The sequence below is a fragment of the Kosakonia sp. genome (genome assembly GCF_032104925.1).
GTDB lineage: Bacteria > Pseudomonadota > Gammaproteobacteria > Enterobacterales > Enterobacteriaceae > Kosakonia.
This window is the reverse complement of record NZ_DAMCGF010000001.1, coordinates 186,358-417,043: the sequence shown is the minus strand read 5'-3', so window position 1 is coordinate 417,043 and position 230,686 is coordinate 186,358. Positions and strand designations below refer to the sequence as shown.

The 230,686-nt window shown below is 55.1% G+C and carries 203 protein-coding genes and 3 pseudogenes; 112 read left to right on the top strand and 94 right to left on the bottom strand.

The features are described 5' to 3' along the window. The first annotated feature begins 50 nt into the window (after nucleotides 1-50). The 6 genes from RT644_RS01980 to RT644_RS01955 are packed head-to-tail and all read left to right on the top strand — an operon-like array spanning nucleotide 51 to nucleotide 6,965. The gene (locus RT644_RS01980) at nucleotides 51-1,409 is read left to right on the top strand and encodes a glycosyl transferase family 2 (RefSeq protein WP_313625326.1); all 1,359 of its coding nucleotides are present in this window, start codon (nucleotides 51-53) and stop codon (nucleotides 1,407-1,409) included. Nucleotides 1,410-1,431: 22 nt separating this feature from the next. Beyond that, nucleotides 1,432-2,706, top strand: coding sequence for a glycosyltransferase family 2 protein (locus RT644_RS01975; protein ID WP_045508385.1), 1,275 nt, complete (start codon nucleotides 1,432-1,434; stop codon nucleotides 2,704-2,706). Next, nucleotides 2,706-4,157: a radical SAM protein gene (locus tag RT644_RS01970; RefSeq protein WP_313625325.1), complete on the top strand. Its 1,452-nt coding sequence runs from the start codon at nucleotides 2,706-2,708 to the stop codon at nucleotides 4,155-4,157. Before RT644_RS01975 ends, RT644_RS01970 begins: the two co-directional genes overlap by 1 nt. After that, entirely contained in the window at nucleotides 4,144-4,956 is an 813-nt protein-coding gene (locus RT644_RS01965) for a hypothetical protein (protein WP_313625324.1), read from the top strand. The genes RT644_RS01970 and RT644_RS01965 overlap by 14 nt, the downstream gene beginning before the upstream one ends. A 3-nt stretch (nucleotides 4,957-4,959) precedes the next feature. After that, nucleotides 4,960-6,111 (top strand): MFS transporter, encoded by a 1,152-nt coding sequence (locus RT644_RS01960; protein ID WP_313625323.1) that lies wholly within the window; start codon nucleotides 4,960-4,962, stop codon nucleotides 6,109-6,111. Nucleotides 6,112-6,167: 56 nt separating this feature from the next. Next, nucleotides 6,168-6,965, top strand: coding sequence for a hypothetical protein (locus tag RT644_RS01955; protein ID WP_016496062.1), 798 nt, complete (start codon nucleotides 6,168-6,170; stop codon nucleotides 6,963-6,965). Between the two features lie 6 nt (nucleotides 6,966-6,971). Here the strand turns inward: RT644_RS01955 and RT644_RS01950 are convergent, their stop codons facing one another. From RT644_RS01950 to RT644_RS01910, 9 genes are all read right to left on the bottom strand, one after another. Then, on the bottom strand, nucleotides 6,972-8,054 hold the full coding sequence (locus tag RT644_RS01950) for a mannuronate-specific alginate lyase (RefSeq protein ID WP_313625321.1): 1,083 nt from the start codon (nucleotides 8,052-8,054) through the stop codon (nucleotides 6,972-6,974). Between the two features lie 56 nt (nucleotides 8,055-8,110). Then, nucleotides 8,111-9,649 (bottom strand): methyl-accepting chemotaxis protein, encoded by a 1,539-nt coding sequence (locus tag RT644_RS01945; RefSeq protein WP_016496064.1) that lies wholly within the window; start codon nucleotides 9,647-9,649, stop codon nucleotides 8,111-8,113. A gap of 452 nt (nucleotides 9,650-10,101) precedes the next feature. Next, nucleotides 10,102-10,860 carry an amino acid ABC transporter ATP-binding protein gene (locus RT644_RS01940; RefSeq protein ID WP_016496065.1) on the bottom strand — a complete coding sequence of 253 codons (759 nt, stop codon included), beginning with the start codon at nucleotides 10,858-10,860 and terminating at the stop codon, nucleotides 10,102-10,104. Further along, nucleotides 10,860-11,927, bottom strand: coding sequence for an amino acid ABC transporter permease (locus RT644_RS01935; protein WP_016496066.1), 1,068 nt, complete (start codon nucleotides 11,925-11,927; stop codon nucleotides 10,860-10,862). The genes RT644_RS01940 and RT644_RS01935 overlap by 1 nt, the downstream gene beginning before the upstream one ends. 9 nt (nucleotides 11,928-11,936) lie before the next feature. Beyond that, on the bottom strand, nucleotides 11,937-13,151 hold the full coding sequence (locus tag RT644_RS01930; RefSeq protein WP_313625318.1) for an ABC transporter permease subunit: 1,215 nt from the start codon (nucleotides 13,149-13,151) through the stop codon (nucleotides 11,937-11,939). A 63-nt stretch (nucleotides 13,152-13,214) separates the two neighbouring features. Next, the gene (locus tag RT644_RS01925; protein WP_045508405.1) at nucleotides 13,215-14,261 is read right to left on the bottom strand and encodes an amino acid ABC transporter substrate-binding protein; all 1,047 of its coding nucleotides are present in this window, start codon (nucleotides 14,259-14,261) and stop codon (nucleotides 13,215-13,217) included. 153 nt (nucleotides 14,262-14,414) lie between these two features. Further along, on the bottom strand, nucleotides 14,415-15,176 hold the full coding sequence (locus RT644_RS01920) for a sulfite exporter TauE/SafE family protein (protein WP_017456805.1): 762 nt from the start codon (nucleotides 15,174-15,176) through the stop codon (nucleotides 14,415-14,417). A 12-nt stretch (nucleotides 15,177-15,188) separates the two neighbouring features. Beyond that, a complete protein-coding gene (locus tag RT644_RS01915; protein WP_045508408.1) occupies nucleotides 15,189-16,511 on the bottom strand; it encodes an MmgE/PrpD family protein in 1,323 nt (440 codons plus the stop codon). A gap of 27 nt (nucleotides 16,512-16,538) precedes the next feature. Beyond that, entirely contained in the window at nucleotides 16,539-17,903 is a 1,365-nt protein-coding gene (locus RT644_RS01910) for an MmgE/PrpD family protein (RefSeq protein ID WP_313625314.1), read from the bottom strand. A gap of 271 nt (nucleotides 17,904-18,174) precedes the next feature. On the opposite strand from RT644_RS01910, the gene RT644_RS01905 reads away from it, so the two are divergent. The 3 genes from RT644_RS01905 (at nucleotide 18,175) to RT644_RS01895 (ending at nucleotide 21,895) form a co-directional block, all read left to right on the top strand. Next, entirely contained in the window at nucleotides 18,175-18,822 is a 648-nt protein-coding gene (locus RT644_RS01905; RefSeq protein WP_016496072.1) for a GntR family transcriptional regulator, read from the top strand. Between the two features lie 105 nt (nucleotides 18,823-18,927). Continuing rightward, nucleotides 18,928-20,148, top strand: coding sequence for a diguanylate phosphodiesterase (locus tag RT644_RS01900; protein WP_044489356.1), 1,221 nt, complete (start codon nucleotides 18,928-18,930; stop codon nucleotides 20,146-20,148). A 172-nt stretch (nucleotides 20,149-20,320) separates the two neighbouring features. Beyond that, the gene (locus RT644_RS01895) at nucleotides 20,321-21,895 is read left to right on the top strand and encodes a sensor domain-containing diguanylate cyclase (protein WP_016496074.1); all 1,575 of its coding nucleotides are present in this window, start codon (nucleotides 20,321-20,323) and stop codon (nucleotides 21,893-21,895) included. 3 nt (nucleotides 21,896-21,898) lie between these two features. On the opposite strand, the gene RT644_RS01890 is transcribed toward RT644_RS01895, so the two are convergent. Beyond that, a complete protein-coding gene (locus RT644_RS01890; RefSeq protein ID WP_313625311.1) occupies nucleotides 21,899-22,318 on the bottom strand; it encodes a GNAT family N-acetyltransferase in 420 nt (139 codons plus the stop codon). A gap of 104 nt (nucleotides 22,319-22,422) precedes the next feature. On the opposite strand from RT644_RS01890, the gene RT644_RS01885 reads away from it, so the two are divergent. After that, nucleotides 22,423-24,201 (top strand): thiamine pyrophosphate-requiring protein, encoded by a 1,779-nt coding sequence (locus RT644_RS01885; RefSeq protein ID WP_174240578.1) that lies wholly within the window; start codon nucleotides 22,423-22,425, stop codon nucleotides 24,199-24,201. A 52-nt stretch (nucleotides 24,202-24,253) separates the two neighbouring features. Here RT644_RS01885 and RT644_RS01880 read toward each other — a convergent pair whose 3' ends face one another. From RT644_RS01880 to RT644_RS01865, 4 genes are read right to left on the bottom strand one after another with little or no spacing between them, the layout of a single operon-like run. Beyond that, nucleotides 24,254-25,075, bottom strand: coding sequence for an alpha/beta fold hydrolase (locus RT644_RS01880; RefSeq protein WP_016496077.1), 822 nt, complete (start codon nucleotides 25,073-25,075; stop codon nucleotides 24,254-24,256). A gap of 43 nt (nucleotides 25,076-25,118) precedes the next feature. Continuing rightward, a complete protein-coding gene (locus RT644_RS01875) occupies nucleotides 25,119-26,753 on the bottom strand; it encodes an MFS transporter (RefSeq protein WP_097406740.1) in 1,635 nt (544 codons plus the stop codon). Beyond that, nucleotides 26,750-27,166, bottom strand: coding sequence for a DoxX family protein (locus tag RT644_RS01870; protein WP_016496079.1), 417 nt, complete (start codon nucleotides 27,164-27,166; stop codon nucleotides 26,750-26,752). Before RT644_RS01870 ends, RT644_RS01875 begins: the two co-directional genes overlap by 4 nt. A gap of 4 nt (nucleotides 27,167-27,170) precedes the next feature. Next, a complete protein-coding gene (locus tag RT644_RS01865) occupies nucleotides 27,171-29,045 on the bottom strand; it encodes an amidohydrolase (protein ID WP_016496080.1) in 1,875 nt (624 codons plus the stop codon). 233 nt (nucleotides 29,046-29,278) lie between these two features. On the opposite strand from RT644_RS01865, the gene RT644_RS01860 reads away from it, so the two are divergent. Genes RT644_RS01860 through RT644_RS01840 form a run of 5 tightly spaced genes read left to right on the top strand, consistent with a single transcriptional unit; the run spans nucleotide 29,279 to nucleotide 36,401 of the window. Next, on the top strand, nucleotides 29,279-29,965 hold the full coding sequence (locus tag RT644_RS01860) for a hydrolase (RefSeq protein ID WP_313625305.1): 687 nt from the start codon (nucleotides 29,279-29,281) through the stop codon (nucleotides 29,963-29,965). Nucleotides 29,966-30,018: 53 nt separating this feature from the next. Next, nucleotides 30,019-30,189 (top strand): DUF1427 family protein, encoded by a 171-nt coding sequence (locus tag RT644_RS01855; RefSeq protein ID WP_072051623.1) that lies wholly within the window; start codon nucleotides 30,019-30,021, stop codon nucleotides 30,187-30,189. Nucleotides 30,190-30,193: 4 nt separating this feature from the next. Continuing rightward, complete coding sequence (locus RT644_RS01850; RefSeq protein WP_045508421.1) at nucleotides 30,194-30,457, top strand: XapX domain-containing protein; 264 nt, start codon at nucleotides 30,194-30,196, stop codon at nucleotides 30,455-30,457. Nucleotides 30,458-30,474: 17 nt separating this feature from the next. Next, entirely contained in the window at nucleotides 30,475-30,861 is a 387-nt protein-coding gene (locus tag RT644_RS01845) for a response regulator transcription factor (RefSeq protein ID WP_045508422.1), read from the top strand. Continuing rightward, entirely contained in the window at nucleotides 30,858-36,401 is a 5,544-nt protein-coding gene (locus RT644_RS01840) for an AAA family ATPase (RefSeq protein ID WP_313625301.1), read from the top strand. The genes RT644_RS01845 and RT644_RS01840 overlap by 4 nt, the downstream gene beginning before the upstream one ends. On the opposite strand, the gene RT644_RS01835 is transcribed toward RT644_RS01840, so the two are convergent. Beyond that, the gene (locus RT644_RS01835; protein ID WP_016496086.1) at nucleotides 36,398-37,018 is read right to left on the bottom strand and encodes a response regulator transcription factor; all 621 of its coding nucleotides are present in this window, start codon (nucleotides 37,016-37,018) and stop codon (nucleotides 36,398-36,400) included. The two genes, RT644_RS01840 and RT644_RS01835, sit on opposite strands and share 4 nt — an antisense overlap. Before the next feature lie 348 nt (nucleotides 37,019-37,366). On the opposite strand from RT644_RS01835, the gene RT644_RS01830 reads away from it, so the two are divergent. The 4 genes from RT644_RS01830 to RT644_RS01815 all read left to right on the top strand — a co-directional run bounded on the left by RT644_RS01830 (nucleotide 37,367) and on the right by RT644_RS01815 (nucleotide 39,541). After that, nucleotides 37,367-37,849, top strand: a complete 483-nt coding sequence (locus RT644_RS01830) for a GNAT family N-acetyltransferase (protein ID WP_313625298.1) — start codon at nucleotides 37,367-37,369, stop codon at nucleotides 37,847-37,849. A gap of 153 nt (nucleotides 37,850-38,002) precedes the next feature. Then, entirely contained in the window at nucleotides 38,003-38,176 is a 174-nt protein-coding gene (locus RT644_RS01825) for a hypothetical protein (RefSeq protein WP_016496088.1), read from the top strand. A 152-nt stretch (nucleotides 38,177-38,328) separates the two neighbouring features. After that, nucleotides 38,329-38,871, top strand: a complete 543-nt coding sequence (locus tag RT644_RS01820) for an NUDIX hydrolase (protein ID WP_313625295.1) — start codon at nucleotides 38,329-38,331, stop codon at nucleotides 38,869-38,871. A 64-nt stretch (nucleotides 38,872-38,935) separates the two neighbouring features. Further along, on the top strand, nucleotides 38,936-39,541 hold the full coding sequence (locus RT644_RS01815; protein ID WP_045508429.1) for a class I SAM-dependent DNA methyltransferase: 606 nt from the start codon (nucleotides 38,936-38,938) through the stop codon (nucleotides 39,539-39,541). Here the strand turns inward: RT644_RS01815 and RT644_RS01810 are convergent. After that, the gene (locus RT644_RS01810; protein ID WP_313625291.1) at nucleotides 39,538-40,947 is read right to left on the bottom strand and encodes an MFS transporter; all 1,410 of its coding nucleotides are present in this window, start codon (nucleotides 40,945-40,947) and stop codon (nucleotides 39,538-39,540) included. The two genes, RT644_RS01815 and RT644_RS01810, sit on opposite strands and share 4 nt — an antisense overlap. A gap of 129 nt (nucleotides 40,948-41,076) precedes the next feature. Here RT644_RS01810 and RT644_RS01805 point away from each other — a divergent pair, with 129 nt between their 5' ends. After that, nucleotides 41,077-42,000 carry a LysR family transcriptional regulator gene (locus tag RT644_RS01805; protein ID WP_313625289.1) on the top strand — a complete coding sequence of 308 codons (924 nt, stop codon included), beginning with the start codon at nucleotides 41,077-41,079 and terminating at the stop codon, nucleotides 41,998-42,000. Nucleotides 42,001-42,024: 24 nt separating this feature from the next. Here the strand turns inward: RT644_RS01805 and RT644_RS01800 are convergent, their stop codons facing one another. Next, entirely contained in the window at nucleotides 42,025-42,630 is a 606-nt protein-coding gene (locus tag RT644_RS01800) for a hypothetical protein (protein WP_313625287.1), read from the bottom strand. A gap of 7 nt (nucleotides 42,631-42,637) precedes the next feature. Then, nucleotides 42,638-42,836, bottom strand: a pseudogene (locus RT644_RS23600) (hypothetical protein); the annotation flags it as partial. A gap of 133 nt (nucleotides 42,837-42,969) precedes the next feature. On the opposite strand from RT644_RS23600, the gene RT644_RS01795 reads away from it, so the two are divergent. Further along, nucleotides 42,970-43,353 (top strand): DUF4440 domain-containing protein, encoded by a 384-nt coding sequence (locus tag RT644_RS01795; RefSeq protein ID WP_313625285.1) that lies wholly within the window; start codon nucleotides 42,970-42,972, stop codon nucleotides 43,351-43,353. A 264-nt stretch (nucleotides 43,354-43,617) separates the two neighbouring features. Then, nucleotides 43,618-43,941, top strand: a complete 324-nt coding sequence (locus RT644_RS01790; protein WP_313625283.1) for a hypothetical protein — start codon at nucleotides 43,618-43,620, stop codon at nucleotides 43,939-43,941. Here the strand turns inward: RT644_RS01790 and RT644_RS01785 are convergent. Together RT644_RS01785 and RT644_RS01780 are read right to left on the bottom strand one after the other, a co-directional pair. After that, the gene (locus tag RT644_RS01785) at nucleotides 43,927-45,390 is read right to left on the bottom strand and encodes an aspartate aminotransferase family protein (RefSeq protein ID WP_313625281.1); all 1,464 of its coding nucleotides are present in this window, start codon (nucleotides 45,388-45,390) and stop codon (nucleotides 43,927-43,929) included. The genes RT644_RS01790 and RT644_RS01785 overlap by 15 nt on opposite strands. A gap of 17 nt (nucleotides 45,391-45,407) precedes the next feature. Beyond that, nucleotides 45,408-46,793 (bottom strand): diaminobutyrate--2-oxoglutarate transaminase, encoded by a 1,386-nt coding sequence (locus tag RT644_RS01780; protein ID WP_016496095.1) that lies wholly within the window; start codon nucleotides 46,791-46,793, stop codon nucleotides 45,408-45,410. Between the two features lie 639 nt (nucleotides 46,794-47,432). On the opposite strand from RT644_RS01780, the gene lysC reads away from it, so the two are divergent. From lysC to RT644_RS01760, 4 genes are all read left to right on the top strand, one after another. After that, nucleotides 47,433-48,794: a lysine-sensitive aspartokinase 3 gene (lysC, locus tag RT644_RS01775; RefSeq protein WP_045508435.1), complete on the top strand. Its 1,362-nt coding sequence runs from the start codon at nucleotides 47,433-47,435 to the stop codon at nucleotides 48,792-48,794. A 265-nt stretch (nucleotides 48,795-49,059) separates the two neighbouring features. Beyond that, nucleotides 49,060-49,347 (top strand): VF530 family protein, encoded by a 288-nt coding sequence (locus RT644_RS01770; RefSeq protein ID WP_313625278.1) that lies wholly within the window; start codon nucleotides 49,060-49,062, stop codon nucleotides 49,345-49,347. A gap of 7 nt (nucleotides 49,348-49,354) precedes the next feature. Then, nucleotides 49,355-50,653 carry a glycoside hydrolase family 10 protein gene (locus RT644_RS01765; RefSeq protein WP_313625276.1) on the top strand — a complete coding sequence of 433 codons (1,299 nt, stop codon included), beginning with the start codon at nucleotides 49,355-49,357 and terminating at the stop codon, nucleotides 50,651-50,653. Nucleotides 50,654-50,733: 80 nt separating this feature from the next. Continuing rightward, complete coding sequence (locus RT644_RS01760; RefSeq protein ID WP_097406755.1) at nucleotides 50,734-52,080, top strand: hypothetical protein; 1,347 nt, start codon at nucleotides 50,734-50,736, stop codon at nucleotides 52,078-52,080. Nucleotides 52,081-52,200: 120 nt separating this feature from the next. Here RT644_RS01760 and RT644_RS01755 read toward each other — a convergent pair whose 3' ends face one another. From RT644_RS01755 to yahO, 4 genes are all read right to left on the bottom strand, one after another. Beyond that, nucleotides 52,201-52,752, bottom strand: a complete 552-nt coding sequence (locus tag RT644_RS01755; RefSeq protein ID WP_097406825.1) for an RNA polymerase sigma factor — start codon at nucleotides 52,750-52,752, stop codon at nucleotides 52,201-52,203. 14 nt (nucleotides 52,753-52,766) lie between these two features. Next, complete coding sequence (locus tag RT644_RS01750; RefSeq protein ID WP_249881915.1) at nucleotides 52,767-53,207, bottom strand: hypothetical protein; 441 nt, start codon at nucleotides 53,205-53,207, stop codon at nucleotides 52,767-52,769. 240 nt (nucleotides 53,208-53,447) lie between these two features. After that, complete coding sequence (locus RT644_RS01745; protein WP_313625272.1) at nucleotides 53,448-53,834, bottom strand: hypothetical protein; 387 nt, start codon at nucleotides 53,832-53,834, stop codon at nucleotides 53,448-53,450. A 182-nt stretch (nucleotides 53,835-54,016) separates the two neighbouring features. Next, nucleotides 54,017-54,292: a DUF1471 family periplasmic protein YahO gene (gene yahO, locus RT644_RS01740; RefSeq protein ID WP_017456766.1), complete on the bottom strand. Its 276-nt coding sequence runs from the start codon at nucleotides 54,290-54,292 to the stop codon at nucleotides 54,017-54,019. A gap of 224 nt (nucleotides 54,293-54,516) precedes the next feature. Between yahO and tehA the strand changes: the two genes are divergently transcribed. Then, a complete protein-coding gene (gene tehA / locus RT644_RS01735) occupies nucleotides 54,517-55,479 on the top strand; it encodes a dicarboxylate transporter/tellurite-resistance protein TehA (protein WP_313625270.1) in 963 nt (320 codons plus the stop codon). A 4-nt stretch (nucleotides 55,480-55,483) separates the two neighbouring features. Here the strand turns inward: tehA and RT644_RS01730 are convergent, their stop codons facing one another. The 5 genes from RT644_RS01730 to opgC are packed head-to-tail and all read right to left on the bottom strand — an operon-like array spanning nucleotide 55,484 to nucleotide 59,588. Next, nucleotides 55,484-55,900, bottom strand: coding sequence for an ATP-binding protein (locus tag RT644_RS01730; protein ID WP_313625268.1), 417 nt, complete (start codon nucleotides 55,898-55,900; stop codon nucleotides 55,484-55,486). Nucleotides 55,901-55,902: 2 nt separating this feature from the next. After that, a complete protein-coding gene (locus RT644_RS01725; protein WP_016496105.1) occupies nucleotides 55,903-56,241 on the bottom strand; it encodes an STAS domain-containing protein in 339 nt (112 codons plus the stop codon). After that, nucleotides 56,231-57,445 carry a PP2C family protein-serine/threonine phosphatase gene (locus RT644_RS01720; protein ID WP_097406761.1) on the bottom strand — a complete coding sequence of 405 codons (1,215 nt, stop codon included), beginning with the start codon at nucleotides 57,443-57,445 and terminating at the stop codon, nucleotides 56,231-56,233. Before RT644_RS01720 ends, RT644_RS01725 begins: the two co-directional genes overlap by 11 nt. An 11-nt stretch (nucleotides 57,446-57,456) precedes the next feature. Continuing rightward, nucleotides 57,457-58,356, bottom strand: coding sequence for a hypothetical protein (locus tag RT644_RS01715; RefSeq protein WP_097406762.1), 900 nt, complete (start codon nucleotides 58,354-58,356; stop codon nucleotides 57,457-57,459). An 11-nt stretch (nucleotides 58,357-58,367) separates the two neighbouring features. Next, nucleotides 58,368-59,588, bottom strand: a complete 1,221-nt coding sequence (gene opgC, locus RT644_RS01710) for an OpgC domain-containing protein (RefSeq protein WP_016496108.1) — start codon at nucleotides 59,586-59,588, stop codon at nucleotides 58,368-58,370. A 293-nt stretch (nucleotides 59,589-59,881) separates the two neighbouring features. Here opgC and RT644_RS01705 point away from each other — a divergent pair, with 293 nt between their 5' ends. From RT644_RS01705 to RT644_RS01675, 7 genes are read left to right on the top strand one after another with little or no spacing between them, the layout of a single operon-like run. Further along, nucleotides 59,882-61,696, top strand: coding sequence for a glycosyltransferase (locus RT644_RS01705; RefSeq protein WP_313625262.1), 1,815 nt, complete (start codon nucleotides 59,882-59,884; stop codon nucleotides 61,694-61,696). After that, nucleotides 61,693-63,024, top strand: a complete 1,332-nt coding sequence (locus tag RT644_RS01700; protein ID WP_313625260.1) for a DUF3131 domain-containing protein — start codon at nucleotides 61,693-61,695, stop codon at nucleotides 63,022-63,024. Before RT644_RS01705 ends, RT644_RS01700 begins: the two co-directional genes overlap by 4 nt. Continuing rightward, on the top strand, nucleotides 63,021-64,568 hold the full coding sequence (locus RT644_RS01695; RefSeq protein WP_313625258.1) for a DUF3131 domain-containing protein: 1,548 nt from the start codon (nucleotides 63,021-63,023) through the stop codon (nucleotides 64,566-64,568). The genes RT644_RS01700 and RT644_RS01695 overlap by 4 nt, the downstream gene beginning before the upstream one ends. After that, nucleotides 64,553-65,959, top strand: a complete 1,407-nt coding sequence (locus RT644_RS01690) for a DUF3131 domain-containing protein (RefSeq protein ID WP_313625256.1) — start codon at nucleotides 64,553-64,555, stop codon at nucleotides 65,957-65,959. Before RT644_RS01695 ends, RT644_RS01690 begins: the two co-directional genes overlap by 16 nt. Next, nucleotides 65,956-66,393: a globin gene (locus RT644_RS01685; protein WP_016496113.1), complete on the top strand. Its 438-nt coding sequence runs from the start codon at nucleotides 65,956-65,958 to the stop codon at nucleotides 66,391-66,393. Before RT644_RS01690 ends, RT644_RS01685 begins: the two co-directional genes overlap by 4 nt. Further along, nucleotides 66,390-69,095 carry a response regulator gene (locus RT644_RS01680; RefSeq protein ID WP_313625254.1) on the top strand — a complete coding sequence of 902 codons (2,706 nt, stop codon included), beginning with the start codon at nucleotides 66,390-66,392 and terminating at the stop codon, nucleotides 69,093-69,095. Before RT644_RS01685 ends, RT644_RS01680 begins: the two co-directional genes overlap by 4 nt. Beyond that, nucleotides 69,092-71,293: a glycosyl hydrolase 2 galactose-binding domain-containing protein gene (locus RT644_RS01675; RefSeq protein WP_313625252.1), complete on the top strand. Its 2,202-nt coding sequence runs from the start codon at nucleotides 69,092-69,094 to the stop codon at nucleotides 71,291-71,293. Before RT644_RS01680 ends, RT644_RS01675 begins: the two co-directional genes overlap by 4 nt. A gap of 45 nt (nucleotides 71,294-71,338) precedes the next feature. On the opposite strand, the gene glgX is transcribed toward RT644_RS01675, so the two are convergent. From glgX to bla, 7 genes are all read right to left on the bottom strand, one after another. After that, nucleotides 71,339-73,417 (bottom strand): glycogen debranching protein GlgX, encoded by a 2,079-nt coding sequence (gene glgX, locus RT644_RS01670; RefSeq protein ID WP_016496116.1) that lies wholly within the window; start codon nucleotides 73,415-73,417, stop codon nucleotides 71,339-71,341. 71 nt (nucleotides 73,418-73,488) lie between these two features. Beyond that, nucleotides 73,489-75,999, bottom strand: a complete 2,511-nt coding sequence (gene treY, locus RT644_RS01665; protein WP_313625250.1) for a malto-oligosyltrehalose synthase — start codon at nucleotides 75,997-75,999, stop codon at nucleotides 73,489-73,491. Beyond that, nucleotides 75,996-77,783 carry a malto-oligosyltrehalose trehalohydrolase gene (gene treZ / locus RT644_RS01660; protein ID WP_313625248.1) on the bottom strand — a complete coding sequence of 596 codons (1,788 nt, stop codon included), beginning with the start codon at nucleotides 77,781-77,783 and terminating at the stop codon, nucleotides 75,996-75,998. Before treZ ends, treY begins: the two co-directional genes overlap by 4 nt. Nucleotides 77,784-77,889: 106 nt before the next feature. Then, nucleotides 77,890-78,531: a formate dehydrogenase-N subunit gamma gene (gene fdnI / locus RT644_RS01655; RefSeq protein WP_016496119.1), complete on the bottom strand. Its 642-nt coding sequence runs from the start codon at nucleotides 78,529-78,531 to the stop codon at nucleotides 77,890-77,892. Beyond that, nucleotides 78,524-79,411 carry a formate dehydrogenase subunit beta gene (fdxH, locus tag RT644_RS01650; RefSeq protein WP_313625246.1) on the bottom strand — a complete coding sequence of 296 codons (888 nt, stop codon included), beginning with the start codon at nucleotides 79,409-79,411 and terminating at the stop codon, nucleotides 78,524-78,526. Before fdxH ends, fdnI begins: the two co-directional genes overlap by 8 nt. 12 nt (nucleotides 79,412-79,423) lie before the next feature. Next, nucleotides 79,424-82,474 carry a formate dehydrogenase-N subunit alpha gene (fdnG, locus tag RT644_RS01645; RefSeq protein ID WP_313625244.1) on the bottom strand — a complete coding sequence of 1,017 codons (3,051 nt, stop codon included), beginning with the start codon at nucleotides 82,472-82,474 and terminating at the stop codon, nucleotides 79,424-79,426. 162 nt (nucleotides 82,475-82,636) lie between these two features. Beyond that, nucleotides 82,637-83,506 carry a class A beta-lactamase gene (bla, locus tag RT644_RS01640; protein WP_313625242.1) on the bottom strand — a complete coding sequence of 290 codons (870 nt, stop codon included), beginning with the start codon at nucleotides 83,504-83,506 and terminating at the stop codon, nucleotides 82,637-82,639. 45 nt (nucleotides 83,507-83,551) lie between these two features. Between bla and RT644_RS01635 the strand changes: the two genes are divergently transcribed. Next, nucleotides 83,552-84,493 carry a zinc-dependent alcohol dehydrogenase family protein gene (locus RT644_RS01635; RefSeq protein WP_097406774.1) on the top strand — a complete coding sequence of 314 codons (942 nt, stop codon included), beginning with the start codon at nucleotides 83,552-83,554 and terminating at the stop codon, nucleotides 84,491-84,493. On the opposite strand, the gene RT644_RS01630 is transcribed toward RT644_RS01635, so the two are convergent. After that, complete coding sequence (locus RT644_RS01630) at nucleotides 84,490-85,314, bottom strand: SDR family oxidoreductase (RefSeq protein ID WP_313625239.1); 825 nt, start codon at nucleotides 85,312-85,314, stop codon at nucleotides 84,490-84,492. The two genes, RT644_RS01635 and RT644_RS01630, sit on opposite strands and share 4 nt — an antisense overlap. 100 nt (nucleotides 85,315-85,414) lie before the next feature. On the opposite strand from RT644_RS01630, the gene RT644_RS01625 reads away from it, so the two are divergent. Continuing rightward, nucleotides 85,415-86,317, top strand: coding sequence for a LysR family transcriptional regulator (locus tag RT644_RS01625; RefSeq protein ID WP_097406775.1), 903 nt, complete (start codon nucleotides 85,415-85,417; stop codon nucleotides 86,315-86,317). A gap of 180 nt (nucleotides 86,318-86,497) precedes the next feature. After that, the gene (locus tag RT644_RS01620) at nucleotides 86,498-87,226 is read left to right on the top strand and encodes a metallophosphoesterase (protein WP_313625237.1); all 729 of its coding nucleotides are present in this window, start codon (nucleotides 86,498-86,500) and stop codon (nucleotides 87,224-87,226) included. A 49-nt stretch (nucleotides 87,227-87,275) separates the two neighbouring features. On the opposite strand, the gene RT644_RS01615 is transcribed toward RT644_RS01620, so the two are convergent. Further along, entirely contained in the window at nucleotides 87,276-87,773 is a 498-nt protein-coding gene (locus RT644_RS01615; protein ID WP_016496127.1) for a cupin domain-containing protein, read from the bottom strand. Nucleotides 87,774-88,082: 309 nt separating this feature from the next. Then, nucleotides 88,083-91,595 (bottom strand): pyruvate:ferredoxin (flavodoxin) oxidoreductase, encoded by a 3,513-nt coding sequence (gene nifJ / locus RT644_RS01610; protein ID WP_313625234.1) that lies wholly within the window; start codon nucleotides 91,593-91,595, stop codon nucleotides 88,083-88,085. 368 nt (nucleotides 91,596-91,963) lie between these two features. Here nifJ and nifH point away from each other — a divergent pair, with 368 nt between their 5' ends. The 14 genes from nifH to nifM all read left to right on the top strand — a co-directional run bounded on the left by nifH (nucleotide 91,964) and on the right by nifM (nucleotide 105,126). Beyond that, complete coding sequence (gene nifH / locus RT644_RS01605) at nucleotides 91,964-92,845, top strand: nitrogenase iron protein (protein WP_016496129.1); 882 nt, start codon at nucleotides 91,964-91,966, stop codon at nucleotides 92,843-92,845. Nucleotides 92,846-92,861: 16 nt separating this feature from the next. After that, nucleotides 92,862-94,310 (top strand): nitrogenase molybdenum-iron protein alpha chain, encoded by a 1,449-nt coding sequence (gene nifD / locus RT644_RS01600; protein ID WP_016496130.1) that lies wholly within the window; start codon nucleotides 92,862-92,864, stop codon nucleotides 94,308-94,310. 55 nt (nucleotides 94,311-94,365) lie between these two features. Further along, entirely contained in the window at nucleotides 94,366-95,928 is a 1,563-nt protein-coding gene (gene nifK / locus RT644_RS01595) for a nitrogenase molybdenum-iron protein subunit beta (protein ID WP_045508505.1), read from the top strand. Between the two features lie 40 nt (nucleotides 95,929-95,968). Next, on the top strand, nucleotides 95,969-96,187 hold the full coding sequence (nifT, locus tag RT644_RS01590; RefSeq protein ID WP_016496132.1) for a putative nitrogen fixation protein NifT: 219 nt from the start codon (nucleotides 95,969-95,971) through the stop codon (nucleotides 96,185-96,187). Nucleotides 96,188-96,198: 11 nt separating this feature from the next. Beyond that, the gene (locus RT644_RS01585) at nucleotides 96,199-96,861 is read left to right on the top strand and encodes a NifB/NifX family molybdenum-iron cluster-binding protein (protein ID WP_313625230.1); all 663 of its coding nucleotides are present in this window, start codon (nucleotides 96,199-96,201) and stop codon (nucleotides 96,859-96,861) included. A gap of 156 nt (nucleotides 96,862-97,017) precedes the next feature. After that, nucleotides 97,018-98,391 carry a nitrogenase iron-molybdenum cofactor biosynthesis protein NifE gene (gene nifE, locus RT644_RS01580; RefSeq protein WP_016496134.1) on the top strand — a complete coding sequence of 458 codons (1,374 nt, stop codon included), beginning with the start codon at nucleotides 97,018-97,020 and terminating at the stop codon, nucleotides 98,389-98,391. A 10-nt stretch (nucleotides 98,392-98,401) separates the two neighbouring features. Next, entirely contained in the window at nucleotides 98,402-99,787 is a 1,386-nt protein-coding gene (gene nifN, locus RT644_RS01575) for a nitrogenase iron-molybdenum cofactor biosynthesis protein NifN (RefSeq protein ID WP_313625228.1), read from the top strand. Further along, nucleotides 99,774-100,232: a NifB/NifX family molybdenum-iron cluster-binding protein gene (locus RT644_RS01570; RefSeq protein WP_016496136.1), complete on the top strand. Its 459-nt coding sequence runs from the start codon at nucleotides 99,774-99,776 to the stop codon at nucleotides 100,230-100,232. Before nifN ends, RT644_RS01570 begins: the two co-directional genes overlap by 14 nt. A 206-nt stretch (nucleotides 100,233-100,438) precedes the next feature. Beyond that, nucleotides 100,439-101,263: a Fe-S cluster assembly protein NifU gene (nifU, locus tag RT644_RS01565; protein WP_313625225.1), complete on the top strand. Its 825-nt coding sequence runs from the start codon at nucleotides 100,439-100,441 to the stop codon at nucleotides 101,261-101,263. A 32-nt stretch (nucleotides 101,264-101,295) separates the two neighbouring features. After that, nucleotides 101,296-102,489, top strand: coding sequence for a cysteine desulfurase NifS (nifS, locus tag RT644_RS01560; RefSeq protein WP_313625223.1), 1,194 nt, complete (start codon nucleotides 101,296-101,298; stop codon nucleotides 102,487-102,489). A 9-nt stretch (nucleotides 102,490-102,498) separates the two neighbouring features. Further along, nucleotides 102,499-103,644 (top strand): homocitrate synthase, encoded by a 1,146-nt coding sequence (gene nifV, locus RT644_RS01555; protein WP_313625221.1) that lies wholly within the window; start codon nucleotides 102,499-102,501, stop codon nucleotides 103,642-103,644. A 2-nt stretch (nucleotides 103,645-103,646) separates the two neighbouring features. After that, a complete protein-coding gene (locus RT644_RS01550) occupies nucleotides 103,647-103,904 on the top strand; it encodes a nitrogenase-stabilizing/protective protein NifW (RefSeq protein ID WP_269230939.1) in 258 nt (85 codons plus the stop codon). Further along, on the top strand, nucleotides 103,901-104,344 hold the full coding sequence (locus RT644_RS01545; protein ID WP_313625218.1) for a nitrogen fixation protein NifZ: 444 nt from the start codon (nucleotides 103,901-103,903) through the stop codon (nucleotides 104,342-104,344). The genes RT644_RS01550 and RT644_RS01545 overlap by 4 nt, the downstream gene beginning before the upstream one ends. After that, nucleotides 104,341-105,126: a nitrogen fixation protein NifM gene (nifM, locus tag RT644_RS01540; protein ID WP_313625216.1), complete on the top strand. Its 786-nt coding sequence runs from the start codon at nucleotides 104,341-104,343 to the stop codon at nucleotides 105,124-105,126. Before RT644_RS01545 ends, nifM begins: the two co-directional genes overlap by 4 nt. 37 nt (nucleotides 105,127-105,163) lie before the next feature. Here the strand turns inward: nifM and RT644_RS01535 are convergent, their stop codons facing one another. Further along, entirely contained in the window at nucleotides 105,164-105,694 is a 531-nt protein-coding gene (locus RT644_RS01535) for a flavodoxin (RefSeq protein ID WP_045508517.1), read from the bottom strand. Nucleotides 105,695-106,047: 353 nt separating this feature from the next. Here RT644_RS01535 and nifL point away from each other — a divergent pair, with 353 nt between their 5' ends. From nifL to RT644_RS01505, 6 genes are all read left to right on the top strand, one after another. Next, nucleotides 106,048-107,535, top strand: coding sequence for a nitrogen fixation negative regulator NifL (nifL, locus tag RT644_RS01530; protein WP_313625213.1), 1,488 nt, complete (start codon nucleotides 106,048-106,050; stop codon nucleotides 107,533-107,535). Beyond that, nucleotides 107,532-109,106: a nif-specific transcriptional activator NifA gene (nifA, locus tag RT644_RS01525; protein ID WP_313625211.1), complete on the top strand. Its 1,575-nt coding sequence runs from the start codon at nucleotides 107,532-107,534 to the stop codon at nucleotides 109,104-109,106. The genes nifL and nifA overlap by 4 nt, the downstream gene beginning before the upstream one ends. A 146-nt stretch (nucleotides 109,107-109,252) precedes the next feature. After that, complete coding sequence (nifB, locus tag RT644_RS01520; RefSeq protein ID WP_313625209.1) at nucleotides 109,253-110,647, top strand: nitrogenase cofactor biosynthesis protein NifB; 1,395 nt, start codon at nucleotides 109,253-109,255, stop codon at nucleotides 110,645-110,647. Next, entirely contained in the window at nucleotides 110,644-111,156 is a 513-nt protein-coding gene (locus RT644_RS01515) for a nitrogen fixation protein NifQ (RefSeq protein WP_016496147.1), read from the top strand. Before nifB ends, RT644_RS01515 begins: the two co-directional genes overlap by 4 nt. Nucleotides 111,157-111,363: 207 nt before the next feature. Then, nucleotides 111,364-112,602, top strand: coding sequence for an EAL and HDOD domain-containing protein (locus tag RT644_RS01510; RefSeq protein WP_016496148.1), 1,239 nt, complete (start codon nucleotides 111,364-111,366; stop codon nucleotides 112,600-112,602). Between the two features lie 257 nt (nucleotides 112,603-112,859). Further along, nucleotides 112,860-114,425: a methyl-accepting chemotaxis protein gene (locus RT644_RS01505; RefSeq protein ID WP_016496149.1), complete on the top strand. Its 1,566-nt coding sequence runs from the start codon at nucleotides 112,860-112,862 to the stop codon at nucleotides 114,423-114,425. A gap of 44 nt (nucleotides 114,426-114,469) precedes the next feature. Here the strand turns inward: RT644_RS01505 and RT644_RS01500 are convergent, their stop codons facing one another. Continuing rightward, a complete protein-coding gene (locus tag RT644_RS01500) occupies nucleotides 114,470-115,885 on the bottom strand; it encodes an aldehyde dehydrogenase family protein (protein ID WP_313625205.1) in 1,416 nt (471 codons plus the stop codon). Nucleotides 115,886-115,984: 99 nt separating this feature from the next. On the opposite strand from RT644_RS01500, the gene RT644_RS01495 reads away from it, so the two are divergent. Next, the gene (locus tag RT644_RS01495) at nucleotides 115,985-116,875 is read left to right on the top strand and encodes a LysR family transcriptional regulator (protein WP_097406793.1); all 891 of its coding nucleotides are present in this window, start codon (nucleotides 115,985-115,987) and stop codon (nucleotides 116,873-116,875) included. On the opposite strand, the gene RT644_RS01490 is transcribed toward RT644_RS01495, so the two are convergent. Continuing rightward, complete coding sequence (locus RT644_RS01490; protein ID WP_313625201.1) at nucleotides 116,876-117,355, bottom strand: carboxymuconolactone decarboxylase family protein; 480 nt, start codon at nucleotides 117,353-117,355, stop codon at nucleotides 116,876-116,878. Nucleotides 117,356-117,447: 92 nt separating this feature from the next. Here RT644_RS01490 and RT644_RS01485 point away from each other — a divergent pair, with 92 nt between their 5' ends. Next, nucleotides 117,448-118,866, top strand: a complete 1,419-nt coding sequence (locus tag RT644_RS01485; RefSeq protein WP_313625199.1) for a PLP-dependent aminotransferase family protein — start codon at nucleotides 117,448-117,450, stop codon at nucleotides 118,864-118,866. 165 nt (nucleotides 118,867-119,031) lie between these two features. Here RT644_RS01485 and RT644_RS01480 read toward each other — a convergent pair whose 3' ends face one another. From RT644_RS01480 to sad, 10 genes are all read right to left on the bottom strand, one after another. Next, nucleotides 119,032-119,946: a bestrophin family protein gene (locus RT644_RS01480; RefSeq protein ID WP_160270407.1), complete on the bottom strand. Its 915-nt coding sequence runs from the start codon at nucleotides 119,944-119,946 to the stop codon at nucleotides 119,032-119,034. Between the two features lie 290 nt (nucleotides 119,947-120,236). Next, a complete protein-coding gene (locus RT644_RS01475) occupies nucleotides 120,237-121,688 on the bottom strand; it encodes a tagaturonate reductase (protein WP_313625196.1) in 1,452 nt (483 codons plus the stop codon). 116 nt (nucleotides 121,689-121,804) lie between these two features. After that, nucleotides 121,805-122,329, bottom strand: coding sequence for a GNAT family N-acetyltransferase (locus RT644_RS01470; protein WP_313625194.1), 525 nt, complete (start codon nucleotides 122,327-122,329; stop codon nucleotides 121,805-121,807). 79 nt (nucleotides 122,330-122,408) lie between these two features. Beyond that, entirely contained in the window at nucleotides 122,409-123,377 is a 969-nt protein-coding gene (locus tag RT644_RS01465; RefSeq protein ID WP_016496157.1) for a sensor domain-containing diguanylate cyclase, read from the bottom strand. A gap of 102 nt (nucleotides 123,378-123,479) precedes the next feature. Next, nucleotides 123,480-124,472: a sensor domain-containing diguanylate cyclase gene (locus RT644_RS01460; RefSeq protein WP_016496158.1), complete on the bottom strand. Its 993-nt coding sequence runs from the start codon at nucleotides 124,470-124,472 to the stop codon at nucleotides 123,480-123,482. Nucleotides 124,473-124,662: 190 nt separating this feature from the next. Then, nucleotides 124,663-126,105: a diguanylate cyclase domain-containing protein gene (locus RT644_RS01455; RefSeq protein ID WP_313625191.1), complete on the bottom strand. Its 1,443-nt coding sequence runs from the start codon at nucleotides 126,103-126,105 to the stop codon at nucleotides 124,663-124,665. 71 nt (nucleotides 126,106-126,176) lie between these two features. Beyond that, complete coding sequence (locus RT644_RS01450) at nucleotides 126,177-126,539, bottom strand: DUF4186 domain-containing protein (protein ID WP_016496160.1); 363 nt, start codon at nucleotides 126,537-126,539, stop codon at nucleotides 126,177-126,179. Beyond that, on the bottom strand, nucleotides 126,539-127,465 hold the full coding sequence (gene glsB, locus RT644_RS01445; protein WP_313625189.1) for a glutaminase B: 927 nt from the start codon (nucleotides 127,463-127,465) through the stop codon (nucleotides 126,539-126,541). Before glsB ends, RT644_RS01450 begins: the two co-directional genes overlap by 1 nt. Before the next feature lie 65 nt (nucleotides 127,466-127,530). Continuing rightward, nucleotides 127,531-129,120: a methyl-accepting chemotaxis protein gene (locus RT644_RS01440; protein WP_313625187.1), complete on the bottom strand. Its 1,590-nt coding sequence runs from the start codon at nucleotides 129,118-129,120 to the stop codon at nucleotides 127,531-127,533. 100 nt (nucleotides 129,121-129,220) lie between these two features. Continuing rightward, the gene (sad, locus tag RT644_RS01435; protein WP_313625185.1) at nucleotides 129,221-130,609 is read right to left on the bottom strand and encodes a succinate-semialdehyde dehydrogenase; all 1,389 of its coding nucleotides are present in this window, start codon (nucleotides 130,607-130,609) and stop codon (nucleotides 129,221-129,223) included. A 104-nt stretch (nucleotides 130,610-130,713) separates the two neighbouring features. Here sad and ptrR point away from each other — a divergent pair, with 104 nt between their 5' ends. Continuing rightward, nucleotides 130,714-131,592: a putrescine utilization regulator PtrR gene (ptrR, locus tag RT644_RS01430; protein ID WP_016496164.1), complete on the top strand. Its 879-nt coding sequence runs from the start codon at nucleotides 130,714-130,716 to the stop codon at nucleotides 131,590-131,592. Here the strand turns inward: ptrR and RT644_RS01425 are convergent. Next, nucleotides 131,546-132,025 carry a GNAT family N-acetyltransferase gene (locus tag RT644_RS01425; protein ID WP_313625182.1) on the bottom strand — a complete coding sequence of 160 codons (480 nt, stop codon included), beginning with the start codon at nucleotides 132,023-132,025 and terminating at the stop codon, nucleotides 131,546-131,548. The genes ptrR and RT644_RS01425 overlap by 47 nt on opposite strands. 150 nt (nucleotides 132,026-132,175) lie before the next feature. On the opposite strand from RT644_RS01425, the gene RT644_RS01420 reads away from it, so the two are divergent. Then, on the top strand, nucleotides 132,176-133,120 hold the full coding sequence (locus tag RT644_RS01420) for an L-lactate dehydrogenase (RefSeq protein ID WP_016496166.1): 945 nt from the start codon (nucleotides 132,176-132,178) through the stop codon (nucleotides 133,118-133,120). On the opposite strand, the pseudogene RT644_RS01415 reads toward RT644_RS01420, so the two are convergent. Both RT644_RS01415 and RT644_RS01410 read right to left on the bottom strand, forming a co-directional pair. Beyond that, nucleotides 133,092-133,493: pseudogene (locus tag RT644_RS01415) on the bottom strand (DeoR/GlpR transcriptional regulator); the annotation flags it as partial. The gene RT644_RS01420 and the pseudogene RT644_RS01415 overlap by 29 nt on opposite strands. Nucleotides 133,494-133,534: 41 nt before the next feature. Then, nucleotides 133,535-134,326 carry a PhzF family phenazine biosynthesis protein gene (locus RT644_RS01410; RefSeq protein WP_313625180.1) on the bottom strand — a complete coding sequence of 264 codons (792 nt, stop codon included), beginning with the start codon at nucleotides 134,324-134,326 and terminating at the stop codon, nucleotides 133,535-133,537. Between the two features lie 173 nt (nucleotides 134,327-134,499). Here RT644_RS01410 and RT644_RS01405 point away from each other — a divergent pair, with 173 nt between their 5' ends. Beyond that, on the top strand, nucleotides 134,500-135,702 hold the full coding sequence (locus RT644_RS01405) for a sugar transporter (protein WP_313625178.1): 1,203 nt from the start codon (nucleotides 134,500-134,502) through the stop codon (nucleotides 135,700-135,702). 10 nt (nucleotides 135,703-135,712) lie between these two features. Here the strand turns inward: RT644_RS01405 and RT644_RS01400 are convergent, their stop codons facing one another. Both RT644_RS01400 and RT644_RS01395 read right to left on the bottom strand, forming a co-directional pair. Further along, complete coding sequence (locus RT644_RS01400; RefSeq protein WP_016496170.1) at nucleotides 135,713-136,867, bottom strand: alpha/beta hydrolase; 1,155 nt, start codon at nucleotides 136,865-136,867, stop codon at nucleotides 135,713-135,715. Then, on the bottom strand, nucleotides 136,867-137,541 hold the full coding sequence (locus tag RT644_RS01395; RefSeq protein WP_045508578.1) for a MarC family NAAT transporter: 675 nt from the start codon (nucleotides 137,539-137,541) through the stop codon (nucleotides 136,867-136,869). The genes RT644_RS01400 and RT644_RS01395 overlap by 1 nt, the downstream gene beginning before the upstream one ends. Nucleotides 137,542-137,782: 241 nt before the next feature. Here RT644_RS01395 and marR point away from each other — a divergent pair, with 241 nt between their 5' ends. The 3 genes from marR to marB are packed head-to-tail and all read left to right on the top strand — an operon-like array spanning nucleotide 137,783 to nucleotide 138,871. Next, a complete protein-coding gene (marR, locus tag RT644_RS01390) occupies nucleotides 137,783-138,217 on the top strand; it encodes a multiple antibiotic resistance transcriptional regulator MarR (protein WP_016496172.1) in 435 nt (144 codons plus the stop codon). A gap of 19 nt (nucleotides 138,218-138,236) precedes the next feature. Then, nucleotides 138,237-138,617 (top strand): MDR efflux pump AcrAB transcriptional activator MarA, encoded by a 381-nt coding sequence (gene marA, locus RT644_RS01385; protein ID WP_016496173.1) that lies wholly within the window; start codon nucleotides 138,237-138,239, stop codon nucleotides 138,615-138,617. A 38-nt stretch (nucleotides 138,618-138,655) separates the two neighbouring features. Then, on the top strand, nucleotides 138,656-138,871 hold the full coding sequence (gene marB / locus RT644_RS01380) for a multiple antibiotic resistance protein MarB (protein ID WP_016496174.1): 216 nt from the start codon (nucleotides 138,656-138,658) through the stop codon (nucleotides 138,869-138,871). 37 nt (nucleotides 138,872-138,908) lie between these two features. Here the strand turns inward: marB and eamA are convergent, their stop codons facing one another. Next, nucleotides 138,909-139,802: an O-acetylserine/cysteine exporter gene (gene eamA, locus RT644_RS01375; protein WP_016496175.1), complete on the bottom strand. Its 894-nt coding sequence runs from the start codon at nucleotides 139,800-139,802 to the stop codon at nucleotides 138,909-138,911. Nucleotides 139,803-139,996: 194 nt separating this feature from the next. Here eamA and ydeE point away from each other — a divergent pair, with 194 nt between their 5' ends. Beyond that, the gene (ydeE, locus tag RT644_RS01370; RefSeq protein WP_160270434.1) at nucleotides 139,997-141,184 is read left to right on the top strand and encodes an efflux MFS transporter YdeE; all 1,188 of its coding nucleotides are present in this window, start codon (nucleotides 139,997-139,999) and stop codon (nucleotides 141,182-141,184) included. Between the two features lie 31 nt (nucleotides 141,185-141,215). Here the strand turns inward: ydeE and RT644_RS01365 are convergent, their stop codons facing one another. Both RT644_RS01365 and RT644_RS01360 read right to left on the bottom strand, forming a co-directional pair. Continuing rightward, on the bottom strand, nucleotides 141,216-142,319 hold the full coding sequence (locus tag RT644_RS01365) for a cobalamin-independent methionine synthase II family protein (RefSeq protein ID WP_045508586.1): 1,104 nt from the start codon (nucleotides 142,317-142,319) through the stop codon (nucleotides 141,216-141,218). A 180-nt stretch (nucleotides 142,320-142,499) separates the two neighbouring features. Continuing rightward, a complete protein-coding gene (locus RT644_RS01360) occupies nucleotides 142,500-142,907 on the bottom strand; it encodes a rhodanese-like domain-containing protein (RefSeq protein WP_016496178.1) in 408 nt (135 codons plus the stop codon). A 67-nt stretch (nucleotides 142,908-142,974) separates the two neighbouring features. Here RT644_RS01360 and ftrA point away from each other — a divergent pair, with 67 nt between their 5' ends. Further along, entirely contained in the window at nucleotides 142,975-143,979 is a 1,005-nt protein-coding gene (gene ftrA / locus RT644_RS01355; protein ID WP_097406810.1) for a transcriptional regulator FtrA, read from the top strand. A gap of 109 nt (nucleotides 143,980-144,088) precedes the next feature. Further along, on the top strand, nucleotides 144,089-144,181 hold the full coding sequence (gene mgtS, locus RT644_RS01350) for a protein MgtS (RefSeq protein ID WP_016496180.1): 93 nt from the start codon (nucleotides 144,089-144,091) through the stop codon (nucleotides 144,179-144,181). 597 nt (nucleotides 144,182-144,778) lie between these two features. On the opposite strand, the gene RT644_RS01345 is transcribed toward mgtS, so the two are convergent. From RT644_RS01345 to dcp, 3 genes are all read right to left on the bottom strand, one after another. After that, nucleotides 144,779-145,207, bottom strand: coding sequence for a hypothetical protein (locus tag RT644_RS01345; RefSeq protein ID WP_016496182.1), 429 nt, complete (start codon nucleotides 145,205-145,207; stop codon nucleotides 144,779-144,781). A 49-nt stretch (nucleotides 145,208-145,256) separates the two neighbouring features. Continuing rightward, complete coding sequence (locus tag RT644_RS01340; protein ID WP_007374905.1) at nucleotides 145,257-145,475, bottom strand: hypothetical protein; 219 nt, start codon at nucleotides 145,473-145,475, stop codon at nucleotides 145,257-145,259. A gap of 443 nt (nucleotides 145,476-145,918) precedes the next feature. Continuing rightward, complete coding sequence (gene dcp, locus RT644_RS01335) at nucleotides 145,919-147,964, bottom strand: peptidyl-dipeptidase Dcp (RefSeq protein WP_313625169.1); 2,046 nt, start codon at nucleotides 147,962-147,964, stop codon at nucleotides 145,919-145,921. Nucleotides 147,965-148,150: 186 nt separating this feature from the next. Here dcp and ydfG point away from each other — a divergent pair, with 186 nt between their 5' ends. The 3 genes from ydfG (at nucleotide 148,151) to ydfZ (ending at nucleotide 150,047) form a co-directional block, all read left to right on the top strand. Next, nucleotides 148,151-148,900 (top strand): bifunctional NADP-dependent 3-hydroxy acid dehydrogenase/3-hydroxypropionate dehydrogenase YdfG, encoded by a 750-nt coding sequence (gene ydfG / locus RT644_RS01330; protein ID WP_016496184.1) that lies wholly within the window; start codon nucleotides 148,151-148,153, stop codon nucleotides 148,898-148,900. Nucleotides 148,901-148,989: 89 nt separating this feature from the next. After that, a complete protein-coding gene (locus RT644_RS01325) occupies nucleotides 148,990-149,676 on the top strand; it encodes a GntR family transcriptional regulator (protein WP_016496185.1) in 687 nt (228 codons plus the stop codon). 167 nt (nucleotides 149,677-149,843) lie between these two features. Next, nucleotides 149,844-150,047: a putative selenium delivery protein YdfZ gene (gene ydfZ, locus RT644_RS01320; RefSeq protein WP_016496186.1), complete on the top strand. Its 204-nt coding sequence runs from the start codon at nucleotides 149,844-149,846 to the stop codon at nucleotides 150,045-150,047. 79 nt (nucleotides 150,048-150,126) lie between these two features. Here the strand turns inward: ydfZ and RT644_RS01315 are convergent, their stop codons facing one another. After that, entirely contained in the window at nucleotides 150,127-151,590 is a 1,464-nt protein-coding gene (locus RT644_RS01315) for a fructuronate reductase (protein ID WP_313625166.1), read from the bottom strand. A gap of 544 nt (nucleotides 151,591-152,134) precedes the next feature. Continuing rightward, on the bottom strand, nucleotides 152,135-152,461 hold the full coding sequence (locus RT644_RS01310; protein ID WP_016496190.1) for a YnfA family protein: 327 nt from the start codon (nucleotides 152,459-152,461) through the stop codon (nucleotides 152,135-152,137). Between the two features lie 148 nt (nucleotides 152,462-152,609). On the opposite strand from RT644_RS01310, the gene RT644_RS01305 reads away from it, so the two are divergent. Continuing rightward, nucleotides 152,610-152,948, top strand: a complete 339-nt coding sequence (locus RT644_RS01305; protein ID WP_016496191.1) for a DUF1283 family protein — start codon at nucleotides 152,610-152,612, stop codon at nucleotides 152,946-152,948. Between the two features lie 51 nt (nucleotides 152,949-152,999). Continuing rightward, nucleotides 153,000-153,560, top strand: coding sequence for a spermidine N1-acetyltransferase (speG, locus tag RT644_RS01300; protein WP_016496192.1), 561 nt, complete (start codon nucleotides 153,000-153,002; stop codon nucleotides 153,558-153,560). A gap of 19 nt (nucleotides 153,561-153,579) precedes the next feature. Here speG and RT644_RS01295 read toward each other — a convergent pair whose 3' ends face one another. Both RT644_RS01295 and RT644_RS01290 read right to left on the bottom strand, forming a co-directional pair. Further along, the gene (locus RT644_RS01295) at nucleotides 153,580-154,290 is read right to left on the bottom strand and encodes a YnfC family lipoprotein (RefSeq protein WP_170956352.1); all 711 of its coding nucleotides are present in this window, start codon (nucleotides 154,288-154,290) and stop codon (nucleotides 153,580-153,582) included. 79 nt (nucleotides 154,291-154,369) lie between these two features. After that, nucleotides 154,370-155,005 carry a LysE family translocator gene (locus RT644_RS01290; protein ID WP_313625163.1) on the bottom strand — a complete coding sequence of 212 codons (636 nt, stop codon included), beginning with the start codon at nucleotides 155,003-155,005 and terminating at the stop codon, nucleotides 154,370-154,372. 109 nt (nucleotides 155,006-155,114) lie between these two features. Here RT644_RS01290 and RT644_RS01285 point away from each other — a divergent pair, with 109 nt between their 5' ends. The 6 genes from RT644_RS01285 to dmsD all read left to right on the top strand — a co-directional run bounded on the left by RT644_RS01285 (nucleotide 155,115) and on the right by dmsD (nucleotide 161,129). After that, entirely contained in the window at nucleotides 155,115-156,032 is a 918-nt protein-coding gene (locus RT644_RS01285) for a LysR substrate-binding domain-containing protein (protein ID WP_313625161.1), read from the top strand. A gap of 86 nt (nucleotides 156,033-156,118) precedes the next feature. Beyond that, on the top strand, nucleotides 156,119-156,400 hold the full coding sequence (locus RT644_RS01280; protein ID WP_249881997.1) for a DUF1161 domain-containing protein: 282 nt from the start codon (nucleotides 156,119-156,121) through the stop codon (nucleotides 156,398-156,400). Between the two features lie 151 nt (nucleotides 156,401-156,551). Next, entirely contained in the window at nucleotides 156,552-158,990 is a 2,439-nt protein-coding gene (gene ynfE / locus RT644_RS01275) for a selenate/tellurate reductase subunit YnfE (protein ID WP_313625159.1), read from the top strand. 10 nt (nucleotides 158,991-159,000) lie between these two features. Beyond that, nucleotides 159,001-159,618: a DMSO/selenate family reductase complex B subunit gene (locus tag RT644_RS01270; RefSeq protein WP_045508601.1), complete on the top strand. Its 618-nt coding sequence runs from the start codon at nucleotides 159,001-159,003 to the stop codon at nucleotides 159,616-159,618. A 1-nt stretch (nucleotide 159,619) separates the two neighbouring features. After that, the gene (locus RT644_RS01265) at nucleotides 159,620-160,477 is read left to right on the top strand and encodes a DmsC/YnfH family molybdoenzyme membrane anchor subunit (protein ID WP_313625156.1); all 858 of its coding nucleotides are present in this window, start codon (nucleotides 159,620-159,622) and stop codon (nucleotides 160,475-160,477) included. Between the two features lie 40 nt (nucleotides 160,478-160,517). Next, complete coding sequence (gene dmsD / locus RT644_RS01260) at nucleotides 160,518-161,129, top strand: Tat proofreading chaperone DmsD (protein WP_313625154.1); 612 nt, start codon at nucleotides 160,518-160,520, stop codon at nucleotides 161,127-161,129. A gap of 403 nt (nucleotides 161,130-161,532) precedes the next feature. Here the strand turns inward: dmsD and RT644_RS01255 are convergent, their stop codons facing one another. Continuing rightward, the gene (locus RT644_RS01255; protein WP_313625153.1) at nucleotides 161,533-164,352 is read right to left on the bottom strand and encodes an RHS repeat domain-containing protein; all 2,820 of its coding nucleotides are present in this window, start codon (nucleotides 164,350-164,352) and stop codon (nucleotides 161,533-161,535) included. 536 nt (nucleotides 164,353-164,888) lie between these two features. On the opposite strand from RT644_RS01255, the gene RT644_RS01250 reads away from it, so the two are divergent. Beyond that, nucleotides 164,889-165,845, top strand: coding sequence for a sensor domain-containing diguanylate cyclase (locus RT644_RS01250; RefSeq protein WP_313625151.1), 957 nt, complete (start codon nucleotides 164,889-164,891; stop codon nucleotides 165,843-165,845). 231 nt (nucleotides 165,846-166,076) lie between these two features. Here RT644_RS01250 and RT644_RS01245 read toward each other — a convergent pair. From RT644_RS01245 to RT644_RS01230, 4 genes and pseudogenes are all read right to left on the bottom strand, one after another. After that, a pseudogene (locus tag RT644_RS01245) lies at nucleotides 166,077-166,925 on the bottom strand (hypothetical protein); the annotation flags it as partial. A 96-nt stretch (nucleotides 166,926-167,021) separates the two neighbouring features. Beyond that, nucleotides 167,022-167,717, bottom strand: a complete 696-nt coding sequence (bioD, locus tag RT644_RS01240; protein WP_044489367.1) for a dethiobiotin synthase — start codon at nucleotides 167,715-167,717, stop codon at nucleotides 167,022-167,024. Between the two features lie 125 nt (nucleotides 167,718-167,842). After that, nucleotides 167,843-169,063 carry a sugar metabolism global transcriptional regulator Mlc gene (mlc, locus tag RT644_RS01235; RefSeq protein WP_016496211.1) on the bottom strand — a complete coding sequence of 407 codons (1,221 nt, stop codon included), beginning with the start codon at nucleotides 169,061-169,063 and terminating at the stop codon, nucleotides 167,843-167,845. 129 nt (nucleotides 169,064-169,192) lie between these two features. Beyond that, nucleotides 169,193-170,089 carry a LysR family transcriptional regulator gene (locus RT644_RS01230; RefSeq protein WP_313625149.1) on the bottom strand — a complete coding sequence of 299 codons (897 nt, stop codon included), beginning with the start codon at nucleotides 170,087-170,089 and terminating at the stop codon, nucleotides 169,193-169,195. A gap of 120 nt (nucleotides 170,090-170,209) precedes the next feature. Here RT644_RS01230 and RT644_RS01225 point away from each other — a divergent pair, with 120 nt between their 5' ends. After that, nucleotides 170,210-171,460: an MFS transporter gene (locus RT644_RS01225; protein ID WP_016496213.1), complete on the top strand. Its 1,251-nt coding sequence runs from the start codon at nucleotides 170,210-170,212 to the stop codon at nucleotides 171,458-171,460. Between the two features lie 61 nt (nucleotides 171,461-171,521). On the opposite strand, the gene RT644_RS01220 is transcribed toward RT644_RS01225, so the two are convergent. Beyond that, nucleotides 171,522-171,614 (bottom strand): KPN_01571 family protein, encoded by a 93-nt coding sequence (locus tag RT644_RS01220; protein ID WP_016496214.1) that lies wholly within the window; start codon nucleotides 171,612-171,614, stop codon nucleotides 171,522-171,524. 133 nt (nucleotides 171,615-171,747) lie between these two features. On the opposite strand from RT644_RS01220, the gene RT644_RS01215 reads away from it, so the two are divergent. The 3 genes from RT644_RS01215 (at nucleotide 171,748) to RT644_RS01205 (ending at nucleotide 174,842) form a co-directional block, all read left to right on the top strand. Continuing rightward, nucleotides 171,748-173,232, top strand: a complete 1,485-nt coding sequence (locus RT644_RS01215) for a carboxypeptidase M32 (protein WP_016496215.1) — start codon at nucleotides 171,748-171,750, stop codon at nucleotides 173,230-173,232. Between the two features lie 163 nt (nucleotides 173,233-173,395). Further along, entirely contained in the window at nucleotides 173,396-173,731 is a 336-nt protein-coding gene (asr, locus tag RT644_RS01210) for an acid resistance repetitive basic protein Asr (protein WP_016496216.1), read from the top strand. Between the two features lie 280 nt (nucleotides 173,732-174,011). Then, complete coding sequence (locus RT644_RS01205; protein WP_097407791.1) at nucleotides 174,012-174,842, top strand: trypsin-like serine peptidase; 831 nt, start codon at nucleotides 174,012-174,014, stop codon at nucleotides 174,840-174,842. 1 nt (nucleotide 174,843) lies between these two features. On the opposite strand, the gene RT644_RS01200 is transcribed toward RT644_RS01205, so the two are convergent. The 9 genes from RT644_RS01200 to RT644_RS01160 form a co-directional block, all read right to left on the bottom strand. After that, nucleotides 174,844-177,006, bottom strand: coding sequence for a bifunctional diguanylate cyclase/phosphodiesterase (locus RT644_RS01200; RefSeq protein ID WP_313625145.1), 2,163 nt, complete (start codon nucleotides 177,004-177,006; stop codon nucleotides 174,844-174,846). 107 nt (nucleotides 177,007-177,113) lie between these two features. Next, nucleotides 177,114-177,443 (bottom strand): multidrug/spermidine efflux SMR transporter subunit MdtI, encoded by a 330-nt coding sequence (gene mdtI, locus RT644_RS01195; protein WP_016496219.1) that lies wholly within the window; start codon nucleotides 177,441-177,443, stop codon nucleotides 177,114-177,116. Then, on the bottom strand, nucleotides 177,430-177,786 hold the full coding sequence (gene mdtJ / locus RT644_RS01190; protein WP_016496220.1) for a multidrug/spermidine efflux SMR transporter subunit MdtJ: 357 nt from the start codon (nucleotides 177,784-177,786) through the stop codon (nucleotides 177,430-177,432). The genes mdtI and mdtJ overlap by 14 nt, the downstream gene beginning before the upstream one ends. Before the next feature lie 381 nt (nucleotides 177,787-178,167). Next, nucleotides 178,168-179,232 carry an AI-2E family transporter gene (locus RT644_RS01185; protein WP_313625142.1) on the bottom strand — a complete coding sequence of 355 codons (1,065 nt, stop codon included), beginning with the start codon at nucleotides 179,230-179,232 and terminating at the stop codon, nucleotides 178,168-178,170. A gap of 95 nt (nucleotides 179,233-179,327) precedes the next feature. Then, nucleotides 179,328-180,935 carry an EAL domain-containing protein gene (locus RT644_RS01180; RefSeq protein ID WP_016496223.1) on the bottom strand — a complete coding sequence of 536 codons (1,608 nt, stop codon included), beginning with the start codon at nucleotides 180,933-180,935 and terminating at the stop codon, nucleotides 179,328-179,330. Nucleotides 180,936-181,143: 208 nt separating this feature from the next. Further along, a complete protein-coding gene (locus RT644_RS01175) occupies nucleotides 181,144-184,200 on the bottom strand; it encodes an efflux RND transporter permease subunit (protein WP_313625139.1) in 3,057 nt (1,018 codons plus the stop codon). Continuing rightward, the gene (locus RT644_RS01170) at nucleotides 184,197-185,351 is read right to left on the bottom strand and encodes an efflux RND transporter periplasmic adaptor subunit (RefSeq protein WP_313625137.1); all 1,155 of its coding nucleotides are present in this window, start codon (nucleotides 185,349-185,351) and stop codon (nucleotides 184,197-184,199) included. The genes RT644_RS01175 and RT644_RS01170 overlap by 4 nt, the downstream gene beginning before the upstream one ends. Before the next feature lie 78 nt (nucleotides 185,352-185,429). Further along, a complete protein-coding gene (locus RT644_RS01165) occupies nucleotides 185,430-186,626 on the bottom strand; it encodes a sensor histidine kinase (protein ID WP_016496226.1) in 1,197 nt (398 codons plus the stop codon). Continuing rightward, a complete protein-coding gene (locus RT644_RS01160; protein ID WP_045513407.1) occupies nucleotides 186,623-187,318 on the bottom strand; it encodes a response regulator in 696 nt (231 codons plus the stop codon). The genes RT644_RS01165 and RT644_RS01160 overlap by 4 nt, the downstream gene beginning before the upstream one ends. Before the next feature lie 124 nt (nucleotides 187,319-187,442). Here RT644_RS01160 and RT644_RS01155 point away from each other — a divergent pair, with 124 nt between their 5' ends. Further along, nucleotides 187,443-188,231 carry a MipA/OmpV family protein gene (locus tag RT644_RS01155; protein ID WP_044489661.1) on the top strand — a complete coding sequence of 263 codons (789 nt, stop codon included), beginning with the start codon at nucleotides 187,443-187,445 and terminating at the stop codon, nucleotides 188,229-188,231. A gap of 577 nt (nucleotides 188,232-188,808) precedes the next feature. Then, nucleotides 188,809-190,380 (top strand): methyl-accepting chemotaxis protein, encoded by a 1,572-nt coding sequence (locus tag RT644_RS01150; RefSeq protein WP_313625133.1) that lies wholly within the window; start codon nucleotides 188,809-188,811, stop codon nucleotides 190,378-190,380. A gap of 239 nt (nucleotides 190,381-190,619) precedes the next feature. On the opposite strand, the gene RT644_RS01145 is transcribed toward RT644_RS01150, so the two are convergent. Both RT644_RS01145 and RT644_RS01140 read right to left on the bottom strand, forming a co-directional pair. Further along, the gene (locus tag RT644_RS01145; protein ID WP_016496231.1) at nucleotides 190,620-190,889 is read right to left on the bottom strand and encodes a hypothetical protein; all 270 of its coding nucleotides are present in this window, start codon (nucleotides 190,887-190,889) and stop codon (nucleotides 190,620-190,622) included. A gap of 63 nt (nucleotides 190,890-190,952) precedes the next feature. Continuing rightward, a complete protein-coding gene (locus RT644_RS01140; RefSeq protein ID WP_313625131.1) occupies nucleotides 190,953-191,855 on the bottom strand; it encodes a hypothetical protein in 903 nt (300 codons plus the stop codon). Between the two features lie 369 nt (nucleotides 191,856-192,224). Between RT644_RS01140 and umuD the strand changes: the two genes are divergently transcribed. Both umuD and umuC read left to right on the top strand, forming a co-directional pair. After that, a complete protein-coding gene (gene umuD, locus RT644_RS01135; protein ID WP_016496232.1) occupies nucleotides 192,225-192,659 on the top strand; it encodes a translesion error-prone DNA polymerase V autoproteolytic subunit in 435 nt (144 codons plus the stop codon). Beyond that, nucleotides 192,643-193,905 carry a translesion error-prone DNA polymerase V subunit UmuC gene (gene umuC, locus RT644_RS01130; RefSeq protein ID WP_160270456.1) on the top strand — a complete coding sequence of 421 codons (1,263 nt, stop codon included), beginning with the start codon at nucleotides 192,643-192,645 and terminating at the stop codon, nucleotides 193,903-193,905. The genes umuD and umuC overlap by 17 nt, the downstream gene beginning before the upstream one ends. A gap of 83 nt (nucleotides 193,906-193,988) precedes the next feature. On the opposite strand, the gene fabV is transcribed toward umuC, so the two are convergent. Continuing rightward, nucleotides 193,989-195,182 (bottom strand): enoyl-ACP reductase FabV, encoded by a 1,194-nt coding sequence (fabV, locus tag RT644_RS01125; protein WP_313625128.1) that lies wholly within the window; start codon nucleotides 195,180-195,182, stop codon nucleotides 193,989-193,991. Continuing rightward, nucleotides 195,182-195,622, bottom strand: coding sequence for a MaoC family dehydratase (locus RT644_RS01120; protein WP_016496235.1), 441 nt, complete (start codon nucleotides 195,620-195,622; stop codon nucleotides 195,182-195,184). The genes fabV and RT644_RS01120 overlap by 1 nt, the downstream gene beginning before the upstream one ends. A 526-nt stretch (nucleotides 195,623-196,148) precedes the next feature. Between RT644_RS01120 and RT644_RS01115 the strand changes: the two genes are divergently transcribed. The 5 genes from RT644_RS01115 to RT644_RS01095 all read left to right on the top strand — a co-directional run bounded on the left by RT644_RS01115 (nucleotide 196,149) and on the right by RT644_RS01095 (nucleotide 200,364). Beyond that, complete coding sequence (locus RT644_RS01115) at nucleotides 196,149-197,336, top strand: acetyl-CoA C-acetyltransferase (protein WP_097407774.1); 1,188 nt, start codon at nucleotides 196,149-196,151, stop codon at nucleotides 197,334-197,336. A 40-nt stretch (nucleotides 197,337-197,376) separates the two neighbouring features. Next, nucleotides 197,377-198,114 (top strand): acetoacetyl-CoA reductase, encoded by a 738-nt coding sequence (phbB, locus tag RT644_RS01110; RefSeq protein ID WP_313625580.1) that lies wholly within the window; start codon nucleotides 197,377-197,379, stop codon nucleotides 198,112-198,114. Nucleotides 198,115-198,186: 72 nt separating this feature from the next. Further along, the gene (locus RT644_RS01105; RefSeq protein ID WP_313625125.1) at nucleotides 198,187-199,077 is read left to right on the top strand and encodes a phosphate acyltransferase; all 891 of its coding nucleotides are present in this window, start codon (nucleotides 198,187-198,189) and stop codon (nucleotides 199,075-199,077) included. 2 nt (nucleotides 199,078-199,079) lie between these two features. Then, nucleotides 199,080-200,150 (top strand): butyrate kinase, encoded by a 1,071-nt coding sequence (buk, locus tag RT644_RS01100; RefSeq protein ID WP_313625123.1) that lies wholly within the window; start codon nucleotides 199,080-199,082, stop codon nucleotides 200,148-200,150. A gap of 10 nt (nucleotides 200,151-200,160) precedes the next feature. Further along, nucleotides 200,161-200,364 (top strand): hypothetical protein, encoded by a 204-nt coding sequence (locus RT644_RS01095; protein WP_269230890.1) that lies wholly within the window; start codon nucleotides 200,161-200,163, stop codon nucleotides 200,362-200,364. Nucleotides 200,365-200,441: 77 nt separating this feature from the next. Here RT644_RS01095 and smrA read toward each other — a convergent pair whose 3' ends face one another. Beyond that, nucleotides 200,442-201,005, bottom strand: coding sequence for a DNA endonuclease SmrA (gene smrA / locus RT644_RS01090; protein ID WP_269230889.1), 564 nt, complete (start codon nucleotides 201,003-201,005; stop codon nucleotides 200,442-200,444). A gap of 522 nt (nucleotides 201,006-201,527) precedes the next feature. On the opposite strand from smrA, the gene ogt reads away from it, so the two are divergent. The 3 genes from ogt (at nucleotide 201,528) to uspE (ending at nucleotide 204,100) form a co-directional block, all read left to right on the top strand. After that, a complete protein-coding gene (ogt, locus tag RT644_RS01085) occupies nucleotides 201,528-202,043 on the top strand; it encodes a methylated-DNA--[protein]-cysteine S-methyltransferase (protein WP_016496243.1) in 516 nt (171 codons plus the stop codon). 209 nt (nucleotides 202,044-202,252) lie between these two features. Beyond that, the gene (gene fnr / locus RT644_RS01080; protein ID WP_016496244.1) at nucleotides 202,253-203,005 is read left to right on the top strand and encodes a fumarate/nitrate reduction transcriptional regulator Fnr; all 753 of its coding nucleotides are present in this window, start codon (nucleotides 202,253-202,255) and stop codon (nucleotides 203,003-203,005) included. A 144-nt stretch (nucleotides 203,006-203,149) separates the two neighbouring features. After that, nucleotides 203,150-204,100, top strand: a complete 951-nt coding sequence (gene uspE, locus RT644_RS01075; RefSeq protein ID WP_016496245.1) for a universal stress protein UspE — start codon at nucleotides 203,150-203,152, stop codon at nucleotides 204,098-204,100. 29 nt (nucleotides 204,101-204,129) lie between these two features. Here uspE and RT644_RS01070 read toward each other — a convergent pair whose 3' ends face one another. From RT644_RS01070 to pntA, 3 genes are all read right to left on the bottom strand, one after another. Continuing rightward, entirely contained in the window at nucleotides 204,130-205,242 is a 1,113-nt protein-coding gene (locus RT644_RS01070; RefSeq protein WP_313625121.1) for a mechanosensitive ion channel family protein, read from the bottom strand. 106 nt (nucleotides 205,243-205,348) lie between these two features. Beyond that, a complete protein-coding gene (gene pntB, locus RT644_RS01065) occupies nucleotides 205,349-206,737 on the bottom strand; it encodes a Re/Si-specific NAD(P)(+) transhydrogenase subunit beta (protein ID WP_016496247.1) in 1,389 nt (462 codons plus the stop codon). Nucleotides 206,738-206,747: 10 nt separating this feature from the next. After that, entirely contained in the window at nucleotides 206,748-208,277 is a 1,530-nt protein-coding gene (gene pntA, locus RT644_RS01060) for a Re/Si-specific NAD(P)(+) transhydrogenase subunit alpha (protein WP_313625118.1), read from the bottom strand. Nucleotides 208,278-208,779: 502 nt separating this feature from the next. Here pntA and ydgH point away from each other — a divergent pair. Continuing rightward, nucleotides 208,780-209,724, top strand: coding sequence for a DUF1471 family protein YdgH (gene ydgH / locus RT644_RS01055; RefSeq protein ID WP_313625116.1), 945 nt, complete (start codon nucleotides 208,780-208,782; stop codon nucleotides 209,722-209,724). A 192-nt stretch (nucleotides 209,725-209,916) separates the two neighbouring features. Beyond that, complete coding sequence (locus RT644_RS01050; RefSeq protein WP_313625114.1) at nucleotides 209,917-211,299, top strand: amino acid permease; 1,383 nt, start codon at nucleotides 209,917-209,919, stop codon at nucleotides 211,297-211,299. Here RT644_RS01050 and RT644_RS01045 read toward each other — a convergent pair. Next, nucleotides 211,296-211,631 (bottom strand): GlpM family protein, encoded by a 336-nt coding sequence (locus RT644_RS01045; protein ID WP_016496251.1) that lies wholly within the window; start codon nucleotides 211,629-211,631, stop codon nucleotides 211,296-211,298. The genes RT644_RS01050 and RT644_RS01045 overlap by 4 nt on opposite strands. Nucleotides 211,632-211,759: 128 nt before the next feature. On the opposite strand from RT644_RS01045, the gene rstA reads away from it, so the two are divergent. From rstA to tus, 3 genes are all read left to right on the top strand, one after another. Then, on the top strand, nucleotides 211,760-212,482 hold the full coding sequence (gene rstA / locus RT644_RS01040; RefSeq protein WP_045513465.1) for a two-component system response regulator RstA: 723 nt from the start codon (nucleotides 211,760-211,762) through the stop codon (nucleotides 212,480-212,482). Nucleotides 212,483-212,503: 21 nt separating this feature from the next. Continuing rightward, on the top strand, nucleotides 212,504-213,799 hold the full coding sequence (gene rstB, locus RT644_RS01035) for a two-component system sensor histidine kinase RstB (protein WP_313625111.1): 1,296 nt from the start codon (nucleotides 212,504-212,506) through the stop codon (nucleotides 213,797-213,799). Nucleotides 213,800-213,874: 75 nt separating this feature from the next. Further along, nucleotides 213,875-214,804: a DNA replication terminus site-binding protein gene (gene tus, locus RT644_RS01030; protein ID WP_313625109.1), complete on the top strand. Its 930-nt coding sequence runs from the start codon at nucleotides 213,875-213,877 to the stop codon at nucleotides 214,802-214,804. Here tus and fumC read toward each other — a convergent pair. Beyond that, nucleotides 214,801-216,201: a class II fumarate hydratase gene (fumC, locus tag RT644_RS01025; RefSeq protein ID WP_016496255.1), complete on the bottom strand. Its 1,401-nt coding sequence runs from the start codon at nucleotides 216,199-216,201 to the stop codon at nucleotides 214,801-214,803. The genes tus and fumC overlap by 4 nt on opposite strands. Before the next feature lie 134 nt (nucleotides 216,202-216,335). Then, a complete protein-coding gene (gene fumA, locus RT644_RS01020; protein ID WP_017456630.1) occupies nucleotides 216,336-217,982 on the bottom strand; it encodes a class I fumarate hydratase FumA in 1,647 nt (548 codons plus the stop codon). Nucleotides 217,983-218,179: 197 nt separating this feature from the next. Between fumA and manA the strand changes: the two genes are divergently transcribed. The 5 genes from manA to add all read left to right on the top strand — a co-directional run bounded on the left by manA (nucleotide 218,180) and on the right by add (nucleotide 225,059). Further along, nucleotides 218,180-219,352: a mannose-6-phosphate isomerase gene (gene manA, locus RT644_RS01015; protein WP_269230882.1), complete on the top strand. Its 1,173-nt coding sequence runs from the start codon at nucleotides 218,180-218,182 to the stop codon at nucleotides 219,350-219,352. Nucleotides 219,353-219,457: 105 nt separating this feature from the next. Further along, complete coding sequence (locus tag RT644_RS01010) at nucleotides 219,458-220,987, top strand: YdgA family protein (RefSeq protein WP_045513447.1); 1,530 nt, start codon at nucleotides 219,458-219,460, stop codon at nucleotides 220,985-220,987. Nucleotides 220,988-221,154: 167 nt separating this feature from the next. Then, entirely contained in the window at nucleotides 221,155-222,768 is a 1,614-nt protein-coding gene (gene malX, locus RT644_RS01005; RefSeq protein WP_313625105.1) for a maltose/glucose-specific PTS transporter subunit IIBC, read from the top strand. 4 nt (nucleotides 222,769-222,772) lie between these two features. Further along, a complete protein-coding gene (locus RT644_RS01000) occupies nucleotides 222,773-223,957 on the top strand; it encodes a MalY/PatB family protein (protein ID WP_313625104.1) in 1,185 nt (394 codons plus the stop codon). Between the two features lie 100 nt (nucleotides 223,958-224,057). Next, nucleotides 224,058-225,059, top strand: a complete 1,002-nt coding sequence (gene add, locus RT644_RS00995) for an adenosine deaminase (protein WP_045513449.1) — start codon at nucleotides 224,058-224,060, stop codon at nucleotides 225,057-225,059. Between the two features lie 52 nt (nucleotides 225,060-225,111). Here the strand turns inward: add and RT644_RS00990 are convergent, their stop codons facing one another. Next, the gene (locus RT644_RS00990) at nucleotides 225,112-226,152 is read right to left on the bottom strand and encodes an oxidoreductase (RefSeq protein ID WP_016496262.1); all 1,041 of its coding nucleotides are present in this window, start codon (nucleotides 226,150-226,152) and stop codon (nucleotides 225,112-225,114) included. Nucleotides 226,153-226,355: 203 nt separating this feature from the next. On the opposite strand from RT644_RS00990, the gene blr reads away from it, so the two are divergent. The 6 genes from blr to rsxC all read left to right on the top strand — a co-directional run. Further along, a complete protein-coding gene (gene blr / locus RT644_RS00985) occupies nucleotides 226,356-226,493 on the top strand; it encodes a division septum protein Blr (protein ID WP_016496263.1) in 138 nt (45 codons plus the stop codon). Nucleotides 226,494-226,738: 245 nt separating this feature from the next. Continuing rightward, complete coding sequence (ydgT, locus tag RT644_RS00980) at nucleotides 226,739-226,954, top strand: transcription modulator YdgT (RefSeq protein ID WP_016496264.1); 216 nt, start codon at nucleotides 226,739-226,741, stop codon at nucleotides 226,952-226,954. An 86-nt stretch (nucleotides 226,955-227,040) separates the two neighbouring features. Continuing rightward, nucleotides 227,041-227,481, top strand: coding sequence for a DUF2569 domain-containing protein (locus RT644_RS00975; RefSeq protein ID WP_016496265.1), 441 nt, complete (start codon nucleotides 227,041-227,043; stop codon nucleotides 227,479-227,481). A 77-nt stretch (nucleotides 227,482-227,558) separates the two neighbouring features. Then, nucleotides 227,559-228,140 carry an electron transport complex subunit RsxA gene (gene rsxA / locus RT644_RS00970; protein WP_016496266.1) on the top strand — a complete coding sequence of 194 codons (582 nt, stop codon included), beginning with the start codon at nucleotides 227,559-227,561 and terminating at the stop codon, nucleotides 228,138-228,140. 1 nt (nucleotide 228,141) lies between these two features. After that, on the top strand, nucleotides 228,142-228,720 hold the full coding sequence (gene rsxB, locus RT644_RS00965) for an electron transport complex subunit RsxB (protein ID WP_016496267.1): 579 nt from the start codon (nucleotides 228,142-228,144) through the stop codon (nucleotides 228,718-228,720). Then, nucleotides 228,713-230,686: electron transport complex subunit RsxC (gene rsxC / locus RT644_RS00960; protein WP_313625100.1), on the top strand; the 1,974-nt coding region annotated here is incomplete at its 3' end. The genes rsxB and rsxC, both read left to right, overlap by 8 nt.

Below are 230,686 nucleotides of genomic sequence, written 5' to 3'. Positions count from 1 at the left end.
TCAATGGAATAATTAAAAAAATATCTTCGCAATGAGAAAGAGGTAATTCCATGGACGTTAGAAATGGAGTGATTTTTATTTCTTTTGATGCTGTTGCTTTTTCGGGAATTACTGTTGAAGCATTCAAAACAGCACAAGAGTTAGTGCACAAGGGAATTAAGCCTTATCTTGATCTTGGTTACGACATCAAGATTGATAAAGGCAAATTCAATAAACCATATGAATGGGAGAATGCTATATATAAAGGTGGATTTACGCTTGTACGAATAAATGACATTACCAGCCTACCTGACTACAACCCCGGTTTTATCGAGTACTCGCATAATGTATTGATTAGCCAGAAAATAACCGCTTCATCAGCGGAACGTGAAAGAATTCTTTCTGTGATTGATAAAACAGCATGCCAACTGGCAAAAAAAATCGTGCTGCAATGGGAGCAACTCAATATCGGTACGGTTTATGTTGAAAACGGCACGCTTCCGGAAAATATTATTTATACAAAGGCTCTATATATTGCAATAGATGTATATGGGAAGCGATATGATTTAGAGAAATTCGTCACCTGGCGCGACCATGATTTAATGTGGAACAGCGAAAAAACGGTGATGAAATATGGTGCTTATCCATACCCATATGCCATCAAACCCATAAAATCCCCTTATATCACCTACGTTACGCTTAATGAGGATTTGAAAGCAAAACTTGAAGAATGGTGTAACTATGCTGTTGAAGTTAAAGTTAAAAAGAACGCTTACAACTTTAGCGAGGCGCGAAGTCATAGTGATATGCGGCGCAGCCTTGGTATAGGTTGTAATGATATATTGATTGCCCGAACCACGCGCCTCATCCCACAAAAACGGCTTGACCGGGATATTTACCTGGTATCAAAACTCAACCAGCTATTTCAACAACACGGTCGCGAGGGGCACGTATTTCTTGTTATCGCAGGCGATCCCCATGAGGCGCCAGAGTGTTATCAATCGCTGGTTGATTTAGCAAGGACATTACAGGTTGAACCGTTTATACACTTTATTGGTTGGCTGCAGCACGGTTACATGCCTCCGGGCATGAACACCTACACCATTGAAGATTTATATTACTCGTGTGATGTCGTCTCTTTTCTGACGTCATGGGATTACGACAGTTATGGAAATCCAATTGGTGAAGCGATTAGTCACCGGCGCTGTTACATTTCGACACGTTACGAATATTATGACGAAGTCTATGGGCAATATGGTTTCTTTGCGCCAGTCATGGATATTTCTGCCGAGAAAGATGATTTACCTGACGATGAGTTTATTCTCAATGTTTATAAACTCATCACTAACAAACCGTTAATGTCAGAAATGGCTTATCAAAATTTTCTTATTGGTAAGAAAATACTTAACAGTAAGAGCATTGAGTCTTAATTAATACTCAGGGAGAGTATATATGCGTAACAATGTTTATGTTTCGATTGTCTTACCCGTTTATAACGAGAGTGACAGAATTAATTCTGTGCTTGTCTCGTTACTTCATCAAAGAACGCGTAATAACATGCTGACACATGATAACTGGGAGCTGATCGTGGTGGATAATAATTCCACCGACGATTCAGTAGCGCAAATAGAGGATTTTCATCGGCTCAATCCGGCAATGGATATTCATATCATCAAGGAAACCACGCAGGGTGTCTCCTCCGCGCGAAAATGCGGAATGGACTACGCCTCGCTGCGTTCAAAAGCGCGTGATAAACGCCTTGGCATAAACCGTAAGCACTATATCGTTTCGGCCGATGCGGACTGTACCGTGGACAGCTGGTGGCTGCACACGCTAATTGAAAAAATGGTCGAGGAAGCAGGGGATTTAGGCACCTGTAATTACTACTACAACGAAAACGACTTCCGGCTGCGCCCGAACCTGTTTGCGGAGATCCAGAAAACGCTGCGCTGCCGCGATGTCTCCTTCTCGCTGTTTGGCGGCTTCCCGGATGGCAAAGGTTTTGCCGTTGAACGTACGATGTACGACAAAGTCGGCGGCATTGAGATTTTTTACCAGCTCAATAACGGCCGGTTTGTCGAGCACCTTTCCGATGACTGGGATTTCGGTATTCGCGTGATCGCCGCGGGCGGAAAACCTGTCTACGCACGCGATTCCCATGTTGAAATCAACAGCCGCCGCGTGGACACCATTCTGCAGGAAGTGATAACCGGTGTCGCTTATGGACAGGATGGCATCATCATCATGAAAGATGTCCGTCCGGAAGGGGGACAGCAAACCTCGCTGAGCGACACGACACCAGAACAGTCATTACAGGCCTGGCACTACTCCATAAAAGATTACGTGCCGAAAAACATTGTGCTGCCGGTGCTTCTCAACCCGCACCTGCTGTTAGACAGCGACGCCGTGCGTGACTTCTTCGGTCCGGTGGTAGCCGATCGCCTGTTCCGGCGCATCGAGGCCATCAAACACGAAACACGCATTATCGATTTCACGCCCATCCACGCCTATAAAACGCCCGCTTACCGGCTCTATTTCGAATTTCGCGACGAGATTTTCAGCGCCATGCGCCGTGCGATGGGCGAAGACATTGGTTTCCCACCGCCGCTGCCAGCCTGTTTTGACGAGGTTGAGGAGCGCGATTTCCAGCGTTTCGTCTGGTATTTCTGTGAGGATCGCGAGTCCGGCATGGCGCATAACTACTTTGCCAACGGGGGAGTCTTCTGATGAACAGCGCACTTCTGGATTCATTGAACGATCTCGACCCGCACTACCCGGTGCCGCGCGTGTACGACTTTCTGGCGGCGCCGGAAAATCACACCTTGCTGGAGTACGTCTACCGGGATCCTTTTGGTTGCCACGTGTTTCCGGGCGACATCAAAGACTACCCGCAGGACGCCTTTTTCCGCGAGATGGAACACGAAATTAAACAGGCAGCGCAGATCCATCTCTGGGCGTCGATTCCCACCTGCCGCTACCGCTGCCATTTCTGCCAGTTCCCGACCATTATCATTAATCCGCAGAGCGCCCCCTCACGGGCCGTTTTTCACCGGGTGGTGGATCAGAATATTCAGGAAGCAACGTTGTGGCTGCAAAACGTGCCCGCGCTTGCCCATGCGGAAGTGGGCGAATTTAACGTTTTCGGCGGCACGCCGTCGTTGCTGCCGGAAGCGGAACTTCGGCGTCTGATTGAGTTTTACCGCAACAATTTTAACTTTTCTGCCGCCACGCTGCGCTTTGAAGGGGAACCGGCAACGCTGACAAAAGCTTATCTGCAGCTGCTCAAAACGCTGGGTTTCAGCAAAATCAGTTTTGGCGTCCAGTCATTCAATAACCAGCTTATCGAAGCCTGTGGACGCAAACATAGCGCGGAAACCTGCGAACAGACGATTGCGAACGCGCGCGAAGTCGGTTTCGACTGGATAAGTGTGGATCTGATCTACGGCCTGCCAGGGCAAAGCGTCGATGACGTGAAATATGATATGGAGAAGTGCCGCGAACTGGCGCTTTCCCATGTCGTCTGCACAAAGCTGCATATGGCGGAATTGATGAAGCAGCGCACCGGGGTATCGGGGCAGCGCCAGAGTTTATGGCAGAAAAAAGGGACGACCAGCCGCTTTCCGGGGCTGGGTAAGCAGTACCAGATGCGTGAGCTGATCGAGCGCTACTTCGCCGATGAGTACACTGAGCATCCCACCATGTATTTCCATCAGCGCACCCAGCCTGCGGAGAAGTGGAAAGGGCTGATTACTGATCTTGATAAACAGTATCCGGAAGTGGCGATTGGTCTTGGCGGCAGTTCGAAATGCACGCAGTCGGAGGCGATCAACATTACGGATTACAAACACTACTCCCAGGCGCTGGAAGAAGGGCGCTTACCCATTGAATCGCAACAAGGTTTTTCACCGCTTCAGCGCGAAGTTAATGCCTTCAAAATGGCGCTCTCCACTCTGCGTCCGGTCAACGATAGCGAATTCCGCCAGCGCTTCGACGGTCGCAGTTTTTTCCACAACCCGGTGATTCATCGCGCGTTAGAAACGTTAACGCAAAAAGCGCTCATCACCGTGACTGGCGATAACGTCACGCTTACGCCAAATGGCGTCACGCTGGTGGAAGCGATCATTAATACCCAATTCACATTCGCCGACAGCCAGGAGGTCGCGCATGAAACACACTGACGCATCAACACCGGTTTTTAGCCTTTATTACATCGCCATTGACACCGAAGCCGGGGTCACCAATGAACAGTTTGAGCAGTTTGTTCGTGAGAAAGGGTGCCAGATCCCCTGTTATCCCGGCTGGCGCTGGACGTTGCTGCGCGGCCTGCGGGGAGAGCGCGCCGGGCAATTTCTGATGCTGTATGAAATCGAAAACGCCGACCTGCGCGATCGTTACCAGCGCGCAGACGGCAATCTCACCGAACTGGCGCGTCAGTTCTGGCGCGATCGCCCGCACGCTCAGCAATTGCTGAGGGAGTGGCAACGACTGGGGACATTCAGCGCGCTACCGACGATCTACACCGATTATCGGCTGCTGGCAGAAAACAAAAAAAGCACCGTGATGGATGGCCCCCGCTATCGCGAGCGGCCGGGAGAGGAACCGGAAGCCAGGGTGATTGGCATCCATAACCTGGCGCTGCGCCCGGATGTCGAAGCCGCGACCTTCGAGACCTTTATCGCCGAAAATTACCAGCGTATTGAAGATTACCCGGACTGGAAATTCCGCTTGCTGAAAGGCGAGCGCGGCAACCGGCTGGATCAATATGTGGTGATGATGGAGATCGCAAGTCTTGCGGCGCTGGATGTTTTCTATCCTGAACCGGATATCGCCACCGATCAGGCAGCCATTTTCGCCAGCGCGCACCGGGACACCAAACAGATGTACGAGGAGTGGAAACAGCTCGCGTCCTTCTCGGGATCGCCGCAAATCTACACCGATTATCTGGCCGTGGCCGAAAGCCAGGGACAAGGAGTGTAGCCAATGACAACGCCTCACCCGGCCACAAATACCGGCGCACAGCATGCGACGCGGGGGATATTTTTTATCGCTGGTCTGGCGGTCTCCGCGTGGGCACCGCTGATCCCGCTGGTGAAAGCCACGCTGCACGTTGATGACGGCGCGCTGGGTTTGCTGCTGTTTTGCATTGCCGCAGGGTCGATGCTGGCAATGCCGTTCAGCGGTAGCTTAATCAGCCGGTTTGGCTGTCGGGCCGTGATCCTCTGCTGCGCCCTGGTGTTGTGTCTCGATCTGCCCGTAATGTTGTTTATCGATTCCCCCGTCGTGATGGGCGGGGTTCTGCTCTTTTTCGGCGCGGCAAATGGCCTGCTCGATGTGTCGATGAACAGCCAGGCGGTGGTGGTTGAGCGTGAATCCGGACAGGCAAGAATGGCTGGTTTCCATAGCTTTTATAGCCTGGGTTGCATCGCGGGTGCCGGAAGCGTCAGCCTGTTGTTGTGGGCAGGTGTGGCGCCGCGACACGCCATTTTACTGATTGCGCTGCTGATTCTGGCGATCGCGCTGGCTTCATCCGGCCATTTATTAGCCAGACGCCCGCAACAAACCGACGCGAAAGGAAGCCTGCTGCGAACGCTGGCGCATCCGCATGTGCTTTTCATCGCCATCGTCTGTTTTTTTATCTTTCTGATCGAAGGCGCGATGCTGGACTGGTCCGCCGTTTTCCTGCACAGCGAACGGCAGATGCCCGCGCAGCAGGCGGGCCTGGGCTTTACGCTCTACTCCATTGCCGTAGCGCTGGGGCGGGTATATGGCGATCGCTTAATCAACACGTATGGCAACGTGCGCGTGCTGCTCTTCGGCGGAGTGTGTGCCGCGGCAGGGTTGCTGGTGATGGTTTCACTGCATAGCGCCATGCTCTCTCTTGCCGGGTTCGTGCTGGTTGGCGCGGGGCTGGCGAACATTGTGCCGGTGCTTTTCTCCGGCGCGGGGAATCAGCCCGGTGTGCCGTCGCACTTCGCGCTGCCCGCCGTCACGTTATTCGGCTATGCGGGATTGCTGAGCGGCCCGGCGCTGATTGGCGCCATGGCTCAACACTTCAGCCTGAGCGCGGTGTTCAGTGCCGGCATTGTGCTTCTGCTGCTGGTTAGCCTGCTGGCGCGCAACATTATCCATTAACCACGGGCACGCCCGTGTTGTGAAAATTGAAAAATTGAAAAAAGAAAGGAGTCTTTATGAATTACCCATCTCATGCAGTTTTTAGCGTGCATTACATTGGCCTCAACCTGAAAAAAGGGGTAACGGCGGGCGATTTTGAGCAATTCGCCCGCGAGCGCGGTGTGCAGATCCCGGCGTATCCGGGCTGGCGCTGGACGTTGCTTAAAGGTTTGCGCGGTGAGCGAGAAAACGAGTATCTGATGCTGTACGAAGCGCCGGATGCGCAGCAGTACGCCCGCTATGTGACAGCCAGTGGCGAGCAGACCGCCGAAGCGCAGCAATTCTGGCAGCAACACCCGCAGGCGCTGGCGCTGATTGCTGAGTGGAAAACCTTCGCGACGTTTGCCGAGCTGCCGACCATTTTCACCACTTATTCCCTGGTGGCGGAAAATACGCATAGCTCGTTGCCGGATGGGCCGAATTACCAGGCCAAAGCCGGGCAAGAAACGGTGGCGCGCGTCGTCGGTTTCCACAACCTCGCCCTGCGCGCGGGCGTGCTGCCGCAGACGTTCGAAAAATTCATTACTGACAATATCCACCGCGTCGAAGATTACCCCGGCTGGAAATTCCACATGCTGAAAGGTCAGGGCGGTAATCGTCTCGATCAGTACGCGGTGATGCTGGAAATCGAGAGTCTGGCGTCGCTGAACGCCTTTCATCCGGGGCTGGATGTCTCCACGGAAAAATCACTGGCCTTTGTCGCCGCACATCAGGATACGGAACGGATGTATGACGAGTGGCGCACGCTCGCATCATTTTCCGGTGCGCCACAGCTCTATACGGACTATCTGGCGATAGCCGGAAACGCCGGTTAACCTCACTTACTCCTGTCGGGCGGTGGCGGCTATCAGATGGCTGAGATCACCGCCCAGACGGGTGTTTTGCAGCGGGCGCAGGGGCGCTATACGCTGGCGCAGCGGATCATCACACCTATAAAGCTGGCACCAGCCTTCAAGCCAGGCCAGATTGGTCGGGTGCTGTAAAAACGACACATCCTGCGCCGCGCCTGTCTTTTGCGCAAACGGCTGCGCATCGGTTATCCCGCCAATCACCACTTCCCCCAGACGCCGCAGCGCGTCGTGATTTTCCGCTTCTGGATCGACACCGTTTGCACGGGCAAACAGCGCAATCATCACCAGCGGCTGGATAGCGTAATTGTGGTAAGAGAACGCCCGCTGACGACGGCGCAGTTCGTTGGGTAAAAAACCTTGCGGATCAATTTGCTGCATCGCCGTACGGTAAATATCCAGCGCGTCGGTAAAGAGATCGCGCCGCTGCGTGACGACCGCGGTTGCCATAATGGCCCAGGCCGCCCAGTAGCTGTGGTTATTGACTTTATTCAGCGGTAAATCATGCCATTCGTTAACGGTTAAATCACCAAGTGTGCTGAGCCAGCGCTCAATATTTGCCTGCTGAGCCGGATAAGCGCGCAGCGGATGCTGAGGCGAATATTGCAACTGCAGCCAGGCAGAAGAGAAGGTGGCCAGCGCCCATTTACGCATTGATCTGCCGGTATGGTTCTTCGCATCGCCAGTTAACGCCCCCGCGCTGGCCCAGTCTGCCAGGGCGTTGACCACACAGGCGACATTCGACGGGTTCCCGTTTTGCGCCCAGGCGGTTACCTGGCGGCTGACAAAGCGCTCCATATCGGTAATCGGTCTGGTTTGCTGGCGGAAAGCGGCGTCGGCTTCAGGGTTGAGCGTGGCACGCGCGCTGTCGGAGCCTGCATATTTACTTTGAAAATCCAGCACGCCAGTGAAAGGCGCGGGGGCTGTGGGGCAGTTAACCGCTTTTGCTGGGTGGTGTTCCGGCGGTTGCATAAACCCGGCGGGAGGAGAAAGACGATCGGCGCCATGGGCGGCTGCCGAAAAGATGAAGATCAGCACTGCTCTTAGAAACACCATGCTATGTCCTGTTTTCCGCGACCGGGAGCAGCACTATAGCATGGTGTCCTGGACTATCAGCTACCGCCGAAAACATGCACCGCGCGATGCAGGCGGGCGGCGCGTTCAGAGAGATCTTCCGCCGCGCTGGTGACATGCTCCACCATGCCGGTGTTGTTATGCGTCATGGCGCCAATACGTGAAACGGACTGGTTAATCAGCTCCAGCGCCTGTGTCTGTTCGTGGGTGGCGATGCCGATCTCTTTAATCATCGCCGACATATTGATCACGCTTTCGATCATCGCTGTCAGGTGGGTTTCGGTGTTTTCGACCATCTCAACACCGCTTTTCACGTTAGCCACGTTGTGTTCGATAAGCGTCTGAATTTCACGCGCGGCAGAGGCGGAGTGTTGCGCCAGATTACGCACTTCCGCTGCAACCACGGCAAAACCGCGGCCGGATTCACCGGCACGCGCCGCTTCCACCGCCGCATTCAGCGCCAGAATATTGGTCTGGAAAGCGATACTGTCGATGACGCCAATGATGTCGACGATTTTATTATTGTCCGCGGAAACCGACTGCATCATGGCAATGGTCTTTTTCATCACATCGCCGCTTTCCATCGCGCTGGCGCTGGTCTCATCCGCGCGCGCCATCGCTTCTGTTGCGGTTTCCGCCGTTTGCCTTACCGCGCTGGCGATCTCTTCAACTGCCGCCGCAGTCTGGTGCAGATCGCCGGAGGTCTCTTCCGTACGTTGCCGCAGAGAATCGCCTTCGCTGGAGATGCGCCCGCTGATCACGCGAATGCCTTTTATTTGCGCGGAAACATCGCCCACCAGCGAATTAAGGTTCAACCCGGACTGGTTTACCAGGCGCATCAGCAAACCGATTTCATCCACGCGGTTAAAATGGCGGTAGTCGGCTTTTCGCCCGGAGACCACTTTTTGCATTTGTGACAAAACTATTTTGAGCGGGCGTGATATTTGGCTCTGCAAAAAAGCGGAAAGTAATCCCAATGCAATAACCGTTACACCGGCTTTTTCAGCCGCATTAAATGGCAGGAATTGCAATACCACTAACAGGGCAGCGGTAATAATGGCGCCCAGGTTAATCCGTTTTGAAACACTAATCCGCTGGAAAATTGAAAGGAAAGAAAATAACCCACGGCGAACCACTAAACCTTTATAAAAACGGAAACCGCGAAGTTTGTTTTCATTCACTTGATCATAAAGCGCGGCGCTGGCGTCAATTTCATCGCGTTGTGGAATATTCCGCACCGAGATATAACCGGTCAACTCACCTTGCTGATAAACCGGCGTCACGTTAGCGCGCACCCAGTAATGATCGCCGTTCTGGCGGCGGTTTTTCACCATCCCGGTCCAGCTATCACCTTGCTGGATGGTAAACCACATATCACCAAAAGCGGCGGCGGGCATATCCGGGTGGCGAATAATATTGTGCGCTTCGCCCATCAACTGGTCTTCGGTAAATCCGCTGGCGTCAATAAATGCCGTATTGGCATAAGTAATATGGCTGTGCGTATTTGTGGTCGACAACAGCGTCGCCCCATCGTTAAGCAAATACTCTTTCTGTGTAACAGGAGTGTTACGCTTCATGAAAAACCCCGTAATGTACCGCGATCAATAAATTGCTGACGCGGTAATAGGCTTTTTTATAATTTACCGGCCAGTGAGTTTTTGTTATTACCAGTGCATTCTCCACAAAGTTATCGGCAACGGAAAGTAGCTGCGTTAAATATTTTTTTAGTCATACTTACGACTCAATTTATAAATATTGTTATGATTTTGCGAAAGAAAAATGACGACAAAAAAACAAACCAGCCATAAGTACATTCTTAAGTCAAATTAATAGCCAGTGATGCAGCAAAGGCGAATAAATAGACGATCAAAAATAGAAACATTAACATCGCAGGCTAACATTTTTACTTTTAGATAAAGTCCCAGGTATAAGAAAACCACAATACCCGTAATTTATTTATGGTTATTAACGATGCAGCAGCAGAATATTGATTGCGACGGCAGTGCGGCGGAAAACCGCCGCATTGCAATTAATGGCTGAGGATCTGATCGAGGAACTGACGGGTACGCGGATGCGCAGGCTGCGTGAAAAACGTTTCCGGCGGCGCGGATTCAACAATGCGACCGTCGGCCATCAAAATCACGTTATCCGCCACGGTACGGGCAAAGCCCATTTCATGCGTGACCACAATCATCGTCATGCCGCTGTCCGCCAGATCCAGCATCACATCCAGCACTTCTTTGATCATTTCCGGGTCCAGCGCCGAGGTTGGCTCGTCAAACAGCATAATCTCCGGTTGCATACAGAGCGCGCGGGCAATCGCCACGCGCTGTTGCTGGCCGCCGGAGAGCTGCAACGGGAACTTATGCGCCTGGTTGGCGATCTGCACTTTTTCCAGATAGTGCATCGCCAGCTCCGTTGCCTGCGGGCGGCTCATCTTGCGCACCAGCGTGGGGCCGATAATCAGGTTATCCAGCACGCTTAAATGCGGAAACAGATTAAACTGCTGAAACAGCATGCCGATGCTCAAACGAATGCGGCTGATGTTGCGCACGTTGTCATTCATTTCGATACCGTTCACCAGAATCTGGCCTTTCTGGTGCTCTTCCAGCCGGTTAATACAGCGGATAAGCGTCGATTTACCGGAACCGGATGGCCCGCAAATCACCACGCGCTCGCCTTTTTTTACGCTGAGCGAAACATCATCCAGCACCTGAAATTTCCCGTACCATTTGCTGACGGAGGTCATTTGAATGATCGCATCGTGCGGGGGTGTTGTGGTTTGCATCAGGAAACTCCTTCAGGGTTGCGGCGTTCATCGATGCGTCCTTCGATCCACACCGCGTAACGGGAAAGCGAAAAGCCAAACAGTAAATACAGGCCGGCGATAAACACATAGGTTTCAATGTAATAACGACGCCATACCGGGTCCTGCATCACTGCGGTGGTGGCGGTCAGAACATCGAACAGGCCGATAATGATCACGAATGACGAGTTCTTCATCGCCGCAATAATATGGTTGGTCACCGCCGGCAGGCAGATGCGCAGCGCCTGCGGTAGCACAATTTTGGTGGTGGTGTGCCAGTAACCCAGATTCAGCACCGCGGCCGCTTCATACTGACCGCGCGGTACCGCCTGCAAACCACCACGGATCACTTCAGCCTGATAGCAGGCAAAGAACAGGGCAATACCAATAATCACCCGCAGCAGCTTGTTCACTTCCATCCCGGCCGGTAAAAACAGCGGAAAAACGTTCACGGCGACAAATAAGATCGTGATCAACGGTACGCCGCGTAACCCTTCAATAAACACCACCGACAAACCGCGCAAAAACGGCAGCGGGGAGCGGCGGCCCAGCGCCAGCGCCACCGACACCGGCATGCCAATAATCACCGTCCCGGAAAAAAGCAGCAGCGTCAGCGGCAGGCCGCCCCAGTCCGCAGAAGAGACCGGCGGTAGCCCGAACAGACCGCCACTCATCAGTACCGACATCACAACCAGCGAGACTATCCACAGCGGCCACAACAGGCGCGAGTGCCAGCACATCGGCGACAGCGAAAGCCCGACGGTGACAAACCACACCAGCACCGCCAGGGCGGCACGCCACTGCTCATCATACGGATAGAGCCCGAAGAGGATCGGGCGATACTTCTCGCCGATCACCGCCCAACAGGCACCAGCCGCCGCCCGGCACTGCTCGGCCGTCCCGTTAAAACCGACCGCGTCTATCACGCCCCAGCGCAGGATCGTTGCCCCCACCAGCGCCAGCACGGTTAATAACAGCAGCGTCAATACGCTTTGTGCAACGCTGCTAAATAAATGCTGTCGTAGCCAGAAAACCACAGGATTTTGCATAACGGTTCCTTAGCGCTCTTTAATGGCGACGTAGCGGTTAAACAGGTTCATCAACAGCGACGTGGTGCCGCTAATGACCAGATACACCACCATCATAATGGCTATAGCCTCCAGCGCCTGGCCGGTCTGACTCATCATGGTGTTGCTGATATTCGCCAGTTCCGGGTAGCCAATCACCACGGCTATCGAACTGTTTTTCGCCAGGCTCACATATTTGCTCGCCAGCGGCGGCACCATCACCCGCATCGCCTGCGGAATGACGACGTGACGCATGACATGCCACGATGAAAACGACAGCGCGCGCGCCGCTTCCAGTTGCCCCTTGGGCACGGACTGAATCCCCGCGCGAACAATTTCGGCGATATAGGCAGATGAGTAGAGCGAGATGCCCAGCAGCAACGCGGTAAATTCCGGGCTGATGGTAAACCCACCGCGAAAGTTAAACCCGCGCAGCTCCGGCGTATTCAGCGCATGGGGCGCGCCGGACAACCACCACACCAGCAGCGGCAGGCCGATAATCAGCGCGAGGCGAATACGTCCAGTTGGCAGCACTTTGCTGCGCCGCTCGCGCCAGTAACGCGCAAGCAGTGAAACCAGCAGGCTTAACACACAGCCAGCCAGCAGCGCCAGCAATGTCCACTGCCAGCCGCTGTGCGACGCCGGAACGCTGAACGTTAAGCCCCGGTTGGTAAGAAAACCGCCCGGCAGTTCTATCGCCTGGCGCGGCGCGGGCAGGTTGCGGATCACCATCGACCAGAAGATCACATGCAGGATCACCGGGACATTACGCAGCAGCTCCACGTAAGTGACGCACACTTTCATCAATAACCAGTTTCTGGAAACCCGGCCAATACCAACCAAAAATCCGAGCAGTGTCGCCAGCACAATGCCGCACAGCGTCACATAGAGGGTATTAAGAAACCCCACCACCAGCGCGCGGGTATAGGTGTCATTCGCGGAGTAGGGAATTAACGTTTCCCCGATGGCGAAGTGCGCAGGCTGGTGCAGAAAACCGAAACCGGTCGAAATGCGTTGTGCATGCAGGTTTTCCACCACGTTGCTGTAGAGCCAGTAGCTAAATCCTGCAAGCAGCGCCGCCAGCAGCAACTGGTAGCAGGCGCTGCGCACGGACTGACTGCCAAAAAAGGTGAAAAGGCGAAACGCGGTGGCCTCGCGCGTCGCATCCGACGCCAGAACACCGGAGTTGTCAGACTGTTTCATCATTAAAATTACGACTGTGGCAGGAGTGGAGAAGGGCCGCCCCGCAAGACGGAGGCGGCCCGGCGATTAACGGATCGGCAGGCCGTAAAGCAGGCCACCTTTGTTCCACTGATTATTCAAATCGCGATCCAGCGGTTCAGCGCTTTTCGGGCCAAAGTGGCGGTTGTAAATATCGCCATAGTTGCCCACCTGTTTAACGATGTTGTACACCCATTTGTCATCCAGCCCCAGTTTCTGACCGAAGCCGCCGGTGACACCAAGCAGGCCCTGAACATCCGGATCGCTGGATTTCAGTTTTTCATCGACATTGCTCTGGTTAACATCCATCTCTTCGGCATCGAAAGTGGCGTAAACCACCCATTTCACAATGTCATACCACTGGTTATCGCCTTTGCGCACCGCCATCGCCAGCGGCTCTTTGGAGTACATCCCCGGCAGGATCACATGATCCTGCGGTTTGTCGGTATCAAACGCCAGGATACCGGGCAGCGCCACTTTATCGCGGGCGATCACATCACAGCGACCCGCGAGGTAGGCGGCGACATACTCTTTGTTGTTTTCAATAACCACTGGCGTGTAGTGAATGTTGCGCGAGCCGAAAATCTGCGCGACGTTACGTTCGGTACTGCTTGGCGTGACACAAACGGTTGCGCCGTCGAGATCTTCCAGTTTTTTCACGCCGCTGTTGGCGCGCACCATAAAACCGGTGCCGGTGTAGAAGTTAGGCGGTGCAAAACTGATGCCGAGCGACACATCGTTAGTGAGCGTCGCGGTGGTATTACGTGACAGCACGTCCACTTCGCCAGACTGCAGCGCCATAAAGCGTTGTGCGGTTGAGAGCGGGGTAAAACGCACTTTCGACGCGTCGCCCAGCACCGCCGTTGCCAGCGCACGGCAGAAATCAACATCAAGACCTTCCCACTGGCCTTTGCTGTTAATCGCGGCAAAACCGTGACGGGCAGGGTGAACGCCGCACACCAGTTCACCGCGCGCTTTGATTTTTTTCACGGTATCGCCATTAACAGCAGGCGCGTTTTCCGCCTGGGCAGGCGCCAGGAAACTGCCGAGCGCCAGCAGCAAGGCTGAGGCGGCAAGGTGAGATTTTTTGAGCATGACCGATCCTTTTTAAAGTTGCTATCCGATTAATTAACTGTATTTATTACTGATTTCACTAACATTTCCGTTTGTATACGTATGTTCCTCATCCATGACCTCCTTAGCAAAGAACGAATTCAGTAAAGCATATCCAGAAAACCGACGATGGAATTATTGCAGCCATCCCCGCACACCTTGCCACAGCAACTGCGCGCTGAGCAGGATCATGGTAATGCGAAACAGTATGCGGAACAGCCGCTCCGGTACGTTATCCAGTACGCGCGTTCCGAGCCACGTACCCAGCGCACCGCTGATAATCATTGCCGCCAGCACCGGTAACCAGCTGGCCCAGGCAAAGCCCATCAGCCCGAATGCAAGGATCTTTAACCCATGTTGCAACACCATGCAGGTCGCATGTGTGGCAATCAGCGGCTGGCGTTTTAGCCCTTGTGAACTGATAAGCCCGGCGACCATCGGCCCGGTTGCGCCAACAATCATCGTCCCAAGACTACTCACTGCGCCGCCAATAATAAACAACGGCCGACTCAGCGGTTTCTGTTCTCCGCGTTTACGCAGCACCGACCAGAGAATAAACAACCCCAGTGCGATACGGGCGATGCTGTCCGGGATCACCGCCGCAACCGGTGCGCCAACGGCAATGCCCACCGCGCTACCCAGTAAAAACCACAGCACCAGCGGCCACACCACATGGACTCGCTGAATCAGCGTCCGGCTAAAGTTGGAGCCAAGCTGCACCATGCCGTGTACCGGCATCAGGCTGCTCACCGGCATCCCCAGCCCCATGATCGCCAGCAACGCCGTGCCGCCGCCGAGCCCCATGGCGGCCGTCAGCGCCGAGGTCAGGAAACTGCAAAACACCATCACCCCGGCAAATAGCGGGGAAATCTCCGGCGGAATCAACGTCAGTGTCATACTCACATCCGTTTAACGAAAATCATCCTGCAGCAGGCGATGATACAGCGCCTGAGCCTCTGCCGCTGGCAGAATTCGGCTGGCGCAATCAAGAAATTTCTGTTCGATCAAGTTATCCGGCAGCGGAATTGCCGGGCTGGACCCCCGCGCCCCGGCGACCCGCAAGGCAAACTGCCGTCCGTCGACGGTGGTCAGCGTGACGAAGGCGCTGTGTGTAATCTCTTCGTCATGGCGCTCCAGCGTCACTTTCTGCATTAACGTCTGTGTCGCCGGATCCTGAAAACGCGCGTCGTCGATAAAATCATCCAGCGTCAGGGTGCCGGTGACAAACGCACGCGCCACGCAATAATGCAGGCTGAATTTACCCGCCAGCGGGTTTTCCGGCTGCGGAATATTGATATGCGGGAAGCGGATCGGGTGAACTTTCACCTCAATATGCTCAATCTCATGCGGCTGCAACCCGGTTTCCTCACGCAGCGCCAGCACGCCATCCAGCGGCGATAAAATAGCGTAACAGCATGGGAAGTATTTGTAATTGTTACTCTTCACGGTATCGAGAATAAACGGCGTTGCATCCCAGTTTTCCGTTAACGGGAGTGGGTCGACATTCGCCTGGCCGTTATAGACGTGGAAATACCCCTGATGATGCTCGAAGGCATTCGCGCCTGCGCTGAAATCCTCTTTTGCCAGTTTGCAGGCCATTACCGCGCTCCGCGCCGCCTGGCCGACCGCCAGGGCTTTGGTTTCCGTGCCGAAGTTCGATTTAATGCCGCTGGCGAGTGAAGCGGTCATCGCCAGCGCCGTGGCGGTTTGCTCTTCATTAAGATCGAGTGCTACCGCGCAGGCCGCCACACCGGCGAAAACGCCGACCGTGGTTGTCGGATGCCAGCCATGGCGGTACTGAAACGGGCTCACGGCTTTACCCATGCGCACCGCGGTTTCATAGCCGGTAATATACGCGCGCAGCACCGCTTCGCCATTGATATCCAGCTCATCCGCCAGTGCCAGCAGCGCAGGCAAAACGGCGACAGAAATATGGCCGTGCAGCCAGGAGTTGGAATCATCAAAATCAAGAAGATGCGAAGAGACGCCATTTAACAGGGCGGCATCGAGCGCGTTCAGCTTCAGGTCGGTGCCAAATACGCGGCTGTTGCCGGTCGCGGCAGAAGGGACAATCACTGCACGCAATTTGCGCGAGCCATCCTGCACACCGCCGGCAAGCGTCACGCCTAATGTATCAATTATCGCGGTACGCGCCTGGGCGTACGCGGCCTGCGGGAAAGCCTGCCGGGAGAACGCCAGTAAATTACCGGCAAGTTGTCGGGCAATAGTCATGAACAGATTTCCTGTACAAAAAAAGAATTAGTGGTCGCCGGCAAGTAATCCGGTGATGCGCGCCAGCGATCCGGGGCGCTCAAAGTGCAGGGCGGCGTCATATAATTGTGCGCTTCGCGCCGCGCCGAGGACAGGAACGGTGAGGGCGTCAAATTTGGCGCGCAACTCATCGTCGCTCAGTGGATTTTGCGCGTGACCGCGATAGACATCCGTATGCGCATGCAACACGCTGCCATCATCCAGCCAGACATCAATAAAGGCGGAACTGGCGGACTGTCCATCAACCGCTTCCACTTCCAGCAGCGGCAACAGCGCACGCGGGCGCGGATCGTCAACCGTCGTCTGGGTGAAATCGGTATCTGTCAGAGCGTAGCCGCTTAATGCAAGAGTGATACAGTGAGGAATGCTGAATTTACTCTCCAGCGGCGTACGCGGATCCATAATTCCGGCGTTAACCATGCCCATCGGGTGCACTTTTGCCGAAATTCGGGTGATAGCACGCCCCTGCAATTGTGGATAAAGTTTACGTGCGGTCTCAATGGAAGCATGCGTACCACGGCAGCTGGCATACAGCTTGTAGCCGTTGGTGAGCAGTTCCCAGCTCTCGCCGAAATCAAGCGGGGGAATTTCCGCGCTGCCGTCCTGGATAAAGATTTTTACCCAGCCGTCAGCTTCATAAAAATGGTGGGCACCGACAAAATTTTCCGCTGCCAGTTCAGCCGCCAGAATACCGTCCATTGCCGCTTTCCCGGCGTGGAACGGTTTTCCGTGGGTGCCGGAAGATTTCTGCAAACCGCCCATCATGGTTGCCGCCGCGCCTAACGCGTTGCGCACCTGTTCTTCGGAAAGCTGCAAAATCGCTGCGGCAACGGCTGCCGCGCCGGCGCGACCGACAACAGAAGTAGGGTGAAAACCACGGCGTTGCAGGTTGCGGCCAACGCCCGGAACCCAGCCGCCGCCCAGTTTCGCCATCACTTCAAAACCGGTGATGAAGGCCAGCAGGATCTGCTCCTCGTCAACCGGATGCGCCTGCGCCATCGCCAGCGCCGTTGACCAGCACGGGCCGCCGGGGTGGCCTGCGCCCGCTGGGTGGGTGTCGTCGTAATCGGCGGCGTGCGCCATGGTGGCGTTAACTAATGCGGCAAGTGCCGGAGTGGTGGTAGTAGAAAGGAAAATTCGCGCATCACCGGCGGCATTCCATTTTTTCGCCACCTGGCGAACAGCATTAACGGCATCGTCATTAACGGCGCCGATCGCCACGCCAAGAAAATCAATTAATGCGCGTTTTGCTTCGTGCCGAACGGCAGCTGGCACAACGAGTTGATTAGCATGGCTGATAAAATGGCTTAGCTGTTCTCCACGGGTTAATGCAGTTTCTGCTTTCGTTGTCATGGTAAAACACAGTTTCCCTGGTGTTGACTTGCAAATACGGTGTTGGCTTACAAAATAAAAAGCAAATATTCGTTTTGTGTATATTTGAATTCATTTGTATACAATGAATTTAAAATAAACATAGCAGCGATTTCGTAAACGTCAAAAGATGTTTTTTAAATAAGCAAAGAATAAAAAATGCAAAAGCCTCCCCGTTCCTGTGGCAAGATGAACGACGGCAGGGTGCAGACTTTGCAAAGCCATCATCAGTACATACGAAAGGAGCTAAAACGTGAAATCGACGGGTCGCGACGCGGGCTTAACGCCGTTTGAAATTCTTATTTCCGCTATCGAAGCGGGAGAGTTGCTGCCGGGAGAGCGTCTACAGGAGACGCGGCTGGCAGAGCAGTTTGGCCTGAGCCGAACGCCGATACGTGAAGCGCTTCACCGCCTGGAAACGCTCGGGCTTGCCGAACCGGGACCGCAACGCGGTCTGATCATCGCCCACATCAGTTACGAGCGTCTGCGTCAGTTGTTCGATGTACGCGAAGGGCTGGAGCGGCTGGCGATGGCACTGGCAGTTAATGCCGCTTCTGACGCGGAGATCGCCCTGCTACAGGAGATGGTTCACGCCGAAGCCTCTCTGACCGACAGCAAAGCCCTTCACGATCACAACCGCATGTTCCACCGTCAAATCTACCGCGCAACACATAATCCCTATCTCAATGAAATGCTGGACAATTTACGCATCCATTTGTCGTTATTGCGCAGCACCACCTACGAACTGAAAGAGCGTACCGAAGAGTCGAAACGCGAACACCAGGCCATTGTTGACGCGCTGGCGCGACGTGACAGTGCCGCGGCGCAGGAAATCGCCTGTGAGCATATTCGCCACGGCTATCGCGCACGTTTGACAATTTTAAGCCAACGAGAACGCTAACAGATTGCCCCTTATTTGACGGACGGAAATCCTCAACCGCTGATAGACTCCGGAATGGCGTATTTTTAATCGGGCTTTCTGTGGGCATTCTGAGGGTAGCATTTCGTGTTAGCGACTTTGATTTACCGTAGCCGACTGAATCGAACATTAGATCCCTCACAACTGGCAGGCATTGTCGAGCGAGCAAGCCTGCGCAACGCGCAATTGCATGTAACGGGAATTTTACTGTTCGACGGCGATCATTTTTTACAGGTCCTTGAGGGACCGCAGGCATCGGTCAACGCGGTGTATGAGCGGATCGGCAAAGATCCCCGCCACGGTAACGTGGTTGAACTGCTGCGCGATTTCGCGCCGCGCCGTCGCTTTGTTGACAGAGGAATGGTGTTGTTCGATTTGCGGGTGATGAAACCCCACGTCGTGCTACGCGCGATCCTCCGCTTTGGCACGCTGAAATATAAGCTGGCCAGCAATGATCGGGTCTACAAATTTATCCGCACGTTTATCGCCTCGCCGAACACTAACGGCGGGGTGCGTAACACGTCGCCCGAACAGTGGCGTTTCGCCATCAAAACATCGCCTTTCGCCAGCGATACCCCGTTATTTCACGAACAACCGTGCCAGTTTGCCTTCCAGCCCATTATCGAACCGTTGCGCGGCAATATTTCGTCGCTGGAAGCCCTGATCCGTGGGCCCGACGGCGGCAGCCCGCAGGACTATTTCTCAACGATTGCGCCAAACAAGCTGCACGAAGCCGACCTCGCATCGAAAGGCTGGGCGCTGGCAATGGCGCGTCGCCTCGGCATTGGTAACCACAAAGTCGCCATCAATTTGCTGCCGATGTCGCTGGTCAAAATTCCCGGCGCGGTGGACATTCTGCTGAATCACATCACCCGTAACCAGCTTAACCCCGGGCAGATCATCGTTGAAGTGACAGAAGATGAAGTGATTTCCGGTTATGAAGAGTTTACCTGGGCCATCCGCCAGCTGCGCGCCGCCGGTATTGGTCTGGCGATTGACGATTTTGGTTCCGGTTTTGCCGGGTTGTCATTGCTGGCGAAATTCCAGCCAGACAAGCTGAAAATCGACCGCACCATCGTCACCGATATTCATCTGCATGGCCCGAAACAGGCGATTGTGAAAGCGATTATCGATTGCTGCGCCGAACTGCAAATTACCGTCGTCGCCGAAGGGGTGGAGAAGGTGGAAGAGTGGTGCTGGCTGGAAGCCGTTGGCATTCAGCGTTTCCAGGGGTTTCTGTTTGCCCGCCCGATGCTTAATGGTGTTTCGGCAATTAACTGGCCCCAGCGCATCCTTCACAAAATCTAATCTTTTCCGGCAAGCCTCACTGCTAAGGAGGATCCGTACGGTATTCTCCTTTTTTATGCCAACGCCGCGCGTATTACGCCGGAAATAGCGCAAACCCCTGCGTTATTTGGCTTATAAATCATCGTTCTTCTATGCTTAACTGAATAACAGTGGATGTGGTTGCGGGGGAATGATGAAACTCAAAAGACGTGTCGCGCGGGCACTGGCGCTCCATTCCTCCCTCGGGCGCAGTATCACTTTTTTTATGGTTGGTCTGTTACTGGCTGGCAGCGCGACCAGCGCATGGACCTTATCCCGGGCATGGGAACGTGTCGTCGAAGACAGCGAACGGGATGCGATTAACCTTTCCGTTTCACAGGCGCGCCAGGCGGAAGATACCTTTTTGCAAACGGAGCTGGTGCTGCGCGACATTCGCCGCAACCTGCCAACAGACAGCATTGAAGGCATTGATGTCAACCAGTTCGGCGTTTATCTCGCAGAGCTGGCAGAGCGGTTACCGCAGCTGCATGGGCTGATGGTTTACGACACCCAGGGCAATATGAAAGCCACCTCGTTTGGCAAAATTCCGGTGATGTCGAACAACAGTGACCGCGAATATTTTGTCTACCATCGCCGTAACGGCCACGGCAGTATTCACATCGGCCATGTTATTCGCAGTCGTTCGACCGGCGATCTGGTGATCCCGGTGTCGCTGCGCATCAGCGACAGTTCCGGCGGTTTTGCCGGTGTTTTGCTGGCAACGGTAAAAGTCGACTATTTCCGCCATTTCTACGGCTATTTTGAGTTGCAAAGCCGCGACATGCTGGCGCTGGTAAATACCGACGGCACCGCCGTGTATGTGCGCCCCTATGGCGATGAAATCATCAACCGCAATCTTTCTGCCAGCCCGTTATTTACCCGCGAACTGGCGAAAAAGGACCGGGGGAATGGCACCTGGGTTTCCGCACTGGATCACATTGAGCGCATTTATGGGTTCGCCCGCCTGGAGCGCTATCCGCTGGTGGTGGCAGCGGGTTATGACAAACCCGCGCTGTGGCATAGCTGGCTAAAAGACAGCCTGCCGGATCTGGTGCTTAATGCCATGCTGCTGCTGGGTACGCTGCTGATGGGGGCGATTATCTTCCGCCAGGTCAGGCTTAATGTGCGCAACCAGACGGAACTTGCCGTCCTGCGCGATGAGCTCACCAGCATCAACCACACCTTGCAACTGATGGCGCTGGCTGACGGGTTGACCGGGCTTGCCAACCGTCGCCAGTTCGATCTGTTTCTGGCAAAAAGCCTGAAAGCCTCTGCGGTGACGCAAAAACCCGTCTCGCTTATCATGCTCGATATCGACTATTTCAAGCGTTATAACGATTTTTACGGCCATGTTGCCGGCGATAACTGCCTGCGAATGGTCGGCGAAATTATTGCCAAACTGAAAGTACGCAGTCACGATCTGATTGCCCGTTACGGCGGCGAAGAGTTTGCCATTATCCTGCCCGATACCGGCCCGGAAGGCGCGCTGTTTGTCGCGCGTCAGGCTGTCGCAATGGTGCGCAGCGCCAAAATTCCGCACACCAAAACCAGCGGTCAGGAAAATGTGGTCACTATCAGCGCAGGCTGTTACAGCCTGATCGCCGATGCGAATTTTGACGATGCCATCCGGCTAAAAGAGGGCGCTGATAAAGCGCTTTACCAGGCCAAAATAGAAGGGCGCGATCGCGCAGTTGCCGCAACTGAAGCGCTGTTACGGCAAGCGGATTGAATTTCAGACCAGCGCTTTCGTTAGATAGTGGCGCTGCATACCGGTGTGCGGATAATCCGGCAGCGACATTTGCAATTCATAACCGAGTTTTTGATAGAAAGGCAGCGCCTGGAAACTGAAGGTATCCACCAGCGCATGGTGGCAACCCAGCGCGACCGCTTCCTGCGCGGCGCGCTGCATCAGTTCTTTGCCAAGCCCGCTGCCACGCCGATCCTCATGCACCCATAAATAGTGGATATTCAGCCAGCCACCTTGCTGGTGGGCAATCAAACCGCCCTGCATGGCGCCATTATCATCGCGAAAATAGACGCCCAGATGCGCCCATTCGCTGAGATTAACAAACTGCTGATTGTAGCGGCGCAAACCGGTAAAAAGCTCCTGCTGATCCTGCTCGGTCACTTCATGTTTAACTATCAGCGCCATTTCTCTTTTCTCCTCTTTGTATTTATCAGAATGATAACAGGTTGGTCAGCGGCGAGCGTCGTCTACCCTTAAAGACTGTTACCAATTTGCAAGGAGAAAGTACAGTGAGCATGAAAACCAGTGATTTCTTTGTTCAGCGTCTGAAAGAATGGGGCGTGACTCGCATTTACGGTTATCCAGGCGATGGCATCAACGGTGTGCTGGGCGCCATCCAGCGCGCTAACAAAGCGGGCGACGGGATTGAATTTATCCAGGTTCGCCATGAAGAGATGGCCGCGTTTATGGCGGTCGGTCACGCGAAGTTTACCGGCGAACTGGGGGTCTGTTTATCGACGGGCGGCCCGGGTGCCACGCATCTGCTCACCGGCTTGTATGACGCCAAAATGGATCACGCGCCGGTGCTGGCCATCACCGGGCAGGCAGAAACCACCGCGCGCGGTGCCAGTTACCAGCAGGAGATGAACCTGGATCGCGTTTTCGCCGATGTCGCCAACTTCGTGCAGGAAGCGGCATCGCCCGCGCAAGTCCGGCATCTGGTCGATCGCGGCGTTCGTGTAGCCATGGCGCAAAACGGCGTTGGCGTGGTGATCATCCCCAAAGATGTACAGGACGAAGCCTGGCAACCGCCCCGGCACGCGCACGGATTTACCCATTCAGGTTCGGGTTACCAGCGACCGCGCGTCATCCCACACGATGCCGACCTGCAACGGGCGGCAGAGGTACTGAACGCCGGGAAAAAAGTGGCGATACTGATTGGCGCGGGCGCGCGTAACGCGGCGGTGGAAGTGGTGCAGGCGGCAAATTTACTGGGCGCAGGCGTGGCAAAAGCCCTGCTCGGCAAGGATGTGCTGCCTGATGATGCGCCGTTCGTCACCGGCTCCATTGGCCTGCTGGGCACGGAACCATCGTGGAAACTGATGCAGGAGTGCGACACGTTATTGATGATCGGGAGCGGTTTTCCGTGGACGGAATTTCTGCCGCCGGAGGGCAACGCGCGCGCGGTACAGATCGATATTGACCCGGCAATGCTTGGCCTGCGCTACCCCTGCGAAGTCAATTTGCATGGGGATGCTGCCGAAACCCTGCGCGCATTGCTTCCGTTGCTGACGCACAAAAACGACCGTAGCTGGCAGGAAGAGATTGCCCGTCAGGTGCGCGACTGGTGGCAACTGATGGAGCAGCGCGCCATGGCGCCGGCAAAACCGGTCAACCCGCAACGCGTGGTCTGGGAGATGTCTCCGCTACTGCCGGAGAATGCGATTGTCACCTCTGACTCCGGTTCCTGCGCGAACTGGTTCGCCCGCGACTACCGCGTTAAGCAGGGGCAGCGCGCCTCGCTTTCCGGCGGGCTGGCCTGTATGGGTGCCGCGGTGCCGTACGCCATTGCCGCGAAATTTGCCGCACCGGAAAAACCCGTGGTGGCGCTGGTGGGCGATGGCGCCATGCAAATGAATAATATGGCCGAACTGATCACCATTCAGAAATACTGGCAACAGTGGCAGGATCCCCGCTTAATCATTTGCGTATTCAATAACCAGGATCTCAACCAGGTCACCTGGGAGCAGCGGGTAATGGAGGGCGATCCCCGCTTTGAAGCAACGCAGCAACTACCGGATGTGCATTATGCGGAATTTGCCCGCACGCTGGGGCTGGAGGGCATTTTTGTCGATACGCCCGAGGCCTTATCCGCCGCCTGGCAACAGGCGTTGCAGGCAGATCGCCCGGTGGTGCTGGAGGTGAAGACCGATCCGGAAGTTGCGCCATTACCGCCGCACATCACCTTCAAACAGGCGAAAGCGTTTATGGCGTCAATGGTGAAAGGGGATCGCGGTGCGGTTCAGGTGCTGAGCGATACCGCCAGCCAGTTGTTCCATAAGAAGTGATAAAAAAGCCCGGTGCGCATGGCGTACCGGGCGAGTGCAATATCAGAGGTAATTACAGTTTGTTGAGGAACGCCAGCAGATCGGCGTTCAACTGATCCTGATGCGTGACCGCAAAGCCGTGCGGGCCATTTTCATAGACTTTCAGTTCCGCGCCTTTAATCAGTTCAGCCGATAATTTACCGGTCGCTTCAAACGGCACGATCTGGTCGTTACTGCCGTGAATAACCAGCGTCGGCACATCCACTTTCGCCACATCCGGGCGGAAATCTGTTTCCGCAAACGCGGTAACGCAGTCAAGCGTGCCTTTCAGCGACGCCAGCAGGGCGATATTCAGCGTTTGCGTCAGCACGCCGTCAGAGACTTTCTGCCCGGCGTTCAGGCCATAAAACGGCGTGGCGAAATCACTGATAAACTGCGCGCGATCTTTCAGCAGACCGGCCTGAATCCCGTCGAATACGCTTTTATCAACGCCCTGCGGGTGATCGTCGGTTTTGCCAAAAATCGGCGTCACCGCGCCGAGCAGTACCAGACCGGCGACGCGCGCGCTACCGTAGCGGCCGATATAACGGGTGACGTCACCGCCGCCCATCGAGAAGCCAACCAGCGTCACATCGTGCAGATCAAGCGCGGTGATCAGATCGTTAATATCGGAAGCAAAAGTATCGTAGTTGTAGCCATTCCACGGCTGATCGGAGCGACCAAAACCGCGACGGTCAAACGCAATCACACGGTAGCCGCGTTCAGCAAGAAAATTCAGCTGGCTGTCCCACATATCGCCATCTAACGGCCAGCCATGGCTGAAGAGAACCGGCTTACCCGCACCCCAGTCTTTGTAATAGATCTGAGTACCATCCTGCGTTTTGATTGTGCTCATGTGTTTACCTCATTGTTGTGTTGTGGTTTTAATTGCATAACGCTTATCGTTGCGCGGGCGCGACCAGATGCCGGACCACCGGCGGCTCGTCGCCCTGATGAAAGGCCAGCACGCGCTCTCTAATCAGTTTGTCATTGACCGTGTGACGTTCATGCTGGCGCAAATGCTCGATCCACGATCCCATCACCCAGGTTTCAACAAACAGGCCAGCATGGTGGGCATCTTCATACACCGCCCAGCCCATCGCGCCTGTACGCCTGCGCACGCGGCGCATCTCCTGCATCGCACAGACAAAATCATGCGCATCTTGCGGGGAGACCCGATATTCGCAACTGACCATCACCGGCCCGCGTTCATGCGGAATGTCGGTTTCGGTCGCGAAGCCCGCCGGATCAATCATGTCGAGATCCAGCGCGGCGTCTTTTTCCAGCCGCCAGCGTAAAACTGTAGCAGTTCCCAGCACCATCCCCAGCGTGGCGGCACAAAGTGCCCACGTCACGCCGAACTCCGACGCCAGCTTGCCCCAGATGGCGCTGCCGACCGTCATTGAGCCGAAGAACACGGTCAGATAGACCGCCAGCGCGCGCGCTTTTACCCAGCGGGCCGCGCTGCGCTGTGCGCCGACGTTCAGCGTCGAGAGCACGGCTATCCACGCGAAGCCGGTAAAAAACTCAAAGGCATTGAGCAGCCAGACATGGCGAATAAACGCCAGCGCTACCATGGTGACGGCAAACAGCAAACTGGCGGCCACCATCATCTGGTCGGCATTCAGCCGCTTGCGCAATTTTGGCAGCAGCATCGCGCCACAAATCGCGCCGAACCCGATACAGGCCAGCATGATGCCGTAACCGCCAGGGCCGAGACCCAGCTCGCGTCGCGCCACCAGCGGCAGCATTGCCCATCCGGCGCTACCAAACAGGAAAAACGCCACCGTACGCGCCAGCACATTGCGCAGCACCGGCGCGGCGTGAACATAGCGCAGCCCACCGCGAATGGCGGTAAAGAAGTGTTCCGGCGGCAGACGCTGAATGGTCACCTGCGGCTGCCAGCGATAGAGTACAAACGCCACGCCCAGTACCGACAGGGCGTTCAGGAAGAACACCATCCACGGACCGGCGAAAGAGAGCAGCAGCCCGCCCAGCGCCGGACCAATCGCGCGGCTGATATTGATGCCCAGCGAATTAAGGGCAATCGCCGGACTCAGTTCGCGTTTTTCAACCAGATCCGGCACCACCGCCTGGAAAGCCGGTGAGCTAAGCGCCGCGCCGGTACTGAGTAAAAACGTCGCCGCCAGCAGCACTTCCGGCGTGACATTGCCGGTAAACGACAGCAGCGCCAGACCGGCTGCCGCGCAGAACGTCCAGGCTTGCGAAAAGAGCAGGATTTTGCGCCGTTCAACGATATCCGCCAGTACCCCCGCAGGCAGTACAAACAGGAACATCGGCAGGCTGCTGGCCGCCTGCACCAGCGCGACCGCCAGCGGATCGGCGCTCAGCGAGAGCATTGTCCAGTTCACCCCGATGTCGCTCATCCATGAGCCGACATTGGATACCACTGTCGCTATCCATAGCATGCGAAAAACGCGCTGGCGCAGCGGCTGCCAGGCTGAAGCGGCTGGGGCAGCGTTGATATCAGGTGACACTGTCACCGCTGCGTGCAGTTCGTTTTGTTGCGTCATGCCAGTGCTCCTTTCGCCGCCACGCGCAGCCGCCAGCTTCCCGGCCCGGTTAACAGCAAGGTGGTGAAGATAATCAGCAACAACCAGCCGAATTGCCCCTCGGCCAGCGACCAGTCTGCATGCACGACCAGCATCGCGACCAGCAGCACCACGATGATCGGGATACAGGCCAGCCGTGTGGCGACACCGGCGATGATCAGCAACGGGCAAACCACTTCGGCGAAAATCGCCGGCAGCAGACTCATCCACGGGCCGAGACCAAACGGATCTTCGATATGCGCCAGTTCGTTACTGAAATGCAGCACCTTCGGCAGGCCATGCACATACAGCAACAGCAGGCTGCCGGTCAGGCGCAGGAAGAACAGCCCCGCATCAACGCGGGGCGAAACAGCTGAGAAAGAGGATGTTTTCATGATGTCAGAACGCAAAGCAGCTGCAACCGAGCGCGCCCCAGAAGGCGTTCTCATCGGAAACCGGCATGGCGGCACCGCGTGCAACATCGTGTTGATGGATATGTACGCCACACGGACCAGAGCAGTGGTGTACGCCCGACGCCTGACCTACGCGAGCGGCCTGCGGCGGCGCACTGCGATAATGACCAGGGACCTTCACCACCGGCGACCAGTCTGGCAGTACCGGGATCGCCGGCGGTGCCAACGGACCAAACGCGCCAGCGGCATAAACAATCTCACCGCCGACCACCGTCAGCACCGATTCAATCCCTTTGATCTCCTCCTCAGGCACGCGGAAGTAGTCTTTGCTGAGGATGGCGAGATCGGCCAGTTGACCGACTTTAATCTGGCCTTTTTTCCCCTGTTCGCTGGAGAACCAGGCGCTGCCTTGCGTCCAGAGCAGCAGGGCGGTATCGCGATCGAGACGCGCGCTGTGGTCGTACATTTGCATGCCGCCAACCGTACGCCCGGAAACCAGCCAGTAGAGCGCCGTCCACGGGTTGTAGCTGGCAACGCGCGTGGCGTCGGTGCCCAGACCAACCGGCAACCCGGCTTCCAGCATTTTCGCCACCGGCGGCGTCTGTTTAGTGGCCTGCGAACCGTAGCGTTCGGCGAAATATTCGCCCTGGAAGGCCATGCGATGCTGAACCGCAATCCCGCCGCCGAGCGCTTTTACACGCTCAATATTGGCTTCGGTGATGGTTTCCGCATGGTCAAAGAACCAGTGCAGACCGTTAAACGGAATGTCGCGGTTCACTTTTTCGAATACATCCAGCATGCGGCTGATCGATTCGTTATAGGTGGCGTGCAGGCGGAACGGCCAGCGGTGCTCAACCAGATGGCGCACCACGCGCTCCAGTTCCTCTTCCATACCGGGCGCCAGATCCGGGCGCGGCTCAAGGAAATCTTCAAAATCGGCGGCGGAAAAGACCAGCATTTCACCGGCACCGTTGTGGCGGAAAAAGTCGCTGCCCTGGCCCGGCGTTAACATATCGGTCCATTTTTCGAAATCTTCCAGCTCATGCCCCGGACGCTGGGTAAACAGGTTATAGGCGATGCGAATGGTCATCTGCTGTTTGCTGTGCAGTTCGGCGATCACTTCGTAATCTTCCGGGTAGTTCTGGAAACCACCGCCCGCGTCAATAGCGCTGGTCAGCCCCAGACGATTCAGCTCACGCATAAACTGGCGCGTGGAGTTGACCTGCTGCTCCAGCGGCAGTTTTGGCCCTTTCGCCAGCGTGGCGTAGAGGATCATCGCGTTTGGCCGCGCAATCAGCATCCCGGTCGGGTTGCCATTGCTGTCGCGCTGAATTTCGCCGCCCGGCGGGTTAGGCGTGTCTTTGGTGTAGCCCACCACGTTCAGCGCCGCGCGGTTGAGCAGGGCGCGATCGTACAGATGCAGGATAAACACCGGCGTGTCCGGCGCGGCCTCGTTAATTTCGTCCAGCGTCGGCATACGGCGTTCGGCGAACTGGAACTCTGTCCAGCCGCCCACCACGCGTACCCACTGCGGAGACGGCGTGCGCAGCGCCTGTTCTTTCAGCATACGCAGGGCATCCGCCAGCGACGGCACACCTTCCCAGCGCAGTTCCAGGTTGTAATTAAGCCCGCCGCGGATCAGGTGCAGGTGCGAGTCGTTCAGCCCCGGGATCGCCGTATGGCCTTTCAGATCCACCACTTTTGTGCGTTCACCACGGTAAGCCATCACCTCGGCTTCGGTCCCCACCTGGACAAATTTTCCGTCGCGGATAGCCACGGCATCGGCGAGCGGGTTTTCCCGATCAACCGTATGAAACTGACCATTAAGCAATATCAGTTCTGCATGTACGAGCGAATCCATACTTCCTCCAGTCTGGCGGCCTCATGGGCCGGATAAGCGTCTGGGCGGATTATGCTAAGCGTTGGGAAAGAATGAACAGTTATACGAACGTATAGGTATACGAAAGGATAGTTATACCTTCAGATAATAGTTATGCCGGGGAGGGATACCTAACATACAGCCAACGATAGCGATGGCGCGTGAGTTGCTGTCTGAACGTAACACTCCTCACTTTAACCTCTAAGGATGCTTGTATGACTACCGCGAAACTTGAAGTTCTGACCCCGGCAAACTGTCAGTTAATCTTTATCGATCACCAGCCGCAGATGGCGTTTGGCGTGCAGTCTATTGACCGCCAGGTGCTGAAAAACAACACCGTCGCGCTGGCGAAAGCCGCCAAAGTGTTCAATATTCCGACCATCTTCACTACCGTCGAGACCGAAAGTTTCTCCGGCAACACCTATCCTGAACTGCTGGATGTGTTCCCGGAGAAAGATATTCTGGAACGTACTTCAATGAATTCCTGGGATGACCAGAAAGTGCGTGATGCGCTGGCGACCAACGGCAAACGTAAAGTGGTGGTGTCCGGCTTGTGGACCGAAGTGTGCAACAACACTTTCGCCCTGTGTGCCATGCTGGAAGGCGACTACGAAATCTATATGGTGGCAGATGCCTCCGGCGGCACCTCGAAAGAGGCGCATGATTACGCCATGCAGCGCATGATCCAGGCAGGCGTGATCCCGGTGACCTGGCAGCAAGTGATGCTGGAGTGGCAGCGTGACTGGGCGCACCGCGAAACGTACGACGCGGTCATGAATATTGTGAAAGAGCATTCCGGCGCATACGGCATGGGCGTCGATTATGCCTACACCATGGTGCACAAAGCGCCTTCTCGCGCGAAAGCGGGTCATCGCACGCTGGCACCGGTTCCGGCGAAATAAGTCTCTTGCTGGCCGGTGTACGCCGGTCAGCCTTTAAACGGCAGGAGAATGCCATGAGTGTCGGACTTGTCTCTTTCGCCGCAGGCGTGCTGATTGGCGTGATGTACGCCTTGCTGAAGGTGCGATCGCCTGCGCCACCGGCGATTGCGCTGGTCGGGTTGCTTGGCATGTTGATGGGCGAACAGCTCGTCAGCGCACTGATCACACAAGCTGCGGCGGGGTGAGCCTATGAAATCCTGGATCCTTTCCCTCCTGGTCGGTCTTCTGGCCGGGGGGATTTATGCTTTACTGGGGACGCGTTCCCCCGCACCGCCGGTGATTGCCTTACTGGGGTTATTCGGCATGCTGGTGGGAGAGCAACTGGTTCCGATTACCCGTCGGTTACTTGCCCGGCAACCGTTAACCATGGCATGGTTTCGCCATGAGTGTGTGCCAAAGATTAGCGGTACGCCGCAACCTGAACCGCCGGACGCACCGCCGCGCCGGGATTAATGCCCCCGAGGATAACCATGACGCACACCCTGCGTATTGCCATTGTTGATGATGAACCGTCCGTGCGTAGCGGGTTAAGCAATTTGCTGCAATCGGCGGGGTACGCCACGCTGACCTTCGCGTCCGCCGAGGCCTTCCTCAACGATGGTAGCGCGCAGCGGCAAACCGCACTGGTGATTGCCGATATTAAACTTAAAGGCATGAGCGGGGCGGCGCTGTACGAGAAACTGCAATGTAACCCGTGCCCGCCGCCGCTGATATTTATTTCCGGTCACGACGATGAAACCTGGCAACGGTTCGCGGGGCAACCCGGTGCCGTTGCTTTTTTGCATAAACCGATCGATATCGACATGCTGCTTGATCATATTTCGCGCACGCTGGCGGGAGGTGAGGAGACGCCATGACCGGAAACGCAAAATCTCCCCCCTGGCCGCCGATGCTGGCCGAAAACCAACCGTTTACGCTGCAGGATGATGCTATCTACACGCCGCTGGCGCAGGAGGGCGGCATTGTCTGGATGAATGCCCACTACCCGTGGGCGAGTGATGCGTTTATTCTCGCCACGGCGGTAAGCGACGATGCCGAGCCGCGCGCCAGCCAGTTGCTGAACAACGAATTAGCGTTGCGCCAGCAGCTTGATAGCCGTTGGGCGGTAAAACCGGTGGCCAGCACGCAGTATCACGGCCGCGTTGCGCTGGTTTACCCCACATTTGCCTTTAAACCGCTCACCCGCATGATCACCCAGCCGATGGCGTGTATCGCCAGTTGGCTTGAACTGACCCTGCGCATCTGCACGCCGCTGCGCCAGATGCACCAGAGCAACCTGATCCATGGCGATATTAAACCCGGCAATATTTTTCTCACCGATGAAGGCTGCCGGTTGGGCGGGTTTGGACTGACGACCAGTACCGTCGGGGAACCGGCGCAGAACTGGCTGCCGCTCTCCGGCGGTACGCTGGCCTATATGTCACCGGAGCACACCACGCGCACCCACCACGCCGTGGACAACCGCAGCGATCTCTACAGTCTGGGGATTGTCTTTTATGAGCTGTTGACCGGCACATTGCCGTTCGATCTCAGCGAAGGCGGGCAGGCGGAATGGGTGTTGCACCACATCGCCTCTGAACCTTCGCCGCCGCATAGCCTGCGCGACGGGGTGCCGGAGATGCTCTCCACCATTGTGCTGAAGCTGCTGGCAAAGTCGCCGGAAAAACGTTACCAGACGGTCGATGGGCTGATGGCGGATTTGCGCCGCTGCCAGGCGACATTAACGCCCGATGGCGAGATAGCCGCCTTTACGCCAGGTCTGCAGGATCGGTCACCGGCGCTGCATTTTGCTAACACGTTGTATCGCGCCCATCCGCAGGCCAAATCGCTGGCAGACGCGCTGGACGCGGTTGTGCAAAGCGGTACGCAAACGCTGGTCACCATCAGCGGTCCTGTCGGGATGGGGAAATCGTCGCTGATGGCCTCGTCGTTAAAGGCCTTTCAGAGTCGCCCGTCGCTTATCGCGCTCGGGAAGGTGGAACAAAACTCGTCGATTCTGCCGCTGGGTGTGCTGACGGCCGCTTTCCGCTCGCTGGCGCTGCATTTACTGGGTTTACCCGCTGAGGAAGTGGCGCGCTGGAAGACGCGGCTTAGCAGTGCGCTCACCGGTTATGAAGCGCTGGCGGTGAGCCTCGCGCCGGAGCTGGGTCTGCTGATTAACAGTAAACCCGTGCTGTTTGTCGACACCTTGTCACTCGATTCACGCGCGCGCTTCAACCACATGGTGCTGCGGCTGGTGAATGTCTTTGCCACACCAGGTTGCCCGTTGATTATCCTTATCGATAATCTGCACTGGATCGACGACGCCAGCCTGCATTTACTGGAATACCTGTTACAGCACAGCCATGCCTTGCCGCTGCTGATGGTGGTTTCACACCGCGACGTAGCCTCGTTAGACGATCCGGCTTTTGCCACCGCGCTGGCCCGCTTGCGTAGCGCCGCCAGCCGGGTAATTGAGTGTGTGCCGCAACCGCGCTCGGCGAAAGCAATCTCGCGCTGGCTGGCGACCGTTTTTCAGACGCGCCCGGCATCCACCCTTGAGCTGGCAAAACTGATCCATGAAAAAACCGGCGGCAATCCGCTGTTCGTCCATGAGTTCTTTAAGCGCATTACCGAAGACGGTCTGGTGAGCCATAACAGTTACCAGGGCAAATGGCAGTATGACCTGGCGGCGATTAGCACCCGCTACCACCGTGAAAACGTCCCCGATTTGCTGCTCCAGCAGCTGGCGCAAATGCCGCCTGAAACGCGCGTCCTGCTCGGGAGCATGGCCTGTCTTGGCAGCGCGGGGGATATCACGTTAATAAGCCGTGTGCTGAACCTTTCTGCCAGCGAGGTGCATTACCGTCTGCATCCTGCGCTTACGGTACAACTGGTCACGCTTAACGCCGCCGCGTACACCTTTACCCATGAGCGCATTCACGAAGCGGCCTGCGCGCTGCTGGAACCTGCATATTGCCGCCAGTTGCATCTGGCCACGGCCACGCTTCTGGCGCAAACGGCAGCCGAAGCCCCGGGCAATGAGCTGCTGTTTCGCGCTATTCACCACATTAATGCCGCGGCCGACGACATTTTGCCGCCGCAACGCCAGCACTTCAGTGAACTTAGCCTGCTTGCCGCCAGACGGGCAAAACATACCGGTGACTACACGTCGGCCCTGAGCTACTTACATCTCGCGCAGCGGCTTCGTACCGGGACAGGGCATGACTTTGCGCTGTCGCTGGAGGAGACCGCCTGTGAGTTTTTGCTCGGTAACCTGTCAACCGCGCGCGGACTGTGCGAACGGTTACTGGCCTCGCCAGGCGGGCTCACGGAAAAAGCGCAGGCCGCGACATTGCTGGCAGAAGTGCATATTCGCCAGTCCGGTTATCAGCTGGCGCTGGAGACAACACTGTGTTGGTTGACCGTGTTTGGCATTCACCTGAGCCGTTATCCTGACGATGCGGCCTGTGATCACGCGTGGCAGGAGATGCATGCGCGTGTTGGTGATAATCCCGCGCATCTGTTTACTGCGCTGCCGCGCATGAACCACCAGGAAACCGACGCGCTGATGAACCTGCTGGCGAGCGCCAGTTTGTATGCCAGCTTTAATTGCCCGCGCCTGCATTTCCTGTTGCTGTGCCAGATGCTGCAACTGACGCTCGAACGTGGGCTGACCGGCGCATCCACCTCGGCACTGGCCTGGTTTGGTGTACTGCTCGGTGAACGCTATGAAGAGTATGAACTGGGCTACCGTTACAGCGTTCTGGCGCAGGAGCTGGTGACGCGCCACGGTTTACATGAATTTGCCGCGAAAGCCCTGGTGCCGCTCGGGCGTAGCTGTGTCTGGACACAACCGCTATCGCGAAGCGTGGAGTGCGCTAACGCCTGCTTTACCGCAGCCGTTGCGCATGGCGATCTGACCATTGCCTGTTTTGCCGCTTTTCGCCAGGTGATCAACGCCATGAGTCGCGGCGATCACCTCGACACGGTATTAGGCCATATCGATCGCGGTCTGGCTTTTATTCGTGAAACCCAGTATTCGGACATGGATCACCTGCTGCTGTTACAACGTCACTTTGTCGAGTATCTGCGACAGCCGGATAGCATGTTAAGCGGCAAAGCGATCCTGCCCCGATCGCTGCTGCCCCCGACGCCGCCTGCCACCATGCTGTTCTGGTTCTGGCTCTATCGCGGGATGGCGCACTTTTTCACCGGGGCCTGTTCCCGCGCGGAATCGTGTCTGAAAGAGGCGGGAAAACATGCCTGGTCCGCACCGGGGCATATCAGTCTGCTGGATTATCACCTTTACAGCGCGCTTGCGTTGTCGATGCAGTTAACGCCAGAGACGTTTTCCGCTGAGCACCGCCTGCGGCTGAACCAGCACAACAATAAAATCGCCCGCTGGGCGCGCGTCAATCCGGGAACCTTCAGCGATAAAGAAGCGCTGGTTTACGCGGAAATCGTGCGCCTTGACGGCATGAACAGCATCGCGCTCGAACAGTATGAGAAGGCGATTACGCTGTCCCGCGAAGCCGGTTTTAACCCCAGCAATGCGCTGGCGCATGAACTGGCGGGGCGTTTTGCGCTCTCCTGTGGATACCAGACCGCAGCCGACGCGTATTTTCGCGGCGCGATGGCCGCCTGGGGACGCGTCGGGGCGCAGGCCAAAGTTCGCCATTTGCAGCAGGAGCATCCCCATCTTTTCACGCCCGTGGAAAGTACCCCCTATGACACCATCTCCTTTGCGCAGAACGATGAAATCCGCGATCTGCAAAGTATCATCAAAGCCTCCCGCGCCTTATCAGAGGAGATCAACCTCGAACGGCTGATTCAGATCCTGATGACCATGTTGCTGGAGCGTGCCGGTGCGCAGCGCGGCTTACTGATTCGCGTACTTGATGACAACATTCCGGAAATCGAAGCCAGCGCACACACCAGTAAAGAGGGCGTACTGGTGCGGGTGATCAAAGAGATGCCGCTGGCGACAGATATGCCGTTATCGGTGCTGGCGGCCGTGATCCGCACCGGACAAGAGATCCGCACCGGCCGGCCGGAAGAGTACAGCCCGTTTAGCCAGGATCCGTATCTTGTCTCTTCCGGGGCGGCGGTAATGTGTGTGCCAATGTTCAAACAGGCGCGGCTGGTGGGGGTGTTATATCTGGAAAACCGCCTGATGCCGGAGATGTTTACCGCAGGCCAGTCTCGCGTCGTGAACCTGCTTGGCGCACATGCTGCGGTGTCGCTGGAGACCGCGCGGCTGTATGCCAAGCTGGTGGAAGAGAACATGCAGCGTCGGCGCGTCGAAAAGGAGCTGCGCGCCAGCCAGACCTCGCTGATGCTGGGCGAACAAATCAGCCACACCGGAACCTGGCGCTGGGAACTGGAACAGGATTTGATGCATATGTCGGATGAGTATGCGCGCATCCTCGGGCTGGACGAGAAGCGCAAACTGATCTCCATGGCCGAGTTTTTAACCTTTGTTCACCCGGACGATCATCCACATATCAGCGCGCTGGTCACCCGCAGTGTCGCGCAGGGGCTCACCATGCAGGCGGAGTTTCGCATTATCCGCACCGATGGCGAGTGCCGGTATATCCTCGGCATCGGCGATCCGGTCTCTTCCGGTGATGAGGTGCATGAATATTTTGGCACCATTACCGATATTACCGCCCAGCGGCAGAGCGAGGATGCCGCGCGCGTCGCTCAGGCCGAGCTGGCGCGGGTGTCGCGCGCCACCACCGTCGGGCAGTTAACCTCATCGATTGCCCATGAAATTAACCAGCCGCTAATGTCGATTGTCTCTAACGCCGGTGCCAGCCTGCGCTGGCTTAATCGCTCACCGATCCCGGTCGATAATGTGCGCGTTGGTCTGGAGGAGATTATCAGCGAAGGGCAGCGCGCCGGAGAGGTGATCCGTAGCCTGCAATCGCTGACGCGCAGGCAGGAGCCGGTGTTCGAGCGCATCGATCTGCATTTCTTACTGCGCCATATCATGACGCTTTCCCGCAGCGAGCTGGCGCGGCGGCAGATCGCTGTTGAGTATGCCCTTGATGCGCATAACAGCTTTATTTATGGCGATAGCGTTCAGATCCAGCAGGTGCTGCTTAACCTGGTGATGAATGCCGTTGAAGCAATGGCGGATATCGACTCGCGCCCGCGCGTGTTAACGCTTTCAACGCTGACACAGAACCCGCAAGAGGTGATTTGCCAGATTGCGGATACCGGAAGCGGGATGAGTGCAGAAGTGCAGGGGCGGCTGTTTGAGTCGTTCTATACCACCAAAGCGCAGGGCATGGGCATGGGATTGACCATCAGTTATGCCATTATTGAGCGGCATAAAGGCAAGCTAACGGCGAAGTCGAGGCTACCATTCGGCAGCGTGTTTGCCTTTACCTTGCCGGTGTCCGCGGATTAGCGGCTGCGGGATTTGGCGATATGCAGGTGGCTTGCGGCATGCACCAGATCCGCCAGCGAGCGGGCCTGCATTTTATCCATCACCCGGCGGCGATGGACTTTTACGGTAATTTCGCTGACACCCAATTCCGCCGCAATCTGCTTATTAAGCAAGCCACTGATCGCCAGCTCAAAAACTTCCTGCTCACGCGGCGTCAGGGATAAGTGGCGCTGCTTGAGGGCAAAGTTTTCCTGTTGTTGCTCGAAATCTTGCGCCGCCACCGTCAGCGCGTCCGCGACCGCCGACAGCAGGCGTTCGGACTCTACCGGCTTCGTTAAGAACTCACGCGCCCCGGCTTTCATTGCCCGTACGGTCAGCGGAATGGTGCCATAACCGGTCAGAAAGATTATCGGCAATTCGCGTCCGCGATCTTTTAACGCGCTGGCGACATCGAAACCGTCCGCGACCGGCATATTCAAATCCAGAATCAAACAAGAGGGTACAGAAACCAGCGGGTGGGTGAGAAAAGATTCCGCAGAGGCGAAATCAATGGCGCGGTAACCTTCTGCTGCCAGTAGCCGGACAATTGATCGTCTGACGGCATTATCATCATCGACAACATATACGAGAGGTTCCATTATCTATCAGCCTCGGTAGGGCGCATGCCAGAAAGCAGGCCGTAAGCTATGCAGGCAGATACTGATAACATAAAAATTAACTGGATGAAATAACTGATCTTTTCCTTATATGCTGTAGGCTTTTTGTGCCAGTGCGTGAAGAATATACACCCGGTAAAAGGGGCAACGTTTAGCGCATTACTTTCGAATGAAATTTGTTATAAATCACTGAATGTTGCATGTATTTTAACCGCTTGTTAATTTATATATCGTACCGTTAACCCTCCGCAAGGGCGCTTCGTTGACGGTGTCCAAGAGCAAAAATAAGAATAATCTTAGAATGGGTGGTGGCATTTAGGGGGAAGGAATATGGCGATCAGACGGGCACAGCCTGAAGAAGCAGAAGTTATTTGGCACATCCGTAACCAGGCTATCCGCCACGGTTGCAAAGGCGTTTATGAGGACAAGGTTATCACCGCCTGGACCCCGGATAAAATGCCGGAAAGCCAGCGTACGATGATTGCCAATAACCCTTTTTATGTGGCAACCACGGCAAATGACCAGCCGGTTGCCACGGGTTTTCTCGATCTCGCCAACGCCAGCGTGGAGGCCATTTTCACGTTGCCGGAGTGGGAAGGAAAGGGGCTGGCGACGCAGATAATTGCAGCCATTAAACAGGAAGCGGCGCAGCGCGGTTTGCTGCACATCACGCTGGCATCAACACCCAACGCCTGTGGTTTCTATCAAAAGCAGGGGTTTGTCATAGTGCGGGAGAGTATTTATCCCTCTGCGCTGGCGCGTGCGGAATTACGCTGTATTGAAATGGAATATAATTTCCCTGTTAATAAATAAAGAGCATTTATTCACAGAATGGATTGATGAGGAGAAAATTCCTATTAAAATAAACAACTTAATTAACACCCCATCATAAAACATCTCCTATAATAATAAGGCTGCGCTATCGCGTGGCTTTATTTCATGATTCATCACAGAAAGGGACTTTTTATGAAAATACGTGCCTTACTTTCCATTTTATTATTTGGTTTATCAATGAATGTCTTCGCCGCCAGCCAGACAGAGTGTGAAGTGAACGGCGAAATAGACTGGAACTGCATGTGCCAGATCTTGTGCCAGGCGGGCGAGGGCGGCGCAGCCTGTAATTGCGATGGCGTGCCATAAGCCGACATTGCAAAGGGGATATTAATGTTAATATCCCCTCTGTTTCTCCACCGCCGATTTCTCTGAAACCTATTCCTGCGCCAGATAGATCCCCCCGCTTACACTATTCACATGTTACTCTTCACGCCTGAGGTCAAACAGGGAGAGCCGTGATGTCGGCGATTAAAACGCTTGCCACAACCGAAGTGTACCGCAACAAATGGATGCGTCTGCGCGAAGACAAAATCCTGCGGGCAGATGGGAACGAAGGTATTTACTCCGTTGTTGAGAAAGCTGATTTTGTCGTGATTATCGCCCGCGAAGGTGACAGCCTGTATGTAGTTGAGCAGTTCCGCTATCCGCTGGGTAAGCACACTATTGAACTGCCGCAAGGCGCCTGGGAATGCGCGCCGCAGGCGGATCCGCTGCATGTGGCGGCCGGTGAACTGCGCGAGGAAACCGGGCTGGTGGCAGGAAAGATGCGTCATGTCGGGTACCAGAAGCTGGCGCAAGGCTACTCCAGCCAGGGTTACCATATTTTCCTTGCTGAAGAGTTGGTGCATCAGCAGCAGGAACTGGATCCTGAAGAGTTTGGTCTGACGACGCGCAAAATTACCCTGAAAGAATTTGAGACGTTGATGTGTGAAGGAAAGATCAGCGATGCAACGTCCGTCACCGCGTATTTGCTGGCAAAGCTCAAAGGCATGCTGGAATAGCGCGGGCATTTTGCTTCTCATCACAACCGTATGCGCCGGGTCCCTGGCTTAACGCGAGATCAACATGAACAGCGCCGCACAACATATTCTTTCTATCTATCAACGTCACGCCCGGACATTTGCTGAGCAGCGCTCAAAGGCGCTTTTCGAAAAAGGCTGGCTGGAAAAATTCGCCAGCCTGCTGCCGGTTGCAGGCAACATTGTCGATGTCGGGTGCGGTAACGGGCAGCCGATTGCGGGCTGGTTTATCCGCCAGGGTTTTCAACTCACCGGCGTTGATGGTGCAAGCGCAATGCTGGACCGCGCGCGCCAGCAGTTTCCCGCTCAGCGCTGGATCCAGCAGGATATGCGCAACCTGTCGCTCGGTGAAACCTTCGATGGGCTGCTGGCCTGGGACAGCTTTTTTCACCTGACGCATGAGGATCAACGCAACATGTTCGCTCGTTTTGCCGAACATAGCCATGTGGGCAGCGCGTTAATGTTCACCAGCGGAACCGATCACGGGATCGCAATGGGGCAGTTTGCCGGTGAACCGTTGTTCCATGCCAGTCTCGCACCTGACGAATACCGCGCGTTATTAGCAAATCACGGTTTCGAGGTTATCGGGATGGTTCAGGAAGATCCCCACTGCGCCGGGCATACCGTATGGCTGGCGCAACGCGTTCGCTAAAGCGGCGGTGAAGATATTTGCCGGACGCGGCTCAGGCTAAAGAGGATCGCCAGAAGTGTTGCCGCAGCGGCCAGCCCTAAGCCAAGCCGGACCGCAAAAGCCTCCTGCTCCACATTGCCGGAAGGGGCATAGAGCGAAAGTATCCCACCCAACAGCGCCGCGCCAAGACACTGGCCGAACGTGCGCATAATCGCCAGCACGCCGGACGCGTAACCACTGTGCTCCCTTGAGGCGTTCGCCATCATCTCTTTATTGTTCGGGCTCTGGAAACAACCGAAGCCAATACCGCAGATCAGGCTGCGCAGGCTGATATCCCACACCGGCGGATCATGCGGTAATCGCGCCAGCAAAATTAACCCCACCGCGAAAAGGCACAGACCAACGGTGGCAATCAACGAAGGTGCGTAGCGGTCGGCAAGCCGCCCGGCATGGGGCGCAACCAGCATGATGCCAACAGGCCAGGCGGTAAACAGCAACGCCGACGTCAGCGCGCTGTAACCATATACGCTCTGAAACAGAAACGGCAGGGCGACGAACGTCATTCCCTGGCTGATAAAAGAGGCCAGCGATGTCAGTGCCGCCAGCGAAAAACGCGGCGAGGCAAAAAGCGTCAGCGGCATCAGCGGCTGCAGTGCCTGGCGCTGACGCAATACAAACAATGCCCCGGCAGCCAGACCAACAAGCCCATAACTCAACGCGGTTAGCCCTGATCCGGAACGGGAAATGGCGCTTGATGCCATTACCATCGCGCCCAGCATAAGAGCGGAAAGCAGCGCCCCTGGCGTATCGAAGGGCCCGCGCAACGCGGAGGTTGCAGTCGGGATCACCCGTAATGTGAAGAGCAGGGCGATGATGCCCAGCGGAAGGTTAATGGCAAATAACCATTGCCAGCTCAACGTTGCCAGCAGCGTGCCACCCAGAACCGGCGCGATAGCGGTACTGGAGGCGATCAACAGGGCGTTCATTCCGAGGATGCGCCCCAGTAATCGATTAGGAAAGACCGAGCGCAAAATCGCCGGTGCAATGCTGAGTGTTGCCGCCCCACCAATCCCTTGCAAGATACGCATCGCGACCAGCGTCTCCAGCGATTGCGCCAGTGCGCAGCCCAGCGAGGCCAGCGTGAAGAGCCCCAGCCCGGCGGCGAATAATCGGCGAAAGCCAATATGTGCCGCTAACGCAGCAAAGATTGCCAGCGTCATGGCTGCGGAGAGCAGATAGCCATTCGCTACCCAAACAGCTTCCGCGGCGGTTACATCTAACGCCCGCGCAATTTGCGGCAAGGCGATATTCACCATCGAGCCATCAAACACCGCCATTGTGGTACTGGTCATCACGGCAACCATGGCCATCAACCGCTCGCGTCCGGGCAATCCTTCATCACCGGGTTTATCCAAAAATAGTGTCATAAACAACCTCTGCTGATTTTGTGCTTGCGGTAACTATAATTTCGTGGGATATATGGCGGAAGGCGCAGCATTTGCATTAATACGTTGCAGCAAACGCCATATCTGAACCTTCTGTTGTGGACGAAAACGATGAGTGAACCCGATCTGAATTTGTTATTTGCCCTGGATGTGCTGATCGCCGAGCGCAGTGTGGCGGCGGCAGCGCGGCGGCTTGGTCTGAGCGCCTCGGCGATGAGCCGGACACTTAGCCGTCTGCGGGAAACCACTGGCGACCCGCTATTAGTGCGCGCCGGGCGTAATATGGTGCTGACGCCGTATGCAGAAACGCTTCAGACACGCACGCAGAACGCCGTTTTCGAGGCGCGGGCGTTGCTGCGACCCGCGCAACCCGAGCTTAATATTGCCTCGCTACAGCAGATGTTTACCCTGCGCGCCAACGATGGTTTTGTTGAAGCGTTTGGCCCAACGCTGATTGCGGAAATGGCGGCTGTCGCGCCAGGCGTGATGCTGCGGTTTACGCCAAAGCCAGAGAAGGGCTCCAGTGCCTTGCGGGAAGGACGGGTCGATCTGGAAATTGGCGTGCTGAGCGAAATGGGGCCAGAAATTCGCGTGCAGGCGCTGTTCAGAGACCGTTTTGTCGGCGTCGTCAGGGATACGCATCCACTGGCGCAACTTAATGAGGTGACGATCAACGAGTATGTCGCCTGGGGCCATGTCGTGGCGTCGCGTCGGGGGTTAACAAGCGGTCCGGTTGATGAAGGGCTGGCAGAGCAGGGCGTGCGCAGGAAAATCGCCGCCGTGGTGCCGGGTTTTCCTGCGGCGTTAGCCGTGGCGCGTGCGTCCGATCTTATCGCGCTTATCCCGGCCTCTTTTCTTCTCAGTCCTGCGGCCAGGCAGGGAGTGGCAATGTTTGAGCTGCCGGTAAAAACGCGCACCATTACCGTATCTCAATTGTGGCATCCACGTTCAGAAGTCGATCCCGCGCATCGCTGGCTGCGCCAGTTTATGCTGGGAGTGTGCAGGCGATTAGTGCCGGATGAGAAGGGGAAGTGAAAGCATTTCCCCATGTGAACGCCGTTAGCGTTTGAGCATGTGCGCTTGCCGCGCCTCTGCTTTTAACTGTTTACGCCAGACTCGGTTATGTAACGACAGCGCGATTGACCGGTAAAACAGTGAGGAATTTATCCATTTAACATTCAGTAAGAAGAAGACTAATCCCAGCACTGATGTTATCTGCGGCGTGTAATTATTCGCAGCGCCAAATAATAGTGAGAAAAAGGCGGAAATAAAATACAGAATGGCCATTACGCCCGTCAGCGCAATGATAAACAGGTGAGATTTCAGTCCCGCCAGAGAACCACGCGCGGTAAGCAACATGGTGGTCATCATCAGCGCACAATAAACAGCCGCTGCAAAGAAAACGCCGACCAGCACTTTATATTCAGGTATGGATAGCCAGTTGAAAATAATCATCCACAGAGAAACCTGCGGCATGGCGTAGCAAAAAATAGCAAGTATCACACTGATACCTAAAGGAATACCGGTCATATGCATGCCAACAGGCACACCGAAACGACTTTTAAGCCGATCCTTTATCAACTCAAGTTGTTGTGGATCGTTAGTCGCTATTTTCTTTGCGATAACATTACTTAACGCAAGACTTTTTCTTATATATTTCATCATTGCCGGGTCAATTACTTCCTGTAAATGAAAATGACTGAATTAAACCAAAAATATATTTACCGGATTGCGTTATATTCTGTGGGTTTCGAATGGTGCCAGAAATCGCACTGCCGATAAATGCAGAAGAGTTTGTTATGGCATTCTCGATTCGCGTTGCAAAACTAATTGCAATGCTTCTGAGGGAAACACTTAGGATAAACGCCTGCTAATGTTCTCATGTCATTGAGATTTTAAGAGTAAAGAGCTCAACCTTGTAAGCAAGTAAGAATAATCCGAATAAAATTTGTGCATAGCGATGTATTCGAAAATGTGTGATGCAAACAGGACGGGAGAAAGACGATGAACAAAGAAGATGCGTTACTGGCGATATTGGTAAGATATGAACAGCAGCTTCATGATCCCGACATTCGCTGCCAGCCCGACATTGTCGAGAGACTTTTACACCATGATTTTTTTGAGATTGGCCGATCCGGTAAACGATACAGCAGAGAACAAGTGATTGCTGCACTGGCAGATGAGGTCTCTGAGCCGATCGCGTCAGATGATTTTGCATTGTCGATGCACAACAACGGTTATGCATTGTTGACGTATCGAAGTTTTATCCTCGACGGACAAGGCCAGATGGCGAAGCAAACATTGCGGACATCGTTGTGGGAGGTGTGTAAAACAATGCCAGGTCGATGGCAGATGCGCTTTCATCAGGGGACGCCCATGGCGGAATGAATGCTGTAACAGCGTAGGCACTAAGGCAAGAAAAACAGAGATAAATGACCACGGCAAATGATGATGGCAAACCGCTGGATTCTGTCTAATACCACCTTAGTGCGCATAATGTATATTATGTTAAATGAAGTATAACCAGATAACCCACGGCCAAGGCCAGTCTTGCCTGAGCTATCGGTTCCACTACACTCACCTCTTTTTGCAGCGCACTGTCGATTCGCGACCTTCACCTTACATAGGTCTGGTTTTGCCCGGCGCTTAGTCGTGCTTAGTCGTAATGAGTTTTGTGGTTTGAAAACGACACCGTTGCCAGCAGCGCAGCATCTCCTTGCGTCCTGGATTTACTGCGCTGTTTGTTCATTCGCGGTACCTGCTTCAGAACAACGAAAAGTGCTGCGCAATTTGCCAGCCGATCGAAAGCCCAACAACGCAGGCCATGTGACATTATTTCCAGGGAGCCCGACCCGGCTGCGCCCGACGAAGCGTGACGCGCAGAGACGTTTTGCAGACAATAAAAAAGCCGACAACATCGCTGCTGTCGGCTTTTTTTTACTTACGAGGCGAATCAGGCAATCAGGCGTTCTGTAACTGCTGACCACAGGCAACCACACTTGCCAGCAGAACTTTGACGTCCTCCAGACAAACGGTCGGGTTCAGCAATGTCAGCTTCAGGCAGGTCACCCCGTCCGCTTCCGTTACACCAACGTTGGCGCTCCCGGAGGCCAACAGTGCATCGCCGATACGCTGGTTCAGCAACGCAACGCTTGCCGTATCACCCTTTTCCGGGCGGAAACGGAACAATACGCTGGCCAGTTGCGGCTGCATCACCAGTTCCAGCTGCGGCTGTTCGGCAACAAACTGCGCCACTTGCTGCGCCAGCGTGACGCCGTTGTCAATAATTTCGGCGTACTGCTTTTTACCCAGCGCTTCAAGACCCATCCACAGCTTCAGCGCATCGAAACGGCGCGTTGTCTGCAATGATTTCGACACCAGGTTTGGTACGCCCTGCTCTTCGTCAAAGTCAGAGTTCAGGTAGGCCGCCTGGTAACGCATTAACTGATAATGGCGCGCATCTTTCAGCAGGAACGCGCCACAGCTGATGGTCTGGAAGAATTGCTTATGGAAATCCAGCGTCACGGAATCCGCCAGTTCAAGGCCATTGAGGAAATGGCGATACTTCTCAGAGAGCAGCAACGCGCCGCCCCAGGCCGCATCAACGTGAACCCAAATCTGCTGTTCAGCGGCCAGCGCGGCGATGTCCGCTAACGGATCAATCGCGCCCGCATCGGTGGTGCCGGCGGTAGCAACAATCGCCATTACCTGCTCACCGTTGGCTTTCGCCTCGGCCAGTTTCTGCGCCAGATCGTTAACATCCATGCGCGAAAACGCATCCGTTTTTACCAGCGTCACGGACTGGTAACCCAGCCCCATCAGCGCCATGTTCTTCTGCACTGAAAAATGTGCATTTTCAGAACATAACACTTTAATTTTGCTGAGGTTACCGGTTAAGCCGTGCTGCTGAACGGAGTGACCCTGGCGTGCAAAAAAGGCATCGCGCGCCAGCATCAAGCCCATCAGGTTGCTCTGCGTCCCGCCGCTGGTGAACACGCCCGCGTCACCAGCCGGGTATCCCACCTGAGCACGCAACCATTCGATGAGTTTCATCTCGATGATGGTTGCCGACGGGCTCTGATCCCACGAATCCATGCTCTGGTTCGTGGCGTTGATCAGCACTTCCGCCGCCTGGCTAATTACCAGGCTCGGACAGTGGAGGTGCGCCACGCACTGCGGGTGATGCACGGACAAGCTGTCTTTAAGGAAATACTCAACGGCGCGCTCAATAGCGGCCTGGTTGCCCAGGCCCGGAGACGTGAATTCTAAATTGATGCGCTCACGTAATTCCGCGACAGTTTTGCCCTGATACATTTCAGGTTGCTTGAGCCACTGCACAACAGCTCGCGTGCTCTGCTCAATGGCTTCCTGATAGGCAGCAATACTCTGCGCGGAACCAGAGAGAATCGGATTTAAATCAGACATTCGCTCACTTACTCCGATTAAACAGGCTTCACGCCAGCGCTCAGCAGCGCGTTTTCAAATTTATCGAGGAAAATTTCCAGCTCAGCATTGCTGATAAGCAGCGAAGGCAGCAGGCGCAGTACGCAACCGCCACGGCCGCCACGCTCGAGGATCAGACCTGATTCGAAGCATTTTTTCTGCAACAGTGCAGAAAGCTCACCGTCTGCCGGGTAGCAACCCATGTGATCCTGCGCTTCGTGCGGCTTAACGATCTCAATACCGATCATCAGGCCCAGGCCGCGAACGTGACCGATAACCGGGAAACGTTTTTGCATTTCAGCCAGTTTGCCTTTCAGCCATTCGCCCTGCTCTGCCACTTTATCGGCAATGCGATCTTCTTTGAGGATCTTCAGCGTAGTGAGGCCTGTTGCCATCGCCAGCTGGTTGCCACGGAAGGTACCGGTATGGTGGCCCGGCGCCCAGGCGTCGAACTGTTTTTTGATACCCAGTACCGCCAGCGGCAAACCGCCACCGACCGCTTTGGACATCACAATGATGTCCGGCTCAATACCGGCGTGTTCGAAGGCGAACAGTTTGCCAGTACGGGCGAAACCAGCCTGCACTTCGTCCAGGATCAACATAATGCCGTGTTCCTGGGTCACTTTACGGATACGCTGCAGCCACTCGATCGGCGCCGGGTTCACGCCGCCTTCGCCCTGCACCGCTTCCAGGATCACAGCAGCCGGTTTACGCACGCCGCTTTCAACGTCGTTGATCAGGTTTTCGAAGTAGTAAGTCAGCGCTTTGACACCGGCTTCGCCACCGATACCCAGCGGGCAACGATACTGGTGCGGATAAGGCATAAACTGCACTTCCGGCATCATGCCGTTTACCGCTTCTTTCGGCGACAGGTTGCCCGTCACGGAAAGCGCGCCGTGCGTCATGCCGTGGTAACCGCCAGAGAAGCTGATAATCCCGGAACGACCGGTCACTTTTTTCGCCAGCTTCAGCGCCGCTTCCACGGCGTCCGCGCCGGAAGGCCCGGTGAATTGCAGGCAATATTCTTTGCCCTGACCCGGCAGCAAAGAGAGCAGATATTCTGAAAACTCATCTTTTAACGGCGTGGTCAGGTCGAGCGTATGTAACGGTAAGCCACTGGTAATGACACTTTGGATGCTTTGAATCACATCAGGATGATTATGGCCCAGCGCCAGAGTACCGGCGCCTGCAAGGCAGTCAAGGTATTGATTATTCTCAACATCGGTGATCCAGACGCCCTGCGCTTTGGCAATCGCTAACGGCAATTTACGCGGATAGCTTCTGACATTGGATTCAAATTCGGCCTGTCTTGCTAAAAAGGTCTCATTGCTTTGCGGGAATGATTTAGCACTCAAAGAATCAATACGGACTTTATCCGTCATCATATCTCTCCTACAACCTGGGTTGATTTAACACCGGGTTGAATAAGGGTTTAAGGGGGCTTGTAAAAAACGCGGCTAATATATGTGTTTTCAGCAGCGGACTCAATCTTTTATTTTGTCAGGCTATTTATGTCATTTTCTTTAAAAATCAATGACAAAAAATATTTATGCATGGGGATTGTTCAGCATGAATTGTAACCAATTCTGTTACAAGAATATTCCAGGCAGCATCGGAAACAATGCCATGATAAACCTCGCTTTTTAATATTTGTGCTCTTTTTATGTTATTAGAACGTTATTTAAGCCAAACTTCGCCAGCAAGCACTGAATAAATCATGATATTTTCCATTGGTTTATTGCAAATGGTAAGGAAAATATCGATTCAGCGAGTTAAATCACTTACTATGCCCCGCGATAAAAACCCTGAGGCGAAAAAAAGGAAGCATCTATTTAATCATTAATGCGTATCACACCCGGTAACTCGTGAGAGGCAATACAGGTTATCGACAACGGGAGCAGAATCCTGGGTTGTAAAAAGAAATGTTCGCGGGCGGACATTTCGTAAGGCGAAGCATGCTTCCCTTATGCCGAGAATGAAAATTTTCATGCCATAAAATTATGGCGCCCTGATATGAGATTGTTATGACTCGCATTTATCCACACACCATCGTTGCCAAATTTGGCGGAACCAGTGTCGCCGATTTTGACGCGATGAGCCGCAGCGCCACCATTGTCCTTGCTGATAAAGACGTTCGTCTGGTTGTTTTATCTGCCTCCGCTGGCGTCACCAACCTGTTAGTTGAACTTTCAGGTGGTCTGGAAAGCAGCGTTCGACAAGATAAGATCGACACCCTGCGCACCCTGCAATACAACATTATTTCTCGCCTGAAACAGCCAGAAGCCATCGGCCAGGAGATCGACCGCCTGCTCGATAATATCAGCCATCTTGCGGCCATGGCCGTTGATTCCCGGTCAGACGCGCTGTGCGATGAACTGGTGAGCCACGGGGAGCTGATGTCTTCCCTGCTGTTTGTGGAGGTTCTGCGCGAACGCGACGTCGAAACGCAGTGGTTTGACGCGCGCAAAGTGATTCGCACGAACGACACGTTCGGCTGCGCGGTACCCGTTATAAGCGAGATTGCAGAACGGGTGGAAAAGCATTTGCGCCCGCGCATTGCACAGTCGCTGGTGATCACGCAAGGCTTTATTGGCAGCGACGCGGCGGGGCAAACCACCACGCTCGGCCGTGGCGGCAGTGATTACACCGCTTCATTGCTGGCGGAAGCGTTGCAGGCAGCGCGAGTGGATATCTGGACCGATGTCGCCGGGATTTATACAACCGATCCCAGAATCGTTGCCCAGGCAAAACGCATTGATACGCTCTCATTCTCTGAAGCCAGTGAAATGGCGACCTTCGGCGCGAAAGTGCTGCATCCGGCAACACTGTTGCCCGCGATGCGTAAAAATATTCCGGTCTTTGTCGGTTCAAGCGCCCAGCCGCGCGCGGGCGGAACGCTGGTCTGCCGTGACACGCCCGAACCGCCACGTTACCGTGCGCTGGCCGTTCGTCGCCAGCAAACGCTGTTAAAGTTATCCAGCATTGATGCGCAGCCGGCACACCGCTTTTTAGCCGAGATGTTCAACATTTTGTCGCGTCATGATGTGGCGATGGATCTGGTGACAACTTCGGAAGCCAGCATTGCGCTTATCCTCAACTCCACCGGCTCTACGTCCGGTGAAGCGGACACGCTGACTACCGCGCTGCTTACCGAACTGTCATCGCACTGCCATGTCGAAATCGAGACCGGTCTGGCGTTAGTCTCGCTTATTGGTAACACGCTCTCGCAGGCTCCGGCGGTATGCAAAGAGGTGTTCGCCGAACTGGAAAACCATTCCGTGCGGATGATTTGCCACGGTGCCTCCAGCCATAATCTTTGCTTCCTGCTCCCCGCAGAATGCGCTGACAGCGCCGTGAAAACGTTACACCGTAACTTGTTAGAATAACGGCGGTTAACGGGCCCCGCACGCGGGCAACGCTCAGTGCTGGCAGCGCGTCTGCCAGCACTTACCTCAAGAGCAATCACCCGCCACTTTCTCCCTTTTTCCACTGATACCGTCACGCTCAGAGTCCGCCTTACTCAAGGTGACCGGAACGCAGAAAGTCGCCTGTGCCTGTCTGGACGGTAACGTTTAGCGGCGCAAAGCCCGTGACGCTTAGCGGGCTTTCTTGTAACCTTCCGCAACACTTTTCCTGAAAACCGGACTTCACATGGCCGCTCATATTTCAAAAGATCCTTTGCACGGCGTGACGCTTGAAATGCAGGTTAACGCGCTGGTTGCCCGCTACGGTTGGCTCGAACTCGGCAAACGCATCAATATTAATTGCTTTAAAAACGATCCAAGCGTTAAATCCAGTTTGAAATTTTTGCGACGCACGCCCTGGGCGCGCGCGGAAGTTGAGGCGCTGTATCTCGAATCGCTGGAAGAGCGCGCCCCGGCCAAATCAGACGAACCAGCGTTTTACCCGTGGACCCGCGGTCGAACGCCTAAGAGCTAATTTTCAGATGTCACTACAAAAGTCAGGCGTGCTTATTGCCACTGCGCTTTTACTCGCCAGTTGCGCCTCGAAAGCGCCGAAATCACTCGTCACACCGTTGCCGCCGGTGGCCAAACAACCACTCGCAACAACGCCTGCAAAAAATACACAACCCGTACGCGGTATCTGGCTGGCGACCGTGTCGCGTCTCGACTGGCCGCCGGTAAATTCGGTCAATATGAGTGCTGCGTTGCGCATTAGCCAGCAGCAAGAGGCGCTGAGAAACAAGCTGGATAAGCTAAAAAGCCTTGGCATCAATACCGTCTTTTTCCAGGTCAAACCCGACGGCACCGCGCTATGGCCGTCAAAGATTTTACCCTGGTCAGATATGCTGACCGGCACGATTGGGCAGGATCCGGGTTACGATCCGCTGCAGTTTATTCTCGATGAAGCGCACAAGCGCGGCATGAAAGTGCACGCCTGGTTTAACCCCTACCGCGTTTCGGTTAATACCAAACCGTCGACCACCGCGGAACTCAACCGTACCTTATCCCTGCATCCGGCCAGCATTTTCGTGCTGCATCGTGACTGGATCCGCACGGCAGGCGACCGTTTTGTGCTCGATCCCGGCATTCCGGAAGTGCGCGACTGGATAACCAGCATCGTGGCAGAAGTGGTGGCACACTACCCGGTCGATGGCGTTCAGTTTGACGACTACTTCTACTCTGAAACCCCGAGTTCTGCGCTGAATGACAGCCAGACTTACCGGCAATATGGCCAGGCGTTCAGTTCAAAAGCAGACTGGCGGCGCAACAATACGCAGCAGTTGATTGAGCAGGTTTCACGCACCATCCGACAACTCAATCCCAATGTCGAATTCGGCGTGAGCCCGGCGGGAGTCTGGCGTAACCGCTCATTTGACGCCGCCGGTTCCGATACGCGTGGTGCCGCGGCGTATGACGAATCGTTCGCCGACACGCGCCGCTGGGTGCAACAAGGGTTACTGGATTACATTGCCCCGCAAATCTACTGGCCATTCGCGCGCGATGCGGCGCGTTACGATGTGCTGGCAAAATGGTGGGCGGATGTCGTGAAACCGACAAAAACACGCCTCTACATCGGCGTGGCGCTGTATAAGGTGGGGGAATATTCGAAGAATGAGCCCGACTGGACAGTCAACGGCGGCGTGCCTGAGCTGAAAAAACAGCTCGATTTAAACGAATCGCTGCCGCAGATTAACGGCACGATTTTGTTCCGCGAAAGTTATCTGGAACAGCCGCAAACCCAGCAGGCAGTGAATTATTTGAAGAGCCGCTGGGGTGGTTAAGCAGGACAAATTTCGGGTGATAAAGGCATTCAGTGCCACCGCATCCGTTTATAAAAAACGCAGGGATTAGGGGAGACATAATGATGCCAGGCATTTACGCATTGGATGTGAAGTATGATTTTCATGCAGTTGGTCAAGGTCTTTTCAGCACTGGATTGCTCGCGTGTGGACACGTTGAATTTCGATGGGTGTATGACTGCGGCACCGTTTCTGCTCAGCATCTTCTCACCACGCAAATTGATTGCTATCACCGACAGCTTCCTCATCCACCCGAAGCACTGCCATTTATCGATTTGTTAGTTATTTCGCACTTCGATAAAGATCATATCAGCGGTGTGGTCGAATTATTACAACACTGTAATGTTCGCAATGTTGTTCTGCCGTATATGCCTTTGTGGCAACGGTTGGTGATTGCGTTTGAAGAGCGCAGCGGCCCACGATCTACGCTCACGCAGTTCCTGCTTGATCCGGTGGGATTTTTGCGCAATGCCAGTCGCGGCGCGATTGAGCGGATAATACTGGTGATGCCAGTCAACGCGCGCCCTGACGAACCTAATCCCGCGCAAGAACCTATACTCCCGGACGTGCCGCCTGATGCAGAACTTGATGAAATTTCATCAGCGCTCTTGTTTGATGAACTCCCTGAACATGAAGTTCAGAGGGACGAAGAATTAACAGCGATGATCAGCGGTAATACCATGCATGCTGCAGGCTCAGCTCAGGTGGTTGCCGTGCGTTCTGGCGCGGCGTTATCCATCCATAAAATATGGGAATTTGTTCCTTATAATGACGCATCGATGGTGCGTTTTAAAAACGGCAAGTTCGAAAAAGCCGTGCGCATCCATACGAATAATTTAAAAACTTCCACTAAGCGCCAAATTAAAGAAGCGGCATTAGCCGATCTAAAAAAAACCTATACCAACACATTTGGCAGCTCTTCCCGTCATTGTAATGTGATTTCTCTCTTTCTTTATTCCGGTCCGGTATATGGCGCTAGTATTGAGTTGTTTATGCCAGAGGATGAAAAATATCATTCTGACTTAAATCCAAGATATCACCTGCTTGACAGAATCAGTATTCTTTATACTGGTGATGGTTATCTCAACTCTTTAAAAAATATTGATGATTTGATGACAGTGCTTGGCGCTTACCGTTTCAATCAGTTGGCTGCCTTCCAGGTCATGCATCATGGTGCCAGAGGAAACTGGAAAGCCGGGATCGCCGATACTCTGATGCCTGATTACAGTATTTTCAGTTCGGATCCTGAGGCAGCCCGCACAGGTCATCCGCACGCTGAAGTGTTACGGGATTTCTGGAACTATCATCCCATTCAAGTTGATAAAAAGTACTCTGCCCATTTTATTGCACGGGGTTGGTATATTTTCCCTCCTCGAGCCGGCAAGAAAAGAGTTTTTAAAAGAATATAAAAGGGTTTCCTGAAAAATAACGCGGCTATAGTGTTTGTTCTGCATTGCAGGGTAATAACACCTTTTTTACTGACGCAGTTAACCCCCGTTCTCATTTGAACGGAGCTAATCTTACTCTTTTTAATCGAGCGTGAGCGCATCATAAACACTGCGCAGCCTGCTGCGCAGATAGCGCACCGCTTTGTGTTTACGGGATAACAGCGCCTGCATACTGACGCCCGTCTCCTCCACCAGCGCCTTATAACTCAAACCTTCAAGCTCGGTCTTTTCGAACACCTCGCGCTGGGCGGGCGGAAGCTCCGCCAGCGCGCTTTCAAGCTCTTGCCATAACAGTTCGCGCAGATACTCCTCTTCCGGCGTTTGCGGCACGCCAAACAGCGTTTCCGCCAGCTCATCTTCCGCAAAATCGCCCTCATCATCATCGCCGTTGAAAAAACCGGACAATGGCAGCTCACGTTTTTTACGCGCTCTGTCAGTCATTTCATTACGCGCGGCGCGAAACAACCAGGCGGCAACATTTTCCACTGGGTGTTCCACATTCATCAGCTGGTAAGTCACTTCCTGCAAAATGTCGTCGGCGTCATCGCGCACTGCCGTGCGCCCACGAATAAACGCTTTCAGGCGTGAGCGACAGGCATTCAGCGCGTTAACCAGCAAAGACTCGCCGTCCATGGTTTTCACCGTGCTCACTCAGCGTCCGGTTTTTTGGCGCTGCTATCGTCAGGCTGATGGCGGTCATCTGCCCTTTCATCCCAGCGTCCACGCCAGCCGCAGCGATCGCGGCGACCAAACCCTTCACGGCGCTGCTGGATAAAGGCTTCACGCTGCTCCGGCGTCATTTGCATCCAGCGTTCATGCATACGCCGACGCGCCATACCAAACATTCCCCCGTGGAATCCCAGCCCGCCAAAAAGAATGCGGCTCAGCACTAACAGCCCCAGCGCCTGCCAGAAACCAATGCTTTTCACGCCAAGAATGGCCGGTAGCAGCGCGTTCCACAACGACATCACCAGCAGCCCTAACGCGATGAATACCACCACACCAATAATCAGCGGTTTCATCATGCGGTGCCGACCAAAGCCGTGACGGTGTCCGTGTCTGTGCTCATGCATATCAAAATCTCTCATCTTTTTTCTACTCCATCAGGTTAGTGAATAATTGCTTGTGGTGAAGTAGACGGATGAGCGGTAAAAATATTGCCAGGGAAATGCAAATAAATTCCGTCACAGTGCAACAAGCAAACAAGACATTGAAAAATAATGATTTAATTTATCTCAACCGCAAACCGATGGGGATCCTTAACGTCATGTTTCTGAAAGTACTCAGGTTATGACGCGGCACCGGAAGCGGGCGGGATACAGGCAGCCTCAGAAGATCCTCAATACGAATACCGGCTGTTCGATATCCCCGATAAGTCCCTGACGCAACATGTCGACGAATATAATCCCGAAGTTCGGCCCTTTCAGCGTCAGCGTCATGGCGCGGGTTTGCAGGTTATTACAGTTCGCCCAGTTAATGATCGGCGGATTTGGCCGGCTGGTATTTTGCCCGACATAAAAACTCTGCCCCGGTTCAACCTTAATAAACCAGTCAAAGCTGCCGCCAGACGCGCGGGTCCAGCCGTCAACCGTACAGGTTATCGGTGATGATGAAGTATTTTTAAGGATTAACTGACCTGCAAACACGCCAGAGCTGGCAGAGAGAAATAATACGATGGCAAAGACACGCATCGTCATTCGTGAGATGACGCCCATACAAACTCCTCTATTACTGCGGTAGAAAAACAAAAACAGATGCGCAGGTATATTTACCCTGCGCACCAATATATTTCGTTAAAAAGAACAATTAATTTAAAACCTAACTGACGCGATATTCGATATATTCAGACCAGGCTGTTTCGCAAATAAAAACCTCCCGCGCGGGAGGCTTTAGTATTTTATTTTTTCTTGTAAACGTCAGCCGTTGCGTGAATTTTTTTCCTTGTTTGATCGGAGGTGACGACATACACATCGCCGCCCTTTTCATCTGCCAGTTTGCTCAGCGCATGGCGGGCATCCATGGGTGACATTTCGTCGGATGTGGCAATCTCGCCAACCTTTTCATATTGAGAAGAAACTTTATCAAATTCTGCTTTTTCCATTAATTTGGCGGCCCAGGCATTACTCGCCAGTAATGTTAACGCGCTAATAATCACTAAACTTTTTTTGTTCATCAGGCATTCTCCGGATTGATTTGAGATGGCTGTAAATAACAGAAAAGCACAGTCGATCATTTACTCTTTAACGGTAGACCAAGCCAACAATAATTCAATGTCATTAATTAATCGGTTATTTAATCAACATATTAAGCTGAATAAAAAGTGAAACGTGCATATGAAATGTCATATATAATGGCGCGCGTCTTACTTCAGGGTTTACACATTTCAGGAGTCTGGTGATGAAAGATTCACACCTCAACCTGCCGGCGGGCTACTTTGGCATCGTGCTTGGCATTATCGGGCTGGGCTTTTCCTGGCGTTTCGCCGCCACTATCTGGCCGGTCACGCTATTGCCTGCAGATGGCTTAATCATTCTGGCGATGGTCATCTGGGCGCTGTTGATGCTGGCATTTATTAGCCGAATGTTTCGCCACGGCGCGAGCGTGCTGGAAGAGATCTCCCATCCGCTGAAAAGCAGTTTTGTCAGCCTGGCACCGGCAACCTCGATGCTGGTCGCCATTGGCCTTGCGCCGTGGCTGCACACGCTGGCGCTGGGGCTGTTTCTTGTTGCAGTTGTGGCGCAGCTCACCTACTCCGCCTGGCAAACCGCCGGGTTATGGCGCGGTCAGCACCCGAAAGAAGCGACGACGCCGGGGCTTTATCTGCCTACGGTTGCCAATAATTTTATCAGCGCGATGGCCTGCGGCGCGTTTGGTTTTAACGATGTCGGGATGTTGTTTCTTGGCGCCGGGCTCTTCTCCTGGCTGAGTCTTGAGCCAGCTATTCTCAGCCGGATGCGCAACCTTGATGAAATGTCGCCCGCGGTGCGTACATCGCTTGGCATTCAGATGGCGCCTGCATTCGTGGCCTGTAGCGCCTGGCTGAGCGTCAACGGCGGGCAGGCCGATGTGTTCGCCAAACTGTTATTCGGTTATGGCCTGTTACAGATGCTGTTCATGATAAGGCTGATCCCCTGGTACAGTTCGCAGCCGTTTAACCCGTCGTTCTGGAGTTTTTCATTCGGCGTGGCGTCGCTGGCAACCACCTCGATTCGTCTGGGACACGGCACGCCGGGTGGCGCACTGTACTGGATGTCATTCCCGCTGTTTATCGCGGCTAACCTGGTGATCGTGCTGTTGATGGTGAAAACCTTCGCGCTGTTACTGCAGGGTAAGTTACTGATCCGCACGGCGCACAGCTAACGCATCACAGGCGCTTTACGAGGGTGGTTTTGTTACAGCCACCCTCCCGCTCAACGCTCACGTTATCCACGCTAAGCAACATCAGCATTATCCCCCTGCCACTTTCCAGCTCCTGCTCCTCGTCGCTGCCAATTTTTCTCCGCGCTTTGCTCAGGCTGTCTGGTGAAAGGGCGACGCCATCATCTGTCAACTCGACCTGCACAGCATCGTTGTGGCAACTGAATGTCACAGAAAATTCGCGGTGGCTGTCTTCGTTTAACGCATGGCGAATAACATTGGTCGCCGCTTCGCAAACAGCAAGGTCGAGCGCAAAGCGCCACGCATCATCAACGGGCAGCGCCGTCATGTTGCGCTGCAACCACTCCGCCAGCGGAGCTAATGCGCCCAACGTAGCCTCAAGGGTAATCGCCTCACGCATCATGTTTACCTGGCAAGCGCGGCGCAGGCGGCATCGCGGTCTTCGCAGATACGAAACACCCTGTCCATACGCGTCAGAGTGAACATATTGCGGATACCGGGCTTGAGGGCGCAAACCAACATTTCACCCTTGCCATTCATCATTTTCAGTAACGACACCAGCGTGCCCAGACAGCTACTGTCGATAAAGTCGACGCGGCTAAAATCGATGATTAACGCTTTCTGCTCATTTGCCATTTCACGTGAGAGCATCTCCCTGAATGTCGCCGCCACCGACGCATCCAGACGTCTGACAACCGGCGTCATAATGATGGCCTGCGGCAACCGTTCGATCTCAATATTCATGCCCATCCCCTCCGCGCTCGATAATTAACAACGAAACATCATCCGTCATGGTTCTTTCACTCCCGCCGTCATGATTACGCCAGCGCGTCAAATGCTCGCCGAATAACGGCAGCAGCGCCTCAATGGGCTTGCCGGTCTGCTGCTGTAACCAATGTTGTAAGCGTAATTCACCAAACTGCTCATCGCCTGGCCCTTCACACTCGGTAATGCCATCGCTGAACAGGCACAACCGCTCGCCGTTATGCAGACTAAATGCAGTGTCTTCCCACTGCATATCCGGCAGTAACCCGACCGGGGGCCCGCCATTACCCGTCTGGCGGACTTGCCCGTCAGGCGAGACGATAAACGGCGTGGGATGCCCGGCCTGGCACAACGTCCCGCTGCCATCTCGCAGGTTAATAACGCCATAAACCATTGTGAAATAGCTGACTATCTCCGTATCTTCACTGCAAAAACGCGCATTCAGCATCTGCACGACCTTCGCGGGTGACGCCACCTCGCCATGTTCATTAAACAGAAAACGTTCCACCACGCGGCCCTGCAGAAACTGCCGGGCAACCGCCAGCGACATCATCGCCGCACCAACGCCATGCCCGGCGACATCAACAAAATAAAACCCAAGATGGCCATCGAGCGGGAACACATTAAAGATATCGCCGGAGACCCAGGCCGAAGGCAGAAACAGCCAGTCAGCAAAATAGTGTTCATAGCGCAGTTGATGCGCGGGTAATACCGAACGCTGCAACCGCGCGGCCACCAGTAAATCCTGCTCTATCTGGTTTAATGCCTCGCTTAAACGTGTATTGTGCGCGGCAAGGCTTGCTTCCAGCGCCAGAATGCGCGCCCCGGCATGTAAACGCGCCTGAAGCTCGCTCTGGTTGACCGGCTTACTGAGAAAATCATCCACGCCTGCGTCAAAGCCTTCGGTAATGTCATCCGCGCTCTCGCGCGCGGTCAGCAAAATAAGATACACATAGTGACCATACTCAATGTTTCGAATTGCGCGGCACAGCGCCAGGCCATCCATCACCGGCATCTCCCAGTCGCTGATCACCATACTGACGGGCGTTCGCGCCATCATCGCCAGCGCCTCTTCACCGTTCTCCGCTTCACTCACCTGGTAGCCCCACTGTGAAAGCAGATTAACCAGCAAACGGCGATAAACCCGCGAATCATCGACAATCAGTACCCTTTTCTGCTCCATCCTCATGGCTCCTAAAGCGGTAACAACCAGATAAGGCTCACCGTGCCTTCCCGGAATCGTGCATTGCCATTTTTATGACCGGGAAAACGCGTACCGGCGTAGTTGCTGTACTGAATAGAGAGCGAGCCAGGCGCATAGGTGGCGTAACCAAAGCTGTAACTATAATCGCCGTTCCATGGCTGCTGCTGGCTGCTATCAGGGAACCAGAACGCAGTTGCGCGTACGAAAAAGTGCTGTTTAAGGGTGTAGCCGCAGCCGCCAAGCATGACGTTTTTATTGGCTTTCACGCTGTCGCTTTGCGCGTCGTAGTAGCGCGGCACCCAGCTATAACCGAGCTGGCAGGTCAGCGCATCGCCTTTATTAATTAAAAGCTTATTTTCAATGGGCTTTGGCAACGAGAACTTATACGCCAGCGTAAACGCCCCCTGCTCAAAATAGGTGTGCCGTTTACTGCCGGTCGTCCAGAAATGGTTATCGCCGTAGTTACTGTAAACCAGGCTAACGGTGTTCGGGTGCCAGTCGTCATAGCCGAAGCTGTAGCGAAAATCGGTGGTATAGCGGCTGGTATCCCTGACCGGCATGCGGGTGATGACGTTCGCGAACCAGAAACTGTAGGGGGAATATTGCAGGCTCAGATTGAGCGTCTGGTTGATTTTTTTGGTTTGCGAGGCCGATTCCGAATTGTTCGGTATCGTTACCCACTGCTGTTTCAGCCCTGAGTTAAAGCTCAACGCCGCAGAAAATTTATCTTTATTCCCGGCGAACAGACGCCCCCAGCGGCTGTTAATGCCCCCCGCAGGGATCTGCTCGGCGGCTCTCTCCTGCTGACCCGCGTCCTGGCTATGCTCGGCGGCATACGCTGGCGCAAGACTACCGCACAGGACGACCACCAGCCCTATTTTTTCCCGCATATCGTGTTCCCTCAATTGGGTATCCAGCGTCCGGCGACGTTATATTTTGCCATCAGCCATAACGCGCCCAGCGCCAGCGCATGGATCAGCGTGTTGGTCAGCCATGCCTGGCGCCATAAATCGAAGGTGACAAACTGGCTGACCACCAGCACTACGTACACATGCAAAATGAAGGTGTAGAGCGAGTGCTGCCCCAGCGGGATAAAAAACCAGCCCGTGGCACGGTAAATCGGCGTCCAGCAACGGGTCAGCACCAGATAAACGGTCACCATCAGGGCGATGTCATTGACCACCCGCACCGGGCCAAGCCCGTTTTTTGCCGCCCAGGTGTGGTAAAAGGCATTAAAATCGGCGGGCGGGATCACCTGCAACAACAACGCCGGTGGGATAAAGGGATTGGTATGGTTTTGCGCCACAAATCCCAGCACTATCGCCACCACCACCAGAGCTGCGACCATGGCTTTTCCCGCGTGCGTTTGTGCGAGCGAAAGCAGTTCCTCTTTGTACCAGCCGCAACACATGCCGAGCACAAAGATCAGTTGCCAGGCCATCAGCGGAAAGGCGAATTCAAACTCGGAGACCGTGACGCGCATCGGCCACACTTGCCAGCAACAATAAACCGCCAGCGATAGCAGCAATAGCCAGACTACTTTTCCGTTATGCAGTAGTCCCAGAAATAATGGGCTTATTAACAGCAGGCAAATATATAATCCCAGAATCTGGGTTTGATGCGGGCCAATTTGCAAATAGAGGATGATATTAAACCAGGTTTCACGTATTTGCGGGCTGGTCGGAAATAATGACCAATGCGTACCTGAGTAACGATCGGTAAAATGGGTAACTTCAAAGGTATTTATAAAATGCAGATGCGAGAGTAATAGAATAGAAACTATGATGATGATATTAACCTGATATATTTTCCATGCGCGTCGCCATAATCCCCAGGAAATCGTTAATAACACCGCTTTTTGCAGACGCACGCGATTGAGCATACCGAGCATAAATCCGGAAAGAATGACAAAGCCTTCCGCGCCGGTTGTCAGACCAAATCGCTCCCACGTAAAAATATTAAAAACCGACATCACTTCCGTATGCGCCACCACCATCATCACCAGCGCCACACCGCGCATCATATCAATACGTAGATCGCGACGGTCGGCTAATACATAACGCCACGTTGTTTTTTCACGGTTTTTCGCTATAGCGACAGGCGCAGACTGGCTTATTTCCATCTCGTAAACGTTGCCCTGAAAAGAGGTTGCGAAGTTAATATTTACATAGCGTAGTACACTCTGACCGGCAAAATGAATCCGCTTCGCCAGATTATAAAATATATCCTTAAACAGAAACTCCAGTTAATCAGACGTTACTTAAAGGCAATTGTAGTCATTCTTGAAAGTTACCGATGGGGTTCTACAATGACTTTAAAAGCATTTCCCACAGGCTATTAAAAGCAACTCAGATTTATCTTCACGACGCATATTATTCATTTGCGAATGATTAACAGATCAGGATATCTGCGACTATGGGTTTTTATTTTTCCAGATTTGAAGCGCGTCGCCCGCCAGAACCCCTTTGCACTCCCGGATGGGTAAAAAAGGCATGGCAAATATTGGCGGTGGCGGCGTTGATTCTGGGGGCAAATTATATTCGCTGGCGCTGGATGGAATCGCTGAATATGGATGCGCTGTGGTACGCCATTCCCCTTGTGCTGGCAGAGACGTTGGCATGGATTGGTACCGCGTTATTTACCATTAACCTGTGGCAGGAAAAGGATGTACCGGCGCAAAATCCACCGGCAGATATCAACGATTGTCATGGCGCAGAAGAAGCCATTGATTCCAGGCCAATCAAGGTGGATCTGTTTATCGCCACCTATTCCGAAGATGTCGAGCTGGTACGGTTATCGATTCGCGACGCGCTTAACGTCACCTACCCTTGCCCGCTCGATTACCGCATTCATGTGCTGGATGACGGGCGGCGCGCTGAGATGAAAGCCGTCTGCGATGAAGAAGGCGTTAATTACATCACCCGGCAGAACAATATGGGCTACAAAGCCGGAAATCTGCGCAACGGACTGGAGCAAACCGACGGCGACTTTATTGTGATTTGCGATGCCGATACCCGCGTCTTTCCCACCTTGCTCAGCCATACGCTGGGCTATTTTCGCGATCCGGATGTCGCCTGGGTGCAAACCCCCCAATGGTTTTACGATCTGCCGGAAGGAGAACGGCTGCCGCGTTGGCTCGCACGCCGGACTGGCAAAGCCGGGTATGCGCTCGGCTGGACGCTGGAAAAAATTTGTGGCCCGGTCACCCTTGGCCGCGACCCGTTTTTCAACGATCCGCGCATGTTTTATGATGTCATTTTGCGCCGCCGCAACTGGGCAAATGCCGCGTTTTGCTGCGGTGCAGCGTCAATTCATCGCCGCGAAGCGGTGATGCAGGCGGCATTGCGCAGCTACGTGTGGAACGTCGATGCCGAAATCGACCGTCATACCCGTGATATTCGCGATCCGGCCATGCGTGCAGCGCTTCAGGAAGCGATGCGCCCGCATGTGATTTACGACACCGAACTGACGCCGTACAAATTCCACGTCTCGGAAGATATTTATACCTCCATTGTTCTGCATGGCGACGATGCACGCCGCTGGCGTTCGGTGATGCATCCGCGTATCGAATCCAAAATGCTCTCACCGCAGGATATGCTGACCTGGATGATCCAGCGCTTTAAATATGCCGCTGGTTCGCTGGATATTCTGTTTCACGACAACATTTTTTCCCGCCGCCGCTTCAAGTTGTCGCTGCCTCAGACGCTGATGTACGCCACCACGTTCTGGTCTTATCTCGCCTGTATCTGGAATACCGTATTCCTGATTTCGCCCATTATTTATCTGTTTACCGGCATCCCCCCCGTCTCTGCGTGGTCCACGCCGTTTTATCTGCATTTCTTACCGTTTTTTATTGTTTCGGAGCTGGCGTTCATGTTTGGGACATGGGGTATTTCCGCCTGGGATGGACGGGCATCCTATCTCTCTTTTTTCTCGATGAATTTACGCGCCCTCGATACCGTTCTGCGTGGGGAGCAGATCAAATTCCACGTCACGCCCAAAGAGCGCCAGGCCGGGCGGTTTCTCTACCTTGTGAAGCCGCAAATCGCCATTGTGGTGCTGACACTGCTTGGCCTGCTATGGGGCGGGATTCAGGTGGCACGCGGCCAGGTGGATGACCCTTCAGGTTACGTGATCAACATTTTCTGGGGTGCGGTGAATATTGCCGCCATGCTGCCGCTGATCCTCGCGGCGATGTGGACGCCGCCCGATGAGGAGCCAACGCCATGAGAATGCGCGATGCGCTGCTGAACGCCCGCAGTTATATCACCATCCTGCTCGGTTTCCTGTTGGGCTTTGCCATCGTCGTTTGGGTGGAACGCCAGATGCCTACCCGCGTAGAGAGCACGTCCGGCCTGGCGCTGAGCAAAGCGTTTCCGCCGTTGCCCACCACGCGCGACTTAACCTTTAACGAAGCGATCTGGGCGCGGGTCGCCTGGCAATATTATGTCAATAACACCCAGCCAAACGGCCTGGCTAACGCCCGCGACGCCGAACCGTGGTTCAGCTTATGGAGCACCGGCAGCTATCTCTTCGCTGCCATGGCCGCACAGCGCCTGGACATTATCACCACCGGAGAGTTTGACGAGCGCATCACTGCCGCGCTGTTCAGCCTCGGTCAGTTACCCCTTAATGCGCAGGGAATACCCGCCAGTTATTACCACGCCGATACACTGAAAATCCTCGGCAAGGCGGAGAGTTCCGCCATCGGCATGGGACGCTTGCTGACGGCGCTGCAAACCCTGCTTTGGCACTACCCGCAGCACGCGGCGGAAATCCGCGATCTGTTTAATCAGTGGCAGACCGGCGCGCTGATTGAACGCGGCGAAACCACCCTCGCCTCACTGCCGGTACATCACTGGACACTGGCGACAGATGAACCGCGTAACAGCTTTGGTTACCGCCTGTACGCCAGCCACACGCTGCGTCTTATTGACAACGATGCGGGGCTAGCCGTCACCAATCCGCCGGAAGGCCAGGCGATGATTGATATTGACGGCGTTATGGTGCCCGACGAAGGGCTGCGCACGCCGTGGGGACGCCAGCCGTCGCTGGTGAGCCTGCCCTATTTGCTCACCGGACTGGAGACCGGTTTTGACGCGCAAAGCGCGGAGATCGCCTGGCGCATTATGCAAATTCAGCAGCGCCGCCACAGCTTACAGGTTCGTAAACCACCCATCAGCACCGATTATGCCGAGCCCGCGCCCGAATATGTTACCGAGCAGCCAAACCGCCAGCCGGACAATCAGAGCAGCGTCAGCAACGCCCCGCCAGAGCAGCGCGCTATCACCTCCACCCGCTCGGCGTTTGCGTGGTACGCCCTGTTTCGTAACACCTGGAGTGAAGCCCTGCGCGAACAGGTATTGACGTTGCAGGTTCCGGGTAAAGGCTGGCAGCAAGGGCTTAACCTCAACGCCAGTGTGAATAACGTTATTGACGCCGACACCAACGCCATCGTGCTTGAAAGCCTTTCGTTTATCGCGCACGGCCAGATGCTGTGCCTGAGCTGTATGAACACCACCGCCCGTCCAACCCCAGCAGCAGGAGCCACGCCATGAAGTTGATTTGTTTGACGCTTTTCCGCCGGTGGGCTGGCATTGTGGCTCTCGGGCTGGTAATGACCAGCGCCCAGGCCGCGCCGGGGTTGCCCGCGTCCGAGTATCCGGTGCGCAGCGGCACGTTGACGGCACAGGAGATGAAGATTGCGAAAAACGCCTGGCAATACTTTGTCGCAAACTATCAGCCCACCACCGGGTTGGTGAACGCGGTTAATAAATACCCCTCCACCACCATGTGGGACAGCGCCTCCTATCTGGCCGCGCTGACGGCGGCGCGTGAACTGGGCATTATTGATAAAGCCGAGTTTGATCGGCGGTTAATCAAATTCCTCGCCACCCTCAATACCATCCAGTTGTTTCGCAATGAGCTGCCCAACAAGGTCTACAACACCATTAACGCACAGAAAGTGGACTACCTGAACAAACCCGGCGAGATTGGCTTCTCCGCGCTGGATATTGGCCGCATGCTGCTGTGGATGAAAATTATCAAAGAACGTTATCCGGAGTATGGCAACAGTATTGATAACGTCGTTCTGCGCTGGGATTTCAGCCATGTGGTCGACGGTTGCGGCACGCTGTATGGCGCGTATCTGGAGAACGGCCAGCCGAAATATGTTCAGGAAGGACGCCTGGGGTATGAAGAGTACGCCTCGGCGGGTTACCAGCTTTGGGGTTTTAATACCTGCCAGGCCAGCCGCCCGCAACCGTACGATCTGGCGGAGATCTACTGCGTGCTGGTGCCGTATGACTCGCGCGACTCGCGCCGAACCTTTCAGCATAACTACGTGGTGACAGAATCTTATCTGCTGTATGGCCTGGAGATGGGCTTTGATACCGCCGACGATCGCAGTAACACCAAAAACCACTATTCACATCCGTGGATGAAAAACTTCGCTGATCGCGTGTATCAAGCGCAGGAGAACCGCTACACCATTACCGGCATGCTGACAGCCCGCTCCGAGCATCAACTGGATAAAGCGCCTTACTTTGTTTACGACACGGTGTTCAGTGACGGCTTCAACTGGAACACCATCACCGACAAAGGCCAGTACGTGCCGGAAACCGCCGCCGTATCGCTAAAAGCCGCGCTGGGCATGTGGGTGCTGTGGAATTCGCCCTACACCGATCGGTTATTAAGCGTTATCGAAAACGCCAACGAAGAGGGCAAAGGCTACTACGAAGGGCTGTATGAGAACGGCAGCGGGCCGATTAAAGAGTTCACCGCCAACAACAACGGCATCATGCTTGAAGCCCTGATGTTTAAAAAGAGCGGCAAGCTGCTGCGCTTTAATACCGACAATCCGAAAGACAAGAATTTCGCCCCCTCGCTGTGGGAGAAAAAACTGGTCGATCTGTTTGAAGAAAACAATACCCGGCGCAACCGCCCGTTCCTGAACCCGACGTCCGCCGTGAAAAGCTGGTGTGAGCGGACCGGCACGGCCCTGCGCACAAAATCCAGTTGTCAGGCATGCCAGTGCGCGTCCTGTAATGCGGACGAGCCGGTGAAATTACCCCCGGTGGCGGCGTCATGCTTAAAACAGTAAGCCGCAAAGCCCTGGCCGCGCTGCTCGGTTTCTTGCTGGTTGCGCTGGCGCTGCTCGCCCTTGTTAAAGATGGCGGCGCAGGCTGGCGCTGGCTGAGCAAAGGCGGCTGGAACACCAGCGCGCGAATCAGTGCCCTGACCCCGGAGGAGCGCCAGTGGGCGCAAACAGCGTGGCGCTACTTCGTTAACAATACCCAGCCGCAAACCGGGCTGGTCAACGGCAGCGATAAACAGCCCCGCGCCACGCTCTGGCAGATGGGCGACACGCTAATTGCCCTGCTGGCCGCCAGGGAACTGGGGCTTTTGAAAGAGGAGGAGTTCGATCATCGGCTGACGCAACTGCTCGGCACGCTGAACCGCCTCGCGCTGACCGATACCCGCACACCGGGCCGCCTCTACGCCACGCCAAACGCCTCGCTGGTGGATTTTAGCGGTCAGACGCAGCGAAACGGCTGGTCGGCGCGGGATATGGCGCGCCTGATGCTGGCCTTACGTCTCGTCAGCGAATGGGCGCCGCAATACCAGGAGTATCTGGATAAAATCGTTCTGCGCTGGAACTTCTGCCAGGTTATCGATCCCCACGGCGAACTCTGGTCCTCCTCCATTGAGAATGGCAAACCGGTGATCCGCGAGGAGCTGCGGCTCGGCGAAAGCGAATACGCGGCCACCGCCTTTCGTTTATGGGGTTTTGCGCCAGACCAGGCTTTCGCGCCGCCCGCACGCAACGTGATCATCCACCAGCGGGCGCTGGAAGTGGATGCCCGCGACCCGCGCACCACCTGGCAACCCTCGCTCATCTCCACACTGCCTTACATGCTGCCAGGGCTGGAGTTCGGCTGGCAACCGCCGGGCGTAGAGCGCGCCACCCGCAAGGCGTTACGTGAGCGGGCCAAACAGGTGTGGCTCACCCAACAAACGCGGTGGGAAAAAGAGAAAGTGCTTACCGCCAGGGCCGACTTCGCGCTCGGCCAGGCTCCGTGGCATGTTGACGACACGGTGTGGGGCAATGGTTACGCCTGGAACACACTGGGTGCCGACGGGAAATACTATCCGCGTCTGGCGCAGGTTTCCACCAAAGCGGTTTTCGCCCTTTGGGTGCTGTGGGACACCCCCTTTACCGATGCGCTAATGAATGTCAGCCGGCGGATGAACGATGCACAGCGCGGATGGTTTGAAGGCCGGGTAGAAGCCACCGGCGACTTTAACCGCACGATCACCCTGTCAACTAACGCCATGGTGCTGGAAAGCTTGTTTTATAAGGCACACGGCGGCCCACTATTCCGCAATGGATTAATCGATAACGGCAGCTATTTCAACCTGCAGGCGACTGATGTTTTCAGCGCGCCGGGACTCTGCTTACCCGGCGAGCGCCGGGTGGAGATGAAAAAATGAAATTTTACCGCGATCTTTTTGAAGCCAGTCTGGGCCGCGTGTTCCCGCAGGATGACAAAAAGCCCTTTTTCAATGCTTTTTATGACGCCTTTGTGCGCATGTCGCCGGAAACCGAACGCCACTTTTTGCTCGGTAACGCCGAGCAAGGCCGTCAGCTTATATTTAAGAGCTTTTTTGCCATGCTGGCGGTGGATGGCTCCCTCTTCGTGCCCGATTTTCTGGAAAAACTTGCCCGCGACCAGAGCGACAGCGGCTTGCACTTGCCGCCCCGCTTTTTCGCCCTCTGGCGGCAAGCCATGCTAGATACCGTGCGCCAGCGCGATCCCCTGTGCGATGAAGAGATCCTTACCGCCTGGGCTATGGCGATAGCGCCTGGACTGGAATATCTTCGCCGTCAGGCGGAGCTGCACTACCAGGCGGGAGCGCAATCATGACCGCCGCCTCGCGCTTCGACCTCAACGCGCTACCGATTGCGGTGATGTGGTATGACGCGCAAGAACGACTGGTGGCGTGGAATGACAAAATCGGCCAGTTTTACCCGTCGCTGGCCCCCCGCCTGCAACCCGGCGTCACGCTGGAAGCGTTAGCCAGCCAGTTTATCGATACCGCCTTCAATACCGATCCTGCCCGGCGACAGGCGCTAAAAGAGTCGGTAATCCGCAACTGTCGGCTGGAAAGTCACTACGAGGTACGTCATCAAGGAGAACGACGCCTGTTTGTTCAACATCAGCGTTTACCCGATGGCGGCATCATCAGCCTGCATACGGACATTTCACACCTCGATATGGCGCAGCGCGCACGCCAGGATCTGCACGCTGACTTTTTGCTGGCCGCGGAGTCGATTCATATCGGGATCTGGGACTGGCAAGTCTCGCCGGATATCCTCCAGCTCAGCGATACGCTGTTAAGCCTGGTGGGGCAACCGCGCGACAGTTGGCACCATAATGTCAACGTCATGCTTGGGCTGGTGCATCCGGCGGATCGCTTTCACCTGATCCGCACCGTGCTGCGCTCCCGCGCGCACCATTTTCCGGTGTTTGAATGCGAAATCCGTGTCCGTTATAAGCAGGATCAGTGGCGCTGGATGCTGCTCTCCGGCCAGGTTACCACCCTGAATTTGAGCGGCGCAATGGAGCGCGTGATTGGCACATTGCAGGATATCAACCGCCGCAAAGAAGCAGAGCTGCTCGCCATTGAAGCGGCCCATGTCGCCAGACAAGCGAACGAAGCCAAAAGCGCGTTTCTCGCCAATATGAGCCATGAAATCCGCACGCCAATGAACGGTATTCTCGGCATGACGCAACTGTGCCTTGAAACCCCGCTGAGCGCCGAACAGCGCGAATACCTGACGCTGGTGATGAGCTCGGCGCAATCTTTATTGCATATTATCAATGACATTCTCGACTTCTCGAAAATCGAAGCCGGGAAGATCCTGATTAATGACGAGGCGCTGGAGATACGCCCGTTTATCCAGTCGCTGATCCGCCCGCATATGCCTGCCGCCAGCGAAAAAGGGGTGGAACTGCTGGTCGATATTGACCCGCGTTTGCCGGAGGTGGTGCGAGGCGATAGCGTGCGGCTGCGCCAGATCCTGACCAATCTCATCAGCAACGCGCTGAAATTTACCTACCACGGCGAGGTATTGCTCGGAATTGAACCCGCCGGCAACGGCTCCCAGTGGCGGTTTCGGGTGCGCGATAGCGGCATTGGTATTCCCCCGGATAAACAGCAACTGATTTTCGAAGCGTTCAGCCAGGCGGACAGCTCCACCACACGCCGCTATGGCGGCACCGGGCTGGGGCTGACCATCTCCGCGCGGCTGGTGGCGATGATGGGGGGAAATTTAACGGTGACCAGTACGCCGGGCGTTGGGAGTGAGTTCGCCTTCACCCTGCCGCTGGCAAACTTGCCCGTGAGCGAAATGACAACGACAGAAGCGCACCAGTTTCACGGTGAACGGGTGCTGGTCGTCGATGATAACGCCACCAACTTACGCTTGCTGGAGGCCAAACTGACCGCCATGGGGCTGACGCCGGTCTGTATCAACAAACCGCTGGAAGCGCTGGCGCTGGCGGCGCAAATGCCGCCGTTTCCGCTGATCCTGCTGGATGCGCAAATGCCGGATATGGACGGCATCTCACTGGCGCTGGAACTTTCGGTGCTACCGGAAGCCAGCCAGAGCCGCATTATTATGCTCAGTTCCATGAACCGTCATTTCGACAGAAATATGCTCAAGCGCATTGGCATTGCGCACTATCTGCATAAACCGGTCGATCACAGCGAGTTGCAACAGGCCATCGCCTCCCTGTTGTTGCCGGTCAGCGTACCCACGCCCGCGCCCACGGTCAGCCCGGCTGCAGAACCCGCCGCTGCGCCGCCAACACGGCAGCAGAGCCTGCATGTTCTGCTGGCAGAAGATAACCTCGTCAACCAAAAGCTGGCCTACCGGCTGCTTGAGCAGCTTGGGCATCGCTGCGAAATCGTCGCCGATGGCCAGGCCGCGCTTGAGCACTGGCAGGCCAGCCGTTGGGATGTGATTCTGATGGATCTGCAAATGCCGGGCATGGACGGTGAAACGGCTATTCGTCTGCTGCGAGAAGAAGAAGCCCGGCGCGGTGTGCCGCCACAGCGGGTGATCGCCATGACCGCCCATGCCATGCAGGGCGACAAAGCACGCTGCTTCGAACTGGGTTTTGATGGCTATATCGCCAAACCCGTCACGCGTGAAGCATTGAATGCGGAACTGACCCGCGTAGTGGGAACCCCCTCGCCCCACGCCGCAGCGCAAATGGCAGCGGGAATGCCCAACGAAAGCGCCCTGCTTGAACAACTGGGCGGCGACAGGGCGCTACTGAACGAACTTATGACCATTTTCAGGGAAGGCCTGATGGAGCTCAGCGACGCCATTGAACAGGCGGTACGCTCCGGCGATCGCGAAACCGTGCGCCGCAGCGCTCATAAGTTGCGCGGAGAAGCCATCGCGCTTGATTTCCGGAGCCTGAGCCAGGTTCTCCAACAACTGGAAAGCCAGTCGCAAAGCCTGAGCGACGCGGAACTGGCGCGCCTGCTTGCGCCACTGCAACATGAGCGCCAGCACGCGCTCAACTGGTTACAAACGCGGGAGGCCTCATCATGAAACGTTACACCGTCACGTGCTTATTGTTTTTGTCAGCCTTCACCCAGGCGCATCCGACGCCGGTGAGCTGGTCGCTGGCGGGGCAATGGCGTGTGCATGATGCCAATCAGGCTGAATTTGACGGCATTCGCGCACCTGTCGGCGACTGGCGAAAATTAACGGTTCCGGCCAACTGGTATTCAGCCGGGTACGATCACCAGGGGGCAATGTGGTATCGACACGACTTCACCCTGCCCGCTCTTGCCCCGGATACGCTGGCAACACTGGTGTTTGACGGAGTGGATTACTATGCCGATGTCTCGCTCAACGGCCAGCACCTGGCGCGCCACGAAGGGTACTTCCAGCGTTTTGCCGTCGATATTACCGACACAGTACGTCGCCATAATCGCCTGGCGGTGCGCGTCGACAGCCCATATGAAGATCCGAAAACGCTCTGGCCGCTGCACAAAAAGCTGATCAAAGGCGTGCTAAATCAGCACGACACCCGCCCCGGTGGCGCCTGGTCACCGCACGGTCAGGATGCCAACTCTGGCGGCATCTGGTCGCCGGTGCGTCTGCACCTGAGCCGGAGCGCCGTGATCGACGAGATTATTCTGCGCCCGGACTGGCAAAACGGCCTGGCGAACCCTGCCTTACGCGCAGAGATCCGCTACCGGTCGCGCAACCGCGGGCCCGCAACGCTGAAGCTGCTTGCCGAACCCGCGAATTTTAACGGTCGTGCATTCCGCCTTGAACAGGCTGTGACCCTGAATGCTACCGGCGGGGAAACCGCAACGATGACGGTGACGCTGCCCATGGCAGGCGCAAAGCTCTGGTGGCCCGCCAGTCTGGGTAAACCGAATCTCTACCAGGTGCGTGTCACCCTCGCGGACGATCGCGGCGTAATGGATAGCGCCAAGAGCCGAACCGGGCTGCGTAAGGTAGAAGAACAAGCGGATAACCGTGGCTGGCTTATTAATGAAAAACGGCTGTTTATCAAAGGAACCAACTACATCGGTTCGCCGTGGTTGAGCACCATGGACGCGGAGAAATATCGGCGTGACCTGCGCATGGTGCTGGCAATGAACGCCAACGCCATTCGCGTGCATGGTCATGTAGCCAACCGCCCGCTTTACCAGGTTGCCGACGAACTGGGGCTGATGCTCTGGCAGGATGTGCCGCTGCAATGGGGATATGACGACAGCGCGGCCTTTGCCGATAACGCCGCGCGACAAACCCGCAAGATGGTCGAGCAGTTTGGCAATTCGCCGTCCATTATCGTCTGGGGCGGGCATAACGAACCGCCGTGGAACTCCCCCTGGATGGAAAAACGCTTTCCCGACTGGCATAAAGAGCTGAACCAAACGCTGACCGCGCGCGTGGCAGACACGCTGGCCGAAGATAATTCGCGGATCGTACATCGTTTTTCCGCCGTCGAAGAGCACTACTGGCAAGGCTGGTATTTCGGCGTGATGCGCGATCTGCTCGCCCCGGCGAAAACCGGCATTATCACCGAGTTTGGCGCGCAGGCGCTGCCGCGCCTTGCCACACTGAAAACCATTATTCCCGCTTCTCTACTGTGGCCTGCAACCACGGCGGCGGACGATCCTGGCTGGGTGAAGTGGAAATACCATAACTTCCAGCCGTTTCAGACCTTTAAATTTGCCAATATCCCGCGCGGCGAGGATTTGCAAACGTTTATTGAAAATACCCAGCAATACCAGGCGCAGCTTGTCGCGATGGCGGCGGAAAGCTATCGTCGTCAACGCTATCAGCCTGTGACTGCACTGTTCCAGTTCATGTTTGTCGAAACCTGGCCGTCGATAAACTGGGGCGTGGTGGATTATTTACGCCATCCGAAAGCCGGGTATTACGCACTGCAAAAAGCCTATCAGCCGTTGTTACCCTCCATTGAACCGGTCAGCGCGCAGTGGCAGCGCGGAAAACCCGCCACGCTACGTCTGTGGGCGGTAAATGATACCTATACCCCCTGCGAAGATTGCACGCTGAAATGGCAAGTGACACAGCGCGACCGCCCGCTTTTGACCGGGCAAAAACAGCAGACGCTGGCGGTGGATAGCGGCGTGAAAATCGCCGATCTGACGGTGAGGCCTGACAGTACCGGCGTGCTGACGGTGACTTATCACATCTTCGATGCAACAGGAAAAAAAGTGGCGGAAAACGCCTGGCAAACGGAGGTCGGTGAGGCCACAAACTGACCTATATAACGCGCCAGGCAAGCATGTCGCCTGGCGCATCACTGCTTACGGACGGCGGAACAGCACGATGCTGCGCCCTTCGAGTTCGAAATCCTTCTCTTTGGTAATAACAACCCCGCGTTTCGCGCTATCGGCGGTGGTCAATTCCAGCACCCAGCCGCCTTCGCCGAACTGCGGAATGCGAAACGGCACCGTGCCTTCAAACGGGTTAAACAGCATCAGCACGTCATGCCAGATCCCCTCTTCTTCCTGCAAATCCGGGCGTCCGATATAAACGCCGAGCGTCGTACCTTCATCCCACTGCTCCGGTAACTGCTCGCCGCCACCGGCGTTGTACCAGCGGATCTCCATGCCATCGCGCCAGTTTTCACGCCGCAGGATCGGCTGTGATGCCCGCAGCGCAATAACATGACGGGTAAATTCACGCAGCGCTTCCCCGTTGCCGCTGTGCGGTGCGTCCCAGTCGATCCACGAGATTTCGCTGTCCTGGCAGTAGCCATTGTTGTTGCCCTGCTGGGTGCGGCCAAACTCATCCCCGGCCAGCAGCATTGGCGTGCCGTGGGAGAAAAACAGCGTCGCAAGGAAGTTGCGTTTTTGCCGTTCGCGCACGGTGTTGATGCCTTCGTCGTCGGTCACCCCTTCCGCGCCGTAGTTGTAGGAGCGGTTGTCATTGTGACCGTCGTTATTGTCTTCGCCGTTGGCTTCATTATGTTTTTCGTTGTACGACACCAGGTCGTTCAGCGTAAAACCGTCGTGGGCAGTAATAAAATTCACGCTTGCCCACGGGCGACGTCCGCGCTGATCGTACAGATCGCCGGAGCCCAGCAGGCGGGCGGCAAAGTCCGTCGAAACGTTATCGCCCTTCCAGTATTCACGCAGCGTGTCGCGGTATTTATCGTTCCACTCCGCCCAGCCCGGCGGGAAACCGCCCACCTGATAACCACCGGGGCCGATGTCCCACGGTTCGCCAACCAGTTTCAGCCTGGATAACAGCGGATCCTGCGTCATGGCATCAAAAAAGCCGCCGCGCTGGTCGAACCCTTCCGGCTCGCGCCCGAGAATGGTGCCCAGATCGAAGCGAAAACCGTCGATATGCATCGATTCTGCCCAGTAACGCAGCGAATCCATCACCATCTGCAATACGCGCGGGTGCGACGTGTTCACCGTGTTGCCGGTGCCGGTGTCATTGATGTAGTAACGGTGCTGATCCGGCAATGTGCGGTAATAAGAGAAGTTATCGATACCTTTAAACGACAGGGTTGGCCCCAGTTCGTTGCCTTCTGCCGTGTGGTTATAAACCACATCGAGGATCACTTCGATACCAGCATCGTGAAACGCCCGCACCATATCGCGAAAGCCCTGAATGCCGCGCGGCCCGTAATAACGCGACGCCGGGGCGAAGAAACCAAGCGTGTTATAGCCCCAGAAGTTGCGCAGCCCCTTATCGAGCAAATGCTGGTCGTCCGGGAACCAGTGAACCGGCAGCAGTTCGACAGACGTAATACCGAGGCTTTTGATGTACTCCACCGAGGCCTTATGTCCCATCCCTTCAAACGTGCCGCGCAGTTCCGGCGGCAGCGCCGGATTAAGCTGGGTGAAGCCTTTAACATGGGTTTCGTAGAAAACCGTACGTGGCCAGGGAATATTCGGCCGTGCGCCGTCCTGCCAGTCGAACGCGTGGGGATCGATAACCCGGCACTTGGGCGTAAACGGCGCGCTGTCCTGGGTATCAAAGGTCAGATCTTTATCTTCATGGCCTAAATCATAAGCGTAATGGGCCGCGTTCCACTCGATATCCCCGACCAGTTCGCGGGCATAAGGGTCAATCAATAATTTATTCGGGTTAAACCGGTGGCCGTTTTCCGGCTCAAACGGGCCATGCACCCGGTAGCCGTATAACGCGCCGGGTTGCAGGCCTGGCACATAACCGTGCCAGATCTCGTGCGTGTTTTCCGGCAGATCAAACCGGGCGATCTCCTGCTTGCCATCGGGCGCGTATAAACAGAGCTCCACACGATGCGCATGCGCTGAAAAAAGGGCAAAGTTAACGCCCTCACCGTCGTAATTCGCACCGAGTTGCTGGCCGTGCCCCGCCGTAATGTAAAACTGTTTTCCGTCAGACATTGCTTCCCCTTGATCGCCTGTAAAGTCTCACCAGACATAACGATTGATGAACCGCACCCTTTTCTTCGCAATCATGCACTGACCAGTACCGCAAAGGTGAAACCGCCTATCGATCGCAGATTCACTTTGTCGGTGAGAAAAACCTCCTCTGAGCTGAGTATGTCCCGGTAACGCCGATTCGCCAGTTCCGCCGGCAGGGCAATATTGGCGCCCGCCAGGCTGCCGTCGATGGCATCGAACAGCAGACGCGGGGCGAGCACAATTAACGCATCCTGATTTTCCACGCGCGCAAAGGCGATCAGGTGCTCCGCCTCTTCACCCGCAACGGTCAACGGCAGATAAGCGCCCCGGCGGAACAACGACGGCATCTGCTGGCGTAAATGCAGCAGCCGGTAGATGAAAAATTGCTTTAACTGCCCGCTCGACCAGCTCTCCTGCGAATGCGGATCGGCCTGTTCTTCGTCTACCAGCAGGCGCTCAAGCTCGGCGTAATCCGGCTCCAGCCGGTTATCCGGGTCGACCAGGCTGAAATTGAGCGCTTCGCTGCCCTGATAAATATCCGGTACGCCGGGTGCCGTCAGTTTGATCACCGTTTGCGTCAGGCTATTGACCAGCCCGGCGCGAATAAAGGGCTGTAGCGAGGCGGTAAAATCGGTTAAAAACTCGCGATTCTCCGGCGACAACAAATGACGCACGTAATCAAGCACCGCCTGTTCATAGGCGTCGTTAGTCTCGATCCAGTCGGTACGCTGTTTCGCTTCGCGCAGCGCTTTTTCAACAAACGCCACAAACCGCTCTTCCAGCGCACGCAAACCTTCCACGTCATCGGCTTGTAAGTTGACCGGCCAGACGCCCGCCAGCGCCTGATAGATCATCCACGCCACCATCGGTCGCGGGGCGTGTCCATCGTCCAGCAGTTGCACTTTGCTATGGTTCATCTGCCGCCAGCGCGCCACGCAATCGGCCCAGCGTTCGGGCGCTTCCGTCAGGGTATAGAGCCGCGCCCTGGCGTCTTCCCCGCGTTTGGTGTCATGGGTTGAGGTGCCGGAAAGCGCATCCGGCTGGCGCTCAAGCCGGGTTTGCATCTCTGCGTGGAAACGATCGAGCGAAAAGGTGCGCGGTAGTGGCTCCGCGCCGACTTCGTTAAGCGCCAGATCGACATGCTGGCGGAAAAAGAGCGTATCTTCGACGGATTTCGCCATCAGCGGGCCGGTAAGCTGCTGAAAGCGGGTACGAAAACGTGCCGCCGCACCGAGCGCGCTTTTCGCCACATCGCCCACTAAAATGCGACGCACAAAATCGAGCGCGGCAGCGTCCGGCGCATACGGACTGCGTTGAACGCTCTCCACCACCTTGTTTAACAGCGCGGTGTCAGCCTCCGGTAGCCCCTGTTCCGTGCCATAGGTGCGATAAACCGGGAAGGCGATCAGCAGTTCGCGCAACGCCTGGCGCACCGCGTCCTCCTGCGGCACCGGGATTTCCGCGTGACCAATAGTGAGCGCCAGCGACACCAGCACGCTGAATTCGCCGTTAAAGTTACGATCGACCATCAGCAGCTTGGCGTCGCGCAGCTCCTCGCGCATATTCACGCGCCGCCCGGCAACGCTGTCGTAGGCTTTGCGCAGGTTAGCGAGCTTTGCGTCATCGACCAGCACATCCGACAGCGCAGCGATAAATTCATACCCGGTGGTGCCGGAAACCGGCCAGTCAGCCGGAAGATGCTCGCCTTTGCCGAGGATCTTCTCCACCGTAAGGTAACACTCAGGTCCCACCTTCTGGCGTAAGCGCGTCAGATAACCCTGCGGATTGGCCAGCCCGTCAACGTGATCGATTCGCAAACCGTCCACCGCGCCGCTGTGCACCAGTTCAAGGATCAGCCGGTGCGCATCATCAAATACCGCTTCATCTTCCACGCGCACGCCAACCAGGCCGGTGATTTCAAAAAAGCGTCGGTACGAGAGGTCATTCGCCGCATCGCGCCAGCTCATTAACCGCCAGGGCTGCTGCGCATGAATGTCAGCGATTAGCGTGTGATCGGTCTCGCCGATGAGTGCCTGCTCCCGCCCTTGCCAGCTCTCTGCCACCAGCGGATAAAAGTTGTCGTAATAGGCCAGCGCCGGTTCACCGGTCAGCGGATCGGCTTTGATCGCCAGCTCGCCGTTTGCAAGCACGGTGTCAAAATCATCACCGAGAAACGGCAGCGTCAGCCGCCGCGACCAGTCGATGTCGAAATGGTGGGCATATGGGCTTTTCTCGCCTTTGGCTATCACATCGCGCCACCAGGCGTTTTCCAGCGACGCGGCCATATGGTTTGGCACAATATCCAGAATCAGCCCCAGCCCGGCGTTTTTTAACGCACTCACCAGCCGGTCAAACCCGCCGCGCCCGCCAAGCGTCGGATCGATCTCATTGGCGTTAGTGACGTCATAACCGTGGGTGGAGCCACTGGCAGCGGTAAAAATGGGCGAAGCATAAAGGTGGCTGATACCAAGGTGTTTAAGATACGGAACCAGCGCCGCGGCGCGATCAAACGTCATTCCGTTACGAAACTGCAAGCGGTAAGTGGCGGTTGGCGTATTCACATTCCCTCTCCCAAAGCCAGACGAACAATGAACGCGTTCGGCGGTAAGTCATCCTGCCCGCGCGGCCAGGCCACCAGCGTTTTGCCGGGTAGTTCCGGCAACGGTTGCGAGGCTTCGCCAATATTGAGCGCCAGCGATAATGTCCCCTGCGGGAAGCGCCAGCGGACCGCGATAAACCCCGGCGCGGTGGCGATCACTTCCCCATTTTGCCGCTGCGCATTTGTCAGCAGCGGCACCACATATTTCTGGCGCAGCGTCAGCCAGTCGCGGGTTTGCGTCAGCCAGCGCTGGCCGGTCTCCTGCTGCGTTTTCGCCCAGTCCAGTTGTGAACGGGTAAAGGTTTCAGGCGCGTTCGGATCGGGAACCGCTTCCCCCTCATGTCCCGCATGGCCCTGGAATTCGCGCGCGCGCCCTTCACGCACGGCGCGCGCCAGATCGCCGTGAAAATCGGTAAAGAACAGGAAAGGATTGGTTTCGCCATACTCTTCGCCCATAAACAGCAGCGGAATATGCGGGGAAAAGAGCAGTGCGCCGAGCAGCACGCGCGTTCTCTCCTCGCCCGCCAGCGTGATGAGCCGCTCGCCCTGGGCGCGGTTGCCGGTCTGATCGTGGTTCTGGATAAAATCGACAAACGCCACCGGCGGCTGGTTACGGCTGTCCACTCCGCGCGGTTCACCGGTTGACGGGGCAACTTCCCCCTGAAATGCAAACCCTTCAGTTAACGCGCGCGCCAGCCAGACTTCAGGCTTATCCGCAAAATCCTGGTAATAGGCATGGGTTTCGCCGGTGGCAAATACATGCGCGGCATTGTGCAGATCGTCGTTCCACTCGGCGGTAAACAGCGGCGCACGCCCATCCGGCTCGCGCGGATGCAGCGCAATAATATTGCGGCAATCTTCGGTGGTCAGATGCACCGGCCGGTCGGTGATCTCCTCGCGAATACGGCGGGCAATCTCCACCAGCACTGGCGGCTCGGCGCTGTCTTCAATCTGATCGATGGCATCAAACCGCAGCCCGTCCAGGTTGTATTCGTTGAGCCAGTAGAGCGGCGCTTCAACGATATAACGCCGCACGGCGTCAACGTCATACGCGATGCCCGGTCCCCACGGCGTCTGGCGTTCGGCGTGGAAAAAATCCGGCGACAGCGCGGGCAAATAGTTGCCTTCCGGGCCAAAGTGGTTGAGCACAATATCCAGCACCACTGAAAGGCCGTAACCATGAGCCGCGTCGATAAAGGCTTTAAAATCATCCGGCGTGCCGTAAGCCGAGTGCGGCGCATAAAGCAGCACGCCGTCATAGCCCCAGCCGCGATTGCCGCCAAACTGGGAAACGGGCATCACTTCTATCATGGTGATGCCGAGTTGCGCGAGGTGCGGCAATTTTTCCATCGCCGCGCGAAACGTTCCCTGCGGGGTGAATGTCCCGATATGCAGCTCATAGACTACGGATTCTGCCCACGGGCGGCCCTGCCACTGCGGGTGTTGCCAGACGTAATGATCCGGGTCGACGACCAGTGAAGGACCGTTAACGTCGGCGGCCTGCGCGCGCGAGGCGGGATCGGGAACCGCCATGCCGTTGCTCAGGAGATACTGGTACGCCGTACCAGCGGCGATATTATCGACGGTCAGTTCAAACCAGCCGTCATCAAGGCGTTGCATTGGCAATTCGCCAGCCGGTAAACGCAGTGAAACCTGCTGCTGCCCGGTGGCCCATAACCGAAAACGCACGCGACCATTCGCGAGGTATTCGGCTCCCCAGCTTTTACAAAACGATTTCGACGCCATGCAATTACCTCTCCACGATGTCACGAAGAACAATCATAGTCGATAATCTGCAAAGCCATTGGCGGGCCGCCCGGTCATGCACGCGCATACCGGGCGGTGAGTTGCGTTACTGCTGTTGTTTTTCTTCTGCGGCTTCGACTTCGCGATACCAGCGCGGATGGTGCTTCTTCGCCCAGCGGCGGCTCACGTTGCCTTCAATCATGCCTTTGATCGAACCTTTCACCCAGAACGCCATATACATGTGCACCAGAATGGCGAGCATCAGGATAATGGCGCTGGTGGCATGCGCCAGCAAACACCAGCGAATCAGCCAGATGGGGAAAAAGTGGGCAAAGTACGGTCGCCAGATCACCACGCCCGTCGCCAGCAGCAGCGAAATCATGCTCATGATGGTCCAGAACATCATTTTTTGCCCGGCGTTATATTTGCCAACATCCGCCACCTTGTGCTCGTTGCCTTTTAGCACCTCAACAATGTTTTTCAGCCACGGCAGATCTTTCTTGTCCGGGATGTTGTGGTGCACAAAGCGCACGAACATAAACATCAGGATCAGAAAGATCAGCACGCCAAAGAACGGATGCAGAATGCGCCCCATCTGCGGTGTGCCGAAGGTTTGCGTCAGCCAGTGCAGCGTCGGGAAAAAGAGCGCGATACCGGATAACGCCACCAGGAAAAAGCAGATCACCACCGTCCAGTGGCACGCCCGGTCGATAAATTTGGTGCGCAGGATCATTTTGCTTTTATTCATGGTCGTGCTCCTCTTCATCGTCATCCGTCTCTTTGTTCGGCCCTACGCCGATGTAGTGGAACAGCAGACCGGCAAAGGTGGCGATAAACCCGGCGGCGGAGAGCGGCTTGAGAATGCCTTTCCACACATTAACCGGCACATCGATTTTCGGTTCCGCAGGCAGGTTGTGATACAGCCCCGGCTGGTCGGCATGATGCAGCACATACATCACATGCGTACCGCCCACGCCCTGCGGGTTGTATACCCCCGCATTGGCATAACCGCGTTTTTGCAACTGCGCCACGCGCTGCTCGCCAAGCTCCAGCATCTCGGCTTTGGTACCAAAATGAATCGCCCCGGTCGGGCAGGTTTTCACACACGCTGGCTCCTGGCCGACGCTGACGCGATCGACACAGAGCGTGCATTTGTAGACCCGGTTATCGTCCGGGTTGAGACGCGGCACGTTGAACGGGCAACCGGCAATGCAGTAGCCGCAGCCAATGCAGTGCTCCGACTGGAAATCGACAATCCCGTTGGCGTACTGAATGATCGCGCCCGCCGACGGGCAGGCTTTCAGGCAGCCCGGCTCCGCGCAGTGCATACAGCCATCTTTGCGGATCAGCCACTCCAGCTTGCCGTTTTGCGTGGTTTCGCTAAAGCGCATCACCGTCCAGGATTTGGCGCTTAAATCGAGCGGGTTGTCATACACCCCGGCGCAATACCCCACCTCATCGCGGATATCGTTCCACTCGGAACAGGCCACCTGACAGCCTTTACAGCCGATACAGGTGGACACATCAATCAGCTTTGCCACTTCGGCCCGGAAATCCCGTGCCTGCGGCGGCGGCGTAAAACCGTTGGTCGCTGAACGTTTAATAATGTCTTGTGATTGCATGGACATGGTTTCGCTTCCTTACGCCTTCTCAATATTGACCAAAAACGCCTTGTATTCCGGCGTCTGCGAGTTAGCGTCGCCCACCGATGGTGTCAGTGTGTTAGCAAGGAAGCCTTTACGCGTGGCCCCTTCAAAACCCCAGTGGCACGGAATGCCGACGGTGTCGACCCGGCGACCGTCAATGGTCAGGGTTTGCAAACGCTTCGTGACCACCGCTTTGGCTTTGATAAAACCGCGTTTCGACATCACCTTCACGTCGTCGCCGGCGAGAATGCCCTTCTCTTTTGCCAGCGCTTCGCCAATCTCAACGAACTGATCCGGCTGCGCGATGGCATTAAGGCGGGCATGTTTCGTCCAGTGGCGGAACAGCTCGGTTATTGAGTAGGTGGTGGCGACATACGGGAAAGCATCCGCTTTGCCCATATTGGCGTTGTCGGCGGCGAAAATACGCGCTACCGGGCTGGAAACCACTTCCGGGTGCAGCGGGTTGGTGCCAATTGGCGATTCAATCGGCTCGTAGTGTTCCGGGAACGGGCCGTCGTTCATCTTGTCGATGGAGAACAGGCGCGCCACGCCTTCCGGGTTCATGATAAACGGCCCGACATTGCTCCCTGGCGCAGCCTGGCTGTAATCGGCAACGTCCATACCTGTCCAGCGCTGACCATCCCAGTGCAGCAGTGCGCGCTTCGCATCCCACGGTTTACCCGCCGGATCGGCAGAGGCGCGGTTGTAAAGAATGCGGCGGTTCGCCGGCCACGACCACGCCCAGCCCGGCGTGCAGCCCAGCCCGTACGGATCGCTGTTATCACGGTTCGCCATCTGGTTTCCGCGCTCCGTCCAGCTACCGCAGTACACCCAGCAGAAGCTGCTGGTGGAGCCGTCATCGCGCAGTTGCGCAAAGCTGCTTAACTGCTCGCCTTTTTTGGCAATCAGCGTGCCTTTGTCGTCATACAGATCGCGCAGCGCTTTACCGTTGGCTTCGCGGGCCACCTCTTCCGGATGCGGATCGTACGGATCGTTATAATCCCAGGACATGTTCAGCAGCGGTTCCGGGTTGGCTCCGCCTTCGGCCTGATACAACTCGCGCAGGCGCATAAACAGGCGTCCCAGGATTTTGGCATCGTGCAATGCCTCTCCCGGCGGCTCGGCGGCGGCCCAGTGCCATTGCAACCAACGCCCGGAGTTGGCGATGGAACCGTCCTCTTCAGCAAAGCAGGAGGATGGCAGACGGAACACCTCGGTCTGAATTTCCGCCGGATTGACGTCGTTCATTTCACCGTGGTTCTGCCAGAAGGTGGAGGATTCAGTCGCCAGCGGATCGATAACCACCATGTATTTCAGTTTCGCCAGCGCGCGTGATGACTTGTTCTTATCCGGGAAAGCCGCCAGCGGGTTGAACCCCTGCACGATATAACCGTTGATTTTGCCTTCGAGCATCAGTTCGGCCTGGGTCATCACATCGTAGAGACGATCCCATTTCGGCAGCCAGTCGTAACCCCAGTTGCTCTCCGCCGTGGCGCGATCGCCCCAGAAACTCTTCATCATGCTGATGAAAAACTTCGGCGTGTTCTGCCAGTAGTTCACTTCGTTCACCCCCAGCGACGGCGGGGTGATTTGCGAAATATAGGTCTGGTAATCCGGCTGTTTCTCTGACGGCAGCGGCATATAACCCGGCAGGTTGGTCGACAGCAGGCCTAAGTCGGTATAGCCCTGAATATTCGAGTGGCCCCGCAGCGCGTTCACGCCGCCGCCCGCCATACCGATATTACCGAGTAGCAGTTGCAGCATCCCCGCCGCGCGAATGATCTGCGCCCCGGCCGAGTGGTGCGTCCAGCCCAGCGCATAAAGAATGGTAGCGGTACGGTTCGGCACGCTGGTGCTGCCGAGCACCGAGCAAACATGGGTGAAATCTTTTACCGTGGTGCCGCACAGGCGGCTGACCATTTCCGGGGTGTAGCGCGCAACGTGGGCTTTCAGCAAGTTCCACACGCAGCGCGGATGGCTCAGCGTCTCGTCGCGCAATGCATTGCCCTGGGCGTCGAGCTGGTAGAACCAGCTTGATTTGTCGTACTGGCGTTTTTGCGCGTCGTAGCCGCTGAACAGGCCGTCGTTAAAGGCGTAATCTTCGCGAATAATCAGGCTGGCATTGGTGTAGTGGCGCACATATTCATGCTGAATCTGGTCATGTTCAATCAGATAGCGGATCGCGCCAAGCAGAAACGCGGTGTCGGAACCGGCGCGGATCGGCGCATAGAAATCGGCCACCGCCGCACTGCGGTTAAAGCGCGGATCGACGACCATCACGGTGGCGTTGTTTTTGGTTTGCGCTTCCACCACCCACTTAAAGCCGACCGGGTGCGCTTCGGCGGCGTTACCGCCCATGATCAGCACCACGTTGGCGTTTTTGATGTCCACCCAGTTGTTGGTCATCGCGCCGCGGCCAAAGGTCGGTGCCAGCGCGGAAACGGTCGGGCCGTGGCACAACCGCGCCTGACAGTCGATCGCCACCATGCCCAGCGCGCGGGTAAATTTGCCGTCAAGAATGCCGGTCTCATTACTGGCGGCGGAAGAACAGAGCATGCCGGTGGTGGTCCAGCGATTGACCGTTACGCCCTGCGCATTTTTTTCAATAAAGTTTTCATCGCGATCTTTTTTCATTAACCGCGCGATTTTATCAATTGCTTCATCCCAGCTAATTCGCTGCCATTTATCGGAACCCGGCGCGCGATATTGCGGATGTAATAAACGATTTTCGCTGTGAATATAGTCCAGAACGCCAGCGCCTTTCGGGCACAATGACCCCCGGCTCACCGGATGATCGGCGTCGCCTTCAATGTGATAAATACTTTCACTGACATTTTTCGCATTATCACCGAGGCTGTACATCAGCATGCCGCAGCCGACTGAACAATAGGTGCAGTTATTTCGCGTCTCTTTTGCTTTTAAGAGTTTATATTGACGGGTTTCCGCGTGAACGGAAAAAGAAGATAAAAATCCGAGAGATGCGACAGTGCTTCCTGCCAGACCGCCCGCGCAGATCCGAAAGAACTGCCTCCGGTTGAGCTCCATTTGTCCTCCAGCTTAAACTTAAGACATGAAAAGGGACGGAGATTATAAGGATATTCTCAACACTTAACCATTATCCATTTATGGTTATTTTTGCGGGTAATTTGGGGCAGAAAGTTATTTAACTAAAATAAGTGGCAGAGATTTTTCTCTCTGCCCTTTTTATTACTTCGTCGCGCTGAATATGGCTTTGCCGATGCGGGCAATGGCGTCATTACTTTGCGCCATTGTCGCTTTAGTATCCGTTATATAAATAGATACAATACGAGGCGCGCCTTTTTTCGGCCAGACAATACTGATAATCGAACGCGAACCATAATCGCCCGCCCCGGTTTTATCGCCAATCACCCAGCCTTTTGGCAACGTGGAACGCAGCAGCGCATCGGCGACTTTATCCTCTTTCATCCACTGCACCAGTTGCGCGCGCGAACGCGGCGTTAATAGCTCGCCGAGCGCCAGCTTTTGCAGCGTGTGGCTGACAGCCAGCGGCGTGGTGGTATCGCGCAAATCGCCCGGCACGGCGCTGTTGAGTTCAGGTTCGCCGCGATCGAGCCGCGTGACACTGTCACCGGAATCAGCAAAGAAACGCGTCACCGCTGCCGGTCCGCCCAGTTTTTTCGCCAGCAGATTTGCCGCCGTGTTGTCACTTTCAGTGATTGCCGCGCTGCACAGTTGCTGCCAGCTCATCGAAGCAGGCGCAACAAACTTGCTGGTCACCGGCGACCAGGTCACCAGCTCGCTTTGCGCAAACTGAGTGGTCTCATTTAACGCCAGTTCGCCTTTGTCGACCTTGCTCAGCACCGCGCCGCACAGCAGCGCTTTGTGGGTGCTGTTAAGCGGAAAACGCTCATCGCCGCGGTAGCTCACCGTCTCACCGCTGGCGGTATCCACTACCGCAATGCCGATGCGTGCGCCTAAGTGTTCTTCCTGCAGGCGAGCCACCGCCGTCAGCGTGGCGTTATCAATATTGGCGGCGCTGGCGGCAAACGCGCTCAATAACAGTAAAGAACAGATTGATTTCACTGGGAAAAACATAGGTATAATCCTTGTTCAGACAGAGCAACATCACAAGTGGGCATCATGTATAACACCGCGTTAGTGTACAGAAGTTTCGGCGAACCGCAGACTGTTCTGCAAGCTGAAACCACCGCGCTGGCACCGCTTCCGGCAGGACAGGTTCGCGTAAAAATGCGCTTTGCGCCGGTGAATGCCTCAGATGTGATCCCGGTCACCGGCGCCTACAGCCACCGCATCACCCTGCCCGCCGTCGCGGGTTATGAAGGCGTGGGCGTGGTAACAGAAACGTCCGGGTCAGACGCGCATCTGCTGGGCAAACGTGTGTTGCCGCTGCGCGGCCAGGGCACCTGGCAGCAGTATGTTGATTGCCCGGCGGAGCTGGTTGTGCCGGTGCCGGATGATATTGACGATACGCTCGCCGCCCGCGCCTACATTAATCCGCTGGCCGCGCAGATGATGCTGGAACGTTACCCGGCTCACGGCCAACATGTGCTGGTCACCGCGGCGGGTTCTGACTGCGCCGGTTACCTTGCGCAGTGGGCCAGGCTTCAGGGGGCGAAAAGCGTGACCGGTATTTATCGTTCCGCCATTCATGCCAGCCGCCTGGCGGCCTGCGGCGTGATACCGCTGGCCGATACGGACAGCACCGCCATCAAACGGGCGGCGGAGAAAGCCAGCGTTATCTATGACGCCACCGGCGGCACACTGGCAGAAACGCTGCTGCAATCAATGCCGAAAACGGGGCAATTTATCAGCTACGGTTTGCTCTCCGGGCAGCCATTCAGCATCCGCCAGCGTTTACCCGCGGTCCACTGGTTCCATGTGCGTAACTATCTCGACGCGATGACGGCAGATAGCTGGCAGCAGGCGTTTTGCACACTCTGGCAGCGGCTGCGCATAACGCCCGTGAGCGAGGTCACGCTGACAGATTTTCAGCAGTGGCGGCAGGCTATCACGCTGTACCAGACGCCAGGCCGGATAGCCAAACCGCTGTTGTCGTTTTAATCCCGGTCGGCGGAATACGCCACATCGCGCTGGCGCTCAATTTCCGCTAATCGGGCGCGGAGCGAGGCCACCAGGTGCTCCCAGGCAAGGCTGCCCAGTGGCACCCGGAACGGTGGCGCGGGGGCATCTGCCGCTGCGATAATTGCATCAACTGTGCGCTGCGCATCGCCTTTTATGTCAAAACTGCCGTTGGCGATCCCCCGGCGCACCTCGCCCGCAGGCGTATCGTCATAGACGGCGAGCGGCGTGGCGTGATCGAGCCCGGCACCGAAGCCGGTTTGCGTTGGGCCGGGTTCGGCAATCACAATATCGACACCAAACGGTTTCACCTCCTGCGCCACCGATTCCAGAAAACCTTCAATACCCCACTTACTGGCGTGGTAAAGGCTGAAATTGGGGTACGCCACCTGGCCGCCTTCCGAAGAGACCTGCACAATCCGCCCGCCGCGCTGCGCGCGCAGCCACGGCAATACGGCACGCACTAACTGAATGGAGCCGGTAAGATTGGTAGCGATCTGCCGCTCAATTTGCGCATCGCTGACCTCTTCTGCCGCGCCAAACAAGCCGTAGCCGGCGTTGCTTACCACCCGTTCAATCACACCAAAAGTGGTAAACGCGGCGTCCACCTCGCGGCGCAGCGCCGCGCTGTCGGTCATATCAAAACAACTGACATGCAGCCGCGACGCATATTGCGCCTGTAATGCATTCAGCGCGTCCGCGCGCCGTACGCAGGCCACCACGCGGTCGCCGCGCGCCAGCAGCGTTTGCGTCATCAATAATCCCAGCCCGGACGAAGCGCCGGTAATCAGCCATGTCGTCATAAATACCTCCACATGTTTCCGGTGAGTGGATAGCGTAAGCAACCGGCACTGCTATGATAAGACGCACCAATCGGCATGCAGCGGTGAAAAATACTCAACAATGAAAAATGTCACTCTCGCAGATTTAAAAGCGTTCCTGCTGGTCGCGCAGCACCGCAGCTTTCAACAAGCCGCCAATGAACTGGGGGTGTCCCGCTCCTCGCTGAGCCACGCCATGCGCGGGCTGGAAAGCCAGCTTGGCGTGCGCCTGTTACATCGTACAACACGCAGTGTTTCGCTGACGGAAGAAGGCGCGGCGTTGTTGCAGCGTATTGATCCCCTGCTCAACCAGTTAGATATGGCGCTGGATGCCACCCGCTTTCGCCCGCAGGAGCTGCACGGCACGCTGCGCATTAACGCCAATGAAGGTGGCGCGCGCTGGCTGCTGGCGCACGTGGTTGACGGTTTTTTACAGGCGCACCCGCAGGTGGTGCTGGATATTGTCACCGAAGGACGGCTGGTGGATATCGTCGCCGAAGGGTTTGATGCGGGCGTACGACTGGCGGAGTCCGTACCGCTCGATATGATTGCGGTACCGTTCGGCGGGCCGATCCGCTTTATCGCCATCGCCTCGCCGCAGTATCTGCACAGCGCGGGTATACCGCAAAGCCCGGCAGATCTTTTGCGCCACCGCTGTATCGCCCAGCGTTTGCCGAGCGGCAAACGCTATCGCTGGGAGTTTGTGCAACATGGCAAGCCGCTGACGCTCAACGTGCCCGGCAATTTATGTCTTGATAACAGCGCGCTGATGGTCGAGGCGGTGGTAAAAGGCTTCGGCATTGCTTATGTCCCCGAACCCTATGCCCGCGAGGCGATCAACAACGGGCTGGCACAACAGGTGTTGTCGCCGTTCAGCCCGCCGATTGCTGGTTTATGTCTCTATTATTCCGGTCACCGGCAAATACCGGCGACCTTAAAGGCGTTTATCGCCGCCATCCGTGAGGCCAACGAAGCCGTGCTGTAACGTTCAGTCGTTAATTAACTGTCCGGTGTGCAGATCCAGGCGGAAATCGCACCTGCCGTCCGGCGGATCCCAGTCGCCGGAGCCATATACCACACCATCAATGCAGTCACTTATGCCGTTTTTACAGTGAGCCTGGTTAGGCTACGCTTTGACGGTGAAAACGGATAACCCGGAGAGAGAATGCTGATTGCCCAACTGAGCGATATTCATGCCGCGCCGGATAATGACAACCTGCAGCGCCTGCACCGCGCCATCGACTGGTTGCTTGAGCTTAAACCCGATCTGCTGGTGGTGAGCGGTGATTTAACCGATGACGGCTGGGGGGCAGGCTATCGCGCCATTGACCACGCATTACAGCGCCTGGCGTGCCGCTCGCTGATCCTGCCCGGCAATGCCGATGATAAAACCGTGATGTGTGACAATCTGGCCGCTTTTGCTCACCGATCTGCGCATGACGCGCTGCATTTTCATGAGCACATGAATAACGTGCCGGTGGTTGGCGTGGATGTGACCGTAACCGGTGAAAGCCGGGGCGATATCCGCCCACATCTGCACTGGCTGGAAGCGGCGCTGCGCGCGCAGCCGCAACCGGCGATGGTCTTTTTGCACCAGCACCTTTTCCCGAGCGGCATTGCCCCGCTGGATAACGCCATGTGTGATGGCGGCGAGGCACTGGCGCAACTGCTGGCGCGCTTACCGCATCCGCCGCTGGCGCTGTGCGCCGGCCACGTCCACCGCGCGATGTCCGCCACATTTGCCGGTATCCCGGCGTACCTTTGCGGCTCCATCTGCCCGGCGAACCCGCTGATGCTCAATGCTCAGCACATCCCGGCGGTAAGCGATCCACCTGCACTTCTCATTCACGAACTGCGCGGTGATACCCGCGTTAGCCATTTTGTCGCGCTGTAGCGGGTATCGCCCATGCGCCGGTTTTCCCTTCGCGCCGGGACGATGGTTTTCACGGCTCGCCTTCCCAGTAATCCACACCTGCACCGCGAAATTCGACGCGCCGGAAGTCATCCCGGCCGTTTGTACGTGCTCTCGCGAGGAATTTATCGGCGTCCGGGTATTCGCAGATTTCCGGGCTTTCCATAGTGCTAATCGAGATATAACGCAGCGGTTGTTCAGAGGTATTGATAATCTGGTGCGGCCACGCTTTTCCTGGCGGAATGCAGATAACATCCCCTTCCTGGATGGGCCGCTCTTCATCGCCGATGCGCAACGTACCGTTGCCGTTCAGCACAATAAACATCTCTTCCTGCGCGTGATGCAGATGAAACGGACAGGCACGTTTGCCCGGTGGCAAAATATCGATCGACGCGCCGAGTTTACTGGCGAGGGTGCCTTTGGTCAGCGAGCCGCCGAGTGATTCATACAACGGCGGGCGCACGAAGTTTTCCATTTCGATGTGGTTAAAATTGCGGATGACAAACGCAGGCGAGGTTTCGTCGTTCATAAACAGTTCCGGTAAAGAGTTCCTGTTTAGTATTGAAACGCCCGTTCGGCCTGTCAATTCGAGCTGACAATATAACGTTGCTGATCGCTAACTCAGGTAGGTTTTCGCGTTCATAAACAGTTCCAGTAAGGGGCTGATGTACCAGATTGAAACACCCCTTCTGGCTGTCAATTCATGGGGAAAATTAGCGTGGAAGATCCCACTTGCCATCGATAATGCGTGCGGGCGTGAAAATGTTCTCTGTGTTATTCGCCATACCGGCTACGGGTGTCTATCAGCCCGGTAGCGACGCCACCGGGCTTCAGCACCTTACTCTCCCGCCAGCCGCTGATAACGGGCAAAACGCTGCTTCGCATCCTGTTCAGTTTGTGCAAATAGCTGTTCGGACAGTGATGGCGAGATGCGCTCGAGCGAGGCATAGCGCACTTCGCCGAGCAGAAACTCGCGAAAATCCTCTTCCGGCTCGTCGGAGTCGAGAATAAACGGGTTTTTCCCTTTTTCCAGCAGTTGCGGATTATGGCGCCATAAATGCCAGTAACCCGCGTCGACCGCCCGTTTCGCCTCGCGCATACTGCATCCCATACCGGTTTTCAGGCCGTGGTTAATGCACGCGGCATAGGCAATCACCAGCGACGGTCCGGGCCAGGCTTCCGCCTCGGCAATCGCCCGCAATGTCTGGGCTTTATCGGCACCCATCGCCACCTGCGCGACATACACATTGCCGTAGTTAACCGCCATCATGCCGAGATCTTTTTTGCGCGTCCGCTTGCCTTCAGCGGCAAATCGGGCGATGGCCGCCGCAGGGGTTGATTTTGACGACTGCCCGCCGGTATTGGAGTAAACCTCGGTATCAAACACCAGAATATTAACGTCCTCGCCGGAGGCCAGCACATGATCCAGCCCGCCGAAGCCAATGTCATACGCCCAGCCGTCGCCGCCAAAAATCCACTGCGATCGCTTGGCGAAATAGTCGCGGTTTTGATACAGCCGGTTGAGCAGCGGGTCATCGCCCTTCTGCTGTTCAAGTAACGCGCTGAGCTGCCCGGCGCGCGCCTGTGTCCCGTCGCCGAGATCTTTATGCTCCAGCCACTGGCGCAGCGCCTGCTCAAGGTCTGCGCCAAGCGGTAATTCCAGCGCTTTTCGCGCATCGCTGGCGATCTGTTCGCGTAATGCGCGACCGCCCAGCATCATGCCAAGGCCATACTCGGCGTTATCTTCAAACAACGAGTTCGCCCACGCCGGCCCCTGGCCTTTATGGTTTGTCGTCCACGGAATGGACGGCGCGCTGGCCCCCCAGATTGACGAACAGCCTGTGGCATTGGCGATCATCATGCGGTCGCCAAACAGTTGCGTGACCAGCCGCGCATACGGCGTCTCTCCGCACCCGGCACACGCGCCGGAAAACTCCAGCAGCGGTGTTTCAAACTGGCTGCCTTTAACGGTCGTTTTGCTGAAGGGATTGGCTTTAGGCGATAGACCTACCGCATGAACCCAGACAGGAACCATCGCCCGCTGGCTCTCCAGCGGTTGCATGGTCAGCGCCTTGCCTTTCGCCGGGCAGATATCCGCACAGTTACCGCACCCGGAACAATCCAGCGGCGAAATCGCCAGATGGTATTCATACCCTTTCGCCCCTTGCGCCGGTTTGCTCAACAGCGCAGGCGGCGCGGCTTGCCGCTCGGCCTCATCCAGCAGCGCCGGGCGCACCGCCGCATGCGGGCAAATAAACGCACATTGATTGCACTGGGTGCAGCCTTCAGGGTTCCAGACCGGCACCTGCAGGGCGATACCGCGTTTCTCCCAGGCGGCGGTGCCGGGTGGGAACGAGCCATCTTCCCGGCCCATAAAGGCGCTGACCGGCAGTTTGTCGCCGCACTGGCGATTCATTGGCTCAAGAATATTGCGAATAAAGTCCGGCATCAGGCGCGTATCCTCACTGGCATTATCTTCCAGCCATGCCCAGCGCTCCGGCACCATCACTTCCTGCAGCGCCTCCATGCCAAGATCGATAGCGGCATTGTTCATATCCACCACTTTCTGCCCTTTCCGCCCGTAAGATTTCTCAACGGCCTGCTTCAGATAACGCGACGCCGTTTGGGGTTCGATAATGCCCGCCAGTTTAAAAAACGCCGCCTGCATCAGCATATTAAAACGCCCGCCCAACCCCAGCCTGCGGGCGATGTCCACCGCGTTGAGGGTATAAAAGCGCACGCTCTGGCGCGCAATGTAGCGCTTCATCGCGTTGGGCAGCCGCGCCTCCAGCTCTTCGCCAAACCAGGTACAGTTGAGCAGAAAAGTCCCGCCGGGGTTTAACCCTTCCAGCAGATCATATTTATCGACATACGATTGCTGCGAGCAGGCAATAAAGTCGGCTTTATTAATCAGATAGGGCGAGGTGATGGGCCGTTCGCCAAAACGCAGATGCGACACGGTAATGCCGCCCGATTTTTTCGAGTCATAGGCAAAATAGGCTTGCGCATACATCGGCGTGTTGTCACCGATGATCTTAATCGCGCTTTTGTTGGCGCTGACAGTGCCATCCGATCCCAGCCCCCAGAATTTACAGGCGGTGATCCCCTCGCGTGAAACCTGCACGTCCCAGGCAGGCACCGGCAGCGAAGTGTGGGTGATGTCGTCAAAAATACCCAGCGTAAAGCCATCTTTTGGCAGCGGTTTTTTCAGGTTTTCAAACACCGAGACAATATCTCCCGGCAGCACATCTTTACCGCCCAGCCCGTAGCGACCGCCGACAATTACCGGCGCGTTATCGTGGTGGTAAAAGGCATTTTTCACATCCAGACATAACGGCTCGGCCTGCGCACCCGGCTCTTTGGTGCGATCGAGCACCGCGATGCGTTTCACGCTGGACGGGATCCGGGCAAAGAAATGCGCCAGCGAAAACGGGCGAAACAGATGCACCGTCAGCAGGCCGACTTTTTCACCGCTATCGCAAAGGGCGTCCACGACATCCGAAATGGTGTCGCACACCGACCCCATCGCCACAATGATTTGTTCGGCATCCTGGGCGCCGTAGTAATCAAACAAATGGTATTCGCGCCCGGTGAGGGTAAAGATTTCCGCCATATAGTTTTCGACAATTTCCGGCAAGGCATCGTAATAGCGATTAGCTGCTTCGCGCGCCTGAAAGTAGATATCCGGGTTTTGCGCCGTTCCGCGGATCACCGGATGCTCCGGGTTCAGCGCATTGCGGCGAAAGCGGTTCAGCGCATCGTTATCCAGCAGCGGCGCGAGTTCGTCATACTCCAGCACCTCGATTTTCTGGATCTCGTGCGAAGTACGAAACCCGTCAAAAAAGTTGATAAACGGCACACGACCTTTGATTGCCGACAGATGCGCCACCGCCGAGAGATCCATTACCTGCTGGACATTGCTCTCGGCCAGCATCGCGCAGCCGCACTGGCGCACCGCCATCACATCCTGATGATCGCCAAAAATGTTCAGCGAATTTGTCGCCAGCGCCCTCGCGCTCACGTGAAACACGCCGGGTAGCAGTTCACCGGCGATTTTGTACAAGTTAGGGATCATCAATAACAATCCCTGCGACGCGGTGTAGGTGGTGGTGAGCGCTCCGGCCTGAAGCGCGCCGTGGACCGCGCCAGCCGCCCCCGCTTCCGACTGCATCTCCATTAAACGCACCGGCTGGCCAAACAGGTTTTTTTTGCCCGCCGCAGCCCATTCATCGACGTTTTCCGCCATCGGCGTGGAGGGCGTAATCGGGTAAATCGCCGCGACATCAGTAAAGGCATAGGAGATCCAGGCTGCCGCTGCGTTGCCATCCATCGTTTTCATCTTTCCGGACATTGCTCGTTCCTCGGTTCTTAGAGGTGGTGATGCCCTGGCTATTGCACAGCCTGTGCCATCTCGGTTATTTCAGTGAATACAAGCAATTAGTCACCGGGGCTGGAAATGGATTGCGTGGAATAAGACAGTGGACGCGACAGCTTGTTGAACTGCCGACAAAGTGTCACGCCGTGGCGGGCGGCCACGACCGCAAACAGAATTGTGCTGTTTCGTACAATTGGTCAGATGATTGTGAACTCTTTGTTCCTTCCCTCTTCTACGTCAAAATATAAAATCAATACAAATCAATAAATTAATCACTCTGGCATGGCTGGTATGTTCCCTGCACAAGGAAGTGTGGCAAACACATAACCAACAGGAGAAACACCATGACCATGCGTCAATGCGCCATTTACGGCAAAGGTGGGATCGGCAAATCGACCACCACACAGAACCTGGTCGCCGCGCTGGCGGAGATGGGTAAAAAAGTAATGATTGTCGGCTGCGACCCGAAAGCCGACTCCACGCGTTTGATCCTGCATGCGAAAGCGCAGAACACCATTATGGAGATGGCTGCTGAAGTTGGCTCCGTGGAAGACCTGGAATTAGAAGACGTGCTGCAAATCGGTTACGGCGGCGTGCGCTGCGCAGAATCCGGCGGCCCGGAGCCAGGCGTGGGTTGTGCCGGTCGCGGGGTGATCACCGCGATTAACTTCCTCGAAGAAGAAGGCGCTTACGTGCCGGATCTCGATTTTGTTTTCTACGACGTGCTGGGCGATGTGGTATGCGGTGGTTTCGCCATGCCGATTCGTGAAAACAAAGCGCAGGAGATCTACATCGTTTGCTCTGGCGAAATGATGGCGATGTACGCTGCCAATAACATCTCCAAAGGCATCGTGAAGTATGCCAAATCCGGCAAAGTGCGCCTCGGCGGGCTGATTTGTAACTCGCGCCAGACCGACCGTGAAGATGAGCTCATCATTGCGCTGGCAGAAAAACTCGGCACGCAAATGATCCACTTTGTTCCCCGCGACAACATTGTGCAGCGTGCGGAAATCCGCCGTATGACGGTTATCGAATATGACCCGACCTGCAATCAGGCGAATGAATATCGCAGCCTTGCCAGCAAAATCGTCAACAACACCAAAATGGTGGTGCCAACCCCCTGCACCATGGATGAGCTGGAAGCGCTGCTGATGGAGTTCGGCATTATGGATGTGGAAGACACCAGCATCATTGGTAAAACCGCCGCCGAAGAAAACGCCGTCTGATCACAGGAGCACACCCATGAGTAATGCAACAGGCGAACGTAACCTGGAGATAATCGAGCAGGTGCTGGAGGTTTTCCCGGAGAAGACGCGCAAAGAACGCAGAAAACACATGATGGTGACAGACCCGGAGCAGGAAAGCGTCGGTAAGTGCATCATCTCTAACCGCAAATCGCAGCCGGGCGTGATGACCGTGCGCGGCTGCTCGTATGCCGGATCGAAAGGGGTGGTATTTGGGCCAATCAAGGATATGGCGCATATCTCCCACGGTCCGATCGGTTGCGGGCAGTACTCCCGCGCCGGGCGACGGAACTACTACACCGGCGTCAGCGGCGTGGACAGCTTCGGCACGCTCAACTTCACTTCCGATTTTCAGGAGCGCGACATCGTGTTTGGCGGCGACAAAAAGCTCGCCAAACTGATTGAAGAGCTGGAAGTGCTGTTCCCGCTGACCAAAGGCATTTCGATTCAGTCGGAATGCCCGGTCGGCCTGATTGGCGATGACATTGAGGCCGTCGCGAACGCCAGTCGTAAAGCCATCAACAAACCGGTTATTCCGGTGCGGTGCGAAGGCTTTCGCGGCGTGTCGCAATCCCTCGGTCACCATATTGCCAACGATGTGATCCGCGACTGGGTGCTGGAAAACCGCGAAGGTAAACCGTTCGAATCCACTCCTTACGATGTGGCGATCATCGGCGATTACAACATCGGCGGCGATGCCTGGGCTTCGCGCATTTTGCTCGAAGAGATGGGCTTGCGGGTGGTGGCGCAGTGGTCCGGCGACGGTACGCTAGTGGAGATGGAAAACACGCCGTTCGTCAAACTGAACCTGGTGCACTGCTACCGCTCAATGAATTACATCTCGCGCCATATGGAGGAGAAGCACGGTATTCCGTGGATGGAATACAACTTCTTTGGCCCGACGAAAATTGCGGAATCGCTGCGCAAAATCGCCGACCAGTTTGACGACACCATTCGCGCCAACGCCGAAGCGGTGATCGCCAGATACCAGGCGCAGAACGACGCCATTATCGCCAAATATCGCCCACGTCTGGAGGGTCGCAAGGTGCTGCTTTATATGGGCGGGTTGCGTCCGCGCCATGTGATTGGCGCCTATGAAGACCTGGGAATGGAGATCATCGCAGCCGGTTATGAGTTCGCTCATAACGATGATTACGACCGCACCCTGCCGGATCTGAAAGAGGGCACGCTGCTGTTTGATGATGCCAGCAGCTATGAGCTGGAGGCGTTCGTCAACGCGCTGAAACCGGATCTCATCGGTTCCGGCATCAAAGAGAAGTACATCTTTCAGAAAATGGGCGTGCCGTTTCGCCAGATGCACTCCTGGGATTACTCCGGCCCGTACCACGGCTATGACGGCTTCGCCATCTTCGCCCGCGATATGGATATGACGCTCAACAACCCCGCGTGGGGCCAGTTGACCGCGCCGTGGCTGAAATCCGCCTGATTTTTATCCTGTTATCCCGTTTGTTCACCGATTTGTGGCGCGGGAGGAGAACACCATGAGCCAGACTGCTGAGAAAATACAGAATTGCCATCCCCTGTTTGAACAGGATGCTTACCAGACGTTATTTGCCGGTAAACGGGCACTCGAAGAGGCGCACTCGCCGGAGCGGGTGCAGGAAGTTTTTCAATGGACCACCACCCCGGAATACGAAGCGCTGAACTTCAAACGCGAAGCGCTGACTATCGACCCGGCAAAAGCCTGCCAGCCGCTGGGCGCGGTGCTCTGTTCGCTGGGGTTTGCCAACACCCTGCCATATGTGCACGGTTCACAGGGTTGCGTGGCCTATTTCCGTACGTACTTTAACCGCCACTTCAAAGAACCGGTGGCCTGCGTGTCGGATTCAATGACGGAAGACGCGGCCGTGTTCGGCGGGAATAACAACCTCAATACCGGGCTACAAAACGCCAGCGCGCTGTATAAACCGGAGATTATCGCCGTCTCTACCACCTGTATGGCGGAGGTAATCGGCGATGACTTGCAGGCTTTTATCGCCAACGCTAAAAAAGATGGTTTTCTTGATGCCGCCATCCCCGTGCCCTACGCGCACACCCCCAGTTTTATCGGCAGCCATATCACCGGCTGGGACAACATGTTTGAAGGTTTTGCCCGTACCTTTACGGCAGACCATCAGGCACAGCCCGGGAAACTTTCACGCATCAACCTGGTGACCGGGTTTGAAACCTATCTCGGTAATTTCCGCGTGCTGAAACGCATGATGGCGCAAATGGAGGTGCAGGCGAGTGTGCTCTCCGATCCATCAGAAGTGCTGGATACCCCTGCCAACGGGCATTACCAGATGTACGCGGGCGGGACGACGCAGCAAGAGATGCGCGAGGCGCCGGACGCTATCGACACGCTGCTGCTGCAACCCTGGCAACTGGTGAAAAGCAAAAAAGTGGTACAGGAGATGTGGAATCAGCCCGCCACCGAGGTTTCTGTTCCCGTTGGGCTGGCAGGAACGGATGAACTATTGATGGCGATCAGTCAGTTAACCGGCAAGGCCATTCCCGATTCGCTGGCGCTGGAGCGCGGGCGGCTGGTCGATATGATGCTCGACTCCCACACCTGGCTGCACGGTAAAAAATTCGGTCTGTTTGGCGACCCGGATTTTGTCATGGGATTGACCCGTTTCCTGCTGGAGCTGGGCTGCGAACCGACCGTTATCCTCTGCCATAACGGTAACAAGCGCTGGCAGAAAGCGATGAAGAAAATGCTCGACGCCTCACCGTACGGCCAGGAGAGCGAAGTATTTATCAACTGCGATTTGTGGCATTTCCGCTCGCTGATGTTTACCCGCCAGCCGGACTTTATGATTGGCAACTCGTACGGCAAGTTTATTCAGCGCGACACCTTAGCCAAGGGTGAACAGTTTGAAGTTCCGCTGATCCGCCTCGGTTTTCCCCTGTTCGACCGCCACCATCTGCACCGCCAGACCACCTGGGGTTATGAGGGCGCCATGAGCATTCTCACTACCCTTGTGAATGCGGTACTGGAGAAAGTGGACAAAGAGACCATCAAGCTCGGCAAAACCGACTACAGCTTCGATCTTATCCGTTAACCATCACACGCCCCGCGCCACGCGGGGCCAGGGAGGCTCTATGCCGGTCATTATTCTTCGCCAGCGCGGCGCGGATCTCTATTGCTATATCGCGAAACAGGATCTGGAAGCCCGCGTGTTACAGGTTGAACACGACACGCCGGAACACTGGGGCGGCGCGCTTGAACTTGAAGGTGGACGCCGTTATTACGTCAATCTGCAACCCGGCCGCCCGGCTTTTCCGCTCAGCCTGCGCGCCACCCGCGACGCGCAGGCATAAGGAGGTGAGCAATGTCCGACAACGATACGCTGTTCTGGCGGATGCTGGCGCTGTTTCAGTGCCTGCCGGAGCTGCAACCCGCGCAAATCATGGCCTGGCTCACCCACAGTTGTGAGGACGTGCTGACACCCGACGGGCTGGCAGCACTCGAATTACCGCAACTGGAAGCCCGGTTTCCGTATGCGGAAGCCCTGATGTCCAGTGGCCGCTGGGCGCGGGTTAAAGCCTGTCTGCGCGGCGAACTGCCCGCGCATTTGCAGGTGCAGGAAGCCCAAAGCCGCCGTCCGCAATTGGTTGTCGCCTTCTGCTCACAGGATGGACTCACCATCAATGGTCATTTCGGCCAGGGGCGACTTTTCTTTATTTACGGGTTTGATGACCAGGGCGGCTGGCTACATGATTTGCGCCGCTACCCTTCTCACCCGCAAAACCAGGAACCGAATGAAATCCGCGCGCAGTTACTCCACGACTGCCATTTGCTGTTTTGTGAAGCGATCGGCGGCCCGGCAGCCGCACGGTTGATTCGTCATAATATTCACCCGATGAAAGTATCCCCGGGCAATACCATTTTGTCCCAGTGCGCCGCTATCCAGAACCTGCTGGCCGGGCCGTTACCGCCGTGGCTGGCGAAACGGCTGGAACGCGCTAATCCGCTGGAAGCGCGGGTGTTTTAAACCGCCCCCTGATGGGGGCATTTTTTGGCGTGGGCATTGCGCCAATTGTCTGTTTTGTCACAAAGCGCACAACACTTTTCCCTTAAAAATCAATCACTCTTTTCTGGCTTGCGATTTGCACCATTAACGCTAACCCAACCAGAAAATGAGGTGATGATGAAGGGGAACGACATCCTGGCCCTGCTCGATGAACCGGCCTGCGAGCATAACCATAAACAGAAATCCGGCTGTAGCGCGCCCAAACCCGGTGCGACTGCCGGAGGCTGCGCCTTCGACGGCGCACAGATCACCCTGCTGCCACTTTCCGATGTGGCGCATCTGGTACATGGCCCGATTGGCTGCGCCGGTAGCTCATGGGATAACCGCGGCAGCCTGAGTTCCGGCCCGCGCATTAACCGGCTCGGATTCACCACCGATTTGAACGAGCAGGATGTCATCATGGGGCGTGGCGAGCGGCGGCTGTTTCACGCGGTGCGCCATATTGTCGACCGTTATCACCCGGCGGCGGTATTTATTTACAACACCTGCGTTCCGGCAATGGAAGGCGATGATATTGAAGCCGTCTGCCAGGCCGCAGCGACCGCCACCGGTGTGCCCGTGATTGCAGTAGATGTGGCCGGTTTTTACGGTAGCAAAAACCTGGGGAACCGCCTGGCGGGCGAGGTGATGGTGAAAAAAGTCATTGGCGGGCGCGAACCCGCGCCGTGGCCGGACAATACGCCTTTTGCCCCGGCGCACCGTCATGACATTGGCCTGATTGGCGAATTTAATATCGCCGGCGAGTTCTGGCATATCCAGCCGCTGCTTGATGAGCTGGGGATTCGCGTCCTGGGCTCCCTGTCCGGCGACGGGCGCTTTGCCGAGATCCAGACGCTGCACCGCGCGCAGGTCAATATGCTGGTTTGCTCCAGAGCGCTGATTAATGTCGCCAGATCGCTGGAGCAACGTTACGGCACGCCGTGGTTTGAAGGCAGTTTTTATGGCGTTCGCGCCACTTCTGATGCCCTGCGCCAGCTGGCAACGCTCACCGGCGATAGCGATTTAATGGCGCGCACCGAACAGCTAATCACGCGTGAAGAACACGCCGCAGAGCAGGCGCTGGCACCGCTGCGCGAACGTTTACGCGGCAGGAAAGTGCTGCTCTATACCGGTGGCGTTAAATCCTGGTCGGTGGTTTCGGCACTGCAGGATCTCGGCATGACGGTTGTGGCTACCGGAACGCGCAAATCCACCGAAGAGGATAAACAGCGCATCCGTGAACTGATGGGCGATGACGCCATCATGCTGGATGAAGGCAATGCCCGCGCCCTGCTGGATGTGGTTTATCGCTGCAAAGCCGACATGATGATCGCAGGCGGTCGCAACATGTACACCGCTTATAAAGCGCGTCTGCCCTTTCTTGATATCAACCAGGAGCGTGAACACGCGTTTGCCGGTTACCGCGGCATCATTACGCTTGCCGAACAACTTTGTCAGACCCTGGAAAGCCCGGTCTGGCCGCAAACGCATGCCCGCGCGCCGTGGCAATAAGGAGCGTTCAATGGCCGAAATTCTTCGCAGTAAAAAACCGCTGGCGGTCAGCCCGATAAAAAGCGGCCAGCCGCTGGGGGCGATCCTCGCAAGCCTGGGGTTCGAACAGTGCATACCGCTGGTACACGGCGCCCAGGGCTGTAGCGCCTTCGCAAAGGTGTTCTTTATTCAACATTTTCACGACCCGATCCCGCTGCAATCGACGGCGATGGACCCGACGTCCACCATTATGGGTGCCGATGAAAACATTTTTACCGCGCTCAATGTTCTCTGTCAGCGCAATGCAGCGAAAGCCATTGTGCTGCTCAGTACCGGCCTTTCAGAAGCCCAGGGCAGCGATATTTCGCGGGTGGTACGCCAGTTTCGTGATGATTTTCCCCGGCATAAAGGCGTTGCGCTGCTCACCGTCAACACCCCGGACTTTTACGGCTCGCTGGAAAACGGCTACAGCGCCGTGCTGGAAAGCATGATTGAACAGTGGGTGCCTGCGCAGCCCGCCGCCAGCCTGCGCAACCGCCGCGTCAACCTGCTGGTCAGCCATTTACTGACGCCGGGCGATATCGAACTGTTGCGCAGTTACGTTGAAGCCTTCGGACTGCAACCGGTAATTGTGCCGGATCTGTCGCTGTCGCTGGACGGACATCTGGCAAACGGTGATTTTTCGCCTGTTACCCAGGGGGGAACATCGCTGCGCATGATTGAACAGATGGGGCAAAACCTGGCCACCTTTGTGATTGGCAACTCGCTGGGTCGTGCGGCGGCGTTACTGGCGCAGCGCAGCCGTGGCGAGGTGATCGCCCTGCCGCATCTGATGACGCTTGCAGCCTGCGACACGTTTATTCATCGACTGAAAACCCTCTCCGGGCGCGACGTCCCCGCGTGGATTGAGCGTCAGCGCGGGCAAGTGCAGGATGCGATGATCGATTGCCATATGTGGTTGCAGGGCGCGGCTATCGCGATGGCAGCAGAAGGCGATCACCTGGCGGCATGGTGCGATTTCGCCCGCAGCCAGGGCATGCTCCCCGGCCCGATTGTCGCGCCGGTCAGCCAGCCGGGGTTGCAAAATCTGCCGGTGGAAACCGTGGTCATCGGCGATCTGGAAGATATGCAGGATCAGCTTTGCGCGACGCCCGCCGCGTTACTGGTAGCTAATTCTCATGCCTCCGATCTCGCCGCGCAGTTTGATCTGTCGCTTATCCGCGCCGGGTTCCCGGTGTATGACCGGCTGGGAGAATTTCGTCGCCTGCGCCAGGGGTATAGCGGCATTCGTGACACGCTGTTTGAGCTGGCGAATGTGATGCGCGAACGCCACCACCCGCTTGCAACCTACCGCTCGCCGCTGCGCCAGCACGTCGACAACAACGTTACGCCTGGAGATCTGTATGCCGCATGTTAATCGTCAGTTCAGCACCATTTGCCAGGGCGAATGGTCAATGAAAGTCGCCTTTGCCAGTTCGGATTATCACCACGTGGATCAACACTTTGGCGCCACGCCCAAATTAGTGATTTATGGCGTGAAAGAGCACGAGGTCACGCTGTTGCGGGTGGTGGATTTTTCTGTGCTCGCCGGACACCAGCAAGAGAAGCTCGATTGTCGCATTCACGCGCTGGAAGATTGCGTCACGCTCTACTGCGTGGCGATTGGCGAAGCGGTTTTTCGCCAGCTTTTGCAAATCGGCGTACGCGCGGTTCGCGTGCCGCACGCGACTACCATTGCCGGGCTGTTGCAGGAAATTCAGCACTACTGGTATGACAAAGAGCAGCGTAAAAGCGCCCGCAATCCGCAACGCTTCGCCCGCATGCTCCAGGAACAAACCTGGCAGGAAGAGGATGAGCGTTAGCCACACGCCGTGTCGGTTGTGTGACAAAGCCAACATAAAATCGCGACACAGCACCGGGTTTTATGTTGGCACATTAACTTACTCCCTTGAAATGCAACGCTTTTCCTTTCTGGTATTGCTTTTGCTTGATTGTCATCACCCGCCGTTGATTGAGGCGGTGAAATGCGCCACGGCGCTTTCCGTCATCTCTCCTGGGAGCCAGGCACATGTGGAATTACTCCGAGAAAGTGAAAGATCATTTTTTTAATCCCCGTAACGCGCGGGTGGTGGAAAACGCCAACGCCGTGGGCGATGTGGGCTCGTTAAGCTGTGGCGATGCGCTGCGGCTGATGCTACGCGTGGATCCGCAAAGTGAAACCATCCTTGAAGCCGGGTTTCAGACGTTTGGCTGCGGCAGCGCGATTGCCTCCTCTTCCGCGCTCACCGAGCTGATTATTGGCCGCACGCTGGCGCAGGCCGAGCAGGTGACCAACCAGCAGATTGCGGACTACCTTGATGGCCTGCCGCCGCAAAAAATGCATTGCTCGGTGATGGGTCAGGAGGCGCTGCGGGCGGCGATTGCCCACTACCGTGGCGAAACGCTGATCGATGAGCACGAAGAAGGCGCGCTGATTTGCAAATGCTTCGGCGTCGATGAAGGGCAAATTCGCCGGGCGGTGCTGAGTAACGGGCTGACCACCCTTGAAGAGGTGATCAACTACACCAAAGCGGGCGGCGGCTGCACCGCGTGCCATGAAAAAATTGAACTGGCGCTGGCCGATATTCTTGCCCGGCACCCGCAGACCGCCACTGCCGTCACTGCGGAGAAAGATCCGCACTGGCAGGAGGTCGTCGATGCGATCACTGAATTACGTCCGCATATCCAGGCCGATGGCGGCGATATGTCGCTGCTTAGCGTCAACAATCACACCGTAACCGTCAGCCTTTCCGGCAGTTGCAGCGGCTGCATGATGACCGACATGACGCTCGCCTGGCTCCAGCAAAAACTGATGGAGCGTACCGGCTGTTATATGGACGTCGTGGCCGCCTGAGCCACCACTTGTCAACCGATGGGGGAGAAAATATGAAGCAGGTCTATCTGGACAATAACGCCACCACCCGTATCGACCCGATGGTGCTGGAAGCGATGATGCCATTCTTAACTGAACATTACGGCAACCCGTCGTCGATTCACGACTTTGGCACCCCCTCCCGCGCCGCGCTTGAACGCGCCCGCCAGCAAGTCGCCGCGCTGCTGGGGGCCGATCACAGTAGCGAAATCATTTTCACCTCCTGCGCGACCGAGGCCACCAGCACCGCACTGCACGCCTGCGTTGAGCTGATGCCGGAGCGCCGGGAGATTATTACCACCGCCGTTGAACACCCGGCCACTCTCGCCGTGTGCGAACATCTGGAACGCCAGGGCTACCTTATCCATCGTATTGGCGTTAATGCCAGCGGCGCAGTGGATATGGAACAGTATCGGCACGCGCTGAGCACGCGTGTGGCGGCGGTCAGCGTAATGTGGGCGAATAATGAAACCGGGGTGCTGTTTCCGGTGATCGAAATGGCCGCTATGGCGCAGGAATATGGCGCGCTGTTTCACTGCGACGCGGTACAAGTGGTGGGTAAAATCCCGCTGGATATCGCCCGCACGCAGATCGATATGCTCTCCTGCTCGGCGCATAAACTGCACGGGCCAAAAGGTGTGGGTTGCCTCTATTTGCGCCGTGGCACCCGCTTTCGTCCACTGCTGCGCGGTGGGCATCAGGAGCGCGGTCGCCGCGCCGGTACGGAGAATATCGCCGGGATTGTCGGCATGGGTGCGGCATGCGAACTGGCGCAGATACACCTGCCCGGTAGCGCGGGCATCGCCAGCCTGCGCGATCGCCTGCAAGACGAACTGGTGAAACAGGTGCCCTCAGTGATGGTGATGGGCGGTGATCAACCCCGCGTTCCCGGCACGGCGAACCTGGCGTTCGAATTTATCGAAGGGGAAGCCATTTTACTGCTTCTCAACCAGGCGGGAATCGCCGCCTCCAGCGGCAGCGCCTGCACCTCCGGCTCGCTGGAACCGTCGCATGTGATGCGGGCGATGAACATTCCCTACACGGCGGCGCATGGCAGTATCCGTTTTTCACTCTCGCGCTATACGCGGGAAAAGGAGATCGACTATGTGATCGAGACGCTGCCAGCCATTATTACCCGTCTACGCGCGCTTTCTCCCTACTGGCAGGATGGTTCTGCCCCCGCTACCTTTGCGCCGGTTTACGGCTAAGGCGGCAACATGTCCAGGGTTGTGATCAATGACACTACGCTGCGCGATGGCGAACAGAGCCCCGGCGTCGCCTTTTGCACCAGCGAGAAAATCGCCATTGCCGAAGCGCTGTTTGCCGCCGGGGTGACCGCGCTGGAAGTCGGCACCCCGGCGATGGGCCGCGAAGAACGCCAGCGGATGCGACAAGTTCGCCAGCAACTGCCTGACGCCACGCTCATGGCCTGGTGTCGCATGAATACCGATGAAATCAGCCAGAGCGCCGATCTCGGCATGAACTGGGTGGATATCTCACTACCGGCTTCTGACAAACTGCGCCAGTACAAATTGCGCGAACCGCTGCCGGTCGTGCTGGATAAGCTGGCCACGCTGATTGCGCAGGCGCGACAGCAGGGATTGCAGGTCTGTATTGGTTGCGAAGACGCATCCCGCGCCAGCGATCGGACATTAGCGGAGATTGCCCACGTCGCCCGCAGCGCAGGCGTACAGCGGTTGCGTTTTGCCGATACCCTTGGCCTGCTCGACCCTTTCACCACCGCTCAGCGTATCAGCGCGCTGCGTCAAAGCTGGCCCGGTGAAATCGAAATGCACGCCCATAACGATCTCGGTATGGCGACCGCCAATACGCTGGCGGCGGTTCGCGCCGGAGCAACCAGTGTGAATACGACCGTGCTGGGCCTTGGCGAACGCGCCGGAAACGCCGCGCTGGAAACCGTCGCGCTCGGTCTGAGCCGCTGTCTGGGTCTGGATAGCGGCGTGGATTTCACGCAATTACCGATGCTCTGCCAGCAGGTCGCCGATGCCGCCCGGCGTCCCATTGACCCACAGCAACCGCTGGTTGGCGCGCAGGTATTTACCCATGAATCCGGCGTGCATGTCGCCGCCCTGCTGCGCGATCGCGAAAGCTACCAGGCCATTGATCCGGCGCTGATCGGCCGCGAATACCGGCTGGTGCTCGGTAAGCACTCCGGTCGCCAGGCCGTGGAAGGTGTGTTTACCCGCCTGGGCTATCACCTTAATGCCCTGCAAGTCGACCTGCTGCTGCCCGCCATTCGCCGCGTGGCGGAAAACAGCAAACGCACGCCGCAAGACGATGAACTGATTGCGCTTTACACCACCTTGTGTGGGTCAGGCGCCGCACACCTGGCGAGGGGTTAAAGATGGAATGGTTTTATCAGATCCCCGGCGTGGCTGAACTCGACAGCGCCGAGTCCTTTTTTACCTTTTTCTCTGTGCCTTATGAACCGCTCACGCTGCGCCGTTGCTGCCTGCCGGTACTGCGCGAATTTCACCAGCGCCTGCGTGATCATGTGCCGCTGCGTAATCTGCTTGAAGCGACTCCCCGCGAGCCCTGGCTTCTGGCGCGCAGGCTGCTGGCGGAAAGCTACGAACACTGTACAACGGAGCCGACATCATGAAACCAAAGTATGCGTTCGGTGAGGAAGTTCGCGTTAGCCGCGCGATCCGCAACGATGGCACCATGCCGGGTTACCGGCGCGGCGATTTGCTGGTGCGTCGGGGCAGTACGGGTTTTGTCCGTGAATGGGGCACGTTCCTGATGGAAAAAGTGATTTATCAAATCCACTTTCCCGATTGCGGTTTGATTGTGGGCTGCCGTGAGCAGGAACTGCTGCCGCTTTCCGCCCCCTGGCATGCCGGGCAGTTTCAGTATGGCGATACCGTCGCCTGCCGCCACGCGCTGGCCATCGGCGATAACATCGTGGTGGCCGCCGGAGAACAAGGCCAGATCGCCGCCACGGGCCAGGGAGACACCGTGGAGAGTTACACTGTCACCTTTTCCGGGCGCTGGTTTCAGGTTCCCGCCCGCGCCATGATTTTGCTGGAGACACCACAATGATGCCGTGGGAGCGTTTCGCCCGCCGACGGCTGGCGCTGACCCGCTGGCACTGCGAGCCGGAAAACATCCCGGCGTCACACCAGCAGGCATTTGACCGCGCCTGGGCGCGCCAGCGCCAGCTCGAACTGGCAGTAGTTGCCATTGCGCGCGACACAAGCGTTACTGACGAGCTGCGTAATGCCGTGGCCGCATCGCTGGCGCCGCAGCTCGATGAGTGCCCTTTTTCCTCAGCCGAGCGCCAGGCGGTGATTGCGCATCATGCCCGTCTGGAAACGCAGTTTGCTGAGGTTGCACGCACAGCCCCCCTCCCGGACGAGGCCAGCGTCCTGCGCTGGTATCAGCAGCATCAGGCACAATTTATGCGCCCGGAACAGCGCTTAACCTCGCACCTGCTGCTGACCACAGAGCAAAACCACGCCGGGATAAGAACACAGATCACCCGGTTTTATCAGCAAATCCGTGACCACCGCGCCGCCTTTCCCCGCCTGGCAGCGCGCCATTCGCACTGCCCCAGCGCGCTGGAAGGGGGGCGTCTGGGCTGGGTAAGCCGTGGCCTGCTCTTTCCGGAACTGGAAAACGCGCTGTTTGCGCTGCAAACAGATGAGGTCAGCCAGCCGGTCGAAACGGCGCTGGGCTGGCATTTGTTATGGTGTGAACAGATCCGCCAACCGGCGCTGATGGCGAAGGCAGACGCGCTGGCGAAAGCGCGGGAGTATTTGTTCCGTCAGTCCCAACAGCAGTGGCAACGCCAGTGGCTGGCGTCATTATTACAGGCGCGCTGAAAAGCCCGGTGATCGGTTATCCGCCGGGCTTCAGACATTAGAGGATCAGCGGCTTGAGCGTCTCCAGCCACGCCTCGATACGTTCATCGGTCAGGTCGTACTGGTTGTCCTGATCCAGTACCAGACCAATAAAGTTATCCGCCTCAAGCGCGGACGATGAACCAAAGGTATACCCCTCATTGGGCCAGTGGCCGACCATCTGCGCCCCGCAGCGTTTCAGCGTGTCATATAACGGGCGCAGACCGCTGGCGAAATTATCCGGGTAACCCACCTGATCGCCCAGCCCAAACAACGCCACCGTTTTACCACGCAGGCTATCGCCCTGCAGTTGGGTGACAAATTCACTCCACGACGCATCCTCGCAACCGGCAGCCAGCCCCGGCAGTTGCCCGTCGCCGAGCGTCGGGGTGCCTAATACCAGCACCGGATACGAGAGAAAAGTCGCTAAATCGGTTCGGTTGATATTGACCGGCGCATCCGCCAGCCCGCCCAGTTTCTGGTGGATCTGTTTGGCGATTTTGCGGGTCTTGCCGGTGTCGGTGCCGAAAAAAATACCAATATTTGCCATAACACACGCTCCTGTTGAAAAAGAGATCCCGCCGGGAAATGCGGTGAACGTGTCTGATATTGCGAAGAGTGTGCCAGTTTTGGTGACGGGCAAAACCTGCACCACAATGGTTATTAATGCACCAGTCTGGCGCTTTTTTTCCTTCGACCTCCCCTCGCAGACGCCCGCCTGGCGCGGCTTTGGCGATGATAGCGCGCATAATACCGATCTGGATCAAGGTTTTGTCAGGTTAGCGGCCAAAAGGTGCACTCTTTGCATGGTTATACGTACCTGACATGTTGTCCGGGCGAAAGCCGCCAGGTGGCACAAATTGTCAGAACTACGACACGACTAACTGACCGCAGGAGTGTGCGATGACCCTGAATATGATGATGGATGCCAGCGCGCCCGAGGCAATCGCCGGTGCGCTTTCGCAACACCATCCTGGGCTGTTTTTTACCATCGTTGAAGAAGCGCCCGTCGCCATTTCGCTGACCGATGCCGGCGCACGCATTGTCTATGCCAACCCGGCATTCTGCCGCCAGACCGGCTATGAGCTTGAAGAGTTGTTGCAGCAAAATCCCCGCCTGCTTGCAAGCCACCAAACCCCCAGGGAAATCTACCAGGATATGTGGCACACCTTATTACAACGCCGACCGTGGCGCGGGCAACTGATCAACCGCCACCGTGACGGCAGCCTGTATCTGGTCGAGATCGATATCACCCCGGTAATTAACCCGTTTGGCGAACTGGAACACTACCTGGCAATGCAGCGCGATATCAGCGCCAGTTATGCGCTGGAGCAGCGGTTGCGTAACCACATGACGCTGACCGAAGCGGTGCTGAATAACATTCCGGCGGCGGTGGTTGTGGTGGATGAACGCGATCATGTGGTGATGGATAACCTCGCCTACAAAACCTTCTGTGCCGACTGCGGCGGAAAAGAGCTCCTGAGCGAACTTAATTTTTCAGCCCGCAAAGCGGAGCTGGCGAACGGCCAGGTCTTACCGGTGGTGTTGCGCGGCGCGGTGCGCTGGTTGTCAGTTACCTGTTGGGCGCTGCCGGGCGTTAGCGAAGAAGCCAGTCGCTACTTTATTGATAACGCGCTGACGCGCACGCTGGTGGTCATCACCGACGACACCCAACAGCGCCAGCAGCAGGAACAGGGACGGCTTGATCGCCTTAAACAGCAGATGACCAGCGGCAAACTGCTGGCGGCGATCCGCGAAGCGCTGGACGCCGCGCTGATCCAGCTTAACTGCCCCATCAATATGCTGGCGGCGGCGCGGCGGTTAAACGGCAGTGATAACAACAACATGGCGCTGGACGCCGCGTGGCGCGAAGGTGAAGAGGCGATGGCGCGGCTGAAACGTTGCCGCCCGTCGCTGGAACTGGAAAGTACGGCGGTCTGGCCGCTGCAACCCTTTTTTGACGATTTGCACGCGCTTTATCACACCCGTTTCGGCGAGGGTAAAAATTTGCAGGTCACGCTGGATTCCCATCATCTGGTGGGATTTGGTCAGCGTACGCAGCTGTTGGCCTGCCTGAGTTTGTGGCTCGATCGCACGCTGGATATTGCCGCTGGTCTGCGTGATTTTACCGCAGAAACAGAGATTTTCGCCCGCGAAGAAGAGGGCTGGCTCTCTTTGTATATTACTGACAATGTGCCGCTGATCCCGGTGCGCCATACCCACTCGCCGGATGCGCTTAACGCGCCGGGCAAAGGCATGGAGCTGCGCCTGATCCAGACGCTGGTGGCGCACCACCACGGCGCGATAGAACTCACTTCACGCCCGGAAGGCGGAAGCTGCCTGACCCTACGATTCCCGCTATTTCATTCACTGACCGGAGGTTCAAAATGACCCAGCGAACCGAGTCGGGTAATACCGTCTGGCGCTTCGATTTGTCCCAGCAGTTCACCGCGATGCAGCGGATAAGCGTGGTACTCAGCCGGGCGACCGAAGTCGAACAGACGCTCCAGCAAGTGCTGTGCGTATTGCACAATGACGCCTTTTTGCAGCACGGCATGATCTGTCTGTACGACAGCCAGCAGGCAATTTTGACTATTGAAGCGTTGCAGGAAGCCGATCAGCAGTTAATCCCCGGTAGCTCGCAAATTCGCTACCGTCCGGGCGAAGGGCTGGTCGGGACGGTGCTTTCACAAGGGCAATCATTAGTGCTGGCACGGGTTGCCGACGATCAGCGTTTTCTTGACCGGCTGGGACTGTATGATTACAACCTGCCGTTTATCGCCGTGCCGCTGATCGGGCCGGATGCGCAGACGTTTGGTGTGCTGACGGCGCAACCCATGGCGCGTTACGAAGAGCGGTTACCCGCCTGCACCCGCTTTCTGGAAACGGTTGCCAATCTGGTGGCGCAGACCGTGCGTTTGATGGCCCCACCGGCAGCGCGTCCTTCCCCGCGCGCCGCGATAACGCAGGCCGTCAGCCCGAAATCTTGCACTGCCTCACGCGCATTCGGCTTCGAGAATATGGTCGGTAACAGCCCGGCGATGCGCCAGACCATGGAGATTATCCGTCAGGTTTCGCGCTGGGACACCACCGTTCTGGTACGCGGCGAGAGCGGCACTGGTAAGGAACTGATTGCCAACGCCATTCACCATAATTCACCGCGCGCCAGTGCGCCGTTTGTGAAATTCAACTGTGCGGCGCTGCCGGACACACTACTTGAAAGCGAATTGTTCGGTCATGAAAAAGGGGCCTTTACCGGTGCGGTACGCCAGCGTAAAGGCCGTTTTGAGCTGGCCGATGGCGGCACGCTGTTTCTTGACGAGATTGGCGAAAGTAGCGCTTCGTTTCAGGCTAAGCTGCTGCGCATCCTGCAGGAAGGCGAAATGGAACGCGTCGGCGGCGACGAGACACTGCAAGTCAATGTGCGCATTATTGCCGCGACGAACCGTAATCTGGAAGATGAAGTCCGGCTGGGGCACTTTCGCGAAGATCTCTATTACCGCCTGAATGTAATGCCCATCACCCTGCCTCCGCTGCGGGAACGCCAGGAGGACATTGCCGAACTGGCGCACTTTCTGGTGCGCAAAATCGCCCACAACCAGAGCCGCACGCTGCGCATTAGCGAGGGCGCTATCCGCCTGCTGATGAGCTATAACTGGCCCGGTAATGTGCGTGAACTGGAAAACTGCCTTGAGCGCTCGGCGGTGATGTCGGAAAACGGTCTGATCGATCGGGACGTGATTTTGTTTAATCATCGCGACCAGCCAGCCAAACCGCCGGTTATCAGCGTCACGCACGACGATAACTGGCTCGATAACACCCTTGACGAGCGCCAGCGGCTGATTGCGGCGCTGGAAAAAGCGGGATGGGTACAGGCCAAAGCCGCGCGCTTGCTGGGAATGACGCCGCGCCAGGTCGCCTATCGCATTCAGACGATGGATATCACCCTGCCAAGGCTATAACAGCGGTTGTGGCATTCGGTACATTGTCAGCCAAATGCCACAAAACCGACAACCCGGCAAAATAAATGTCACTATTTTTCAATAGGTTGAAACAGGAACGGGATTTGCAACCACCAGGAATAATTCCGTAAACGGAGGTACTTTCCATGATGTCCTGTTCATCCGCCGCTGGCGGTTCCCGGTGTCAGTCAACGCCGTCTGAACCGCTTTCCGATGCCATCGCCGGTAAAGTGGCGCTGCACCCGTGCTACTCGAAAAGCGGTCATCACCGTTTTGCGCGTATGCACTTACCGGTAGCACCCGCCTGTAACCTGCAATGTAACTACTGCAATCGCAAATTTGATTGCAGTAACGAATCCCGGCCTGGCGTCTCATCCTCGCTCTTAACCCCCGAGCAGGCGGTGGCGAAAGTACGGCAAGTTGCGGCGGCTATCCCGCAACTGTCGGTGGTTGGCATTGCCGGACCCGGCGATCCACTGGCGAACATCGTACGCACCTTCACCACGCTGGAGATGGTGCGCAAACAGCTACCGGATATGAAATTGTGTCTCTCCACCAATGGCTTGATGCTGCCGGACGCCGTTGATCGGCTGGTCAGTCTCGGCGTCGATCACGTAACGGTGACCATCAATACGCTCGATCCGCAAATTGCCGCGCAGATCTACGCCTGGCTGTGGCTCGAGGGTGAACGGTACAGCGGACGCGAAGCGGGTGAAATATTAATAGCCCGTCAACTGGAGGGGGTTCGTCGCCTGACGGCGCAAGGTGTGCTGGTGAAAATCAACTCAGTGCTGATCCCCGGTATTAACGATTTCGCGCTGGCCGATGTCAGCCGCGAACTGCGCGAAGCGGGTGCGTTTATCCATAACATTATGCCGCTGATAGCCCGCCCGGAGCACGGCACGGTGTTTGGCCTTAACGGCCAGGCCGAACCCGATGCAGAGATGGTCGCGCGCGTGCGCGAAAGCTGTGGCGAAGTGATGCCGCAAATGACTCACTGCCAGCAGTGCCGCGCGGATGCGATTGGTATGCTCGGCGAAGATCGCAGCCAGCAATTTGCCCTGCTACCCGTTGAATCCGCCCCGCAGCCGTGGTTGCCGACGCTGTTTCGCCGTGCGCAGCTTCACGCCAGTATCGTCACCAAAGGCGAATCCGATGATGCAGAGGCCTGTCTGGTGGCGGTGGCGTCAACACATGGCGAGCTGATCGACTGCCATTTTGGCCATGCGGATCGCTTTCGTATTTACAGTTTATCGGCCGCGGGCGCTGTGCTGGTCAACGAGCGTTTCACACCGAAATATTGCCAGGGTTCGGATAATTGTGAGCCGCCGGAAAGCGACGCAAGACTGGACACCGTGCTCGACTTGCTGGCCGATGTGAAAGCCGTTTTCTGCGCCCGTATCGGCTACGAACCGTGGCAAAAATTGCAATCGCGCGGCATTCAGCCCTGCGTTGATGATGCCTGGCAACCCATCGCTTCCTCGCTGTTACGCTGGTGGCAAACTGCGCCGACAAAGGGGCAAAACAAGGGGGTGGCATGATGCCCGTTGATGACTGGTTACGGCGCTTGTTGTGGCTTTATCTGCACGGTGAAGGTTGCTACCCGGAAAGAATGGGTTTAAGCGTGAGCGACTGGGAAAACCTGCAGGCGCGTTTCGCCCCGCCTGCGCCGGAAATGCCGGCGGACTGCCGTTTGCGGCAAAAGCTCATGAGCGAACTCAACGCCACGCGCGGCGCAGAGCGCGCAGAGCTGGCACAGTGGCTGGCGTGCCATATGTCGGCAGATGCCGCGCCGATGCAGCACATTATTGCCAGTGTCTCACTGGCTTTTAATCACCTGTGGCAGGATCTGGGACTTAGCTCGCGCGCGGAGCTACGGGAGCTGATGAGCGATTGCTTCGCGCCTTTAGTTGAGATGAACAGCAACAATATGCGCTGGAAAAAGTTTTTCTACCGCCAGCGTTGTCTGCACAGCGAAGGCGAAGTGGTGTGCCGCTCGCCGAGTTGTGATGCCTGCTGCGAACGCCCGCTCTGTTTTGAGCCTTCGTAACGTAACCAGCCTGATATAGCGGGTAATCAGGCTTTGACTCCGCACTAAAACCCGCGTCGCCTGTACACTTACCGCTTTGCTGTCCTATCCTTTCACAATAAAAGTCAAATATTTTGCCGCAGTCACACGGTTCCGGTAGCCAGGGTGTTAATGTTGCTTATATATTTGGAAAACTTATACAAAAGTACACGGTGTGCGAGGTGGCGAATGTATTCTTTTGTGGCCAGACAGGCGATTTTTGATAAGCAATTGAACACCGTCGGTTACGAACTCCTCTTTCGGAACAGCATGGATAACCGCTTCCCCGATATCTCTGCGGAACAGGCCACCACGCAGTTAATCGAAGAGCAGTTCCTCAGCGCGCCGGTGGGCCGGAAGAGCGACAACAGTACGGTTTACGTCAATTTTCCCTACCAGTTGCTGGTCGAAGGTCTCGCGGAAACGCTGCCGGTAAACCGCGTGGTGATTGAAATTCTGGAAGACGCCGAACCGGATCTCAAACTGCTGGAAACCGTCAAACGGATGCACGCGCTGGGTTTTCGCATTGCGCTCGATGATTTCGAACCCGGAAATCAGTGGGAAGCCTTTATGCCCTATGTCAACGTGATTAAATTTGACATAAGAAGAAGTCCGCGCGAAAAAATTAGCGACTATATTCTCGCCAATCGGGAATTATTGCGCCATGCGGTTTTTCTGGCCGAAAAAGTGGAAACCTACGAAGAGTTTGAGACCTTTAAAAAATTAGGTTTTCATCTTTTCCAGGGGTATTTTTTCAGCAAACCGGTGGTGACTAAACGAAATAAACTGGCGCAAAATCGTGCATTTGCTCTGAAGCTGATGCAGGAAGTTAACGTTGAATCACCCAATTTAAACAAAATTGAAGATCTGCTGAAACGCGATGTTTCTCTCTCGTTTAAAATTATGCGTTATGCGCAAAACATTTTATATAACACGCGCGGTATTAGCGGTTTTCGCAATCAATCGCTGCGCGACATCGTGGTCTACCTTGGCATCAGTGAAATGCGCCGTTTTGTGCTGGTGGCGTGTCTGACCTCTTTCGAGGATGTCACCAACACTGAAATTTATTACCTGAGCCTGATCCGCGCCAAGTTCTGCGAACTGGTGGCGGCACGTACGTCGTCCAATAACATCTCTAATGACGCCTTTATGGCAGGGCTCTTCTCGCTGCTGGATGTGATCCTCGGGCTACCGCTGGAAGAGCTGATGGCACAGATCGCCGTCTCGCCGGAAGTGGCTAAAGCGCTTGAGGCCAACAGCGGCGAACTCTACCCCTACGTGCGGCTGGCGCGCCTGTACGAGCAGCGGATGTGGGATGAGGCCAGCGACGTGGCGCATGAAATTGGCTTACCCAATTCGGCCATTTCAGAGCTGATGAACCAGGCCACAAAATGGGCGGACGAACTGCCGATAACTATTTCCCATTAATTTTTCTGCACACTGAATACGGTGTGCAGAAAATAAACTTCAGCACAAAGATACCATTTGAAACAATATTTCACTTCAATGAAGTATTATTCTCCAACCTTTTTAACAACCGCCCTTCCCTTAATCTAAATTAAAAATCTGATGTGTGCCATTGCACAAAAATCATAGCAATGTGTGATAGAGATCAGATAAATAGATCAATTTTTCCTAAAATATTGCCGTTATTAATATTACCTTTCTTTACTTAGTTGTGGATTATGAAAAAAATTGCGCAGGCCACTGTATTAACCAAATTGCTCATCGGCTTCTCCATCCTGATTGTGATGATGTTGTTACTGGGCGTTGTTTCTATTTATCAACTTAACAGCACCAATAAAAATATTGACCAGTTCCGCGAAAGCAGAATGCCAGGTGTTCGTTATACCCTTGAAATGCGAGGCGTCTTAGCTGAAATGCGCCTGCAACAGGTGCAGTATATTGCTTCCACCACGCCGGCGTCGCTGGATCAACATCGCGGCGAATTGCTACAAAACCAGGCAACCTTCCTGAATGCTCAGCAGCAGTACGCCAAAATCTCGGCCAATGAGCCGCAAGAAATGCGCGCCCTGTTCGCGACTGTGGTGGATAACTTTAAAAACTTTGTTGATGTAAACGCCAAAGTGATCGACGCCATGAATCGTGGTGATGCGGCGGAAGCGGCCAAAATCAGCGGCGCGGTATCAGCAAAATATCGTACCCAGTTGATGAAAGATCTGGCGACGCTGGTGGATATGGAAGTCGCCATTGGTGATAAAGCCGGGGAAGATTCTCAGGCCGGTTACCGCCAGGCACTTTATCTGCTGAGCGGCTTGCTGCTGCTGGCCCTGATTGCCACCGGCGTGATTGCGCTGTTTATCTCGCGGAATCTCTCCCGCCAGCTCGGCGGCGAACCGGCCTATGCGATGTCGATTATGAAGGCAGTCGCTGACGGTAAACTGGGCACCCAGGTTGCGCTGCGCGAGGGCGACAGCGAAAGCCTGCTGGCGACCATTCATTTAATGAACAATAAACTGGCGGAAATCATCACCGGTATTATCGACGGCAGCGAATCGATTTCCCATGCCGCAGGCGAAATTGCCGAAGGCAACAACGATTTGTCACAGCGTACCGAAGAACAAGCGGCCTCGCTGGTGCAAACCTCGTCGAACATGCAGCAAATCACTGAGAACGTGAAGAGTAACGCGGAAAACGCCCGTAAAGCGAGCGACCTGGCGCGCCAGACGTCACAGACGGCAGTTAAAGGCGGTAAAGAGGTGCATGACATGCTGAAACGCATGCATGAAATCTCTGACAGCTCGCAGAAAATTGTCGATATCATTTCGGTGATTGAAGGCATCGCCTTCCAGACCAATATTCTGGCGCTGAACGCTGCCGTTGAAGCCGCGCGTGCCGGTGAACAGGGTAAAGGCTTTGCCGTGGTGGCCGGTGAAGTGCGCAACCTGGCGCAGAAAAGTGCCGAGGCGGCGAAAGAGATCAAACAGCTGATTGAAGGCACCGTTGAGAAAATTACCGACGGTTCCCGCTACGCCGATACCGCCAGCCGCGCGATGGAAGAGATTGTCAGCTCGGTTAACAAAGTGACGGATATTGTTGCTGAGATCTCCGCTGCCTCTACCGAGCAACATCAGGGGATCAAAGAGATTAGCGTGGCGATTGACCAGATGGACCAGGTGACCCAGCAGAACGCCACGCTGGTGGAACAAGCGGCGGTTGCCGCCCAGTCGATGACCGAACAGAGCGAGATGCTGCGCGACTCCGTGCGCTTCTTCCAGTTGGCGCGTTAATCGCAACCCGTGCCACTCGCTTCGGGTGGCACGGCGTTTACTTGCTACATAACAATACTTTTCGGCTCCATAAAGGCCGCCAGTCCCCAGCGCCCCATTTCACGTCCGATCCCCGAGTGTTTAAACCCGCCAAATGGCGCGGCAGCCTCGTGCGCCAGCGTATTGACCAACACCCGCCCGGCGGCGATTTGCCCGGCAACACGGCGCGCGCGTTCGGGATTGCGACCCAGCACCAGCGCGCTCAGGCCATAATCGGTGTCGTTGGCGATAGCGATCGCTTCGGCGTCATCCCGATAGGCGATCACCGATAACACCGGGCCAAAAATCTCTTCGCGCGCAATACGCATGCTGTTTTTGACCTCGCTAAAGAGCGTTGGTCGCACCGACCAGCCGCGCTCACACCCGGCTGCGCGCCCTTCTCCACCCACTAACAGGCGCGCGCCTTCCTGCTGGCCAAGGCGGATATAGGACTGCACGCGTTGCCACTGTTTTTCGCTGACCATCGGGCCAACTTCCGTGGCGGGATCGCGCGGATCGCCCGATTTAACCGCCGCGACCGCCTGCGCCAGCGCCGCTTCACACTCGGCTTTGCGCGATGCGGGCACCAGAATGCGTGTTCCCGCGACACACGCCTGGCCGCTATTCATAAATCCGGCCTGGATCGCCAGTGGCACGGCGTCGGCCAAATCGGCATCCTCCAGAATAATGGTCGGGGACTTGCCGCCCAGTTCCAGCGTGACACGTTTAAACGTCTCTGCCGCGTTACGCAAAATGGCTTTGCCCGTCGCCGTCGAGCCGGTAAAGGAGATTTTCGCCACGTCCGGATGACGGCTGAACACCTCGCCCACCACCTCGCCACGCCCGGTAACAATATTGAACACGCCCGGTGGCAGTTGCGCCTCATGTAACGCCTGGGTGACGATGTGGGTTTGCAGCGCGCTCATCTCACTCGGCTTGATGACCGCCGTGCAGCCGGCGGCGAGCGCTGCCGCCAGCTTGCCGCAGATAAATCCGGCATCGCTGTTCCACGGCGTAATTAACCCGGCGACGCCGAGCGGGGTCATCACTACGCGCGCCTGGCCCACTACGGATTCAAACTCAAACGCTTTCAGCGCGTCGATCGCCGCCTCGATAACCGACACCGGATAATGCGCCATCCAGCTGGCGCGCGACGCCGGCGCGCCATACTCCTCGACAATTGCCTGCAACAACGCGGGCTGGCAGGCCTCCATCGCATCGCGCATACGCATCAGGGCGGCGATTCGCTCATCGCGGCTGGTTTGCGACCAGCCGGGAAACGCCGCTTTTGCCGCCGCAATGGCGTTCAGCGCGTCGGCCTCATTGCCGAGCCGCACCTGGCCGGTGACTTCGCCGGTTGCCGGGTTAACCAGGTCGAAACGTTCTGTACCTTGTGGCGTGACCCATTCGCCATTAATTGAGATCTGTTCAATCGCATGCATAACCACCTCCTGTTCACAATGAAGCCAGTGTGACACGCCTTTATCACGCGGATAATCCACGCTATGCTGCAAAGGTTGTTGCGAAATTCGGGATAATCTATGCATCGTTCAGGTTTGGTTGAGCTGGAAGTGGTGATGGCGGTAATGCGTCGGGGCAGTTTTCGCGCCGCCGCGCAGGAGCTGGGAATGTCACCAACGGCGGTGAGTAACGCCATTGCCGGGCTGGAGAGTCGCCTGGCGATTCGGCTGTTTCACCGCACCACCCGCAGCGTGGCGCTAACCGAAGCCGGGCAGCGGTTTGTTGCGCGTATTGGCCCGGCGCTGCGTGAAATCCAGCACGCGCACGAGGAGATCCACAGCGTGGCGGATGAGCCTTCCGGCACGTTGCGCCTGAATGTCCCGCTAGCCGTCGGGCAACTGTTCCTGGATGATCTGCTGGTGCGTTTTCTGGCGCGCTACCCGCAGATGCGCATGGAGGTCGCCACTGAAGCGAAGATGATCGACATTGTGGCCGACGGTTACGATGCCGGGATCCGCCTGGCGGAGTCGATCCCACAGGATATGATTGCCGTGCCGCTCACGCCGGATATCCGCATGCGCGTGGTGGCAACACCAGCGTGGTTTGCCGCGCACGGTACGCCGCAGACGCCGGATGATTTACGCCAGCACCAGGGGATTTGCATGCGCATGTCCAGCGGCGGAAATTACCGCTGGGAGCTGGCGCACCACGGCGAGCGCATAGCGGTTGCCGTTCCGCCACGGCTGTCGACCACCGATCTGTTTACCTCGATTGCCGCCGTGCGCGCGGGGCTGGGCGTGGGCTTTCTGCCGGGGTTTTACATTGAAGAGGATTTGCGTAACGGGACGCTGGTCAGCGTGCTGGATGAGTGGACACAGCCCTTTAAAGGGCTGTGTTTGTACTATCCCGGACACCGCCACATCCCTGTGGGGTTGCAGGCGTTTATTGCCTTTATCCGGGCAGAGCGTTAACTACTCGAGGTGCGCGCGATCAAGCCCGTAGGCTTTATCCAGCGCGCCCGGTAAGGTTTGCGACAGCACCATCAGACGGTTCCAGCTATTGATAATGGCAATGGAAAAGGCCAGCTCGGAAAGTTCCACTTCGCTGAAATGCTCCCGCGCCTCGCGGTACAGCTCATCAGGCACACCATGCGCATCAAGTTTGGTCAGCGCTTCACACAGCGCCAGCGCGGCTTTCTCTTTGGCGGTAAACAGCGGCGATTCACGCCAGATAGCCACGTGGTAAATGCGCAGTTCGCGCTCACCGTGCAGTTTTGCCTGTTTCACATGCATATCCAGGCAGAATGCGCAGCCGTTGAGCTGCGAGGCGCGGATATCGACCAGATTCTGAATACCAATATCCAGGCTGCTGGCGTGCGACGCCTGGCTGGCATCGCCGAGGGTTTTAATTAATGCCGGAACAGTCTGGAACAGATTTACGCGATTGCTCATCGTCTTTAGCCTCGTTTATGGATTCAACAGCCGCTATAGTACGCGTTTATGCCATAGTAAAAAGATGCAAAAACCGCAAATAGAGGTAGGACATGAAGCCGGGTTATAAAGCCATTTACGAGCAGTATCGGCGCAGCATTGCCAGCGGGTTGTTGAAACCGGGTGATAAAGTGCCTTCGGTGCGTGTGCTGGCCAGTGAATTAGGCGTGGCGCGCAAAACGGTGGAAACGGCCTGGGCGATTCTGATCGGTGAAGGCTATCTGGTAAGCCAGGGCGCGCGCGGCACGCGGGTCAACCCGGATTTGGTACTGAGCGAACCGCCCACCCCGGACATTACGCCTCAGGCAGCAGACGCGCCACCGGGCATTGCGGATGTACTGCGCGATCGCCCCGGTTTTTTGCGCCCCGGCATTCCGTCTCTGGATGCCTTCCCCTACAAAAAATGGCTACTGTTGTGCGGCAAAGCGGTGCGATCGATGTCGCCAATGGAGATGACCAACCCGCCGCTGCTGGGTTACACGCCGCTGCGCGAAGCGATTGCGCATTATGTGAATGTGTCGCGTGGTTTATCCTGCACGGCCGATCAGATTTTCATCACCAGCGGGTACAGCAACAACCTGCGGCTGATCCTCAATGCGCTTACCACGACACGCGATAAAGTGGTGTTTGAAGATCCCGGTTACTATTTTGGTACCCAGGCGCTGAAACGCGCCGCCAATAATCTGCACTTTGTCCCGGTGGACAGCCAGGGCCTGAATGTCGACTATTTGCAGCAATACCACCGCGATGCGCAGCTGGTTTTTGTGACACCGTCACATCATAGCCCACTGGCGGTAACCCTTTCTCTCCCGCGCAAGCAGCAATTACTGGCCTGGGCCAGTCAGCATAATCGCTGGATTATTGAAGATGATTACGACGGCGAGTTTCACTACACCCGCAAAGTGCTTCCGGCATTGAAAAGTCTCGATATCGATGATCGGGTGATCTATATGGGCACTTTCAGTAAGACGGTGATGCCTGCGCTGCGCATCAGCTACATTGTGATGCCACGCGCGACGCTTGCCGCGTTTCGTGAAACGGCGGAACTCACCGAAAGCGGCCAGCCGGTGCTGACGCAGAAAATCCTCGCGGCGTTTCTCGGCGAAGGTCACTTTTATAAGCATTTAAAAAAGATGCGCACGCTCTATTCGCAACGCAGAAAATATGTGCTGGACGCGCTGGAGCAGGTTTATCCGGGGCTTTTTACCGTGGAAGTGAGCGATGGTGGGATGCATGTCATCGCGTTTTTACGCACCAGCACGCAGGATATCGCGCTGGCGGACATCTGGCAGCGGCACCAGTTGCAGGTTAGCCCGCTCTCGCGCTGGTATAACACCTCCACCAAACGCTACGGCGTGATTATCGGTTATACCAATGTACGTTCAGCGGAGGAAGCGCTGGCGCTATTGCAGCGCCCGGCTGAGGAGACACGGGCGCTGCTGGCGGCCAATGATGTTAAGGCAAGTTACTGACGAAGGAGAGATCCCACGCCGTGGCGAGAAGTGAGAAGCTGACCAGCAGGGTCAACGCTAATGAGATAGTTCTGTCGGACTTTTCCATCGCACGTCCCTCTCTGTTGTGGGTTTCGCTATCAGACTGAAAAAATCGTAAAGATCGATGACTCTCCACAGCAAAGTTTAGGTTAATTGATAATTTTTGCCTGGTGTCATTTTGTGCGGAAGCACATCGGCATCCACCATTTGCAGTAAATCAATCTCGATGGCATTGCTGATAGCGTCCAGCGGCAGGTCGTTATCCTCTTCGCCAAACGGGTCTTCCAGCTCTTCCGCCAGCGTGTCCAGCGAAATAAAGGTGTAGGAAATCAGCACCGAAATAAACGGGGTCATAAAGTGCAAATCCACCACCAGCGCGAACGGCAGCATGATGCAAAACAGGTACACGGTGCGATGCAGGATCAACGAATAGGCAAACGGCAACGGCGTGGTGAAAATGCGCTCGCAGCCAGAAAGCACGGCGGACATATCGTGTAGCCGCTGATTGATGCTGCTGAATAAAACATCCGAAAGTGCGCCCTGCGCCCGGCGTACGCCCAACCATTCGCCCATTAACAGCAGAATACGGTTGGCCGGTGAGTGCGCGTTCAGCACGTTATGCAGATCGTTTGGGCGCAGGTATTTCGCCAGCACGTCGCCTTGTGGCTTGCGGCGCAACGTCATGCGCAGAGAGTGCGCGAAGGCGATTTGCAGCTGAATAAAGTGCCGTAATCCCTCATCATCTGGCAGTGTGGTTTTCACTTCACGCAGCAGCGAACGCGAGGCGATCATCAACTGTCCCCACAACACCCTTGCTTCGCTGTAACGGGCAAAACAGGCGTTGTTACGAAAACCTAAAAAGATAGCGATAGCGACACCGAGAATGCTGAACGGCGCGACGGTCAGCTTGATACCCAGCGAGGTGTACCACGGCAGCATCCAGATCACCGCAATGGAGAGCAGGAAATTCATCAGCAAACGCGACGTGATTTTTGGCAGTACGGAACCGTGCCAGACGAAAAGACGGGGAAGCCAGTGTTGTTGAGGTCGAACGATCATCTTGAATTGTGTGCATAAGGGAGAGCGGCACTATTAAACGTGATCGCAATCACAGTTGCAAGTTTGATAATAAATTGTGACGAAAAGTCGTCCTTCCCGACGATGGCTGGCGCAGAAGTTGCTGAAACCTGTTATACAACTATTTAATAGTATGTTGTAACTAATGAATGACAAGCACACTATTCCGACGCCGTTACTTCTCTTGCCGCTCGCGGTTGCACCGTTAGCCATTATTAAAAAAAGAAAAACCCGGCCGGAGCCGGGTTGGACATTCATTTAATAAAGTGCAATTAGCACAGCGGTTTAACCGCATCGCGCATGCCGCGCAGCAGGATAGCATCCAGATCCAGCGAAACCTGCTCCACCAGCCCCGTAACTTTACTCAGATCCTGTTCCCAGTGATCGCTTACGGACAGCACCGCTTTTACCAGTTCGCTGGTGCTGATCTGGCGATCGCCATGCTGGCTCCACAACTGCTGGTAGCGCTCGATCCAGTGCGCGTCGTCCTGCACCGGATACGCCTGCCCGTTACGCTCACCGCGATAGAACGCAATCAACGCTGCCAGCGCAAAAGTCAGGCGCGCTGGCAGTTTGCCATGAGCTTTTTGCCCTGCCAGCAATTGCGGCAGAATACGGGTGCGGAATTTGGTCATGCCGTTCAGGGCAATCGACAGCAACTGGTGTTTGATGTACGGGTTACGGAAACGCCCGGTCACCGCACTGGCGAAAGATTCCAGCTCATCGCGCGGCAGATCCAGCACCGGAATAATCTCTTCGTAAATCGCTTTTTCCACAAACGCGCAGATTTCGCTGTCGTTCATCGCCTCGCCCACGGTGTCCAGCCCCGCCTGATACGCCACCGGCACCAGGGCCGTGTGCGCACCGTTGAGGATCGCCACTTTACGCTCTTTATACGGTTTAATATCGTCAACAATCAGCACGTTGAGCGGGAATTTATCGAGACGCAGTTCAGACGCCAGCGATTTCGGCCCCTGAATCACAAACAGATAGAAGTGCTCAGCGGTATCAAGGAACGAATCCTGGTAGCCCAGCTCCGCTTCCAGTTTCGCCACTTCATCACGCGGGTAACCGGTAACGATCCGGTCAACCAGCGTGGAACAGAAGGTGTTGGCGTTATCCAGCCACCGGGTAAACTCCGCACCCAGCGCCCACTCCTGTGCATAACGCAGCACCAGCTCGCGCAGCGCGTCACCGTTGTAATCAATCAATTCACAAGGAATGATCACCCAGCCTTTATCCGCCGCGCCAGAGAAGTGGGTGAAACGTTCGAACAGCAAGCGCGTCAGTTTCGCCGGGTAGCTAACGGCCGGGGCATCTGCAAATTTATCGCCCGCGTGGTAGCTGATGCCCGCTTCCGTGGTGTTTGAAAAAACAAAGCGGATATCCGGGTTATGGGCGAGTTTCAGGAACTCGTCGTACTGGGAATAGACGCTGATTTCACGGTTCACAGAGCGGATCAGGCGCGCGTCGCTCACCGCTTCACCCTGCTCATTCAGACCGCGAATAATGGTGGTATACAGGCCATCCTGAGTGCTCAGGGACGGCGGGAAATCACTTTGGATCGGGCGAACAACCACCACACCGGCGTTCAGGTCGGTGTGCTCGTTCAGCAGATCGATTTGCCAGTCGACAAAAGCGCGCAAAAAATTCCCTTCGCCGAACTGAATAATACGTTCAGGGTATTCAGCGCCGGGAAAGTTGCGACGGTTTAATGTGTTCACAGTGGGTTCCTTTTTTGATTAGTCATACAACCTGGGAAGATTGGTGTAATAACTTACCAGACTTTTAGACCATGAAACCCTGTTTTGATCAAAATGGGATGTCTTATTGGCGCGGATTATAAGAACTTGTAAAAAATTGTCGTCGCCGTCACATTTCCGTCCGGCATCAGGGCAAAGCGCGGAATTTCACCCACCCGCTGCCAGCCGCATTGCAGGTAAAAATGTTCCGCCCCGCTGCCGGTGGAAGTATCCAGCACCAGCACGGTTTTGCCGTGCGCCAGCGCCTCACGTTCCAGCGCATCCATCAGACGACGCGCCAGCCCCTGACGGCGGGCTTTTTCATGCACCAGTAACTTTGACACATCGGCGCGATGCGGCTGGTTTTCAGGTTGTTCCAGCACCACCTGCACGGTGCCAACAATTTCCCCTGTATCGTCTTGCGCCACCAGCACAATGCGTTCCCCGCGCGCGGCACTTGCGACGACGCCGGACCAGAATTGCAGGGATTTCTCACGCGAAAGCGGATGCATAAAACTGACGGAAGCCCCGCCGGAAACGCAGTTTTCCAGCACGTCACAAAGGGAAGGAAGATGTGATGCGAGCGCTTCGCCCGCTAGCGAATGGATATGATAAGTGGTCATTTTTATTCCTTAAAAACAACCACTATCAGCTTTACAACTTATTAACACAAGCCCGGCAAACATAGGTTTTTGTGATGCTTCAGCGGCCGCGTTGGTTGCGCTCTTTCATGGCATACATCTGTTGATCTGCCGCCTTCATCCACGGCTTCAGCTCGCCGCAGCCATTGTGATCAAACTCGCTGATCCCCCAGGAAAACGCCAGTTGCCACGGTTTACCAGAGGTCTGATTCCACGCCTCAACCTGTTCTACCAGATGCTGCATCGCAATCCATGCGCCCTGCTCATCGGTATCGGAAAAGAGGATCGCGAATTCATCGCCGCCGTAGCGCACCCGCAGATCCGCTTCGCGCAGGCTGGCGCTCATTACCGATGCCATCGCTTTCAGCGCTTCATCACCCTCAGCATGACCCCAGGTGTCGTTAATCGTTTTGAAATTGTCGAGATCGATCCACGCCAGCGTTAACGGTTCCGCGCGACGACGCGCGCCCACAATGGCGAACTTCGCCAGGTTTTCAAAACCACGGCGGTTAAATAAACCGGTCAGCTCGTCGGTGGTCGCCGCGCTCATCACCGCAAACTCGTCTTCAACGATCATGGCGAAATCTTTCAGGTAGTCCCGCTCAGCGTCCGTGAACTGCCGTGCGGTGCTATCCACCAGGCAGAATGCGCCAACCACCGCACCGTCCGGCAAACGTAACGGATACCCGGCATAGAAACGGATGTTCATCTCCCCGGTGACCAGCGGATTATCGGCAAAACGATCATCTCCGTGGGTATCCGGAATAATCAATGGTTCGGTATGCAAAATGGTGTGACCACAAAAGGTGATCTTACGCGGAAGCGGTTCGCGCACAGTACCTGAGGTGGATTTGAAGAAAAGCATCTCTTCATCAACCAGCGTGATCAGCGCCGCGCGGACATCGAACATGCGCTTAGCCAGCCGGGTAAGCCGGTCAAGACGCTCGGTTACGCCGGTTTCCAGAAGCCCGGAGTCGCGCAGCGACGCCAGCCGTTGTTCCTCATCTGCAGGAATAGCAGGTATTTTCATAAAGGGCCGTTTCCATTCTCAGGCTGTTAATGCGCAACACTATAAAAAGTGTCGTTAATTTCACGGCATACAGCATAAAGCGTAGCTTATTCGCTACGTTTGTCAGTGCGAGTAGATCTGGTTTTTTCCCAGCCGTTTAGCCTGGTAAAGCGCGTCGTCTGCGGCTTTTAACCAGTCGGTAACACTGTGCATTTCCGGTAGCGCGCTGGCGATACCGATGCTCAACGTACATTTGAACGCATGCTCCTGCATCACTGTCATTACCGCAGCCGCATCCATGATCCGGGTTGCCACCGCATACGCCTCTTCGGCTGGCGTATCGGGCAATAAAATCACAAATTCATCGCCACCGAGGCGCGCGGGTGTGTCCGTTGTGCGGGTGGCAATATGCAAAATTTTCGACACGGTGACCAGCAATGCATCGCCAATTTTATGACCAAAGCGGTCATTCACCTCTTTAAAATTATCAATATCGATAAACATCAATGAGGAGTGGCGCGGCGTCACGTGCAGTTTTTCCAGCTCGTACTGGATCCGTTTTTCCAGCAGGCGGCGATTGGCGATATCAAGCAAAGGATCCATCATCGCAATACGCTCAAGCTCGCGGCTTTTTATCCGCAGTCTGACGGCAATGCTGTCGGTAAGTGCGCTAAGCGCCAGGATATAGATGCCGATGAGCGGCAACGTAGCGAACATCGTCCGCTGTGTCACCTGCAACTCCAGCGGTAAACCGAGCGCCAGCCAGGTAAGTAAGAACGCCGCAAGCATGGCCAGTGCTGCTTTACGCATCAGCACAAACCCACCCGCCGATAAGCGATCAGAGAGCAAAATGGTGGCAATCACCACCGAAGGCAGCGGGTTGACCGCCATTAGCGCAATCCAGAACCCGCCTGCGCCAGCGTCAAAGACCAGGTGTTGATGTTCAATTCGCAGCGGCATCTGCGCGTTGCGTGCGCGCAAAAACGCGACGGTAGGCCATAAAAAGGCATTGGCGCACAGCAACGCCACGCTCCATAAGGGGCGCTGCAGTTCAAGAAGGACGGAAAGAATGGGGAAAAAGCAGAGTAGCGTTCCCAGCATACGCATCAGATACATCCGCCTGGCAAAACGCCTGCCTGGGATCCGCTCGTGTTTATTCAAATTATCCGATCCGCTCATAACGCGATGATTCCGCTACGTATACGCAATAATAGTATTGACGATAAAAATTAGTAGCAAGCAATTTAATAAGTTATCGATATTAATTGCCGCTATCGTCATCACCCGCTGCGACACGCGCGGGGAATTATCCGCCGGTGGCGCTTCCCGCCATTTCCGGCGCGTTATGTTGAGCATCTGTCGTGCAGTTACGCCCGCGTTTTTTCGAGCGGTAGAGATTTTCATCCGCCACCGCCAGGAGCGCATTGAACGTTGCCGTTAATTGCCCGGCATCGGCTTTACCATGGCTGATACCAATACTGACGGTTAAATGCAGCGTCTGTTGCTGCCAGTTAAACGGATACTGCGCCACTTTTTCGCGCAGCGTTTCCGCCAGGTGTTTACCTTCACTGGCGTCCTGCGTTGTCGCCACGACAGCGAACTCCTCCCCGCCCATGCGGGCGAGCACACCGCGCGTGCCCAGCGCCTGCTGTACTTTTCGCGCGAAGGAGGTCAGTACCCGGTCGCCACATTCGTGGCCGTAACTGTCATTGACACTTTTGAAGTAATCAATATCCAGCAACATCACGGTGATGTGTTTGTCGGCAAAGCGTTTTGCGTCGCGGTTTAACACCTCATACAAACCCGAGCGCGAGTAAACGCGGGTCAGGAAATCGAAATCGGCGCGCAGGGAAACCTGGCGCATCAGGCGGTTTATCGCCTCAACGCTGACCGAGACAATCACCGGGCAAATGGCCATGGTGGCAATCCCCAGGCGCGCGGAGAACATATGCGGGATCTGCAGCGGTGAACTGACGAAAATATTGATATGGCCGCTGGCGACCAGAATTATCTCCAGCCCGCCGGTCAGCAGCGTCACCAGACATGTCAGCGGCAGCGAGTAACGCACCGCACACCAGATCAGCGCCGGGAGCGGAAACGCCAGGCTGCCTGCGCCGCCAATCACGACCGAGGCGACAATCGATACGCCAACGGCAAGCACCGGCATTACATTGCGCATCTCGACGTTCAGCGGTTTACGCGGCCAGCTCATGGTCAGCATACAGGGCAGGATCAGCACGCCTGTTGAGAACTGCTCGCCAAACCAGTCGGCCAGCAGCAGGCCAAACCCCTGACCATTGATCCCCACGGAGCCCAGCGCGCCAAAAAACGCACACAGCAGCGCGGCAAGCAGACAGTAGCCAAAGAGTTTCAGAGCGTTAACCGGCTCCGGCGCTTTGGTCATCTGGTTACGTTCAAGCCCGATAAGCTGCGCCATGGTGATGATAAACACCATATTGGAGAAGTTGATAATCAGCGACGCCATACCCCAGGACGTGGTGATGGCGTCATACACCAGCATGGCAACATAGCTAATCAGGTAGTAATGCCAGCGCTGCAACCAGGCATAACGCGCGAAAACACCGGCCATCACCGCATTAAGCGGCCAGAAGAGGGAAAGCTCTTCAACCAGGCGCATCATCGCGCCCAGCAAATAAAACAGCGTTGTCAGGATAAACACCATGACCGCATTGGTGTACGGCGTCTCTTTCCGAAAAGGACGGAAAGGGGATGAAAAAAGTGCACGCATCAAATCTCAATCCATATCACTAACGTTGGCTATCGGCCCGCAACACGCGGCGCTGGCTTACACGTCGCTTATCAGCGCGGCGCATTCATCTGCATTACCAGCCACTGGTAAATCACCGCAACAATGTAGTGTTGTTGCGATTCAGTTAGCGCCTGACCATGCGGGATGTTGTGCCACTTTTCCAGACATCCCCGACAGCAGGTAGCCGTGGCATGCTGAGCGATAAATACCGGGTGGCCGCGCATCGGCGTCTGTTTGCCATCATTTTGTGGGTACGCTGGCGCAAGGCGTTTAGCAACGAAATCCGCCGCGTGGGAAGCAATCACTTCCGCACCTTTATCCAGACAGTACTGGCGCTCTTTCACCCCGAGGCGAAAACGCGAACGGAATGTTGACCGTCCCAGCCGGGCAAACAACGGCGCGAAATCATTCATCAATAGACCGATCTCCCCAGTTTTCGCGTTAACGCTTCCAGCACCGCAACACCAGCCAGTGAGTTGCCCGCTTCATCCAGCTCCGGGCTCCAGACCGCAATTGCCATCTCATGCGGCACAATGGCGACGATCCCGCCGCCGACGCCGGATTTCGCCGGTAAGCCGACGCGCCAGGCAAACTCCCCGGCGTTCTGGTACATGCCGCTGGTCGCCATCAGGGCATTAATCTGCCGCGCCTGCATCGGCGTCACCACCGGCGCCGCCTGCTGGGCGCTGCGTCCGCCATCGGCGAGGAATAAAAAAGTGCGCGACAATTCGGCACAGCTCATTTTGAGCGCGCAATAGTGGAAGTAGTTCTGTAACACGGTGGCGACATCGTTATGAAAATTACCGAAGGACTTCATCAGCCAGGCAATGGCCATATTGCGGGCGGAGTGCTCGAATTCAGATCGCGCGACCATGCTGTCGTAGGCGATATCCGGCGCGGCGCAGAGTTTGCGCACAATCTCCAGCATGCGCTGGCGCGGCGCGCTAAGGCGGCTTTGCAGCATATCGCACACCACCAGCGCCCCGGCATTGATAAAGGGATTACGCGGCTTGCCCTGCTCGATTTCAAGCTGTAACAAGGAGTTAAACGGTTGACCGGAGGGATCTTTGCCCACCCGCTGCCAGATCTCCTCTTCCGCGTAGTGGTTCATCGCCACCACCAGACTCAGCACTTTGGAAATTGATTGAATTGAGAAACGCTCGTCGGCATCACCCGCCTGGAAGTGTTCGCCCTGCACGGTGCTGATGGCAATGCCCAATTTGTTGCCGCTCACCGACGCCAGCGCCGGAATATAATCCGCAACCTTGCCGCGCCCCAACAGCGGGCGTACCTCAGCGAGCACCGCCTCCAGCACGCCGTTATCCATCACTGTTGCCACTCTGACTCCTTGCTACCCACAGGCCAAAAATGGCCTGCGAGTATAACAGAGGCGAATACGTTGCGTCAGGCAGGAAGTCGAAAACGCGCAACCGCTTGCATCAGCTGATGAGAATCGTTGTGCAATTTTTCCGACGCTTCGGTGGCCGTCGAGACCAGTTCCCCGGTGCGGCGGGCAACGTTGTTAAGCGAGTGCAGGCGGCGCGTCATTTTGTGAATGCTGTCGCCCTGGCTGAGGGTGGCGGCAGAAATTTCGCTCAGTACGCCGCTTAAATGCCCGACCAGCCCGGTGACCTGTTGCAGGTTATCCTCAAGGCGGCTCACCGCCTGGGTGCCGTCGTTGATGCCCTGTAAGGAGTGATTGATCAATTGCTGAATGGTTTGCGTGGAGTGGCTGCTCTTGCGCGCCAGCAGCCCCACTTCTTTCGCCACCACCGCGAAGCCGCGACCGTGGTTGCCGGCATGCGCCGCTTCAATCGCCGCGTTCAGCGCCAGAATATTGGTCTGGAAAGCGACCCCATCAATCATCGCCACAATGTTGCGCATCTCCGCCGAACGCTCGACGATCTCGCGCATCGATTGATTCACCGTATCCATCATTCGATCGCCACCGGCGGCCACTTCCCGCGCCTCATCGGCCTGTTTGCGCGCCTGCTCAGCAAAACCGGTATTACCTTCCACATGGGATTCCAGCGTGGCGATATGCTCGGTCACATCCGTCAATTCCTGCGCCTGTTTCGCCGACTGCTGATACAGCGACTGGTTGTCCTCAGCGAGGCGGCGAATGGTATCGACCATCGACGAGGTGGCGTCGCTGACTTGCATCACCAGTTGCTGCAACCCCTGCTGCATGGTGCCGATGCTGAGGCCAAGCTGGTCAACTTCACGGTTAAAGCGTTTCACCGGCGGAAGCGGCGTACCCAGATCGCCTGCCGCCAGGATATTGATATGCGCTATCAGGCTGCGCAGCGGGGTAATTACCCAGCGCGACATGGCAAACCAGACCAGCACCGCAATCACCACCAGCAGCGCAGGCACCAGCACAAACACATGCTGTAATTGCGCAAGGTTCGCCATCAGCGCCTGGCGTCCCTGCTCGGCGCGCGCTTCGCTGGCCTGCTGGAAACGGGCATAGTTGTCATTGAAATCAGCCTGGAACGCCTGCGCCGGCACGGCGAAGAAGGCGTCAATCGACTGGGTTTTCACCAGCCCGTCGGCCTGCTCTTTTAGCGCGCCGTAGAAAAGCTGATAGCTGTTAATCAGCGCCTCATCTTTAGGCGGGTTGAGCGCCAGCCACGCTTGCCAGGCCTTTTGCGAGGTCTCCAGGGCCTTATGGGTTTCATCCATCAGGCTGTGCCAGCTCCCTTCCGAGCCGGTTTCTTTATCCTGCATAAAATAGACGCCCGCCCGGTTGAGCAGATCGCTTGCCGTCAGGAGCGCAATGCGCGCTTCATCGACACGTACCTGTTGCAGGTGCGCTTGCTGGTTGAGTTGTTCATTATGCTGGGCGTTATGGAGTGACGCGGAAAGGACAAACGAGGAGGCGATTTGCAGGGCCGAAAACAAGCCAATAATGCAGAAAATCCCGGCGAGCAAACCAAACTGTCGTGGAGAAACACGCCGCAAAATACGGCGGAAAATTTGCTTTAAGTTCATGATATTCTTCTATAACCACAAAGTTGCCGTGAGTCTACAAAAGGATCATGACAGGTCCATGACAGCCAGCAATGACGCGCCCCGCCGGGGCGCGTTTAGCTTACAGACGATCTTTCCACACCGTCTGGATATTGCAAAACTCATGCAGACCGAAGTGGGAAAGCTCGCGGCCAAAACCACTCTTTTTCACGCCGCCAAAGGCCACGCGGGCATCGCTGGCGCTGTAGCCGTTGATAAACACACCGCCGCACTCAAGCTGTTCGGCAAAACGTTGCGCCTGCGCAGGATCGGCGGTAAAGACGGTAGCCGACAAGCCGAAATCACTGTTGTTTGCCAACGCCAGCGCATGCTGTGCATCACGTGCGGTCGAGATAGCGGCGACCGGGCCAAACAGCTCCTGGCGAAACGCGGTCATCTCTGGTGTCACACCGCTCAGTACGGTGGCCGGGTAGTAATTCCCCTCACCCGCCAGTTTCTCACCGCCCAGCAGCAACGTTGCGCCCTCGTTGATACTGGCTTCGACCTGCGCATGCAGCTCATCACGCAGATCAAAGCGCGCCATCGGCCCGAGATAATGCTCTTCTTCGTCCGGTGCGCCCTGTTTTAACGCGGCGGCGGCGGCAACAAATTTCTCCGTAAAGGCCTGCGCAATGCCCTCTTCGACGATAAAACGTTTGGCGGCGGCGCAGACCTGTCCGGTGTTCTGGTAACGCCCTGCTACCGCAGCCTTCACTGCCAGTTCAAGATCCGCATCGTTGAGCACAATAAAAGGATCAGAACCACCGAGTTCAAGGACGCATTTTTTCAGCGCCGCCCCGGCCTGCGCGCCAATAGCCGCTCCCGCACGCACGCTGCCGGTCACGGTAATGGCGGCGATGCGCGGATCGTTAATCGCCTGGCTCACACCGTCATTGGTGGCATTCACCCAGCCAAAAACGCCCTGCGGAACGCCGGCCTCAGCGAAGATCTCGCCTATTAACGCCGCGCAACCCAGCACGTTTGGCGCATGTTTAAGCAGGTAGCTGTTGCCCGCCAGCAGGATCGGTACCGCACCGCGCAGCACCTGCCACAGCGGGAAGTTCCACGGCATCACCGCCAGAATCGGTCCCAGTGGGCGGTACTCAATGGTTGCCCGCTGCTGTTCGACCTGCGTCGGCTCACTGCCAAGCATCGCCGGACCATGATCCGCGTACCAGTCACACAGCGCGGCAGACTTATTCACTTCCGCGCGCGCCTGCAAAATCGGTTTGCCCATCTCCTGGCGGATCACCTGCGCCATCTCTTCCCCGCGTTTGCGCAGCGCATCGCCGAGGCGACGTAAGGTTTGCACACGTTCGCTGACCGGCAACAGCCGCCAGTGGCGATAACCGCTGGTAGCCAGTTCAATTGCCGTATCAACCTCTTCACGGCTGGCCCAGGGCGTTGCGCGCAGGGTTTCACCGGTGGCCGGGTTGATGGAAAGCGCGTGCGTGATTGAGGAAACAGGCATAAATACTCCGCTAAATGTGTTCAGGACTTGCGCAAGGATGGCGCAATTTGTTATTTCTGAAAACTGAATAATATTAACCACCCTGTTCACGAAGAGAGAATGGCATGGACTTAACCCAGCTTGAGATGTTTAACGCCGTGGCGCAGACCGGCAGCATTACCCAGGCGGCGCAGAAGGTGCACCGCGTGCCGTCAAACCTGACGACGCGCATTCGCCAGTTGGAGTCCGATCTCGGCGTGGATCTGTTTATCCGCGAGAATCAGCGCCTGCGCCTCTCTCCCGCCGGGCACAGTTTTTTACGCTACAGCCAGCAGATCCTCGCGCTGGTCGATGAAGCGCGGATGGTGGTCGCCGGTGATGAACCGCAAGGGCTGTTCTCGCTCGGCGCGCTGGAAAGCACCGCCGCGGTGCGCATTCCGGCGACGCTGGCGCAGTACAACCAGCGCTATCCGCGCATTCAGTTCGATCTCGCCACCGGCCCTTCCGGCACCATGATCGATGGTGTGCTGGAGGGGCGGCTAAGCGCGGCGTTTGTTGACGGCCCGATTATGCATCCCGGCCTGGAAGGCATTCCGGTTTACCGCGAAGAGATGATGATCGTCGCGCCTGTCGGTCATGAGGTGATTACCCATGCGGCTCAGGTAAACGGCGCCAGCATTTATGCGTTTCGCGCCAACTGCTCCTACCGCCGCCATTTTGAAAGCTGGTTTCACGCCGATCGCGCCACGCCCGGTAAAATTCACGAGATGGAGTCTTACCACGGCATGCTGGCGTGCGTGATTGCCGGAGCGGGCCTGGCGCTGATCCCGCGCAGTATGCTGGAAAGCATGCCCGGTCATCACCAGGTGGAAGCCTGGCCGCTGGCGGAGAACTGGCGCTGGCTCACCACCTGGTTGGTGTGGCGGCGTGGCGCGAAAACCCGCCATCTGGAGGCGTTTATTGCCCTGCTGAATGCGGCTCCGCAACCAGCGACTTCTGCATAAAAATACTCAGCGGATCGGCGCTGTACGGCGCGAACGCCTCACAAATTTGATACCCGCAGCGCTGATACAGTTTCACTGCCGCGTGCTGTTCAATGCCGGTTTCCAGCCGCAAGGTATGACACGATTTCCCGGCGGCTGCCTGCTCCAGCGCCGCGAGCAATTTTTCCCCCAGCCGCTGGCCGCGATGGCGGGGATCGATAAACACCCGTTTCATCTCGCCGCTGCCGTCGTGGTTGAGCACCACCGCGCCGCAGCCGACGGCCTCGTCGTGATGCATAATTTTGCGCAAAATCAGCGTTCCGGCAGGTAATGCCGCGAGATCAAGCAGATGGTTACTCTCTGCCGGGTAAAGTGCGCTCTGGTAGGCGTCCAGAGCAGCGATCAGCGCAATCAGATCCGGTTGCGTGGCCACGGCATCAACAATGCGGTACATAGCAGGCTCCTTGTTATTAGCCTGTTAAAAATAAACAAGAATTTGCTACCGCCGTCATATGAATAACCTATAGCTACGCCTCCTGAGATTGCGCTCCTGAGAATATAGGTTGTACCTTACGCAACATACGATGCAGAAAATGGAATACTCATGAACACCAAAGCCCGGAAAGTGATGATTATTGGCACAGGCAATGTCGGCGCATCTGCTGCTTATGCCCTGCTGAACCAGAACATTTGTGAAGAGTTAATTCTGGTGGATTTAGACCAGCAACGGGTGGAAGGCCACGCCCAGGATCTGGCGGATGCCGCCGCGTATATGCCCGGAATGATGACCATTTCCACCCGCCCGGTTGAAGATTGCGCGGATGTGGATATTGCGGTGATCACCGTTTCCGGCGGCGCGTTAAAGCCAGGGCAAACCCGCCTTGATGAGCTGGCCAACACCGCGCGGATCGTTAAAAATATTGTGCCATCCATGATGGCAAACGGTTTTAACGGCATTTTTCTGGTGGCGACCAACCCGTGCGACATCATTACCTGGCAGGTGTGGAAACTTTCCGGGCTTCCGCGCAACCAGGTGATTGGCACCGGCGTCTGGCTGGATACCACCCGCTTACGCCGCGCGCTGGCCCAGGCGCTGGATATTGGCGCGCAAAGTATCGATGCGTTTATCCTCGGCGAGCATGGCGACACGCAGTTTCCGGTGTGGTCGCACTCGTCAGTATACGGTTCGCCGATTGCCGATGTTTACCGGCGCAAAACCGGCCAGCGGCTGGATGTTGACGCGCTGGCCGACAAAGTACGCCGCCACGGCTTTGAGATTTACTCCCGTAAAGGCTGTACGGAGTACGGCATCGCTGGCACCATCGCCGAGATCTGCCGCAATATCTTCACCGGCAGCCACCGCGCACTGGCAATCTCCTGCATTCTTGACGGGGAATATGGCGTCAGCGACGTGGCGATTGGCGTACCGGCCGTGCTGGCGCAAAACGGCGTTCAGCAGATTATTGAACTGCAACTGGAAGGTGACGAAGTGGCGAAATTCAACCACTCCGCCGAAGTTATCAAAGCGAATATTGCCCGCTTGCCCTGACTGGCGCCGTTAACCGGCCAGGTAACGTTGTAAGCTGCTGGCGGATCCCGGGGCTACGCTGCGTATCGGTAATGATATCGGTCAGCGAATCGGGATTCGCCACGTTAAACAGCGACCACGCGCCATCTTTACTGCTGTCCGCCAGCGCCCCCCGGCGTTTGGCCTTAACAATCAAATTTTTTTTCAGCGCCGCTTTCTCCTCCGTCGGCGCGGAGATACCGCGCGGCAAATCCCAGCCGTTACGGCTGAAAAGCGCCAGATCCGGCCAGATATTTTGCGGCAGTTTACGCCGGTGCTCGCCAATGCAGGACTGGCTGCGCCCGCCGATGATCGTCCCTTCTGTCCGTTTGAATTCCGACGGAAACAGCGCAATGAGCCGAAAGAAACTCGCCCGGCGTTACTGCCGGACGGTTTTTAGCGTAAGAACACTTTGCCCAACAGATAGAGCGTTGCCTGGCCGCCAATCAGGACGCGATCGCCGCGCCATTCACAGCGCAAATCGCCGCCGCGCGCGGAGACCTGCCGCGCCTGCAGGCTGTTTTTACCCAGTTTTTCGCCCCAGTACGGGATCAACATGCTGTGCGCCGAACCGGTCACCGGATCTTCCGCCACCGATTCACCCGGGCAGAAAAAGCGGCTGACAAAATCGACGTTCTCACCGGGCGCGGTCACGCAGACCATCTTGCCAAGCGGTTTCATTGCCGCGATATCCGGCGTTAAGGCTTCTAACTGCGCCTGGTTTTCCAGCACCACCAGATAATCCCGCGCTACGCGCACTTCTTTCGCGCGTTCAATACCCAGCGTTTTCAGCAGCAGCGCCGGTGGCTGGCTTACCGTTTCTGTCGACCAGGCCGGGAAATCCAGCGTCAGCCAGTCGCCGTTACGGCTCACTTTAAGTTCCCCCACAAAGCGGGTGGTGAAGAGGATTTCGGTATCCGGGTAATCGAGATATTCAAAGATCACGTGCGCGGCGGCGAGGGTCGCGTGGCCGCAAAGATTGATCTCATCCTGCGTGGTAAACCAGCGCAGCTCAAAACCGCTATCGTTACGCACGAAGAAGGCGGTTTCAGACTGATTATGCTGTTGCGCCATGCGCAGCAGCACATCATCGGCTAACCATTCGGTCAGGGGACAGACGGCGGCGGCATTACCGCCAAAAGTGCGGTCGCTAAAGGCGTCGACCATATAAAAATCGATGGTTTGCATAGCATTTCCTCTTTTTCGTCTTCTGTTTTTGAGCGCTATTCAGAAACGTTGCAACTGGTATTTTCCCCATGAATAAAAAGTGAGATCTACATCACAAAATGTTTGTATTTTCGCCAGCAAAGGCAGTAAGATCGTGACCTCTTCTTTTCGCCAACCAACCCCCCAATACCCTTATGACTACGAATACCGTTTCACGAAAAGTCGCGTGGCTGCGGGTAGTGACGCTTGCTGTCGCCGCATTTATTTTTAACACCACCGAATTCGTGCCTGTGGGTTTGCTGTCGGATATCGCGCAGAGCTTCGACATGGAAACCGCGCAGGTGGGGATCATGTTAACCATCTATGCCTGGGTTGTGGCGTTAATGTCGCTGCCCTTTATGCTGCTCACCAGCCAGATTGAGCGCCGTAAACTGTTGATTGCGCTCTTTGTGCTGTTTATCGCCAGCCATGTGTTGTCGTTCCTCGCCTGGAGTTTTGAGGTGCTGGTCATCAGCCGCATCGGCATTGCTTTCGCCCACGCCATTTTCTGGTCGATCACTGCCTCGATGGCCATTCGCCTGGCGCCAGCCGGGAAAGGTGCGCAGGCGTTGAGTTTGATCGCCACCGGCACCGCCCTGGCGATGGTGCTCGGGCTGCCGATTGGCCGTATCGTCGGGCAGTATTTCGGCTGGCGTACCACCTTTTTTGCTATCGGTATGGGCGCACTGGTCACGCTGGTGTGCCTGGTGAAACTGCTGCCCGCGCTGCCGAGCGAACATTCGGGTTCGCTGAAAAGCCTGCCGGTGCTGTTCCGTCGCCCGGCGCTGATGTGCATCTATTTGCTCACCGCCGTGGTGGTTACCGCGCATTACACGGCTTACAGCTACATTGAGCCGTTCGTGCAAAATGTGGCGGGCTTCAGCGCCAATTTCGCCACCCTGCTGCTGTTAGTGCTTGGTGGTGCCGGGATTATCGGTAGCGTGCTGTTCGGCAAGCTGGGGAATCAGCACGCCTCTGGCCTGGTCTGCAGCGCGATTGGTCTGCTGGTAATATCGCTGGTGATGATGCTGCCCGCTTCCGGTAGCGAAATGCATCTGGCGGTGCTGAGCGTGGTATGGGGCATCGCGATTATGATTATCGGCCTGGGTATGCAGGTCAAAGTGCTGGCGCTGGCCCCGGATGCAACCGATGTGGCGATGTCACTGTTTTCCGGCATTTTTAACATTGGTATCGGCGCGGGTGCGCTGGTCGGCAACCAGATAAGCCTGCACTGGTCGATGAACGTGATCGGTTACGCCGGGGCGATCCCGGCGATTGCCGCGCTGGTGTGGGCGGTAGTGATTTTCCGCCGCTGGCCGGTGAAACTGGAAGAGCAAACCCACGCCAGCCACGTGTAAACCGCGCCGGTTACTGCGCGGCAGCGACAACCTCATCCATCACCGTGGTTTGCCAGTCAAACCACGGATTCCAAGTCAGGCGGGCATGAATTTTGTTCGCCTCGACCAGCCCCCAGTCTGAATACCACACCGTTTCACCCGCCAGACAGCGCTTTGCCGCCTCTTCTGACTGGCCATTCGCACAGAGCAGAACACTTCCTTTACGTCCGTACAGCGGATTACGGGGCGAAAAGAGCACCGACATATGAGAAAACTGGCTGATGCGATCCTGCGGCAGATAATCCGTTTTTACCCGTAAGCGAGACATTTTTGCCGCTTCCGCCGGGGGTGTACCGTACCAAATCACACGGCTGGCCGGGTGGGTAAAGCGGCGATCGAACTGATCGAGGATCCAGCGGGTGTTGAGCACCGAATCATGCCCGGTTAACACCAGCAGCGCCGGTTTTGTCCACGGCTTACGCGCAAGCAGCCGCTGCGCGCTGGCGCTGGTGCGCCAGAACTGGGCGAAACCGTTGGTCGGCACACGTAAGTAGCGGGTGGCGATTTGCTGCGGGAAAATAGCGCTCGGCGGACGCAACCAGTCGCGAAACAACGCTACTGTCGGAGCGAGAAAATCGTAACCAGTGCTGGATTTGAACGCCGGGGAAAACAGCAGCAGCCCCTGCACGTTGTCATGCGCCATCGCATATTCCAGTGCCAGATTCCCGCCAGTGGAAAAACCGCCGAGCCAGAGGGCATCGACCTCTTTGCCCAGAATATCGGCCTGCTCGCGCACCACTTGCCGCCACTGAGCAACATCGACATCCAGCAGATCAGCAGGTCGCGTTCCGTGGCCTGGCAACAGCACGGTGCGCACCAGAAAGCCCTGTTTTGCCAGTTCGGGGGCAATATCCACAAACGATCCTGGCCCGTCACCCAGGCCGTGGATCAGCAAAATGCCTTTATGCGCAGGCTTCGCCGGACGCCACTCCTGTGGTGTGTTGAGCCGCAGTTCGCTCGCTTTATCCAGCGTCTGAAACGCCCGGTGCGCGGCAACAAAATCACGCGTTTGCTGTTGATACTCAGTGAAACTTTTTTGCGCCAGCGGCGGTTGCACGCCGGGGCGCTGCTGACAGCCGGTTAGCGCAACCAGCGCCACAACCAGCCAGGAGAGAAATGTGCGCATCAGGCTCCGGCATGAAAAGTGGTGATGATTTCCAGCACGCCATTAATGATAAATTGCACGCCCATACAGACCAGCAGAAAGCCCATCAGCCGCGAGATAGCTTCTATACCGCCCTTGCCCACCAGCCGCATGATCGCCCCGGAGCTGCGCAGGCTTACCCATAATATCAGCGCCACAATGGCAAAAATCAGCGTTGGCGCAACGGTGATGACCCATTCGGGAAACTCAGCGCCGTGGCGAATGGTCGAGGCGGAACTGATGATCATAGCGATGGTGCCAGGCCCGGCGGTGCTCGGCATGGCCAGCGGCACAAAGGCGATATTGGCGCCGGGCTCCTCTTCCAGCTCTTCTGACTTGGTTTTCACTTCTGGTGCCTGATGCGGCTTTTGCGCCGGAAACAGCATGCGAAAACCGATAAACGCCACGATCAATCCCCCGGCGATGCGCAACCCCGGAATGGAGATACCGAAGGTGTTCATCACCACCTGACCGGCGTAGTACGCCACCATCATAATAATGAAGACATAAACCGAGGCCATCCGCGCCTGATGGTTGCGCTGCGCGCTGTTCATATTGCCCGCCAGCCCTAAAAACAGCGCCACGGTGGTCAACGGGTTTGCCAGCGGTAGCAATACCACCAGCCCAAGGCCAATGGCTTTAAAAAGTTCCAGCATCTGACGGTCACTCCTTGCAAGGTCAAAACCCCGCCAGTATAGCCATAACGCGGCGGCAATGGCATGCCCGCGCACGGCTCACGTCTTGATTAAATGATTACTTTCAGTGCGTTACGAATGGATTTTTTTCCAGACATGAAACGTTTTAGCAAATAGTGGCATCGTGGATTCATTCGGTTGACTTATATTTGCCTGAGCAATAATATCTGCCGTGACTAATCTACTTGCCGGGGCAACCATTGTGAAAAGCACGAATGATCTATTTAACGACATCATTCCTCTTGGCCGCTTGATCCACATGGTTAACCAGAAAAAAGATCGTTTACTCAACGACTACCTGTCGCCGCTGGATATCACCGCCACCCAGTTTAAGGTGCTCTGCTCTATCCGCTGCGAAGTATGTATCACCCCGGTAGAACTGAAAAAGGTGCTTTCCGTCGATCTCGGCGCCCTGACCCGCATGCTGGACAGACTGGTGTGCAAAGGCTGGATCGAACGTAACCCGAATCCGAATGACAAGCGCGGCGTGCTGGTGCGGTTAACCGCCGAAGGCGCGGCGCTGTGTGAGCAATGTCATCAATTAGTAGGGCATAACCTGCACCAGGAATTAACTAAAAACTTAACGACAGAAGAAGTGGCAACCCTTGAGTATTTGCTCAAGAAAATTTTGCCGTAAAAAACAAAGAGGTATGACGATGTCCAGACGCAATACTGACGCTATCACTATTCATAGCATTTTGGACTGGATCGAGGACAACCTGGAATCGCCGCTGTCGCTGGAAAAAGTGTCAGAGCGTTCAGGTTACTCCAAGTGGCACCTGCAACGGATGTTTAAAAAAGAGACTGGTCATTCGCTGGGCCAGTACATTCGCAGCCGCAAGCTGACGGAAATTGCGCAAAAGCTCAAGGGAAGTAATGAGCCGATCCTGTATCTGGCAGAGCGTTACGGGTTTGAATCGCAACAAACCTTAACGCGCACGTTTAAGAACTATTTCGACGTGCCGCCGCATAAATTCCGCGTGACGGATATTCCGGCAGAGTCCCGGTATCTGTTCCCGCTGAATCACGCTTGTTAATTTAATCGCCTGCAGTAAAAAGACGTATCGAGGAAAGTATGAAACGTATCGCCTGTGCCGCTGTCACCCTGATGGTGCTGTTATCCGGCCAGAGTTATGCGGAGCAAGTTAATCATCCCGCACAGCAGAACAACCGTGACGCGATGATTTTACCCACCGCCCAGCAAACATCGCCTTTTGATTTTAACCATATGGGCGTGGGTAGCGACAAATCCGACGCATTAGGTGTGCCGTATTACCATCAGCGCAGCTAAACGTCTTGCCCCGCATCACGCGGGGCTTTTTTTATGCTTACGCCCGCACCAGACTGCGCAGACGAAAACCAAACACATTGATATACAGCCCCGCCATCACCAGCACGGCCCCTACCAGTTGTAACGCAGATAGCGTCTCCCCCAGCAATAACGCGGCACTCGCCATACCGACCACCGGCACCAGCAGCGACAGCGGCGCCACACGCCAGGTTTCGTAGCGCCCCAGCAGCGTACCCCAGATGCCATACCCGAGGATCGTGGCGACAAACGCCAGATAGACCAGCGACAACAGCGTGGTGAAATCAATGCTGACCACGCTTTGCAGCATCAGCGCCGGACCGTCGAAAATCAGCGAAGCGACCATAAACGGTACGATGGGGATCAGCGCGCTCCAGACCACCAGCGACATGATCGCCGGGCGCGAGCTGTGCTGCATGATTTTTTTGTTGAAGATATTGCCGCAGGCCCAGCAAAACGCCCCCGCCAGCGTCAACAGGAACCCCAGCAGCGGAACATGCTGACCGTTCAGGCTGGACTCGATCAGCACCAGCACGCCCAGTACCGCAAGCGTGATGCCAACCAGTTGTTTTATCTGTAAACGCTCGCCAAACACGCCGGCGCCGAGAATAATGGTGAAAAACGCCTGCGCCTGTAACACCAGCGACGCCAGCCCTGCGGGCATGCCAAACTTGATGGCGCAAAACAGAAATGCGAACTGCCCGAAGCTGATTGTCAGGCCGTAGCCGAGCAACAACCGCAGCGGCACCTTTGGCCGCGCGACGAACAGAATGGCCGGAAAGGCCACCAGCACAAAGCGTAACCCGGCCAGCATCAACGGCGGCATATTGTGCAGGCCAACTTTGATCACCACAAAATTCAGCCCCCACGCTACAACTACCAGCATCGCCAGCAGGACATCTTTACGCGTCATTCTTCGCCCTTGTGTTTTTTAAACTTTTGTAAAAAATTTACGTTAACGCAAAAAGTTGTACAGCGACAGATCATTAATTCAGGTAGGGCAGTTTGGGCATTTCCCGACAAAACTGCGGTTGTACATCACACTTTATGCATGTTAAAGCTGTACCCATCACAAAAAAATATAACAACACCATGTCGGGCAGGAACATGACCATCAAGCAAACACGCTCCACCGCCGCGTTACTGGCATCTTCACTTTTATTAACCATCGGACGCGGTGCTACGCTGCCGTTTATGACCATCTACCTGAATCGCCAGTACGGGATGGCGGTCGATCAGGTCGGTTACGCGATGTCTATTGCGCTGACAATCGGCGTGGTGTTCAGCCTTGGCTTCGGCATGCTGGCAGACAAGTTCGATAAAAAGCGTTATATGCTGCTGGCGATTATCGCCTTTATAGCCGGTTTTGCGGCGATCCCGCTGTCACACCATGCCGGGTTAGTGGTGCTGTTTTTTGCCCTGATTAACTGCGCTTACTCGGTGTTTTCCACCGTATTGAAGGCCTATTTCGCCGACACACTCGCGCCTGCGGCGAAAGCGAAAATTTTCTCGCTCAACTACACGGTGCTGAATGTCGGCTGGACCGTTGGCCCGCCGCTTGGCACGTTGCTGGTCATGCAGAGCATTAATTTGCCCTTCTGGCTGGCGGCTATCTGTGCGGCCTTTCCGCTGGTGTTTATTCAGCTGTTTGTACGCCGCGTCGCGGTTGGCGAAAGCCCCGATAACTCTGTGGCGTGGGATCCTTCCGTGTTGCTGAAAGATAAAGCGCTCGGCTGGTTTACCTTATCGAACTTTCTCGCCTCGTTTGTCGCCGGTTCTTTTGCTTCCTGCCTGTCACAATATGTGATGACGGTCGCCAGCAGCGAGTTCGCCGAGCGCGTGGTGGCCGTAGTGCTGCCGGTCAACGCCGCGATTGTGGTCACCTTGCAGTATGCGGTTGGCCGTAAACTCAGCGCCTCCAACCTGCGTCCGGCGATGGCCATTGGCACTTTCAGTTTTGTTATCGGCCTTATCGGTTTTATGTTATCCGGCGATAACCTGTGGCTCTGGGGGCTTTCCGCCGCGGTGTTTACGCTGGGAGAAGTGATCTACGCCCCCGGTGAATATATGTTGATCGATAACATCGCGCCGCCGGGAATGAAAGCGACCTACTTCTCGGCGCAGGCGCTGGGCTGGCTCGGCGCGGCAATGAACCCATTACTTACCGGGGTTATCCTGACCACGCTGCCTGCGGCCTCACTGTTTGTCACTCTGATGGTGACCATCATTGTGGCCTGGCTGATGATGCTCAAAGGCATGCAGGCACGGCCGCTCTGCGGATTGCAGGCGCAATAATAAAAGCGGCGCACAGTGCGCCGTTTTTTATTTACCATACCTGTTCGGCGATTTTCGTTACCAGCCGTACTTTGTCCCACTGCTGGGCAGGCGTGAGCGTGTTTCCTTCTTCAGTGGAGGCAAAACCGCACTGCGGGCTGAGACAAATCTGGTTGATATCGACAAATTTCGCCGCTTCCTGAATTCGCGCTTTTACCCCTTCCGGATTTTCCAGCTCGCCATTTTTGGTGGTGATAAGCCCCAGCACCACCTGCTGTTTGCCCGGACGGACAAAACGCAGCGGTGCGAAGTCGCCGGAACGATCGTTGTCATATTCGAGGAAGAACGCATCAACATTCACGCTGCCGAACAGCACTTCTGCCACCGGCTCGTAACCGCCTTCGGAGATCCAGGTGGAGCGGAAATTACCGCGGCACACATGCAGACCAATGGTTAAATCGTCCGGTTTACCTTCCAGCGCTTTGTTAATCACGCGGGCATAAATGCGCGCCAGTTCATCGGGATCGTCGCCACGTTCGCGGATCTGGCGACGCTGGTCATCAGAGCAGAGATATGCCCAAACCGTATCATCCAGTTGCAGATAGCGGCAGCCTGCGGCATAGAACGCCTGGATCGCATCGCGCCAGGTGGTCGCCAGATCGTCAAAGTAAGCGTCAAGCTGCGGATAAACCGTGGCGTCGATATCTTTACGCCCGCCGCGAAAGTGCAGCACGCTTGGGCTGGGAATGGTCATCTTCGGTTGCGCGGTGCCGCTGATGCTTTTCAGGAAGCGAAAATCTTCCAGCATTGGGTGATTGCCAAAGCCTAATTTACCGGTGACGCGCACGCCGTGGGCTTTGGTTTGCACACCATTAAACTGAATGCCTTTATCGGCGTCGTAACGTTCCACACCTTCGAGGCCATCGAAGAAGTCAAAATGCCACCAGGCACGGCGAAACTCGCCGTCGGTGACGACATGCAGACCGCAGGCACATTGCTGCTCAACCACCTGACGAATCGCATCATCTTCAACACGGCGCAACTGCTGAGCGCTGATTTCACCCTGCGCAAACTGCTGGCGTGCCTGCTTAATCTCGTCCGGGCGCAAGAAACTGCCGACTACGTCTGCACGGAATGGGGCCTGATGTCGCTGCATATTGCTCTCCTCTGCGCCGGAATGATTGACCGGCGTGATAATTCACTATTTGAATCTTTAGACTTCTGGATGTCTAAATGTCCAAAGAAAATGTCATAGCGCAGGAAAAGCAGCAACCGAGAAAATTTCACGGCACATGAAAAAATTTCAACTTAGTGCCGTGAAAGGTGAAGAGATGGCTTACAACGCTCCCGTACCGCTGGCAAAGGTATAGCCTTCATCTTCCCAGCCGGTGATACCACCAATCATGATTTTCACCGCCAGCCCCATGCGCGCCAGTTTCAGCGCGGCGCGATCGGCACCATTGCAGTGCGGTCCGGCGCAATAGACCACGAACAGCGTATCGGCGGGCCATTGCGCCATGCGCTCCGCCGTCATCTCGCTATGTGTCAAATGCAATGCCCCCGGCAGGTGGCGACGGGCAAAAGTCTGCGGGTTGCCCACCACATGCAGTAACACAAAATCCTGCTCGCCGTGGGTAATCGCATGGTGGACATCGGCGCAATCCGTTTCCACGCTCAAACGGCGCAGAAAATGGAGGGCGGTTTCTTCCGGTGATGCTGCGGGAACTTCAGTTACGTAGCTCATCGTTTTTTCTCCTTGTTTGTGTTAACACTAATTTAACCAACACAGGACTAACTCACTGCCCCCTTCTATGCCAGATAACACCAGGATAATGACAACTTCACGACACACCCCTGCCCGCCACCGCGTAGTCGCGCTGGCCTATGATGGGCTTTGCACTTTTGAATTTGGCGTCGCGGTGGAGATTTTCGGTCTGCCGCGCCCGGAGCTTGGCGATAACTGGTATACGTTTACCGTTGCCGCCGTGGATGAGGGCGAACTGCGCGCCACAGGCGGTATCCGCGTGATGGCGGCAGGCGGGCTGGAACTGCTTGCGCAAGCGGACACCATTGTGGTTCCGGGCTGGCGCGGTGCCCAGGTGCCTGTTCCGCCTGCATTATGCAGCGCGCTGTATCAAGCCTGGCAGCGCGGCTGCCGGGTGATCTCTATCTGTTCCGGGGTGTTTGTGCTGGCGGCGGCCGGGTTGCTTAATGGTCGCAAGGCCACCACCCACTGGCGCTATACCGACATGCTGCGGGAAGCCTACCCGGCGATTATCGTGCTGGATGACGCTCTCTATTACGATGAAGGAAATGTGATGACTTCGGCGGGCAGCGCGGCGGGGATCGATTTATGCCTGCACGTCGTGCGCGAGGACTTTGGTATTGAGGTCGCGAATAATGTCGCCCGGCGGCTGGTGGTGCAGCCGCACCGGGATGGCTCACAAACCCAGCAGCTTCAACGCCCGGTCGCCCGCACGCGCGAGAGCCGCCAGTTAGGACAGTTGTTCGATTTCCTTCATCAACATCTGGCAGGCAGCCACACGGTAGCGTCACTGGCGAAACAAACGGGCATGAGCCCGCGTACGTTTTTACGCCGTTTCGAAGAATCAACAGGAACCACCCCCGCCCGCTGGATTTTGCAGGAGCGATTACGCCGGGCTGAAGATTTACTCATTCATTCACGGATGAGTATTGAGCTGATTGCCGGGCACAGCGGATTCGCGACTGCGGCATCACTGCGCCACCATTTTCAGCAGCAGCGTGGAATATCCCCGGCGGCATACCGCAAAAAATTTAGCGCCGTGGCGAAATAATTCACGCTATTCATCTTTTATTGAGGTTAAGCAGGCTATTCTTTCTCCATCGCGGCCACCAATTAAGGTAAGAGAGGCAAGTTGGTTAATTAAATGGAGAGTTGACACCATGGCAAATATGCATGTTTTTATCGCAGTACTGGGCATTATTGTTTTTTCCGGGTTCCTTGCTGCTTATTTCAGCCACAAATGGGATGACTGATGATCACTGATAATCCCCCGCCGATATGGCCCCTTGCGGAAAAACGTAAGGGGCCATTTCTTTTTGTACGCTTTGCGCAAACAGGCAAAAAAAAACCGCCCTTAAAAGGCGGCCAATGCTTGCATGGATAGATAGCTGTTTTTCTACGCGCTAACTTAAACGACGGGTTAGCGGACTGCCAACCAATCTAGCATTGCCTTCCTCAATAAAACCTAAACAAGTGCTGAACGCGCGGCGCTCGCGTCATGGCTGAAACGGGTTTCATCGAAACGTTTTTCTGCGGGGAGTGCTCTTTTGCTATTGAAATTACAGAAGATATATCTTCCGGCGTATAAAGTTTGTGATAACGTCGGATCACCATTTCACAGACCGGAGGGGTTATCCCCAATATCAAATTTAAATGCCCGGTTTGCAGCAGCCAGAAGTTTTTATTTACCACATTCTGCCCGGGTCAACGTTTGCCTCATGGGGCCATTTGCTCGGTTTGTGGCGCAAGGCTTACAGCCAGATCCTGTATACCTGTTCTACGAAGAAGGCGGTGGCCAAAACAAGTGTTATAGGAAGGGCCTCATTTGAGGCCCTTTTAATTTCCTTTATTCAGGCGTTTTTCGCTTTCCCTAAAGAAAAGCCGCTCACTTTCGCAATATGTACGCGCAATATTGTTCCTTTTACGCTCGTCCAACCGCCATTTCCCGTCATCCACGACGGATCTTTAATATGTAAATAGTTAAGCGGAATATCGTGTCCCTCTTCAACGCGATAATCATTAGCCAGATCATCAAAGAAAAGCGCGATGGAATTTTTCAGCGACGCGTCATCCCCCTGAATAGATCGAATCGATTTCGCGGTATATAACGCATATTCCTGGCCGGATACGAGCTCACCCGCCACCACCTGGCCGCCAACAACCAGCGTCACCACCATACCCGCGCCGAGATTGGCACAGGAAACCAGATGGGATAAGGCGCTATCCTGAGTGCTCACTGTGGGAGCGGCAGTTTCTGAAACTTCACGTTCATTTGCCATTTACACCTCCGCGTACCGCATGAAAAAACCGCCCGCGGGCGGTTGTTGATCAATAGAATTTCCGGATGGCTTGTTCAGTTTCCTGCTGGCTGACCAGGTCAGAAAATCGGGCAACGAGGAAGGTTTCTCCGTCAAGCTCCCAGGGTTCAATTGGGATTTCAAGAAAAGAGCTTTGCTCATTTTTAAACGTGACCGATTTTGCATTATCTTCCACGGTCACGTTTTCAACCTTACCACCGGCGCGTATTACCACTACATTTTTGGTCATGTCGGTTACCTCAGTTGCTTAAATAGCACTCGACATTAGCACAGCCACTTTCTCAATGCCTGCGTAATGCCACAGAATGTTAAGCCGTAAAATCAGGTTCTTTAATTTGGCTTAATGAGAGGGATAACGCTATGCCAGGAAGTGTGAACCAGCCCGCAATTTAATAAATGAAGTGGGTAAAAACAGGGATTTGAATCGTGGTGATTTAAGAAAAACGCCAGAGGCCTTTAAGAAAAAAAGCCTCTGGCGATACAGATTTCGGTGATGCCGGGTGCCTCCCGGTGAGTCTGCTCCAGCCCGCAGAACTCGCTTTCACCCCAAAAAGGTATGACTGGTAGCCCCTCCGCGCAGGGGGATTCATCACCACGTTCACGTTATTTGCCGGGCATATTCAGGTCAATGCTCTGGCGGGTTATGTAAGTTTTTAAAGCAATTTTCTTGCGCTATTCACTCAATCCCCGGTTTTTCAGCATCGGTTCGATCTCAGGATCGTGACCGCGCCACTGGCGGTAAAGTGCGGCAAGATCTTCGCTGTTGCCACGGGATAAAATCGCTTCACGGAACGTCTGCCCGTTTTCACGCGTTAGCCCGCCCTGCTCCACAAACCACTGGTAACCATCGTCTGCCAGCATTTGTGTCCACAGATAAGCGTAATAACCCGCCGCATAACCGCCGCCGAAAATATGGGCAAAATAACTGCTGCGATACCGCGGCGGAACCGCTGCCACATCGAGATGCTCTTTGCGCAGCGCTTGTGCCTCAAAACTCTCCACATCGCTTACGCTCTCACCATCTGCCAGCGCATGCCAGTTCATATCCAGCAGCGCTGCGCTCAACAGTTCGGTCATGTCGTAACCTTTATTAAACTGCGTGGCGCGTAACATCGTCTCGCGAAGTAGCTCCGGCATCGGCTCGCCGCTTTGGTAGTGGCGGGCATAGCGGGTAAACACCTGCGGCTGGCTGGCCCAGTGCTCATTGATTTGCGACGGGAATTCGACAAAATCACGCGGCGTATTGGTGCCGGAGAGGCTGGCGTAGCGCTGGCTGGCGAACAGCCCGTGCAGGGTGTGGCCAAATTCATGGAACAGCGTGATAACGTCATCCCACGAAAGCAATGCCGTCTGCCCGGCTGCGGGTTTCTGGTAATTACAGACGTTGTAAATCACCGGCCGCGTGCCGTTGAGCGTTGACTGCTCGACAAAATTGCCCATCCATGCGCCACCACTTTTTGAGTCGCGGGCGAAATAATCACCGTAGAACAACGCTAATCCGGCGCCATCCGCGTCAAAAATTTCCCATACGCGAACATCCGGATGATAGACAGGAATATCAAAACGTTCAGTAAAGCGAAGACCAAACAGCTGGCTCGCGGCCCAAAAAACGCCTTCGGTGAGCACGGTATTGAGCGCAAAGTACGGTTTGATTTGTGATTCATCCAGTGAATATTTCGCCAGACGCACCTGCTCGGCATAGAACGCCCAGTCCCAGGCTTGCGCGGTAAAACCGCCCTGTTGCGTATCGATAACCTGCTGGATATCAGCCAGCTCACGTTCAGCACGGGCACGCGCGGCGGGCGCGATATTTCGCATGAACTCCAGCGCCGCCTGCGGCATTGCCGCCATCTGATCGGCAATCTTCCAGCTGGCAAAATCGGCAAATCCGAGGAGTTTCGCCTGCTGCGCACGTAACTGCACAAGGCGCAACACAATAGCGCGGGTGTCGTTGGCATCCCCTTTTTGCGTACGCAACCAGCTCGCGTTAAACAGATTTTCACGCGTCTGGCGATCGCGCAACGCCGCCAGCGCCGGTTGCTGCGTGGTATTCAACAACGACAACAACCAGCGATTTTCCAGCCCTTTGGCTTTTGCTGCCTCGGCAGCGATGGCAATCTCTTCTGCACTCAGGCCATCAAGCTGATGAGCATAATCCACCACCAGCCCACCGGCTTTATCCGCCGCCAGCAGCCGCTGGTTAAACTGGCTCGTCAGGGTGGCTGATTCGGTGTTCAGCGCTTTCAGCGTCGCTTTGTCCTGCGCACTCAGTGTTGCGCCCGCCAGCATAAAGCGCTGATAGGTGGTTTCCACCAGACGTAAAGATTCGGCGTCCAGAGAGAGCGCGTCGCGCTGCTTCCATACCGCTTCCACGCGGGCAAACAGAGCGTCGTCGAGGTAAATATCGTTCGCCAGTTCAGCAAGCTCGGTAGAAAACGCCTCATCGAGCTGTTGTAAAAAATCATTGGTATGGGCCGATGTCATGGCAAAAAAGACGCTGGTGACATAGGTGAGCAGCGCACCGCTGCGCTCCAGCGCCAGCAGGGTGTTGTCGAAATCCGCTGGCGCTGGATTTTGCGTGATAGTGGCGATTTCAGCGCGTTTTTGCCGTACTCCTTCATCAAACGCCGGGCGGTAATGCTCCTGATTAATGACGTCAAAAGGCGGCGCCTGGTAAGGCAGTGTGCTGGCAGAAAAGAAAGGATTAGTGACCGACATATTTCGCTCCTGAATGCGGTGATTCTTCTCAGAGTAGGCATCCGCCACGCGCATCGCAATCATTTCTCTGCTTTCGCACATGAGCCGGCGTTTTTTGCCACACTGTATGCGGGATAAGTTGTGTTACCGCTATAAAGCGGTGCATGCTATGTCACTACACCACAAAATGCGTTGAGGAACAGTGAGATGATTATTCTGGTTACCGGGGCAACCGCGGGTTTTGGCGAAGGTATTACACGCCGTTTTATTCAGAACGGCCATAAAGTGATTGCCACAGGTCGTCGTCAGGAACGTTTGCAGGAACTGAAGGACGAACTGGGCGATAACCTCTATACCGCACAACTGGACGTGCGTAACCGCGCGGCGATTGAAGAGTTTATTTCTGCTCTGCCTGCCGCGTGGCGCGATATTGATGTACTGGTTAACAACGCAGGCCTGGCGTTGGGTCTGGAACCGGCACATAAAGCGAATGTCGACGACTGGGAAACCATGATCGACACCAATAATAAAGGTCTGGTGTATATGACACGCGCAGTGCTGCCGGGCATGGTTGAGCGTAATCGCGGCCACATTATCAATATCGGTTCCACCGCCGGTAGCTGGCCCTATGCAGGCGGTAACGTCTATGGCGCGAGCAAAGCCTTTGTGCGGCAATTCAGCCTGAACTTACGTACCGATCTTAGCGGCACCGCCGTGCGTGTGACTAATATCGAACCGGGCCTGGTGGGCGGCACCGAGTTTTCGAATGTGCGCTTTAAAGGCGATGATGCAAAAGCCGGAAAAACTTACGAGAACACCACAGCGCTGACGCCGGAAGACGTTACCGAAGCGGTGTGGTGGGTCGCCACGTTGCCGAAGCATGTCAATATTAATACCCTTGAAATGATGCCAGTCAGCCAGACATATGCTGGTCTTAGCGTCCACCGCGAAGGGTAATTTCCGCGCCCGGCCTGCGGGCCGGGTATGGGATGTACGGTAAATTAATGGTATGGTAGACAGGTTAACCCCTTAAAAAGTAAGAGCGAATGGCCGCTGAAACGCAACTCAACCCTACACAGCCCGTCAATCAACAGATTTACCGCATCTTACGGCGGGACATCGTCCATTGCCTGATCCCACCGGGCACGCCGTTGTCTGAAAAAGAGGTGTCGGTGCGCTTTGACGTGTCACGCCAGCCAGTACGCGAAGCTTTTATTAAGCTTGCTGAAAACGGCCTGATCCAAATCCGCCCGCAACGCGGTAGCTACGTCAATAAGATCTCCATGACGCAGGTGCGTAACGGCTGCTTCGTTCGCCAGGCCATTGAATGCGCCGTCGCCCGCCGCGCCGCAACGATGATTGATGACAGCGCCTGTTATCAGCTGGAGCAAAACCTTAATCAGCAGCGCACTGCGATTGAGCGTAAACAACTGAATGACTTTTTTGAGCTGGATGATAATTTCCACCAGAAGCTGGCGCTTATCGCCGACTGCCAGTTAGCGTGGGACACTATCGAAAATATTAAAGCGACCATCGACCGCGTGCGCTATATGAGCCTTGATCATGTTTCGCCGCCGGAGATGCTGTTGCGCCAGCATATGGATATTTTCTCCGCGCTGGAAAAGCGCGATGCTGACGCCGTTGATCGCGCTATGACGCTGCATTTGCAGGAAATCAGCGAGTCAGTAAAAACTATTCGCCAGGAAAACCGCGACTGGTTCAGCGAAGAGTAATCCTTCCCCCTTCTTATCTCCGCCAGGTCACATTTTTTCCGGCAAAAAAGTGTGACTTTGATCAAAAACAAAAAATCACTGGCTCAGGGGCGTATTTATAAGGCGTCCATTTCGGGGACATCTTCTGCCCCGTTTCGTTTTGCGGATTTCAATAAGGAGAAACCACCATGATGACGTATGATCGTAACCGTAACGCTATCACCACCGGCACGCGCGTGATGATTAATGGCACTGGCCGCACCGGCAAAATCGTCGCGATTCACGCCGAGGGGTTAAACCCCGCGCAGGTGCGCCGTAGCAAAACGGTGGAAGTGGAAGGCTGTGAAGGTAAATTCGAACCGGTTGAACTGATTCGTCTTGGTTTGCACTAATCGGTTGAAAAAAGCGTGGTGAAAAAAGAATGCCGCCGTGGCGGCATTCACTGTTTCTGTGTTGAGTTAAGACTCGCAGTTAAAGTGTTGCAGCGTACTGCGCCACCGTGGCTTTCGCGCCTTTCTCCAGCAGTGTCAGATAGGCTTTTTTCACCTGCGCCACAAAGGTCGCGTCTTTCGGCAATTCATTGCCAAAAATCGCCTCAATGCCAAGCAACGCCTGCACGCGGGCTTCACCTTGCGCGCTGCTGTTAACCGCGCTCTGGATCACTGTCAGCAACGGATCACACACTTCAATCGCTTGCCCCTGCTCGTCGACGCCGCCGACATAGCGCATCCAGCCGGCAATCCCCAGCGCCAGCAGGGAGAAATCTCGCTGATGCACTAAATGCCAGCGCACAGAATCCAGCATACGCTGCGGCAGTTTCTGGCTACCGTCCATGGCGATCTGCCAGGTACGGTGACGCAGCGCGGTATTGCTGTAACGGGCGATCAGCAGATCGGCGTAATGCGCCAGATCCACGCCCTGCACTTTCAGCGTTGGCGCCTGCTCTTTCAACATCAACGCGTGCGCGGCGCGACGGTAATTCTCGTCTTCCATGCACTCATTAATATGTTGATAACCCGCCAGATAGCCCAGATACGCCAGGAAGGAGTGGCTGCCGTTCAGCATGCGCAGTTTCATCTCTTCAAACGGCACAACATCTGCCACCAGCTCGGCACCTGCTTTTTCCCACGCCGGACGACCCGCCACGAAATTGTCTTCAATCACCCACTGGCGGAACGGCTCACAAGCTACACCCGCGGGGTCACGCACACCGGTCAATTGCTCGATTTTATCCAGCGTTTCGGCAGTCACCGCCGGAACAATTCTGTCTACCATGGTTGACGGGAATGTCACATTGGCTTCAATCCAGTCGCCCAATTCTGCGTTCACCGCGTGTGCATAAGCGCAGACCACATTGCGGGTGACATGGCCGTTTTCCGGCATGTTGTCGCAGGACATCACGCTGAACGCCGGTAAACCGGCGGCTTTACGGCGCGCCAGAGCTTCCACTATCACGCCCGCGGCCGATTTTGGCTGCTGCGGATTTTGCAGATCGCCGACAATTAACGGGTGATCGAGCATCAATTTGCCGGTCGCCGGAGAGTGGCAATAGCCTTTCTCGGTGATGGTCAGCGAAACAATGGCAACCTGCGGTTCGCACATAGCGGCAAGCACGGTTTCCAGACCATCCACCTGAGCATGCAGCGCACGTTTTGCTACGCCAACCACACGCGCAGTCCACGCGTCGGCAGACATTTCCGCCACGGTATAGAGGTTATCCTGCTGCTTGAGATCGGCAATTTGCTGCTCACCGCCAATCAAATTGACCTCGCAATAGCCCCAGTCACTGCCATGCTCTGCGGCAAGAATATCGGCATAAACTGACTGATGCGCGCGGTGAAACGCGCCAAAACCGAGATGCACAATGCGCGCAACCAGTTTGTTACGGTCATAAGTGGGTAACGTGGCTTTCGCCGTTAATAGCCTGTTTTCCATGGTGAGACTCATCTTATTAAGTGAAACAGTGGTTCAATAGATTACGGACTGCGGTAAACCAGACTATGATTTGCGACAGGATTTGCGGACTACACCAACTAGAATGGTAACCAAATGTGTCAAAACGTAATACATTTACCTTTGTGATTCAGGCAATGCGTGGGAGATGAAATTAGCGATAGCGCTTGCGTTCTGGCGTTACGGCATTACGGCATTACGGCATTACGGCAAAAAGCGTTTTAAAAATAGCCGCGCCCGCGAACAATTTCTGAAGCGTTCGAAGAGTAAATGAATCCCTTTGCAGGTGACGGATATCATCTTAAACAGCCTTACTGAACCGGGCATGTTGAAGACATTCCTGCCAGGTCAAACGCTGTCGCCGTGCCCCATTTTCTTCAGAAGTTCTACGCGCCTGACGCGATTTCACGCGCCGGTGCTGCCTTAGCGGTTATTTAAACTGTGCTAACAGAATGAAATCAGGAGAGAAACAAAGACCGCATGCGAACAACGGTGCTGTCACGCTGAGTATCAAAAACGGCGTACATTATGCACGTCCCCAGCCAGCCACGATGATCAACATCCCACACATGGCGATGAGCGCCCCAAGCCAGTCGTGAACACTGAGTTTGACGCCGTCGACCACACGTAGCCAAATCAACGCGGTGCATACATACACGCCGCCGTAAGCCGCGTAAACGCGCCCACTGGCCGCCGGATGTAGCGTTAACAACCACACGAACATGGCCAACGCGAACGCCGCGGGAATAAGTAACAGTGGCGTAGCGCCGCGTTTTAGCCATAACCAGGGCAAAAAACAACCGACAATTTCACACAGCGCGGTGGCAAAGAACAGGAGTGTGGTTTTCAGCATCAGAGGCACGTTGATTCAAACTTGGTTGAACTATCATACCTGATAATGCTCTGAGAGTGAGTCCCGGCTGGCTATCCCGTGTGGCTGAGATCGCATAGAATAGAGTGATATGGGCATCTTGTTTCTCCCTCAAATTAAGGAAATCGCAATGACTAAAACACTTAGCAAACGCCTGTGCCTCACCGCAATGCTGACGCTGGGTGCCATCGTGTACACCACCTCCGCACTGGCCGAAACCAATCGTCTGGTGATTGAATCCGGCGATAACGCGCAAAGCCGCCAATCCGCAGCGATGGAAAAAGAGCAATGGAATGACACCCGCAGCCTGCGCAACAAAGTGAACAAGCGCGTGGAAAAAGAGTGGGATAAAACCGATGTCGCGTTTGATGCGCAGGACAAATGCCAGAAAAGTAGCAACCTCAACGCCTACTGGGAACCCAATACCCTGCGTTGTCTGGATCGCCGCACCGGACAGCAAATTCGTTAACCGCCCCGGGCGCTCGCGCGCCCGATTTCCGCTTACGTAAAAGGACTTTTCATGAGTGACGCTTACACCGTCCGCCTGCGCCCGCTCGAGCGCGAAGATTTGCGCTTCGTTCATCAACTGGATAACAACGCCAGCGTCATGCGTTACTGGTTTGAAGAACCCTACGAAGCCTTCGTTGAACTTTCTGACCTGTATGACAAGCACATTCACGATCAAAGCGAACGCCGTTTTGTGGTCGAGTGCAATGGCGAAAAAGCCGGATTAGTGGAGCTGGTTGAAATTAACCACGTTCACCGCCGTGCGGAGTTTCAGATAATCATCTCCCCGGAATATCAGGGCAAAGGGCTGGCATCAAAAGCCGCGAAGCTGGCGATGGATTACGGATTTACGGTACTGAATCTGTACAAGCTCTATTTGATTGTGGATAAAGAGAACGAAAAAGCGATTCACATTTATCGCAAGCTGGGATTTATGGTCGAAGGTGAATTAATCCATGAGTTCTTTATTAACGGTGAGTACCGCAACACCATTCGCATGTGTATTTTCCAGCAGCAGTATCTTGAAAACCACAAAACAAGCGGCCCGACGCTACTGAAACCCACCGCGCAGTAAAGCACGGTGGTCAGCGGCATCAATAATACTCGATGGTGTTTTTGATGCTGTATTTGTGCGACACCTGTGGCGTAACACTTTCGTCCACAATCTCCAGGCTGCAACTCACCGGGTTATCATGGCTGTCGTATTCACAGGCCTGTTTCACATTGCCCAGCGGCTTATCGTTCAGCGTGCTGACAGAGGTGTAATCCAGCTTTTTGCGCTTATCTTTCGAAGGCGTAGACACAACAGACAACGTCGCGTCTTTCGATGTCGTGGTTTTTCCCAGAGGATACCCTTCATCGTCATAGCGGTATTTAACCTCTATCTCCTTGCCCGTTGCGCGAACCACAAATCCGTTATCGTCGGTATCCCAGGTCACGCCCGCTGCCGGGAACTCCGCCAGTTGGCACTTGCCCTGCAAACGCAGTCGTTTTTCCTTCGATTCCGCCTCGAGATAATAGTTGGCATCCAGCACCAGCGACACGCCGCTGTTATTTTCCAGATCGTGCAGTTCAAGCGTATCGAAACATCCCTCTTTCGACATCGTTCCGGTAACGCGTTTCGTGACTTCACCTTTATCGTTAAGCAACGTCTGGCTGAAATCTTTAACCGGGCCACGCAGCGGATCAAAATCGAATTCATTCGAGAAGCTCGCCATTTCCGGCGTGAATGAAACGGGTCCCTTCGGCTTATCGCATCCAGCAAGCGCCACCGCCAGAGAGATAAGTAACAGCTGTTTTTTCAATGGTTTCACCACATTCTTCTTTTGTAATGCGCTTATATTAGCAAAAGCTTTATAACTTAGGGCAATGACTTCTTTGTGGCTATGCCTGGTGGCTGGCGAGTAACAACAGCGAATAGCCTGCGCCACCCACACCTGTTAGCAATAAAATCAACGATGAGAAGGTAGCAAAACGCCCACTTTGCCTCGCGGGTAACCAGCGTTTAACGGCCAGGATATAGAGCGTTAAGACACTAAAATCCAGCACTACCCAGATGGCGGTAAGCAACGTGATGCTGGCGGCGAAATCACCGGTAATGCCGGTAAACTGCGGGAAAAAAGCGATAAAAAACAGAATATCCTTTGGGTTAGCGATGGCCGTCATAAATCCCGCAACAAACCCGCCCTGCCCGCTATTGTGGGTCATCCCCGTGCCTTTTTCACGCCGCATGGCGCGCAATGCCTGCACAGCGCTAATCGCAATAAAGAGCGAACCCGCCATTGCTACCAGATTTAGTAGCCAGCCCGAGAGCGTGACAACGCCCGCCAACGTTAACCCCGCCAGTGCGATTAATACCAGCGAGGCCAGATTAGTGCCTGCCAGCGTTAAAAACGCGCGCGCGTGGTTGCCGCGCGCTGCCGCCGCGCACACCAGCGCCACCACCGGCCCGGGCGTTGACAGCAACGTCACTACCACACCGATGTATGTTCCCAGCAACACCACATTCAGTGATCCCATCCTCTCCCTCCTTTTATTTATTGACGAAGTATCACCGGAAAGCGCGGGCCTGAAAAACGAGTTAAACTGCCGTTCGCTATGCAAAAAACTCACAATGGATAACGAACAAATGAACCAAAACCTGCCGCCACTCTATGCACTACGGGCGTTTACCGTTGCCGCGCAAATGGCATCATTTAGCCAGGCAGCCCTTTTTCTCAATGTCACCCCCGGTGCGGTAAGCCGCCATATTCGTACCCTTGAAGAGTGGTTTGGGTGTCGTTTATTTCTGCGCCATGGCCCGAAAATTACCCTGACCGACGCAGGAAGCCAGCTGGCTGTTCGTTTACAGGACGGTTTTTTGCAACTGGAAAATGCCTGCCAGACACTGCGCAGCCACCAGCATCAGCTGCGGCTCAAAGCCCCGTCGACGCTGACAATGCGCTGGTTATTAGATGTGTTAAATGCCTTTCGCCAGCAGCACAGCACACCGCAGATTGAGATCAGTAGTGTCTGGATGGATATCGATATCGTCGATTTCCGCACCGAACCCTTCGATTGTGCCATTCTGCTGGGCAACGGCCATTTTGGTGAGTACACGCAAAGCCTGCGCTTATTTGATGAGTGGTTGATCCCGCTCTGCGCCCCGGCGCTTAAAGCGCTGGCGCAACGCGATTTGAGCAGTTGCGCCTTGATCCATCCCTCGCGCGATCGCCGCGACTGGCGGCGCTGGCAAGCCGGGAGCGGTTTATTTCCCACGCTCGCCCCTGGCGGCGGCGCGGTTTTTGACACGCTGGAACAAGCCTACCAGGCGGCGATCGGTGGTCATGGCGTGGCGGTCGGCGATCTGCTGCTCAGCCTGCCCGCCCTGGCGCAAAATCAGCTAACGCTGCCCTTTCCGCAAGCAATAAGCACTGGCGACAGTTACTGGCTGGTGTGGCCAAAAGATTCGCCGCGCAAAAAGAATATTGACCGTCTGGGCGAATTCCTGCTCACCGCCGTCCCGGTCGATTTCCCGCCGGAGGTGGAGCTATTAAAACAGCGATAGCGGCTTATTCAGATGATTCAGATATTTACCTTTTGCAGGCATCGCAGGTGCTAAGCTTAGAGCGGGTAAAACAGAAGGAGACGAGGATGCATTATTCACGTTGGCTTTGCGCATTACTGCTGGTGGGTGCTGTACCGGCGTTCGCCGCGCCGGACTCATGCGAACGGGTTAAAACCGATATTCAGCAACGTATTATCAATAATGGCGTGCCGGAAACGGGATTTACGCTAACCATCGTGCCTAATGATCAGGCTGACCAGGCAGGTTCGCAGGTCGTCGGTCATTGCGCCAATGACACCTACAAAATTCTCTACACCCGCAACAGCGGCGCCGCTCAGCAGAGCGAAGAAAGCGCCGGTACGCAGTAAATAAAATCCCCCTTCATTTCAGGGGGATTTCCCTCAACTTGATCACGCTTAAGATTCTTCTACTCCCTAATGATTAACATGATCACTTCATTAGCCTGCTTTTAATACACCAGGCAATTTCTTTTTATTATAAAAAATAATGGAGTGAGCTATGTCCGATAGTGAATACCAGGGAGGGATCAGCCGACGAACGTTGGTGAAATCCACCGCTTTAGGATCGCTTGCGCTGGCAGCCGGGAGTTTTTCCCTGCCCTTTGGCCTGCGTTCTGCCGCCGCTGCCGTGCAACAGGCGATGCAACCCGCGCCAGACAAAGTGGTGTGGGGAGCCTGCTCGGTCAACTGCGGTAGCCGCTGCGCGCTGCGTTTGCATGTTCGTGACAATGAAGTTTACTGGGTCGAAACCGATAATACCGGCGGGGATGTCTACGGCAATCATCAGGTACGCGCCTGCCTGCGCGGCCGTTCTATTCGCCGCCGCATTAACCACCCGGATCGCCTGAACTACCCTATGAAACGCGTCGGTAAACGCGGAGAAGGCAAGTTTGAACGTATCAGCTGGGACGAAGCACTGGATACTATCGCCAACAGTTTGAAAGACGTGGTGCAAAAATACGGCAACGAAGCGGTCTACATTAATTACTCCTCCGGCATTGTCGGCGGCAACATTACCCGCTCTTCCCCTTCGGCGTCGATTATTGCCCGCCTGATGGCGATGTATGGCGGTTTTCTCAACCAGTACGGCACTTACAGCACCGCGCAAATCTCCTGTGCGATGCCTTACACCTACGGTTCCAACGACGGTAACAGCACCTCGGATATCGAAAACACCAAACTGGTGGTGATGTTCGGTAACAACCCGGCGGAAACCCGCATGAGCGGCGGCGGCATTACCTATTTCCTCGAGCAGGCGCGTGAACGCTCAAATGCGCGGATGATCGTTATCGATCCGCGTTATACCGATACGGCCGCCGGACGCGAAGATGAGTGGGTGCCCATTCGTCCAGGTACCGATGCCGCGCTGGTTGCCGGTATGGCGTGGGTGCTGATTAACGAAAACCTCGTCGACCAGGCGTTTCTGGATAAATATTGCGTCGGCTACGACGAAAAAACGCTGCCTGCCGATGCGCCCGCCAACAGCCATTACAAAGCCTATATTCTCGGCCAGGGCGAAGACGGCATCGCTAAAACACCGCAGTGGGCATCGCGTATTACCGGTATTCCCGCCGATAAAATCATCAAACTGGCGAGGGAAATTGGCAGCGCCAAACCGGCTTATATCTGCCAGGGCTGGGGGCCGCAGCGCCAGGCCAATGGCGAACTGACCTCGCGCGCCATTGCCATGTTGCCAATCCTCACGGGCAATGTCGGCATCAACGGCGGCAACAGCGGCGCGCGCGAATCCACCTACACCATCACCATCGAACGCATGCCGATGCCGGAAAACCCGGTGAAAACCTCGATTTCGTGCTTTACCTGGACCGATGCCATTGCGCGCGGCCCGGAGATGACCGCCAAACGTGACGGTGTACGCGGTAAAGATAAACTTGATGTGCCGATTAAATTTATCTGGAACTATGCCGGAAACACCATTACCAACCAGCACGGCGATATCAACCGCACTCACGACATTCTGCAGGACGAGAGCAAGTGCGAAATGATCGTGGTCATTGAGAACTTTATGACCTCATCGGCGATGTATGCCGACATTCTGCTGCCAGATTTGATGACCGTCGAACAGGAAGACATCATCCCCAATGATTATGCCGGGAACATGGGCTACCTGATTTTCCTCCAGCCCGTCACCGCGCCGAAGTTCGAACGTAAACCGATTTACTGGATAACCAGCGAAATCGCTCGCCGCCTGGGACCGGATATCTACCAGAAATTTACCGAAGGTCGTACGCAGGAAGAGTGGCTGAAATACCTGTACGCCAAAATGGTCGCCAAAGATCCGCAACTGCCCGCTTATGAAGACCTGAAAGCGATGGGTATTTATAAGCGCAAAGATCCGAACGGCCACTTTGTTGCCTATAAAAAATTCCGCGACGACCCGATCGCCAACCCGCTGAAAACCCCCTCCGGCAAAATTGAAATTTACTCCAGCAAGCTGGCGGAAATTGCCAACAGCTGGGAACTGGATAAAGACGAAGTGATTAGTCCGCTGCCGGTTTACGCCTCAACCTTTGAAGGCTGGGACGATCCGGCGCGCGAAAAATTCCCGCTGCAATTATTCGGTTTTCACTACAAAGCACGCACCCACTCCAGCTACGGCAACATCGATGTGTTGCAGGAAGCGTGTCGTCAGGAGGTGTGGATCAACCCGATCGACGCCGAACGGCGTGGGATCAAACAGGGCGACATGGTGCGCGTCTTTAACGACCGCGGGGAAGTCCGTATCGCCGCGAAAGTGACGCCGCGCATCATGCCGGGCGTCAGCGCCATGGGCCAGGGGGCCTGGCATCAGGCCAGTATGGACGGCGATCGCATTGACCACGGCAGCTGCGTGAACACGCTGACCACGCACCGGCCTTCGCCGCTGGCGAAAGGCAACCCGCAGCACACCAATCTGGTCGATATTCAAAAGGTTTAAGGAGTAGCCGATGACAACCCAGTATGGATTTTTTATCGATTCTGCCCGGTGCACCGGTTGTAAAACCTGCGAACTGGCCTGTAAAGATTACAAAGACTTAACCCCGGATGTCAGTTTCCGCCGCGTGTATGAATACGCGGGCGGTAACTGGCAGGAAGATAACGGCGTCTGGCAGCAAAACGTCTTTGCGTATTATCTGTCGATTTCCTGCAACCATTGTGAAGATCCGGCGTGCACCAAAGTCTGCCCGAGCGGTGCAATGCATAAGCGGGAAGACGGGTTTGTGGTGGTGGACGAAGATGTCTGCATCGGCTGTCGCTACTGCCATATGGCCTGCCCGTACGGCGCGCCGCAATACAATGCGGCAAAAGGTCATATGACCAAATGCGACGGCTGTTATGACCGCGTTGCAGAAGGGAAAAAGCCCATCTGCGTGGAATCCTGCCCGCTGCGCGCGCTCGATTTCGGCCCGATTGACGAATTGCGTAAGCAACATGGCGAACTGGCCGCTATCGCCCCGCTTCCGGCATCGCACTTCACGAAGCCCAATATTGTCATCAAACCAAACGCCAACAGCCGCCCGACGGGGGATACCACCGGCTATCTGGCAAACCCGCAGGAGGTGTGAGATGGGAAACGGATGGCATGAATGGCCGCTGGTTCTGTTTACGGTGCTCGGTCAGTGCGTGGTGGGCGGATTGATTGTGACTGGCTTCGTGTGGATGAACGCCAGAGATGACAATAGCGGCCAGGTGCGGATTGTCCGCAGCCAGTTTTTGCTCTGGGTGTTGATGGGCATCGGTTTTATCGCCTCAATGATGCACCTCGGTTCACCGCTGCGCGCGTTTAACTCGCTAAACCGCATTGGCGCTTCGTCACTGAGTAATGAAATTGCCGCCGGATCGCTGTTTTTCGCCGTCGGCGGTTTCTGGTGGCTGCTGGCCTGGCTTGGCAAACTGCCCGCTGCACTGGGGCGCGGCTGGCTGATTATCAGCATGGTGCTGGGGGTGCTGTTTGTCTGGGCGATGACGCGGGTTTACCAGATTGATACCGTGCCGACCTGGCATAACGGCTACACCACCGCCGCATTTTTCCTCACCATGTTGACGGGCGGGCCGCTGCTGGCGGCGTTGCTGTTGCGGCTGGCGGGTGTGCGTTTTCCGGCCCCGCGTTTTGCCGCCATCAGCGTTGCGGCACTTATCGCAAGCGTTGCCGTGGTGATGTTGCAGAGCATACAGCTTGGCGAAACCCACAGCTCAGTGCAGCAAGCGGTCGCGCTGGTGCCGAATTACGGCCTGTTGCAGGTGGTGCGTTTACTGCTGGTCGCCCTCGGTCTCGGTTGCTGGATCTGTCCGCTTGTAATGCGCAGACAGCCGAAAGCCAGCAGCTTGCTGGTCGGCGTTGTGCTGGTGGTAGCCGGTGAAATCATTGGCCGTGGTCTGTTTTACGGCCTGCATATGACCGTTGGCGTTGCCGTCGCGGGTTAATCACAATGCGCGGGGAAACCCGCGCTTTTCAGGAGAAAGCATGACGGACGCAACCCGCGAGTCTTTTATTTTTACCGCCCGCGTGCTGGGCGCCCTTTTTTACTATCCGCCGGAGAGCGAACCCTCCGCGCCGCTCGTCGCCGCGCTACGCAGTCGCGAGTGGCTGGAACAGTGGCCTTTACCACAAGAGGCGCTTATTCCGCTGGCAGAGGCGTTTGCGCAACCATGTGACGAGCCGCTAAATGAGGCATGGCAACGATTGTTGATCGGCCCGTGGGCGCTACCCGCGCCGCCGTGGGGTTCGGTCTGGCTGGATAAAGAGAGCGTGTTGTTTGGCGACTCGACGCTGGCGCTGCGCCAGTGGATGCGCGACAGCAATATTGCGTTCAATAGCGGGCAAAACGAGCCGGAAGATCACTTCGGCACCTTGCTGCTGATGGCGGCGTGGCTGGTGGAACAAGGCAAAAACGACGCCTGCGATCAATTACTGGCCTGGCATCTGCTGCCGTGGAGCGGGCGGTTTCTTGCCGAGTTCTGTGATAACGCGCAGCACCCTTTTTTCATGGCACTCGGGCAACTGGCGCAATTAACGCTGGCGCAGTGGCAAGAGCAGTTGCTTATTCCGGTGGCGCAAAAAACGCTGTTTCGCTAACGTCGCCGCCACTGACGTTTAGAAAGCAGCGGTTACGCCACACCCGTTCAGGAAATGTTACCCCCTATAACACGCCCGGAAAGATCGCCGGGCTTTATGCACTGTTACGCACCTAATAATGCCGGTTATCGAAGACGAAGCACTGGATTCGTCAAAGCGAAACTACTCTGCGCGTGCTTAGATGATTATATGAAAGTAACACTTGCCAGATGCCGATTGTCGATTGTCGATTGTCGATGAAGAAAGCTGTCATTATGGCAGGAGCGTGTTGCGGAATATTTAAACCAAAGAAAAACGCAACGAGCATTTACTATTTAAATAATAGCCAAACCGCATTAAATAATGCCGGCCAGGTTTACTAACCTAACCGGCACTCCAAACCAACAACTCAACACTGAATTAATTAGCCAATATACATATGAGTATTCGAACCCGCAGCTCTGGATGAAAATTCGTTTTTTTGCAAAAAGCGTTTAATACGACCATGGCGCAATCTTAAACTAAAATGCTCATGCGCATGTAGTTTTTCACGACCAAGACTTAATGCTATGACAGCTAAATTATCTGCATTATGAATAGCCGTTTTCAAACGACTTAACCCAGCAGGTCTTACATCTGCTCCTTTACCAATAATGTCACTGTCCATTTCCCCATACCATTTCTCAAATCCAAGAATAGCACTTTCTATAAATTTATTAATATCATTAGTTGCAATCTTTTTTGTATAAAAATAATCCATACTTCCTTCTGATTTATATACTTCACTCCATTTAGCACTACGATACAAACCGCTAAAATGCGAAGTTTCATGTAAAAGAGTTTGTATATTCCTTATGTCACCTGCTTTTTCTAAAAAGTTGTTGGTAAAAAAAACATTCCCTGCATGTTTACCTTTCTGATCCGCATACACATATGCATTGACGCGTTCAGAACCTTCACTTGTATCATATATAAATGAGGCTTTCGCCAGTTTTGCGCGCATAAATTTAAACCTACCTAATAACTCATCTTTAAATCTTGAAGTCTTCACTTTGGTTTTGGAGGTTGTACCTTGTAAAACTTCTCTAATCCTTTGTTTTGTATCTCCTGATATTTTTTTATCACTAAGTTTTGCGATCGCAGCATCCAATACACCAAGTGCATTGGTGCGCTGATATTCTATTTCAACATCTTCAACCGGCGTAAAGTCATCGTCATTTCCATTAAAACTATTAAGCCCCTGATGGTCATTCAATATCACAGGATTATTCCTCACCATTGTGAACAGGTTTAGACCATCCACCGTCCCCGCCGGGTCTGCGGAAAGCCACCGTCCCGCCCACGGCTGATAATAGCGGTAGCCGTAGTAATACAGCCCGGTGGCGTCCTGCTCCTTGCCGGAATAACGAATTGTTTTGTAATCCGCCTCCAGCTGGCTGCGCGCGGCAAACAGCGCTGTGCCACCGAACGGGTAATACTCCTCCTGGCTGATAAGCTCACCGCTGCTGTCCACTTCCAGACTGCTGCTGCCGGTGAGGTTGTCGTAGCTGTAGCGCACCGCGTCATTGCTGATACCGGCGGGCTGCCCGCTCTCCCAGTGCAGCACCCGCACCTGCGCGCGTCCGGCCACGCCGACGGTTATTACCTGTAATTCTTCGGCTGCGCTGCTGCGCAGCTCCAGACCCGGCAGATAAACCACCCGTCTGGTCTGCGTGCCGTTGCCGGTCAGCTGCGAGGTGATTTTGACGATGCGCTGGCTGCTGGCGTCGTAGCGGTAACGTTCGCTGTCTTCCGCTGCACCACTGCGGGTGACGGGCGTGACTTTTTGCAGTTCCTGTCGCGCCGTCCATAGCAGGCTCTGCCCCGGTAAAAGCTGTTTCTGCTGGCCACCGGCAGTGAACAGCGCCTCCACATCCGACGGGTTTTCGGTGAGTGTGCTGATTACCGCCCGGTTGCTGCGGTCGGATACGGTGATACTGGTGGTGTAGTTGTTGCCGGATGCCGGGGCGCTGTGCTGAATTTTCGTCAGATTACCGGCGTTATCGTAGGTGTAAGTGCGGGTGTAGTTTGTGTATGTGGCGTTATCGAAGGAGGTGTAATCAGGCAGGTTACTGTTCTGCTGTACCGCACTGGCCATTTCGCGTCCGCTGGCGCTGACCAGCTGGTAAAGGCTGTCGTAGGCGTAGTGATTTTCGGGAACGACTTCCTGATTGCGCCAGAAACGGGTCTCCTCGGCATCATTAGTAATCACCAGCACATTGCCTACCGGGTCGTATTCGTAGCGCAAATCCTGCAGTACTTTTGCATTCGTCGAACGTTCAGTTTTGATACCGACCAGACGTTGGGTTTCGGCTTCATAACTGTATGTTGTCACCACGCCGTTGCCGTGCTCCTCACGCAGTTTCTGCCCGGCAGCGGACCAGGTCAGGGATTTCACAATTACCTGCTCGGAACCGCCATTCACCGTCAGCCAGCTTCCCTTCAGCAGCCCCGCAACATCATAGGCCACGCGCTGGATATTACCTTTCGCATCGGTGGTGGTGAGTACATTTCCGGCGGCGTCCACCGTGCTGGTCGTGGTGTAAGTTTCGCCCGCCAGCAGGTCATTCCACGCGGAAGCATCCGCACCCTGCCAGTCTGCTTCGGCATCGTCCGGCAACAACTGGCGGGTGACGGCAAGCGGCACGCCGTTCAGGGAAAGGCTGGTCGTGGAAAGCAGACCTGCCGGGTCATAGTGGCTGACAAGCTGACCAGCGAGGTTATGGCTCTGTTCATCTGCGGAATGACCGCCCCGGGCGAACCGCTCCGTAACGCGCGCGCTGCCACCGGCAACCTGCTCGGTAATGCCGAGCAACCGCCCCGGCAGGTCTGCCTCTTCATACTGGAAGGTGCGGGTGATGGCGGCGCTGCGGTCATTCCCTGAGCCAATATTGCTGACCTGTAAAAATGTCCGCCCGGAAGCGTCATTCAGGGCAACCATGGTTCCGGCATCGGCACTCTGCGTACGCAGCGGCGTGCCGTTCAGGTCGGAAAGATAACTGAAATTCTCCCGCCCGGCGGCGTACAGCCGCGGGTCGACGCTCTGTGACGGCAAACCGCGCGCATCAAACTGATGGCGGGTGATGCGCTCGTCGGTGGTGTCCGGCGTTTCCGGGTGGCGGTGATAAACGATGTCACGCACCGCCAGGCCACGGTTATCCAGCACCGTGACCGACGGGGTTTTACTGTAAAGGGAAAGACTCATGGAATACTCCGTTAGATGTTAGGCAACCAAAATGGTCACCGAAAGTATAGTTGACGGCCTCTGCAAAGTTTGTCGGATTTGATTTATATGTATTTTCAGAGGCGTTCCCATTCTGCACTGGGCTGGATGACGCCATCCGAATTCGCTGAGAAGTCTTCCGGTTGGCAGAATATGCAGCCAACATGAAGCCGGTTATTCCTGATTACGACTGGATCATGTTCGGGGTCAGGGTCAACAGTCAAAATGCCCTGACAACCGCTCATTGAATCGCCACGGGTTAAACAGGCACCCCATCCCCACCAACCCGACGTTTTGTCTGCGATTCAGTGATGTTTAACTTTCTACTAAAAGAGGGGGTTGTGAGCTGAAAGGCTGCGACAGGTGAAAAGCAGGCGGGATCACATGTCGTGCACCGCGTAGCAAGCAGGCTGTCCATTATCGTTTGAACTATATTGTTCTAATGACGTGGAAGGCTTAGCCAGTCTGGATGCAGTCAACGTAGCTGACACAAAGCAAGTATATCTCTGCGAGGCCGTATGAAATTTCCAGGAATCCCCGAAAATGAAGAAGAACGATTAAAGTCTCTCCATCTGGCAGACCTGCTGGATACAGGTGCCGATGAACGTTTTGATCGTTTAACTCGCCTTGCAAAAAAGGTCTTCCAGGTGCCTGTCGTACTAATAAGCCTGCTTGATCGCGAGCGCCAATGGTTGCTTGCATGTGAGGGGCTGGGTATTAAGGAAACGCCCCGTAACATCTCCTTTTGTGGTCATGCCATTTTGCAGGAAGGCCCCTTTATTGTTAACGACGCAGCTAATGATGAACGCTTCCATGATAACCCTCTGGTGACGGGTGAGCCTTACATCAGATTCTATGCAGGCTACCCGGTACATCTGCCTGATGGACAGGTAGCAGGTACGCTTTGTCTGATCAATACCACCCCCCGTGGCTTTAACGACGATGATATTGCCTCACTCAAGGATTTAGCCTTTATTCTGGAAGATGAATTCAGGGTGATTGGAATGGCCATGACAGATAGCCTGACAGGTATCGCTAATCGTCGTGGCTTTTACAGGACGGGGGAAAAACGATTCCGCAGCCTTGCTAAAGATAATGCGGCATTTAGCCTTATCTTTTTTGATCTGGATAGATTCAAACCTATCAACGATCTCTGGGGGCACGCTGAAGGTGATGAAGTATTAAAAGTATTCTCAGCGCTGTTGCACCAATATCTTGGCACCGGAGATATCGTAGGACGTCTTGGTGGGGATGAATTCGCCGTTCTCGTTACGCAGCAGGCTCATGCTGATGCTTTCTTGAACAATCTCCGCAAGAGTGTGGATGAGTACAACAAAAAATCGGGTAAGCCGTACAACATTAATTATTCCTTTGGAATGTTGCATAGTGACGCGCGTCGTTACCAGTCGCTGGGGGAGATGCTTAAAGAGAGCGACGAGGTGATGTACTCCGCAAAGCGTCGTAAGAGGATATAAGCGCACATCTTTCACAACTTGCCCTCATGCGTTCAGTAACAGGTGAGCGGAAACAGATTCCGCTCGTTCTTTCATCATTCTCCCCTTCTCTCTGCATGTTTGTTACTGCACGAAGCCCACATCACCATCATCTGGACAGCGGATAATTCGGGGGTAAATACGCCGCCGAACACCGGTAATCAGGTGCAGCCAGTGCTGCCAAACCCGGTGATTGTGGATCCGCTACCCGGCTGCGCCGTCGCGGGTAACGGGCCTGACCTGCTGTAATTCGTGGCGCGCCGTCCACAGCAGGCTCTGCGCCCGTAAAAGCTGTTTCTGCTGGCCACCGGCAGTGAACAGCGTTCCGACATCGTCCGGGTTTTCCGTAAACGTGCTGCGCGCACCGCGCGGTTGCTGCAGTCGGATACGGTCATGTTCACGGTGTAGTTATTGCCGGACGCCGGGGCGCTGTGCCGGATTTGTTTCAGATTACCGGCGTTATCGTAGGTGTAAGTGCGGGTGTAGTTTGTGTACGTGGCGTTATCGAAGGAGGTGACATCAGGGAGGTTACTGCTCTGCTGTACCGCACTGGCCATTACGCGTCCGCTGGCACTGACCAGCTGGTACAGACTGTCGTAGGCGTAGTGATTTTCGGGAACCACTTCCTGATTGCGCCAGAAACGCGTCTCCTCGGCATCGTTGGTAATCACCAGCACATTGCCCACCGGGTCGTATTCGTAGCGCAGGTCCTGCAGCACTTTTGTGGCGGAGACTCGTTCCGTTCTAATGCCAACAAGGCGCTGGGTTTCCGCTTCGTACGAATATGTGGTCACCACGCCATTGCCGTGCTCCTCGCGCAGCTTCTGCCCGGCGGCGGACCAGGTCGGGGAGATAACTGAAATTCGCCCGCCCGGCGGCATACAGACGCGGGTCGGCGCTCTGTGACGGTAAACCGCGCGCGTCAAACTGATGGCGGATGATGCGCTCGTCGGTGGTGTCCGGCGTTTCCGGATGGCGGTGATAAACGATGTCACGCACCGCCAGGCCACGGTTATCCAGCACCGTGACCGACGGAGTTTTACTATAAAGGGATGTACTCATAAGATTCCCCGCTTAAATTGTCTACTTTTGCATCAAATGCAATAAAGAGTATCAGCGGAGAAACAGGAACAGCGGGCTGTGAACGAACGGCCCGCGTCAGGCCAGAATACGGTCGGCAACTAACATGCCGGTCGCCATTTGCAGATTAATGTATTGCGCCAGATCACGCTGTTCCGGGCGTGGCAGATACGGCAATTCACCGACCAGCGGCGCGGGCAGTTTTTTGCTCAGCACATTGATAATTTCGGCATAGTGCGCAAGCCCCGGATTGATGCGGTTCGCCACCCAGCCAATCAGCGGTAAGCCGTCACTGGCGATGGCCTGCGCGGTCAGCAAGGCGTGGTTAAGACACCCTTCCTGAATACCCACCACCATAACCACCGCCATCTGCTCCTGCACCACCCACTCCGAAAGCGGGCGTAAGTCATTCATTAAGCTACGCCAGCCGCCAGTGCCTTCCACAACCACGTGATCGACGCGATTGCAGAGATCAGCCAGGCCATTCGATAACAGGGTGTAATTGATGGGGCAACTGTGCGCGACGCTGCTCTCTTCTTCGCTTAATGCGATGGGGTTGACCGCCTGGTAAGGCAACTCCAGTGACGAAACGCTTTGCAACACCAGCGCATCTTTATTGCGCAGCCCTTCCGGCGTCTCTTTGCTCCCTTTAGCAACAGGCTTGTAACCCGCCACCGTTTTACCACTGGCTGCCAGCGCCTGGAGTAGCGCGCGGGACGCCACTGTCTTCCCGACAGAAGTGTCTGTACCCGTTACAAAGAAACGCTTAAGCATCACTCATCCCACCGTTGTTCTACGAAAATATAAACCAGGAAAATAATTCAGTGGGGAAAGTCTAAGGTAACTGCCTGGGGGCAAGATTGAGGTAGCGCAATTTTTATGGCAACAGTGTAAAAATGTTACCCCTGCAACAAACGGATAAGTAAAGATCCGTTATACATCGCGTCTTTTACCAGCGCCGCACCGGCCATGGTGCCCTGGTTGGTAAATTGCGTGCTTTCCACGCTAATGTGCTGGCTGTATGCGGGCAACGCCTGCTGGCGAATGCACGCGGCAATGGCGGGAAAAAGCACGTCTGCCGCTTTGCTGAGCGGCGATCCAATCAGTATTTTTTGCGGGTTGAACAAATTCACCATGATGGCCAGAATGCGTCCAATGTTCGCACCCACGCCGCTAATGATATCTTTCGCCAATAAATCGCCCTGCTGCGCAGCCTGGCAGAGCCACTCCACGGTCAGCGGTTTTTGGTGCAGCATCGAACTCATTGACTGGCTCATGCGCAACTGCGCCAGTTCCAGCACGCTCTCGACGCTGGCGATGGTTTCAAGGCAACCGTGGTTGCCGCAATAACAGCGTTTGCCGTAGGGATCAACCTGCGTGTGGCCAATCTCCACCAGGCTGCTGCTTCCGGCATGCAACAGGCGCCCGTCAGTAATCACCCCCGCCCCAACGTTGTGATCGATAACCACCTGAATCACATCCCTTGCTCCGCGCGACGCGCCAAACAGGGCTTCGGCCATCGTCCATGCGCTGATGTCATGCTGGACATACACCGGCACACCAGTGTGCTTTTCCAGCGCTTCACCCAGCGGCATATCTTTAACATCGTCATAAAAGGGCATGCGATGAACGATACCGTTTTCGGTATCAATAATGCCGGGCAGCGTAATCGCGATGGCGGTCAAACGTTCCAGTTTGTTCTGGTGGCGGGTAAAGAAGCGGTCAATATGCAGAATAATGCGATCCAGCAGCGGTAGTTCATCCACCAGCGCTAACTCAAGGCGGTCTTCGACGACCAGTTTGCTGCTCAGATCGCGCAGGGAAAGAAAGATCTCTTCCCGGCTGATGCGCAAAGAAAGGTAGTGCCAGGCTTCGGTCTCAACCACCAGCCCGACCGCCGGACGCCCGCGGCTGCCAGGCTCCTGGATTTCCGTCTCCTGCACCAGGTGGGCTTCGAGCATTTCACGTACTATTTTCGTAATACTGGCCGGAGCAAGTTGCGCCAGGCGTGAGAGATCGATGCGCGATACCGGGCCAAGCTGATCAATCAGGCGGTATACCGCCCCCGCATTGGTCTGCTTTATTTGATCAATATGCCCAGGCTGACTATCAGCAACCACCTCTGACTCCCTTATTTTCACGCTTCGAAATAAACGTTCGGCTATGGTGAAACACTTCACTGGTCGCCGTCAAATATTTACCCCGGCGTGTGATTTACAGCACATTTTGCAATGACTTATGTGCAAAATTTATCCGTCAGCAGCGGTGATCAACTGCTGCTTAAAGCGGGCGGCAGCGCTGCCCTGCTCATGGTGTTTTGACCAGACTAACCACATTTCTGATACCGCATCCGCTTCAATAATCGGCACCCAGCGCATTTCCGTTAGCTGCACACGCCGGAATGACGCCGGTAATATCGACACCCCTAACCCGGCCGCCACCAGGCCGATAATGGTCATCGCTTCGCCCACTTCCTGCGTAATGGTTGGCACCAGCTGATAACGGCGCATCAGGCCGAGGATCTCGTCATACAGACCGGTACCGACATGCGGATCGAAAAAGACAAACGGCTCCTGTGCCAGTTCCACCAGCGACACCGCCGAACGCGCCGCTAAAGGATGATCTTTGTGGATCATCGCCAACAACGGTTCACGCAGGATCACATCCCAGGCCAGCGTCTCCGGCAACGGCGTGTTACGCATCAGCCCCAAATCCAGCAACCCTTCATTGAGCGGCGAGATCTGTTCACGGGTATTGATTTCGCGTGTCTGGATATGTACATCCGGGTAACGCTGGCGGAACGAAGAGAGCGTGTCGGAGACCGCTTTTATGAACGGTGCGGAGGAGGTAAAACCAATGCGCAGCTCCCCGGTTTCCCCCTGGTGTAGCCGCATGGCGCGTGCGGCGGCTTCATCGACCTGGCTTAAAATTTGCCGACTATCTGCCAGAAACTGCCGCCCGGCAGGCGTGAGTGACACACTACGGTTGGTGCGGGCAAGCAAGCGCGCACCAACTTGTTGTTCAAGGATCTGGATTTGCTGGCTTAACGGCGGCTGCGAGATATTCAGCCGCGCCGCCGCATGACCAAAATGCAGCTCCTCGGCAACGGCAATAAAGTAACGTAAATGACGCAGTTCAATATTCATATTTAATACATATTATTTGAGATTATTAATATATTAGACAGAATATTGCCACTTTCATACCCTTAGCGACGTGGTAAGCCCGTCACCAAAATCACGGGTATAAAACGTTAAGGATCTCCAGTGAGTCGTACAACAACCGTTGACACCGGGCCGGCAAGCGTCGTCGACGAAAAACCAGTCTCTTTGCCGGGACAATTTATCAAACGTGGTACTCCCCAATTTATGCGCGTCACGCTGGCGCTCTTTTCCGCCGGGTTAGCGACATTCGCCCTGCTGTACTGTGTTCAACCCATTTTACCGGTGCTGTCACAGGAGTTTGGCGTCTCTCCGGCCAGCAGCAGTATTTCCCTCTCGATCTCCACCGCTATGCTGGCGATTGGTCTGCTGTTTACCGGCCCGCTTTCGGACGCCATCGGGCGAAAAAAAGTGATGGTCACCGCGCTGCTGCTGGCATCGTGCTGCACATTATTGTCAACCATGATGACCAGCTGGCACGGCATCCTGGTAATGCGCGCGTTGATTGGCTTATCGCTGAGCGGCGTTGCGGCCGTTGGCATGACCTATTTAAGCGAAGAGATCCACCCCAGTTTTGTTGCCTTCTCAATGGGGCTGTATATCAGCGGAAACTCCATCGGCGGCATGAGCGGACGTCTGCTGAGTGGCGTGTTTACCGACTTTTTTAACTGGCGTATCGCGCTGGCGGTAATTGGCTGCTTTGCGCTGGCTTCCGCACTGATGTTCTGGCGGATCCTGCCAGAATCACGCCATTTCCGCCCAACCTCGCTGCGGCCAAAAACGCTGTTTATCAATTTCCGCCTGCACTGGCGCGACCAGGGATTGCCGCTGTTGTTTCTGGAAGGCTTTTTGCTGATGGGCTCGTTCGTCACCCTGTTTAACTACATCGGTTACCGCCTGATGCAATCGCCGTGGATGCTGAGCCAGGCGGTGGTGGGGCTGCTTTCCGTTGCCTATTTGACGGGCACATGGAGTTCGCCGAAAGCCGGGGTGATGACCAATAAATATGGGCGCGGACCGGTGATGGTTGGCGCTACCGCCATCATGCTGCTGGGGTTGTTGCTCACGCTGTTTTCAACGCTGGGGCTGATTTTCATCGGTATGCTGCTGTTTACCGCAGGCTTCTTTGCCGCCCATTCCGTTGCCAGCAGCTGGATTGGCCCGCGCGCGCGACGCGCCAAAGGCCAGGCCTCGTCGCTCTACTTATTTAGCTACTATCTCGGCTCCAGCGTGGCAGGGACATTAGGCGGCGTGTTCTGGCACAGCTATGGCTGGAACGGCGTCGGCGGTTTTATCGCCGCCATGCTGGTGATTGCCATCCTGGTGGGAAGCAGGCTCCACTCTCGCCTGCACTGATGCCGCGATAGTTAACGGCCCTGCGCATGCAGGGCTTTTTTTTACTCTGTGCTTGTGTGTGTTAAAACAGACTCAAAATCGACGCCGCGCCCATTAATTCCCGCACCGCATCAAGCGCCAGCAGAGCAAATATTACCCAGACAAAAGGATTCATAATATTACTGCGTTACGCGTTGGTATTGGTTATTTAAATAGATTATTCCTATTATGATACAGTTCAGGAAAAGTATTGAATAACTACTACTTTTAGGTGGTTACACGATCACACGCTAAAAATCAGAGGCATTATGGACAAGCATAACTATCACCAGCTCACCCGCACTTTCCTGCGCCTGTCGCGCTTTTCACACCTCGCTTCGATTGCCAGCTGGGATATGTTTGCCATGATGCCGCCAGGCGGTAGCGCAGCACGCGGCGAAGCGCTGGCAGAGTTAAGTGTCCTGCGCCACCAGATCCTGACCGATAAACAGGTGGGCGAGTGGATCGCCAACGCGCGGCAAGAAGATCTGGACGATATTGAGCAGGCCAACCTGCGCGAAATTGAACGGCACTACCAGGAAGCGGCATTGCTGCCAGAATCGCTGGTTGAAGCGCAGTCGCTGGCGGGCAGCAAATGTGAGCACGCCTGGCGCACGCAGCGTCCGGCCAATGACTGGACAGGCTTTTCAGCCAACCTGAAAGAGGTAGTTAAACTGGCGCGTGAAGAGGCCAGACTGCGGGCCGCCGCGAAAGGGTGTTCCCCGTATGATGCGCTGCTGGATAAATTCGAGCCGGATATGACCAGCGCCCGCCTTGATGAACTGTTTGGCGAAGTAAAATCCTGGCTGCCGGATCTGCTGAAAAAAGCGGTGGCAAAACAGGAGCAGCAAGCATTGATAGCACCGCAGGGGCCGTTCCCGATTGCCGACCAGCGCGAACTGGGTTTGCAGGCGATGAAGGAACTCGGTTTCGACTTTAATGGCGGGCGGCTCGACGTCAGCGCCCATCCTTTCTGCGGCGGCGTACCGGAAGATGTGCGTATTACCACGCGTTACGATGAAAATGAGTTGCTGAGCGCGCTGTTCGGCGTGGTACATGAAACCGGCCACGCGCGTTACGAACAAAATCTGCCGCGCAGCTGGCCGGGGCAGCCGATTGCGCTGGCACGTTCCACGGCGATTCATGAATCACAAAGCCTGTTCTTTGAAATGCAGTTAGGCCGCAGCGAGGCTTTCCTGCGCCGCCTGCAACCGGCCATTATTGAACGTTTCGGGATGCAACCGGCGTTTGAAGCGCGCAACTTTGTCGCCTGGAACCAGCGCGTAAAACCGGGTTATATCCGTGTCGATGCGGACGAAGTGAGTTACCCGGCGCATGTGATCCTGCGTTATGAGATTGAACGCGCGCTGATCGACGGCGAGATTGAGGTTGACGATATTCCGGGGTTGTGGAATGAAAAAATGCAGGCCTGGCTGGGGCTTTCCACCGAAGGCAACTACCGCAACGGCTGTATGCAGGACATTCACTGGACCGATGGCGGCTTTGGTTATTTCCCGTCGTATACGCTCGGTGCCATGTATGCCGCGCAACTGTTCCACGCCGCGCGAACCGCGCTGCCAGGCCTGGACGAGGCGATTGCCGCAGGCGATCTTACGGCGCTCTTTGACTGGCTGCGACAAAATATCTGGCAGCACGGCAGCCGCTTCAGTACCGCGCAGCTTATTCAGAATGCCACCGGCGAAGCGCTAAACGCCGACTATTTCCACCAGCATCTTCTCCGCCGTTACCTCTGATATACCCGCGCCGGAGCAGCAGTTCCGGCGCGGTTCCTCGCTCTGTACATTACGTTACACGCCGAAACCAATCACTCACGGAAGGCGTTTAATTACAGGGATATAGTTCTTTCAACGGCCCCGCAGTGGGGTTGAATGAAGAAACCAATTCGAGGATATCGGAATGAAAAAAGTATTAGCTCTGGTTGTTGCCGCTGCTCTGGGTCTGTCTTCTGCTGCTTTCGCTGCTGACACCGCTACTTCTACCCAGGCTCCGGCTGCTGCTCCGGCAGCAACGACCGCTGCACCGGCTGCCACCACTAAAGCTGCACCGGCTAAAAAAGTGCACAAAAAACACAAAAAAGCCGTTGAGCAGAAAGCTCAGGCCGCAAAAGTGAAAAAACATCACAAAAAAGCAGCTAAACCAGCTGTAGAGCAGAAAGCTCAGGCTGCGAAAAAACACCACAAAAAACACGTTAAACACACTGCGACCAAACCGGCTGCACAACCGGCTGCATAAGTAAACGTGTCTGATACCGGCGTTCGTATCAGAACGCTGTGACAAGTCGGCGCTGAACCCTTAGGGTGAAGCGCCGTTTTTCTCTGGAGGGCCTATGATGCTGCGACGTTATCGTTTTGAAGTCATTCTGGCGATGTTAATCATCTGCGCACTGATTGCCGTCCGCTTTTATCTTTATTAATGTAGCACGCTGATTTTACTCCCACTTTCTGCTCGTCCCGTCTATATTTGTTTACCTGGGCTTACGTTAATAATCATAATTACCCCACCAGAGTGTGATATGCGAAAAACCGTTGTGCTGTTGCTGGGACCGCTGTTTTTGTTTTCCGCTGTTGGACATGCTGACGATGGCGGCGATGACGCGATAAGCGCCCGTGATGTGAAAACGCTCTTTTTTGGTCATGATGACAGGGTTCCTGTTACTACCCCTACCAAAGCGCCGTGGGATGCGATTGGTCAGCTGGAAACCGCCAGCGGCAATCTGTGCACAGCTACGCTTATTTCGCCGCACCTGGCATTAACCGCCGGGCACTGCCTGTTAACACCGCCGCGCGGCAAAGCGGACAAAGCCGTAGCGCTGCGCTTTGTTTCGCAACGAGGCAGCTGGCGGTATGAAATTCACGGTATCGAAGGCCGTGTCGATCCGTCGCTCGGCCACCGCCTGAAAGCCGACGGCGATGGCTGGATTGTTCCCTCTTCTGCCGCGCCCTGGGATTTCGGGCTGATCGTGTTACGGTATCCCCCTTCCGGCATTACGCCGCTGCCGATCTTTGTCGGCGATAAAGATGAACTCACCGCCGCATTAAAAGCGACCGACCGTAAAGTCACGCAGGCGGGCTACCCGGAAGATCATCTTGATAGCCTGTTCAGCCACCAGGACTGTGTTGTCACCGGCTGGGCGCAAAATAGCGTATTGTCACACCAGTGCGATACGCTGCCCGGCGACAGCGGTTCGCCACTGATGTTAAAAACCGATGCGGGCTGGCAGTTGATTGCCGTACAAAGCTCGGCGCCGGCGGCGAAAGATCGCTGGCGCGCCGACAACCGCGCCATTTCGGTTACCGGTTTTCGTGACAAACTGGAAGCGCTGGCAAAAGAGGCGGACGAGTAATTCAGCCCTTTCGCAGCAAAGGTAACTGCAAAATATCCTTAATCGGCATCGGTTCGCTGAAATAGTACCCCTGCAGCTGGTCGCAGCCGGCCAGCCGCAGCAGCTTCATCTGCTTCTCGTTTTCCACACCTTCCGCCACCACCTGCATGCCCAGCGCGCTGGCAATGCGGATCGTGCCGCTCACCAGCGCCGAAGCCTGTTCGTCGTCATCCACCAGCCCGGCCAGCGATTTATCAATTTTGATGGTGTCGAAATTAAAGCGCCGCAGGTAACCAATACTCGAATAACCCGTCCCGAAATCATCCAGCGCAACCGCCGTGCCCAACGCTTTCAGATTGGCGATGGCCGAACGGGCGCGCTCCGGGTTTTCCAGCACGTAGGTTTCCGTCACCTCCAGTTGTAAGCGGTGCGCCGGAAACAGGCAGGTTTCCAGCACCCGCGCCACTTTGTCTTCAAATTCCGGGTCGCGAAATTGCGCAGGCGAGATATTAACCGACAATTTCAGATGATTAAGCTGCTGCAAATCGCTGCAGGCGCGGCGCAGCACAAACTGTCCGAGTGCGTAGATAAGCCCGCTGGTTTCGGCAACCGGGATAAAGTCATCCGGCTTGAGTTCGCCATCCGGGCGGCGCGGCCAGCGCGCCAGCGCTTCAACGCCAATCATCGTCTGGCTTTGCGCGTCGACAATCGGTTGATACCAGACATCAAACTCATCGCGCTCCAGTCCGTCACGGATGTCATTCTCAATCATTAATTGCCGTTCACGCGCGCTGTTCAGCTCTGCGTCATAGTGGGTCATTCGCGCTTTGCCGGTAATTTTTGAGTGATACATGGCGATATCCGCGCGGCGAAACAACTCTGAACTGGAGCACTCCAGCAGCGTACCGCTGGCAATACCGATGCTGGCACCAATATGGATAGTACGTTTGCCAATGCGCACGGGCATCTCAAGGTAGCGCAACACGTTATGCGCAAAATCGTCGGCTTTTTCCAGTGACCACGGGCCGCTGAGCGTCATGGCGAATTCATCACCGCCCATTCGCGCCAGCATGCCGCCGGTCGGCACTTTCTGCCGTAACGTATCGGCGATTGTCACAATCAACCGGTCACCAACATCGTGGCCATATATGTCATTCACGTCTTTGAAGCCGTCGAGATCGATAAACACCACGCTGATCATTTCGGGATCGCCCATTGCGCTCAGGTTATCGAGGTGTTCAATCAGCGCGCGGCGGTTAGGCAAACGGCTCAGCCAGTCCGTCAGGGCGATTTTGCGCGCCAGCTTTTCCCCACGCGCCAGTTTGTAAAGCCCGGCGCTGCTGAGGGCGATAAACAGCAGGATCAACCCCGCCGCTAACGCGGCTATCTGGCGGATATTGGCCGCAGCCGCCTGCGCGGCCTCCGCGCCGGGTAAATGCGGCGTCCAGCTCAAATATCCCAGCGTTTCACCTGCCGAACCGCGCAGCGGTATGCTGGCTACGCCGGCATGTCGCGCCTGCAAGCGCAAGTCATCAATCTGAAAGGTCGTTCCCAGATCGCTGAGGAGCTTCGCATTGAGATGGCGGGTGATCACCAGGTAGCGGCGCGTCTCGTCATAAACGTTAAGCCGCCCGCTCGCCGGGCGAATAAGCCCGATACTGACAAATGCCACCCCTTCGCGGGTGCGGGTGATCCCCGCGAAAACCTCTTTTCCCGCGCGCAGCGGCTCGCTGTTATCACGAATCAGCGCGGCCAGTCCGTCACCAAAAAACGCGAGATTAGGCCCGGTAAAAGGCTGGCTGCGAAACGCCCCCCACAGCACGGCGAACTTCTCATCCAGCACAAAGGTACCGTCGTACAGGTTATTGATTTTAAAACCCGAACCCCAGGTGCTGTATAACCATGCGCTATCCAGCTGAGGACGATACGTTTCTTTAACCGCTTCATCCCAGACAGCGTTATCAATGACCAGCGACCGGGTCCGGTTTACCGCCGTCTGAATCGCCCCCTGCACAGACAGCGCGGTGCGGTGTTCATCAATTTCATTGGCCTTGGTGCTAATGAGGTGCAGCGAAAGATAGAGCAGCGCGACGACGGAAACAATCAGTCCGATGCCGGCCATAAAGAGCATGACAAACAGCGTCCTTGCCGTGGGGAGATTGCGCCAGCTTAACGGATTAAACATTGGCCGTCCCTTACTGGTGTCGAGGGAAACAGAGGTGTGGGGAGATAGTATCCTAAGCCTGATACCGCCCGCGAATTTCATTGCCCACAAACGTGGGCAACTTAACATTAGGCGAGTTTTATCAGTGTCATACCGACAATCAGCAGAGCCAGGCCAAGCCAGCCTTTATAATTCAGACGCTGCCCAAAGAGCACCCAGCCGGCGGCGAGCGTGGCGACAATGCCAAACCCGCCCCACAGGGCATACGCCACCGCGAGATCGATACCTTTCACCGCCTGCGATAAGGCGCTAAATGCCGCTAACACAGCGAAAAGGGAAGCGAAACCATACCATTTGCGGCGAAAACCGTCTGAGAACTTTAAAAAGATGTTCGCTGCGATCTCCAGCACAATCGCCATTGCCAGCCACAGGCCGTGAACCCACTCAAACTGCAGCATGGTTACGCTCCTGACGCACGGCTTTGCGCGTCCCGGATTTGATCAACACAATGCCCAGTACCAGCGTAGCCAGACCGGCGGCTTTCAGCGTCGATAATGGTTCATCGAAAAGAAAGACGCTACAAATAGTAATTATGAATATGCCAACGCCTTCCCATAATGCGTACGCCACGCCGAGGGCTATTTTTTTAACCGCGAATGACAGAAAAATATACGACAGCGCAATCATCACCAGCATTAAAATAAAACCGGTGTGACTATCACTAATACTTGCCCATTTCATCGACAACGTGCCGGTTATTTCAGCAACAATTGCCAGGGCTAATAAAATCCAGTAAATCATTTTTTTCTCCTGCTTGAGAACATACTTTCCTGCGGCTTACCGAACGACGGGAAACCGGAAAAACAACGATGTCAGCCGGGCACAACGTGCCAGCTCAGGCAGAGAGAAAACTACAGCGCAGAGCGCCAGTACTGGTCATCTGCCAGCAGGCAGCAGGAAGAAAACGGGAGGGAAGAATCAGGTTTTAAGACGCTGAACAGAATGTCCATATAATTACAATTATCCGCAAATTGCTTCTCATCGTAGCGGAAATAAATTGTCCTCAGTAGTTAAACACCGCCCTTTTTTATCACAGGCTAAGATTTTACTCAAAGTCTTTGCACTTCTTTACGACAAACAAAAACGCCGCCATAAATTTCCAGACGGCGTTTTTAAATATTATTACGCTTGTTTTTCTGTATTCGCCCGCGACTGCGCCAGCAAATTCCATGAGGTAATAAACAGCGCGGCAATCATTGGCCCCAGCACAAAACCGTTAATGCCAAAGAACTGCAGCCCGCCGAGCGTAGTAAGCAGGATCAGGTAGTCCGGCATGCGGGTATCTTTGCCCACCAGCAGCGGGCGCAACAGATTGTCAGCCAGCCCCACCACAATCACGAAGTAGAGTGTCAGAACGGTCGCCGTGACCAGCTCGCCAGTGGAGTAGAGAAAGATCACCGCCGGGACCCAGACAATCGCCGTCCCCACTGCCGGGATCAGCGACAAAAACGCCATTAACGTCGCCCACAGCAGGCTGCCGTTGAACCCGGCAAACCAGAAACCGATACCGCCCAGCGCCCCCTGCACAATAGCCACGACCAGCGTGCCTTTTACCGTTGCGCGCGCCACACCGGCGAATTTCAGAAACAGGCGGCGTTTGATGGTCGCCGACAGCGGCACCACGTCGTAGATTTTGCGCACCAGTTCTGCGCCATCTTTCAGTAAAAAGAACAGTAAATAGACCATCAAACAGAAGCCGACCGTAATTCCCAGCGTGCCTTTGCCGATCAGTACCGCGCTGCCCGCCAGATAGCGCCCAACGCTCAGCGCTACGCCGGAGAGTTTTTCGCGGATCGCGGCGACCGAATCGAAATCATTTTCACGCAGCGAATTTTTTGCCCACTCCGGCAGATGCGCGCTCCCGTCGCTTAACAACTGCGGCAAATCGGTGCCGTTATTCTGCAACCGCTGGTACAGACTATTGACCTCCACGGCGATCGAGGAGAGCACCATCATCAATGGAATAAAGACAATCACGCAGATCAGCAACACGGTGATAAGCGATGCCACGCCGTTACGTCCGCCGAGCAACGCCGATAAACGCATGCGCAGCGGGTAAAAAATCAGCGCCAGGATCACCGCCCAGATAATGGCGGAGTAGTAAGGCTGGATCAGGCTGAAAAACGCCAGACTGACCAGTAATAACAGAATGATAAAAAAGAAATTATTACTTTTAAGTGTCGTCATCCGGGACATCCAATGGGGAAACTGCCCACCAGTGTAGAGCGTTACCCATTGATTGTAAAAACAGAGCCGCCTCCGGTGGCAGCGCCGTTTCGCTGTCAGGGTGCCATCACGGCGACGTTGTTGTCAGCGCCCTCAACGGCGCATTCACCCATTTGTTTTACCTGTGCCAGAAGATTTTCTATCTCAGAAAAAGCTAATGCTTTGGAAAAATACCAACCCTGTGCACAGGATTCCGGCAAATTGCCTTGCAAAAAAAGATGCTGCGCTTCATTTTCGACGCCTTCGAAAACGATAATGCGTGGCATATCTTTAAACATGGCGATAAGACCGGGCAGAATATGGCGGTTAATGGACTGTGTACCGATAGAATCCGTTATTGATTTATCAATTTTTATTTCATCTACATCCAGCATGGACAGCCATTTTAAATTGGAATAACCGGTACCGAAATCATCCAGCGCAAATAACACGCCATGCTCTTTATATAAACATATTGACTGCATAATATCTTCTATGCGGCCACTCTGCCTTTCAGTGATTTCCAGCATGATATGTTTCCCTGCCACGCCTTCTTGTTGCAGGGTATCGATAAGCCGCTGATAAAACGTTTTTGAACAGATATCTGAACAACTGACGTTTATGCTTAGCGTGATATCTTTTTCTCTCAACGCAGCACCGCACTCTTTGATCGCATGTTCAACCACGTAGAGACTTATCTTATTAATTAAACCATTTTCTTCTGCCAGCGGAATGAAAATATCCGGGCCGATATTTCCCATCTGTTTATCATTCCAGCGCAACAGCACTTCGACACCGATGATACTTTTATCTTTTACCCGGTACAGCGGCTGATAAACAAAATGCAACTCTTTATTAATAATGGCATTTTCTAATCGGGTTAATAATGACTGGTTCTCATGCTGATTTTTATTGATTAACGCGCCAATAATCAACCCCACCAACGAGGCGACGCAAAAGAGGAAAAGAAGAATATAGCCGTTGTTATTAAACACGAAAGAGTGTCTGACGCCAGCCACAACGCAGATATCATGCCGCGCATCACATGACTTTTCAGTAATAAAAAAAAGTTCATGCACTTTACCATGCTCTATATTTTCGAGCAGCGATGTATTATTGCCTACGCGGAAAAAATGTTGTTTGTGGTTGTAGTCTCCGACCACCGCATTAAAACCCCAGCGGATAGAATCTTCGCGAAAACGGGTGAAAGCGAAAGGTGACACTGTAACAGAAAAATTATTATTATAAACGACATCCGCAGTGATATTGCTCTCAATCAGTGCATCAAACACCCATGTATAACTGCCTCTGCTCACTTTGTTTTTGAACACATTGAGAGACAACGGCGCAGCATATTTCCCCCACAGCGCGGAACAGATTATTCTGCCGTCTTCAACATAGCCAATATCTTTGATCAGCGGATAAGGCCATAAGCGTTTTCTTAACGCGTGCAGATAGGGATCGCTACACGGAGTGTAGACGGAAAACTCTTCGCGTAATGCGTTAATTTCGCGGACCTGAAGAATAATATTATCGCTGCGGGCAAGTATCGATTCGGCATAATCTTCTACTTTTTCCTGGATAAAAGCATAGTAGGCGACTTGCGCAACAATATAGAAAAAAGCAAAAGATAATAATAACGCTGCTATATATATGGAAACGCCTTTTTTCAGCACCTTTATCATTTTGAATACCTTTATGCAGACCACCCCGCGCTGGCGGTCTGCCTGTCATCAATCCCTTTTGCAGAAAATTATTGGCAACATCCTGGTTACTTTATCGCTTCCGGCGCTGAAAAATCCTGCATGCGCCCCACTCTCCTTATCGGCGCTTTTGGCATTTACTTTAAAGACATCTCGCCCTGGCGCGTGATGTCCCCTCCTGGCACCTCCATTAATGGCGTCTTTCTTTATCCAGCAGCAAGCTGAACGCCGCCGGTAAAACGGTAAGCGTCACCAGCGTGGCGACAACCAGCCCGCCGATAATTGCATAGGCCATTGGCCCCCAGAACACCTGATGTGAAATCGGGATCATGCCCAGAATGGCGGCACATGCCGTCAGCATAATCGGGCGGGCGCGGTGTTCTGCGGCAGCCACAATCGCCTCGTTCGCAGCCATCCCCTGCGCCAGATTGCTGTCCACTTCGCTTATCAAAATGACGGCGTTGCGAATAATCATCCCCGCCAGCGCAATCACGCCAAGCAAGGCGACAAACCCCATCGGCGTGCCGGTCGGCAGCATCGCCAGCACAATGCCAGGCAAACCAAAAGGTGCCATCAAAAGCGCCAGCAACATGCGGGAAAAACGCTGCAACTGGAGCATTAACAACACCAGCATCACGATAAGCGTCACCGGTAGCACCGCGTAAACCGAGCCGTTCCCCTTTGCCGATTCCGCTACCGTGCCGCCCTCTTCGATCCGGTATCCTGCAGGCAGTTGCGCACGCAGTTTATCCACCGCCGGGCGCAGGCCAGCCGACAGGTTTTCGGCACTCACACCGGGTGCCAGATCGGTTTGCACCGTAATAAACGGCAGCCGCTGGCGACGCCAGATAACCGGATCGTCCACGCCCCAGCGCACGGTTGCCACTTCGTTCAGCGGAATTTTCGTGCCGTTAGCGCCAGGCAACATCAGTGTCGATAACGTGCCGATATCCAGCCGTTCACGATCGTTGCCACGGAGAACCACATCCACCAGCCGATCATTATCCCGCACCGTGGTCACCGTACGCCCGGACCAGACCGTATTCAGCATTTGTGCAATGCTCTGCGACGAAACCCCTGCCGCCCGCGCCGCAGTCTGGTTCACCTGCAACGTGATGGTTCTTTCCGGTTCACCAGCGGTTAAATTCACTTCGCGGGCAAGCGATGAAGTGCCAATGTCACTCGCCAGCCGCCGGGCGAACTGTTGTACCCTGGCATAATCCGGCCCGCTAACCCGGTATTTCACTGGCCACCCTACCGGCGGCCCTAACTCCAGCGGCGAAACGCGTGTGGTAAACCCGGCGAACTGGCTTTCCAGCACGCTGTCCAGTTGCTGGCGCAGGCGATCGCGCGCCGCTAAATCTTTTGCCACCACCACCAGTTGCGCCGTGTTTTCGTTATCGCGCAGGACATCCATCGGCAGATAAAAACGTATCGCGCCGGAGCCGACATAGGTCGTGTAGTGATCAATATCTTTGTTACCGTTCAACACCTTTTCCAGCCGTTCGACTTGCTTTTCTGTTTCCAGTTGCGCGGTATTAGCGGGCAGCGACAGGCTGACCAGCAGTTCGGGGCGATCCGATGCCGGGAAAAATTCTCCGTGCATTCGGGTGGCACCCACGCACGCCAGCGCCAGCGCCACCACCGCGAGGCCAATGGTCATTAAGCGGTGGCGCAGCGCGCGCGCCAGTAAGGCCTGGTAGGCACGTGCCAGGCGTCCGCTGCCTTTGCTGTGGCTTTCTATTCTGGCGGGCAGCAGCCAGGCCCCGGTCAACGGCGAGAACAGGATCGCCACCACCCACGAGCAAAGTAGCGCTATCAGCACCACGGCAAATAACGAAAAGCAGTACTCCCCGGCGCTGGAGGCGGCAAACCCGACGGGAATGAAACCGGCGATCATCACCAGCGTCCCGGTAAGCATAGGAAACGCGGTGGTTTTAAAGGCGTAGGTAGCGGCGCTTTTGCGCGATTCGCCGGCTTCCAGCCTGGCGACCATGGTTTCGACGGTGATCATGGCATCATCCACCAGCAGGCCAAGCGCAATGATCAGCGCGCCCAGAGAAATCCGCTGCAAGCCAATACCGGCAAGCATCATTCCGGCAAACGTCATCGCCAGCACCAGCGGTATGGCGGCGGCCACCACCAGCCCTGCCCGCATCCCCAGCGAGACAAATGAAACAGCCAGCACAATCAGCACCGCTTCGACAAGCACCCGCACAAAGCCGCTAACCGCATCACTCACCACTGCGGATTGATCGGCGACTTTTGTCATCTCTATGCCGTGGGGCAACTGGGTTTTAATCTCTGCCATCCTGGCGTTGAGCGCCTGGCCGAAACGCAGCATGTTGCCGGTGGAGGCCATAGAAATGGCCAGCCCCATCGCGGGCTGACCGTTGACACGAAACACTGGCGCTGGCGGTTCGGCGAGCTGGCGGCTCACGGTGGCGATATCGGTCAGGGGAATATAGCGATCGTTGATATGCAGGGTAACCGCCCGCAGGCTCTCTTCCGTGGTCAGCGCGCCGCTAACCCGCAGCGCAACGTTATCCTGCCCGGTACGAATAATCCCGGCTGGCTCGACGGCATTTTGTGCATTGAGTGCATCGCTCACCTGCTGGATATCCAGCCCCATGCCAGCCAGTTGCCGGGGAGAAAACGCAATGACGATCTGCTCCTGCTGTTCGCCCAGCAGAGTGATTCTGCCAATATCATGCACTGACATCAGGTCGCGGCGAATATCTTCCACCCGATCGCGCAGTTCACGCGCCGTGTAGCCCTCCGCCGTGAAGCCATAAATCGTGCCGAACGTATCATCAAATTCGTCATTTACCGCCGGTCCCTGCACGCCCTGCGGTAGCGAAGGCGCAATGTCCTGCATCTTTTTGCGCACCTGATACCAGATGTCCGGCACTTGCGCCGGCGGGGTGTCATCGCGCAGATTTACATAGATAACGGCGCTGCCTGCCCGGCTTTCGCTTTCGATGTAATCCAGCCACGGGATCTCCTGTAATTTTTTTTCCAGTACATCCGTGACCAGCCGGGTAGTGTCGGTAACCGTCGCGCCAGGCCACTGCGCCGAGACCACCGCCGTCTTGATGGTAAACGCCGGATCTTCAGTGCGCGGCAGGTTTTCATAACAGAGGATGCCGGTGGCGATAACCAGCATCATAAAAAAGCTCACCAGTTGCTGGTGTTCAAGCGCCCAGGCAGAAAGATTAAAGCGCGGTTTGGTTTCAACGGACCTCATGGCTGCAGCTCTCCCGGCGTCACTTTTTCACCGGCGCGCAGTTTGCTTACGCCTGCGGTGATAACCCGGTCACCCGCACTGATGCCGGTTGCAATCACCGCAGACGAGGCGGTGTAGCTCGCAAGCGTGACCGTCCGAAGCTGCGCCTGCGACTGTTTGTCGATGACAAAGACCGCTGGCTGGTCGCCGACGCGGCTCAACGCCGAGGCGGGCACCACAAAGCCGGGCGATGTCGCCACCGGAATATCAACGGTGGCGCTGGCACCCAGTGCCATCGCCGCTGGTGGGGACTGAAGCGTCAGCCTGACCTGCCATGTGCGCGTTTGCGGATCGGCCTGCGGGCTGATATCACGCAATACGCCGCTGGTTTTCTGCGTGGGATCGGCCAGCAGCGAGACCGAAAACAGGTGCGTCTTTGCTGCCTGCGCGGTCAGTAATTGCGGATCGGCGATAGCAAAAACCACATCGCGCGCGTCGCTGGTCGCCAGCGTGAAGATGCTTTCTCCGGCGCTGACCACTTGTCCTGCAGAGGCGTTAACGCGGGTGATAACGCCATCGGCAGGCGCGGTCAGTTGGGTCCAGGCCAGATTATCCCGGGCATTGCGCACTGCTGCAGCGCTGCTTTTAAGGCGGGATGCGGCAGACTGCCAGTCGGCACGGGCGCTATCAAGCTGCGTGCGGGCGATCGCGCCGGAGGGCATCAGTTTCTGCATCCGGTTCAGGTTCAGCGCGGCAAGCTGTTCGGCGGCGCGGGCGCTTTCCATATCGGCGGTGGCGCTGGCCAGTTGGTTCTTACCGGTTTCACTTTCCAGCGTGGCGAGCACCTGCCCGGCATGTACGCGCGCGCCGATATCCACCTGCCGGCTGACCATGCGGCCATCCAGCCGGAAAGCCAGCACCGTTTCATCATGGGCGTGGATCTCGCCGGTTCGTACCGTGCCCGGATTCGGCGACGCCTGCGCGACTACCAGATAACGCACAGGCCTGGGCGGTGCGGCGTGGTCTGTTTTTTTCTCTCCGCACCCCGTCAACAGCGGAATGACCGCCGCCGTAACCAGTAACGGAAGCAGAGCGAGGAAGGATAAAGCGCGTGCCGCATTAAAAAGGTGGTGCAGACTTTGACGAAAATAATCGGTGAATTGTTCTGACATGACGCCACTCCGGATCGGTAATGGCGCCATTTAACGTGGCGTGCGTCGAGAATCACTCCACGTTTCGTCAAGAATTCATCAAGAGTGCAATTTTTTTTCGCCGCGACCATCCACAGGGAGAGTGATGCTGATCCGTAATCCGCCTTTTTCGGGCAGCGCCGCACTGATACTGCCGCCGTGGGCAACACATATCGCCCGCGCGATAGAAAGCCCCAGCCCGCTGCCGCCGGAATGCCTGGCGCGGGAGGTTTCCGCGCGGGTAAAGCGATCGAACATGATTGGCAGAAAATCGCTTTCCACGCCCGGTCCGTCATCCTCAAAATCGATCCGCCACGCGCTCCCCTGCTGACTGAGGTGGATCGCAAGCTGGCCGCCCCGCCGGCCATAGCGCAGCGCATTTTCCATCAGCACGATAAAGACCTGCCCCAGCCGGAACGCATCGCCAGTAAACAGCGAAGAGGAACGGGACGTCAGCGCCATAGTTATTCCCGCGGCATCAGCCTGCGGTTTCAGCCAGGCGAGCTGCTCGGCTAACAGATCTTCCAGCGACAGCGGCTGAAGATTAAGCGTCAATTGACCGGCATCGGCCAGCGAAAGCAGATGCAACTCATCCGTGAGGCGGCTCAGGTGCTGTAGCTGTTTCATCACCATTCCCAGTTGTTGCTGGCTGGGTTCAAAGACGCCATCAAGCATCCCTTGCAGGCGACCAATGGCGGCGGTGAGCGGAGAACGCAGCTCGTGCGCCATCGCAACGTGCGACGCGCGCAACTCCCGGTCGTAGCGCGCCAGCTGGCGGGTCATGTCATTAAAATCGCTGACAAAACGTACCACTTCGGCGGGCGCATCTTTTACCAGATCCGCCTGGCGGCCAAATTCGCCTTGCGTGACTTCATCGGCCGCTTCGCGCAGGTGGCTGAACTGTAAAGAGAGTGGCCGGGCGTAACGTAGCCCCATAATCACAATAAAGGGGATCATCACCAGTACCAGCACGCCCACCATGATCCAGTCGGCCGAGGCGATGGAGGGCTTCGAATAGCTTATCCCCCACCATTTATCGACGATCTCATGGAAACGCACCGGGTTCGCCTGCGGGTTGTCCAGCAGGGCGAGGTACTCCGCTTTCACCGCAGACGGCATATCATGCAAAACCCAGAAGTTTTGCACGGCGCAACGCAGCCACATACACAGGGCAATGACAATAACAGTGCCGATAGCCAGCGCGATGATGCGCGCGCAAATCCAGCGCCACAACGATTGATGAGCACGATTTTTCATGGCTGGCGGAACCTGTAGCCAATACCGCGCACATTCGCTAAAACGCCGGTAACACCTGCGTTTTCCAGCTTTTTGCGCAAGTTGTAGACATGCGTATCGACCACGCGCTCCAGCGCTTCGCTCTCCGGCAAACAGTGTTCCAGCAAGTGCTGGCGGGAAAACGGCAATGTCGGGTGGCGCATCAGCGTTATCAGGATGGAAAACTCCGTTGGCGTCAGTTCCAGGCTGCGCACACTGTTTTCAGCCTGGGTGACCGTTGCGGTGATGGCGACAGTATCCACCTCCAGCGTCTGCCAGCGGAGCACCTCTTCCTGCGTGTTCGTTCGTTTACTGCGCCGCAGCACCGCCTGCACGCGTGCCACCACTTCGCCAGGGTGATACGGTTTCACCACATAATCATCGGCCCCGTATCGCAACGCCCCTATGCGCTCAGAAGTATCCCCCATGGCGGTGACCATGATCACCGGGACATCGTTAATGCGCCGCAGCGCCGCCAGCACCTCGGTGCCATTCATGCCCGGCAACATGATATCCAGTAAGATCAGATCAGGTTTCCAGCGCTGCGCCATGTCCAGCCCTGTCAGCCCATCTCCGGCCAGCGAAACGTCATAGTTTTCACGTCGCAGATAGGCTTCCAGTACGCTGGCCGCATCGGCATCATCTTCAATCACAAGCACTCTACGGGATATCATTTGCTTACCTTGACCATTTCTTAATAATTCCCTGACCGTTTATTGATATGACCTGTCTATATTCCTTGTCAGGACATGGCGAACCTTCGCCGCAGCATACTACCCCACCCAGCGAGATGTGATGATGATAATGAGAAAAACCGTGTTGTATAGCGCCTGTCCCCTGCTGGCTCTGTTTGCCTCCACAGCCAGAGCCGACGACGCCCCCGCCGTGCAAAACGGAGTGACGGTGGGCATTGGCGGGGAATATGCCCCGCGCTACAGCGGTTCAGACAAGCAACGTGTGCAGGTGGTTCCGGTAATTCAGATCCGCGATAATGCGCTCTTTTTTGATTCGCAAAAAGGGCTGGGTTATGACCTGCAAACCGACAATGGTTTTTATCTGGAACATACGCTGGGTTATGCGTCAGGCCGCGCCGATCGTGATTCTGGCTGGCGGGACGGCGCGGAAAACTTAAAAGGCATGGGCAATATTGACGCCACGCTGAATACCGCGCTGGCGGTTGGCTGGCAAGCCACAGACTGGCTGGTGCTGGAAAGCAAAGCCACCCTGCCACTTACCGACAGCCAGGGGGTGCAGTATCAGGCGTCCCTCACCTTGCTGCCGGTGCAGACCACCCGCGATACGCTGGCTTTCCAGTCTGCCGCGCTGTTTGGCGATAGCCGATATATGAACACGTTTTACGGTGTCAGCCAAAAGCAAAGTCTGCGTTCCGGCTATGCGCGCTACCACGCAGAACAGGGATTTTATGGGATCGATAATAGTCTGACGTGGAGCCATCAATTTGATGCCCACTGGGGAACATTGCTGAGCGCCAATTACACATGGCTGAACGATCACGCGGCTGACAGCCCAATTGTGCTGCGCCGTAACCAAAGCTCAGCGGTCATTGCCATTACGTATACTTTTTGAAAGGTGCGGGAAAAATGGACAAAAACGATTATCAGTTTCTGGCAAAAATATGGTTTGCCTGTGGTGTCGTTTATCTGGCGGCTTATCTGACCTATATCAGCAGTTAACCGTAAAAATACTGTTGCAGTAGCCATAGTGAATGCCGCGCTGGATAGAGAACGCCGTGCGGCATACCAAAGCGACCATATCTGTCTGGTTTGATGTATTTCTTATGCAATAATTCTGAAGTACTTACTTAGGTGATTATTTATTCTCTGGCAATAAATATTGCTCTGTAGATCGGTGCGTTACGGTTTATTGCCGCCATACATTTTATTTACGCGGTTTCTCTCCTCAGTGATATTTCTTTAATTTACGTTAACAATATCAATTTCATTCAAAAAAATTGCTGCATCAAAGTTATACAATATATCAACGATCGATCACCTTACAATTGATAGATATAAACTATTGCTTTTCAGTTTTATTAAGATTTTAACGATCGATCACTAATCAATACCTTCTCATGGCCGATAAAACGTAGATGCCGACCGCTATAGCGGCCAGGCATGCAGATAAATTTCACTAAGGGAAGACCATGGAAAATACAACAACGATCGGTAAGCCAAAGGGTATAAGTATCAGAAATAAGATAATGCTATCTTTCGGGATATTATTATTGTTATTACTTTTTATTGCCGGAAATGCGATTTACCGGCTTGATGAGGCGAAAAATAAAATATCCAAAATCGTGACTGAAGATTACCCGACCACCGCGCTGGGTAATAATTTAATCCGCGATGTTAATGGTTCAACGACGCTGTTTCTTAATGCGATCATTGAAAAAGATGCAGCTAAAAAAGCACAGTTGATTACAGACCTTGCCGCCAGGTCTGAACAAATAAGCAAACTGTATAAACAGCTGAATAAACAGGCTGATGATGATGCGTCGCAGGCTCTGTTAGAGAAAATCACCGCCGCGCGCAGTCTCTATATTCAGTCCCGTAGCAAAGTGATTGGCAATATACAAACCAATCCTGACGCCGCCGTCACGGAATATACAACCAACACGCGTAATTATGAAAGCCAGTATATTGAGAAGATTAATAAATTTATCAGCCTGCAACGGGATGAAATGCAAACGTCATACAGTGATTTTTTGCATGATTACAATCTGAGTCGAATGGTGATGATCTTCATTACCCTCATCTGTTTTATATTCGGCATTATCATGGCAATCATTATTTCACGTGCCATTGTTGGCCCTATCAAACATGCCGTTGATGCGGCGATCAGGATCGCGAAAGGCGATCTGGGCACCGAGATAAAAGTCACCTCAAAAGACGAAACGGGGCTGCTGACAGGCGCAATCGGCCACATGCAGGAGGAGCTGAAAAAAATTGTTCTGGAGATCCGCAGCGGCGCGGAAAATATTGCCACTGGCGCATCGCAGATCATGGCCGGTACACGCGATTTATCTGCCCGTACGGAAGAACAAGCGAGTTCCATTGAGCAAACTGCCGCCTCCATGGAGCAAATCTCTTCAACGGTTAAGAATACGGGTGATAATACGGCAAATGCGTCGCAGCTTTCTGCAAGAGCCAGTGACGCGGCGAAAGATAACGGCAAATTGATGACCTCGCTGACGCAGGAAATTCACAATATCAGCAGCTCGGCGGACAAAATGTCTGACATTATTAATTTGATTGATTCTATCGCCTTCCAGACCAATATCCTGGCGCTTAACGCCGCGGTTGAAGCAGCTCGCGCAGGTGAACATGGCAAAGGGTTTGCCGTGGTGGCGCAGGAAGTTCGCAATCTGGCGCAGAAAACGGCGAATTCGTCGAAAGATATCCGTGCGCTGATTGAAAACTCGACACAGCAGAGCGTGCGCGGCCTGGAGATGGTGCGTCAGGTGAACGGTAAAATGGACGAAATGGTCGAGAACGTGGATAACGTCTCCAGTATTCTGAAAGAGATCGAACAAGCGAGCCTCGAACAGAGTGACGGCGTACAGCAAATCAACATTGCGATCGGCCAGATTGATACCACTACCCAGCAAAATGCGGCGCTGGTCGAAGAGTCGGTTGCCGCGTCTGAAATGCTCAACGAACAAGCCAGAGTGATGAAAGAGTTGGTGAGTGTTTTCAGGGTTCCGGCGAGCGTTTGACTTTGTACGAACACGATTCGCAGTAAAACGGTGGTGATGAATACGTCGCCGTAAATCGGCAACGTGCGCAACAATCATAGCGTCGGCGGGTCTCCTGCCAGCCGACGCCAATTCCCGTTTCAACGTCAGCCACGGCATCGCCACTCTTTCCCGGCGCGGATGAGACGCCGCCAACAGGCACGAAAATGTTCGAAAATACCCTTATTTTTACAGGTTCATCGCGTGAAACCGCCACACCGTTACGGTTTCCATTGACACTCCAGACCGCAAACCGTCCGGATGAAGTTGCACAGCGCTTGCGCGCCTTCAGCAATAGTTGGAAAGGTTGCCGAATGGTAGATACCTTCGCCATCTGCGCCGAACAGATGTTGATACTCCGGCTTAACATCGATGGAAGTGAACCGCTTTAGGGTCTCGCGATTACAACGAATGCGGTAGCCATTTTTAAAGCGTTGCAGCATATGCACACCGGTGGTGGAATTACCGGTGCTTCTGGCAATATTTAACATCTACGCCTCTCCTTAATACGCGAAAAATAGTAACCCTCACATTACTGAATTTCTGATACTGCGCTATTTCCCCGCATTTTTTGGCAGCAAGTAATCCGGTGTTGTACGCCGGGTTATTAAGCCAGTGGTTTTAAAATGATATTGGTAAGGGCCATCAATATAGAATGGCAACTCAATGATAGCCTTGTGGCTACTGCGCACATCCAGATAAGCAAACAGCTGGTAAATGGCCAGATCAGGGCAGAAAGCACGATTGTCATCACTGCATATCGTGCCGTCATAGCGACTGATTCCATCGTCGTCATATTTCGCCGCGATTTCACCGCCTTCTACAGGCAGCGTTAATTGGCCCTCTGAAACGTAATACATAATTTTCGGATCGCTAATCACGCCCGCTTTTTCCTTCTGCATCACCAGAATCGTCGCCTTTGCTTGTTTATAGGGAGGCGAAAGTTTTGCGACATCCTCAGACTCCAGCGTATACAGATACGTTTTTTCGCCCCCCATTTCGTCGCTATCTTCTGATACTTTCCATTTACCCGGCATCGCTGTCTCAAGGTAGGCATTTGCGACAGCATAGTAGGCGTTAACCCTGCTATCCGTTTCCTTTATATCTAAGCCCGGTTGCATAACATTTTCAAAAGCAGCCAACAATGGCGCGCTTTTTAATTTGACGACAGGTTCCGAGGTACTGGCGTCCAGTTTCTTGAGTTCAGGGAGATATTTAGCCCGATATGTATCACGATAAATTGATACACACTTAGCGTCCTTGGCTACCGCCATTTCATAGTTTTCTAGTGCCGCCTTCGTCAGGATCATAAGCTGCTGACCATCGCGAATTTCAACACTATCCACATCCATCGCTGCCGGGCATTTATTTACCGCAGTTTTAGGTGCTGCACTCACGCTAAAGCTGATGCAGGCCGCAAGCAGCATGGCCGATGCGTAGGTTATTTTTTTGATCATGTTTCATTCCTGTGTGTATTTATTATCTGTTTGGATTGCGCCTGTATCGCGCATCATCAGTCATTCACGTTTAAATGATTGCGGCGCTTATTACGCGCAAGACCCGATTATTCGGCCCCGCTAACAAACCGACACGCATTGGCTCGCGGCAAGAGAACGCTTCAATGCGCTTGCATCAGGCATAAATGAGATTTTCCCTACGGGGAACAGTCTATTTTTACCCGCTTTCAGGTACCAGCTTTTGGCGAGACTTTTTAGCTAAATTCTTTGCTACTTCAAACATTTCCTGAATGCGGCCCGCTTCGCCTCTTGATCAGTGACAGAATTTAGCAATACTGTATATAAACACAGTTAACCGGATTCATCATCATGCAGTTCATCCCATCGACCGAGAGTGATCGCCTCATTCCCCTTCCGCTCTTTGCTGAGCGCGTTCCTTGTGGCTTCCCAAGCCCGGCGCAGGATTATGTCGAAGAGCGGCTTGATTTAAACAAACTGGTGGTTAAACACCCCAGCGCGACTTACTTTGTCAGGGTAAGCGGGGATTCGATGATCGGTGCGGGGATTAGCGATGGTGATTTGCTGGTGGTTGATCGCTCATTGACCCCAGTGCACGGTGATATTGTTGTTGCGGCGGTTGCCGGGGAATTCACGGTGAAGGAGTTGCGGACCCGCCCTGTTCTCCAGCTCATCCCGCATAATGTTCATTATGCGCCGATTGTTTTCCAGGCTGAGGAAGAGTTGCAGATCTTCGGCGTCGTGACATTTACGTTGAAGTCAAATCGACATGTTCGCGCTTGTTGATGTGAATAACTTCTACGCCTCCTGCGAGACGCTGTTTCGCCCGGATCTGCAGGGGAAACCTGTCGTTGTCGTATCCAACAACGATGGGTGCATTATTTCGCGATCGCGTGAGGCAAAGAACCTGGGCATAGACATGGCTGCGCCTTATTTCAAAATCAAAGATGAGCTTCATCGTCAGCGCGTGACGGTGTTTAGCTCAAATTATGCGCTGTATGCCGACCTCAGCAATCGAGTCATGTCGACGCTGGCTGAAATCACCCCCTCCGTCGAGCTTTATTCTATTGATGAGGCTTTTATCGATCTGTCTGGCGTATCAAACTGTATTTCACTTGAGGCATTCGGCCATCAGATCCGTAATCAGATTTTGAAAAATACCGGGCTGACAACGGGCGTTGGCATTGCCCCAACGAAAACCCTCGCCAAGGTGGCCAATTATGCCGCCAAAAGATGGGCCAGCGCCGGGGGAGTTGTGGATATTTCCTCCCGGGAGCGGCAACGTAAGTTACTGTTTCACGTGCCGATACATGAGGTCTGGGGCGTGGGACGTCGCATCAGTAAAAAACTGGCGTTAATGGGCATTGAAAATGCGCTGCAACTTGCCGACAGTTCAACCTGGGTTATCCGTAAACACTTCAATGTTGTGCTGGAACGAACCGTGCGGGAACTGCGCGGCGAATCATGTCTGGCATTTGATGAATTTCCCCCCACCAAGCAGCAAATTATCTGTAGCCGCTCTTTTGGCAAGCGGATCACGCAGTATTCAGATATGCATCAGGCCATTTGCGCCTATGCTGAACGCGCGGCAGAGAAGTTACGCGCGGAACATCAGTTCTGCCGCTTCATCAGCGTCTTTATTCGTACCAGCCCGCATGCGGATAATCGTATTTACTACGGAAATCAGGCATCCGTGACGTTGATGACGCCGACTAATGATACGCGCGACATTATCCGTGCTGCGACAAGCTCGCTGGATCAGATATGGCGGGAGGGGCATCGTTATATGAAGGCTGGCGTGATGCTTTCAGATTTTTTCAGCAGCGGCGTTGCCCAACTCAATCTGTTTGATGAGAATCGCCCCTACGCGAACAGCGCAGCGCTGATGGAAACCATTGATCGTTTAAATACATCGGGGAGAGGAAGCGTCTGGTTTGCAGGACAGGGAATTGAAAAAAACTGGGCGATGAAACGCGACATGCTTTCCCCCGCCTACACCACACGCTATTCCGATCTGCCTGTCGTGAAATAAAGACCGTACAGAAACCATAACCGACCGCGATTTTCATCAACAAATGCGCCGACAGACTGGCGCATTTGTCATATCAGGCATGCTTATGCATGGCTGTACTCTTTTACCAGCTGGCGCAGATCCAGCTCAGAGGAGTAGTCCACGTCCGGCATTGAGAAGCCATTCAGCGCGTAAAACTCGGCAAGATACCCGGCGAAGTCACCAACGGTTTTAAAGTTCTCGGTGGTGACCCGTTTTCTTAGCAACTCCACGGCTTGCTGAACATCCGGGCGCAGCTCGAAATCATCAAGGCGGATCCGCCGCTCCTCATCCGTTACGACGTTGCCCATTGGTGGGTAAAGGTGGTTCAACATCAGCCTGTGCATCTGCTCGATACAGGTTTCATGCAACCGCTTCTGCTTCATTACCTTGTACAGCAAGGTAATGTATAACGGAAACATAGGGATAAAGGCGCTGGCTTTGGTCACCAGCGCTTTGCACACCACCGCATAGGCATGACCATTAATGCGCTGGAGCTGTGCGTCAAGCTGGTCGGCTGTTGCGTGCAGATGGGCTTTCGCCGCGCCTAACGCGCCCTCTTTATAGAGCGGCCTCGTTGATTTCGGGCCAGTATAAGAGTACGCCACCGTTTTGAACCCCTCAGCCAGCACACCAGCCGCCGATAACATATCAATCCAGCGTTGCCAGTCTTCCCCGCCCATGACTTTTACCGTATCGGCAAGTTGTTGTTCGGTCACCGGTTCCAGCGTCTGATTCACCATCTTGCGGGTTTCCAGGTCAAAACCCGGGCCGGAAAAGGCTTGCCCGCGCACGCCAAGCGTCGAGGTGTAGCGCGTGCCATCCGGGCAAATTCGCACGCCAGAGGCAACCGAATAGACAAGCAGATCAATGCTGCCGCCAAACTCCTGCTTGATGTATGCAATCACGTCGTTGCGGGTCGTATCGGAAAAAGCATCCGCGATAAAATTTTTCGCGATAAGCCCTTTCTCATGCGCCCGGCGACGAAAAAAAATATTGTTATACCATCCGGCGCTGCCTATACCTTTTTCGCCCGGACTTTTTTCAAATGAAACGCCAATCGTATCGGCACCGCCACCAAAGGCCGCCGCGATGCGTGAGGCCAGCCCATATCCGGAAGAGGCACCAATCACCAACACCTTGCGCGGACCATAGATTTCCCCATGCGACTCAACATAGTTAATTTGTTTATCAATGCCCTGGCGTAAACCTTCAGGATGGCAGTTTTTAGCCACATTGCCTTGAATAATAAGCTCCATCAGTTCACCTCCTCAGCCAGCGCTTTTTCCAGCGGCGGCAGAACGACGGCTTCACCGACAATAACCTTATCCCCATGCTGATTGGTGCACGTGGTTTTAAGCCGCACCCGATTTTTTTCGCAATTAATCGCGATAACTTCCGCCGTCGCCGTAATCGTATCGCCAATAAATGTTGGCTTAATAAATTTGAGATCCTGGCCAAGATAAATAGAACCGTTGCCGGGCAGTTTATTAGCAATTACCGCTGAGATGAGCCCACTTACCAAAATACCATGAACAACACGTTGCCCGAATATACTTTCCCGCCCTGCACTCTCATCCAGATGAACGGGGTTGGTATCGCCAGATGCCAATGCAAAATCTGCGACGTCATTATCCGTCAATGTTTTTTTAAACTCTGCACACTGACCAATATGCAAATTGTGGATTGAATTAACCATAAAGCACACGTCCTTTTCAGATATATTTTGAAAGCGTTTAACGGAAGCATTTAGAGAAACAACTAATTGTATCCATATACACCTTTTTCCCCCAACCTCGTCAACCCCCATAGAATTGTCATTAGCTATAAGAATGGATTTATATTTATCTTTTCAGATACGGAGCATGTGTAAATTACCCCTTAAATTAGATTTTTTACTTAAGTCGAAAATTGCCATGCAGCGCCACCCCCGTAGCTACCCGAGGAGAAGAAAGCGTTTTATCAATAAGATACCTCCGGTGCCAACAAGAAAGATCTACATGCAATCCTTATTAAAGTTTAAGAAAAAGATCATGAGCGATGAATTAATGATGAATGAAAAAACCACCAGACAAATGCAGTAAATAAGGTTAATTACAGAAAAATAAGAAGCATTGTAATTTTAACGCCATTGTTAACAACTTTTAAGTATTGACGCATATCAATACTGTAAAAAAATCTCTGCGCATTAATAGTCGAATCATTTAAATCAAAAGGTAATACAAATGAAGGACACGGATATTGTCGTTCTTGATTGTGCAAGAACTGCTATCGGCGTACTAAATGGATCGCTTGCTGAAATTAGTGCACCGCAATTAGGCGCCACGGTGATTAAAGCGCTTCTGAAAAAAACAGGTATTGCAGCAAAAGAGATCGATGAAGTTATTATCGGCCAGGTACTTACCGCAGGCAGCGGGCAAAATCCGGCGCGCCAGACGTTAATTCAGGGAGGTATTCCTGTCGATGTTCCGGCGCTGACAATTAATAAAGTGTGTGGTTCGGGGTTAAAAGCGCTGCAACTGGCATGGCAGGCGCTGAAATGTGGTGATGCCGAATTAATTATTGCCGGAGGGCAAGAAAGTATGAGCCAGGCACCGCATGTTTTACCCCATTCACGTAACGGCATGAAAATGGGTAACTGGCCAATGCTGGACAGCATGGTGAAGGATGGCCTCTGGGATGCTTTTCATGATTATCACATGGGGATCACCGCCGAGAATGTGGCCGAAAAATATGCGATCACACGTGAAGAACAGGATGCTTTCGCCCTTGCGTCACAACACAAAGCAGCAATCGCGTTAGAAACGCATCATTTTGCCAGTGAAATTGTTCCGGTTGACATCACCCGCCCTCGTAAAGAACCCGTCCTGTTTGATACCGATGAATTTCCCCGTCCGCAAACATCGCGTGAAGGCTTAGCCAAACTCCGACCAGCTTTTAAAACCGATGGCACCGTTACCGCCGGTAATGCCTCTGGCGTTAACGATGGTGCAGCAATGGTTATCCTGGCAACGGCGAAAAAAGCGCGTGAGCTGGGGATCAAACCGCAGGCCAGGATCGTGGCGTTCGGTACTTCAGGCGTCTTGCCAGAAATAATGGGAACCGGCCCCATCACGGCGTCTCGTCATGCGCTAACCAGGTCGAACTGGCAGGTTGATGAGTTGGATCTTATCGAAGCCAATGAAGCCTTCGCCGCTCAGGCCATCGCCGTCAACCGGGAAATGGGCTGGGATCTCTCCAGAGTGAATGTCAATGGCGGCGCGATTGCGCTCGGCCACCCTATCGGTGCATCCGGCACGCGAATTTTTGTCTCTTTGCTCCATGAAATGCAGCGCAGAAAAAGCAAAAAAGGTCTGGCAACGCTGTGCATCGGCGGTGGTATGGGTATCGCCGTCACCGTCGAAATGGAATAACGCCGCGATGAAGAATGTTATTTAACGTGAGGAAATGATGATGGGTAAAGTTGCGCTTGTGACCGGTGGGATCCGCGGTATTGGTGGAAAAATCAGCCTTCGCTTTCTGCTGGAGCATTACCAGGTTATCGCCATTGATACGGATGCGGATCGCCTGAAAGAGTGGGTTGAGATCCAGCGAGAAGCAGGGTTTGCCAAAGCCGACGCTATTCGCTGTGACGTCAGCGATTACGCGCAGTGTCAGGACACGGTCGGTACACTGCTGAAGCAATATGGTCATATCGATGTTCTGGTAAACAACGCGGGTATTACCCGCGATGCAACCTTTAAAAAAATGGATAAATCGCAATGGGATGCGGTTATTCAGGTCAATCTGAACAGCATGTTCAATATGACCAAACCCGTTCTGGATAACATGCTGGCTAACCAGCGCGGGCGCATCATTAATATATCGTCGATAAATGGTCAGAAAGGACAGTTTGGCCAGACTAATTATTCTGCCGCCAAAGCGGGTGTGCATGGTTTCACGAAAGCACTGGCGCAGGAGGTAGCACGTAAAAATATTACCGTTAATACCATCTCCCCAGGCTACATCAACACCGAGATGATGCAGGCCATCCCCACCGATGTACTGGAAGCTATTGTGGCGCAAATTCCCGTTGGTCGCCTCGGCGAAGCCGATGAAATCGCCGAACTGGCCCTGTATCTCGCCAGTGATAAGGCCGGGTTTGTTACCGGCTCCAATATCGCCATCAATGGCGGCCAGCATATGTATTAAAGATATGCCATTTCCGGGCCTCACCGGCGATACATCTGGTGAGGCAATATTGGGGACTCAGGATTTTTTATCATGCTTGAAAAATTAAGTTCGTTTGTTGAGCTTGCGCGCAGGAAAAGGCCGAAAATAATTGCCGTTGCCGCAGCAGAAGATTCTCATGCACTCGAAGCCATTAAATGGATCAGAAATGACGGGCTGGCAGAGGCCATTCTGATTGGTTGCCGGGATAAAATAACCTCGCTCGCCGAACATCTTAAATTTGATATCAGCCATATCGAAATAATTGATATTGCAGATAAAACAGAAGCCTGCAAAGCGGCGGTGAGCGTCGTTAAATCCGGGCGAGCGCATATTTTAATGAAAGGACTTGTCGATAGTGCCATTTATTTGCGCGCGATTTTAAATAAAGAGACTGGCATTGCGGCATCGCGGCTTGTCACGCAATTAGCGTTTATCGAAAGCCCGCATTATCACAAGCTGTTTGCAATCACTGATGCCGGTATCACTATTACACCTGATCAGCGAGATAAAGCCACGATGATTGCCCAGTCGGTTAATGTCCTGCATCAGGTTGGTATTGCGGTGCCCAAAGTCGCGCTGATTGCCGCCGTTGAGCATATTACGCCTGCAATCGCCGCTACCGTGGATGCCGCGGCGCTGAGCGGCATCGCTTATGATAACTGTATTGTTGAAGGACCGCTGTCCATCGATCTGGCTTTTAATAAAGAATCCTGCCGACATAAAGGGTTGCATTCGCAGGTCGGCGGCGATATTGACCTGGCCATCCTTCCGGATATCAACAGCGCCAATGTCTTTTATAAAACGGTGATGCAGCTTGGTGGAGCATTGAGCGCAAGCACACTGACGGGAACAACAAAACCGGTGGTATTTACCTCACGATCAGACAGCGCTAAAACAAAATATTTTGCTATTGCTTGTGCGATATCTCAATGCAAGGACTGACTATGTATATTTTGGTGATTAATCCAGGTTCAACGTCTACAAAAATTGCGGTATATAACAACCGCACGCAGCTTATTTACCGCACATTTAACCATGATGAAAAAGAGATGGCGGCTTTTTCCACGATTCTGGATCAAAAAGCCTTTCGCAAACAGATTATTCTCGACATATTGCAGGAACATGGTTTTCGCTTAAATGAGATTGATATATTTATCGGGCGCGGTGGTCTGGTTCGTCATTTGCAAAGCGGCGTTTATCGTATTAATGATGACTATATTCACGATGCCAGTGTCGGCCTGAACGGTGAACATGCTTCTAATCTGGGTGCCATATTGGCCTGGGAACTCGCGCGGGCGGTAAATAAACAAGAGATGGCGTATACCGTTGATCCTGTCGTCGTCGACGAATATGACCCGATAGCTAAAATATCCGGAATGCCGGAGATTTCACGCGTGGGCGCTTTTCACGCGCTGAATCAAAAAGCTGTCGCGCACCGTTATGCCACGGAAACAAACCGCCCCTATTCCACGCTTAAATTGATCGTGGCCCACTTAGGTGGCGGCATCAGCGTGGGCGCTCATCGCGAAGGTCGTATTGTGGATGTGAATTCAGCCCTGGGCGGCGATGGGCCATTCTCGCCGGAACGCGCAGGCCGCCTTCCCAGCTATGAATTATTAAAACTGTGCTTTTCAGGGCAGTACACGTATGCGCAATTGAAGAAGAAGTTGATTGGCGAAGGCGGCGTATATGGCTATCTCGGCACCAAGGATATCCGTGACGTTGAGCAACAGATTATGGATGGGAATAAAAAAGCGCAGGACATTCTGGAAGCCATGGCCTACCAGATAGCCAAAGAGATCGCCTCGTGCGCCGCCGTACTGGAGGGTTGGGTCGATGCCATCATCATTACCGGCGGCATTGCCTATAACAGAAGAATTGTCGAACTTATTCGTCAGCGCGTCAGTTTTATTACATCTGAAATCGTCGTTTATCCTGGTGAGGATGAAATGTTCGCGCTGGCCGATGGTGTACTGGCAGCGATGGAAGGTCAAAGGGAGTTAGTCGAATACTGAAGAGGTATTAATGATGGGTAAAAAGAATATTGCATTGTTTCCAAATCAAATCTCCGTGACGAAATCTAATGGCAGTGTATGCCTGCACATCGATTTCAACGATGGACAGGAGGATATTTCAATTGAGCTGAGTAGTACGGAGGCAGAACATCTTTCAAGCGCGCTGGGTACCCGGCAAAATGAAATTCTTATTGCGGCCGAATATGCCGATTAAAAAAACAACGGGAACCGGTCTGGTTCCCGCCTTTTATTTATCATTCGCAAACTAATTATCCGACACCACCGCGATTTTCAACGGCTGCGTTTCGCATGCCGTTCCCAGTTATCCTGTTTCGCCTGCTCAGATTTGCGGATCGCAACATAGCAAGCGCCACTTCCGCCGTGGTGCGGCAGCGCGGTGCAAAACGCCTGAACCTCATCGAATTCAGGTAGCCAGCGCGCCAGATAACTCCGAATGATATTCGCATGCGAACCCTCTTCACGCGCTTTACCATGAATGATAAGCACATTGCGTAGCCCATCCTGGCGCGCATGATACATAAAACGAAACACCATTTGTCGGCACTGTTCAACCGGCTGGCGCAGTAAGTTCAGGCTTGCCTGTTGGCCATATTTTCCCTGGCGCAATTTATCAAGCACCCCTTGCTGCAGGCCTTCTCGTTTGAACTCCAGCGGTGAATCAAGCGGCACGATATCAAGAAACCCGGTGGTCAGAAAGTTGTCGAGTTGCAGCGTGTCGACGCGTTGTAGCGTGCGCGAATTGTGGCTCGGTTGCCAGTGCACATCGGCACTGCGCTTCAGGGGTTGGACATCTTCCATGGCGTCAAGAAAAAGCAATTTGTCGTCAGGGTTCATAGTGCAGTCCTCCGGCTACTTCAGCCCCCGTACTATAGCTGGCACGGCATGCGCTCACAATGCCTGCTGGCAAAATGGCTTTTGCACCCGAAAAAATAATAGCGAATGGTTCTCCTGGATGATATTCCAATAACATTACTCTTAGTAATGTTATGAAAAACTCAACTTAAGAAAAATTAATATTCTGAATTTCAGTTAAATTAACGTGAAATCAATCACCAATTCTTACTGGAAATATGATGAAGGAACGCTATAACTATATTTACCGCGCAAGGATGAAAATGCAAAAAATAACGAACGGATGCGCTGCTGTGTGTACTGTAGAGCCTGACGGATGTCGGCAGGCTCTATTTTTTTATTCGCGAAATAAGCGCAATATATCATCTATTAAATAATGCATACTTCGCTGGCTATTATTTCACCAGCTTATTTCTTTACCCAGAATATAGTCTCTTTCGGGGTATAGCAGCATCGCCGGACGTTTGGTAAATTGGCGCCGTTGCCCACTGAAAAGGATGCCAGATGCTGACTTTACTTGAAGATAATATTTCCACGCCGCTTGGCCCGCTTTGGGTGCTGTGCGATGAACAATTCCAGCTTCGCGCGGTTGAGTGGGAAGAACACAGCGATCGGATGGTTGAGTTATTAAATATCCACTATCGCCGGGAGGGTTACCAGCGAGTGGCAGCGCATAATCCGGGCGGGCTAAGCCAAAAATTGCAGGACTATTTTGACGGCGATCTGGCAGTGATTGAAACTCTGCCGACGGCAACTGGCGGCACGCCTTTTCAGCGCGACGTGTGGCAAGCGCTACGCACCATCCCCTGTGGTCAGGTCATGCATTATGGTCAACTGGCGGTAAAACTGGGACGTGCAGGTGCCGCGCGTGCGGTCGGCGCAGCGAATGGTTCAAATCCGGTGAGTATTGTCGTGCCCTGCCATCGCGTTATCGGCAGTAACGGCACAATGACGGGATATGCGGGCGGCGTGCAGCGAAAAGAGTGGTTGCTACGCCATGAAGGGTATCTTCTATTGTGAGAAAAAACGCACATTTAGCGTTCTTTTCACCCTCTTTTGTGGTAAAAGCCTTAGCGAAATGATGGAATTTCAAAGAGATGGTGCAATGTCATCTCTTTTCATTTCTGCCTCCCGTTTTATAAATCGTGAATTGACGTTTTACCGGGCTTACGCGGCCAGTAAAAAGCTGTTAAAATTGACCAATATCAATTACGGCGTTGAGCAGACCTATGATCCCGGAAAAGCGAATTATACGACGCATTCAGTCTGGCGGTTGTGCAATCCATTGCCAGGATTGCAGCATTAGCCAGCTTTGCATCCCCTTTACTCTTAATGAACACGAGCTGGATCAGCTCGATAACATCATTGAGCGTAAAAAGCCCATCCAGAAAGGTCAGACGTTGTTCAAAGCCGGGGATGAATTGAAATCGCTGTACGCTATCCGCTCCGGTACGATCAAAAGCTACACCATTACTGAACAGGGCGACGAGCAGATCACAGGTTTCCATCTGGCGGGTGATTTGGTGGGCTTTGATGCCATTGGTACTGGCCATCATCCGAGCTTCGCGCAGGCGCTTGAAACATCGATGGTCTGTGAAATCCCGTTCGAAACGCTGGATGACCTCTCGGGTAAAATGCCCAATCTGCGTCAGCAGATGATGCGTCTGATGAGCGGCGAGATCAAAGGCGATCAGGATATGATCCTGCTGCTTTCGAAGAAAAATGCAGAAGAACGCCTGGCGGCATTTATTTATAACCTCTCACGCCGTTTTGCACAGCGCGGCTTCTCCCCGCGTGAATTCCGCCTGACGATGACGCGTGGCGACATCGGCAACTATCTGGGTCTGACGGTGGAAACCATCAGCCGTCTGTTAGGCCGTTTCCAGAAGAGCGGCATGCTGGCGGTGAAAGGAAAATATATCACCATTGAAAATAGCGACATGCTGGCGCAACTGGCCGGTCATGCGCGTAACGTTGCCTGATTTTTTCCCCGCCTGATATCCCCTTTGCCGGGTCATTAATTTATCTGATTTATTGATCTGGCGAAGGCTTTCCCCTGTTTCATTCAGCACTTATGGGTTATCTTTTACTGACAGACTGTGGTGACAGATGTAAGGAGACCCTGTATGGCTAAGTATCAGAATATGTTGGTCGCCATCGATCCCAATCAGGACGATCAGCCAGCGTTACGACGTGCTGTGTATTTGCATCAACGGATTGGCGGCCGCATTAAAGCGTTTTTGCCTATCTATGACTTCTCTTACGAAATGACCACCCTTCTGTCCCCAGACGAGCGTACCGCAATGCGCCAGGGCGTCATCAGCCAGCGTACCGCGTGGATCCGCGAACAGGCGAAATACTATATCGACGCGGGTGTGCCAATCGAAATCAAAGTGGTCTGGCACAATCGTCCCTTCGAAGCCATTATTCAGGAAGTTCTGGCAGGTGGACACGATTTACTGCTGAAAATGACCCACCAGCATGACAAACTGGAATCCGTTATTTTTACGCCGACCGACTGGCATCTGCTGCGTAAATGCCCGTGCCCGGTGTGGATGGTGAAAGACCAACCCTGGCCGGAAGCCGGACGTGCAGTGGTCGCAGTCAACCTTGCCAGCGAAGAGATTTACCACAACTCGCTGAATGAAAAGCTGGTCAAAGAGACGCTGCAACTGGCCGAACAGGTAAACCACACCGAAGTTCATCTCGTTGGCGCTTACCCGGTGACGCCTATCAACATCGCGATTGAACTGCCGGAATTCGATCCCAGCGTATACAACGACGCCATTCGCGGTCAGCACTTGCTGGCAATGAAAGCGTTACGGCAGAAATTTGGCATTGATGAAAAACTCACGCATGTGGAAAAAGGGTTACCCGAAGAGGTGATCCCGGATCTGGCTGAACATCTGCAGGCAGGGATTGTCGTGCTTGGCACCATCGGGCGCACCGGTATCTCCGCCGCCTTCCTTGGCAACACCGCCGAGCAGGTGATTGATCATCTGCGCTGCGATCTACTGGTCATTAAACCGGATGAGTACCAGACGCCTGTCGAACTGGACGACGACGAAGACGATTAAACAAGCAACCCGCCGCAAGGCGGGTTTTTTTATACGGCCGTTTGTTCCCCCGGTGGCTCAGCGGGCTGCGTTTCGACAGCCACTCCCCCTTTCACCACTACGCACGGCAGCGCCAGCTCAATCTCCTCTGCGGCGAGATGTTCCATGATGCGGATATTGATTTCTTGCTGGATATCCATGTAGGTGTTGTAGTCCGCCGAGTTGACGATATGCACCACTTCAAAATTCAACCGATCGGTACCAAACCCGAGGAAATGGGCGCGGTCAAAGCGCGTGTTGCCAACATCAGTGATGATGCTACGCACCATCTCGCCGACTTTACGCAGTTTCTCCGGCGGCGTAGTGAGCGCCAGACCAAAAGTGAAGACGATGCGCCGGGTCTGCATACGTTTGTAGTTATGAAGCGTTTGCTGAAGCAGGATGGCGTTACCGCAGACGATTTGTTCCCCGCTCAGGCTACGAATACGCGTCGTTTTCAGGCCAATATGCTCAATGGTGCCGGCAACGTCGCCGAAAACGACAAAGTCACCAATCTCAAAAGGTTTATCAAAACCGATAGAAAGCGAGGCGAAAACATCGCTGAGGATGGTTTGTACCGCCAGCGCAATGGCGATACCGCCCACGCCAAGGCTGGCGACCAGCGCGGTAATGTTGACCCCGACATTCGCCAGAATCGATAACAGCATCATCGTCCACAGCATCATGCGCAGCAACAGACCCGCAATCACCATGGTGACCGGGTTTTTACTGGTATTGGGCGAATACATCAAGTGACGCATCCACGACACCACGCCCTGATCAAGCCAGAGGGCGATTTGGATTGCCAGCACTAAAAACCAGGCGTGCCCGAGCGTGTTAAACAGGTGATCGGGGAGATCGACAAACCGCAGGCTGAAGAGTAACGCCGCCACAAAGAGCAGGAATTTGCTGGTGCGTCTGAGCATATCCACCACAACATGCTGCAGCCTGCCGACGCCGCTCTGCTTTTCACTCCAGTTGCGCGCGCCTTTCAGCACCATATTCAGTAAGTAGGTGAACAGCCAGTAGACAACCAGCGTAACGATAACCACCGTGGCAAGACCAATCCAGAATGATGGCAGCATCACTATGGATATGAAGTCAAAACGTGACAAAAACGTCATCCTTCCTCCTCATAAAAAACATGAAGATAAGAGTATAGACACTCTGCTTTCGTCCACGCGGACCAAAAAAAACCGCTCCGAAGAGCGGTTTTTCAGGCGGTACGCATTACAGCGCTTTGAGGATAGCGTCGACGCTGGCTTTGGCATCGCCAAACAGCATCTGCGTGTTTTCTTTGAAGAACAAGGGGTTTTGCACGCCCGCGTAGCCAGTGTTCATGGAGCGCTTAAACACAATCACATTTTGCGCTTTCCACACTTCCAGCACCGGCATACCCGCGATCGGGCTCTTCGGATCATCCTGCGCCGCCGGGTTAACCGTGTCGTTCGCACCGATAACCAGCACGGTGTCGGTATCGGCGAAATCATCGTTGATTTCGTCCATTTCCAGCACGATGTCATACGGCACTTTCGCTTCCGCCAGCAGCACGTTCATATGACCCGGCAAACGTCCAGCAACCGGGTGAATACCGAAACGCACCTTCACGCCGCGCGCGCGTAGTTTCTCGGTGATTTCCGCCACCGGATACTGCGCCTGCGCCACCGCCATGCCATAGCCCGGGGTGATGATGACCGAATGCGAGTTTTTCAGCAGCTCTGCGGTCTCTTCGGCATTGATTTCGCGGTGCTCGCCCGCCTCTTCATCGCTACCAGTTGAAGAACCGTCCGTACCAAAACCACCGGCAATCACGCTGATAAAGGAGCGGTTCATCGCCTTACACATAATGTAAGAGAGGATCGCACCGGAAGAACCGACCAGCGCACCGGTCACGATCAGCAGGTCATTGCTGAGCATAAAGCCCGCCGCCGCCGCCGCCCAACCGGAGTAGGAGTTCAGCATGGAAACCACGACCGGCATATCCGCACCGCCGATAGAAGCGACCAGATGCCAGCCAAACACCAACGCAATTATCGTCATCACCAACAGCGCCAGCACTTGCAAGCCGACACTTTCGGTGCGCACAAACACCAGCAGCAGTACGAAGGAAACCACCAGCGCTGCCAGATTCAGTTTGTGGCGATGCGGCAACATCAGCGGCTTAGAAGAAATTTTCCCGCGCAGTTTACCGAAAGCGACAATAGAACCGGTGAAGGTCACCGCACCAATAAAGATGCCGAGGAACACTTCCGTCAGATGAATATTCACCAGCACCGGATCCAGTCCCACTTCGTGATCGAGATAGCTGTTAAAGCCTACCAGTACCGCAGCCAGGCCGACAAAGCTGTGCAGCACGGCCACCAGCTCTGGCATTTCGGTCATTTCCACTTTCTTCGCCAGGCGAATACCAATCGCGCCGCCGATAATCATCGCCACTAAAATCCAGGCGACATTGCCGGTGTCCGGGCCAAAGATGGTTGCAATCAGCGCAATCGCCATCCCGGCGATACCAAAGTTATTTCCCTGCTGGGACGTTTCGTGTTTTGAAAGTCCCGCCAGGCTGAAAATAAACAGGATCGCGGCAACAATGTATGCAGCTGTAACTAATCCTCCAGACATCTGTTACCCCTTAGTTCTTCCGGAACATTTTCAGCATGCGCTGAGTGACGGTGAAACCACCAAAAATATTAATGCTGGCAATCAGTACCGCAATAAAACTCAGGAAGCTGACCCAGCCGCCGTGACCAATCTGCAACAGCGCGCCTACCACGATAATGCCGGAAATGGCGTTAGTGACCGACATCAGCGGCGTGTGCAGCGCATGCGAGACGTTCCACACCACGTAGTAACCGACTACGCAAGCCAGCGCGAAAACGGTAAAGTGGCCGAGGAACTCTTTCGGTGCAACATTGGCAAGCCAGCCAAACAGAATGATCGCCAGTGCCATAAAGGCATATTTCCGCCACGGCGAAACCGGTTTGGCCTCTTCTTTTGGTGCCGCAGTCGCTTTTGGCGCAGCCTGCGGCTGTGCAGAAACCTGAATCGGCGGCGCAGGCCAGGTAACTTCACCGTCGCGAACCACGGTAACCCCGCGAACCACAACGTCATCGAAATCGACAACTACGTTGCCATCTTTTTCAACGCACAGCAGTTTCAGCAGGTTCACAAGGTTGGTGCCGTAAAGCTGGGAAGACTGCGTAGGCAGACGGCCTGGTAAATCGGTATAACCGATCACTTTCACGCCATTGGCGGTTGTGCTGACCTCGTTCGGTACCGTGTATTCGCAGTTACCGCCGTTTTGCGCAGCAAGATCCACAATAACGCTGCCTGGCTTCATGGAGTCAACCATTTCACGGGTGATCAGCTTCGGTGCCGGTTTCCCCGGGATAAGCGCCGTGGTGACAATGATGTCGACATCTTTCGCCTGGGCTGCGAAGAGTTCCATTTCTGCTTTGATAAAGGCTTCGGACATCACTTTCGCATAACCGTCGCCGCTGCCCGCTTCTTCCTGGAAATCCAGCTCCAGAAACTCGGCACCCATACTCTGCACCTGCTCTTTGACTTCAGGGCGCGTATCGAACGCTCGCACAATGGCCCCAAGGCTGTTAGCCGCGCCAATCGCCGCCAGACCGGCAACGCCCGCGCCAATCACCATTACTTTCGCCGGTGGCACTTTGCCCGCCGCCGTGATCTGCCCGGTAAAGAAACGGCCGAATTCATGCGCCGCTTCAACAATTGCACGATATCCCGCAATGTTGGCCATTGAGCTCAGCGCATCCAGCGACTGGGCGCGGGAGATACGCGGCACGGAATCCATTGCCATCACGGTAATGTTACGCGCAGCCAGCTTCTCCATTAATGCCGGATTTTGCGCAGGCCAGATAAAACTCACCAGCGTCGTGCCCGGATTAAGCAGCGCGATCTCTTCGTCATCCGGCGCGTTAACTTTAAGGATAACGTCCGAGTGCCAGACGTTGCTCCCATCGACAATCGTCGCGCCGGCCTGGGCGAACGCATCGTCATCGAAACTTGCCAGCTTGCCCGCGCCGCTTTCAATCGCGACGGTAAAACCCAGTTTAAGCAGTTGCTCGACCGTTTTCGGCGTCGCAGCAACGCGGGTTTCATTGGCCAACCGTTCTTTAGGTACACCAATACGCATAGTTTTCCCTTCCATCGGTTTTAGATGATGGTTTGTCAGTGGTTCCGGCGCGGTTATTTACGCAACGCTGCGGAAAATAAAACAGTAACAAACTTTCTATAACCTACTGAAAATAACGCCTGTGATCCACAGCCGGAAAAGAGAAATTATGCATTTATCCGTGAAAATTACCTGTCGGAGGCCGCAGGCAAGGTTATTTGCCTTAAATTCCCGCATACAGGCCGATATTCCGCTCAGACGAAGCGGCAAAACACGATTAATCTCCAGTGAAGATGCGCTTTTTAACAATGTATTAACTTAATAAAGTCATAACCTTTATCGGTTTTGCTGGTCAAGCGCCTGTTTTTTCAACATATCACTAAAGGTTATCGTTATTTCCCTTCCGGTAGCACAGTCAGTGAAAAATGACGCAGACAGTTGCGCTGTTTAAATGCAATAATCACCGACGTTTTCCCAACAACAACACCAGTTTATGGTTTGCGCAAGGCGAAGGATTATTTTTATGAAGCTTAAGTACACCCTCCTGGCGTCAGCACTTCTCTCGGCAATGGCATTTACCGCCAACGCAGCGACAGAGTTAACACCGGAGCAAGCGGCAGCGGTAAAACCTTACGATCGCATCGTGATCACCGGCCGTTTTAATGCCATTGGCGACGTCGTTAACGCAGCATCCAAACGCGCGGATAAAGAAGGTGCCGCATCATTTTACGTTGTTGATACCTCCGACGCGGGCAACAGCGGTAATCAGCGCGCCACGGTCGATTTATACAAGGCTGACGCAGCAAAAGCGGAGCGTCCTGCTTTCCGTGTTATTAACGGCGTGACCGAGTTACCTAAAGATCAAGCAATTGTGCTTCAGCCATACGATACGGTGACCGTTCAGGGTTTCTTCCGCACCCAGCCGGAAGTGAACGACGCAATTACTAAAGCCGCCAAAGAGAAAGGCGCAGCCTCTTTCTTTATTGTTCGCCAGGTAGATGCTAACCAGGGCGGCAACCAGATCGTCACGGCCTTCATCTATAAAGCCGACGCGAAAAAACGCGTTATCCAGAGCGCGGATGCTATCCCGCGTGACTCGGATGCTGGCCGCGCCGCGCTGGCAAAAGGCGGAGAAGAAGCCAAAAAAGTTGAGATCCCAGGCGTCGCCAGCGATGCGACAGCGGGCGTTGGTGTAGGTCGTTTCTTCGAAACTCAGTCGTCTTCCGGCGGTCGTTACAGTGTCACGCTGCCTGACGGAACAAAAATTGAAGAGGTGAATAAAATCACCGCCGCGCAGATGGTGCCTTTCGACAGCATCAAGTTCACCGGCAACTATGGCAACATGACGGAGATCTCTTACCAGGTCGCCAAACGTGCCGCGCAGAAAGGTGCTAAGTACTATCACATCACCCGCCAGTGGTCAGAAAGTGGCAACAACATGACCATCAGCGCCGATCTGTATAAATAATCTGCATTTATAAATCAGGCGGCTACGGCCGCCTTTTTTATTTTTTTACCCTTTTTCGTAAAATTGTCGTCCCACCTCATTGCATGGTCCGTCGACTCTCCGTAAAATCCCGCGCCTTAGTGATATCCACCATATTTATGCGCCACGGCAAAATAATTATTCTGGATTAGTTGCTTTTTTGACAGGATAACCATGGAAAAGAAACTTGGCCTTAGCGCATTAACTGCGCTGGTTTTAAGCTCAATGCTGGGCGCTGGTGTTTTCAGCCTGCCACAAAATATGGCGGAAGTTGCCAGCCCGGCGGCGCTGATCATTGGCTGGATGATCACCGGGGCGGGGATTTTATTGCTCGCTTTTGCCATGCTGATCCTGACCCGTATTCGCCCGGATCTGGATGGCGGCATATTCACATACGCCCGCGAAGGTTTTGGTGAGCTGATTGGCTTTTGTTCGGCCTGGGGCTACTGGCTGTGCGCGGTTATCGCCAACGTCTCTTATCTGGTTATCGTCTTTTCCGCCCTGAGTTTCTTTACCGACACGCCATCGTTGCGCCTGTTTGGCGATGGCAACACCTGGCAGTCGATTGTTGGCGCATCCGTACTATTGTGGATTGTGCATGCGCTGGTTCTGCGCGGCGTACAAACCGCGGCGAGTATCAATCTGGCAGCGACGCTGGCGAAACTGGTACCGCTCGGGCTGTTTATTGTGCTGGCGGCGCTGGCCTTTAACCTCGATAAATTCCGCCTTGATTTCAGCGGCATCGAGCTGGGCGTTCCGGTATGGGAACAGGTGAAAAACACCATGCTGATCACCCTGTGGGTATTTATTGGGGTCGAAGGCGCGGTTGTGGTTTCTGCCCGGGCGCGCAATAAGCACGATGTTGGCCGCGCCACACTGCTCGCCGTGCTGGCTGCGCTGACCGTCTACCTGCTGGTTACCCTGCTTTCGCTCGGCGTCGTCCCGCGCCCGGAACTGGCGGAAATGCGTAATCCGTCAATGGCCGGTCTGATGGTGAAACTGCTGGGAAGCTGGGGAGAAGTCATTATCGCGGCAGGTTTGATTGTCTCCGTCTGCGGCGCGTACCTGAGCTGGACGATTATGGCGGCGGAAGTGCCGTTACTGGCCGCAACGCATAAAGCGTTTCCGAAGATCTTCGCACGACAGAATAAAAACAACGCGCCTGCTGCCTCGTTGTGGCTGACCAATATCAGCGTGCAGGTTTGCCTGGTGCTGATTTGGCTCACCGGTTCAGATTACAACACGCTGCTGACCATCGCGTCAGAGATGATCCTGGTGCCCTATTTCCTTGTCGGCGCATTCCTGTGGAAGATCGCGCAGCGTCCTTTGCACCAGGCGGTGGCGATTGGCGCTTGCCTGTATGGCTTGTGGCTGCTGTACGCATCCGGTCCGATGCATTTATTGCTGTCGGTGGTGCTCTACGCACCGGGACTGCTGGTGTTTATGTACGCCCGTCGCACACATGAGATGACGGAAATGCTCAAACAGCATGAAAAAGCGCTGATTGGTGCCTTGTTAATCGCCGCCGTTCCCGCCACCTGGATGCTGATGCGCTAATGCAGACGGCTCCAGCAATAAATTAACAACCAGGCGCTGAGGCTCCAGCAAATAACCGCACAGCCCAGCGCCGGCCAGACCCGCATCAAACCGGTGAAATACCAGAGCGACAGTAAATAGATAAAATAGGGAATAATCGCCCACATGCCGAACACGATCGTGGTGCGCAGCGCCTCAACGCCACGCTCAGTGGCGACAATATAGTGCGCAATCAGCGCGAAAGTCGGAAATAACGGGATTAACCCGGCGATATAGTAATTTTTTGTTTTGGCCAGCAGACCAATCAATACCACCACCAGCGCCCCGATAGCCGCTTTAATCACCAACCCCATAATTTTCCCTTTATCACTGCAACAACAACGACCTACAGCATAACGGAAGCCTCTTCGTTTAGAAAAGATTAATGGCAGCTTATAGCAAGGCGGTGTATGTTGACGTTTTTGAACAATCGCGATGGCTTATGAATAAGATCGTTTTTGTGGAAGATGACCCGGAAGTGGGCGCACTGATTGCCGCTTATCTGGGCAAACACGATATGGACGTCATTGTCGAACCCCGTGGCGATCGCGCCGAAGAGGTGATCGCCCGCGAAAAACCCGAACTGGTGCTGCTGGATATCATGCTGCCCGGGAAAGATGGCATGACCTTGTGCCGCGACCTGCGTAACCAGTGGAGCGGCCCGATTGTGCTGCTCACCTCGCTGGACAGTGATATGAACCACATTCTTTCACTGGAGATGGGCGCCAACGATTACATTCTGAAAACCACGCCGCCCGCCGTATTGCTGGCGCGTCTGCGTTTGCATTTGCGCCAGCGCAGTAGTGCGAATACCGTCGCCGAACCCGCCACGCCCTCACTGAAACAGCATAAGACAATCAGCTTCGGCACCTTGTCTATCGATCCGGTTAACCGCCAGGTGTTGCTGGCCGGGCAACAAGTCGCCCTCTCCACCGCCGATTTCGAATTGCTGTGGGAATTAGCGACCCATGCCGGGCAGATTATGGACCGTGATGCGCTGCTGAAAAACTTACGTGGTGTAAGCTACGATGGCATGGATCGCAGCGTTGATGTGGCGATTTCCCGTCTGCGTAAAAAATTGCTCGACAGCGCAACGGAACCCTACCGTATTAAAACCGTGCGCAACAAAGGCTATCTGTTTGCCCCGCATGCGTGGGACAACTAAAACGCAAAACCAGGTGTCGCTATGAAAAAGCTGTTCGTCCAGTTTTACCTTTTGCTGTTCGTCTGCTTTCTGGTGATGACGATGCTGGTGGGTCTGGTTTATAAATTCACTGCCGAGCGCGCTGGCCGCCAGTCCCTTGACGACCTGATGAAAAGCTCGCTGTACCTGATGCGTAGCGAGCTGCGCGAGATCCCGCCCAATCAATGGGCCAGAACCCTGAAGGAGCTGGATCTCAATCTGTCGTTTAATCTGCGCATTGAGCCAATGAGCAAATACACGCTGGAACCACGTCCGGCGCAACGGCTGCGCGAAGGCGATATCGTGGCGCTTGATTCGGAATACACCTTTATCCAGCGTATTCCCCGCAGCCATTATGTTTTGGCGGTCGGCCCGGTGCCGTATCTCTTTTTCCTGCATGAAACGCGGCTGCTGGATATGGGATTGATGGCGCTAATTGCTATCTCTCTCGCCTTCCCGGTATTTATCTGGATGCGCCCGCACTGGCAGGAGATGTTGCGGCTTGAATCGGCAGCACAACGCTTCGGCGAGGGGCATTTAGAGGAGCGCATTCATTTTGACAGTGCCTCGAGTTTTGAGCGGCTCGGCATCGCCTTTAACCAGATGGCGGACAATATCAATGCGCTGATTGCCAGTAAAAAGCACCTTATAGACGGCATAGCCCACGAACTGCGCACGCCGCTGGTCAGGCTGCGTTACCGGCTGGAGATGAGCGAAAACCTCAGCGAAACCGAGCATGCGGCGTTAAATCGCGATATCGGGCAACTGGAAGCGCTGATTGAAGAGTTGCTGACTTACGCCCGTCTCGATCGCCCGCAGACCGAACTGAAACTCACCTCCCCGGATCTACCGGCGTGGTTCAGCAGTTACCTTGACGATGCGCGCAGCATGAACCCGCAGCACACCTTTTTGCTGACAACAACGCCGGGTGAAGATTATGGCGCGCTGGATATGCGTCTGATGGAGCGCGTTCTGGATAATCTGGTGAATAACGCCCTGCGTTACAGCCAGCAAACGATAAAAGTCACCTTACAACGCGAAGGTTCACAAGCCTGTATGATCGTTGAAGATGATGGCCCCGGTATTGCGCCCGAAGAGCGCGAACGCGTGTTTGAGCCCTTTGTTCGCCTCGATCCCAGCCGCGACCGTGCGACCGGCGGCTGCGGGTTAGGGCTGGCAATTGTGCATTCCATCGCGCAGGCTTTCGGCGGCGAAGTCAGTTGCGCGCAGAGCGAGCTGGGCGGCGCGAAATTTTCTTTCCACTGGCCGATTTACCACCACATTGTTTTGCCCTCCTGACCATTAACCGCACAGTGGCCGGCTCCCGGCGACTGTGCTATAAATAAAAGTATGTTGTAACTAATGGAGCGCGAAATGGCTGCCTTAGATTTGATCGAACGCCTCAACACCACCTTCCGGCAGCTGGAACAGCAACTGGCTGCGCTAAAAACCGAGTTAGCAGAGTGCCGGTTAATGGCCGCGCGCGTATTTAGCCTGCCGGATATCCCCAAAGGCGCGGAACACAACCCGCTTACCGCGATCCATGTCGAACAACATCTTGGTCAGCAGGCGGCAGCGCTTGCACTCAATCATTTCACCCATTTATTTATTCAGCAGCAGTCGGAAAACCGCAGCAGCAAAGCCGCTGTGCGGCTGCCGGGCGTTATCTGCTACCAGGCAAATGAGGCCACGCTTAGCGCGCTGGCTGAACGCATCAGTACCGTGAACGCGCTGAAATTAACCTTCGAACGGATAGTCACTCAGGAATCGGGGCTGGCCCCTGCGGCCCGGTTTGAATGGGTTCACCGCCATCTGCCGGGGCTTATCACTTTAAATGCTTACCGGACACTGACGACCATTCGCGCACCGGCAACCATCCGTTTTGGCTGGGCGAATAAGCACATTATTAAAAACCTCACCCGCGATGAGGTACTGGCGCAACTGGAAAAAAGCCTGAAATCCCCGCGCGCCGTCTCTGCATGGACGCGAGAAGAGTGGCTGGGACGTATTGAACAGGAGTACAACGATATCGCCGCCCTGCCAACACAGGCGCGGCTGAAAATCAAACGTCCGGTGAAAGTGCAGCCCATTGCCCGCGTCTGGTATACCGGTTCACAAAAACAGGTGCAATATGCCTGTCCGACACCGCTTATCACGCTGATTTCAGAAGAGAATGGTGGAACCGTTCCGGATATTGGCGAGCTGCTGGATTACAACGCGGAAACTATTCAACACCGCTATAAACCGCAGGCGCAGCCGCTGACGCTGATCATCCCGCGGCTGCACCTGTATCTGGCGGGTTAAGCCTGTTTCAAACTGCCAACCATCGATTCCGGACGCACCCAGCTGTCAAACTCGGCTTCCGTCAGGTAGCCGAGCGCCAGCGCAGAAGCTTTTAGCGTCAGCCCCTCTTTATGCGCTTTTTTGGCAATTTCCGCCGCCTTGTCATAGCCGATATGGGTATTCAGTGCGGTCACCAGCATCAAAGACTCATTGAGCAGTTGATCAATACGCTCGCGGTTGGGTTCAATCCCCACGGCGCAATGCTCGTTAAAGCTCTCCATGCCGTCCGCCAGCAGACGCACCGATTGCAGGAAATTATGGATAACCATCGGGCGGAAAACGTTCAGCTCAAAGTTGCCGGATGCGCCACCAATATTCACCGCCACATCATTGCCCAGCACCTGGCAGCATAGCATGGTCATCGCTTCGCACTGTGTGGGGTTAACTTTACCCGGCATGATCGAGCTACCCGGTTCGTTTTCCGGGATGGCGATTTCGCCGATACCACACCGCGGGCCAGAGGCTAGCCAGCGCACATCGTTAGCGATTTTCATTAACGAAGAGGCCAGCCCTTTCAGCGCGCCATGGGCATGCACCAGTGCATCGCAGGTCGCCAGCGCTTCAAATTTGTTGGGCGCGGTAATAAACGGTTGTCCGGTAAAGCTGGCCAGCTCTTGCGCCACGCGCACGGCGTATTCCGGGTGCGTATTCAGCCCGGTGCCCACGGCGGTGCCGCCAAGCGCCAGTTCGCTCAGATGCGGCAAGCTTTGTTCGATATGTTTAAGGTTATGCTCAAGCATCGCCACCCAGCCGGAGATCTCCTGGCCCAGCGTCAGCGGCGTCGCGTCCTGCAAATGCGTACGGCCGATTTTGACAATACCGGCAAACGCGGTGGCTTTCTCATTAAGCGTCTTTTTCAGCACCTGTAGCTGCGGGATCAGTTGCTCACGCACGCCAATCACCGCCGCGACATGCATCGCTGTCGGGAAAACATCATTGGAACTCTGGCTTTTATTCACGTCGTCATTGGGATGGATCTTGCGTTCCATGCCGCGCACGCCGCCGAGGATTTCGCTGCCGCGATTGGCCAGCACCTCGTTCATGTTCATGTTGCTCTGCGTACCGGACCCGGTCTGCCAGATAGCGAGCGGAAACTCATCGGGATGTTGCCCGGCCAGCACTTCATCCGCCGCCGCGATGATCGCGCGCGCTTTCTCTTCGGGCAGTAACCCCAAATCCTGATTAACTTTCGCCGCCGCGCGTTTGGTCAGCGCCAGTGCGTGGATCAGTGAGACCGGCATTTTTTCCGTTGAGATACGAAAATGCTCAAGCGATCGCTGGGTTTGCGCTCCCCACAGTTTGTCTGCCGGGACGTCGATTGCGCCCATCGAATCTTTCTCACTGCGATGCGTTGCCATGACTCTCTCCTTGGTTACAAAGTGATATAGGGTTGCGACATTGCTCACCTGCAAACAAGTAAAAGTATTGATGCTTTTTATAATGTTGTTTACTGCTTTGTGCTTAAAAAAACCGCCCCGAAGGGCGGTCAATACTATTTAACGCAGCGGGCACACTGCCCGGATTGAATTTGCTGGAAGAAGTCGTTGCCTTTGTCATCCACAAGGATAAACGCCGGGAAATCCTCCACTTCAATTTTCCAGATAGCTTCCATACCGAGTTCCGGATAAGCCACACACTCAAGGCTTTTGATACTGTTCTGCGCAAGGATCGCCGCCGGGCCGCCAATGCTGCCGAGGTAGAAACCGCCATGCTTGTGACAGGCATCGGTCACCTGCTGGCTGCGGTTACCTTTCGCCAGCATGATCATGCTACCGCCCTGCGACTGCAGTTGATCGACATAAGAATCCATACGCCCGGCGGTGGTCGGCCCCAGCGAACCGGAGGCATAACCTTCCGGCGTTTTTGCCGGGCCTGCGTAGTAAATCGGGTGATCTTTAATGTACTGCGGCAGATGCTCGCCGCTGTCCATCAGCTCTTTGAGCTTCGCGTGGGCGATATCGCGCGCAACGATAATCGTGCCGGTAAGCGACAAGCGCGTAGAGACCGGGTACTGCGAAAGCTGTTCGAGGATCGCTTTCATCGGGCGGTTAAGATCCACTTTCACGGCTTCGCCTTCACCGGCCTCGCGCAGCGCTTCCGGAATGTATTTGCCCGGATTCTGCTCTAAACGCTCCAGCCAGATGCCATCGCGGTTGATTTTACCTTTGATGTTGCGATCGGCTGAACAGGAAACGCCCATGCCAACCGGGCAAGACGCACCGTGGCGCGGCAGGCGGATCACGCGAATATCATGCGCGAAATATTTGCCGCCAAACTGTGCGCCAAGACCGAGGTTCTGCGCTTCCACCAGCAGTTCTTGCTCCAGCTGCACATCGCGGAACGCCTGTCCGTGCTCGTTACCTTCAGTTGGCAGCGCGTCATAATATTTGGTGGAGGCAAGTTTGACCGTTTTCAGCGTCGCTTCCGCCGACGTACCGCCAATCACAAACGCGACATGATACGGCGGGCAGGCCGCTGTGCCGAGGGTGCGCATCTTCTCGACGAGGTAGTTTTTCAGCTTCGCCGGGGTGATCAGTGCCTTGGTTTCCTGAAACAGGTAGGTTTTATTCGCCGAACCGCCGCCTTTTGCGATGCAGAGGAATTTATACTCGTCGCCATCAACACTGTAGAGATCAATCTGCGCCGGCAGGTTGGTACCGGTATTCACCTCTTTGTACATATCCAGCGGGGCGTTTTGCGAATAGCGCAGGTTCTCTTCGGTGTAGGTGTTGTAAACACCGCGTGCCAGCGCCGCTTCATCCCCGCCACCGGTCCAGACACGCTGCCCTTTTTTACCCATGATGATCGCCGTGCCGGTATCCTGGCAGGTCGGCAGAATGCCTTTCGCGGCAATGTCCGAGTTGCGCAGGAATTGCAGGGCGACATATTTGTCATTTTCGCTGGCTTCGGGATCGGCAAGGATATCGGCGACCTGCTGCTGGTGCGCCGGGCGCAGTAAAAATGAGGCGTCGTGGAAAGCGTGTTGCGCCAGCAGGGTCAGCGCTTGCGGATCCACTTTCAGGATCTGCTGCCCTTCAAACTCAGCCACAGAAACATAGTCGCGGCTTAGCAGGTAGTATTCGGTGTCATCCTTTCCTAGCGGGAAAGGATCCTGATAATAAAAGGGTTTGTTCGACATTGTTCTCTCACTTACGGCTGATCTGGTTATTGTTCAGGCAGTCAATCCATCTGCCTGTGTTAAAGCGAGTCGCCATATCCTACACAATTTTTTAACAAAAACTGAGACTAGTACGACTTTTTACCCTCGCAGGTTACTTCCGTCGGCTTTGTTGCTTTAATAACGCCATAATTTCATTAATGAGAAAGGGCTTGATAATGCAAAAACTCATCAACTCCGTGCAGAACTATGCCTGGGGAAGTAAAACGGCATTAACGGATCTCTACGGCATCGCCAATCCTGACAATCTGCCGATGGCGGAACTGTGGATGGGCGCGCACCCGAAGAGCAGCTCAAAGGTGCAGGATGCCAGCGGCCAGACCCGTGCGCTGCGTGAGGTGATTGATCAGGACAAAACCCGTTTGCTGGGCAGCGCCGTCGCTAACCGTTTTGGCGAATTACCGTTCCTGTTTAAAGTGCTGTGCGCCGACCAGCCGCTGTCGATTCAGGTACATCCCAACAAGAAAAACTCCGAAACAGGCTTTGCCAAAGAGAACGCCGCAGGCATTCCGCTGGACGCCGCAGAACGTAACTACAAAGATCCAAACCACAAGCCGGAACTGGTGTTTGCCCTGACGCCGTTCCTTGCGATGAACGCCTTCCGCGAGTTTTCCGACATTGTTTCCCTGCTGCAACCGGTGGCGGGCGCGCACCCGGCGATCGCCCATTTCCTGCAAGCGCCGGGAGCAGAGCGCCTGAGCGAGCTGTTTGCCGCGCTGCTCAATATGCAAGGCGAGGAGAAATCCCGCGCGCTGGCGGTGCTGAAATCAGCGCTCGGCAATCATTCCGGCGAACCGTGGCAAACCATTCGCCTGATTAGCGAGTTCTACCCGGATGACAGCGGCCTCTTCTCTCCGCTGCTGCTGAATGTGGTAAAACTGAACCCAGGCGAAGCAATGTTTCTGTTTGCCGAAACGCCGCATGCCTATCTGCAAGGCGTGGCGCTGGAAGTGATGGCGAACTCTGACAACGTATTGCGCGCCGGGCTGACGCCGAAATATATCGACATTCCGGAACTGGTGGCGAACGTAAAATTCACGCCAAAACCGGCGAATGAGCTGCTGACGCAACCGACGCAGCACGGCGCGGAGCTGGATTTCCCTATCCCGGTAGACGACTTTGCCTTCTCGCTGCACGATCTCAGCACCAGCGAAACCCAGCTGGCGCAGCAGAGCGCGGCCATTGTCTTCTGCGTCGAAGGCGAGGCGGTGCTCAGCAAAGCGAGCCAGCAATTAGTGCTCAAGGCAGGTGAATCAGCGTTTATCGCCGCTGACGAATCACCTGTTGGCGTAAGCGGCACCGGTCGCGTAGCGCGAGTGTTTAATAAGTGAGAGTAAGTTACTGAACTTTTTAGCAAGGATTGCTAAGCTTGAAGGCACATCACTCGACATCCAGGCGGCGTTAACCGCCTGGTTTCTTTTTTAGGGATAAATACTATGAAAAAAACGTGGGTTGCCGCGGGGATTATCGTCGCGCTCGGTATCGTCTGGACGGGCGGAGCCTGGTACACCGGCAAACAACTTGAAGGTCGTCTGGCCGAGATGGTCAGCCAGGCGAACGCACAAATTAAGCGCAACGCGCCGGAGGCCAATATTGAACTCTCTGCGCAGGATTACCAGCGCGGCCTCTTTTCCAGCCAGTTAACGTTAAACATTAAACCGCTCGCCGGCAGCACCAATACCTGGCTGAAGCCGGGGCAAGCCATTGTTCTGCACGAGACGGTCGATCATGGACCCTTCCCGCTGGCGCAGCTTAAAACCTTTAGCCTGACGCCTGCGATGGCTTCCGTGCATACGCAACTGGTCAATAACGAAGTGACAAAAGGGCTGTTTGATATCGCCAAAGGCCAGGCGCCCTTCTCCGCCGACACCCGCATTGGCTACAGCGGCGATACCCGCACGGATGTCGTCCTGAGCCCGCTGAATTCAGAAAAAGATGGCGACAAAGTTGCCTTCAGCGGCGGTCATTTCCGCTTCAGCGCAGACAGTAAAGGTAACGCGTTGTCGCTGAGCGGCGAAGCCGAAAGCGGCCTGGTGGATACGGTAAATGAATATGGGCAGAAAGTGCAGCTGTCGTTCAATAACCTGAAAACCGACGGCTCCAGCGAAATGTCCAGCTTTGATGAGCGTACCGGCAACCAGAAGATGAGCCTCGATAAGCTCGCAATCTCTATTGAAAATAAAGAGATGGCGCTGCTCGAAGGCATGAACTTAACCGCCAAATCGGACGTTGCGGACGACAAAAAGAGCCTTAACAGCCAACTGGATTACTCCCTGAACAGCCTGAAGGTGCAGGGTCAGGATCTCGGCAGCGGAAAACTGACGCTGAAAGTGGGTCAGATTGACGGCAAAGCCTGGCATCAGGCCAGCGAGCAGTACGACGCGCAAATCCGTGCCTTAATGGCGCAACCGGATATCGCGCAGAACCCGGAGCTCTACCAGCAGAAAGCCACTGAAGCGTTCCTTAGTATTGTTCCGCTGTTGCTGAAAGGCGAGCCGGTATTGACCATTGCGCCGCTAAGCTGGAAGAACGCCAAAGGCGAAGCGTCGTTTAATATGTCCCTGTTCCTGAAAGATCCGTCAACCGCAACCGGCACGCCGCAAACGCTGGCCGATCAAGTTGACCGCACGGTGAAATCCCTCGACAGCAAGCTGACGATCCCGCTGGATATGGCCACCGAAATGATGACTCAGGTGGCGAAACTTGAAGGTTATCAGCAAGAGGACGCGGCGAAACTGGCAAGCCAGCAGGTGAAAGGCCTGGCGGCGATGGGCCAGATGTTCCGCATCACCACCGTGGAAAACAACAGCATCCTCACCAGCCTGCAATATGCTAACGGCCAGGTGACGCTGAATGGCGAAAAAATGCCGCTCGAGCAGTTTGTCGGGATGTTTGGTATGCCAGGGCTGCAGCCTGCTCAGCCGGACGACGCGACACCGCCCGTTCCGGCGGTACCGCAGCAGTAATTTTCCAGCCCCTTTCGAGGGGCTTTTTATTTTCTTTTGGGCCACCTTGCCGGAATCCGAAAACGACAACCCCGTTACCGGCTCGCGCTTTTTGCGCGACAAAAACTGATAAAACCGTCTGCGCTCTGCACATCCGCCAGAGCATTCTTTTTTCGTGAGGAGAGGTTATGGCGGGGAAAACCGCGCAAAAAGCGAACCTGTGGGCATTTTTCCAGCAGCTCGGTAAAACCTTTATGCTGCCCGTCGCGCTGCTGTCGTTTTGCGGCATCATGCTCGGCATTGGCAGCTCGCTCAGCAGCCGCGATGTGATAACACTGCTGCCGGTGTTGGGCCATCCGCTGCTGCAGGCCATTTTTATCTGGATGAACAAAATTGGCTCATTCGCGTTCAGTTTCCTGCCCGTGATGTTCTGCATCGCTATTCCGCTGGGACTGGCGCGTGAAGATAAAGGCGTGGCGGCTTTTTCCGGTTTTGTCGGCTATGCGGTGATGAACCTGGCGGTGAATTTCTGGCTTACCGCGCAGGGCATATTGCCCACTACCGATGCATCACTGCTCAAAGCACATAACGTGCAGAATGTGCTCGGCATCCAGTCCATTGATACCGGGATCCTCGGCGCGGTGATTGCCGGGATTATTATCTGGCGTTTACATGAACGCTTTCACACCCTGCGCCTGCCGGACGCGCTGGCCTTTTTCGGCGGGACGCGCTCGGTGCCGATTGTCACCAGCGTCGTGATGGGCGTTGTAGGGCTTGCGATCCCGCTGGTCTGGCCGTGGTTTGCCATGGCAATTAGCGGCCTGGGGCACATTATCGATCGCGCCGGAGATTTCGGGCCGATGATTTTCGGCACTGGCGAACGCCTGCTGCTGCCCTTTGGTCTGCAACATATTCTGGTGGCGTTGATCCGTTTTACGGAAGCCGGTGGAACAATGGAGGTCTGTGGACACAGCGTCAGCGGTGCATTGACCATTTTCCAGGCGCAGCTTAACTGCCCGCAAACGCACGGTTTCGCCGAAAGCGCGACCCGTTTTCTCTCGCAAGGCAAAATGCCCGCGTTCCTGGGCGGCTTACCCGGCGCGGCGCTGGCGATGTACCACTGCGCGCGGCCCGAAAACCGCCATAAAATAAAAGGGTTGATGATTTCCGGCGTGATTGCCTGCGTGGTGGGCGGCACTACCGAACCGATCGAATTCCTGTTCCTGTTTGTCGCCCCGGTGCTCTATTTAATTCATGCTGTGCTCACCGGGCTGGGCTTTACCGTGATGGCCGTGCTCGGCGTGACGATCGGCAACACGGATGGCAATGTGATTGATTTCATTGTCTTCGGCGTGCTGCACGGCATGGCGACGAAGTGGTATCTGGTGCCGCTGGTGGCCGCCATCTGGTTCGTCGTTTACTACGCCTTATTCCGTTTCGCGATCACCCATTTTGACCTGAAAACACCGGGGCGCGACAACGCTGTAGCGGAAAGCGCGGCCTCTGCAACGCAGGGCGTGACGGGCAAATCCGGTTATGACGTTCCTGTCCTGCTTACCGCGCTTGGCGGGGCGGATAACGTCGCAACGCTGGATAACTGCATTACCCGCTTGCGCCTTTCGGTCAAGGAGATGGATAACGTCAATGTTGACGCCCTCAAGGCCAACCGCGCGATTGGCGTTATCAAAGTGAATGAACATGATTTGCAGGTGGTGATTGGGCCGCAAGTGCAGTCAGTAAAAGATGAAATGGCGCAGCTTATCAATGCGCAACGGTTTGGCACCCCGGTGGGGGCGGAATAATAAAATGACCACGGATACCTTCGATTTCTCCACTCCGGTTGACCGCCGCGGCACCTGGTGTACGCAGTGGGATTATGTCGCCGATCGCTTTGGGCGCGCGGATTTGCTTCCTTTCACCATTTCCGATATGGATTTTGCCACCGCGCCGTGCGTAATTAACGCGCTACAACAGCGGCTTACGCATGGCGTACTGGGTTACAGCCGCTGGAAAAACGAGGCGTTTCTGGGGGCTATTTCGCACTGGATGACCCGCCGCTTTAATACGCAGATCGATACTGACAGCATTGTTTATGGTCCGTCGGTTATCTGGATGATTGCCGAAATGATCCGCCAGTGGTCACAGCCGGGCGATGGCATCGTGGTTCATACCCCGGCGTACGACGCGTTTTATAAAGCCATTCAGGGGAATCAGCGGCAGTTGCTGGCCGTGCCGCTACAACACAACAATGCAGGCTGGTTTTGCGATATGGCGCAGCTCGACGCCGTGCTGGCAAGGCCGGAGAGTAAAATCCTGCTACTGTGCAGCCCGCAAAACCCGACAGGCAAAGTATGGACTCGCCATGAACTGGAAACCATGGCGGCGCTGTGTGAACGCCATAACGTGAAAGTGATAAGCGATGAAATTCATATGGATATGGTCTGGAGCAGCCAACCGCACACCCCCTGGTGCGCTGTCGCTCGCGGGCCGTGGGCGCTGTTTAGTTCGGCATCGAAAAGCTTTAACATTCCCGCACTGACCGGCGCGTGGGGGCTTATTGATGATGCGTCGTCGCGCAATGGCTGGCTGGAGGCGCTGAAAAACAGCAACGGCCTCTCCTCGCCGTCGGTGCTGTCGGTCGTCGCCCATATCGCCGCTTACCGCGACGGCGCGCCGTGGCTGGATGCGCTTCGTACTTACCTGCGCGCCAATCTGGTTTATCTGGCAGAGCGTCTGAATAACGCCTTTCCTGTGCTGAACTGGCAAGTACCGGAATCCACCTATCTGGCATGGATAGATTTGCGCCCGTTAGGGATTGATGATTCCGCACTGCAAAAAGCGCTGATCGAGGAGCAAAAGGTGGCCATCATGCGCGGTGATACTTACGGCGCGGAAGGACGAGGGTTTGTGCGTCTGAATGTCGGTTGCCCACGGGTGAAACTTGAGCAAGGTGTGAAGGGATTAATCGCGGCATTAGCGTCGCTTCATTAAACCAGATTTGCGCAACCCGCCCTCCGGGTTGCGCAAGATAGCTTTTTACCGCCTTTTGTCTCTATAATGGCGAGCACTTTCTTAAAATAAGAGTGCGACCATGATTGATCCCAACCTGCCGTTAACTGATATTCATCGCCATCTCGACGGAAACATCCGTGCACAAACCATTCTGGATCTTGGCCGCCAGTACAATCTGCCCCTGCCTGCACAAACCCTTGAAGCACTGCGTCCGCACGTTCAGGTCACCTCTAATGAACCGGATTTGGTCAGCTTCCTTGCGAAACTCGACTGGGGTGTCAAAGTGCTGGCGTCACTGGATGCCTGTCGCCGTGTCGCTTACGAAAACATGCAGGACGCGGCGCTGAACGGGTTGCACTACGTTGAACTGCGCTTTTCGCCAGGTTATATGGCGATGACCCACAACCTGCCGGTCGCGGGCGTTGTCGAAGCGGTGATTGCCGGCGTGCGCGAAGGGAGCCGTGATTTCAATGTGCAGGTGCGCTTAATCGGCATTATGAGCCGTACCTTCGGCGAGGCCGCGTGTTTGCAGGAACTCGACGCGCTGCTGGCGCACCGCGACGGCATTACCGCGCTGGATCTGGCCGGTGATGAGCTGGGTTTCCCTGGTAGTCTTTTCCTTTCGCATTTTAACCGTGCGCGCGATGCGGGCTGGCAGATTACTGTTCATGCGGGTGAAGCCGCCGGTCCGGAAAGCATCTGGCAGGCGATTCGTGAACTCGGTGCCGTACGAATTGGCCACGGCGTGAAGGCGATCGAAGATGCCGCGCTGATGGATTTTCTCGCCGAACAACGCATCGGTATTGAATCCTGTCTGACGTCGAATATTCAGACCAGTACCGTGCCCTCCCTCGCCCGCCATCCGCTGAAAACCTTCCTTGAGCATGGCATTCTGGCGAGCATCAATACCGACGACCCGGCCGTGCAAGGTGTCGAAATTGGTCATGAATACCAGGTTGCCGCGCCAGCCGCCGGGCTGAGTCGCGAACAGATTCGCCAGGCGCAGATTAACGGGCTGGAGATGGCTTTTCTCAGCGCGGCGGAAAAACAAGCGCTGCGCGATAGCGTTGCGAAGGCGTAAGAAGAAAGAAGAAAGAAGAAAACCGCTCACGACAATGCGTGAGCGGTGATTTTCAGGTCAGACTCAGCGTAGAACGATGTTTTGCAGATTCAATGCCCAGCTCAATCAGCTCCATTATCTGGATCGCCTGGCTGGCCGGAACCGGGTTTTCCCCCACGCCGTTAAGCGCGTCGCGAATGGCCGCGTAATAAGCCGGGTAGTTGCCCGGTAGCGTCAGCCAGTTCTCTTCCTTACGCTCTTCGCCGTCAACGCGGGTTAATACGCCGTCGCGCATGTCATAACCCCAGTCGGCCTGCGGCAACCGCGCACCACTTTTCAGGCACTCCTCCTGCGGATCCAGACCATATTTCACGTAACTGCCGCGCGAACCATGCACGATATAGCGGGCCGATTCTGCGGCCGCCAGCATAGTGCCATGCAGCACAACGCGCCGCTGCGGGTAGGCAAGCACCGCGTGAAAATAGTCTGTGGATTGCGCGCCAGGGCGTAACTGCGCCAGATCCACCGTCATCGATACCGGTAAGCCGAAAAGGTTAACCGCCTGATCGAGCAAATGCGGCGCCAAATCATACCAGATGCCGCTGCCTGGCCCGCCTTGCTCGCGCCAGCGGTTACGTACCTGCGGGCGGAAACGGTCAAAATGCGACTCGAAATAGGCGACTTCGCCCAGCGCACCGTCGGCCAGCAAGGCTTTCAGCGTCAGAAAGTCACTGTCCCAGCGGCGGTTATGGAACACCGACAACACACGCCCGAGGCTGCGCGCCAGCGCGTCGAGCTCACGTGCTTGTGACAGTGTCACCGTAAAGGGTTTATCCACCACCACATGTTTGCCCGCTTCCAGCGCCGCTTTGGCCAGCGGGAAATGGGTATCGTTCGGCGTGGGGATGACAATCAGGTCAATCGAGGGATCGTTAAACAGATGCTTCGGCTCAGAGACAACCGGCACGGCTGGCCAATCCGCTTTTACTTTCGCTTCGTCGCTGCTGGAAATCGCGGCCAGTTCCATTCCCGCCGTTCCGGCAATCAACGGCGCATGAAATGTTTTGCTGGCGTAGCCATAACCTATTAATCCGACACGGATATTATCGCTCATAGAGGGGTCTCTCCTTATTGGAACGTCTATTTCACACCATCTGCCAGGTGGCGACAACCGCTTCAGCAACCCATTAGCGAAACGAATGAATTTACCGCGCTCAGCCCTGGTTTCTGCCTAAAAAATCTGCTTAAATCTGCAACCGGGCGTCGGTTTTTATCGACAGCCGCAGACAAAAGTAAACATCAGGGAGTAGTAAAAGTATGGCCGGAATTTTCAATCGGATTATTGAATTAATGGGCTGGGTGGTGCTCGGCGTATCGACCATTCTTTTGGTTTTTGCCAGCCATATCGATAATTATCAGCCCCCTGAACAGAGCGTCGCGGCACAAAAGAAATAATTGCCGCCGTAAAACGCGCAAAGTGCAATTAAGCGTCATATGCTTATTGCCAGCCATGACGAAGGGCGTTAATCTTCACAGCCGGGCGCTGTTCTGGTGCCTGGTTTCACCTGAAAAGAAAACTCTTAATTTAGTGGCAGACCATTCCTGTGCTATTTACGCCCGGGTAATAATGTTTATTATTCGTACAAAATTAGCCCGCGTATATTTTCTGCCTCTTTCTTATTATATGGACACCCCTCGACATGACCGTTCAGGACTATTTATTAAAATTCCGCAAAATCAGTTCGCTTGAAAGTCTGGAAAAATTGTTTGATCACCTTAACTACACGCTGACCGACAGCGGTGAAATTATCAACATGTACCGCGCAGCCGATCATCGCCGGGCTGAACTGGTTTCTGGCGGCCGCCTGTTTGACATTGGGTGCGTTCCGCGCTCGGTATGGCGCTACGTGCAGTAACGCCGCTGGCATTCGTTGTGTAATGCTTTATACTCCTCGCCCGGCGAAACCATTCAGAGCATTAATGCCTTAACAGAGGAATACGCATGACAACGACTCCCGCAGAAAGAATCGGAGGCTGGTTACTCGGCCCTCTGGCCTGGTTGCTGGTCACGTTATTAAGCACCTCGCTGGCATTATTGCTGTATGCCACCGCCTTAATGACACCCCAGTCGGTAACGGCGCTGGGCGCACAACCGCTGAAACAAACCATACTGTGGTTCGTCTCTTTCGCCTTCGCGATCGCCATCTGGTATTACACTTTCTGGCTGGTTATCGCCTTTTTTAAACGCCGCCGCAGCGTGCCGAAGCACTATATTATCTGGCTTTTGGTCTGCGTATTGCTCTCCGTGAAAGCCTTTGCCTTCGCTCCTGTCACCGATGAACTGGCGCTGCGTCAGTTACTCTTTCCGCTGCTTGCCGCCGCGTTGATGGTGCCCTATTTCAAGCGCTCAAGCCGCGTGAAAAGGACCTTTGTTAACCCGTAATAACCTTACAGTTATCCTGTTGTCGCCCGGTGCTGTTTGACCGATAATAGGCGGCTTTTTTTATTTCAGGCCACATAATGACAGACTATCTGCTGCTATTTATCGGAACGGTACTGGTCAACAACTTCGTGCTGGTGAAGTTTCTTGGCTTGTGTCCGTTTATGGGCGTCTCCAAAAAACTGGAAAGCGCAATGGGCATGGGGCTGGCGACCACCTTCGTGATGACGATGGCGTCTATCTGTGCCTGGCTCATCGATACATGGGTGCTGATCCCGCTGGATTTAGTCTATCTGCGCACGCTGGCGTTTATCCTGATTATCGCCGTGGTGGTGCAGTTCACCGAAATGGTGGTGCGCAAAACCAGCCCGGCGCTCTATCGCCTGCTGGGTATCTTCCTGCCGCTTATCACCACTAACTGCGCGGTGCTCGGCGTGGCCCTGCTCAATATCAACCTTGGGCACAACTTCATGCAGTCGGCGTTGTATGGCTTCGCCGCCGCCGTAGGGTTCTCACTGGTGATGGTGTTGTTCGCCGCGATTCGCGAACGTCTTGCCGTTGCCGATGTGCCCGCCCCCTTTCGCGGCAATGCGATTGCGTTAATCACTGCGGGCTTAATGTCTCTGGCCTTTATGGGCTTTAGTGGTCTGGTGAAACTGTAATATGAGTGCGATTTCCATAGCCGTTGCCGCACTGAGCGTGCTGGGGCTGCTGTTTGGCGTCATTCTGGGTTATGCCTCCCGCCGTTTTGCGGTTGAGGATGATCCGGTTGTTGAACGCGTTGATGAATTATTGCCGCAAAGCCAGTGCGGGCAGTGCGGCTACCCAGGCTGCCGCCCTTACGCTGAGGCGGTTGGTCTGCAGGGTGAAAAAATTAACCGCTGCGCCCCCGGCGGCGAAGCCGTGATGCTGAAAATCGCCGCGCTATTGAATGTCGATCCGCAACCCATTGATGGCGATGCCGCAGCGCTTGAGCCTGTGCGTATGCTGGCGGTAATCGATGAGAACAATTGCATTGGTTGCACAAAGTGCATTCAGGCTTGTCCGGTAGACGCCATTCTCGGCGCAACGCGCGCCATGCATACGGTGATGAGCGATCTGTGCACCGGCTGTAATCTTTGCGTGGATCCGTGCCCGACGCAGTGCATTGAATTGCGTCCTGTGGAAACGACCACCCATAGCTGGAAATGGGATTTGCAGTCCATTCCGGTGCGTAATATTCCTGTGGAACACCATGCTTAAGTTATTTTCCGCTTTCCGAAAAGAGAAACTGTGGGATTTTCACGGCGGCATTCATCCGCCTGAAATGAAAACCCAATCAAACGGTACGCCGCTGCGCCAAATGCCGCTGGCGAGCCGCTTTGTGCTCCCGTTAAAGCAGCATATTGGTGCCGAAGGCGAACTGTGCGTACGCGTCGGTGACAAGGTGTTGCGCGGCCAGCCGTTGACGCGCGGCCGTGGCCGTATGTTACCTGTTCATGCGCCGACGTCCGGCACCGTGGTCGCGATTGCGCCCCACTCCACCGCACACCCCTCTGCGCTGCCAGAGATGAGCATCATTATTGAAGCGGATGGCGAAGATCGCTGGATTGAGCGCGACGGCTGGGCAGATTATCGTTCGCATAGCCATGACGAGCTGATCGAGCGCATCCACCAGTTTGGCGTAGCCGGCCTTGGTGGCGCAGGCTTCCCGACCGGAGCAAAACTGCAAGGCGGCGGCGATAAGATCGAAACATTGATTATTAACGCTGCGGAATGCGAGCCCTACATCACCGCTGATGACCGCTTAATGCAGGATTGCGCGGCGCAGATTATGGAAGGTGTGCGGATTCTGGCGCACATCCTTAGACCGCGTCAGGTACTTATCGGTATTGAGGATAATAAACCGCAGGCGATCTCCATGATGCGTGCGGTGCTGGCGGGCAGCCACGATATTCAGTTGAAAGTCATCCCAACGAAATACCCCTCCGGTGGTGCCAAACAGCTTACGCAGATCCTCACCGGCAAGCAGGTGCCGCACGGCGGGCGTTCGTCGGATATCGGTATTCTGATGCAAAACGTGGGTACCGCCTATGCGGTTAAACGCGCGGTGATCGACGGCGAACCCTTAACCGAGCGCGTTGTTACGGTGACCGGCGAAGCGGTTAGCCGACCGGGCAATGTCTGGGCGCGCCTGGGAACACCGGTGCGCCATCTGCTCGATTTCGCCGGTTTCTGCCCTTCCGCTGAGCAACTGGTGATTATGGGCGGCCCGCTGATGGGCTTTACGCTGCCGTGGCTGGATGTACCGGTAGTAAAAATTACCAACTGCCTGTTAGCACCTTCCGCCAGCGAGATGGGCGAGCCGCAGGAAGAAAAAGGCTGCATTCGCTGCAGCGCCTGCGCCGACGCCTGCCCGGCCGATTTGCTGCCGCAGCAACTCTACTGGTTCAGCAAAGGCCAGCAGCACGACAAAGCGACGGCGCATAACCTTTCCGATTGCATCGAATGTGGTGCCTGCGCGTGGGTGTGCCCAAGTAATATTCCGCTGGTGCAATATTTCCGCCAGGAGAAGGCGGAGATTTACGCCATCGCCGAGGAAGAAAAACGCAACGCCGAAGCTAAAGCGCGCTTTGAAGCGCGCCAGGCACGTCTTGAGCGCGAAAAAATCGCCCGTCAGCAGCGTCATAAACAGGCTGCGGTTCAGCCTGCGGCTAAAGATCAGCAGGCGATTGATGCCGCGCTGGCGCGCGTGCGCGAAAAACAGACGACCGCTGCCCAGCCAGTTGTCATTCAGGCCGGAGCCATGCCTGATAACAGCGAAGTGATTGCCGCGCGCGAAGCACGCAAAGCGCAGGCACGCGCCCGCCAGGCAGAAAAAGCGCAGCAGGTGGAAAACAGTGCCGCCACCGGCGAAACAGCCGATCCGCGCAAAGCCGCCGTTGAAGCGGCGATTGCCCGCGCCAAAACGCGTAAGCTCTCACAGAGCCAGCCCGCAGAATCGACCGCAAACGCTGAGCAACCTCAGGCGGACGCCGGACAGTCACCGGCTGAATCTGCACCGGTCGATCCGCGCAAAGCCGCCGTTGAAGCGGCGATTGCCCGCGCCAAAGCGCGTAAGCTCGCGCAGATCCAGTCCGCAGAATCGACCGCAAACGCTGAGCAACCACAGGTGGACGCCGGACAGTCACCGGCTGAATCTGCACCGGTCGATCCGCGCAAAGCCGCC

Coding starts and splice junctions, on each gene's coding strand:
- RT644_RS01980 (WP_313625326.1), top strand. CDS start 51: ATGGACGTTAGAAATGGAGTGATTTTTATTTCTTTTGATGCTGTTGCT.
- RT644_RS01975 (WP_045508385.1), top strand. CDS start 1,432: ATGCGTAACAATGTTTATGTTTCGATTGTCTTACCCGTTTATAACGAG.
- RT644_RS01970 (WP_313625325.1), top strand. CDS start 2,706: ATGAACAGCGCACTTCTGGATTCATTGAACGATCTCGACCCGCACTAC.
- RT644_RS01965 (WP_313625324.1), top strand. CDS start 4,144: ATGAAACACACTGACGCATCAACACCGGTTTTTAGCCTTTATTACATC.
- RT644_RS01960 (WP_313625323.1), top strand. CDS start 4,960: ATGACAACGCCTCACCCGGCCACAAATACCGGCGCACAGCATGCGACG.
- RT644_RS01955 (WP_016496062.1), top strand. CDS start 6,168: ATGAATTACCCATCTCATGCAGTTTTTAGCGTGCATTACATTGGCCTC.
- RT644_RS01950 (WP_313625321.1), bottom strand. CDS start 8,054: ATGGTGTTTCTAAGAGCAGTGCTGATCTTCATCTTTTCGGCAGCCGCC.
- RT644_RS01945 (WP_016496064.1), bottom strand. CDS start 9,649: ATGAAGCGTAACACTCCTGTTACACAGAAAGAGTATTTGCTTAACGAT.
- RT644_RS01940 (WP_016496065.1), bottom strand. CDS start 10,860: ATGCAAACCACAACACCCCCGCACGATGCGATCATTCAAATGACCTCC.
- RT644_RS01935 (WP_016496066.1), bottom strand. CDS start 11,927: ATGCAAAATCCTGTGGTTTTCTGGCTACGACAGCATTTATTTAGCAGC.
- RT644_RS01930 (WP_313625318.1), bottom strand. CDS start 13,151: ATGATGAAACAGTCTGACAACTCCGGTGTTCTGGCGTCGGATGCGACG.
- RT644_RS01925 (WP_045508405.1), bottom strand. CDS start 14,261: ATGCTCAAAAAATCTCACCTTGCCGCCTCAGCCTTGCTGCTGGCGCTC.
- RT644_RS01920 (WP_017456805.1), bottom strand. CDS start 15,176: ATGACACTGACGTTGATTCCGCCGGAGATTTCCCCGCTATTTGCCGGG.
- RT644_RS01915 (WP_045508408.1), bottom strand. CDS start 16,511: ATGACTATTGCCCGACAACTTGCCGGTAATTTACTGGCGTTCTCCCGG.
- RT644_RS01910 (WP_313625314.1), bottom strand. CDS start 17,903: ATGACAACGAAAGCAGAAACTGCATTAACCCGTGGAGAACAGCTAAGC.
- RT644_RS01895 (WP_016496074.1), top strand. CDS start 20,321: ATGAAACTCAAAAGACGTGTCGCGCGGGCACTGGCGCTCCATTCCTCC.
- RT644_RS01890 (WP_313625311.1), bottom strand. CDS start 22,318: ATGGCGCTGATAGTTAAACATGAAGTGACCGAGCAGGATCAGCAGGAG.
- RT644_RS01880 (WP_016496077.1), bottom strand. CDS start 25,075: ATGAGCACAATCAAAACGCAGGATGGTACTCAGATCTATTACAAAGAC.
- RT644_RS01875 (WP_097406740.1), bottom strand. CDS start 26,753: ATGACGCAACAAAACGAACTGCACGCAGCGGTGACAGTGTCACCTGAT.
- RT644_RS01870 (WP_016496079.1), bottom strand. CDS start 27,166: ATGAAAACATCCTCTTTCTCAGCTGTTTCGCCCCGCGTTGATGCGGGG.
- RT644_RS01865 (WP_016496080.1), bottom strand. CDS start 29,045: ATGGATTCGCTCGTACATGCAGAACTGATATTGCTTAATGGTCAGTTT.
- RT644_RS01860 (WP_313625305.1), top strand. CDS start 29,279: ATGACTACCGCGAAACTTGAAGTTCTGACCCCGGCAAACTGTCAGTTA.
- RT644_RS01855 (WP_072051623.1), top strand. CDS start 30,019: ATGAGTGTCGGACTTGTCTCTTTCGCCGCAGGCGTGCTGATTGGCGTG.
- RT644_RS01850 (WP_045508421.1), top strand. CDS start 30,194: ATGAAATCCTGGATCCTTTCCCTCCTGGTCGGTCTTCTGGCCGGGGGG.
- RT644_RS01845 (WP_045508422.1), top strand. CDS start 30,475: ATGACGCACACCCTGCGTATTGCCATTGTTGATGATGAACCGTCCGTG.
- RT644_RS01840 (WP_313625301.1), top strand. CDS start 30,858: ATGACCGGAAACGCAAAATCTCCCCCCTGGCCGCCGATGCTGGCCGAA.
- RT644_RS01835 (WP_016496086.1), bottom strand. CDS start 37,018: ATGGAACCTCTCGTATATGTTGTCGATGATGATAATGCCGTCAGACGA.
- RT644_RS01830 (WP_313625298.1), top strand. CDS start 37,367: ATGGCGATCAGACGGGCACAGCCTGAAGAAGCAGAAGTTATTTGGCAC.
- RT644_RS01825 (WP_016496088.1), top strand. CDS start 38,003: ATGAAAATACGTGCCTTACTTTCCATTTTATTATTTGGTTTATCAATG.
- RT644_RS01820 (WP_313625295.1), top strand. CDS start 38,329: ATGTCGGCGATTAAAACGCTTGCCACAACCGAAGTGTACCGCAACAAA.
- RT644_RS01815 (WP_045508429.1), top strand. CDS start 38,936: ATGAACAGCGCCGCACAACATATTCTTTCTATCTATCAACGTCACGCC.
- RT644_RS01810 (WP_313625291.1), bottom strand. CDS start 40,947: ATGACACTATTTTTGGATAAACCCGGTGATGAAGGATTGCCCGGACGC.
- RT644_RS01805 (WP_313625289.1), top strand. CDS start 41,077: ATGAGTGAACCCGATCTGAATTTGTTATTTGCCCTGGATGTGCTGATC.
- RT644_RS01800 (WP_313625287.1), bottom strand. CDS start 42,630: ATGATGAAATATATAAGAAAAAGTCTTGCGTTAAGTAATGTTATCGCA.
- RT644_RS01795 (WP_313625285.1), top strand. CDS start 42,970: ATGAACAAAGAAGATGCGTTACTGGCGATATTGGTAAGATATGAACAG.
- RT644_RS01785 (WP_313625281.1), bottom strand. CDS start 45,390: ATGTCTGATTTAAATCCGATTCTCTCTGGTTCCGCGCAGAGTATTGCT.
- RT644_RS01780 (WP_016496095.1), bottom strand. CDS start 46,793: ATGATGACGGATAAAGTCCGTATTGATTCTTTGAGTGCTAAATCATTC.
- lysC (WP_045508435.1), top strand. CDS start 47,433: ATGACTCGCATTTATCCACACACCATCGTTGCCAAATTTGGCGGAACC.
- RT644_RS01770 (WP_313625278.1), top strand. CDS start 49,060: ATGGCCGCTCATATTTCAAAAGATCCTTTGCACGGCGTGACGCTTGAA.
- RT644_RS01765 (WP_313625276.1), top strand. CDS start 49,355: ATGTCACTACAAAAGTCAGGCGTGCTTATTGCCACTGCGCTTTTACTC.
- RT644_RS01760 (WP_097406755.1), top strand. CDS start 50,734: ATGATGCCAGGCATTTACGCATTGGATGTGAAGTATGATTTTCATGCA.
- RT644_RS01755 (WP_097406825.1), bottom strand. CDS start 52,752: ATGGACGGCGAGTCTTTGCTGGTTAACGCGCTGAATGCCTGTCGCTCA.
- RT644_RS01750 (WP_249881915.1), bottom strand. CDS start 53,207: ATGAGAGATTTTGATATGCATGAGCACAGACACGGACACCGTCACGGC.
- RT644_RS01745 (WP_313625272.1), bottom strand. CDS start 53,834: ATGGGCGTCATCTCACGAATGACGATGCGTGTCTTTGCCATCGTATTA.
- yahO (WP_017456766.1), bottom strand. CDS start 54,292: ATGAACAAAAAAAGTTTAGTGATTATTAGCGCGTTAACATTACTGGCG.
- tehA (WP_313625270.1), top strand. CDS start 54,517: ATGAAAGATTCACACCTCAACCTGCCGGCGGGCTACTTTGGCATCGTG.
- RT644_RS01730 (WP_313625268.1), bottom strand. CDS start 55,900: ATGATGCGTGAGGCGATTACCCTTGAGGCTACGTTGGGCGCATTAGCT.
- RT644_RS01725 (WP_016496105.1), bottom strand. CDS start 56,241: ATGAATATTGAGATCGAACGGTTGCCGCAGGCCATCATTATGACGCCG.
- RT644_RS01720 (WP_097406761.1), bottom strand. CDS start 57,445: ATGGAGCAGAAAAGGGTACTGATTGTCGATGATTCGCGGGTTTATCGC.
- RT644_RS01715 (WP_097406762.1), bottom strand. CDS start 58,356: ATGCGGGAAAAAATAGGGCTGGTGGTCGTCCTGTGCGGTAGTCTTGCG.
- opgC (WP_016496108.1), bottom strand. CDS start 59,588: ATGGAAATAAGCCAGTCTGCGCCTGTCGCTATAGCGAAAAACCGTGAA.
- RT644_RS01705 (WP_313625262.1), top strand. CDS start 59,882: ATGGGTTTTTATTTTTCCAGATTTGAAGCGCGTCGCCCGCCAGAACCC.
- RT644_RS01700 (WP_313625260.1), top strand. CDS start 61,693: ATGAGAATGCGCGATGCGCTGCTGAACGCCCGCAGTTATATCACCATC.
- RT644_RS01695 (WP_313625258.1), top strand. CDS start 63,021: ATGAAGTTGATTTGTTTGACGCTTTTCCGCCGGTGGGCTGGCATTGTG.
- RT644_RS01690 (WP_313625256.1), top strand. CDS start 64,553: ATGCTTAAAACAGTAAGCCGCAAAGCCCTGGCCGCGCTGCTCGGTTTC.
- RT644_RS01685 (WP_016496113.1), top strand. CDS start 65,956: ATGAAATTTTACCGCGATCTTTTTGAAGCCAGTCTGGGCCGCGTGTTC.
- RT644_RS01680 (WP_313625254.1), top strand. CDS start 66,390: ATGACCGCCGCCTCGCGCTTCGACCTCAACGCGCTACCGATTGCGGTG.
- RT644_RS01675 (WP_313625252.1), top strand. CDS start 69,092: ATGAAACGTTACACCGTCACGTGCTTATTGTTTTTGTCAGCCTTCACC.
- glgX (WP_016496116.1), bottom strand. CDS start 73,417: ATGTCTGACGGAAAACAGTTTTACATTACGGCGGGGCACGGCCAGCAA.
- treZ (WP_313625248.1), bottom strand. CDS start 77,783: ATGGCGTCGAAATCGTTTTGTAAAAGCTGGGGAGCCGAATACCTCGCG.
- fdnI (WP_016496119.1), bottom strand. CDS start 78,531: ATGAATAAAAGCAAAATGATCCTGCGCACCAAATTTATCGACCGGGCG.
- fdxH (WP_313625246.1), bottom strand. CDS start 79,411: ATGTCCATGCAATCACAAGACATTATTAAACGTTCAGCGACCAACGGT.
- fdnG (WP_313625244.1), bottom strand. CDS start 82,474: ATGGAGCTCAACCGGAGGCAGTTCTTTCGGATCTGCGCGGGCGGTCTG.
- bla (WP_313625242.1), bottom strand. CDS start 83,506: ATGTTTTTCCCAGTGAAATCAATCTGTTCTTTACTGTTATTGAGCGCG.
- RT644_RS01635 (WP_097406774.1), top strand. CDS start 83,552: ATGTATAACACCGCGTTAGTGTACAGAAGTTTCGGCGAACCGCAGACT.
- RT644_RS01630 (WP_313625239.1), bottom strand. CDS start 85,314: ATGACGACATGGCTGATTACCGGCGCTTCGTCCGGGCTGGGATTATTG.
- RT644_RS01625 (WP_097406775.1), top strand. CDS start 85,415: ATGAAAAATGTCACTCTCGCAGATTTAAAAGCGTTCCTGCTGGTCGCG.
- RT644_RS01620 (WP_313625237.1), top strand. CDS start 86,498: ATGCTGATTGCCCAACTGAGCGATATTCATGCCGCGCCGGATAATGAC.
- RT644_RS01615 (WP_016496127.1), bottom strand. CDS start 87,773: ATGAACGACGAAACCTCGCCTGCGTTTGTCATCCGCAATTTTAACCAC.
- nifJ (WP_313625234.1), bottom strand. CDS start 91,595: ATGTCCGGAAAGATGAAAACGATGGATGGCAACGCAGCGGCAGCCTGG.
- nifH (WP_016496129.1), top strand. CDS start 91,964: ATGACCATGCGTCAATGCGCCATTTACGGCAAAGGTGGGATCGGCAAA.
- nifD (WP_016496130.1), top strand. CDS start 92,862: ATGAGTAATGCAACAGGCGAACGTAACCTGGAGATAATCGAGCAGGTG.
- nifK (WP_045508505.1), top strand. CDS start 94,366: ATGAGCCAGACTGCTGAGAAAATACAGAATTGCCATCCCCTGTTTGAA.
- nifT (WP_016496132.1), top strand. CDS start 95,969: ATGCCGGTCATTATTCTTCGCCAGCGCGGCGCGGATCTCTATTGCTAT.
- RT644_RS01585 (WP_313625230.1), top strand. CDS start 96,199: ATGTCCGACAACGATACGCTGTTCTGGCGGATGCTGGCGCTGTTTCAG.
- nifE (WP_016496134.1), top strand. CDS start 97,018: ATGAAGGGGAACGACATCCTGGCCCTGCTCGATGAACCGGCCTGCGAG.
- nifN (WP_313625228.1), top strand. CDS start 98,402: ATGGCCGAAATTCTTCGCAGTAAAAAACCGCTGGCGGTCAGCCCGATA.
- RT644_RS01570 (WP_016496136.1), top strand. CDS start 99,774: ATGCCGCATGTTAATCGTCAGTTCAGCACCATTTGCCAGGGCGAATGG.
- nifU (WP_313625225.1), top strand. CDS start 100,439: ATGTGGAATTACTCCGAGAAAGTGAAAGATCATTTTTTTAATCCCCGT.
- nifS (WP_313625223.1), top strand. CDS start 101,296: ATGAAGCAGGTCTATCTGGACAATAACGCCACCACCCGTATCGACCCG.
- nifV (WP_313625221.1), top strand. CDS start 102,499: ATGTCCAGGGTTGTGATCAATGACACTACGCTGCGCGATGGCGAACAG.
- RT644_RS01550 (WP_269230939.1), top strand. CDS start 103,647: ATGGAATGGTTTTATCAGATCCCCGGCGTGGCTGAACTCGACAGCGCC.
- RT644_RS01545 (WP_313625218.1), top strand. CDS start 103,901: ATGAAACCAAAGTATGCGTTCGGTGAGGAAGTTCGCGTTAGCCGCGCG.
- nifM (WP_313625216.1), top strand. CDS start 104,341: ATGATGCCGTGGGAGCGTTTCGCCCGCCGACGGCTGGCGCTGACCCGC.
- RT644_RS01535 (WP_045508517.1), bottom strand. CDS start 105,694: ATGGCAAATATTGGTATTTTTTTCGGCACCGACACCGGCAAGACCCGC.
- nifL (WP_313625213.1), top strand. CDS start 106,048: ATGACCCTGAATATGATGATGGATGCCAGCGCGCCCGAGGCAATCGCC.
- nifA (WP_313625211.1), top strand. CDS start 107,532: ATGACCCAGCGAACCGAGTCGGGTAATACCGTCTGGCGCTTCGATTTG.
- nifB (WP_313625209.1), top strand. CDS start 109,253: ATGATGTCCTGTTCATCCGCCGCTGGCGGTTCCCGGTGTCAGTCAACG.
- RT644_RS01515 (WP_016496147.1), top strand. CDS start 110,644: ATGATGCCCGTTGATGACTGGTTACGGCGCTTGTTGTGGCTTTATCTG.
- RT644_RS01510 (WP_016496148.1), top strand. CDS start 111,364: ATGTATTCTTTTGTGGCCAGACAGGCGATTTTTGATAAGCAATTGAAC.
- RT644_RS01505 (WP_016496149.1), top strand. CDS start 112,860: ATGAAAAAAATTGCGCAGGCCACTGTATTAACCAAATTGCTCATCGGC.
- RT644_RS01500 (WP_313625205.1), bottom strand. CDS start 115,885: ATGCATGCGATTGAACAGATCTCAATTAATGGCGAATGGGTCACGCCA.
- RT644_RS01495 (WP_097406793.1), top strand. CDS start 115,985: ATGCATCGTTCAGGTTTGGTTGAGCTGGAAGTGGTGATGGCGGTAATG.
- RT644_RS01490 (WP_313625201.1), bottom strand. CDS start 117,355: ATGAGCAATCGCGTAAATCTGTTCCAGACTGTTCCGGCATTAATTAAA.
- RT644_RS01485 (WP_313625199.1), top strand. CDS start 117,448: ATGAAGCCGGGTTATAAAGCCATTTACGAGCAGTATCGGCGCAGCATT.
- RT644_RS01480 (WP_160270407.1), bottom strand. CDS start 119,946: ATGATCGTTCGACCTCAACAACACTGGCTTCCCCGTCTTTTCGTCTGG.
- RT644_RS01470 (WP_313625194.1), bottom strand. CDS start 122,329: ATGACCACTTATCATATCCATTCGCTAGCGGGCGAAGCGCTCGCATCA.
- RT644_RS01465 (WP_016496157.1), bottom strand. CDS start 123,377: ATGAAAATACCTGCTATTCCTGCAGATGAGGAACAACGGCTGGCGTCG.
- RT644_RS01460 (WP_016496158.1), bottom strand. CDS start 124,472: ATGTATCTGATGCGTATGCTGGGAACGCTACTCTGCTTTTTCCCCATT.
- RT644_RS01455 (WP_313625191.1), bottom strand. CDS start 126,105: ATGCGTGCACTTTTTTCATCCCCTTTCCGTCCTTTTCGGAAAGAGACG.
- RT644_RS01450 (WP_016496160.1), bottom strand. CDS start 126,539: ATGAATGATTTCGCGCCGTTGTTTGCCCGGCTGGGACGGTCAACATTC.
- RT644_RS01440 (WP_313625187.1), bottom strand. CDS start 129,120: ATGAACTTAAAGCAAATTTTCCGCCGTATTTTGCGGCGTGTTTCTCCA.
- sad (WP_313625185.1), bottom strand. CDS start 130,609: ATGCCTGTTTCCTCAATCACGCACGCGCTTTCCATCAACCCGGCCACC.
- ptrR (WP_016496164.1), top strand. CDS start 130,714: ATGGACTTAACCCAGCTTGAGATGTTTAACGCCGTGGCGCAGACCGGC.
- RT644_RS01425 (WP_313625182.1), bottom strand. CDS start 132,025: ATGTACCGCATTGTTGATGCCGTGGCCACGCAACCGGATCTGATTGCG.
- RT644_RS01420 (WP_016496166.1), top strand. CDS start 132,176: ATGAACACCAAAGCCCGGAAAGTGATGATTATTGGCACAGGCAATGTC.
- RT644_RS01410 (WP_313625180.1), bottom strand. CDS start 134,326: ATGCAAACCATCGATTTTTATATGGTCGACGCCTTTAGCGACCGCACT.
- RT644_RS01405 (WP_313625178.1), top strand. CDS start 134,500: ATGACTACGAATACCGTTTCACGAAAAGTCGCGTGGCTGCGGGTAGTG.
- RT644_RS01400 (WP_016496170.1), bottom strand. CDS start 136,867: ATGCGCACATTTCTCTCCTGGCTGGTTGTGGCGCTGGTTGCGCTAACC.
- RT644_RS01395 (WP_045508578.1), bottom strand. CDS start 137,541: ATGCTGGAACTTTTTAAAGCCATTGGCCTTGGGCTGGTGGTATTGCTA.
- marA (WP_016496173.1), top strand. CDS start 138,237: ATGTCCAGACGCAATACTGACGCTATCACTATTCATAGCATTTTGGAC.
- marB (WP_016496174.1), top strand. CDS start 138,656: ATGAAACGTATCGCCTGTGCCGCTGTCACCCTGATGGTGCTGTTATCC.
- eamA (WP_016496175.1), bottom strand. CDS start 139,802: ATGACGCGTAAAGATGTCCTGCTGGCGATGCTGGTAGTTGTAGCGTGG.
- ydeE (WP_160270434.1), top strand. CDS start 139,997: ATGACCATCAAGCAAACACGCTCCACCGCCGCGTTACTGGCATCTTCA.
- RT644_RS01365 (WP_045508586.1), bottom strand. CDS start 142,319: ATGCAGCGACATCAGGCCCCATTCCGTGCAGACGTAGTCGGCAGTTTC.
- RT644_RS01360 (WP_016496178.1), bottom strand. CDS start 142,907: ATGAGCTACGTAACTGAAGTTCCCGCAGCATCACCGGAAGAAACCGCC.
- ftrA (WP_097406810.1), top strand. CDS start 142,975: ATGCCAGATAACACCAGGATAATGACAACTTCACGACACACCCCTGCC.
- mgtS (WP_016496180.1), top strand. CDS start 144,089: ATGGCAAATATGCATGTTTTTATCGCAGTACTGGGCATTATTGTTTTT.
- RT644_RS01345 (WP_016496182.1), bottom strand. CDS start 145,207: ATGGCAAATGAACGTGAAGTTTCAGAAACTGCCGCTCCCACAGTGAGC.
- RT644_RS01340 (WP_007374905.1), bottom strand. CDS start 145,475: ATGACCAAAAATGTAGTGGTAATACGCGCCGGTGGTAAGGTTGAAAAC.
- dcp (WP_313625169.1), bottom strand. CDS start 147,964: ATGTCGGTCACTAATCCTTTCTTTTCTGCCAGCACACTGCCTTACCAG.
- ydfG (WP_016496184.1), top strand. CDS start 148,151: ATGATTATTCTGGTTACCGGGGCAACCGCGGGTTTTGGCGAAGGTATT.
- RT644_RS01325 (WP_016496185.1), top strand. CDS start 148,990: ATGGCCGCTGAAACGCAACTCAACCCTACACAGCCCGTCAATCAACAG.
- ydfZ (WP_016496186.1), top strand. CDS start 149,844: ATGATGACGTATGATCGTAACCGTAACGCTATCACCACCGGCACGCGC.
- RT644_RS01315 (WP_313625166.1), bottom strand. CDS start 151,590: ATGGAAAACAGGCTATTAACGGCGAAAGCCACGTTACCCACTTATGAC.
- RT644_RS01310 (WP_016496190.1), bottom strand. CDS start 152,461: ATGCTGAAAACCACACTCCTGTTCTTTGCCACCGCGCTGTGTGAAATT.
- RT644_RS01305 (WP_016496191.1), top strand. CDS start 152,610: ATGACTAAAACACTTAGCAAACGCCTGTGCCTCACCGCAATGCTGACG.
- speG (WP_016496192.1), top strand. CDS start 153,000: ATGAGTGACGCTTACACCGTCCGCCTGCGCCCGCTCGAGCGCGAAGAT.
- RT644_RS01290 (WP_313625163.1), bottom strand. CDS start 155,005: ATGGGATCACTGAATGTGGTGTTGCTGGGAACATACATCGGTGTGGTA.
- RT644_RS01285 (WP_313625161.1), top strand. CDS start 155,115: ATGAACCAAAACCTGCCGCCACTCTATGCACTACGGGCGTTTACCGTT.
- RT644_RS01280 (WP_249881997.1), top strand. CDS start 156,119: ATGCATTATTCACGTTGGCTTTGCGCATTACTGCTGGTGGGTGCTGTA.
- ynfE (WP_313625159.1), top strand. CDS start 156,552: ATGTCCGATAGTGAATACCAGGGAGGGATCAGCCGACGAACGTTGGTG.
- RT644_RS01270 (WP_045508601.1), top strand. CDS start 159,001: ATGACAACCCAGTATGGATTTTTTATCGATTCTGCCCGGTGCACCGGT.
- RT644_RS01265 (WP_313625156.1), top strand. CDS start 159,620: ATGGGAAACGGATGGCATGAATGGCCGCTGGTTCTGTTTACGGTGCTC.
- dmsD (WP_313625154.1), top strand. CDS start 160,518: ATGACGGACGCAACCCGCGAGTCTTTTATTTTTACCGCCCGCGTGCTG.
- RT644_RS01255 (WP_313625153.1), bottom strand. CDS start 164,352: ATGAGTCTTTCCCTTTACAGTAAAACCCCGTCGGTCACGGTGCTGGAT.
- RT644_RS01250 (WP_313625151.1), top strand. CDS start 164,889: ATGAAATTTCCAGGAATCCCCGAAAATGAAGAAGAACGATTAAAGTCT.
- bioD (WP_044489367.1), bottom strand. CDS start 167,717: ATGCTTAAGCGTTTCTTTGTAACGGGTACAGACACTTCTGTCGGGAAG.
- RT644_RS01230 (WP_313625149.1), bottom strand. CDS start 170,089: ATGAATATTGAACTGCGTCATTTACGTTACTTTATTGCCGTTGCCGAG.
- RT644_RS01220 (WP_016496214.1), bottom strand. CDS start 171,614: ATGAATCCTTTTGTCTGGGTAATATTTGCTCTGCTGGCGCTTGATGCG.
- RT644_RS01215 (WP_016496215.1), top strand. CDS start 171,748: ATGGACAAGCATAACTATCACCAGCTCACCCGCACTTTCCTGCGCCTG.
- asr (WP_016496216.1), top strand. CDS start 173,396: ATGAAAAAAGTATTAGCTCTGGTTGTTGCCGCTGCTCTGGGTCTGTCT.
- RT644_RS01205 (WP_097407791.1), top strand. CDS start 174,012: ATGCGAAAAACCGTTGTGCTGTTGCTGGGACCGCTGTTTTTGTTTTCC.
- RT644_RS01200 (WP_313625145.1), bottom strand. CDS start 177,006: ATGTTTAATCCGTTAAGCTGGCGCAATCTCCCCACGGCAAGGACGCTG.
- mdtI (WP_016496219.1), bottom strand. CDS start 177,443: ATGCTGCAGTTTGAGTGGGTTCACGGCCTGTGGCTGGCAATGGCGATT.
- mdtJ (WP_016496220.1), bottom strand. CDS start 177,786: ATGATTTACTGGATTTTATTAGCCCTGGCAATTGTTGCTGAAATAACC.
- RT644_RS01185 (WP_313625142.1), bottom strand. CDS start 179,232: ATGACGACACTTAAAAGTAATAATTTCTTTTTTATCATTCTGTTATTA.
- RT644_RS01180 (WP_016496223.1), bottom strand. CDS start 180,935: ATGATAAAGGTGCTGAAAAAAGGCGTTTCCATATATATAGCAGCGTTA.
- RT644_RS01175 (WP_313625139.1), bottom strand. CDS start 184,200: ATGAGGTCCGTTGAAACCAAACCGCGCTTTAATCTTTCTGCCTGGGCG.
- RT644_RS01170 (WP_313625137.1), bottom strand. CDS start 185,351: ATGTCAGAACAATTCACCGATTATTTTCGTCAAAGTCTGCACCACCTT.
- RT644_RS01165 (WP_016496226.1), bottom strand. CDS start 186,626: ATGAAAAATCGTGCTCATCAATCGTTGTGGCGCTGGATTTGCGCGCGC.
- RT644_RS01160 (WP_045513407.1), bottom strand. CDS start 187,318: ATGATATCCCGTAGAGTGCTTGTGATTGAAGATGATGCCGATGCGGCC.
- RT644_RS01155 (WP_044489661.1), top strand. CDS start 187,443: ATGATAATGAGAAAAACCGTGTTGTATAGCGCCTGTCCCCTGCTGGCT.
- RT644_RS01150 (WP_313625133.1), top strand. CDS start 188,809: ATGGAAAATACAACAACGATCGGTAAGCCAAAGGGTATAAGTATCAGA.
- RT644_RS01145 (WP_016496231.1), bottom strand. CDS start 190,889: ATGTTAAATATTGCCAGAAGCACCGGTAATTCCACCACCGGTGTGCAT.
- RT644_RS01140 (WP_313625131.1), bottom strand. CDS start 191,855: ATGATCAAAAAAATAACCTACGCATCGGCCATGCTGCTTGCGGCCTGC.
- umuD (WP_016496232.1), top strand. CDS start 192,225: ATGCAGTTCATCCCATCGACCGAGAGTGATCGCCTCATTCCCCTTCCG.
- umuC (WP_160270456.1), top strand. CDS start 192,643: ATGTTCGCGCTTGTTGATGTGAATAACTTCTACGCCTCCTGCGAGACG.
- fabV (WP_313625128.1), bottom strand. CDS start 195,182: ATGGAGCTTATTATTCAAGGCAATGTGGCTAAAAACTGCCATCCTGAA.
- RT644_RS01120 (WP_016496235.1), bottom strand. CDS start 195,622: ATGGTTAATTCAATCCACAATTTGCATATTGGTCAGTGTGCAGAGTTT.
- RT644_RS01115 (WP_097407774.1), top strand. CDS start 196,149: ATGAAGGACACGGATATTGTCGTTCTTGATTGTGCAAGAACTGCTATC.
- phbB (WP_313625580.1), top strand. CDS start 197,377: ATGGGTAAAGTTGCGCTTGTGACCGGTGGGATCCGCGGTATTGGTGGA.
- RT644_RS01105 (WP_313625125.1), top strand. CDS start 198,187: ATGCTTGAAAAATTAAGTTCGTTTGTTGAGCTTGCGCGCAGGAAAAGG.
- buk (WP_313625123.1), top strand. CDS start 199,080: ATGTATATTTTGGTGATTAATCCAGGTTCAACGTCTACAAAAATTGCG.
- RT644_RS01095 (WP_269230890.1), top strand. CDS start 200,161: ATGATGGGTAAAAAGAATATTGCATTGTTTCCAAATCAAATCTCCGTG.
- smrA (WP_269230889.1), bottom strand. CDS start 201,005: ATGAACCCTGACGACAAATTGCTTTTTCTTGACGCCATGGAAGATGTC.
- ogt (WP_016496243.1), top strand. CDS start 201,528: ATGCTGACTTTACTTGAAGATAATATTTCCACGCCGCTTGGCCCGCTT.
- fnr (WP_016496244.1), top strand. CDS start 202,253: ATGATCCCGGAAAAGCGAATTATACGACGCATTCAGTCTGGCGGTTGT.
- uspE (WP_016496245.1), top strand. CDS start 203,150: ATGGCTAAGTATCAGAATATGTTGGTCGCCATCGATCCCAATCAGGAC.
- RT644_RS01070 (WP_313625121.1), bottom strand. CDS start 205,242: ATGACGTTTTTGTCACGTTTTGACTTCATATCCATAGTGATGCTGCCA.
- pntB (WP_016496247.1), bottom strand. CDS start 206,737: ATGTCTGGAGGATTAGTTACAGCTGCATACATTGTTGCCGCGATCCTG.
- pntA (WP_313625118.1), bottom strand. CDS start 208,277: ATGCGTATTGGTGTACCTAAAGAACGGTTGGCCAATGAAACCCGCGTT.
- ydgH (WP_313625116.1), top strand. CDS start 208,780: ATGAAGCTTAAGTACACCCTCCTGGCGTCAGCACTTCTCTCGGCAATG.
- RT644_RS01050 (WP_313625114.1), top strand. CDS start 209,917: ATGGAAAAGAAACTTGGCCTTAGCGCATTAACTGCGCTGGTTTTAAGC.
- RT644_RS01045 (WP_016496251.1), bottom strand. CDS start 211,631: ATGGGGTTGGTGATTAAAGCGGCTATCGGGGCGCTGGTGGTGGTATTG.
- rstA (WP_045513465.1), top strand. CDS start 211,760: ATGAATAAGATCGTTTTTGTGGAAGATGACCCGGAAGTGGGCGCACTG.
- rstB (WP_313625111.1), top strand. CDS start 212,504: ATGAAAAAGCTGTTCGTCCAGTTTTACCTTTTGCTGTTCGTCTGCTTT.
- tus (WP_313625109.1), top strand. CDS start 213,875: ATGGCTGCCTTAGATTTGATCGAACGCCTCAACACCACCTTCCGGCAG.
- fumC (WP_016496255.1), bottom strand. CDS start 216,201: ATGGCAACGCATCGCAGTGAGAAAGATTCGATGGGCGCAATCGACGTC.
- fumA (WP_017456630.1), bottom strand. CDS start 217,982: ATGTCGAACAAACCCTTTTATTATCAGGATCCTTTCCCGCTAGGAAAG.
- manA (WP_269230882.1), top strand. CDS start 218,180: ATGCAAAAACTCATCAACTCCGTGCAGAACTATGCCTGGGGAAGTAAA.
- RT644_RS01010 (WP_045513447.1), top strand. CDS start 219,458: ATGAAAAAAACGTGGGTTGCCGCGGGGATTATCGTCGCGCTCGGTATC.
- malX (WP_313625105.1), top strand. CDS start 221,155: ATGGCGGGGAAAACCGCGCAAAAAGCGAACCTGTGGGCATTTTTCCAG.
- RT644_RS01000 (WP_313625104.1), top strand. CDS start 222,773: ATGACCACGGATACCTTCGATTTCTCCACTCCGGTTGACCGCCGCGGC.
- add (WP_045513449.1), top strand. CDS start 224,058: ATGATTGATCCCAACCTGCCGTTAACTGATATTCATCGCCATCTCGAC.
- RT644_RS00990 (WP_016496262.1), bottom strand. CDS start 226,152: ATGAGCGATAATATCCGTGTCGGATTAATAGGTTATGGCTACGCCAGC.
- blr (WP_016496263.1), top strand. CDS start 226,356: ATGGCCGGAATTTTCAATCGGATTATTGAATTAATGGGCTGGGTGGTG.
- ydgT (WP_016496264.1), top strand. CDS start 226,739: ATGACCGTTCAGGACTATTTATTAAAATTCCGCAAAATCAGTTCGCTT.
- RT644_RS00975 (WP_016496265.1), top strand. CDS start 227,041: ATGACAACGACTCCCGCAGAAAGAATCGGAGGCTGGTTACTCGGCCCT.
- rsxA (WP_016496266.1), top strand. CDS start 227,559: ATGACAGACTATCTGCTGCTATTTATCGGAACGGTACTGGTCAACAAC.
- rsxB (WP_016496267.1), top strand. CDS start 228,142: ATGAGTGCGATTTCCATAGCCGTTGCCGCACTGAGCGTGCTGGGGCTG.